206 protein-coding genes, 2 pseudogenes and 1 riboswitch (1 of these 209 only partly in view) are annotated in these 227,038 nt (G+C 73.6%); of the genes and pseudogenes, 114 read left to right on the top strand and 94 right to left on the bottom strand.

Annotated elements, in window-relative coordinates; genetic code table 11:
• Positions 1-45: 45 nt before the first annotated feature.
• From AC5RWQ_RS07050 to AC5RWQ_RS07040, 3 genes are all read right to left on the bottom strand, one after another.
• Positions 46-939: an LLM class F420-dependent oxidoreductase gene (locus AC5RWQ_RS07050; protein WP_494281917.1), complete on the bottom strand. Its 894-nt coding sequence runs from the start codon at positions 937-939 to the stop codon at positions 46-48.
• A 113-nt stretch (positions 940-1,052) separates the two neighbouring features.
• Complete coding sequence (locus AC5RWQ_RS07045) at positions 1,053-1,928, bottom strand: SDR family oxidoreductase (RefSeq protein WP_494281916.1); 876 nt, start codon at positions 1,926-1,928, stop codon at positions 1,053-1,055.
• A 62-nt stretch (positions 1,929-1,990) separates the two neighbouring features.
• The gene (locus tag AC5RWQ_RS07040; protein WP_494281915.1) at positions 1,991-2,671 is read right to left on the bottom strand and encodes an NADPH-dependent F420 reductase; all 681 of its coding nucleotides are present in this window, start codon (positions 2,669-2,671) and stop codon (positions 1,991-1,993) included.
• Positions 2,672-2,876: 205 nt separating this feature from the next.
• Between AC5RWQ_RS07040 and AC5RWQ_RS07035 the strand changes: the two genes are divergently transcribed.
• A complete protein-coding gene (locus AC5RWQ_RS07035; RefSeq protein ID WP_494281914.1) occupies positions 2,877-3,095 on the top strand; it encodes a TetR/AcrR family transcriptional regulator in 219 nt (72 codons plus the stop codon).
• Between the two features lie 5 nt (positions 3,096-3,100).
• Here the strand turns inward: AC5RWQ_RS07035 and AC5RWQ_RS07030 are convergent, their stop codons facing one another.
• From AC5RWQ_RS07030 to AC5RWQ_RS07015, 4 genes are all read right to left on the bottom strand, one after another.
• Positions 3,101-3,922, bottom strand: coding sequence for an SDR family NAD(P)-dependent oxidoreductase (locus AC5RWQ_RS07030; RefSeq protein ID WP_494281913.1), 822 nt, complete (start codon positions 3,920-3,922; stop codon positions 3,101-3,103).
• On the bottom strand, positions 3,919-5,100 hold the full coding sequence (locus AC5RWQ_RS07025) for a lipid-transfer protein (protein ID WP_494281912.1): 1,182 nt from the start codon (positions 5,098-5,100) through the stop codon (positions 3,919-3,921). Before AC5RWQ_RS07025 ends, AC5RWQ_RS07030 begins: the two co-directional genes overlap by 4 nt.
• A complete protein-coding gene (locus AC5RWQ_RS07020) occupies positions 5,097-7,601 on the bottom strand; it encodes an alpha/beta fold hydrolase (RefSeq protein WP_494281911.1) in 2,505 nt (834 codons plus the stop codon). Before AC5RWQ_RS07020 ends, AC5RWQ_RS07025 begins: the two co-directional genes overlap by 4 nt.
• Before the next feature lie 83 nt (positions 7,602-7,684).
• Positions 7,685-9,709: a helix-turn-helix domain-containing protein gene (locus tag AC5RWQ_RS07015; RefSeq protein WP_494281910.1), complete on the bottom strand. Its 2,025-nt coding sequence runs from the start codon at positions 9,707-9,709 to the stop codon at positions 7,685-7,687.
• 69 nt (positions 9,710-9,778) lie between these two features.
• On the opposite strand from AC5RWQ_RS07015, the gene AC5RWQ_RS07010 reads away from it, so the two are divergent.
• Positions 9,779-10,207 carry a Fur family transcriptional regulator gene (locus AC5RWQ_RS07010; protein ID WP_494281909.1) on the top strand — a complete coding sequence of 143 codons (429 nt, stop codon included), beginning with the start codon at positions 9,779-9,781 and terminating at the stop codon, positions 10,205-10,207.
• Positions 10,208-10,230: 23 nt separating this feature from the next.
• Positions 10,231-12,507: a catalase/peroxidase HPI gene (katG, locus tag AC5RWQ_RS07005; RefSeq protein WP_494281908.1), complete on the top strand. Its 2,277-nt coding sequence runs from the start codon at positions 10,231-10,233 to the stop codon at positions 12,505-12,507.
• A gap of 170 nt (positions 12,508-12,677) precedes the next feature.
• Here the strand turns inward: katG and AC5RWQ_RS07000 are convergent, their stop codons facing one another.
• On the bottom strand, positions 12,678-13,616 hold the full coding sequence (locus AC5RWQ_RS07000; RefSeq protein ID WP_494281907.1) for a helix-turn-helix domain-containing protein: 939 nt from the start codon (positions 13,614-13,616) through the stop codon (positions 12,678-12,680).
• A gap of 105 nt (positions 13,617-13,721) precedes the next feature.
• Between AC5RWQ_RS07000 and AC5RWQ_RS06995 the strand changes: the two genes are divergently transcribed.
• Positions 13,722-14,783: a saccharopine dehydrogenase family protein gene (locus AC5RWQ_RS06995; protein ID WP_494282035.1), complete on the top strand. Its 1,062-nt coding sequence runs from the start codon at positions 13,722-13,724 to the stop codon at positions 14,781-14,783.
• A gap of 134 nt (positions 14,784-14,917) precedes the next feature.
• Here AC5RWQ_RS06995 and AC5RWQ_RS06990 read toward each other — a convergent pair whose 3' ends face one another.
• The 3 genes from AC5RWQ_RS06990 to AC5RWQ_RS06980 form a co-directional block, all read right to left on the bottom strand.
• On the bottom strand, positions 14,918-15,367 hold the full coding sequence (locus AC5RWQ_RS06990; RefSeq protein ID WP_494281906.1) for an iron chaperone: 450 nt from the start codon (positions 15,365-15,367) through the stop codon (positions 14,918-14,920).
• A 230-nt stretch (positions 15,368-15,597) separates the two neighbouring features.
• A complete protein-coding gene (locus tag AC5RWQ_RS06985) occupies positions 15,598-16,974 on the bottom strand; it encodes a permease prefix domain 1-containing protein (RefSeq protein WP_494281905.1) in 1,377 nt (458 codons plus the stop codon).
• Positions 16,971-17,336, bottom strand: coding sequence for a PadR family transcriptional regulator (locus AC5RWQ_RS06980; protein WP_494281904.1), 366 nt, complete (start codon positions 17,334-17,336; stop codon positions 16,971-16,973). The genes AC5RWQ_RS06985 and AC5RWQ_RS06980 overlap by 4 nt, the downstream gene beginning before the upstream one ends.
• Positions 17,337-17,669: 333 nt before the next feature.
• On the opposite strand from AC5RWQ_RS06980, the gene AC5RWQ_RS06975 reads away from it, so the two are divergent.
• On the top strand, positions 17,670-18,242 hold the full coding sequence (locus AC5RWQ_RS06975) for a GNAT family N-acetyltransferase (RefSeq protein WP_494281903.1): 573 nt from the start codon (positions 17,670-17,672) through the stop codon (positions 18,240-18,242).
• 503 nt (positions 18,243-18,745) lie between these two features.
• Here AC5RWQ_RS06975 and AC5RWQ_RS06970 read toward each other — a convergent pair.
• Genes AC5RWQ_RS06970 through AC5RWQ_RS06960 form a run of 3 tightly spaced genes read right to left on the bottom strand, consistent with a single transcriptional unit; the run spans position 18,746 to position 20,488 of the window.
• The gene (locus AC5RWQ_RS06970) at positions 18,746-19,201 is read right to left on the bottom strand and encodes a DUF6069 family protein (RefSeq protein WP_494281902.1); all 456 of its coding nucleotides are present in this window, start codon (positions 19,199-19,201) and stop codon (positions 18,746-18,748) included.
• On the bottom strand, positions 19,185-19,481 hold the full coding sequence (locus tag AC5RWQ_RS06965) for a hypothetical protein (protein ID WP_494281901.1): 297 nt from the start codon (positions 19,479-19,481) through the stop codon (positions 19,185-19,187). Before AC5RWQ_RS06965 ends, AC5RWQ_RS06970 begins: the two co-directional genes overlap by 17 nt.
• A gap of 5 nt (positions 19,482-19,486) precedes the next feature.
• Positions 19,487-20,488 (bottom strand): RNA polymerase subunit sigma-70, encoded by a 1,002-nt coding sequence (locus tag AC5RWQ_RS06960; RefSeq protein ID WP_494281900.1) that lies wholly within the window; start codon positions 20,486-20,488, stop codon positions 19,487-19,489.
• Positions 20,489-20,893: 405 nt separating this feature from the next.
• Between AC5RWQ_RS06960 and rph the strand changes: the two genes are divergently transcribed.
• Positions 20,894-23,491 carry a rifamycin-inactivating phosphotransferase gene (gene rph / locus AC5RWQ_RS06955; RefSeq protein ID WP_494281899.1) on the top strand — a complete coding sequence of 866 codons (2,598 nt, stop codon included), beginning with the start codon at positions 20,894-20,896 and terminating at the stop codon, positions 23,489-23,491.
• A gap of 332 nt (positions 23,492-23,823) precedes the next feature.
• Here the strand turns inward: rph and AC5RWQ_RS06950 are convergent, their stop codons facing one another.
• Together AC5RWQ_RS06950 and AC5RWQ_RS06945 are read right to left on the bottom strand one after the other, a co-directional pair.
• Complete coding sequence (locus tag AC5RWQ_RS06950) at positions 23,824-24,678, bottom strand: RNA polymerase sigma-70 factor (RefSeq protein WP_494281898.1); 855 nt, start codon at positions 24,676-24,678, stop codon at positions 23,824-23,826.
• Positions 24,679-24,821: 143 nt separating this feature from the next.
• Positions 24,822-25,577, bottom strand: coding sequence for an SDR family oxidoreductase (locus AC5RWQ_RS06945; RefSeq protein ID WP_494281897.1), 756 nt, complete (start codon positions 25,575-25,577; stop codon positions 24,822-24,824).
• 421 nt (positions 25,578-25,998) lie between these two features.
• On the opposite strand from AC5RWQ_RS06945, the gene AC5RWQ_RS06940 reads away from it, so the two are divergent.
• Positions 25,999-27,186 carry a low temperature requirement protein A gene (locus tag AC5RWQ_RS06940; RefSeq protein WP_494281896.1) on the top strand — a complete coding sequence of 396 codons (1,188 nt, stop codon included), beginning with the start codon at positions 25,999-26,001 and terminating at the stop codon, positions 27,184-27,186.
• Positions 27,187-27,430: 244 nt separating this feature from the next.
• On the opposite strand, the gene AC5RWQ_RS06935 is transcribed toward AC5RWQ_RS06940, so the two are convergent.
• Positions 27,431-32,893, bottom strand: a complete 5,463-nt coding sequence (locus AC5RWQ_RS06935) for an ATP-binding protein (RefSeq protein ID WP_494281895.1) — start codon at positions 32,891-32,893, stop codon at positions 27,431-27,433.
• A 559-nt stretch (positions 32,894-33,452) separates the two neighbouring features.
• Here AC5RWQ_RS06935 and AC5RWQ_RS06930 point away from each other — a divergent pair.
• The 8 genes from AC5RWQ_RS06930 (at position 33,453) to AC5RWQ_RS06895 (ending at position 42,795) form a co-directional block, all read left to right on the top strand.
• Complete coding sequence (locus tag AC5RWQ_RS06930; protein ID WP_494281894.1) at positions 33,453-33,968, top strand: DUF5709 domain-containing protein; 516 nt, start codon at positions 33,453-33,455, stop codon at positions 33,966-33,968.
• A 245-nt stretch (positions 33,969-34,213) separates the two neighbouring features.
• Complete coding sequence (locus AC5RWQ_RS06925) at positions 34,214-34,621, top strand: phage holin family protein (protein ID WP_494281893.1); 408 nt, start codon at positions 34,214-34,216, stop codon at positions 34,619-34,621.
• 219 nt (positions 34,622-34,840) lie between these two features.
• The gene (locus AC5RWQ_RS06920) at positions 34,841-35,059 is read left to right on the top strand and encodes a hypothetical protein (RefSeq protein WP_494281892.1); all 219 of its coding nucleotides are present in this window, start codon (positions 34,841-34,843) and stop codon (positions 35,057-35,059) included.
• 865 nt (positions 35,060-35,924) lie between these two features.
• Positions 35,925-36,503 (top strand): AMIN-like domain-containing (lipo)protein, encoded by a 579-nt coding sequence (locus AC5RWQ_RS06915; RefSeq protein ID WP_494281891.1) that lies wholly within the window; start codon positions 35,925-35,927, stop codon positions 36,501-36,503.
• A 102-nt stretch (positions 36,504-36,605) separates the two neighbouring features.
• Positions 36,606-37,352, top strand: a complete 747-nt coding sequence (locus AC5RWQ_RS06910) for a hypothetical protein (protein ID WP_494281890.1) — start codon at positions 36,606-36,608, stop codon at positions 37,350-37,352.
• A 596-nt stretch (positions 37,353-37,948) separates the two neighbouring features.
• A complete protein-coding gene (locus tag AC5RWQ_RS06905; protein WP_494281889.1) occupies positions 37,949-39,541 on the top strand; it encodes an FAD-dependent monooxygenase in 1,593 nt (530 codons plus the stop codon).
• Between the two features lie 147 nt (positions 39,542-39,688).
• Positions 39,689-41,266 carry a GMC family oxidoreductase gene (locus AC5RWQ_RS06900; RefSeq protein ID WP_494281888.1) on the top strand — a complete coding sequence of 526 codons (1,578 nt, stop codon included), beginning with the start codon at positions 39,689-39,691 and terminating at the stop codon, positions 41,264-41,266.
• Complete coding sequence (locus AC5RWQ_RS06895) at positions 41,263-42,795, top strand: aldehyde dehydrogenase family protein (RefSeq protein ID WP_494281887.1); 1,533 nt, start codon at positions 41,263-41,265, stop codon at positions 42,793-42,795. The genes AC5RWQ_RS06900 and AC5RWQ_RS06895 overlap by 4 nt, the downstream gene beginning before the upstream one ends.
• Before the next feature lie 31 nt (positions 42,796-42,826).
• Here the strand turns inward: AC5RWQ_RS06895 and AC5RWQ_RS06890 are convergent, their stop codons facing one another.
• Positions 42,827-43,678 carry a DUF72 domain-containing protein gene (locus tag AC5RWQ_RS06890; protein WP_494281886.1) on the bottom strand — a complete coding sequence of 284 codons (852 nt, stop codon included), beginning with the start codon at positions 43,676-43,678 and terminating at the stop codon, positions 42,827-42,829.
• A gap of 125 nt (positions 43,679-43,803) precedes the next feature.
• Complete coding sequence (locus AC5RWQ_RS06885) at positions 43,804-44,634, bottom strand: helix-turn-helix transcriptional regulator (RefSeq protein ID WP_494281885.1); 831 nt, start codon at positions 44,632-44,634, stop codon at positions 43,804-43,806.
• 102 nt (positions 44,635-44,736) lie between these two features.
• Between AC5RWQ_RS06885 and AC5RWQ_RS06880 the strand changes: the two genes are divergently transcribed.
• From AC5RWQ_RS06880 to AC5RWQ_RS06815, 14 genes are all read left to right on the top strand, one after another.
• The gene (locus tag AC5RWQ_RS06880; RefSeq protein ID WP_494281884.1) at positions 44,737-45,444 is read left to right on the top strand and encodes an SDR family NAD(P)-dependent oxidoreductase; all 708 of its coding nucleotides are present in this window, start codon (positions 44,737-44,739) and stop codon (positions 45,442-45,444) included.
• A gap of 174 nt (positions 45,445-45,618) precedes the next feature.
• Complete coding sequence (locus AC5RWQ_RS06875) at positions 45,619-46,314, top strand: SDR family NAD(P)-dependent oxidoreductase (protein WP_494281883.1); 696 nt, start codon at positions 45,619-45,621, stop codon at positions 46,312-46,314.
• Positions 46,308-47,942 (top strand): MFS transporter, encoded by a 1,635-nt coding sequence (locus AC5RWQ_RS06870; RefSeq protein ID WP_494281882.1) that lies wholly within the window; start codon positions 46,308-46,310, stop codon positions 47,940-47,942. The genes AC5RWQ_RS06875 and AC5RWQ_RS06870 overlap by 7 nt, the downstream gene beginning before the upstream one ends.
• A 292-nt stretch (positions 47,943-48,234) precedes the next feature.
• Positions 48,235-50,505, top strand: coding sequence for an FAD-dependent monooxygenase (locus tag AC5RWQ_RS06865; protein ID WP_494281881.1), 2,271 nt, complete (start codon positions 48,235-48,237; stop codon positions 50,503-50,505).
• A 23-nt stretch (positions 50,506-50,528) separates the two neighbouring features.
• A complete protein-coding gene (locus tag AC5RWQ_RS06860; protein WP_494281880.1) occupies positions 50,529-50,822 on the top strand; it encodes a putative quinol monooxygenase in 294 nt (97 codons plus the stop codon).
• Positions 50,819-52,045 carry a cytochrome P450 family protein gene (locus AC5RWQ_RS06855; protein WP_494281879.1) on the top strand — a complete coding sequence of 409 codons (1,227 nt, stop codon included), beginning with the start codon at positions 50,819-50,821 and terminating at the stop codon, positions 52,043-52,045. Before AC5RWQ_RS06860 ends, AC5RWQ_RS06855 begins: the two co-directional genes overlap by 4 nt.
• Before the next feature lie 59 nt (positions 52,046-52,104).
• Positions 52,105-52,785, top strand: coding sequence for a TcmI family type II polyketide cyclase (locus tag AC5RWQ_RS06850; protein WP_494281878.1), 681 nt, complete (start codon positions 52,105-52,107; stop codon positions 52,783-52,785).
• A gap of 353 nt (positions 52,786-53,138) precedes the next feature.
• Positions 53,139-53,228, top strand: a complete 90-nt coding sequence (gene kdpF / locus AC5RWQ_RS06845; protein WP_036343797.1) for a K(+)-transporting ATPase subunit F — start codon at positions 53,139-53,141, stop codon at positions 53,226-53,228.
• Complete coding sequence (gene kdpA, locus AC5RWQ_RS06840; protein ID WP_494281877.1) at positions 53,228-54,883, top strand: potassium-transporting ATPase subunit KdpA; 1,656 nt, start codon at positions 53,228-53,230, stop codon at positions 54,881-54,883. Before kdpF ends, kdpA begins: the two co-directional genes overlap by 1 nt.
• Positions 54,884-54,903: 20 nt before the next feature.
• A complete protein-coding gene (gene kdpB / locus AC5RWQ_RS06835; protein ID WP_494281876.1) occupies positions 54,904-57,108 on the top strand; it encodes a potassium-transporting ATPase subunit KdpB in 2,205 nt (734 codons plus the stop codon).
• A 2-nt stretch (positions 57,109-57,110) separates the two neighbouring features.
• A complete protein-coding gene (locus AC5RWQ_RS06830) occupies positions 57,111-57,992 on the top strand; it encodes a potassium-transporting ATPase subunit C (RefSeq protein WP_494281875.1) in 882 nt (293 codons plus the stop codon).
• Between the two features lie 84 nt (positions 57,993-58,076).
• Positions 58,077-60,626 carry a DUF4118 domain-containing protein gene (locus AC5RWQ_RS06825; RefSeq protein WP_494281874.1) on the top strand — a complete coding sequence of 850 codons (2,550 nt, stop codon included), beginning with the start codon at positions 58,077-58,079 and terminating at the stop codon, positions 60,624-60,626.
• Complete coding sequence (locus AC5RWQ_RS06820; RefSeq protein ID WP_494281873.1) at positions 60,623-61,318, top strand: response regulator; 696 nt, start codon at positions 60,623-60,625, stop codon at positions 61,316-61,318. The genes AC5RWQ_RS06825 and AC5RWQ_RS06820 overlap by 4 nt, the downstream gene beginning before the upstream one ends.
• 178 nt (positions 61,319-61,496) lie before the next feature.
• Positions 61,497-62,147, top strand: coding sequence for a DUF2238 domain-containing protein (locus tag AC5RWQ_RS06815; protein WP_494281872.1), 651 nt, complete (start codon positions 61,497-61,499; stop codon positions 62,145-62,147).
• Here the strand turns inward: AC5RWQ_RS06815 and AC5RWQ_RS06810 are convergent, their stop codons facing one another.
• The 3 genes from AC5RWQ_RS06810 to AC5RWQ_RS06800 all read right to left on the bottom strand — a co-directional run bounded on the left by AC5RWQ_RS06810 (position 62,148) and on the right by AC5RWQ_RS06800 (position 65,631).
• On the bottom strand, positions 62,148-63,692 hold the full coding sequence (locus AC5RWQ_RS06810) for a multicopper oxidase family protein (protein ID WP_494281871.1): 1,545 nt from the start codon (positions 63,690-63,692) through the stop codon (positions 62,148-62,150).
• A gap of 141 nt (positions 63,693-63,833) precedes the next feature.
• The gene (locus tag AC5RWQ_RS06805) at positions 63,834-64,298 is read right to left on the bottom strand and encodes a hypothetical protein (RefSeq protein ID WP_494281870.1); all 465 of its coding nucleotides are present in this window, start codon (positions 64,296-64,298) and stop codon (positions 63,834-63,836) included.
• Entirely contained in the window at positions 64,291-65,631 is a 1,341-nt protein-coding gene (locus AC5RWQ_RS06800; RefSeq protein ID WP_494281869.1) for a molybdopterin-dependent oxidoreductase, read from the bottom strand. Before AC5RWQ_RS06800 ends, AC5RWQ_RS06805 begins: the two co-directional genes overlap by 8 nt.
• 191 nt (positions 65,632-65,822) lie before the next feature.
• On the opposite strand from AC5RWQ_RS06800, the gene AC5RWQ_RS06795 reads away from it, so the two are divergent.
• The gene (locus AC5RWQ_RS06795) at positions 65,823-66,884 is read left to right on the top strand and encodes an NAD-dependent epimerase/dehydratase family protein (protein ID WP_494281868.1); all 1,062 of its coding nucleotides are present in this window, start codon (positions 65,823-65,825) and stop codon (positions 66,882-66,884) included.
• A 17-nt stretch (positions 66,885-66,901) separates the two neighbouring features.
• Here the strand turns inward: AC5RWQ_RS06795 and AC5RWQ_RS06790 are convergent, their stop codons facing one another.
• Positions 66,902-68,380 (bottom strand): hypothetical protein, encoded by a 1,479-nt coding sequence (locus AC5RWQ_RS06790; protein WP_494281867.1) that lies wholly within the window; start codon positions 68,378-68,380, stop codon positions 66,902-66,904.
• A gap of 145 nt (positions 68,381-68,525) precedes the next feature.
• Between AC5RWQ_RS06790 and AC5RWQ_RS06785 the strand changes: the two genes are divergently transcribed.
• From AC5RWQ_RS06785 to AC5RWQ_RS06775, 3 genes are read left to right on the top strand one after another with little or no spacing between them, the layout of a single operon-like run.
• Positions 68,526-69,200, top strand: a complete 675-nt coding sequence (locus tag AC5RWQ_RS06785) for a glycosyltransferase family 2 protein (RefSeq protein WP_494281866.1) — start codon at positions 68,526-68,528, stop codon at positions 69,198-69,200.
• Entirely contained in the window at positions 69,197-69,883 is a 687-nt protein-coding gene (locus tag AC5RWQ_RS06780; protein WP_494281865.1) for a TIGR04282 family arsenosugar biosynthesis glycosyltransferase, read from the top strand. The genes AC5RWQ_RS06785 and AC5RWQ_RS06780 overlap by 4 nt, the downstream gene beginning before the upstream one ends.
• Positions 69,880-70,509 carry a class I SAM-dependent methyltransferase gene (locus AC5RWQ_RS06775; RefSeq protein WP_494281864.1) on the top strand — a complete coding sequence of 210 codons (630 nt, stop codon included), beginning with the start codon at positions 69,880-69,882 and terminating at the stop codon, positions 70,507-70,509. Before AC5RWQ_RS06780 ends, AC5RWQ_RS06775 begins: the two co-directional genes overlap by 4 nt.
• A 210-nt stretch (positions 70,510-70,719) precedes the next feature.
• Here the strand turns inward: AC5RWQ_RS06775 and AC5RWQ_RS06770 are convergent, their stop codons facing one another.
• On the bottom strand, positions 70,720-71,748 hold the full coding sequence (locus AC5RWQ_RS06770) for a sensor histidine kinase (protein WP_494281863.1): 1,029 nt from the start codon (positions 71,746-71,748) through the stop codon (positions 70,720-70,722).
• Positions 71,741-72,436, bottom strand: coding sequence for a response regulator transcription factor (locus AC5RWQ_RS06765; protein ID WP_494282034.1), 696 nt, complete (start codon positions 72,434-72,436; stop codon positions 71,741-71,743). Before AC5RWQ_RS06765 ends, AC5RWQ_RS06770 begins: the two co-directional genes overlap by 8 nt.
• A 130-nt stretch (positions 72,437-72,566) precedes the next feature.
• On the opposite strand from AC5RWQ_RS06765, the gene AC5RWQ_RS06760 reads away from it, so the two are divergent.
• A complete protein-coding gene (locus AC5RWQ_RS06760; protein ID WP_494281862.1) occupies positions 72,567-72,896 on the top strand; it encodes a hypothetical protein in 330 nt (109 codons plus the stop codon).
• Between the two features lie 23 nt (positions 72,897-72,919).
• Here the strand turns inward: AC5RWQ_RS06760 and AC5RWQ_RS06755 are convergent, their stop codons facing one another.
• Genes AC5RWQ_RS06755 through AC5RWQ_RS06725 form a run of 7 tightly spaced genes read right to left on the bottom strand, consistent with a single transcriptional unit; the run spans position 72,920 to position 78,649 of the window.
• Complete coding sequence (locus tag AC5RWQ_RS06755; protein WP_494281861.1) at positions 72,920-73,657, bottom strand: RibD family protein; 738 nt, start codon at positions 73,655-73,657, stop codon at positions 72,920-72,922.
• Between the two features lies 1 nt (position 73,658).
• Complete coding sequence (locus AC5RWQ_RS06750; RefSeq protein WP_494281860.1) at positions 73,659-74,315, bottom strand: GTP cyclohydrolase II; 657 nt, start codon at positions 74,313-74,315, stop codon at positions 73,659-73,661.
• 12 nt (positions 74,316-74,327) lie between these two features.
• On the bottom strand, positions 74,328-75,413 hold the full coding sequence (locus AC5RWQ_RS06745) for a lysylphosphatidylglycerol synthase transmembrane domain-containing protein (RefSeq protein WP_494281859.1): 1,086 nt from the start codon (positions 75,411-75,413) through the stop codon (positions 74,328-74,330).
• Entirely contained in the window at positions 75,410-76,231 is an 822-nt protein-coding gene (locus AC5RWQ_RS06740; RefSeq protein WP_494281858.1) for a class I SAM-dependent methyltransferase, read from the bottom strand. Before AC5RWQ_RS06740 ends, AC5RWQ_RS06745 begins: the two co-directional genes overlap by 4 nt.
• Positions 76,228-77,262, bottom strand: a complete 1,035-nt coding sequence (locus AC5RWQ_RS06735) for a glycosyltransferase family 4 protein (RefSeq protein ID WP_494281857.1) — start codon at positions 77,260-77,262, stop codon at positions 76,228-76,230. The genes AC5RWQ_RS06740 and AC5RWQ_RS06735 overlap by 4 nt, the downstream gene beginning before the upstream one ends.
• A 3-nt stretch (positions 77,263-77,265) precedes the next feature.
• Positions 77,266-77,664 carry a 6-pyruvoyl trahydropterin synthase family protein gene (locus AC5RWQ_RS06730; RefSeq protein ID WP_334483414.1) on the bottom strand — a complete coding sequence of 133 codons (399 nt, stop codon included), beginning with the start codon at positions 77,662-77,664 and terminating at the stop codon, positions 77,266-77,268.
• 4 nt (positions 77,665-77,668) lie between these two features.
• Positions 77,669-78,649, bottom strand: a complete 981-nt coding sequence (locus AC5RWQ_RS06725; RefSeq protein WP_494281856.1) for a zinc-dependent alcohol dehydrogenase — start codon at positions 78,647-78,649, stop codon at positions 77,669-77,671.
• A gap of 108 nt (positions 78,650-78,757) precedes the next feature.
• On the opposite strand from AC5RWQ_RS06725, the gene AC5RWQ_RS06720 reads away from it, so the two are divergent.
• Positions 78,758-79,567 (top strand): CDP-alcohol phosphatidyltransferase family protein, encoded by an 810-nt coding sequence (locus AC5RWQ_RS06720; protein ID WP_494281855.1) that lies wholly within the window; start codon positions 78,758-78,760, stop codon positions 79,565-79,567.
• Between the two features lie 60 nt (positions 79,568-79,627).
• A pseudogene (locus AC5RWQ_RS06715) lies at positions 79,628-81,319 on the top strand (sulfatase-like hydrolase/transferase); the annotation flags it as partial.
• Here the strand turns inward: AC5RWQ_RS06715 and rox are convergent.
• The 5 genes from rox to AC5RWQ_RS06690 form a co-directional block, all read right to left on the bottom strand.
• Positions 81,264-82,745 carry a rifampin monooxygenase gene (rox, locus tag AC5RWQ_RS06710; protein WP_494282033.1) on the bottom strand — a complete coding sequence of 494 codons (1,482 nt, stop codon included), beginning with the start codon at positions 82,743-82,745 and terminating at the stop codon, positions 81,264-81,266. The pseudogene AC5RWQ_RS06715 and the gene rox sit on opposite strands and share 56 nt — an antisense overlap.
• 531 nt (positions 82,746-83,276) lie before the next feature.
• Positions 83,277-84,422, bottom strand: coding sequence for an FUSC family protein (locus tag AC5RWQ_RS06705; RefSeq protein WP_494281854.1), 1,146 nt, complete (start codon positions 84,420-84,422; stop codon positions 83,277-83,279).
• Positions 84,423-84,585: 163 nt separating this feature from the next.
• Entirely contained in the window at positions 84,586-85,389 is an 804-nt protein-coding gene (locus tag AC5RWQ_RS06700; protein ID WP_494281853.1) for an ABC transporter ATP-binding protein, read from the bottom strand.
• Between the two features lie 9 nt (positions 85,390-85,398).
• Positions 85,399-86,421, bottom strand: a complete 1,023-nt coding sequence (locus AC5RWQ_RS06695) for a FecCD family ABC transporter permease (RefSeq protein WP_494281852.1) — start codon at positions 86,419-86,421, stop codon at positions 85,399-85,401.
• A complete protein-coding gene (locus AC5RWQ_RS06690) occupies positions 86,418-87,470 on the bottom strand; it encodes a FecCD family ABC transporter permease (protein ID WP_494282032.1) in 1,053 nt (350 codons plus the stop codon). Before AC5RWQ_RS06690 ends, AC5RWQ_RS06695 begins: the two co-directional genes overlap by 4 nt.
• A gap of 97 nt (positions 87,471-87,567) precedes the next feature.
• On the opposite strand from AC5RWQ_RS06690, the gene AC5RWQ_RS06685 reads away from it, so the two are divergent.
• Together AC5RWQ_RS06685 and AC5RWQ_RS06680 are read left to right on the top strand one after the other, a co-directional pair.
• A complete protein-coding gene (locus AC5RWQ_RS06685) occupies positions 87,568-88,599 on the top strand; it encodes an ABC transporter substrate-binding protein (RefSeq protein WP_494281851.1) in 1,032 nt (343 codons plus the stop codon).
• On the top strand, positions 88,596-89,438 hold the full coding sequence (locus AC5RWQ_RS06680) for a siderophore-interacting protein (protein ID WP_494281850.1): 843 nt from the start codon (positions 88,596-88,598) through the stop codon (positions 89,436-89,438). The genes AC5RWQ_RS06685 and AC5RWQ_RS06680 overlap by 4 nt, the downstream gene beginning before the upstream one ends.
• 39 nt (positions 89,439-89,477) lie before the next feature.
• On the opposite strand, the gene AC5RWQ_RS06675 is transcribed toward AC5RWQ_RS06680, so the two are convergent.
• Positions 89,478-89,795 carry a hypothetical protein gene (locus tag AC5RWQ_RS06675; RefSeq protein ID WP_494281849.1) on the bottom strand — a complete coding sequence of 106 codons (318 nt, stop codon included), beginning with the start codon at positions 89,793-89,795 and terminating at the stop codon, positions 89,478-89,480.
• Positions 89,796-90,052: 257 nt separating this feature from the next.
• Between AC5RWQ_RS06675 and AC5RWQ_RS06670 the strand changes: the two genes are divergently transcribed.
• The 3 genes from AC5RWQ_RS06670 to AC5RWQ_RS06660 all read left to right on the top strand — a co-directional run bounded on the left by AC5RWQ_RS06670 (position 90,053) and on the right by AC5RWQ_RS06660 (position 92,918).
• A complete protein-coding gene (locus tag AC5RWQ_RS06670) occupies positions 90,053-90,508 on the top strand; it encodes a DUF4383 domain-containing protein (protein WP_494281848.1) in 456 nt (151 codons plus the stop codon).
• 108 nt (positions 90,509-90,616) lie between these two features.
• Entirely contained in the window at positions 90,617-91,168 is a 552-nt protein-coding gene (locus tag AC5RWQ_RS06665) for a PadR family transcriptional regulator (protein WP_334483374.1), read from the top strand.
• A 28-nt stretch (positions 91,169-91,196) separates the two neighbouring features.
• On the top strand, positions 91,197-92,918 hold the full coding sequence (locus AC5RWQ_RS06660) for an acyl-CoA dehydrogenase family protein (RefSeq protein ID WP_494281847.1): 1,722 nt from the start codon (positions 91,197-91,199) through the stop codon (positions 92,916-92,918).
• A gap of 81 nt (positions 92,919-92,999) precedes the next feature.
• On the opposite strand, the gene AC5RWQ_RS06655 is transcribed toward AC5RWQ_RS06660, so the two are convergent.
• The 4 genes from AC5RWQ_RS06655 to pgi form a co-directional block, all read right to left on the bottom strand.
• Positions 93,000-93,665: a lysoplasmalogenase family protein gene (locus tag AC5RWQ_RS06655; RefSeq protein ID WP_494281846.1), complete on the bottom strand. Its 666-nt coding sequence runs from the start codon at positions 93,663-93,665 to the stop codon at positions 93,000-93,002.
• Complete coding sequence (locus tag AC5RWQ_RS06650) at positions 93,662-94,489, bottom strand: sterol desaturase family protein (RefSeq protein WP_494281845.1); 828 nt, start codon at positions 94,487-94,489, stop codon at positions 93,662-93,664. Before AC5RWQ_RS06650 ends, AC5RWQ_RS06655 begins: the two co-directional genes overlap by 4 nt.
• Positions 94,486-95,211: a FadR/GntR family transcriptional regulator gene (locus AC5RWQ_RS06645; RefSeq protein ID WP_494281844.1), complete on the bottom strand. Its 726-nt coding sequence runs from the start codon at positions 95,209-95,211 to the stop codon at positions 94,486-94,488. Before AC5RWQ_RS06645 ends, AC5RWQ_RS06650 begins: the two co-directional genes overlap by 4 nt.
• Before the next feature lie 108 nt (positions 95,212-95,319).
• The gene (gene pgi, locus AC5RWQ_RS06640; protein WP_494281843.1) at positions 95,320-96,957 is read right to left on the bottom strand and encodes a glucose-6-phosphate isomerase; all 1,638 of its coding nucleotides are present in this window, start codon (positions 96,955-96,957) and stop codon (positions 95,320-95,322) included.
• A gap of 245 nt (positions 96,958-97,202) precedes the next feature.
• Between pgi and AC5RWQ_RS06635 the strand changes: the two genes are divergently transcribed.
• Positions 97,203-99,173 carry an ABC transporter ATP-binding protein gene (locus AC5RWQ_RS06635; protein ID WP_494281842.1) on the top strand — a complete coding sequence of 657 codons (1,971 nt, stop codon included), beginning with the start codon at positions 97,203-97,205 and terminating at the stop codon, positions 99,171-99,173.
• A gap of 14 nt (positions 99,174-99,187) precedes the next feature.
• Here AC5RWQ_RS06635 and AC5RWQ_RS06630 read toward each other — a convergent pair whose 3' ends face one another.
• Positions 99,188-100,360: an MFS transporter gene (locus AC5RWQ_RS06630; RefSeq protein ID WP_494281841.1), complete on the bottom strand. Its 1,173-nt coding sequence runs from the start codon at positions 100,358-100,360 to the stop codon at positions 99,188-99,190.
• 362 nt (positions 100,361-100,722) lie between these two features.
• Here AC5RWQ_RS06630 and AC5RWQ_RS06625 point away from each other — a divergent pair, with 362 nt between their 5' ends.
• Both AC5RWQ_RS06625 and AC5RWQ_RS06620 read left to right on the top strand, forming a co-directional pair.
• Positions 100,723-102,171 carry a glycoside hydrolase family 10 protein gene (locus AC5RWQ_RS06625; protein WP_494281840.1) on the top strand — a complete coding sequence of 483 codons (1,449 nt, stop codon included), beginning with the start codon at positions 100,723-100,725 and terminating at the stop codon, positions 102,169-102,171.
• A 133-nt stretch (positions 102,172-102,304) separates the two neighbouring features.
• Entirely contained in the window at positions 102,305-103,354 is a 1,050-nt protein-coding gene (locus AC5RWQ_RS06620; RefSeq protein ID WP_494281839.1) for an aldo/keto reductase, read from the top strand.
• A gap of 73 nt (positions 103,355-103,427) precedes the next feature.
• Here the strand turns inward: AC5RWQ_RS06620 and AC5RWQ_RS06615 are convergent, their stop codons facing one another.
• Together AC5RWQ_RS06615 and AC5RWQ_RS06610 are read right to left on the bottom strand one after the other, a co-directional pair.
• On the bottom strand, positions 103,428-103,937 hold the full coding sequence (locus AC5RWQ_RS06615; protein WP_494281838.1) for an NUDIX domain-containing protein: 510 nt from the start codon (positions 103,935-103,937) through the stop codon (positions 103,428-103,430).
• Between the two features lie 65 nt (positions 103,938-104,002).
• A complete protein-coding gene (locus AC5RWQ_RS06610; RefSeq protein WP_494281837.1) occupies positions 104,003-104,518 on the bottom strand; it encodes a DUF2199 domain-containing protein in 516 nt (171 codons plus the stop codon).
• Between the two features lie 246 nt (positions 104,519-104,764).
• Here AC5RWQ_RS06610 and AC5RWQ_RS06605 point away from each other — a divergent pair, with 246 nt between their 5' ends.
• A complete protein-coding gene (locus tag AC5RWQ_RS06605) occupies positions 104,765-105,121 on the top strand; it encodes an ADP-ribosylation/crystallin J1 (RefSeq protein WP_494281836.1) in 357 nt (118 codons plus the stop codon).
• A gap of 46 nt (positions 105,122-105,167) precedes the next feature.
• Here the strand turns inward: AC5RWQ_RS06605 and AC5RWQ_RS06600 are convergent, their stop codons facing one another.
• The 6 genes and pseudogenes from AC5RWQ_RS06600 to AC5RWQ_RS06575 form a co-directional block, all read right to left on the bottom strand.
• The gene (locus AC5RWQ_RS06600) at positions 105,168-105,809 is read right to left on the bottom strand and encodes an SRPBCC family protein (RefSeq protein ID WP_494281835.1); all 642 of its coding nucleotides are present in this window, start codon (positions 105,807-105,809) and stop codon (positions 105,168-105,170) included.
• Complete coding sequence (locus AC5RWQ_RS06595; protein ID WP_494281834.1) at positions 105,806-106,168, bottom strand: ArsR/SmtB family transcription factor; 363 nt, start codon at positions 106,166-106,168, stop codon at positions 105,806-105,808. Before AC5RWQ_RS06595 ends, AC5RWQ_RS06600 begins: the two co-directional genes overlap by 4 nt.
• A 35-nt stretch (positions 106,169-106,203) precedes the next feature.
• Positions 106,204-106,875: a peptidoglycan recognition protein family protein gene (locus tag AC5RWQ_RS06590; protein ID WP_494281833.1), complete on the bottom strand. Its 672-nt coding sequence runs from the start codon at positions 106,873-106,875 to the stop codon at positions 106,204-106,206.
• A gap of 65 nt (positions 106,876-106,940) precedes the next feature.
• Positions 106,941-107,672, bottom strand: coding sequence for a lysozyme (locus tag AC5RWQ_RS06585; protein WP_494281832.1), 732 nt, complete (start codon positions 107,670-107,672; stop codon positions 106,941-106,943).
• 122 nt (positions 107,673-107,794) lie between these two features.
• On the bottom strand, positions 107,795-108,064 hold the full coding sequence (locus AC5RWQ_RS06580) for a flavin monoamine oxidase family protein (RefSeq protein WP_494282031.1): 270 nt from the start codon (positions 108,062-108,064) through the stop codon (positions 107,795-107,797).
• A 248-nt stretch (positions 108,065-108,312) separates the two neighbouring features.
• Positions 108,313-108,372: pseudogene (locus tag AC5RWQ_RS06575) on the bottom strand (FAD-dependent oxidoreductase); the annotation flags it as partial.
• 207 nt (positions 108,373-108,579) lie between these two features.
• On the opposite strand from AC5RWQ_RS06575, the gene AC5RWQ_RS06570 reads away from it, so the two are divergent.
• Both AC5RWQ_RS06570 and AC5RWQ_RS06565 read left to right on the top strand, forming a co-directional pair.
• Positions 108,580-108,927, top strand: coding sequence for a YciI family protein (locus AC5RWQ_RS06570; protein ID WP_494281831.1), 348 nt, complete (start codon positions 108,580-108,582; stop codon positions 108,925-108,927).
• Complete coding sequence (locus AC5RWQ_RS06565) at positions 108,924-110,132, top strand: RNA polymerase sigma factor (RefSeq protein WP_494281830.1); 1,209 nt, start codon at positions 108,924-108,926, stop codon at positions 110,130-110,132. Before AC5RWQ_RS06570 ends, AC5RWQ_RS06565 begins: the two co-directional genes overlap by 4 nt.
• 315 nt (positions 110,133-110,447) lie before the next feature.
• On the opposite strand, the gene AC5RWQ_RS06560 is transcribed toward AC5RWQ_RS06565, so the two are convergent.
• Positions 110,448-110,876, bottom strand: a complete 429-nt coding sequence (locus AC5RWQ_RS06560) for a MarR family winged helix-turn-helix transcriptional regulator (RefSeq protein ID WP_334483322.1) — start codon at positions 110,874-110,876, stop codon at positions 110,448-110,450.
• Between the two features lie 136 nt (positions 110,877-111,012).
• On the opposite strand from AC5RWQ_RS06560, the gene AC5RWQ_RS06555 reads away from it, so the two are divergent.
• Entirely contained in the window at positions 111,013-112,764 is a 1,752-nt protein-coding gene (locus AC5RWQ_RS06555) for an ABC transporter ATP-binding protein (protein WP_494282030.1), read from the top strand.
• A gap of 40 nt (positions 112,765-112,804) precedes the next feature.
• Here AC5RWQ_RS06555 and AC5RWQ_RS06550 read toward each other — a convergent pair whose 3' ends face one another.
• Complete coding sequence (locus AC5RWQ_RS06550; RefSeq protein WP_494281829.1) at positions 112,805-113,503, bottom strand: winged helix-turn-helix transcriptional regulator; 699 nt, start codon at positions 113,501-113,503, stop codon at positions 112,805-112,807.
• Positions 113,504-113,618: 115 nt separating this feature from the next.
• Here AC5RWQ_RS06550 and AC5RWQ_RS06545 point away from each other — a divergent pair, with 115 nt between their 5' ends.
• From AC5RWQ_RS06545 to AC5RWQ_RS06475, 15 genes are all read left to right on the top strand, one after another.
• The gene (locus AC5RWQ_RS06545; RefSeq protein WP_494281828.1) at positions 113,619-114,452 is read left to right on the top strand and encodes a class I SAM-dependent methyltransferase; all 834 of its coding nucleotides are present in this window, start codon (positions 113,619-113,621) and stop codon (positions 114,450-114,452) included.
• Positions 114,453-114,524: 72 nt separating this feature from the next.
• Positions 114,525-115,211 (top strand): VOC family protein, encoded by a 687-nt coding sequence (locus tag AC5RWQ_RS06540; protein ID WP_494281827.1) that lies wholly within the window; start codon positions 114,525-114,527, stop codon positions 115,209-115,211.
• 116 nt (positions 115,212-115,327) lie between these two features.
• Positions 115,328-116,290 carry a PASTA domain-containing protein gene (locus tag AC5RWQ_RS06535; RefSeq protein WP_494281826.1) on the top strand — a complete coding sequence of 321 codons (963 nt, stop codon included), beginning with the start codon at positions 115,328-115,330 and terminating at the stop codon, positions 116,288-116,290.
• Positions 116,291-116,472: 182 nt separating this feature from the next.
• Positions 116,473-117,039, top strand: coding sequence for a hypothetical protein (locus AC5RWQ_RS06530; protein ID WP_494281825.1), 567 nt, complete (start codon positions 116,473-116,475; stop codon positions 117,037-117,039).
• Positions 117,040-117,051: 12 nt separating this feature from the next.
• Positions 117,052-117,708, top strand: coding sequence for an NERD domain-containing protein (locus AC5RWQ_RS06525; RefSeq protein WP_494282029.1), 657 nt, complete (start codon positions 117,052-117,054; stop codon positions 117,706-117,708).
• 288 nt (positions 117,709-117,996) lie between these two features.
• Positions 117,997-118,725, top strand: coding sequence for a tryptophan 2,3-dioxygenase family protein (locus AC5RWQ_RS06520; protein ID WP_494282028.1), 729 nt, complete (start codon positions 117,997-117,999; stop codon positions 118,723-118,725).
• Positions 118,726-118,907: 182 nt separating this feature from the next.
• The gene (locus tag AC5RWQ_RS06515; protein WP_494281824.1) at positions 118,908-119,852 is read left to right on the top strand and encodes an aminotransferase class V-fold PLP-dependent enzyme; all 945 of its coding nucleotides are present in this window, start codon (positions 118,908-118,910) and stop codon (positions 119,850-119,852) included.
• Entirely contained in the window at positions 119,849-120,871 is a 1,023-nt protein-coding gene (locus AC5RWQ_RS06510) for a methyltransferase (RefSeq protein ID WP_494281823.1), read from the top strand. The genes AC5RWQ_RS06515 and AC5RWQ_RS06510 overlap by 4 nt, the downstream gene beginning before the upstream one ends.
• A 1,168-nt stretch (positions 120,872-122,039) precedes the next feature.
• The gene (locus tag AC5RWQ_RS06505) at positions 122,040-122,483 is read left to right on the top strand and encodes a peptidoglycan-binding domain-containing protein (protein ID WP_494281822.1); all 444 of its coding nucleotides are present in this window, start codon (positions 122,040-122,042) and stop codon (positions 122,481-122,483) included.
• Between the two features lie 165 nt (positions 122,484-122,648).
• The gene (locus AC5RWQ_RS06500) at positions 122,649-126,839 is read left to right on the top strand and encodes a golvesin C-terminal-like domain-containing protein (RefSeq protein WP_494281821.1); all 4,191 of its coding nucleotides are present in this window, start codon (positions 122,649-122,651) and stop codon (positions 126,837-126,839) included.
• A gap of 77 nt (positions 126,840-126,916) precedes the next feature.
• Positions 126,917-128,179: a sensor histidine kinase gene (locus AC5RWQ_RS06495; RefSeq protein WP_494281820.1), complete on the top strand. Its 1,263-nt coding sequence runs from the start codon at positions 126,917-126,919 to the stop codon at positions 128,177-128,179.
• 14 nt (positions 128,180-128,193) lie between these two features.
• Positions 128,194-128,865 carry a response regulator transcription factor gene (locus AC5RWQ_RS06490; protein ID WP_494281819.1) on the top strand — a complete coding sequence of 224 codons (672 nt, stop codon included), beginning with the start codon at positions 128,194-128,196 and terminating at the stop codon, positions 128,863-128,865.
• A gap of 159 nt (positions 128,866-129,024) precedes the next feature.
• A complete protein-coding gene (locus AC5RWQ_RS06485) occupies positions 129,025-129,150 on the top strand; it encodes a hypothetical protein (RefSeq protein WP_494281818.1) in 126 nt (41 codons plus the stop codon).
• A 150-nt stretch (positions 129,151-129,300) separates the two neighbouring features.
• Positions 129,301-130,770, top strand: a complete 1,470-nt coding sequence (locus AC5RWQ_RS06480; protein WP_494281817.1) for a plasmid pRiA4b ORF-3 family protein — start codon at positions 129,301-129,303, stop codon at positions 130,768-130,770.
• Between the two features lie 28 nt (positions 130,771-130,798).
• Positions 130,799-131,146 (top strand): DUF3024 domain-containing protein, encoded by a 348-nt coding sequence (locus AC5RWQ_RS06475; RefSeq protein WP_494281816.1) that lies wholly within the window; start codon positions 130,799-130,801, stop codon positions 131,144-131,146.
• 244 nt (positions 131,147-131,390) lie between these two features.
• Here the strand turns inward: AC5RWQ_RS06475 and AC5RWQ_RS06470 are convergent, their stop codons facing one another.
• Positions 131,391-131,669: a DivIVA domain-containing protein gene (locus tag AC5RWQ_RS06470; RefSeq protein ID WP_494281815.1), complete on the bottom strand. Its 279-nt coding sequence runs from the start codon at positions 131,667-131,669 to the stop codon at positions 131,391-131,393.
• Positions 131,670-131,984: 315 nt separating this feature from the next.
• Between AC5RWQ_RS06470 and AC5RWQ_RS06465 the strand changes: the two genes are divergently transcribed.
• The 3 genes from AC5RWQ_RS06465 to AC5RWQ_RS06455 all read left to right on the top strand — a co-directional run bounded on the left by AC5RWQ_RS06465 (position 131,985) and on the right by AC5RWQ_RS06455 (position 133,299).
• A complete protein-coding gene (locus tag AC5RWQ_RS06465; RefSeq protein ID WP_494281814.1) occupies positions 131,985-132,224 on the top strand; it encodes a winged helix-turn-helix domain-containing protein in 240 nt (79 codons plus the stop codon).
• Between the two features lie 142 nt (positions 132,225-132,366).
• On the top strand, positions 132,367-132,819 hold the full coding sequence (locus tag AC5RWQ_RS06460; RefSeq protein ID WP_494281813.1) for a hypothetical protein: 453 nt from the start codon (positions 132,367-132,369) through the stop codon (positions 132,817-132,819).
• A 21-nt stretch (positions 132,820-132,840) separates the two neighbouring features.
• The gene (locus tag AC5RWQ_RS06455) at positions 132,841-133,299 is read left to right on the top strand and encodes an HNH endonuclease (protein ID WP_494281812.1); all 459 of its coding nucleotides are present in this window, start codon (positions 132,841-132,843) and stop codon (positions 133,297-133,299) included.
• Positions 133,300-133,409: 110 nt separating this feature from the next.
• Here the strand turns inward: AC5RWQ_RS06455 and AC5RWQ_RS06450 are convergent, their stop codons facing one another.
• The 4 genes from AC5RWQ_RS06450 to AC5RWQ_RS06435 all read right to left on the bottom strand — a co-directional run bounded on the left by AC5RWQ_RS06450 (position 133,410) and on the right by AC5RWQ_RS06435 (position 140,252).
• Entirely contained in the window at positions 133,410-134,534 is a 1,125-nt protein-coding gene (locus AC5RWQ_RS06450) for a hypothetical protein (protein ID WP_494281811.1), read from the bottom strand.
• 149 nt (positions 134,535-134,683) lie between these two features.
• A complete protein-coding gene (locus tag AC5RWQ_RS06445) occupies positions 134,684-135,232 on the bottom strand; it encodes a hypothetical protein (RefSeq protein WP_494281810.1) in 549 nt (182 codons plus the stop codon).
• A 69-nt stretch (positions 135,233-135,301) separates the two neighbouring features.
• The gene (locus AC5RWQ_RS06440; protein ID WP_494281809.1) at positions 135,302-136,018 is read right to left on the bottom strand and encodes an HD domain-containing protein; all 717 of its coding nucleotides are present in this window, start codon (positions 136,016-136,018) and stop codon (positions 135,302-135,304) included.
• Positions 136,019-136,079: 61 nt separating this feature from the next.
• Positions 136,080-140,252 carry a SpoIIE family protein phosphatase gene (locus tag AC5RWQ_RS06435; RefSeq protein WP_494281808.1) on the bottom strand — a complete coding sequence of 1,391 codons (4,173 nt, stop codon included), beginning with the start codon at positions 140,250-140,252 and terminating at the stop codon, positions 136,080-136,082.
• Positions 140,253-140,415: 163 nt separating this feature from the next.
• Here AC5RWQ_RS06435 and AC5RWQ_RS06430 point away from each other — a divergent pair, with 163 nt between their 5' ends.
• Positions 140,416-141,036 (top strand): DedA family protein, encoded by a 621-nt coding sequence (locus AC5RWQ_RS06430; protein WP_494281807.1) that lies wholly within the window; start codon positions 140,416-140,418, stop codon positions 141,034-141,036.
• A 188-nt stretch (positions 141,037-141,224) separates the two neighbouring features.
• Here the strand turns inward: AC5RWQ_RS06430 and AC5RWQ_RS06425 are convergent, their stop codons facing one another.
• From AC5RWQ_RS06425 to AC5RWQ_RS06415, 3 genes are all read right to left on the bottom strand, one after another.
• Positions 141,225-143,465 carry a hypothetical protein gene (locus AC5RWQ_RS06425; RefSeq protein ID WP_494281806.1) on the bottom strand — a complete coding sequence of 747 codons (2,241 nt, stop codon included), beginning with the start codon at positions 143,463-143,465 and terminating at the stop codon, positions 141,225-141,227.
• Between the two features lie 68 nt (positions 143,466-143,533).
• Positions 143,534-144,379 carry a formate/nitrite transporter family protein gene (locus AC5RWQ_RS06420; RefSeq protein ID WP_334483219.1) on the bottom strand — a complete coding sequence of 282 codons (846 nt, stop codon included), beginning with the start codon at positions 144,377-144,379 and terminating at the stop codon, positions 143,534-143,536.
• A gap of 262 nt (positions 144,380-144,641) precedes the next feature.
• Positions 144,642-145,523, bottom strand: coding sequence for a S1 family peptidase (locus AC5RWQ_RS06415; RefSeq protein ID WP_494281805.1), 882 nt, complete (start codon positions 145,521-145,523; stop codon positions 144,642-144,644).
• Between the two features lie 290 nt (positions 145,524-145,813).
• On the opposite strand from AC5RWQ_RS06415, the gene AC5RWQ_RS06410 reads away from it, so the two are divergent.
• Positions 145,814-146,695, top strand: a complete 882-nt coding sequence (locus AC5RWQ_RS06410; RefSeq protein WP_494281804.1) for a TolB family protein — start codon at positions 145,814-145,816, stop codon at positions 146,693-146,695.
• A gap of 106 nt (positions 146,696-146,801) precedes the next feature.
• On the opposite strand, the gene AC5RWQ_RS06405 is transcribed toward AC5RWQ_RS06410, so the two are convergent.
• The 16 genes from AC5RWQ_RS06405 to AC5RWQ_RS06330 are packed head-to-tail and all read right to left on the bottom strand — an operon-like array spanning position 146,802 to position 160,986.
• Complete coding sequence (locus tag AC5RWQ_RS06405; protein WP_494281803.1) at positions 146,802-147,557, bottom strand: hypothetical protein; 756 nt, start codon at positions 147,555-147,557, stop codon at positions 146,802-146,804.
• Between the two features lie 27 nt (positions 147,558-147,584).
• Positions 147,585-148,043 carry a hypothetical protein gene (locus AC5RWQ_RS06400; protein WP_494281802.1) on the bottom strand — a complete coding sequence of 153 codons (459 nt, stop codon included), beginning with the start codon at positions 148,041-148,043 and terminating at the stop codon, positions 147,585-147,587.
• The gene (locus AC5RWQ_RS06395) at positions 148,040-148,978 is read right to left on the bottom strand and encodes a hypothetical protein (RefSeq protein ID WP_494281801.1); all 939 of its coding nucleotides are present in this window, start codon (positions 148,976-148,978) and stop codon (positions 148,040-148,042) included. The genes AC5RWQ_RS06400 and AC5RWQ_RS06395 overlap by 4 nt, the downstream gene beginning before the upstream one ends.
• Positions 148,975-149,535, bottom strand: a complete 561-nt coding sequence (locus AC5RWQ_RS06390) for a phage tail protein (RefSeq protein WP_494281800.1) — start codon at positions 149,533-149,535, stop codon at positions 148,975-148,977. The genes AC5RWQ_RS06395 and AC5RWQ_RS06390 overlap by 4 nt, the downstream gene beginning before the upstream one ends.
• A complete protein-coding gene (locus tag AC5RWQ_RS06385) occupies positions 149,516-152,128 on the bottom strand; it encodes a putative baseplate assembly protein (RefSeq protein WP_494281799.1) in 2,613 nt (870 codons plus the stop codon). The genes AC5RWQ_RS06390 and AC5RWQ_RS06385 overlap by 20 nt, the downstream gene beginning before the upstream one ends.
• The gene (locus AC5RWQ_RS06380; protein WP_494281798.1) at positions 152,125-152,586 is read right to left on the bottom strand and encodes a GPW/gp25 family protein; all 462 of its coding nucleotides are present in this window, start codon (positions 152,584-152,586) and stop codon (positions 152,125-152,127) included. Before AC5RWQ_RS06380 ends, AC5RWQ_RS06385 begins: the two co-directional genes overlap by 4 nt.
• Positions 152,583-152,921: a hypothetical protein gene (locus AC5RWQ_RS06375; RefSeq protein ID WP_494281797.1), complete on the bottom strand. Its 339-nt coding sequence runs from the start codon at positions 152,919-152,921 to the stop codon at positions 152,583-152,585. Before AC5RWQ_RS06375 ends, AC5RWQ_RS06380 begins: the two co-directional genes overlap by 4 nt.
• Positions 152,921-154,519: a phage baseplate assembly protein V gene (locus AC5RWQ_RS06370; protein ID WP_494281796.1), complete on the bottom strand. Its 1,599-nt coding sequence runs from the start codon at positions 154,517-154,519 to the stop codon at positions 152,921-152,923. The genes AC5RWQ_RS06375 and AC5RWQ_RS06370 overlap by 1 nt, the downstream gene beginning before the upstream one ends.
• On the bottom strand, positions 154,516-155,262 hold the full coding sequence (locus AC5RWQ_RS06365; protein WP_494281795.1) for a CIS tube protein: 747 nt from the start codon (positions 155,260-155,262) through the stop codon (positions 154,516-154,518). Before AC5RWQ_RS06365 ends, AC5RWQ_RS06370 begins: the two co-directional genes overlap by 4 nt.
• On the bottom strand, positions 155,262-156,800 hold the full coding sequence (locus tag AC5RWQ_RS06360; protein WP_494281794.1) for a hypothetical protein: 1,539 nt from the start codon (positions 156,798-156,800) through the stop codon (positions 155,262-155,264). Before AC5RWQ_RS06360 ends, AC5RWQ_RS06365 begins: the two co-directional genes overlap by 1 nt.
• Positions 156,772-157,257, bottom strand: coding sequence for a phage tail protein (locus tag AC5RWQ_RS06355; RefSeq protein WP_494281793.1), 486 nt, complete (start codon positions 157,255-157,257; stop codon positions 156,772-156,774). The genes AC5RWQ_RS06360 and AC5RWQ_RS06355 overlap by 29 nt, the downstream gene beginning before the upstream one ends.
• A 3-nt stretch (positions 157,258-157,260) precedes the next feature.
• Positions 157,261-158,517, bottom strand: coding sequence for a phage tail sheath family protein (locus AC5RWQ_RS06350; RefSeq protein ID WP_494281792.1), 1,257 nt, complete (start codon positions 158,515-158,517; stop codon positions 157,261-157,263).
• A 24-nt stretch (positions 158,518-158,541) separates the two neighbouring features.
• Entirely contained in the window at positions 158,542-159,240 is a 699-nt protein-coding gene (locus tag AC5RWQ_RS06345; protein WP_494281791.1) for a carboxypeptidase-like regulatory domain-containing protein, read from the bottom strand.
• On the bottom strand, positions 159,237-159,845 hold the full coding sequence (locus tag AC5RWQ_RS06340) for a glycine zipper family protein (protein ID WP_494281790.1): 609 nt from the start codon (positions 159,843-159,845) through the stop codon (positions 159,237-159,239). The genes AC5RWQ_RS06345 and AC5RWQ_RS06340 overlap by 4 nt, the downstream gene beginning before the upstream one ends.
• 11 nt (positions 159,846-159,856) lie before the next feature.
• The gene (locus tag AC5RWQ_RS06335) at positions 159,857-160,201 is read right to left on the bottom strand and encodes a hypothetical protein (RefSeq protein ID WP_494281789.1); all 345 of its coding nucleotides are present in this window, start codon (positions 160,199-160,201) and stop codon (positions 159,857-159,859) included.
• A complete protein-coding gene (locus AC5RWQ_RS06330) occupies positions 160,198-160,986 on the bottom strand; it encodes an LppM family (lipo)protein (protein WP_494281788.1) in 789 nt (262 codons plus the stop codon). The genes AC5RWQ_RS06335 and AC5RWQ_RS06330 overlap by 4 nt, the downstream gene beginning before the upstream one ends.
• Positions 160,987-161,213: 227 nt before the next feature.
• Here AC5RWQ_RS06330 and AC5RWQ_RS06325 point away from each other — a divergent pair, with 227 nt between their 5' ends.
• Both AC5RWQ_RS06325 and AC5RWQ_RS06320 read left to right on the top strand, forming a co-directional pair.
• On the top strand, positions 161,214-162,269 hold the full coding sequence (locus AC5RWQ_RS06325; protein ID WP_494281787.1) for an adenosine deaminase family protein: 1,056 nt from the start codon (positions 161,214-161,216) through the stop codon (positions 162,267-162,269).
• A gap of 4 nt (positions 162,270-162,273) precedes the next feature.
• Positions 162,274-162,699, top strand: a complete 426-nt coding sequence (locus AC5RWQ_RS06320; protein ID WP_494281786.1) for an NUDIX hydrolase — start codon at positions 162,274-162,276, stop codon at positions 162,697-162,699.
• Between the two features lie 46 nt (positions 162,700-162,745).
• Here AC5RWQ_RS06320 and AC5RWQ_RS06315 read toward each other — a convergent pair whose 3' ends face one another.
• Together AC5RWQ_RS06315 and AC5RWQ_RS06310 are read right to left on the bottom strand one after the other, a co-directional pair.
• Positions 162,746-163,132, bottom strand: coding sequence for an FAD-dependent monooxygenase (locus AC5RWQ_RS06315; protein ID WP_494281785.1), 387 nt, complete (start codon positions 163,130-163,132; stop codon positions 162,746-162,748).
• A 171-nt stretch (positions 163,133-163,303) separates the two neighbouring features.
• A complete protein-coding gene (locus AC5RWQ_RS06310) occupies positions 163,304-164,242 on the bottom strand; it encodes an AraC family transcriptional regulator (RefSeq protein ID WP_494281784.1) in 939 nt (312 codons plus the stop codon).
• Between the two features lie 218 nt (positions 164,243-164,460).
• Here AC5RWQ_RS06310 and AC5RWQ_RS06305 point away from each other — a divergent pair, with 218 nt between their 5' ends.
• The gene (locus AC5RWQ_RS06305; RefSeq protein WP_494281783.1) at positions 164,461-165,585 is read left to right on the top strand and encodes an FUSC family protein; all 1,125 of its coding nucleotides are present in this window, start codon (positions 164,461-164,463) and stop codon (positions 165,583-165,585) included.
• 19 nt (positions 165,586-165,604) lie between these two features.
• Here AC5RWQ_RS06305 and AC5RWQ_RS06300 read toward each other — a convergent pair whose 3' ends face one another.
• The gene (locus tag AC5RWQ_RS06300) at positions 165,605-166,591 is read right to left on the bottom strand and encodes a LacI family DNA-binding transcriptional regulator (protein ID WP_494281782.1); all 987 of its coding nucleotides are present in this window, start codon (positions 166,589-166,591) and stop codon (positions 165,605-165,607) included.
• Positions 166,592-166,731: 140 nt separating this feature from the next.
• On the opposite strand from AC5RWQ_RS06300, the gene AC5RWQ_RS06295 reads away from it, so the two are divergent.
• From AC5RWQ_RS06295 to AC5RWQ_RS06285, 3 genes are all read left to right on the top strand, one after another.
• The gene (locus AC5RWQ_RS06295; protein WP_494281781.1) at positions 166,732-167,955 is read left to right on the top strand and encodes an MFS transporter; all 1,224 of its coding nucleotides are present in this window, start codon (positions 166,732-166,734) and stop codon (positions 167,953-167,955) included.
• An 80-nt stretch (positions 167,956-168,035) separates the two neighbouring features.
• Positions 168,036-168,932, top strand: a complete 897-nt coding sequence (locus AC5RWQ_RS06290) for an aldo/keto reductase (RefSeq protein ID WP_494281780.1) — start codon at positions 168,036-168,038, stop codon at positions 168,930-168,932.
• 92 nt (positions 168,933-169,024) lie between these two features.
• The gene (locus AC5RWQ_RS06285; protein ID WP_494281779.1) at positions 169,025-169,360 is read left to right on the top strand and encodes a hypothetical protein; all 336 of its coding nucleotides are present in this window, start codon (positions 169,025-169,027) and stop codon (positions 169,358-169,360) included.
• Between the two features lie 5 nt (positions 169,361-169,365).
• Here the strand turns inward: AC5RWQ_RS06285 and AC5RWQ_RS06280 are convergent, their stop codons facing one another.
• Positions 169,366-170,157, bottom strand: a complete 792-nt coding sequence (locus AC5RWQ_RS06280) for an MBL fold metallo-hydrolase (protein WP_494281778.1) — start codon at positions 170,155-170,157, stop codon at positions 169,366-169,368.
• 222 nt (positions 170,158-170,379) lie between these two features.
• A riboswitch (cobalamin riboswitch) is annotated at positions 170,380-170,509 on the top strand.
• A 46-nt stretch (positions 170,510-170,555) separates the two neighbouring features.
• On the opposite strand from AC5RWQ_RS06280, the gene AC5RWQ_RS06275 reads away from it, so the two are divergent.
• From AC5RWQ_RS06275 to cobA, 14 genes are all read left to right on the top strand, one after another.
• Positions 170,556-170,777: a hypothetical protein gene (locus AC5RWQ_RS06275; RefSeq protein WP_494281777.1), complete on the top strand. Its 222-nt coding sequence runs from the start codon at positions 170,556-170,558 to the stop codon at positions 170,775-170,777.
• Between the two features lie 141 nt (positions 170,778-170,918).
• Entirely contained in the window at positions 170,919-174,587 is a 3,669-nt protein-coding gene (gene cobN / locus AC5RWQ_RS06270) for a cobaltochelatase subunit CobN (RefSeq protein ID WP_494281776.1), read from the top strand.
• 29 nt (positions 174,588-174,616) lie between these two features.
• Positions 174,617-176,917: a VWA domain-containing protein gene (locus AC5RWQ_RS06265; RefSeq protein ID WP_494282027.1), complete on the top strand. Its 2,301-nt coding sequence runs from the start codon at positions 174,617-174,619 to the stop codon at positions 176,915-176,917.
• Between the two features lie 18 nt (positions 176,918-176,935).
• Positions 176,936-177,547 carry a cob(I)yrinic acid a,c-diamide adenosyltransferase gene (gene cobO / locus AC5RWQ_RS06260; RefSeq protein WP_334494167.1) on the top strand — a complete coding sequence of 204 codons (612 nt, stop codon included), beginning with the start codon at positions 176,936-176,938 and terminating at the stop codon, positions 177,545-177,547.
• A 98-nt stretch (positions 177,548-177,645) separates the two neighbouring features.
• Positions 177,646-178,983, top strand: a complete 1,338-nt coding sequence (locus AC5RWQ_RS06255) for a cobyrinic acid a,c-diamide synthase CobB (RefSeq protein ID WP_494282026.1) — start codon at positions 177,646-177,648, stop codon at positions 178,981-178,983.
• Complete coding sequence (gene cobI, locus AC5RWQ_RS06250) at positions 178,980-179,729, top strand: precorrin-2 C(20)-methyltransferase (protein ID WP_494281775.1); 750 nt, start codon at positions 178,980-178,982, stop codon at positions 179,727-179,729. The genes AC5RWQ_RS06255 and cobI overlap by 4 nt, the downstream gene beginning before the upstream one ends.
• Positions 179,726-180,550 (top strand): precorrin-4 C(11)-methyltransferase, encoded by an 825-nt coding sequence (gene cobM / locus AC5RWQ_RS06245; protein ID WP_494281774.1) that lies wholly within the window; start codon positions 179,726-179,728, stop codon positions 180,548-180,550. Before cobI ends, cobM begins: the two co-directional genes overlap by 4 nt.
• Positions 180,547-181,692, top strand: a complete 1,146-nt coding sequence (locus AC5RWQ_RS06240; RefSeq protein ID WP_494281773.1) for a cobalt-precorrin-5B (C(1))-methyltransferase — start codon at positions 180,547-180,549, stop codon at positions 181,690-181,692. Before cobM ends, AC5RWQ_RS06240 begins: the two co-directional genes overlap by 4 nt.
• A complete protein-coding gene (gene cbiE / locus AC5RWQ_RS06235) occupies positions 181,689-183,005 on the top strand; it encodes a precorrin-6y C5,15-methyltransferase (decarboxylating) subunit CbiE (protein WP_494281772.1) in 1,317 nt (438 codons plus the stop codon). Before AC5RWQ_RS06240 ends, cbiE begins: the two co-directional genes overlap by 4 nt.
• A complete protein-coding gene (gene cobJ / locus AC5RWQ_RS06230) occupies positions 183,002-184,738 on the top strand; it encodes a precorrin-3B C(17)-methyltransferase (protein ID WP_494281771.1) in 1,737 nt (578 codons plus the stop codon). Before cbiE ends, cobJ begins: the two co-directional genes overlap by 4 nt.
• Positions 184,735-184,965, top strand: coding sequence for a ferredoxin family protein (locus tag AC5RWQ_RS06225; RefSeq protein WP_494281770.1), 231 nt, complete (start codon positions 184,735-184,737; stop codon positions 184,963-184,965). The genes cobJ and AC5RWQ_RS06225 overlap by 4 nt, the downstream gene beginning before the upstream one ends.
• On the top strand, positions 184,962-186,038 hold the full coding sequence (locus tag AC5RWQ_RS06220; protein WP_494281769.1) for a HoxN/HupN/NixA family nickel/cobalt transporter: 1,077 nt from the start codon (positions 184,962-184,964) through the stop codon (positions 186,036-186,038). The genes AC5RWQ_RS06225 and AC5RWQ_RS06220 overlap by 4 nt, the downstream gene beginning before the upstream one ends.
• Before the next feature lie 44 nt (positions 186,039-186,082).
• The gene (locus AC5RWQ_RS06215) at positions 186,083-186,676 is read left to right on the top strand and encodes a precorrin-8X methylmutase (protein ID WP_494281768.1); all 594 of its coding nucleotides are present in this window, start codon (positions 186,083-186,085) and stop codon (positions 186,674-186,676) included.
• Positions 186,673-188,316 (top strand): uroporphyrinogen-III C-methyltransferase, encoded by a 1,644-nt coding sequence (gene cobA, locus AC5RWQ_RS06210; RefSeq protein ID WP_494281767.1) that lies wholly within the window; start codon positions 186,673-186,675, stop codon positions 188,314-188,316. The genes AC5RWQ_RS06215 and cobA overlap by 4 nt, the downstream gene beginning before the upstream one ends.
• Positions 188,317-188,453: 137 nt before the next feature.
• Here cobA and AC5RWQ_RS06205 read toward each other — a convergent pair whose 3' ends face one another.
• From AC5RWQ_RS06205 to AC5RWQ_RS06190, 4 genes are all read right to left on the bottom strand, one after another.
• Positions 188,454-188,858, bottom strand: a complete 405-nt coding sequence (locus tag AC5RWQ_RS06205; protein WP_334490360.1) for a hypothetical protein — start codon at positions 188,856-188,858, stop codon at positions 188,454-188,456.
• 183 nt (positions 188,859-189,041) lie between these two features.
• Entirely contained in the window at positions 189,042-189,404 is a 363-nt protein-coding gene (gene crcB / locus AC5RWQ_RS06200) for a fluoride efflux transporter CrcB (RefSeq protein WP_334490359.1), read from the bottom strand.
• Positions 189,401-189,889: a FluC/FEX family fluoride channel gene (locus AC5RWQ_RS06195; RefSeq protein WP_494281766.1), complete on the bottom strand. Its 489-nt coding sequence runs from the start codon at positions 189,887-189,889 to the stop codon at positions 189,401-189,403. The genes crcB and AC5RWQ_RS06195 overlap by 4 nt, the downstream gene beginning before the upstream one ends.
• A gap of 177 nt (positions 189,890-190,066) precedes the next feature.
• Complete coding sequence (locus AC5RWQ_RS06190; protein WP_494281765.1) at positions 190,067-190,330, bottom strand: hypothetical protein; 264 nt, start codon at positions 190,328-190,330, stop codon at positions 190,067-190,069.
• Positions 190,331-190,339: 9 nt separating this feature from the next.
• Between AC5RWQ_RS06190 and AC5RWQ_RS06185 the strand changes: the two genes are divergently transcribed.
• Together AC5RWQ_RS06185 and AC5RWQ_RS06180 are read left to right on the top strand one after the other, a co-directional pair.
• The gene (locus AC5RWQ_RS06185) at positions 190,340-190,621 is read left to right on the top strand and encodes a MarR family winged helix-turn-helix transcriptional regulator (RefSeq protein ID WP_494281764.1); all 282 of its coding nucleotides are present in this window, start codon (positions 190,340-190,342) and stop codon (positions 190,619-190,621) included.
• A gap of 162 nt (positions 190,622-190,783) precedes the next feature.
• On the top strand, positions 190,784-191,221 hold the full coding sequence (locus AC5RWQ_RS06180; protein ID WP_494281763.1) for a DUF6766 family protein: 438 nt from the start codon (positions 190,784-190,786) through the stop codon (positions 191,219-191,221).
• A gap of 62 nt (positions 191,222-191,283) precedes the next feature.
• On the opposite strand, the gene AC5RWQ_RS06175 is transcribed toward AC5RWQ_RS06180, so the two are convergent.
• Positions 191,284-192,366 carry a hypothetical protein gene (locus AC5RWQ_RS06175; protein WP_494281762.1) on the bottom strand — a complete coding sequence of 361 codons (1,083 nt, stop codon included), beginning with the start codon at positions 192,364-192,366 and terminating at the stop codon, positions 191,284-191,286.
• Positions 192,367-192,539: 173 nt separating this feature from the next.
• On the opposite strand from AC5RWQ_RS06175, the gene paaK reads away from it, so the two are divergent.
• From paaK to AC5RWQ_RS06160, 3 genes are read left to right on the top strand one after another with little or no spacing between them, the layout of a single operon-like run.
• Positions 192,540-193,847, top strand: coding sequence for a phenylacetate--CoA ligase PaaK (paaK, locus tag AC5RWQ_RS06170; RefSeq protein WP_494281761.1), 1,308 nt, complete (start codon positions 192,540-192,542; stop codon positions 193,845-193,847).
• A gap of 49 nt (positions 193,848-193,896) precedes the next feature.
• Positions 193,897-194,277, top strand: a complete 381-nt coding sequence (paaI, locus tag AC5RWQ_RS06165; RefSeq protein WP_494281760.1) for a hydroxyphenylacetyl-CoA thioesterase PaaI — start codon at positions 193,897-193,899, stop codon at positions 194,275-194,277.
• Between the two features lie 47 nt (positions 194,278-194,324).
• A complete protein-coding gene (locus AC5RWQ_RS06160) occupies positions 194,325-194,912 on the top strand; it encodes a dienelactone hydrolase family protein (protein WP_494281759.1) in 588 nt (195 codons plus the stop codon).
• A gap of 68 nt (positions 194,913-194,980) precedes the next feature.
• On the opposite strand, the gene AC5RWQ_RS06155 is transcribed toward AC5RWQ_RS06160, so the two are convergent.
• Positions 194,981-197,302 (bottom strand): AAA family ATPase, encoded by a 2,322-nt coding sequence (locus AC5RWQ_RS06155; protein WP_494281758.1) that lies wholly within the window; start codon positions 197,300-197,302, stop codon positions 194,981-194,983.
• 189 nt (positions 197,303-197,491) lie between these two features.
• Between AC5RWQ_RS06155 and AC5RWQ_RS06150 the strand changes: the two genes are divergently transcribed.
• From AC5RWQ_RS06150 to AC5RWQ_RS06130, 5 genes are all read left to right on the top strand, one after another.
• Positions 197,492-200,425 carry a helix-turn-helix transcriptional regulator gene (locus tag AC5RWQ_RS06150; protein ID WP_494281757.1) on the top strand — a complete coding sequence of 978 codons (2,934 nt, stop codon included), beginning with the start codon at positions 197,492-197,494 and terminating at the stop codon, positions 200,423-200,425.
• Between the two features lie 120 nt (positions 200,426-200,545).
• Entirely contained in the window at positions 200,546-201,316 is a 771-nt protein-coding gene (locus AC5RWQ_RS06145; protein ID WP_494281756.1) for a DUF5995 family protein, read from the top strand.
• Positions 201,317-201,388: 72 nt separating this feature from the next.
• On the top strand, positions 201,389-202,138 hold the full coding sequence (locus tag AC5RWQ_RS06140; RefSeq protein ID WP_494281755.1) for a phosphotransferase: 750 nt from the start codon (positions 201,389-201,391) through the stop codon (positions 202,136-202,138).
• Positions 202,139-202,241: 103 nt separating this feature from the next.
• On the top strand, positions 202,242-202,637 hold the full coding sequence (locus AC5RWQ_RS06135; RefSeq protein WP_494281754.1) for a hypothetical protein: 396 nt from the start codon (positions 202,242-202,244) through the stop codon (positions 202,635-202,637).
• 122 nt (positions 202,638-202,759) lie between these two features.
• Positions 202,760-204,868 carry an APC family permease gene (locus AC5RWQ_RS06130; protein ID WP_494281753.1) on the top strand — a complete coding sequence of 703 codons (2,109 nt, stop codon included), beginning with the start codon at positions 202,760-202,762 and terminating at the stop codon, positions 204,866-204,868.
• Between the two features lie 222 nt (positions 204,869-205,090).
• Here AC5RWQ_RS06130 and AC5RWQ_RS06125 read toward each other — a convergent pair whose 3' ends face one another.
• Positions 205,091-205,297: a hypothetical protein gene (locus AC5RWQ_RS06125; protein ID WP_088961651.1), complete on the bottom strand. Its 207-nt coding sequence runs from the start codon at positions 205,295-205,297 to the stop codon at positions 205,091-205,093.
• An 85-nt stretch (positions 205,298-205,382) separates the two neighbouring features.
• Entirely contained in the window at positions 205,383-206,588 is a 1,206-nt protein-coding gene (locus AC5RWQ_RS06120; protein WP_494281752.1) for a low temperature requirement protein A, read from the bottom strand.
• 175 nt (positions 206,589-206,763) lie between these two features.
• Here AC5RWQ_RS06120 and AC5RWQ_RS06115 point away from each other — a divergent pair, with 175 nt between their 5' ends.
• A complete protein-coding gene (locus tag AC5RWQ_RS06115) occupies positions 206,764-207,660 on the top strand; it encodes an aminoglycoside phosphotransferase family protein (RefSeq protein WP_494281751.1) in 897 nt (298 codons plus the stop codon).
• A 106-nt stretch (positions 207,661-207,766) separates the two neighbouring features.
• On the opposite strand, the gene AC5RWQ_RS06110 is transcribed toward AC5RWQ_RS06115, so the two are convergent.
• The 3 genes from AC5RWQ_RS06110 to AC5RWQ_RS06100 all read right to left on the bottom strand — a co-directional run bounded on the left by AC5RWQ_RS06110 (position 207,767) and on the right by AC5RWQ_RS06100 (position 210,315).
• Positions 207,767-208,756, bottom strand: coding sequence for a helix-hairpin-helix domain-containing protein (locus tag AC5RWQ_RS06110; protein ID WP_494281750.1), 990 nt, complete (start codon positions 208,754-208,756; stop codon positions 207,767-207,769).
• Positions 208,757-209,071: 315 nt separating this feature from the next.
• Positions 209,072-209,419 carry a TcmI family type II polyketide cyclase gene (locus AC5RWQ_RS06105; protein ID WP_494281749.1) on the bottom strand — a complete coding sequence of 116 codons (348 nt, stop codon included), beginning with the start codon at positions 209,417-209,419 and terminating at the stop codon, positions 209,072-209,074.
• A gap of 110 nt (positions 209,420-209,529) precedes the next feature.
• Positions 209,530-210,315, bottom strand: a complete 786-nt coding sequence (locus AC5RWQ_RS06100; protein ID WP_494281748.1) for an AfsR/SARP family transcriptional regulator — start codon at positions 210,313-210,315, stop codon at positions 209,530-209,532.
• A gap of 448 nt (positions 210,316-210,763) precedes the next feature.
• Here AC5RWQ_RS06100 and AC5RWQ_RS06095 point away from each other — a divergent pair, with 448 nt between their 5' ends.
• From AC5RWQ_RS06095 to AC5RWQ_RS06065, 7 genes are read left to right on the top strand one after another with little or no spacing between them, the layout of a single operon-like run.
• A complete protein-coding gene (locus AC5RWQ_RS06095) occupies positions 210,764-212,473 on the top strand; it encodes an acetyl-CoA carboxylase carboxyltransferase subunit alpha (protein WP_494281747.1) in 1,710 nt (569 codons plus the stop codon).
• Positions 212,470-212,955: an acetyl-CoA carboxylase biotin carboxyl carrier protein gene (gene accB / locus AC5RWQ_RS06090; protein ID WP_494281746.1), complete on the top strand. Its 486-nt coding sequence runs from the start codon at positions 212,470-212,472 to the stop codon at positions 212,953-212,955. Before AC5RWQ_RS06095 ends, accB begins: the two co-directional genes overlap by 4 nt.
• Positions 212,955-214,406 carry an acetyl-CoA carboxylase biotin carboxylase subunit gene (locus AC5RWQ_RS06085; protein WP_494281745.1) on the top strand — a complete coding sequence of 484 codons (1,452 nt, stop codon included), beginning with the start codon at positions 212,955-212,957 and terminating at the stop codon, positions 214,404-214,406. The genes accB and AC5RWQ_RS06085 overlap by 1 nt, the downstream gene beginning before the upstream one ends.
• Positions 214,407-214,429: 23 nt before the next feature.
• Positions 214,430-215,140 carry an SRPBCC family protein gene (locus tag AC5RWQ_RS06080; protein WP_494281744.1) on the top strand — a complete coding sequence of 237 codons (711 nt, stop codon included), beginning with the start codon at positions 214,430-214,432 and terminating at the stop codon, positions 215,138-215,140.
• A complete protein-coding gene (locus AC5RWQ_RS06075; RefSeq protein WP_334490329.1) occupies positions 215,133-215,537 on the top strand; it encodes a cupin domain-containing protein in 405 nt (134 codons plus the stop codon). Before AC5RWQ_RS06080 ends, AC5RWQ_RS06075 begins: the two co-directional genes overlap by 8 nt.
• A complete protein-coding gene (locus tag AC5RWQ_RS06070) occupies positions 215,534-216,802 on the top strand; it encodes a beta-ketoacyl-[acyl-carrier-protein] synthase family protein (protein ID WP_494281743.1) in 1,269 nt (422 codons plus the stop codon). Before AC5RWQ_RS06075 ends, AC5RWQ_RS06070 begins: the two co-directional genes overlap by 4 nt.
• On the top strand, positions 216,799-218,079 hold the full coding sequence (locus AC5RWQ_RS06065) for a beta-ketoacyl synthase N-terminal-like domain-containing protein (protein WP_494281742.1): 1,281 nt from the start codon (positions 216,799-216,801) through the stop codon (positions 218,077-218,079). Before AC5RWQ_RS06070 ends, AC5RWQ_RS06065 begins: the two co-directional genes overlap by 4 nt.
• Positions 218,080-218,174: 95 nt before the next feature.
• Here the strand turns inward: AC5RWQ_RS06065 and AC5RWQ_RS06060 are convergent, their stop codons facing one another.
• Entirely contained in the window at positions 218,175-218,723 is a 549-nt protein-coding gene (locus AC5RWQ_RS06060; protein WP_494281741.1) for a DUF1062 domain-containing protein, read from the bottom strand.
• Between the two features lie 856 nt (positions 218,724-219,579).
• Here AC5RWQ_RS06060 and AC5RWQ_RS06055 point away from each other — a divergent pair.
• The gene (locus tag AC5RWQ_RS06055) at positions 219,580-220,971 is read left to right on the top strand and encodes a class I adenylate-forming enzyme family protein (protein WP_494281740.1); all 1,392 of its coding nucleotides are present in this window, start codon (positions 219,580-219,582) and stop codon (positions 220,969-220,971) included.
• Between the two features lie 62 nt (positions 220,972-221,033).
• Here the strand turns inward: AC5RWQ_RS06055 and AC5RWQ_RS06050 are convergent, their stop codons facing one another.
• Positions 221,034-221,636, bottom strand: a complete 603-nt coding sequence (locus AC5RWQ_RS06050; RefSeq protein ID WP_494281739.1) for a 4'-phosphopantetheinyl transferase family protein — start codon at positions 221,634-221,636, stop codon at positions 221,034-221,036.
• 17 nt (positions 221,637-221,653) lie between these two features.
• Here AC5RWQ_RS06050 and AC5RWQ_RS06045 point away from each other — a divergent pair, with 17 nt between their 5' ends.
• The 7 genes from AC5RWQ_RS06045 to hppD form a co-directional block, all read left to right on the top strand.
• On the top strand, positions 221,654-221,920 hold the full coding sequence (locus tag AC5RWQ_RS06045; protein WP_334490321.1) for an acyl carrier protein: 267 nt from the start codon (positions 221,654-221,656) through the stop codon (positions 221,918-221,920).
• Complete coding sequence (locus AC5RWQ_RS06040; protein ID WP_334490320.1) at positions 221,920-222,165, top strand: acyl carrier protein; 246 nt, start codon at positions 221,920-221,922, stop codon at positions 222,163-222,165. The genes AC5RWQ_RS06045 and AC5RWQ_RS06040 overlap by 1 nt, the downstream gene beginning before the upstream one ends.
• On the top strand, positions 222,158-223,318 hold the full coding sequence (locus AC5RWQ_RS06035) for a beta-ketoacyl-[acyl-carrier-protein] synthase family protein (protein WP_494281738.1): 1,161 nt from the start codon (positions 222,158-222,160) through the stop codon (positions 223,316-223,318). The genes AC5RWQ_RS06040 and AC5RWQ_RS06035 overlap by 8 nt, the downstream gene beginning before the upstream one ends.
• A 26-nt stretch (positions 223,319-223,344) precedes the next feature.
• Positions 223,345-223,872, top strand: coding sequence for a beta-ketoacyl synthase chain length factor (locus AC5RWQ_RS06030; protein ID WP_494282025.1), 528 nt, complete (start codon positions 223,345-223,347; stop codon positions 223,870-223,872).
• Positions 223,869-225,485, top strand: coding sequence for a class I adenylate-forming enzyme family protein (locus AC5RWQ_RS06025; RefSeq protein WP_494281737.1), 1,617 nt, complete (start codon positions 223,869-223,871; stop codon positions 225,483-225,485). Before AC5RWQ_RS06030 ends, AC5RWQ_RS06025 begins: the two co-directional genes overlap by 4 nt.
• On the top strand, positions 225,482-226,741 hold the full coding sequence (locus tag AC5RWQ_RS06020; protein WP_494281736.1) for a beta-ketoacyl-[acyl-carrier-protein] synthase family protein: 1,260 nt from the start codon (positions 225,482-225,484) through the stop codon (positions 226,739-226,741). Before AC5RWQ_RS06025 ends, AC5RWQ_RS06020 begins: the two co-directional genes overlap by 4 nt.
• Positions 226,742-226,812: 71 nt before the next feature.
• Positions 226,813-227,038 carry the start of a 4-hydroxyphenylpyruvate dioxygenase gene (gene hppD / locus AC5RWQ_RS06015; protein WP_494281735.1) on the top strand. 866 nt of this gene lie beyond the right edge of the window, so the window shows 226 of its 1,092 coding nt (coding positions 1-226); the start codon lies at positions 226,813-226,815; its stop codon lies beyond the right edge, outside the window.

Below are 227,038 nucleotides of genomic sequence, written 5' to 3'. Positions count from 1 at the left end.
CAGCCGCGAGCGTGCTGGTGGGACGCGGGTGAGACGGTTCGCTGTTCACATGGTGTCAAGGTGCCCGATGACGTGGTCGCCGAGCCCGTCGATGAACCCGACCGGGTCGGTGCCGAAGGGCATCACGTGCACCTCGGTGATGCCGACCTCTGCGTACCCGGCCATCTGGTCGGCGAAGACCTTGCCGCTCTCCGCATCGGGGTTCAGCGGCCCGGTCCACAGCACCGTCTTACGGATCCGGTCGAAGTCGGACCCTTCCCGTTCGCAGTGCGCGGCGAGAACGTCGAGCTTCGCCTTCACCTGCCCGGGACTGGACTGTGGCCCGGCGAACAGGTTGCTGGCGTCGGCGTAGCGGGCGAGCAGGCGCAGGGTCTTCTTCTCTCCGCCGCCGCCGACCATGATCGGCGGGTGGGGGCGGCGCAGCGGCTGTGGCGAGTTGACCGTTTCGGCGAGCTGGTAGTGCCTGCCCTCGAACGGGCCGTTGTCGTCGCTCCACATCTGGTGCACGATCCGCAGCGTCTCCTCCAGCCGCTCGAAGCGTTCCTTCAACGGTGGGAAGGGCACGCCGAACGCGGCATGTTCGCGTTCGTACCAGGCGGCACCCAGGCCGAGCGCCGCGCGCCCGCCGGACAGCACGTCCAGGGTGGAGACGATCTTCGCCAGCAGGCCGGGGTGACGGTACGTGATCCCCGTGACCAGCAACTGCAGCTCGACGGTGCTGGTGTGCGCGGCGAGGAAGCCGAGTGTGGTGTAGCCCTCGAGCATGGGTGCGTCGGCATTGCCGAGACCCATACCTTCAATCTGGAGGTAGTGATCCATCGCCGACAGGTTCGCCACTCCCGCGGTTTCGGCGGCGGCGCCGACCCGGGCCAACGTCGGCCCGATCGACGCGGGGCCGCCCGGGAAGTCGAAGTTGATCAGATGTACACCTAGCTTCATCGTTCTGCTCTCTCCTGCCGGGCGTGGATAAGACCCGGGATCGTGTCGTCCCCGGACCTGACGCTAGAGGGTGATCAAGGCCGTGGGGGCGGGTTCGCCGACGGCCACCGTGATCAGGGCTGTACGTGTGCAGGCAGGCCGACCAGGTCGGCGCTGACCTGCCACAGCCGAGCTGCGGCGGTCGTGTCGTACGAGGACCTGTTCGAGGTCTTCGGTTTCCGGTTGGCGAAGTACCGACCCGTGACGCCCTCCACATCGGGGGACGATGCGAGGTAAATCGGGGTGGCCGCACCCTGCGCGGGAGTCTTCATGAATGGACGGGCGGCGAAGGTCAGGGCGCCCATCATCGCCGTGGGATCTTCGGCGCCGAAGGCCGTGCGTACCACGCCGGGGTGCAGCACGGTGGCGGTGACGCCGGTGCCGTCCAGACGTCGGGCGAGTTCGTAGGTGAACATGACGTTGGCCAGCTTCGACTGGTTGTAGGCCCGCTGGCCCGAATACTTCCGCTCGCCCAGCAGGTCGTCGAAGTCAATCTTTCCCATGGCCTGCGCGCCGGAGGAGACCGTGATGATCCGCGCGGGGACGCTCTCCTTCAGACGGTCCAGCAGCAGGTTGGTCAGGAGGAACGGCGCGAGGTGATTGAGCGCGAGGGTGCGCTCCAGCCCGTCGGCGGTCAGGTGCCGGTGGGCCCAGAACCCACCGACGTTGTTGACCAACACATCCAGTCGCGGATACGCCTGCAGCACGTCGGCGGCCAGTCGCCGAACCTCGGCCTGTGACGACAGTTCGGCGATGAACACGTCGACCTGGTCATTGCCCGACGCCGCGCGGATGTCCGCGGCGGCCCGCTCGGCGCGGGCTCGGTCGCGGCCGGTGACGCCGACCCGGGCGCCCAGGGCGGCAAGGCCGACGGCGGTGGCCTTACCGATGCCGCCCGTGCCGCCGGTGACCAGGACGGTCTTGCCGGTCATGAGAGGAGTGGAAGCCATTGTCGCTCCTTGGCTGGCTGCAATGCGCGACGGGGCCGGCGCGGTCGCCGGCCCCGGTACCGCTATCGAACGATCTTGAAGTTGAACATCGGGGTGTTCAGTGCGCCCATGAGCCGCAGCCACACCGGCAGCAGCATCTCGGTGCCGCGGGCGGTGGTGATGTCACCGAGGTCGATGACGTCGGTGTGCCCGAACGACTCCAGCAGGCCGACCACGGCCTTCTTGGCGTCCGCGTCGTTGCCGGAGACGAACACGCTGTGTTCGCCGTCGGCGAGCTGCGCCGGGTTCACCATCAGTGCGGCGGTCAGCGTGTTGAGCGTCTTGACGACCTGCAGCTGCGGGAATGCGGCCTGGATCTGCTCCCCGAGGGAGTCGGTGTCCTTGACGAACAGGGTGGGCGGGAAGCCGCGGGAGAAGTCCAGCGGGTTGGCGATGTCGATCAGAATCTTGCCGGCGAGGTTGTCGGCGCCGGCCGCCTCCAGGGCGGCGATCGACACGTTGCCCGAGGTGGCGTTGACCAGCAGCTCGGCATTCTCGGCGGCCTCGGCGAAGGTGGCGAGCCGTACCGCCGGACGGGCGGCGGCCCACGCGGAGTAGGGCGGGTTGCCCATGCCGTCCGGTTCGGTACGCGCCATCGTCGCCGCGATGTCGCGGGTACCGACGGTGACGTCGTGGCCCAGTTCCGCCAGGCGGCCGGCGAGGGCCTGACCGACCATGCCGGTTCCCAGGACTGCGATCTTCATTGCGAGCGCTCCTTGATGGTGTTGAGTGCGAGTCATCGCGCCTCCAAGAGACCCTAACAGACAGGTCTGTCTACCAGAAGACGGCGGGCTATCAGGAACCGGGCGACCACGACTGGGAGCGCTAAACAGACCTGTCTGCATGCTGAAGGTCCAGTGGCCGAACGCGCAACGGTCAACCAGCCGTGCGGAACGAGCAGGTGGGACGATGGCCCAGGCGGGTGGGCCCCGGCAGTCGGCCCGCGAGCGCATCCTCGACACCGCGTTCCGGCTGTTCTACGCGTACGGCCCCCACGGCGTCGGTGTCGACACCGTGATCGCTGAATCCGGCGTCGCCAAGGCCACGCTCTACAAGCGCTCGCGCCGCCGCACGCGCTCTGGTGGACGCGGTCAGCCCCGGCCGGGGCTGACCGCGTCCGACGCGTAGCACTCTCAGAAGCTGTAGCCGCCGGCGCAGAGGAGCACCTCGCCGGTGATGTAGTCCGCCTCGGGCGTGCAGAGCAGGTAGGCCGCTCCGGCTGCCTCCTCGACGGTCCCGGCGCGCCCCAGCGGGATCGACCGGTCCAGAGAGGCCGCGATGCCTGGGTTGAGGCCGACGGTCAGCTGCCGCCCGTCGACATCGATGCTGCCGGGGCCTGCCGGGTCGGTCAGCCGGGTGCGGATGACGCCATAGGCAACGGCGTTGACGTTGACGGCGTACCGGCCCCATTCCTTGGCCAGCGTTCTGGTGAGGCCCACCACGCCGGCCTTGGCGGCGGAGTAGTTGGCCTGGCCGGGGTTTCCGGCCAGACCGGAGATCGACGAGATGTTGACGACCTTGCGGTGACGCGTGATGCCGGCGGAACGGTCCCGCTCGACGAACCGCTTGATGACGGGCTGGGCGGCGCGCAGCAGGCGGAACGGGGCGGTGAGGTGCACGTCGAGGATGGCGCTCCACTGCTCGTCGGTGGTCCTCTGGATGACCGCGTCCCAGGTGTAGCCGGCGTTGTTGACGATGATGTCCAGCCCGTCGAAGGCGGACACGGCGGTGTCGACGAACCGCTCGGCGAACTCGGGGTCGGTGACGCTGCCGGCGACCGCGACCGCCTGCCCGCCGGCCTTCCCGATGAGCTCGACCGTCTCCGCCGCCGGCTCCGGATCGAGGTCGTTGACGACGACGCGTGCTCCGTGTGAGGCGAGCTTGAGGGCGATGGCCCGGCCGATCCCGCGTCCGGACCCGGTGACCAGCGCGACGCGCCCCTGCAGGTTGCTCATGCGGTCCTCTCCAGGAGGGTGACCACGCAGGCGCCGCCGAGGCCGACGTTGTGCGCGAGGGCCAGGTTCGCGCCCTCGACCTGCCGGGCGCCGGCGGCACCGCGCAGCTGCCAGGTCAGCTCCGCGCACTGCGCGAGTCCGGTCGCGCCCAGCGGATGGCCCTTGGCGAGCAGGCCGCCGGAGGGATTGACGACCACCCGGCCGCCGTAGGTGTTGTCGGCATCGGCGATGAACTTCTCGGCCATGCCTTCCGGTGTCAGGCCGAGCGCCTCGTAACTGATGAGTTCGTTGGCGGTGAAGCAGTCGTGCAGTTCCACGACCGGCACGTCGGTCGGGTCGACTCCGGCTTCGGCATACACGCGATCGGCGGCGGTGCGGGTCATGTCGTAGCCGACCAGTCGCATCATGTCGGCCTCGTCGAACGTGCCCGGTGTGTCGGTGACCAGCGCCTGCGCGCGGATCGTCACGGTCGTGTCGAGGCCGTGCCGACGGGCGAAGTCGGCGCTGCACAGCACGGCCGCGGCGGCACCGCAGGTGGGTGGGCAGCACTGCAGCCGGGTCAGCGGCCCGTACATCGGCGGCGAGGCCAACACCTCCTCGACGGTGACCGGTTCCCGGAAGACCGCGTTCGGATTGTGGGCGGCATGGCGGCGGGCCTTGACCGCGATCGCCGCGAACGTCTCCGGCGAGGTGCCGTGGCGGCGGGCGTACTCCGCGCCGGCGCCGCCGAAGTAGGCCACCGCGAACGGCACGCTCTCGTCGTCCTGCAGCCGGGACCGGGCGGCGTCACCGCGGGTCAGCGGGCTGTCGCGGTCGGGAAAGGCCATCCCGAGTGCACCCCGGGCCATCTGCTCGAAACCCACCACCAGGACGCAGTCGGCGGCGCCGGTGGCGACAGCCTGCCGGGCCAGCCACAGCGCACTGGATCCGGTGGCACAGTTGTTGTTCACGTTGACGATCGGGATCCCGGTGGTGCCCAGGCCGTACAGGGCGGCCTGCCCGCAGGTGGAGTCGCCGTAGACGTAACCGACGTAGGCCTGCTGCATCAGCGCGTAGTCCACGCCCGCGTCGGCCAGGGCGGCCCGCGCGGCCGTCTCGCCCATCACGTCGTACGCCAGGCTCTGCGACGGCCTGCGGAACGGGATCATGCCCACGCCCGCGACCAGGACGGGCCTCACGCCAGCCGTCCGATGTGGTCGGCCACGGTGCTGGCGCCCTTGGCCGACAGCAGGATCGTGTAGTGGTTGACGTCGGACACCTTCTCCACGGTGAGGCCGCTGCGGTCGATTCCGGCGGCCTTCAGGCGGGCCTCGTCGTACAGGCCCTGCGGTTCGTCGAGGATGCCGCGTTCGCACCACAGCAGCGTCGCCGCGCAGCCGATCCGGTGGGCGGCGGTTGTCGTCTGCTCGTCCAGAAGCGTGTCCGTGGCGTCCCGGCGCACCGCCTCCAGCGAGCAGGAGGAGCGCAGCGCGGGCGGTTCGCCGACCAGGTCGCGCAGCGCGTAGTCCCGCACCGCGGGGGACCAGGCCGCGGACAGCGCGGGATGCACCCGCCAGAAGTCCAGGTACGACTGTTCGCTGTCGAACGTCATCTGCAGACGGCGCATGGCCGGGCCGATGACGGCCTGCAGGATGGCGTCGATGTCTGCGCCGTCGGGCACCTGCAGTGTGACGCCGCCGTCGACGAGCAGCACCGACGAGACTCGGTCCGGGTGGCGGACCGCGGCGACGGCGGCGACGAACGCGCCCATCGAGTGCCCGACGATCGGCGCCCGGTCGAGGCCGAGGTGGTCGAGGACGGCGATGAGGTCGTCGGCGTGCTGGGCGAGCCCGTACGGACCGGGTAGGGCGGTGCTGTGCGCGCGTCCGCGCAGGTCCGGGGCGATCAGGGTGGCGCGGCCGGACAGGGCGTCGGCGACCGGTGCCCACGAGAGGGCGTTGGCGGTGATGCCGTGCGCGGCCAGCACGGTCGGGCCGGTCTCGCCGGGCCAGCGGCACACCCGCAGGGTGCCGCCGGCGACGGGGACGTCGAGTTCTTCGGGGGTCACGGTTGCTCCTGGGGGGGCGGCCTTGGGACGGCGGAAGCCGGCGTCGCGGTATGCGGCGAGTTCGGCGGCGAGGCGGTTCTTCAGTTCGAGCCGTTTGGCTTTGCCGGTTGCCGTGTAGGGCACGTCGTCGCCGAAGACGACGACCTTGGGCTGGTGGGCGAAGTCGAGGCGGGCCGCGCAGTGGTCGAGGATCTCCTGCTCGGTCAGGGGCCCGTCGGCGACGACGTAGGCGGCGATCTCGTCGCCGTAGACCCGGTGCTCGAACGGCACGGCGAGGGCGAACGCCACCCGCGGGTGGCTGCGCAGCACCTCGTCGATCTCGAACGGTGAGATGTTGTGCCCACCGCGGATGATGAGTTCTTTCATCCGTCCGGTGATGAAGAAGACGGGCTGCCCGTCCGGGCCGGGCCGCCAGAAGCCCTCGTCGCCGGTGTGGAACCACCCGCCACGGAATGCCTCGGTGGTGGCCTCGGGGTGCCCGGCGTACTCGCGCATGATGATCGCGCCGCGGACGGCGAGCTCGCCGCGGACCTCGGCCGGCGCCTGCTCTCCGGTGACCGGATGCAGTACCGCCATCTGCGCGTGCGGGAGCGGGCTGCCGATGCTGGGGAAGCCGAAGTCGGCGTGCCAGTGACGGCGCTGCTCGTCGGGGAGAGCGGGCATGGCGGAGGCGACGCAGGTGGTCTCCGACAGGCCGTAGATGTGCCGGATCGGGATCTCGAAGCGTTTCTCGAAGTCGAGGGCCGTCTCCACCAGCAGCGGCCCTGCGCCGCATAGCACCTCGACGAAACACTCGGGCGCCTCGCCGTCGCCGCCGAGCAGGAACTCCAGCAGGGTGGGCACCAGGCTGGCGGTGGTCGCCCGCTCAGCGGCCACGTCGGCCCAGAAGCGCTCAGTCCGGAACCGGTCGGCCAGAACCGTGGAGGCCCCGGTGTGCCAGGGCAGCAGCATGGAGATGACCAGAGCGTTGGCGTGGTGCACCGGCAGCACCGTGTAGACCCGGGTGTCGGAGTCCCAGCCAAAGGTGCTGGCCAGCGCGTCCAGGTCGGTCAGCAGATTGCGGACGGTGGTGATGATGCCCTTCGGCTCGCCGGTGGTGCCGCTGGTGTAAAGCCGTAACGCCGCGACATCCAGACCGACCGCCGGGTCCGCCACCGAAGTCGTGCTCTCGGCCGGCAGGTCGGCGGTGTGGTGCAGCGGCAAGCCGGTCGCCTCGGCGAGGGCGGTGGCCCGGTCGACGTGCTCCGGTGCGTGGACCAGCAGGCGCGCTGCCGAGTCGCGCAGCACGAACAGCTGCCGGTCGGTGGCCTCCTGCGCATTCAGCGGCACGCAGCACGCGCCGACCAGCCAACATGCGTACGCCACCGCGAGCGCCTCGGCGGTGTTGCCGGCGAGGGTCGCCACCGCGTCCCCCGGGCCGATGCCCTGCCCCCGCAGCCAGGCCGCCGTCGCCTCGACCCGGGACCGCCACTCGCCGGCGGTCCACCCGCGTCGGGTACCCCGGGCATGGTGCAGCTCCGTCAGGTACGCGGCATCGAGATCGGTGCGGTCACGGAAGAACGCGGCGAACCCCGACCACCGCGGCCGGAAGTCATCGACGGGCGCGCGCGGGCCGGATGAGCGAAACTCCATGTGCGAAACCTAGGGCTCGTTCAGCACGCTGGGCGATGGAGGATCCCCACACTGCTGGGTCAGTCTGACGGAGGGACCAACCACTAGCCCGAATGCTGATCGGTCAAGCTGGCGATCCGGTTCAGCTTGACGGCCAACTGGATCTGCAGTGCCTTCTGCCCGGTCCGCCACCCCTCGCCGAGCAGTGCGCTGATGCGTTCGATGCGCTGGTAGAGCGTGTTGACGTGGATGAACAGTGCTGCGGCGGCGCGAACGTGACTGCCGTCGGCGTCGAAGTAGGCCTCCACCGTTCGCAACAGCTCCGATCCGCGCTGCGCGTCGTAGTCGACCACCGCACCGAGGGTGCGTTGCACGAACGCAGTCACCCGCTCACGGCCGGCCGGACCGAACAGCAGCCCGAACGCCCCGAGATCGGCAGGGCTGGCCGCCGTCCCGGTCTTGCCGAGCGCGCGCAGGACGTCGACGCAGTGCCGCGCATCGCGGTGGGCATCGCGCAGCCCCGCCGGCCCGTCACCGGGACCGGCGGCACCGACGGTGACGGGCGCGGCGACGGCTCTGCGGAGGCGATTCGCCGCCGCCGGGGCAGCCAGCGCTGCGTCCGCGCCGGGCAGCAGCGCGACGACGTTCCGGCCGTGCTCGCCGCAGAACCCGCCGCACTGTGTTGCCCAGCTGCCGAGGGCGCTGGCTGCGATCCGACGGTCCTCGCTCCGTTCGGGGTAGGCCACGATCACCGCATGCGGTCGATCCATGTCCCATCCGAGCAGCCGGGCCCGCCGTCGAAGCCCGTCCGGGTCCGGCTGCGCATCGGCGAGCAGTTCGGTCAACAGGTCGCCGCGTACCCGGTGCTCGGCCTCGGCCAGCTGCCGCTCGGTCAGCAGCAGGATGGCCGCCACGAGGGCCGCCCGCTCGACCGTGCGCTGATCGGCAACGCCGAGATCACCTCGGCAGGCCACCAGGACGGCCAGGACCTGAGACCCGGCGACGACCGGCGCGGCGCAGCTCTTAGGCGTCGCCGCGGTCGCCCGCGTGGCGATCGCCGACAGGCAGGTCTTCGCCACGTCATCGGTAACGGTGTCGCCCGGGGCCGGGGCGAGCGGGCCAGCCGAGGCGAGGACCCGCAGACCGGGATCGGCCACGAACACGCCGGCGCTCAGGACCTCCGCGACCACGGCCGCGACCTCGGGCAACTGACCGCCCTGGGCTGCGACGGTGGTGAGCCGCTCGTGCACGTTGGCCGCCCGCTCCATCAGGTCGCTGTGCGCACGTACGTCGGCGAAGAGCGAGGCGGTCTCGATCGCGATCGCGGCGTGGGTGGCCAGGGAGATCAGCAAGGCGACCTCGGCGTCGGCGAACGGCCGCTCTCGCCGGTTGGCTGCGAAGAGTACTCCGATCACCTTTTCCCGCAGCAGGAGCGGTACGCCCAGCACCGCGATCAGACCCTCGCCGCAGACGACCTCGTCGACGGTGTGCACGAACCGCTTGTCGTGCGGGTAATCCGGGGTCGCGTACGGCTGGCGGGTCTGCGCCACGAGTCCGCCCAGCCCCGCGCCCATCGCGAGCCGGGCCGTCTTGAACGCCTCGGTGTGGATGCCGTCGGTGACCCGCACATAGGTGTCACCGCGCTGCTCGTCGATGAGCATCAGATATGCCGCCTCGGTGCCCAGCAGACCCCGCGCGCGGGCGACGATCGCCTGCAGCACCTCCTCGACGTCCCGCAGCGACGACAGATCCCCCGCTGTCTCGTACAGCGCGGTCAACTCGCGTTCACGCCGGTGGCGCTCGGCCAGCCGCTCACTCACCGTCAGCGCGAGCTCGACACTCTCCCGTGCTCGTGCGTCGCCGGCCACCTCGGCGCGTAACCGGATCAACCGCTCGGCCGACGCGTTCCCAGCGTCGGCGAGCAGCCGCAAGGCGCGGCGAGCGACATTGTCGTCGACTGTCGTCATGGCCCTCCCACGTCCACGTTCGTGGTCGCGGACGGTAACACACCGTGAACGGAGGCCGGAGCCCTCACCCTGCCCGGCCAAGCCAGCGCGCGTGGCGTCCCGTATCACGGGATTGTCCTCACAACCAGCGGTGGGTGATGGATGGCGTCGCTCCTCGGACACCTCGTGAGCTGCTGCAGCAGTCCGAGGCAAAACTAGATTCATTCCAGAAGAGTGGACTATGTTCATCACATGACGTCCGACTTCGAGGCGCAGTTGCGGGCGGTCTCGTTGCGCGTGACCCGGCCCCGGCTGGCGGTGCTCGCCGCGCTGCGCGACCACCCGCACGTCGACACCGACGCGGTGATCGCGCTGGTACGGGCGGACCAGCCCACGGTCTCCCACCAGACGGTGTACGACGTGCTGCGTGCGCTCACCGACGCCGGTCTGGTGCGGCGCATCCAGCCTGCCGGTGCGACCGCCCGCTACGAGTCCCGGGTCGCGGACAACCACCACCATGTCGTGTGCCGCTCCTGCGGCGCGATCGCCGACGTCGACTGCGCCGTCGGCCATGCTCCCTGTCTCACCGCCACGGACGACCACGGTTTCGTGGTCGACGAGGCGGAGGTCGTCTACTGGGGCACCTGCCCCGACTGTGCGACCGAACGCACGCCCCAGTGATCCGCCAGCTCGGAAGGAAGCAGATGAGCGACACCCAGGACAACGGTCCCTCCAGTGCGCAGGGCGTGGACCAGAAGGCTGCGGCCGGCTGCCCGGTCGCACACGACTCCGTGACCGCGCACGGCAGCGAGAGCGAGAACCCGGCGATCGACTCGCCGACCCCGAAGACCGGAGGTCGTCCGCGCACCAACCGGGACTGGTGGCCCAACCAGCTCGACCTCTCGGTCCTGCACGCCCACTCGTCCAAGGGCAACCCGCTGGGGGAGAGCTTCAGCTACGCCAAGGAGTTCGCCAAGCTCGACGTCGAGGCCCTCAAGCAGGACATCGTCAAGGTCCTCACCACCTCGCAGGACTGGTGGCCGGCCGACTTCGGCCACTACGGCGGCCTGATGATCCGGATGAGCTGGCACGCCGCCGGCACCTACCGCATCGAGGACGGTCGCGGCGGCGCCGGCGACGGCGGTCAGCGGTTCGCCCCGCTCAACAGCTGGCCGGACAACGCCAACCTCGACAAGGCGCGCCGGCTCCTGTGGCCGGTCAAGCAGAAGTACGGCCAGAAGATCTCGTGGGCCGACCTGCTCGTGCTCGCCGGCAACGTCGCCCTGGAGTCGATGAGGTTCAAGACCTTCGGCTTCGGCTTCGGTCGCGAGGACGTGTGGGAGCCCGAGGAGATCTTCTGGGGTCCGGAGGACACCTGGCTCGGCGATGAGCGCTACGCCTCCGAGAAGGAGATGGCGGCCGGCGTCGGGGCGACCGAGATGGGTCTCATCTACGTCAACCCGGAGGGCCCCCGCGGCAACGCGGACCCGGCCGCGGCGGCGCACTTCATCCGCGAGACCTTCCGGCGGATGGCGATGAACGACGAGGAGACCGTCGCCCTCATCGCCGGTGGCCACACCTTCGGCAAGACCCACGGCGCCGGCGTCGCCGACGACCACGTGGGCGCGGAACCCGAGGGCGCCCCGCTGGAGGCGCAGGGCCTCGGCTGGCTGAGTACCTACGGCAGCGGCAAGGGCGGGGACACGATCACCAGCGGTCTCGAGGTGACCTGGACCGACCGGCCGACGCAGTGGAGCAACCGTTACTTCGAGATCCTCTTCGGCAACGAGTGGGAGCTCACCACGAGCCCCGGCGGCGCGAAGCAGTGGGTCGCCAAGGACGCTGAGGCCATCATCCCGGACGCCCACGACCCGTCGAAGAAGCACAGGCCGACGATGCTCACCACCGACCTGTCGCTGCGCGTCGACCCGGCGTACGAGAAGATCTCGCGCCGCTTCCTGGAAAACCCCGACGAGTTCCGACTGGCCTTCGCCAAGGCCTGGTACAAGCTGCTGCACCGCGACATGGGTCCGGTCAGCCGCTTCCTGGGACCGTGGGTCGCCGAGCCCCAGCTGTGGCAGGACCCGGTGCCGGCCGTCAACGATGAACTCGTGGGTGACGTCGACATCGCCGCCCTCAAGGCGAAGGTCCTGGAGTCCGGCCTGACGACCGCCCAGCTGGTCTCCACCGCCTGGGCCTCCGCCGCGAGCTTCCGGCACACCGACAAGCGTGGCGGCGCCAACGGCGCGCGGATCCGTCTCGAGCCCCAGCGCAGCTGGGAGGTCAACCAGCCCGAGCAGCTCGCGACGGTCCTGGAGACCCTCGAGGGCATCCAGCGGGAGTTCAACGCCGCCGGCGGCGCGAAGATCTCGCTCGCCGACCTGATCGTGCTGGCCGGCTCGGCCGCCGTGGAGAAGGCGGCGCGCGACGCCGGCGTCGAGGTGACCGTGCCGTTCCGTCCCGGCCGCACCGACGCCACCGCGGAGCAGACCGACGTCGAGTCCTTCGAGGTCCTCGAGCCGCGCGCCGACGGGTTCCGCAACTACCTGCGTCCCGGCGAGAAGACCCAGCCGGAGGTGCTGCTCGTCGACCGTGCCTACATGCTCAACCTGACCGCGCCCGAGATGACCGTCCTCGTCGGCGGCCTGCGCTCCCTCGGCGCCAACTCCGGCGGCACCCAGCACGGCGTCCTCACCGACCGGCCCGGTGTGCTCACCAACGACTTCTTCGCCAACCTGCTCTCCCCGGGCACCCGGTGGAAGGCGTCGGAGTCCGACGAGCACGTCTACGAGATCCGCGACCTGGCCACCGACGAGGTGAAGTGGACCGCCACGGCGGTCGACCTCATCTTCGGCTCCAACTCCCAGCTGCGAGCCCTCGCGGAGGTCTACGCCAGCCAGGATGCCCGCGACAAGTTCGTGTCCGACTTCGTCGCAGCCTGGACCAAGGTCATGGAACTCGATCGGTTCGATCTCGCCTGAGCCGGCTCCAACCGACGAGCCCCGGTCGATCCACCAGCGATCGACCGGGGCTCGCCCGCCACTGAATTCGGTCATCGGACATCAACCGCATCCCAACGGTGCGCGCCAAGATCGATGATGGCGTGCACCGTTTCTGTTTCTGGCGCATGGCTTCAGGCCGACGCCGAGGGTCAGGCGCTGCGGAAGGTGCGACGGTAGGCGTCCGGAGGTACACCGACGGTGCGGTGGAAGTGTCGGCGCAGCGTCGTGGCGGTTCCCATACCAGCCGCCTGGGCGATGGCGTCGATGCTGTTGTCGGTGTTCTCCAGCAGCTCCTGGGCCCGGCGGATCCGCTGCGTCGACAGCCACTGCAGCGGAGTGGTGCCTGTTACCGACTTGAAGTGGCGGGCCAGGTTGCGCGAGCTCATTCTCGCCTGGCGAGCCAGGTCCTCCACGGTCAGCGGCCGGTCGAGCCGTTCCATCGCCCAGGGGAGCAGGTCGGCGAGGGGATGGTCGTCGCGGGCGGGCACCGGGGTGGTGACGAACTGGGCCTGGCCGCCAGCGCGATGCGGGGGGACGACCAGGCGGCGGGCGACGGCGTTGGCGACCGTCGAGCCGTGGTCGCGGCGGATCAGGTGCAGGCACAGGTCGATCGCGGCGGCTTTGCCGGCGGAGGCGAGCACGTTGCCGTTGTCGACGTAGAGCACGTCCGGGTCGACCTTCACCCGGGGATAGCGGGCGGCCAGCGCCTCGGTGTGGGCCCAGTGCGTCGTCGCGCGCAGCCCGTCCAGCACCCCGGCGGCGGCCAGCACAAACGCACCGGTGCACAGCGAGGCCATCCGAGCGCCCGCCTCATGGGCCGCGCGGACGGCGTCGAGCAGATCGGGTGGCACGTCCGCGTCGATGTCTTCCACGGCAGGGATGATCACGGTGTCGGCGCGGGCGAGTCGGTCCAACCCGTCGTCAGGTTCCATCCGGAATCTGCCGATCCGGACCGGGCCCGGGCCGCAGACCACGAGGTCGTACCACGGGTCTGCCAGGCCGGAGGGGTCGCGGACGAAGACCTCGCAGGCCATGGCGAGCTCGAAGTGCAGCATCGCGTCGGTGGCGGCGAGCGCGACAGTGGCCATGTCCGAAATTGTATGGGGCATGGCGTTCCAGACACTGGTCCGGGGCCGGCCGCTGCGGGAGGCTCTCCTCAGTCGATCTTTCGAGGAGCACGGGAGGAACCGCAGATGGGTTCGGGTCAGATCGTGGCGGTGTTCGGCGCGTACGGACACACCGGGCGGTTCGTGGTGACGGAGTTGCGCGATCGCGGGTTCGTCCCGCTCCTCCTCGGCCGCGACGCGGGCAAGCTCCAGGCGCTGGCGGCGTCGCGTCCGGGGCTCGCATACCGGGTGACGCCGGTCGACGATCCGGCCTCGCTCGACCAGGCACTGAAGGGCGCGGCCGCGGTCATCAACTGCGCCGGCCCGTTCGCCTCGACTGCGGCCCCCGTGATCGAGGCCGCGCTGCGCACCGGGGTCCCGTACGTGGATGTGGCGGCCGAGATCGAGGCCAACCTCGACACCTTCACGCACTTCACCGACCGCGCTCGAACCGCAGGCGTGGCGGTGGTGCCGGCGATGGCCTTCTTCGGCGGACTCGGCGATCTACTGGTCACGGCGGCGATGGGCGATTGGATGGCGGCCGACGAGGCGCACGTCGCGTACGGACTGAGCAGTTGGCACCCCACGGCCGGGACCCTCGCCTCCGGCACCGTCTCCCGGGAACGGCGCGATGGCCACCGGGTCCGCTACACCGGAGGCCGGCTGGAGTATTACGTCGACGAGTCCAGCCTGCCGACCCTGGAATGGGACTTTCCCGCTCCGCTGGGCCGCCGGACCGTCCTCGCCGAGTTCACGATGGCCGACGTCGTGACCATCCCCACCCACCTGTCCATCCCCGAGGTGCGCACGTACATGACCACCGACGCGGCCAAGGACCTGGCCGCTACAGACACACCCGCACCGACTGCGGTCGACGAGCTCGGCCGGTCAGCGCAGACGTTCACCGTCGACGTCATCGTGCGCTCCGGCGACACACAACGCCGCGTCGTCGCCAGGGGCCAGGACATCTACGCCGTCAGCGCACCGCTGGCGGTCGAAGCGGTCCATCGCATCCTCGGCGGTCAGACGAGGACGAGCGGCGTCGCCTCCGCCGGCGAGATCTTCGACGCGCCCGACTTCCTCCGTGCGCTGTCCGCGCACATCTCGCTCGAACCGCGCCACGAGTCTCGCGTGCCAGAGTTCGCCTGATCGCACAGCCACAGGTGACAGCCCAGACCAGCCATGAGGACATCGTCGCGGCCTGTACCCACCTCACCAGCGGAGGTCACCTACGCGAGGTGGTGGGAGGCCTCTGGTTCACCCTGCGACGGTCGGGGCAACGGTCAGGAAACCGCGGCCTTCACCAGCTCGACGACCTTCTTCTCTACCGCGGGGCTCCACTTCTGCAGCGCGTACGACACCGGCCACAGGTCCCCGTCGTCGAGGTTGGCCGTGTCCTGGAAGCCCAGGGTCGAGTACCGGTAGTTGAACTTGCCCGAGTCCTGGAAGAAGACGACGATCTTGTCGTCCGCGTTCGCGTAGGCGGGCATCCCGTACCAGGTCTTGGGCGACAGCTCCGGGGCGGTAGCGGTCACCGTTACGTGCACGCGCTCGGCGAGCGCACGATCTTCCGGCGCCATCTGCCCGATCCGGTCGAGGACCGCCTGCAGCCCGTCGGCCTTCTTGGCGCCCTTCTTGCCCTCGGCGCGCAGCTCGGCGGCGCGCTCCTTCATCGCGGCACGCTCCTCAGGGCTGAAGCCGTCGGACGCGGTCGGGGAAGTCTTCGCGGACATTCTCGGGCTCCCATTCGCCGTTCAAGGCTCGGCGTATGCCGGCCACCTGGGAAAAGGCTAGGCGGGACGACGCCCTGGCGCTTCTCGATTCCTGATCGGATCTCAGGCCCGGATGGTCAGCCCGGTGCGCGCGCCGAGCTCGCCCGGCGTGCTTGGCACGCGAGCGTTGCGACAGGCCTGTCACACCGCCGGGCGGGCGACATTGGTGTCATTGGGGTGGACCTTCTCGGTTAGACGTAGCTGAACAACGGAGGAAAGACGAGGACCACGATCCAGGCCCACGCGGCGTACACCGGCAGGTAGCCGGTCTGCCAACGTTCGAGCGCCGCGAACGGCGTGCGCCGACGGATGAAGGTCAGCAGGAGCCACGCCGACCACGCGAGGTTGACCAGCAGGATGACGTTCTCGCCGAGCGCGGCCGCCCTGTTGGGCGTACTGCCGTATTCGTCGGTGATGCGCCCGGTGATCTCCAGCAGCACCAGCACGTCGATGGCCAACGCACTGACCACGAGCGCGAGCTGGAGTTTGTCGAACAGGCCGGGCGGGGCCAGCGGATCGCGGGCCGAGAGCGAGTAGAGCAGCAGCCCCAGCACCACGACCAGCAGGAGGTCGAACAGGATCAGCGCTTCGCGCTCGACGTCGATGCCGTGGCTGGTCCAGACGACAGCGACGAGGAAGGCGAGGAGGGCGGCCGTGAAGAGCGGGGTGAACAGCCGCGTGAGAACCGGCGCGATGTTCTCGACGACACTCTGCTTGGCCTCGACGAGCCACCCGGCCACTACGACCGCGGCCGTGGCGCCGCAGGGAAGGAGCCAATGCGAGATGAACTCCTCCGGGACGATTCCGATGGCCTTGAAGGTGTTGAACAAAAACGCGGAGAGTACGCCGCCGCCGAGGGCCATGAGTACGAAGTAGATGAACCACTCGCCGGTGAAGCGGATGAAGTCCATGCGTCGACGGAAGGAGCGCCAGTCGTCGGCGACATAGGCCAGACCGACCACGAGCCACAGGGCGATGGGAAGGTGGATGCTGGTGACGACCACGGACTGCGACTTGTCCGCCAGGGGGTAGGCATTGCCCGCCACGGCGCCGAGAGCGAACAGCGCCACCAGTATCGCGATCACTGACCGTCGGGCTTTCCGGCGCCAGGCCAGGAACGCCGCCAACCAGGGCAGCGCGAACAGGGTGAAGTTCCGCGCGTAGAACGAGCTGTCGTCCTCAAAGCTCAGCCCGAACAGTGCTGGCACCTTGACGGACGCCACCGCGCCCGCCGCGCAGCTGACCATGGCCCACAGGTCCCGCCGGGAGCGCGTGCCGGCGACCGGGCTGCCGGAGTCGGCGGTCAGCACCAGCTGCTTCCACAGCCGTTCCGAATGCTCCCGGGCGAACTCGCGGGAGAGTTCATCGAGGCTGCCCATCCGTTTGACCGCGACCAGGAACGCCTCATGCGGGCTCAGGCCTGCTGCGACGAGCTCGTCAACGGAGCCGCGGAGGTGGTCTTCGAGCTCGTCGGCGTCGAACGGTTGCAGCTCCCTGCGGCGGAGCACGTACTGGCGCCACTGCTCGAACTGCGCTTCCAACTCCTCCTGCCCGTCCTGTGCCGTCATGCGAGGCCCTCCAGCGGGTTCACCGTCAGCGGCACACGGTCATGCCAGATCTCCTTGAGCGCGTCCACGACGGTGTCCCACTGCCGGCGCTGCTCGGCCAGCTCAGCCAGGCCCTTGTCGGTGATGCGGTAGTACTTGCGCTTTCGCTCGCCGGTGACCGACTGCCAGCTCGACTCCATATAACCGAGGCGCTCAAGCCGGTGCAACAACGGGTACAGCAGCCCCTCGGTCCAGTTCAGCTCGCCCCCGGACAGCTCGTTGATCCGCCTGAGGATGGCGTAGCCGTAGCTCTCGCCCTCGGCCAGGATGCCGAGCACCATCGGTGTCGCCGAGGCGGCCACCAAATCCTTAGCGACCTTCACGAGACCTCACCCCGCTCCTAACCCTAGAAGTATGATGCATAGTACTGGTAGGTATTGCCTGGCGCAACGGCCGGTCACGTGGCCCTGCCAGCGGTATCCGCGATCCGCCGCCGCGCGGGCGCACTGTTCGGCCGCACCCCGAAGAACGTGGCGGCGGCGCGTGCCTAGCTGAGTGCCTGGGAAGCCGGCGCCTCCTGGCTAGCGAATGCAATGAGGACACGCGAGTCTGACAGAGTTGCCTGTTTCCTCAGGACGGCGTTTGCGCCGCGCGCTCCTAGGGCACGGCCTATGCCGCCCCCCGGCCGCCCCTCATGACAAGGCAACATGGCGCGTATGTCCTTGCCCACCCCCACGCTGCACACCGCTCGCCTGCTACTGCGCCCCGTGACCAGCGCAGACGCGGACGCCCTGTTCGCGATGCACAGCAGCGCCTACGTGCTGCGCTACTGGGACGCGCCGCCCTGGAGCGAACGAGCGCGCGCCGAACGCTTCATCACGGCTTGCCAGCAAATGGCGGACGAAGGCAGCGGGGCGCGGCTGGCCATCGACCGTGTTTCCGACAGGGCATTTATCGGCTGGTGCAGTCTGGCCCGATGGAACCCCGACTATCGCAGCGCGTCGATGGGCTACTGCCTCGACGATGCGGCATGGGGCAACGGCTACGCGACGGAGGCCGCGCGCGCCTTGCTGCAGTGGGCATTCGACACGCTGGACCTGAATCGAGTCCAGGCCGAGACCGATACGCGCAACACGGCATCTGCTCGCGTCCTGGAAAAGCTCGGATTCGTGCGTGAAGGGACGTTGCGGGAAGACTGCGTCGTGAACGGCGAGGTGTCGGACTCATGGGTGTACGGGCTGATCAGGCGGCAGTGGCGCCCGTCGTCCGGGTCTGATCCTGGCCGCTGAATGCTTTTCGCCAGCGAGAGAGCGCCCAGCCCCTTGACAAGCGGACGTCGATGTCGCGGGGTTTGATGGTCGCGATCAGTGAGCCTTTCCAACCTCCCACGTCACAAACAGCGCTCCCTGCCCCCGCCGGCTACGGCGTGGCCGCCTCCCGCAGGCGTAGGTGTCGGGGCTCGGCTGCGAGCGCGTCCTGGCGCGGCTTGAGCCTGGCGTCGACCCGAGAGGGTCAGATCCCGGCTCAAGCCGCCGCGCAGGAGCCGAATCCACGAGGGAGGCGCGCGACGGCGGGGTCGGCCAGGGTGAACGCGCGGTACCCGGTGCGCCCCAACCGAAGCGGATGGCGTTTGGTCTTCATCCCGCAAGGTGCCCTGTGCTTCTTGGCACACGCGACTCAGCTTTCGAATTGACCAAGAAAAGGAACCTGGAACGGAGGGTGGCAGCACCGGGGGCCACGTTAGTGCGCTCACGCACGCCCTTGCGCCGCGCGTCGTCCCGTTGCGGGATCGTCAATCGGTCCGGGTGCGGAGGCTCCGCGCCAGGGTGGGGATCATCACCGTCGCAGGGACGAGGTGTAGCCCGAGGAGGGCGGTGGTGGTGGCGGTGTTTGCCCCGGAGAGGAGGGGCGGGACCAACGAGATCGCGGTCAGCGACACTGCCGTCCACACGAATCGCTCGGCGGGGCGAGCGCTCCAACGAAGAAGAGCGACGGCAATGACGATGCCCACGACCGAGAAGAAGCCGGTCACCACGGCGAACCCGGGCAACGGGATCGTCTCGCCACCATCGGGAATCTCGAAGTCGACGCCAACGGCCTGGGCAAGCGCAGCGGCGAGGGTGGTGGCCACCATCGCTGCGAGCGTGGCAATGAAGCCGGTGCCGGCGAGCCCGCGGAGCCGATGGGTGTGGCTGGTCTGGCCCGATGCCGGGCCTGCGACGACCCCGCTGTCATTCATGCTGTTCATGTCGTTCCTTCATGATCGGTAACTGGCGTACGGGGTGTGTCGACAGGCATGTGACGGTCGTGGCCCTGGGGGTGACGATGCACACCCTCGCCGTGCGCCGCAGGGCGCGGACGCCGGTGCCGCGGAGCCAGAAATCGGCGTCGCGTCCGAGGACCGGCCCGGGCTCGCCGTCGCGCAGCTCCAGCTGCACCTGCCCGCGGGTGACGACGCCGAACGCGTCGCACCACTGGGCCGCGACCACCGCGACACGCGTGCCACCGCGCAGCGTGAGCGTCCACACCGGGACTACTCGGTGCCGTCCGCCGGCAGGCGCTCGGGCAGCCCGAGCCGCGGGAACTGGTCGTCGTGGAAGATGACGATCTCGGTGATCGCGCCGCCGGTGACGCGCAGGACGTCGATCGTCAGCGGCAGGTACGCGTCCTCCTGCTCCCGCCAGAGGTAGAAGGCGACGGCGGGCTGTCGGTTCACGGACGTGAGGACGCAGCGCAGGTGCCCCAGGTCCTCGAAGCCGTCCTCGACCCAGTCGTTCACCACCATGTCGCGGCCGACGCACACGCCCGGCGTGGGCGGCATCGAGCAGCGGACGTCGTCACGCAGCATGGCAGCGAGCCCGTCGATGTCCTTGGCCACGCTCGCGTCGATGAAGCGGCGCACCAGCTCGCGCGTCCCGGCGTCCTCCTTGCCGCCGGTCCAGTCCTGCCGCTCGGCAGGCAGGTGCTCCCGCATGCCGGCACGGGCCCGCTGCAGCGCGCTGTTCACGGAGTTGACGGAGTCCCCGAGGAGCTCCGCGACGTCCTTCGCCGGCCAGCCGAGCACGTCCCGCAGGATCAGCACGGCCCGCGGGCGCGGCGCGAGGTGCTGGACTGCGACCAGGTACGCCAGCTCGATCGTCTCCCGCGCGACGGCGACGGTCTCCGGCTCGTCCGCGTCGCCCGCGGGCAGCTCGTCGAGCAGTCGGTCCGGGTAGGGCTGCAGCCACAGCACCTCGCCGCCGGTCGCGGGCTCCGGGCGGCGCTTGGCGAGCAGGTCCAGGCAGGCGTTGGTGGCGATCCGGTACAGCCAGGCCCGGAACGTCGACCGCCCCTCGAAGGTCTCCCGCCGCCGCCAGGCACGGAGGAACGTCTCCTGCACGGTGTCCTCGGCGTCCTCGAATGACCCGAGCATCCGGTAGCAGTGCACGTGCAGCTCCCGCCGGTGCCGCTGCGCCAGCCCCGAGAACGCCGGCTCGTCGACCTCGCCCAGCCCGCTCACGCCCAGCACCTCCAGCCGCGTGTCCGCACTCATCACGTCATCCTTCCGGCTCGTCGTGTCCCGTCGTAGGTGTGACGGGCGCGGGCGCGACAACTCATCACTAGGGTCGGTCGGCATGGCACCCAGGTCTTGCCGCAGACTCGGCGGCCGGACACAGCACCGACGAGGAAATGGGGGGCACGACGTGGGTGTGTTGTCGATGTACGGGGGACGCGGCGACCTCCAACCGCTGATGAGATTGGCGGTGCAGTTGCGGGCGCTTGACGCGGAGGTGCGGGGGTGCGCGCCACCCGACCGGGCGCGGCGGCCGGCCGACTCGTGAGAGGGAAGCCAACCAGACATGAGGACGTGCCCAACAAGAGGTTCGACACAGATCGAGGCGCCGGTGATTCGATCGGCCAGTGCAGTGAAACGGAGCACGGCTGCCTCGGAGGTATCGCAATGATCGAGCAGTACGCATTGGATCTTCAGAAGGTTGACGAGACGCAGGTCGCGGTCGTTGGCGGCAAGGCCGCGCACCTGGGCGGGCTGTCGCGGATCGAAGGCATCCGCGTGCCGGCTGGGTTTTGCGTGACGACGGCCGCCTTCCGGCGGATCATGGCGGAAGCGCCGTCGATCGACGATCGGCTCGATCAGCTGTCGCGCCTGAACCCGGATGACCGGGAGGCGATCCGCACGCTCAGCGCGGAGATCCGCCGGACCATCGAAGGGATTGCCATCCCGGGCGATCTGGCGGCGGCGATCACCCGCGCGCTCGCCCAGCTCGGCGAGCAAGCCGGCTACGCCGTGCGATCCAGCGCGACGGCAGAGGACCTGCCGACGGCATCCTTCGCCGGTCAGCAGGACACGTACCTGAACGTCGTGGGGCCGGGCGCGATCCTCCAGCACGTCAGCCGGTGCTGGGCGTCGCTGTTCACCGAGCGGGCCGTAACCTACCGCCTGCGGAACGGCATCGACCATCGTACGGTCCACATGGCCGTGGTCGTGCAGCAGATGGTCTTCCCGGATGCGGCCGGCATCCTGTTCACGGCCGACCCCGTCACGGGCAACCGGAAGCTCGCCACCGTGGACGCCAGCTTCGGCCTCGGCGAGGCCCTGGTCTCCGGCCTGGTGAACCCGGACGTCTTCAAGGTGCGCGACGGCGAGGTCGTCGCCGAGGCGGTCGCCGCCAAACAGCGTGCCGTTCACGCTCTGCCGGCTGGCGGGACGCAGGACGTGGCGATCGACCCGCAGCGGCAGGAGCAGCCGGCGCTGACGGATGCGCAGGTCGTGCGGCTCGTGCAGCTCGGGCGGCGGATCGAAGCGCATTTCGGCCGCCCGCAGGACATCGAATGGTGCCTGGTCGACGATGACTTCCAGATCGTGCAGAGCCGGCCAATCACCACGCTGTTCCCCATCCCCGCGGCCCGCGACCGGGAGAACCACGTCTACGTCTCCGTTGGTCATCAGCAGATGATGACCGACCCCATGAAGCCACTGGGCGTCTCCGTGTGGCAGCTGACGGCCATGGCGCCGATGCACGAGGCCGGCGGGAGGCTGTTCGTGGACGTCACCCGGCGCCTGGCCTCGCCCGCGAGCCGCGCCGGCCTCCTGGAGGTGGTGGGGAGGGGCGATCCGCTGATCAGGGACGCGCTGGAGACCGTCCTCGACCGCGGCGACTTCGTTCCGACGCTCCCGGAGGCTGGTCCCGGCGGGCCGCCGGCCGGCGGCGCGTCCGCCCCGATCGAGACCGATCCGGCCATCGTCACCAGGCTAATCGAGCGCAGCCAGGCCTCCATCGCCGCCCTGCGGCGCGACATCCGGACGAAGACCGGACCGGCGCTGTTCGACTTCCTGCTGGAGGCCTTCCAGGAGCACAAGCGGGTCCTCAGTGATCCATTGAGCATGCAGGCGATCATGGCGGGGATGGAGGCCACCTGGTGGCTCAACGACCAGCTGCAGGTGTGGCTGGGCGAGAAGAACGCGGCCGACACCCTCACGCTGTCCGCCCCCGGCAACGTCACGTCGGAGATGGGGCTGGCGCTGCTCGACGTCGCGGACGTGATCCGGCCGCACCCGGAGGTGGTGGCGTTCCTGCAGGGCGTGGAGGACGAGGGCTTCCTGGACGAGCTGCCGAAGCTCGCGGGCGGGACCGAAGCGCGCGACGGCATCGAGGCCTACCTCGACCGGTACGGCATGCGCTGCGTCGGCGAGATCGACATCACGAGGCCGCGTTGGCGCGAACGCCCCACCACGCTCGTGCCCGTGATCCTCGACAACGTCAGGAACTTCGAGCCGGGCGCCGCCAAGCGGCGCTTCGAGCAAGGAGGGCAGGAGGCGCAGAAGAAGACGCAGGAGGTGCTCGAACGCCTGCGGGCACTGCCGGACGGGGAGCAGAAGGCCGACGAGGCCAAGCGGATGATCGACCGGGTCCGGACCTTCATCGGCTACCGGGAGTACCCGAAGTACGGCATCGTCAGCCGCTACTTCGTCTACAAGCAGGCCCTGCTGGAAGAGGCCGAGCGCCTCATGCAGGCCAACGTGCTCGCTGAGAAGGAAGACATCTTCTACCTCACGTTCCAGGAGCTCCACGACGTCGTGCGCTCGGGCCAGGTGGATGACCAGCTCATCCAGCAGCGCAAGGACGCGTTCCGGTCGTACCACGCGCTCACGCCGCCCCGGGTGCTGACATCGGATGGCGAGGCCATCGCCGGGGCGTATCGACGCGACGACGTGCCGATCGGCGCCCTGATCGGCCTACCGGTCTCCGCCGGGACCATCGAAGGGCGCGCCCGCGTCATCCTGGACATGGCCCAGGCTGATCTCAAACCGGGTGACATCCTCGTCACGGCCCACACGGACCCGAGCTGGACGCCCCTCTTCGTCGCCATCGCAGGCCTGGTGACGGAGGTCGGAGGATTGATGACACACGGCGCAGTGATCGCACGCGAGTACGGCCTCCCGGCTGTCGTCGGTGTGGTAGATGCCACCCGACTCATTCCCGATGGGCAGCGGATCCGCGTGCACGGAAGCGACGGGTACGTCGAGATTCTGCCTTGACTGACCACTCACCGAGAAGGCCCGTCTGCCTTGCCAAGCACACATCTTCCAAGTGGCACTGACCTGCTCGGCATGCGGATCTGCCGGTGGCCGCGCACCGGGCCTGGCCGCCGAGCTGATCCCGTTCGCCCGACCGGGCGTCTCGCCTCGCCCGGCTCACCCCCACGGACAACGCATCCGTCCGCTCATGACCAGGCTCCGGGACATCGTCCAGCCGTTCCCTGATGCTGCTCGGCTGGTCGCTCGCCGGACGACCGCTGCGCCAGCGCTCGTCGGCTGCGCCCTGCCGGTGGTGCCGGGCGCACTGGGCGATCACCCGGCCGGCCCTCCGCTCAGCCGCCGGCCGCGAACTCCCGCAGCTTGTCCGGGTTGAGCACCAGGAGCAGCCCTTCGATCCCGCGCGCCGAGGCGTCCAGGGCGACGACGGCCAGCGGGTTGCCGTCGGCGTCGAGTACGAGCAGCGCGGCGTCGCCGTTGGCCTCGACGAGCCGGAAGGTCGCGGCGTACCAGTACTTGCGGAGGACGTTGTCCAGGAGGTTCGCCACCCGGGCTGCGCCCCGCACGTCCTTGCGGGCGGCGGGCACCTGGCCGCCGCCGTCGGAGTGGGCGATCACGTCCGCGGTGAGGAGCCGCTCCAGGGCGGCCAGGTCGCCGTCGCGGGCGGCGGCGAGGAACGCCTCGACCAGCCGGCGGCGCTCCGGCGGGCGTGCGGGGGTCGACCGGTCCGAGGCGAGGTGCCGCCGCGCCCGCGCGGCGAGCTGGCGAGCGTTGGCCTCGGAGGTGTCCAGCACCGCGCCGATCTCCCGGTACGGGTAGCCGAACGCCTCCCGCAGCACGTAGGCGGCACGCTCGGTCGGGGTCAGCTTCTCCAGCAGCAGCAGGACCGCAAGGTCCAGCGCCTCCGCCCGCTCGGCGCCCAGCGTCGGGTCGGCGGAGGTGTCCACCGGCTCGGGCAGCCAGGGCCCGACGTACGTCTCGCGGGTGGACCGCGCCGACGTCGCGGCGTTGATCGCCAGCCGGGTCGTGGTGGTGGTGAGGAACGCCGCCGGGTTGTGCACGGCTCGGCGGTCGGCGCCCTGCCAGCGCAGCCACGCGTCCTGCACGACGTCCTCGGCCTCGGCGACGCTGCCGAGCATCCGGTAGGCGAGCCCGAACAGTCGCGGGCGGACGGCCAGGAACGCCGCCACATCCGTCGCCGGGACCGTGTCCCCGCCAGTGGTCGACCGGGCGGGGGCCCCCGATGTCCGGCTCGCTGCTCACTCCCACAACCTAGGCGCCCCCGGCAGGGTCGCGGGGCGGCCGGCTCCGGAGCGGCCGCCCCCGCGAGCGACTAGCCGACCTGGGCGGAACTGGCGCGCCAGTCCTCGAGGCGGGTTTCGGCGCGCCGGGCGCCGTCGGCCGGCACCAGCGAGCGTTCCGCCAGCACCGCGCCGAAGTACGGCGCCGCGGGATCGCCCACCACCTCGCGGGTGTCGTGTCGGGCCGCGAGGGTGGCCCGGCCCAGCTCGTCGAGGCGGAACTGCTCGGGGCCGCCGACCTCGACGACCGCATTCGTCGGCGTGCCCGCCGCCACCTCGGCCACCGCGGCCGCCACGTCGTCCGCGGCCATCGGCTGGATCAGCACCGGGGCGAGGTGCACGGTGTCGCCGACCGTCGCGCTGTCGACGATGCCCGGCACGAACTCGAAGAACTGGGTCGCCCGTACGACCGACCAGGGGAGCCCGGACGCCGCGATCAGCTTCTCCTGGGCGACCTTCGCCCGCAGGTACCCGCTGTCCGGGATCCGGTCGGCGCCGACGACCGAGAGCGCCACGTGGTGCCGTACGCCGGCCGCGGCCTCCGCGGCGAGCAGGTTGCGGGTGGACGTCTCGAAGAACTCCAGCACGTCGGCGTCGGCGAACGAGGGGGAGTTCGACACGTCGACGACGACGTCGGCGTCGTCGAGCGCCTCGGCCAGGCCCGCCCCGGTCAGCGTGTTGACGCCGGACTTGGGGGAGGCCGCCACCGTTTCGTGGCCCCGCTTGCCGAGGATGGCCACGACCTTCGAGCCGATGAGTCCGCTGCCGCCGATGACGACGATCTTCATGATGGAATCACTTCCTGTCAGCCGGCGGTGCATCCTGGCACCGCCATTGTCATCCGATACGACCAGGCAGTTCGCCGATCCGTGACAACGGAGGCAGCGCGCGCCAGTGGCCCCGGGGCGTCGGCCCCCTGCGGCGGTCCGGGTTCGGCGAACGGCCGGTGACGCCCGGTGCCGGCCACATAGCATCGGGGAGAGCCGACCTGGACCCATCGGTCGTCCGGTGATCACCCCGGCCGGAAGGTGTCCGCGGAGACGGCACCGGCGGGAGGGACGTCCACCGCCACCCGCCCGCGTTCGTCTGGATGATCAGGAGCAACGGCATGAACGCCTTCCGGGTGGTCGCGCACGACCGTCGGGGCCACGGCCTCTGCGACGCGTACGAGAGCATCGAGGCCTTCTCCGAGACGGACTGATCAGCCAGATGCCGCCGGCGCCGGCGGCCCGGGATCGCCGGGCGACGCCGTTCGAGATCTTCTTCGACCTCGTCTTCGTCTTCGCGCTCACCCGGATCATGGCGTTGATCGGGCAGCCGCCGACCCTGATTGCCATGGCGCAGGGGTTGCTCCTGCTGGTGTTGCTCTGGATCGCCTGGGGGTCGTACACCTGGTTGGGCAACCAGACGCCGGCGGATGTCGGTGTGGTTCGGGCGGGGGTGCTCGTCGGCATGGCGGCGTTGTTCGTCGCCGCGCTGGTCATGCCCCGGGCCTGGACGCCCGGACCGGGCCTGGACGGACCGCTGCTCCTCGCGTTGGCCTATGTGCTGCTGCGCGTGGTGCATCTGACGCTGTACCACTGGGCGGCGGGGAGCGTGCCCGGCCTGCGGTCCCGGATCCGGTTCTTCGCGGGCATCAGCGCGCTCAGCTGGGTGCCGCTGCTGCTCGGCGCGCTGCTCGGCGGGGTGGTGCAGACCGTGCTGTGGGTGCTGGCGTTCGTCGTCGAGATCGGCGGGCAGCGCCTCTCGTACGGCCGGCGCGGTGCCTGGCCGCTGCAGAGCCCGAGCCACTTCACCGAGCGGCATGGACTCGTCGTGATCATCGCGCTCGGCGAGTCGCTGGTCGCCGCCGGTGTCGGGGCCAGCCCCGCGGTGACCGCGCTGCCGGTCCTCGGGGTCGCCGTGCTCGGCCTGACCGTGACCGTGTGCCTGTGGTGGCTGTACTTCGACGGCGCCGCGCAGGCCGGTGCCCGCGCCCTGCGGGCGGCGACCGGGGACCGGCGCGACCGGATCGCCTCCGATGCCTACAGCGAGGCCCACGTGCTGCTGATCGTCGGCGTGATCTACCTGGCGGTCGGCATCGAGCAGGTGCTCGCGCACGTCGCCGAGCCGTACGCCGCTGATCCGGACACCGGTGGGCACCGCGCCGTCGGGTCGTCGTTGGCCTGGCCGACCGCTGTCGCCCTGTACGGCGGCGCCGCGCTCTACCTGGCCGGGCGGCTGCTCTTCCTCCGGCTCTCCACCGGCGCCGTCGAGCCGGTGCAGGTGGCGTTCGCCGCCCTGGCGCTGCTCCTGACGCCGCTCGGCCACGTGTTGCCCGCCGTGGCGGCGCTCGGCGTGCTCGCGCTGCTGTTGATCAGCGCTGCCGGCCACGAGCGGCTGAGCCGTGGCGGGTGAGCATCGTCGCCGGGGCCACCCCGGGCGGCCCGGCCGGGTCGTGAAACCGGACCCTTGCCCCGGGCGACGGCGCCGGGAGGCGACGAAAGGCGCGGCGCCGACCGGCGCCGCGCCTTTCGGGCATGCTCAGCAAACCCGCGAGGACCTGCGCTGCGTACGCCCAGAGCCGATCTTCGTCGCGGCCGGCTTCACCTGGGCACCGCCGCCCTCGCCGCGACGGCGCGTGGCGTGGTGACCCGGCCGGTCACCGCAGGTGTGCCTCGATGGCCTCGATGATGCGCGGACGGAGTTCGGCTGCGCGGATGACGGCGTCCACGGAGCCGACCTCAACGGCGCGTTGGATGTTGTGCACCCGGTCGAACTCCGTGGCCACCTCGCCGAGCTTCTCCGCGCGGACCGACGAGCGGAGCTCGTCGAGTTCCGCGGTCAACGCGGCACGGTCGGCGCCGGAGGCGGCCCCGGCGCGGGCCTCCAGGTCCCGCACCCGGGGGTCGGCCGCGGTGCGGGCGTCGACGTCGCCGGAGAACACCACCGCGGCGGCGGGAGCGCCGCCGAGCACCGAGGCGAACGAGCCTTCCAACGCCAGCACGGTCATGTTGGGGTTCAACGCCTTCGAGAACACCACGAACGCGCCGCCGTGGTACCGCGAGATCACGCAGAACACGATGGGCCCCCGGAAGTTCACGATCGCGCGGCCGATCTCGGCGCCGTACTCCAGTTGCAGCTTTCGCATCGACTCGGGCGAGCCGTCGAAGCCCGACAGGTTCGCCAGCACCACCAACGGCCGGTTGCCGCTGGCCGCGTTGATCGCCCGCGCGGCCTTCTTCGACGACCGCGGAAAGAGCGTGCCCGCGGTGTAGGTGTCCGGGCCGTCGGTGGGCGGGAAGCCACGCCGCGGCACCGACCGTGACTCGATGCCCAGCAGGCACACCGGCATGCCGCCCAGGTGCGCGTCCTGCACCACCGCGGTCTCCGCGTCGGCCATGCCCGCCCAGCGTTCCAGCACCGGGTGGTCCTGGTCGGACAGCGCCCGCATCACGGTCCGGATGTCGAACGGCTTCTTGCGGTCCGGGTTGGCCTCGGCGGAGAAGATCTCGCCGACGGTGGTGAAGTCACTGCCGGCTACGGCATGCGGGAAGTCGGCGATGTCGCGGTCGGTGGGGTCGGTGGTGGTCGTCCGCCGCGGCACGTCCTCGCCGGGTGCGACGTACGTGTGGTCGTAGTGCGACATCAGTACGTCCCGCGCGGCGGGGAGGTTCGGCGCCCAGTACTGCGCCTGCCCGTTCGGGCCCATCACCCGGTCGTAGCCACCGATGCCGAAGTTGTCCTCGGCGGACACGCCACCGGAGAAGTCGAGCGACTGCTTGCCGGTGAGCACCATCGCCGAGTCCGGTGTCATCACCAGCACACCCTTGGTGTGCATGAGCATCGTCGCCTCGGCGTTCCAGTACGGCTGCGCGCCGACGTTGATGCCCGCGACCACGATGTTGATCTCACCGCCGTCCTGGGTGAACTCGACGATCCGCTTGAGCGCCGCGGCCACCCAGTCCATGTTCTCGGTGCCCGACGTCATGGAGATCCGGGCGCCGGCGGACAGCGCGTACCACTCCAGCGGCACCCGCATCTGTTGGGCCAGGTCCAGCGCGGCGATCACGCGGCGGCACTCCGGCTCCGACAGGGCGCCCAGCGACTTGGTGGGGTCGCCGAGCAGCACCACCCGGGTGACGCCCTGCGGGTGCCGCCGCGTCGGCGTGGTGACCACGCCGGCGACGATCGCCGCGCTGTTGTGCCCCTTGGGCCGGTCCACCGGCACCAGGGCGTGGTCGTCGTCGAGGTCGTGCTCGACGAAGTCGCCGAGCATGCCGGTCAGCTCGTACGGATACACCGTGTTGCGGCTGCTCGCGCGCAGCACCTTCAGCCGGTAGGCGTCGACCGGCTCGACCGGCTCGACCGGCGGTTCCCCGATGCTCAGCTCGGCGCCTCCGGTGGCGTCGAAGGAGATCCGTACGGCGATCTTGGTCAGCTCGCCGGTCTCGCGGTCGCGCTGCCGCGCGATGAACAGGATCTCCTCCAGCCCGGCGCCCGCCGTCGTCGGGCGCACGCGCGCGGCGAGCATCTCCATCTCCTCGCGGGTGAGGTCGCTCGGCGGCCACACGTAGATCACGATCCGGTTGGTGTTGAAGCGGGTCTTCGACGGTCGCCGGGACTGCGCGCGGCGGATCGAGTCGAGGCACGCGGCGACGGTGTCCTCGGTCGTCGGCAGCGCGACCAGCCGGCCGTCGTGGTCGCGCAGCTCGGTCAGGTCGCGCACCTGCGCGAACGCGACGAGGCGCTCGTCGGACGGGTTCTCCCGCGCCACGCACTGGAAGAGGTAGACCTCCTCGTCCGACGACGGCAGCCGGGTCAGGTCGAACTCGCGCAGCCGCTCCAGCTGCATCCGCTGGGCGATGTACGGGTGCAGGCCGCGGATCAGCCGTTCCTCGGTCATCCCCGCGCCGGACGGGCGGAACGTGAAGTGGTGGTGCATCACCGCTCCGCGGCGACCGGCGACGGTGGTGGTGACTCTGCGGACCTGGTGTGGCAGCGGGTGCGCGTTGATGACCTCGAGCAGCGCGGCCGCCATCGCGTCGAAGTCCTCCGGCTGGTTCTCCCAGGCGAGGTAGATGTCGGCGTTGATGGCCTCCTCGCCGCCGGCCAGCTCGGCGAGCCCACGCAGGGCGCCGCCCAGCGCGTCGAAGCTCACCGCGGCGGAGACCACACTCGAGTCGGTGCGCTCGGCGACCACGAGAGTGCAGCCCGGGACCTCACGGACGCCGACGCGGGTGAACCCCCTGTTGCCGTAGTACCGCCGGGTCAGCACCTCCAGCATGACCGTGTTGTCGAGGTGGTCGCGGACCAGTCGCTGGCCGAGCAGCCGCACCAGCGGCTCGGTGCTGCGCACCATCTCCGCGACGCGCTCGGCGCGGTCCGGTGCCTCCGGGTACGCGTCCAGGTGGCGCAGGTGCCGGCGGACCTCGGCGTAGACGCGGGCGCGGTTGCGGCGCAGCAGCGGCTGGGCGAACCAGGCGAACACCACGCCGCGGGCGAGGTCGGCGACCACCGGGAAACGGACCTGCGTCGCCGCCACCAGCCGCTCCAGCGCGAGGCCCGCCGGCTCGCGCAGCGTCTCGTCCGGCGGTGGCTCCCGCAGCCACGCGCGCAGCAGCGTCGCGACGACCGTGGCATCGGCGGACGCGCGCTGCTGGGCGAGGAAGATCCGGAACACGCCGGCTTCGAGCTCCGGGCAGCGCTCCAGGTCGGTGACACCGTAGTGCCCGAGTGCCTTGGTCAGCCTGGCCTGGAACGACATCGGCAGTCCGGCCCGCTCGACGTCGAGGCTCTGCAGGTAGGTGTGGAAGTACTCGCGGGCGCTGTACATGTGGGCGTCGCCGCCGTCCTCGCCCGTGGGCCGGTTGCGGCTCAGCTCGGCGAGGTCGGCGAACACGTTGACGAGGTCGAGTTCCTCGGCCAGCGGCCGGTGGCCGTCCTCGGTCGCCGCCTGACGCGCGGCGAGGTAGTCGTCGAGCACCCGGCGGCCGTCGTGCGGGTCGACGTCGAAGCCGAGCAGCAGGCCGCGCAGGTCCTCCTGCCCGCGGGTGGCGCGCTGCCGCGCCGGGATCTCCGCGGGCGCGGCGGGCAGGTCCAGCTCGACGGACCCCGCGGTCGGGGCGTCCGCGGCGTCCGCGGCCTCCTCCGCCAGCGGCTCCAGCCGCAGCAACGGTGCGCCGGCCTCCACCTGGCTGCCGACGGAGACGGCGCATTCCCTCAGCCGCGCCTTGAACGGCGCCCGCAGCACCGTCTCCATCTTCATGGCCTCCAGCACCAGCACCGGCGCGCCCGCCTCGACCTCGGCGCCGACCTCCAGCGGCGTGGCGACGACCAGCGCGGGCATGGGTGAGCGGACGACACCGCCCTCGTCGCGGCCGACCCGGTGCGTCACGCCGTCCACCTCGACCAGGTGGATCGCCGCGTGCGTACCGGTGAGCAGGCGGTACCGGACGCCGTTGACGACGATCTGCCCGGTGTGCCGGTCGAAGCGGTCAAGCTCGACGTCGGCGGTGCGGACGTCCCCGCCCGCTTCGATGCCGACGCGGAACCGGTGCGCGCCGATCCGCGCCACCCGCATGCGGTAGCTGACGCCACGCAGCTTGAGGTCCAGCGGTCGGCCACTGGAGTGCTGCACCTGGGGGCGCCCACCGAACGCCGTCGACAGCAGCCGCTGCCGCTCGACGCGTTCCTCCTCCTCGTACGCCTCGATGGCGGCGGCCGCCAGCGCGACGGCGGAGTGCCGCTGCGCGACGAGCCTGCCCGCGGCGCGGACGCGGTCGATCCAGCCGGTGTCCGCGCTGCCGTCGATCACCTCGGGCTGTTCGAGCAGATCGAGTACGAAGCTCTTGTTCGTCGCACCGCCCTCGATGATCACCGTGGTGTTCGCCATCGCCCGGCGCAGCCGGCCGAGCGCCTCGTCGCGGTCGCGACCGTAGGCGATGATCTTCGCGATCATCGAGTCGAAGTCGGCAGGGATGGTGTCACCCTCGCTCACGCCGGTGTCCACCCGGATGCCCGGCCCGGCGGGCAGGTCCAGCCGCGCGATGCGGCCCGGGGAGGGCGCGAAGTCGCGGTCGGGGTCCTCGGCGTTCAGCCGGGCCTCGATGGCGTGCCCGCGCTCCACCGGCGGCTCGCCTTCGAGCCGCCCGCCCGCGGCGACGTGCAGCTGGGCCTTGACCAGGTCGAACCCGGTCGTGGACTCGGTGATCGGGTGCTCGACCTGCAGACGGGTGTTGACCTCGAGGAACGCGAACGTCCGGTCGCCGGGGTGGTAGAGGAACTCGACGGTCGCCGCACCCTGGTAGTCGACGGCGATGGCCAGCCGTTCGGCCGATGCTTTGAGCTCGGCGGCCTGCGCCGGGCTGAGCACCGGCGACGCCGACTCCTCGATGACCTTCTGGTTGCGCCGCTGCACCGAACAGTCGCGGACACCGAGCGCCCACGCGGTGCCCTGGCCGTCGGCGATGACCTGGACCTCGACGTGCCGGGCACCGGTGACCAGGCGCTCCAGGAACACGACGCCGCTGCCGAACGCCCGCGCCGCCTCCTGGCTGGTGCGCTCGTAGGCGTCGGCGAGCTCGTCCCCGCTCGTGACCATGCGGATGCCGCGCCCGCCGCCACCGGCGGTCGCCTTCAGCATCAGCGGGTAGCCGATCTCGGTCGCCGCCCTGAGGGCGGCGTCCAAGGTCTCGACCGCGCCACGGCTCCACGGCGCGACCGGCACGCCGACCTCCTCGGCGATCAGCTTCGCGCCGATCTTGTCGCCGAGCTTGCGCATGGCCTTCGCGCTCGGCCCGACGAAGGTGACGCCGACCTTCTCGCACAGCTCCGCGAACGCCGGGTCCTCCGCGACGAAGCCCCAGCCGACCCACGCGGCGTCGGCCCCGGTCTCCACCAACGCGCGCTCGAGCGCCTTCAGGTCCAGGTACGGGCGCGACGACGCCGGACCGAGGTCGTACGCGATGTCCGCCTCACGCACGAACGTGGCGGTGCGGTCGACGTCGGTGTACAGGGCGACGGTCTCGATCCGGGTCCCGGTCTCCGCGGCGAGTTCCCGGACCGCGTGGATGAGCCGCATCGCGGCCTCACCACGATTGACGATGGCGACACGGCTGAACACCTGACCAACCCCTCCGATAGACCCACGACGTACGCGCCGTGAGACCCTGGCCTCCGGCAGTGATCACCCTTCCGCCTGCCGACTGCCGGCGCCATGTCGTAACCACCGAACCCTGGGTGGCTCCATTTGTAGGAACCGGACAAAGATTTTTGGCTGCCGACCCTCTGGTCATGTCGGGCGCGAACCGCAGTGGCACGCGTTGCCGGGCTTCGCCCGCGAGCCAGCGCGCCGCTCGAGGTAGGTACCAGTGCTGCAGTTGGGGGTGCTGGTCGCGCGCAACCTCATCACCTCGGCGCCCGCGCTGGCGATCACCCGCCCACGAGACCGTCAGATGCGGCCGCGGAGCTGTTGAGCAGCGGCGACCCGTCCGGCACACTCGTCCTGACACTCCGGCCGGCACGCCGAACGTCCGGACAGCGCCGGGGCGGCCACCCGGCCGTCGCGGCAACCCGCCCCACCCGGCGCCACGACTCCACACCGCTTCCGGTGCAACGAGGGCCCGACCCGGCGGAGCGGAGAACGAATACGCGAGGCAAGCCCCGCCCCAGCGCACCACCGATTGAAGATCAAGTTCGGTTCGCGCTCCGGCAAGATCGTCACGAAGGAGACTGCCATGAGTCAGACCGACCGAACCGACAGCGATGAGCAGTGGAACGTCGCCGAGGATGACGGGCTTCTGGACGCCTCCGACACCCTGGACGACGATCTCGTCAGCGATCCTCTCGACGTCGGCGTCAGCGCCGACGATCGTTGGCGGGGCGCGAACCGGTTCGGCACGACGCCCGCCGAGGCGCAAGCGGGAGAGTCGTTGGCGCAGTTGCTCGCGGAGGAAGAGCCGGACATCGACCCGTACGCCGAGGAGTCCGACGACGAGGACGAGCTGACGCGGCGGGGGTACGACCGGCAGCCGCGGGCGGGCCGCCTCGTCGCCTACGACCAGGGCTTCGGCGAGGACAAGGAGGCCGAGTCGGTGGCCTGGGACGCCGGAGTCGACGCGGGCGGTGCCAGCGCGGAGGAAGCCGCGATCCATCTGATCGACGATCCCGACAGCCCGGGCGACGGCCCGTTGCGTTGAGCTGTGCCCCCGGCTCGCACCGGTTGCGTGAGGAACGCCCGCCTTGCGGTGTGGGGCCTACCTGGCCTCACCCCACTCTGGTGATGAGCGTCCCGGTCCGTGGTCCTGCCGGAACACCAGCGGACAGGTATGGCGGTGAGACTTGTGGGTAAGCGGCCGCCCGCAGCGGACGAGGGGGGCCCATGAGTGACGCGGCGGCGGGACGGTCCGGAGGATCCGGAAGGGCGGTCGGTCCGACGGAGCGCTTGGCTGCGGACGTGGCCGACGTGGTGCGTGAGGAGGTCCGGGAGGTACGCACCCAGCTGATGAGGGTGGCCCGTCCGACGGGAGTGGGCCTGGCGCTGCTCGCCACCGCCGGGGGGTGTCTCGTCCTGGGAGCCGGGGCTGCCTCGACGACCGTGCTGCGCGTGCTGGAGACCTTTCTGCCCCGCCGGCTGGCTACCGCGGGGCTCACCGGGGGCTACCTCGTTGCCGCCGTTGTGCTGGGTCGGGCGGGCCTGGAGCAGCTGCGGGCGGCCGGGGGCGGCTCGGCCTGGCTGGCGGACGAGCTGCAGGACGCCGTCTCCACCACCGCGAGTCGGGTGGTGCCGGCTGGCGCCGCCGCCGTCCGGGACGAACTCGACCAGTGGGGTTCCGGCGGGCAGGACCGTTGAGATCGACATCCGGGCGCAGGCAGCCGTGCCGGTGGCGACCGCCGGGGTGTCACCCCTGGCCCGCCGCGATGACGAACGAGCCGTCGAGAAATTCGCAGTATGGGGCCCACAAGCCCGCGCGGCCCGCGTTCTGCAAAGGGTTAGGCTGTGGACATGGTCGTCCGACCATAATTTCTCGGCTCGGGGTGGCCAACCGACCAGGCATCGCCTGTTGTCCACATGTTCCGCGGGCAGAGCGCGCTCGACGCGGACATCGAAGTTGCCGCCGACCTGCGGCCGAACCACCATCCTGGCGTTGTGGAAAGGGTAGTCATGGCGGACAAGTCCCACCAGAAGAGCAATGTGAAGAAGCAGGGCAAGACGTTGAAGGAGAAGCGGGCGACGAAAAAGGCCAAGCAGGCCGACAAATCTTCGTCGATCCCGCCGACCGGCCACTAAACCGAACGGAACCACCGCCGGGCGGCGGGCGTATGACGTGGCGGGACAATTGTGCCTGTCGATCGCACTCACGCCCGCGCGCCTCAGGCGACGGTCGGCTCACTGCGTCACCGCTGGTGGGCCGACCGTCGTTTTCCGTACGACTGGATGGCCCCTCGCCGTCGTGGTGACGCGCCTGCACGGCGCCTGCGGCGTGGCGGATGAGCGTTGCCGGCAAGAGGCGCTCGGGGCCGGCCGCTCCGCCACCGGAGTCGATTCCCCCATGAACGGCCCCACGGCTGCTCCTGTCGTCCAAGCCCCCTTGTCGGCAAGCCAGGGCTCGGCGGGCGGCCGGAACAAGGCGAGTTCCCGGCCGTAGATCGCGCAGACGGCCACCGATGTCGACCCGCGGTGTCTCGGATTCCCCGCCGGACCGGCGACGTAGCGGCCGTCAGGCGAGATGACCGCCTTCTCGCCGTTGCCTCGCACTCGATCGAAGAGATCCGGTACTCGTCGGAGTCGGCGCCGACGATGCCGTCCTCGTCGCAGCCTTTCAGGCGCGGCGCCTTGCCGCTGACGATGACCGAGGCGGGACCGACCGGTGGCGTACACGGTGGCGATGATCGGGGCCAGGGTGCCGCCGGCAGCGCCGCCCCGGCCGGCGCGACCAGCATGAGCGCCGTGACGCCCGCGAGCCTGGCCCGCTGACGGCAGCACGCGCCGGCGCGCTCACGTCGACCACCGGAGCCGGCGCCGAAGCCCGCTGACCGCTGTTACGCGGCGGTTACCAGATAGCGAAACTGCTGCCGTGCAGGCGTTCCACCATGGGCCCACCACACCGGCGACGACGCCGGGATCCACTGGAACGAGATCACAGGAGAAGACGATGCGGATCAGAAGTGGACTCATGGCCCTGGTCGTCGTGCTCGCCGGCCTGGTCGCCGGCGCGGGCACCGGGACGGCGGCGACCACCACGGCAGCGGCGACGGGATCGCCGTACTGCGGGATCACCTGGGGCAGCGCGGAGAAGGCGGCCGGCACGCTCAGCGGCGCCCCGCTGATCGAGGTGCGTACCGGTCGGCACGACTGCTTCGACCGGGTGGTGTTCGAGTTCGCCGGGCCGGTGAGCGGCTACACGGTCGCCTACGGCGAGACCTGGACCGAGGGCGAGGGGCTGGCGCTGTCGCCGTACACGGCCGGGGGCGAGCTGCTGCGGGTGTCGCTGCAGGCGCCGGCGTACGACGATGACCACCGCGCCACCGTCCCGTACCGGGTCGGCGAGCACGCCGCGAACGTGCTGCGCTCTTCGACGTTGCGCGACGTGGTCTTCGGGGGCAGCTTCGAGGGCTACACCACCTTCGCCGTCGGTGTGCGGGCCCGGCTGCCGTTCCGGGTGTTCGTGCTGGCGGGCCCGGGTACGCACAGCCGGATCGTGCTGGACGTCGCCCACCGGTGGCAGCAGTGACCCGATGCGGCGAGGAGGGCCCGGCGCAGGCCGGGCCCTCGACATGACCCCGCCCACCGGACGACGGTGTTGGCCGGCGCCCGTTTCGGGTACGCGGCGCGAATGGCCGAGCTGCTTGAGGACGGGGACATCTACTTCCTCTACCGCCCGCGGGTGGAGGAGCAGCACGTGGAGTCCCTCGACGAGGTGCAGCGCCTGTTGGTGGTGATGCACCCGTGGCACGGGCGGCACCTGCGGCTCCTGGTGGTGGGCCGCAAGCGTCTGCCCGACATCGATGAACACGATCGTTTCTGGGCGTTCGTCGACGAGGTGGTGGACCGGCCGGAGCAACTGCACGAGACCCTACGGGCGCGCCGCTACCGGACCAGGACGAGCGGGGAACGGGAACAGCCGCCGGCCCGGCCCGTGGCCGAGGGCGCGTACGTGATCGCCCGGCACGACGACCACACCCACCTCGCCTACGAGTTGGAACTGCCATTGCGTCCCGGCCCGGCTCAGCACGATCTGAGCATCGAGCCGGAGGCGAGCTACATCGTCACGGTGAAGAACCCGCAGGCGCCCACCCCGCCGGGGATCGGGCTGCGGGGTTCCCGGAAGGGGAAGCTGCCCGCCGCGCTGCAGAAGGAGTTCCACGGCCGCCGCTTCGCCCCGCTGGACCCGCCCGGCTTCCTCGACCATCCCGGCACCGAGATCGTGCTCATCGGCGCGGCGCACGACGCCTCCGAGGAGTTGCGCATCGACCTGGACGCGGAGGTGGAGCGGGCGGAGCGAAGCACGATCTTCGGGGATCTGCGGATCGGGCGCCGGGAGCGGCCGGTCGACCCGCTCTTCGTCGGCGAGTGGGCCTGAGCCGGCCGGGAGCAGCCGGACGCGCACCTCCACGTCTTTGCTGCTCGCCACCCCGGCGCGAGGGTGCGGCGGCCCCGGTCACACCTCACCGCCCGCACCGCGGCGGGAGAGCGGTAGTCTGTCGAAGCGGGTATGCGATGGCCGATGGGCCCGCCCCAACCACCCCGCCTTCCGCCTCGACGTGCAGTCGCCAGGGAATTTTTCTGTGCTGCCCTGAACATCTTGGAGTGCGTTTTGACAGATTTGACGCCGCCCGCCCTGAATCCATTCGGTGCGAAGGAGGAGAGGGAAGCCGACCGTGACCGCGAACCGGCCGTGGACGTGAGCGCAGCCACGATGACCCGCATGCGCAGCCCGTTCGTGTCGGACGGCGGCCGCGGCACGGCCGACGAGACCGACCGGCGATAGTCACCGTCGAACTGTCGGTCCCTCAACCGGCGACCCGACCGGGCTATCGTCAGCTCACGAGGTGACCAGTCGGATCGAGCCAGGGGGACCTGGATGATCGGCATCACGCATTCGATCGGGTTCTGGACTCCGGCGCGCCCGTGGATGGCACGGTCCGCGATCCTCCGACACCGACCTGTCGCCGTCCGATGAGCGCGCTCGATGTTCTGGTGGTCGGGGCGGGGCCGACCGGGCTGGCCATGGCGGGGCAGTTGGCCGCCTTCGGTGTGCGGGTCCGGGTGGTGGACCGGGCGGTCGACCGGGTCCACGAGTCCCGGGCCCTGGCGATTCAGCCCCGTACTTTGGAGGTCCTCGCCGGTCTCGGGGTGACCGACGAGATGGTGGCCCGCGGCAACCGCGCGGTGCGGCTGTGCCTGCACGCACGCGGGCGGGAGCGGGCCGTGCCGTTGTTCGACCTGGGCCTGCAGGACACCGCGTACCCGTATCTGCTGTTCCTGTCCCAGGCGGAGACCGAACGCATCCTCGGCGAGCACCTCGCAGCGGCGGGGCTCGGCGTCGACCGCGGTGTCGAGCTGGTCGGGCTGGACCACACGGCCGACGGCGCGGTGGCGACACTGCGGCACGGCGACGCCCGGGAGGAACGGGTGTCGGCCCGGTACGTGGTGGGCTGCGACGGCGCGCACAGCACCGTGCGTCACCTCGCCGGGATCGGGTTCGCCGGCGCTGCGTACCCGCAGACGTTCGTCCTGGCCGACCTTGAGGCGGACGGCGTCGACGCCGGGGCGGCGCACGTCTTCCTGTCCGGTCGGGGGATGCTGTTCCTCTTCCCGCTCGGCCACCCCACCACGTGGCGGCTGCTGGCCATGCGCCCACCCGGCGAGGCGCCCGCGCCGGACACCGCGGTCACCCTGCATGAGGTGCAGGCCCTCGCCGACAGCTACACCGACGCGACGGTGCGGCTGCGGGATCCCGTGTGGATGACCAATTTCCGGTTGCACCACCGCGCCGCCATCCGTTACCGGGCCGGGCCGGTGTTCCTGGCCGGCGATGCCGCGCACATCCACAGCCCGGCCGGTGCGCAGGGCATGAACACCGGCATCCAGGACGCGGTCAACCTCGGCTGGAAACTCGCCCAGGCACTACAGGGCGGGGCCGGCCCCGGCCTGCTGGACACCTACGAGACGGAACGGGCACCGGTGGGCCAGCTGGTGCTGCGCTTCACCGACCGGGCGTTCACCGTCGCCACCTCCACCAACCCGGTCGTCCGGCTCGCCCGTACCCGGATCGCCCCCGCCCTCGTCCCCGTGCTGCTCACACCTCGGTTCGTGCGGGCCGCCGCCTTCCGGACGGTGTCCGAGTTGGGCATCGGCTACCGGAACAGCCCGCTGTCGACGGAAGGGCCACGCCGGCCGCGCACGGGTCCCCGAGCCGGTGACCGGCTGCCCGACGCCCCGCTACCGACTGGCGGCACCCTGCACCGGCTCACCGCGACGCCCGGGTGGCACCTGCTGCTGTGTGGGCCACCCACCGCCTGGGCTCCGAGCGAGGTCGCCACGTTGGGTCAGTGGTACTCCGGCCGGCTCGACGTGCACCGGCTCTCCGAAGCCGACGGCGCTGAAGCGGCGCCGGCTCCCGCCGCCTCCGCGCTGCGACAGCTCGGCCTCGCCCCCGGCGCCAGCGCCGCATATCTGATCCGGCCCGACGGTCACATCGGCTACCGGACAGGCGGCACGGACCTGGCCGGGCTCCGGACCTACCTGGGACGGTGGCTCCGCCCGTAGCCGCGCGCGGCCGCGTCGCCCGTCGTATCCCACCGGACCATGTCCGGTCCCGAGCCCCGCCCCTGCTCGTCATGCGCGCCGAAACTGCTGCTGGGCACCGCAGTGGTTGCGGGGCTACCTTCCCAGGAAGGACCCGAGGAGGCAGCGGTGACCGAATCGTTTGACTACGTCGTGGTGGGGGCGGGCAGCGCCGGTGCGGTGCTGGCCGCGCGGCTGACCGAGGACCCCGGGACGCGGGTGCTGCTCCTCGAGGCGGGCGGGGAGGACGACGCCGACGAGATCCGCATCCCGGCGGCGTTCTCGTCGCTGTTCAAGACCCGATGGGACTGGAACTACACCACCACCGGGCAGAAGCAGCTGCACAACCGGCGGGCGTACTGGCCGCGGATGAAGGCCCTCGGCGGCTGCTCGTCGATGAACGCGATGATCTACATCCGGGGCAATCGGGTCGACTACGACGGCTGGCGGGACGGGCACGGCGCGAGCGGCTGGGGCTACGACGACGTGCTGCCGTACTTCATCAAGGCCGAGGCGAACGAGCGGCTCGGAGCGCCGTACCACGGCCAGAGCGGGCCGCTGCACGTCGAGGACCGCAGGTTCACCCACGAACTCACCGAGGCCTGGGTCGAGTCGTCAGTGGTCGCGGGCCTCAAGCGCAACGACGACTTCAACGGTGCGGAGCAGGAGGGCGCGGGGCTGTACCAGGTGACCTGCAAGCGCGGCCGCCGCTGGTCGGTGGCCGACGCGTACCTCCGGCCCGCGCTGGACCGGCCGAACCTGACCGTCCGCACGAACGCGTTCACCACCCGCGTCGACCTGGCGCACGGCCGTGCCGTCGGGGTCACCTACCGGCGCGCGGGCCGCACCGAGCGGGTACGGGCCGACGCCGAGGTGCTGCTCTGCGGGGGAGCGGTCAACAGCCCCCAGCTGCTGATGCTCTCCGGCATCGGCCCGGCCTCGCACCTGCGGGAGCACGGCATCGACGTGGTGGCCGACCTGGCCGGGGTGGGCCAGAACCTGCACGACCACCCGGCCGCGCCGATGGTGTGGCACACCCGGGGCACCACGGACATCGCGGACGCCCCCACGCTGCCGAACCTGTTGCGGTGGAAGGCCCGCGGCACCGGCCCGCTGGCCTCGAACATCGGTGAGGGCGGCGCGTTCTTCGCCACCCGGGCCGGACTTCCCGCTCCCGACCTGCAGGTGCACGCGGCGCCGGGCGCGTTCTACGACAACGGCCTGCACGAGCCGGTGGCCCGGTGCTTCACCGCCGGACCGACGCTGGTCTCCGTGCAGAGCCGGGGCAGCCTGCGGCTGCGCTCCGCTGACCCGACCTGGCACCCGGAGATCGACGCTGCCTACTACGACGACCCCGCCGACCTGGACGCGATGCGCGAGGGCTGCAAGCGGATCCTCGACATCGTGCACCAGGGACCGCTGGCCAAGTACCTTACGAGCGCCTGGATGCCAGGACCGTCCCCGACCGACGAGGAGCTCACCGAACACCTGCGCCGCAACACCCAGACGCTGTACCACCCGGTCGGCACCTGTGCGATGGGGTCGGGGGAGCAGGCCGTGGTCGACCCGGAGCTGCGGGTCCGCGGCATCACGGCGCTGCGCGTCGTGGATGCCTCCGTCATGCCGGTCGTACCGCGCGGCAACACCAACGCACCCACCATCATGGTCGCCGAGAAGGCGGCCGACCTGATCAGGAGCGCTCGATGACCCTCACCGGCGAGCACGTGCAGCAGCAGACCTTCGAGGTCCACAACCCCGCGAACGGCGACGTGGTGGGCGTGTACCCGGTCCACTCCGAGGCCGACGTACGCGCCGCCGTGGAACGGGCGCGGGAGGCCGCCGCATGGTGGTCCGCCCTGCCGTACCGCGAGCGCGCGCAGTACCTCACCACGTGGCGGGCGGTGGTGACCCGGCGGATGGCCCAGCTCGCCGACGTCGTGCACCGGGAGATGGGTAAACCCCACTCCGACGCGATGCTGGAGATCGTGCTGGCCATCGACCACCTGGCGTGGGCGACGAAGCACGCGCGCAAGGAGCTCGGCCCGCGCCGGGTGAGCTCCGGGATGCTGATGGCCAACCAGGCCGCGACGGTCGAGTACCACCCGCTCGGGGTGATCGGCGTGATCGGGCCGTGGAACTACCCGGTGTTCACGCCGATGGGGTCGGTGATCTACGCCCTCGCCGCCGGCAACGCGGTGGTCTTCAAGCCCAGCGAGTACGCCCCTGGCGTCGGCACCTGGCTGGCCGACTCGTTCGCCGAGGTGTGCCCGGACCACCCGGTGCTGCAGGTCGTCACCGGGTTCGGCGAGACCGGGTCGGCGCTGTGCCGTTCGGGCGTGAACAAGGTCGCGTTCACCGGCTCGACCGCCACCGGCAAGAAGGTGATGGCGACCTGCGCCCAGACGCTGACCCCGGTGGTGATCGAGGCCGGCGGCAAGGACGCGCTGCTCGTCGACGAGGACGCCGACGTCGAGGCCGCCGCCGACGCCGCGGTGTGGGGCGGCATGTCGAATGCCGGGCAGACCTGCATCGGCGTGGAGCGGGTGTACGTGCACGAGAAGGTCTACGACAGGTTCCTCTCCCTGGTGGTGGAGAAGACGCGCGAGCTGCGCGCGGACGCCGACGTGGCGGCGAAGATCGGGCCGATCACGATGCCGTCGCAGGTGGGGATCATCCGCGCGCACATCGAGGACGCGCTGGCCCGGGGTGGTCGCGCGGTGGTCGGCGGCGCGGACGCGGTCGGTGAGCGTTTCGTGCAGCCCACCGTGCTGGTCGACGTGCCCGAGGACTCCACCGCGGTCACCGAGGAGACGTTCGGCCCCACGCTGACTGTCAAGAAGGTGGCGTCGATGGAGGAGGCGGTGCGGTTGACCAACGCGACCCGCTACGGCCTCGGTGCGACGGTCTACTCCGGCCGGCGCGGTACGGAGCTCGCCCGACGGATCCGCTCCGGCATGACCGCGGTCAACTCCGTCATCTCGTTCGCGGCAATCCCGTCGCTGCCCTTCGGTGGGGTCGGGGACTCCGGGTTCGGGCGCATCCACGGCGCCGACGGGCTGCGCGAGTTCACCTACGCGAAGGCGATCGCGCGGCAGCGGTTCAAGCCTCCGATGCTGCTGACGACCTTCAGCCGGGACGCCAGGACGGACAGCCGGGTGGCGAAGCTCGTCACCATGCTGCACGGCGGCGCCTCGACGCTGCCCAAGCTGCCGAAGCGCGGGCGCGGCCGGGGGTGAGCCGTGACGGTGGAGGCGCGGTCCGCGGCCGTCAGAACAGGGTCAACGGCCCGACGGGCGTCGGCTCGGGCAGCGGCTCGACCTCGGGCAGCCGCGCCCGGACCGCGTCGTGGAAGCCGCGGGCGAGGGTGAGCGCGTCGGCGTTGTCCGGGGTGTGCACGAACGTGGTCGGCGAGCGCCCCTCGCGCAGCCAGCCGGTCACCACGTCGAGCCACGGTCGCCAGCCCTGGACCGTCCGCGCGGGGTCGTCCCGACCGAGGTACCGGACGATCGGCCGGTCGGTCAGCGCGCGGGTGCGCAGCGGCGTACGGGGCTTCCTGGTCCACGCCTCCCGTTCCGCGTCACTGGTCGGCGGGCTTTCGAAGAACGCGGTGGTGTCGAAGGGGATCCACTCCGCGTCGAGGGGGACGAGTGTCTCCTCGAGCGTCCGCACCGCCCGGGGGTCGGCGAAGAACGCGGGGTGGCGGACCTCCACCGCGTACCGGTGGGCGGTGGGCAGCCCGCGCAGGAACCGGGCCAGCGCAGGTACGTCGGCGGGACCGAATGAGGGCGGCAGCTGGATCCAGAGGGCGTGGGCTCGTGGACCGAGGGGTTCGATCGCGTTCAGGAAGATCCGGAGTTCCTCGTCCGCGCCGGTGAGCCGGCGTTCGTGCGTGACGGCCTTCGGCAGCTTGAGTACGAACCGGAAGTCCGGATCGGTCTGCCGCGCCCAGGACGCCACCGTCTCCCGCGCCGGGGTCGCGTAGAAGGTGGTGTTCCCCTCGACCGCGGTGCACCAGCCGGCGTAGGCGCGCAGCCGCTCGTGGGCCGGCAGCGGGTGCGCCAGCAAGCGTCCCTGCCAGGACCTGTGCGTCCACATCGCGCACCCCACGTGCAGTCGCATCCGACCCTCCCACCGCTCCCCGGCCCGGCGCGGGGCGACCCGCGCCGGGGGTACGGTAGCTGGCCGGGGGACCCGCCCGGCTCGGCGCCCGACGCGGGTCGTACCCGATGCCACCCCGGGTCCGGCTACCCGGCGAGGGCGCCGGTACCGAGCGCGGTGAGCCGGGCGAGGCGTTCGGCGTCCGCCGTGCCGGGCTCGGCCGAGTAGACCATGATGCGGAGATCGCTGCCGGCGACGGTCAGCACGTCGCAGTCCAGCGTCAGCGCGCCGAGCTGCGGATGATCAATGGTCTTGCGCGCGGCCTCGTGCCGGCCGACGACGCCGGACTCCCACAGCTCCGCGAAGCGGTCGCTGTGCGCCCGTAGCTCCGCCACCAGCCGCCGGAGCCGCTCGTCGGCCGGATAACGGCCGGCGGCCGCGCGCAGGTCCGCGACCAGCGCAGCCTCGAATCCGCGCCGTGACTCCGGCGTGTGCCGGACCCGGCCGCCCGGGCCGAGGAAGTGTCGCCACACGCCGTTGCGCTGGGTGCCACGCCATTCGGACGGGTCGCCCATCAGCGCCCCGTACGCCGGGTTGGCCACCAGCAGCGTCCAGGACGCGTCGTAGACCGCGACCGCCGTCCCGGTCAGCCTGTCCAGCAGCCGCCGCACACTCGGGGTGATCGTCGCGGGTACCGCCTCCTGACCCGGCGGAGCCAGCCCGGCCAATCGGAACAGGTGGGCGCGCTCGCCTGACGACAATCGCAGGGCCCGGGTCAGTGCCTCGACCACCTGGGCCGACGGGTGGGACGCGCGGCCCTGTTCGAGGCGGGTGAGGTAGTCGACGGAGATCCCGGCCAGCAGGGCCAGCTCCTCACGGCGCAGCCCCAGCGCGCGCCGCCGTCCGTCGGCGGGCACCCCGACGGTCGCGGGCGAAAGTTGGTCACGCCAACGGCGCACCGCCCGCCCGAACTCCATGCCCACCAGTCTGCCCCGCCCGCCGCGGAACTGGCTGGTATCGGCAGTCCCAGGAAAACCGGAACGACCGGTGCCGGCACGACCCGTTCCTAGGCTGGGCCCATGACCACCACATTGATCACCGGAGCAAACAAGGGACTCGGTTTCGAGACTGCCCGTCGACTCGTGGCCGCGGGTCACACCGTGTATGTCGGCAGCCGGGACGCCGAACGCGGGCGGCAGGCCGCCGAGCAGCTCGGCGCCCGGATGCTGCTGCTCGACGTGACCGACGACGCGTCCGTCGAGGCCGCGGTGCGGACTGTCGAGGCCGACGGTGGACTCGACGTGCTGATCAACAACGCCGGCGTGGAAGGGCGGACGCCGGAGGGCGGCGTCATCGGCGCCGCCGAGGTGACCGCCGACATGATGCGGGAGACCTTCGAGACGAACGTCTTCGGCCTGGTGCGCGTGACCCACGCGTTCCTGCCGCTGCTGCAGCGCTCGGCCGCCCCGGTGGTGGTGAACCTCAGCAGCGGCCTGGCCTCGATGGCCCGGGTCACCACCCAGGGCGGCCCGACGTACGCGTACCCGGGGGTCGCCTATCCGGCGTCGAAGGTCGCGGTCAACATGATCACCGTGCAGTACGCGAAGGCCTTCCCGAACATGCGCATCAACGCGGTGGAGCCCGGCTACACGGCGACAGACCTGAACATGCGCACGGGCACCCAGACCGTCGAGGAGGGCGCCGAGATCATCGTGCGCATGGCGCAGGTCGGTCCCGACGGTCCGACCGGCGGCTACTCCAGCGCCGAAGGCGCCCTGCCCTGGTAGCAGGCAGGGGAGCCTGAAGTTGGACCGCCCGGAGCCCGGGGGAAGCGCCGGGCTGTCTTGCTGAACCGGCAACATGCCTTGCCCGCCGCCACCATCGGTGTGGATCCCCGCGAAACGGGAAGGCCGCCGCCATGCACCTGCGAACCGGCTGGTGCCTGAGGCGACTGGAGAGGCATGGGCGCCAGGACTTTCATCGTGGTCGGCGGGACCAGCGGCCTCGGCCTGGCGGTGGCCCGCCTGCTCGTCGACGAGCACCAGGTGGCCGTCCTCGGTGACCTGCCGGACGAGGTCGCGACGATGACCGAGGGCCTCGGCTGCTGCGGGATCGTCTGCGACGTCTCCTCCTACGACCAGGTACGGGAGGCGTTCGCCGAGGTGGTCGACCGGTACGGCCCGGTCCACGGCGTCGCCACCTGCGCGTCGATCTGGGCGGGCGGCGACCTGGCGGACCTCTCCCCGCAGCACATCCGGCGGGCGGTCGAGGTGAACGCGCTCGGCGCCACGTACGTGTTCAAGGAGGCCCTGTACCACCTGCACCGGCAGGGTTTCGGCAACCTGGTGTACATCGGCGCGATGGCGGTGACGAAGGCCCGCCCGGGCATCCCGGTCTACCGGGCCACCAAGAGCTACGGCAGCAGCCTGGTCGAGTCGGTGGCCGAGGCGCAGCACAGCAACCGGATCAAAGTCATGCAACTGCATCCGGGGCCGATGCCGACCCGCCTGCAGGAGCGGGTCGGCGCCGAGTTCCTCGACGAGGTCTACGCCCTGCCCGAGCAGGTCGCCGTCGAGGTCGTCCGGCTGCTCCAGCTCGCCCCCGACGACCTGTACGTCTCCGGCGAGCGCGTGCTGCGCGCGGACGGGCGGTGGTAACGGCCCCCGGCACCACCGCCGAGCCCGTAGTCTCGGCGTGGGCGCCGCTGCGCACGGCGGTCTACCGCAGCCTGTGGCTGGCGCTGCTCGCCGCGAACATCGGCACCTGGATGCAGACGGTCGGCGCGCAGTGGCTGCTGATCCACCAGCCGAACGCCTCCACCCTGGTCGCCCTGGTGCAGACCGCGAGCCTGCTGCCCATGCTGCTGCTCGCCCTGCCGGCGGGCGCGCTCGCGGACACCTTCGACCGACGGCACCTCCTGATCTGGGTGCAGCTCTACCTGGTCGTCGTGGCGGCGACGTTGACGCTGCTCACGGCGACCGGCCGAATGCCGCCGGCGCTGCTGCTCACGCTCACCTTCGCCTTCGGGGTGGGGCAGGCGCTCACCCTGCCGGCCTGGGCGGCGGTGATCCCCGAACTGGTGCCGCGCGACCAGGTACGGGCCGCCTCGGCGCTGGGCTCGATCAGCGTCAACGTCGCCCGGGCCGTCGGGCCGGCCGCCGCCGGTGTACTGATCGCCCGGGTGGGGGTGGCCCCGGTCTTCGCCCTCAACGCGGTGGCGTTCGGGGTGTTCGCGGTGGCCCTGGTCCGGTGGCGACCCGGCGACGCCCGCGCGGTCGAGGTGCCCGAGCGGTTCACCGCCGCGCTCCGCGCCGGTGGCCGGTACGTGCGGCACTCGCCGACCGTCCGCCGGCTGCTGCGCCGCGCGTTGGTCTTCGTGATCCCGGCCAGCGCACTGTGGGCGCTGTTGCCGCTGGTGGCGGCCCGTCGACTCGGGCTGGACTCCAGCGGCTACGGCCTGCTGCTGGCCGCCCTGGGGATCGGCGCCATCCTGGGCGGCCTGCTGCTGCCGTGGATCCGCACCCGGCTGACCGCCAACCAGTTCCTGCTGGTGGCCGGGGCGGCGTACGGCGTGGTGCTGATCGTGGTGGCGTCGGTCCGGATCGTCCCGGTGGTGCTGGTCGCGTTGCTGCCGGCCGGGGTGGCCTGGGTGACCGTGCTGGCCAACGTCAACGCCGAGATCCAGCTGTTCCTGCCCGGCTGGGTACGCGCCCGCGGACTGGCCTTCTACCAGGTGGTCCAGGGCGGCGGGCAGGCCGTCGGGGCGCTCGTCTGGGGTGTGGTGGCCGACCTGGCCGGGCTCGTCACCGCGTTCCTGGTGGCGGCCGCGTTGATGCTGGTCGGCGCGGTGACGTCGCAGATCTGGCCGCTGCCCGACCTGCGCGGGGTGAACCGGGACCCGGCCACCTACCGGCCCCCGCTGGCACTGGCGATCGAGCCCGACCCCCGGGTGGGCCCGGTGCTGGTGGTGGTCACCTACACGGTCCGACCGGACCGGGAGGCCGCCTTCCTGGCCGTGATGGACGACATCCGCGGCTTCCGGCAGCGCACCGGGGCGATGCGGTGGGGGCTGTTCCGCGCCGGTGAGGCTCCGGACCAGTTCGCCGAGGTCTACCTGGTGCCGTCCTGGGACGAGCACCTGCGCCAGCACGGCGGCCGGCTGACGGAGACCGATCAGCGGGCCGAGGACCGGGCCAGGGAACTCGCCGAGGGGGCTCCCGACGTGCGCCATCTGCTGCCGGCCGCCGCCGGCGGGACGCTCGGTGACGGCGGCCAGACGCCGTGACGGACGGGTCCGTGACCGGGACGCCAACGGATCAGCCGTAGCCCTGGCCGGTCCACCAGCCGGCCCGCCGCTTCTTGCGGCGGGCCGCCGGGGTCGTCGGAGCGCGGGCGGGCTCGGGTTCCCGCGTACCGCCAGGGCCCGTCCCCGTGGCGTCAACGATCGCCGACCCCGCACCGGTCGCCGGTGACGGCAGGGTGACGCGACCCCCGGCAGGGTGCAACGACGACGTCCTGGTCCGGGTGCCACCGGTCGGGACCCGCCCACCGTGACGGGGGACCGCATGATCAGAACGATGCTCCGGATCCGCGCGCTCCCGGGGTGCGAACCCGCCGTGGAGGCCGCGTGGTTGCCCGTCGCCGGCCAGATCGGCCGGCTGCCCGGCAACCTCGCGCGTGAGCTCCTCCTGGACGCCAACGATCCGCGCTCGTTCGTCGTCGTCACCGAATGGGCCGACGAGTCCGCGCTGCGTGGCTACGAGAGCGGGCCGGTCGCGGCGCGTTTCGCCGACGCCCTGCGCCCGCTGCGGGAGTCCGCCGGGTCGGAGAGCTACCGGGTGATGGCCGACGCGCCGGCGGGCCGGGGGTCGACGGTCTTCGTGGACGTCGAGCTCACCGTGCCGGCCTCCCGGTACGCGGAGTTCGCCCGTGGCTATCCCGAGGTCACCGCGCGGATGGCCGAGGTGCCCGGGTACCTGCGCGAGGACCTGCTGCGCGAGCGGGGGTCCGACGTCTTCCACATCTTCGCCGAATGGCGCGGCGAAGCCGAGTTCCACCGCTGGATCGCCGATCCGGCACACGCGGAGGAGGAGGCCGGGCCGATCGCGCCGTTTCTCCTCGACATCCGGCGCCGCCTCTTCCACGTCGCGGCGGATCCCAGGACCAGGCGAGAACCGAGTACGGGCAGGGAGATCGACGTGCACACGACAACGGACGTACTCATCGTCGGGGCGGGACCCACCGGGCTGACCGCCGCCGTCGAACTGGCCCGGCGCGGCATCGACTGCCGGGTGGTCGAGAAGCTGGCCGCGCCGCCCGCGCACGCCGACAAGGCGATCGGCGTGCACTGCCGCACGATGGAGATCTGGGCCGACCAGGGCATCGCGCGGGACGCGATGGACGCCGGGATCTGGCTGACCGGGAACATGGTGTTCGTCAACGGCCGGGAGACCCACCGGATGAGCTGGGAGCTGCCGGAGCTGCCGTACGCGCACCTCGGACTGCCGCAGTACGAGACCGAGCGGATCCTCACCGAACGGCTGGCCACGCTCGGCGTCCGCCCGCGACGCGGCGCCGAGCTGGTCACGTTCACCCAGGACGACGACGGCGTGCTGGCCACCCTCGCCGTGGCCGGCGGCGGCGAGGAGACCGTACGGGCGAAGTACCTGGTCGGCTGCGACGGCGCGCACAGCCGGGTGCGCGAGCTGCTCGGGCTGACCTTTTCCGGTGGCCTGGGCCGGTTCCCGCAGCTGTTCATGCTCGGCGACGTCGACGTGGACTGGGACATGCCGGAGGGCCACCTGCTCCGGTTCCTGCACGAGACGGACGGCCGGATGGACGGCATGCTGGTCTGCGTACCGCTGCGCGGCAGGTCCCGGTACCGGATCGCCACGCTGGCCCCGCCCCGGTTCTTCGCCCAGACCGGCGGGCAGGACGCCCCGCCCGGGTTCAGCGAGGAACTCGCCGAGCCGACGCTGGCCGACGTGCAGGCCGCGCTCGACCACCTGGCCCCGCCCGGGACCACGGCGTCGAACCTGCGCTGGTCGTCGGTGTTCCGGATCAGCCACGGCATCGTGGACCGGTACGGGGAGGGCCGGGTGTTCGTGGCCGGCGACGCGGCGCACCTGCACCCGCCCGCGGGCGGCCAGGGCATGAACACCGGCATCCAGGACGCCTGGAACCTGGCGTGGAAGCTGGCCCTGGCGGTGCGGGGGATCGCCGCGCCCGGCCTGCTGGACAGCTACGAGACCGAACGGCGTCCGGAGGGCGAGGAGATCGTCGGGCGTGCGGTGCGACTGGCCTTCACCGACGAGCTGGACCGCGAGGACCTCAAGCGCCAGTTCCTCCAGGAGATGTCCCTGCTGCTCAGCTACGCGGACAGCCCCCTGGTCGGTGAGGTCGTCTCCGCCCCGGACGCCCTGCGCAACGGCCCCCGGCCGGGCGACCGCGCGCCGGACGTCGGCGGCCTGCACCGGCGGGGCGTCGGACACCCGCTGCGCCTGCACGAGCTGACCCGGGGCACCCGGCACACGCTGCTGGTCTACGCGGACGGCTCGGCCGACGAGGCGGCCGTGGCCGCGGTGGAGGGACTGTGCACCGACGCCCGCCGGCAGGCGGCCGGTGAGCTCGACGCGTACCTGCTGGCCAGCCCGGACGCCCGGGTGCCGTGGATGCTCGGCCCGCCCGTGGTGCGCGACGCCGGGGGCGAGTTCCGCGCCACCTACGGCGTCACCGGCACCGGCCTGTACCTGGTCCGCCCGGACGGGCACGTCGGGTTCCGCAGCCAGCCGATCGACGCCGACGCGCTCCGGAAGAACCTCCAGCTGGTGTTCGGCGGCGCGCGATGACGAGGGTGCGCACCGTGCTCGCGATGCGGACCCGGGAAGGCTGCGAGGAACGGTTCGAGGCGGAGTGGCGCTCCGCGGCGGAGCGGATCTCCACCCTGGACGGCTGCCTGCACCAGGACCTGGTCCGCGACGCCGACGACCCGCGCAGCTACCTGGTCATCAGCGACTGGGCGGACCGCGAGCGGCTGGACGCCTTCGGCCGCAGCGAACACCGGGACCACCTGCTACGGGTGATCCGCGAGCTGCGCGAATCCGCGCAACGGCACACCTACCACGTGCTGCACAGCGTGCGCAGCGAGCCCGAGGAGCGCAGATGACCGAGCATGTCGTACCCGCGTCGGAGCTGTACACCGACGAGTTCGCCGCCGATCCCTACCCCGCCCTGGCCCGGCTGCGGGCGGACGCGCCGGTGTGCCCGGTCAGTTCGCCGCGGTTCGACTCGTACCTGGTCACCAGGTTCGACGACGCCAGGGCGGCACTGACCGATCCCCGGCTGTCCAAGGACCTCTACGGCCCCGGCGAGCACTACCTGCGGATCTTCGGGCCGAACTCGGAGGCGTTGAACCGGAACATGCTCAACGCGGACCCGCCGGAGCACACCCGGCTGCGCCGGATGGTGTCGCAGGCGTTCGCGCCGCGCCGGATCGAGGCGCTGCGGCCGCGCGTGGCGCAGATCGTGGACGACCTGCTCGACAAGATCGTCCCGCAGGGGCAGGCCGACCTGATGCGCGACTTCGCGATCCCGCTGCCGATGACGGTGATCTGCGAACTGCTCGGGATACCGAAGCCCGACCACGACCAGGTCCTCGACTGGACCCAGGTGATCCGGACGTCCGGGTCGTCGCGTCGCCCTCAGGAGCAGGAGCGGGCGGCGGTGGGGGAGGCCCAGGTGCGGCTGCACCACTACCTCGCCGACCTGGTGCTGGCCAAGCGCGCCCAGCCGGCCGACGACATGGTCAGCGCCCTGATCGAGGCCTGTGACCAGGACGGGAAGCTCTCCGAACGGGAACTGGTCACCACCACCTTCCTGCTGCTGTTCGCCGGCCACCAGACCACCGCGGACTTCCTCGGCAACGCGGTGGTGGCCCTGCTGACCCACCCGGAGCAGCTCGACCTGCTGCGCGCCACGCCGGCGTTGCTGCCCTCGGCGATCGAGGAGCTGCTGCGCTTCGACGGCCCGCTGCCGGTGGCCAGCCCGCGGGTCGCCACCGAGGACGTCGAGTACCAGGGGGTATGCATCCCGCGCGGCGCCATCGTCGGCGTGGCGATCAACGCGGCGAACCACGACCCGGCGCACTTCGCCGACCCGGACCGGCTCGAGCTGCGCCGGGTCCGCGGCCCGCACCTCGGCTTCGGCCACGGCGTTCACTACTGCCTGGGCGTCTCGCTGGCCCGGATGGAGGCGCAGATCGCCATCGGGGCGCTGCTGCGCCGGCTACCGGAGCTGCGGCTCGGGGTGCCGGTCGCCGAGCTGCACCGGCTGCCGGCGGCGTCGCCGTTCCGTGGCCTGCTGGAACTCCCGGTCCGGTTCGCCGTATAGCCCTTCCGCCACGCCCACCTGTCTCGCCCCGGTCAACCCACTGAAGCCAAGGAGCAGCCATGACCTTCCGGAACGTGATCGTCTGCCACATCGTCCCCGGCAGCGAGGGCAGGGTCGCCGAGGTGTTCGGCCACTACGACAGGACGACCCGACCGCAGGACCTCGGCGTGATCGGGCGGACCCTGCTGTCCCTGGACGACCTCTACATCCACCTCATCGAGCGCAGGGAGGACCCGAAGGTGTCCGGCCAGACCCGTGGGCTGCCCGCGTTCCAGAAGATCGCCGAAGCCATCGCCCCGTACGTGACGCCGTACCCGAGGTATTGGCAGAACCCGTCCCACTCCGTCGCCAAGGAGTTCTACCACTGGCAGCCGGACCCGACGTCGGCGCCCGACCTGGGCGGTACCGAGCCGGACCGGACGGTGATCGTCGCGCGGATCAAGCCGGGGGCCGAGCCCGACGTCGCGCGCATCTTCGCCGACTCGGACGCCGGGTCGCTCCCGGTCGAGCTGGGCGTCACCGGACGCTGGCTGTACTCGATCGACGACCTCTACGTGCACGTGGTGGAGCGGGTCGGGGAGCCGTTCGCCGACGCGACGCGGGACCACCAGGACCGGCCCGCCTTCGCCAAGATCATGGACGACCTGAGCCCGTACATCAGCGCCTATCGGCCGGACACCTGGCGCGGCCCGGAGGACGCGGTGGCCAAGGTGTTCTACCGCTGGCGCGCCGAGGACTGAGGGGGCGTCGCCCCACCGACAACCGGACACCCGACAGTGCGAGCCCCGAGGGCTCGCACTGTTCGCGTGGTGGGACCGCCCGGGCGTGCCCTGGGCGCGATGGCCCCCATCACCCTGCCGGACCCGACCCCGACGTGAAAGCCGCGTCAAGAAACCGCCGCTCGCCGTCACGGTCGCGTTATGGACCCTGTCCGATCGGAGGGCGCGGCGCTTTGATTGCCCGGCGCGACCGGAAGGCGGTCGCGGCGAATGAGTCCGGTAAGAGGAGTCAGCGTGTCTGACGTGGTGTTCGTACTGGTGACGGTGGGGCTGTTCGCGGCGCTCGCCCTCGTGGTGAGGGGTGTGGAGAAGCTGTGAGCGCCGTCAACGCCGTCGGCTTGGTGCTGGCGATCGGCCTGGGTGTGTTCCTGGTCGTGGCTCTGCTGTTCCCGGAGCGCTTCTGATGACCACGACAACAGCCGGCGTCATTTTCGTCCTGTCGCTGGTGGCCGCGCTGGTGGCCGCCTACAAGCCGTTCGGCGACCACATGTTCCGGGTGGTCTCCGGCACCCGGCAGTCCCGGGTGGAGCGGGGGATCTACCGCCTGGTCGGGGTGAACCCGGCCGCCGAGCAGTCCTGGGGCGTCTACGCCCGCAGCGTGCTCGCCTTCTCCGCCGTCTCGGTGCTCTTCCTGTACGCGTTCCAGCGGCTGCAGAACCACCTGTGGCTCTCGCTCGGCTTCGACCCGGTGGTCCCGCACGGAGCCTGGAACACCGCCGTGTCGTTCGTGACCAACACGAACTGGCAGTGGTATTCGGGTGAGTCGACGATGGGCCACCTGGTGCAGATGGCCGGGTTGGCGGTGCAGAACTTCGTCTCCGCCGCCGTCGGCATCGCCGTCGTGGTCGCGCTGGTGCGTGGCTTCGCCCGCAGCCGCACCGGCGAGCTGGGCAACTTCTGGGTCGACCTGACCCGGATCACCCTGCGGATCCTGCTGCCGGTCGCGGTGCTCGGCGCGGTCGTGCTGATGATCGGCGGCGCGGTGCAGAACCTATCGGCCGGCACCGACGTCGGCACCCTCACCGGCGGCTCGCAGACGATCACCGGCGGGCCGGTGGCCAGCCAGGAGATCATCAAGGAACTGGGCACCAACGGCGGCGGTTTCTACAACGTCAACAGTGCCCACCCGTTCGAGAACCCGACCGCCTGGACGAACTGGATCGAGATCTTCCTGATCCTGCTGATCCCGTACAGCCTGCCCCGGGTCTTCGGGCGGATGGTCGGGCAGAACCGGCAGGGCTACGCGATCGCGGCCGTGATGGGGATCCTGGCGTTCGTCAGCATCGCCCTGACCAACGTCTTCGAGCTCGCCGGGCACGGCACCGTGCCGCAGGCGGTGGGCGCGGCGCTGGAGGGCAAGGAGGTGCGGTTCGACGTGTCGAACTCGGCCACCTTCGCCGCTGCCACCACGCTGACCTCGACCGGCGCAGTCAACTCGTTCCACGACTCGTTCACCTCGCTCGGCGGGATGATGACGATGGTCAACATGATGCTCGGCGAGGTCGCGCCCGGCGGCACCGGCTCCGGCCTCTACGGCCTGCTCATCCTTGCGGTGATCACCGTCTTCGTCGCCGGTCTGATGGTCGGCCGCACCCCGGAGTACCTGGGCAAGAAGATCGGGTCACGGGAGATCAAGTTCGCCTCGCTGTACTTCCTGATCACCCCGGCGCTGGTGCTGACCGGCACCGCGGCCGCGTTCGCGACCGGCAACAACTCGACCGCGCCCAACGTCGGACCGCACGGGTTGTCCGAGGTGCTCTACGCCTTCACCTCGGCGAGCAACAACAACGGCTCGGCCTTCGCCGGCATCACGGTGAACACGCCGTGGTGGAACACCGCGCTGGGGCTGTGCATGTTGCTCGGCCGGTTTCTGCCGATCGTCTTCGTGCTCGCGCTGGCCGGCTCGCTGGCCCGCCAGGCACCCACCCCCGCCTCCGAGGGCACCCTGCCGACCCACCGACCGCTCTTCGTCGGCATGGTCGTCGGCGTCACGGTGATCCTCGTCGCGCTGACCTTCCTGCCCGCGCTCGCGCTCGGCCCCCTGGCTGAGGGGCTGTGACCACCATGAGAGAGAACGACATGACCACCTCCACGCCGGCACCGCACGGTACGGCGGACGCCGCGACCGCCGGCACACCGGCCACCCAGGGCAACCGGGGTGGTGGCCTGCTGGACCCGAAGCAGCTGATCCGGTCCCTGCCGGACGCGCTGCGCAAGTTGGACCCGCGCACCCTGTGGCGCAACCCGGTGATGCTGATCGTCGAGATCGGCGCCGCGTTCACCACCGTCCTGGCGGTGGCCGATCCCTCGGTGTTCGCACTCGCGATCACCGTCTGGCTCTGGCTGACCGTGATCTTCGCCAACCTCGCCGAGGCGGTCGCCGAAGGTCGGGGCAAGGCGCAGGCCGCCGCCCTGCGGAAGGCGAAGACGGACACCGTCGCCACCCGCCTTATCGGCTGGACCCCGGGCATGGCCCCGAGTGCCTACCGCACCGAGGACGTCCCGGCGCCGCAGTTGAAGCAGGGCGACGTCGTCCTGGTCGTGGCGGGCGGGATCATCCCGGGCGACGGCGACGTGGTCGAGGGCATCGCCAGCGTGGACGAGTCGGCCATCACCGGCGAGTCGGCGCCGGTGATCCGGGAGTCGGGCGGCGACCGCAGCGCGGTCACCGGTGGGACGAAGGTGCTCTCCGACCGGATCGTCGTCAAGATCACCCAGAAACCGGGGGAGAGCTTCATCGACCGGATGATCGCACTGGTCGAGGGTGCGAACCGGCAGAAGACCCCGAACGAGATCGCGCTGAACATCCTGCTCGCCGCGCTCACCATCATCTTCCTGCTGGCCGTGGTGACGCTCCAGCCGCTGGCGATCTTCGCCAAGCAGTACCAGGCCGCCGCCCCGGACACCGGTGCGATCACCGACGCGGGCGTGACCGGCGTGGTGCTGGTGTCCCTGCTGGTCTGCCTCATCCCGACCACCATCGGGGCGTTGCTGTCGGCGATCGGCATCGCCGGCATGGACCGCCTGGTCCAGCGCAACGTGCTCGCCATGAGCGGTCGGGCGGTCGAGGCGGCCGGTGACGTGAACACCCTGCTGTTGGACAAGACCGGCACGATCACCCTGGGCAACCGGCAGGCCGCCGAGTTCCTTCCGGTGGAGGGGGTGACCGCCGCCGAGGTAGCCGACGCCGCCCAGCTCTCCAGCCTCGCCGACGAGACCCCCGAGGGTCGATCGGTGGTGGTGCTAGCCAAGAACGAGTTCGGCCTGCGCGAGCGGGAACCGGGCCTCATCCCGCACGCCACCTTCGTGCCGTTCACCGCGCAGACCCGGATGAGCGGCGTGGACCTCACCCCCGACACCGGCGTCGACGGCGGGGCCACCGAGCCGGTTCGGCGGATCCGCAAGGGCGCCGCCGCGGCCGTGATGAAGTGGGTCCGGGAGAACGGCGGCCACCCCACCGAGCAGGTGGGGCAGCTGGTCGACGAGATCAGCGGCATCGGTGGCACTCCGCTCGTCGTCGCCGAGCACATCGAGGGCCAGGTGGCCCGGACCCTCGGCGTCATCCACCTCAAGGACGTGGTCAAGGCCGGCATGCGGGAGCGGTTCGACGAGATGCGCCGGATGGGCATCCGGACCGTGATGATCACCGGTGACAACCCGCGGACCGCGAAGGCCATCGCGGACGAGGCCGGGGTGGACGACTTCCTGGCCGAGGCCACCCCGGAGGACAAGCTCGCGCTGATCCGCAAGGAGCAGGAGGGCGGCCGGCTGGTCGCGATGACCGGGGACGGCACCAACGACGCACCGGCCCTGGCCCAGGCGGATGTCGGCGTGGCGATGAACACCGGTACGTCGGCCGCGAAGGAGGCCGGCAACATGGTCGACCTCGACTCCGACCCGACCAAGCTGATCGAGATCGTGGAGATCGGGAAGCAACTGCTGATCACCCGGGGCGCCCTCACCACGTTCAGCATCGCCAACGACGTGGCGAAGTATTTCGCGATCATTCCGGCGATGTTCGCCGGCATCTACCCCTCGCTGGACGCGCTGAACATCATGCGGCTGCACAGCCCCGAGTCGGCGATCCTCGCCGCGGTCATCTTCAACGCGCTGGTGATCATCGCGCTGATCCCGCTCGCCCTGCGCGGCGTGCGCTACCGACCCGCGGCGGCGTCGGCGCTGCTCAGCCGCAACCTGCTGGTCTACGGCCTCGGCGGCATCGTGGTGCCGTTCATCGGGATCAAGCTCATCGACCTGCTCATCCAGTTCATCCCAGGGATCTGACCATGCGTATTCCCAGTTGGTTCTCCACCCACCTCGCCGCGCTGCGCGCGCTGCTGGTCTTCACCGTGCTGCTCGGGCTGGCGTACCCGCTGGCCCTGGTCGCCGTCGGCCGGCTGCCCGGCCTCGACGCCCACGCCGACGGCTCGCTGGTCATCGCGAACGGCCGGACCGTCGGCAGCACCCTGATCGGCCAGTCCTTCACCGACGCGGACGGCAACCCCGTCCCGCGCTACTTCCAGTCCCGCCCGTCGGCGGCCGGCGACGGCTACGACCCGACCGCCACCGCGGCCTCCAACCTCGGCCCGGAGAGCGTGGTCGACACCATCGCCACCGACCCGGAAGAGTCGACCCAGAGCCTGCTCACCCAGGTCTGCGCCCGCAGCGTTGCCGTCGGCCAGCTCGACGGCGTCGACGGGCGGCGGCCCTACTGCACCCCGGACGGGGTCGGCGCGGTGCTGGCGGTGTTCCACCGCGACGGGCTCACCGGCCCGGTCACCCGGGCGGTCAGCGTCAACCAGGCCGCCCCCGCCACCCCGTTCGTCGCCTCCTGGCAGGGCGTGCCGGTGGAGCCGGCGAAGCCGGGCGAGGACTACGTCGCCGCCGGCGGCGTGATCGTCCCGGTCCGGGGCGACGCTCCGGCCGACCCGGCGGTGCCCGCGGACGCGGTCACCGCCAGCGGCAGCGGCCTCGACCCGCACATCAGCCCGGCGTACGCCGAGATCCAGGTGGCCCGGGTGGCGCGGGAGCGCCGCGCGGACCCGGCGGAGGTCCGCCGCCTCGTCGCCGCGCACACCACCGGCCGGACGCTCGGCTTCATGGGCGCCCCCGGGGTGAACGTGCTGAAGCTGAACCTCGCCCTCGACGAGACGTTCCCCGCCCGCTGAACCGCCCGCCGGGCGGCCCCCGACGGCCCGCCCGGCGGACCCGGCGCGCGCCCGGGCGGGCCGCCGCCGCGAGAGGATGTTCCCGTGCCACGTGGAGAACTGCGCATCTACCTGGGCGCCGCGCCCGGCGTCGGCAAGACGTACGCGATGCTGGAGGAAGCCCAGCGGCGCACCGAGCGCGGCACCGACGTGGTGATCGGGCTGGTCGAGACCCACGGTCGCCCGCACACCGCCGCGATGATCGGCGACCTGGAACAGGTGCCCCGCCGGACCGTCGCCTACCGCGGCGCCGAATTCACCGAGATGGACGTCGACGCCGTGCTGGCCCGTCGTCCGGAGGTCACCGTGGTCGACGAGCTGGCGCACACCAACGTGCCCGGCTCCCGGCACGAGAAGCGCTGGCAGGACATCCAGGAGCTGCTCGACGCCGGCATCTGCGTGCTCTCGACGGTCAACGTCCAGCACCTGGAGTCGATCAACGACGTCGTAGCCCAGATCACCGGCACCACCCAGCGCGAGACCGTGCCCGACCAGATCGTCCGGGCCGCCGAGCAGGTCGAGCTGGTCGACATGACACCGGAGGCGCTGCGCCGCCGGATGGCCCACGGCAACATCTACCGGCCCGACAAGATCGACGCCGCGCTGGGCAACTACTTCCGGGTCGGCAACCTCACCGCGCTGCGCGAACTGGCCCTGCTCTGGCTCGCCGACAAGGTCGACGAGCAGCTCGACGCGTACCGCGCCCAGCAGGGGATCTCCGACACCTGGGAGGCCCGGGAGCGGGTGGTGGTCGCGCTGACCGGCGGGCCGGAGGGGGAGACCCTGGTCCGGCGGGCCGCCCGGATCGCCGCCCGGAGCAAGGGCGCCGACCTGCTCGCCGTGCACGTGGCCCGCAGCGACGGCCTGGCCGGCGCGGACCCGGCCCAGCTCGCCCGGCAGCGGGTGCTGGTGGAGAGCCTCGGCGGCACGTATCACCAGGTGCTGGGCGTCGACATCCCGGCCGCGCTGCTGGACTTCGCGCGCGGCGTCAACGCCACCCAGCTGGTGCTCGGCGCGAGCCGGCGGGGGCGCTTCGCGCAGCTGTTCTCCCGGGGCGTCGGGGTGACCACCGCGGCGCTGTCCGGGCCGATCGACGTACACCTGGTCACCCACCCCCAGGCCGGCCGGGGCCGGCGCGGGTCGGCGGTGCCGGCGGCGCTGTCCCGGCGGCGCCGGCTGCTCGGGTTCGCCCTCGCCGGGCTGGGCATGCCGCTGCTGACCGTGCTGTTGTCGCTGCCCGACCTCAGCCTCACCAACGACATCCTGCTCTTCCTCGCCGGTGTCGTGGGGGTGGCGCTCGTTGGCGGGCTCTGGCCGGCGCTGGTCGCCGCGCTCGGCGGGTCGGTGCTGCTCAACTGGTTCTTCACTCCGCCCTTCCACACGCTGACCATCGCCGAGGCCGACAACCTCCTCGCCCTCGCCGTCTTCGTCGGCGTCGCGGTCGCGGTCAGCTGGGTGGTCGATGTCGCCGCCCGGCGGACCCGGGAGGCCGCCCGCGCGTCCGCCGACGCGCAGACCCTGGCCACGGTCGCCGGCGGCGTGCTGCGCGGCGAGCGGCCGTTGCCCGCCCTGCTCGACCGGCTCCGGGAGACCTTCGCGCTGCGCGCGGTCAGCGTGCTGGAAATGGTCGCCGACGCCGAGGGGCGGCCCGGGCGGGACCGCGAGGAGGACGCCTGGCGGGTGGTGGCCAGTGTCGGCGAGGCGCCGGCGGGCAGCCCCAGCGCGGGGGAGACCGCGGTACCGGTGGACGACCGGCTCACCGTCGTGCTCTCCGGCCGGCGGCTGGAGGCCGCCGACCGGCGCATCGTCGAGGCGTTCGCCGCCCAGGCCGCCGTCGCGCTCCGCCAGGAGCGTCTCGCCGAGGAGGCGGCCACCGCGCGGCCCCTCGCGGAGGCCGACCGGATGCGCACCGCGCTGCTCGCCGCGGTCAGCCACGACCTGCGTACGCCCCTGGCCTCGGCGAAGGCCGCGGTGAGCAGCCTGCGCAGCCCGGACATCGAGTTCGACGCCGACGACCGCGAGGAGCTGCTCGCCACCGCCGACGAGTCGCTGGACCGGCTCGGTCGGCTGGTGGCGAACCTGCTGGACATGAGCCGCCTGCAGGCCGGGGCGCTGGGCGTCACCCGGACCCCGATCGGGTTGGAGGACGCCGTACCCCGGGCCCTGGACGAGCTCGGGCCGGTCGCGGCCGACGTCACCACGGACATCCCGGCCGACCTGCCGGCCGCCAGCGCCGACCCCGGGCTGCTGGAACGGGTCCTGGTCAACATCGTGGCCAACGCGCTGCGGCACAGCCCGCCCGGGCAGCCGCCCACGATCACCGGCAGCGCCCACGCCGGGCAGGTGGAGCTGCGGGTCATCGACACCGGGCCGGGCATTCCCGAGGACCAGTGGGAGCACGTGTTCCTGCCGTTCCAGCGCCTCGGCGACCGGGACAATCAGACCGGGGTCGGCCTCGGGCTGGCCCTGTCCCGTGGGCTGGCCGAGGCGATGGGTGGCAGCATCACCCCCGAGACCACCCCCGGCGGAGGGCTGACCATGGTGCTGCGGTTGCCCGCCACCGCGCAGGGCATGTCGGAAGGGCCGCAGGAATGACCCGCATCCTGGTCGTCGACGACGAACCGCAGATCCTGCGCGCCCTGCGGATCAACCTGCGGGCCCGGGGATACGACGTCGAGGTCGCCGCCACCGGCGCCGCCGCGCTCAGGGCCGCGGCCAGCCACCCACCCGACCTGGTGGTGCTCGACCTGGGCCTGCCCGACATCGACGGGACCGAGGTCATCCGGGGGCTGCGCGGCTGGACCAGCGTGCCGATCATCGTGCTCTCCGGCCGGGCCGGCAGCGAGGACAAGGTCGCTGCCCTGGACGCCGGCGCCGACGACTACGTCACCAAGCCGTTCGGCGTCGACGAACTGCTGGCCCGGATCCGCGCCGTCACCCGCCGGCTGGCCACCTCAGCGGCGGACGCCTCGGCCGCCGGCACGGCCACGCCCCGGGTGGGCCGGCACACCGTCAACCTGGTCGACCGCACCGTCGTTCGCGACGACGGCGCCGAGGTGCGGCTCACTCCCACCCAGTGGGCGATGTTGGAGAAGCTGCTCCGCCACCCCGGCAAGCTGATCAGCCAGCGCCAGCTGCTGCACGACGTGTGGGGGCCGGAGTACCAGAACGAGACCAACTACCTGCGGCAGTACATGGCGCAGCTGCGGCGCAAGCTCGAGGACGATCCGGCCCGCCCCCGGCACCTCATCACCGAACCCGGCATGGGCTACCGCTACCGGCCCTGACCGCCGCTGACCCGGTGCCGGACCCGGCCGGCACGGGCCAGCGGGCGGGACCGCAGGTTCTGTGGCCAGGGTTCTTCCAGAGAACGACCGGCAGGCGGAGGTTCCGGTCGGGCGCTGATATCGTCGGCGCCCGACCGGCGGCGGGCCGGCCGGACGACTCACGACTGGACGGTCGCCGGTGACCCGGGTACGCACGCTCCTTCCCCCGGCGCTGCTGGCCCTGGTGCTGCTCGCGCTGGTCGTCTCGGGCATCCGGCCGTACGACCGGCTCACCTGGCTGCTGGAGACGGTCTGGGTGATCGTGGGGGTGCCGGTGGTGCTGCTCACCTGGCGCCGCTTCCCGCTCAGCACACTGCTGTGCTGCCTGCTCGCGACGCACGCCACGATCCTCATCGTGGGTGGGCACTACAGCTACGCGCGTACCCCGGTCGGTGACTGGGCGCGCGAGGTGTTCGACCTGTCCCGCAACCCGTACGACCGGCTCGGTCACTTCGCCCAGGGCTTCGTGCCGGCGATCCTGGTCCGGGAGGTCCTGGTCCGTCGTTCCCCGTTGCGCGGCAGCCGCTGGCTCGCCCCGCTGGTGGTCTGCGCCTGCCTGGCCTTCAGCGCGTTCTTCGAGATGATCGAGTGGTGGGCGGCGGTGGCCGGCGGGTCGGCGGCCGACGACTTCCTGGCCACCCAGGGCGACGTCTGGGACACCCAGTGGGACATGTTCCTCGCGCTGGTCGGCGCGGTCACCTCGGTGGCGCTGCTCGGCCGGCTGCACGACCGCCAACTGCCGCCGCCCGGACCCGCCGTGGGCGGCCCCGACCACTACCCCGGCCGCTGATCAGGCGCGGTACGCCAGGTCGACCATCATGCCCGTCTCGGCGTGGTAGATGTTGTGGCAGTGGGTCATCCACCGGCCCGGGTTGTCGGCGTCGAGGTCGACGGTGACGGTCTGTCGGGGCAGCACGACGACGGTGTCCTTGCGGGCGCCGCCGCCGGCCACCGCGAAGGTGTGCCCGTGCACGTGCATCGGGTGGAACATCGTGCTGGTGTTGACGAACTCCAGGCGCACCCGCTCGCCGCGCCGGACCAGCAGCGGCTCGGCGTCGGGCCAGGTCGCCCCGTTGATCGTCCACCGGTACGGCATCATCGACCCGGCCAGCTCCAGCCGGTGCACCCGGTCCGGCCGGCGGTCGGCCAGCGCCACGTCGTCGGCCGCGCGCAGCGTCGCGCAGGTCAACACCGTCCGGTCCAGTTCGGCCGGGCGGATCGTCGGCGGTGGCCCCTCGCCGCCGCCGGTACGGACCACCGCCAGGCCCTGCCCGGTCTTGCCCTCGGCCACCGCCACCAGGGGGAAGACCCCGTCGGCCAGCTCCACGATGACGTCGGCGCGTTCCCCCATGGCCAGCAGCAGCGCGTCAACCGTGGCCGGCCGGACTCCGAAGCCGTCGGTGTGCGTGACGGTCAGCCGATGCCCGCCCAGCGCGACCCGGTAGGCGGTGTCCGCGCCGGCGTTGACCAGCCGGATCCGCACCCGCTGCCCGGGTCGGCCGTGGAACGTGACCGGGGCCGCCGGCACCCGGCCGTTGACCAGGTGGTGCGGGTACGCGACGTCGCCGGCACCGCCCAGCAGCGGCGACGTCATCGACTCCATCCCGCCCATCGTCATGCCGGACATCCCGCCCATCGAACCGTGGCCCATCCCGCCCATCGAACCGTGGCCCGTCCCGCCCATCGAACCGTGGCCCATCCCGCCGAGGGCGGCTAGCACGGCGTCCGGGGTACGTCCCGTGCCGTCCACCCAGTCGTCGAGCACCACGATCCACTCGGCGTCGTACCGGCCCGGCTCGTGCGGGTCGTCGACGACGAGGACGCCGTGCAGCGCGCGGTCGAGCTGCACCCCGGAGTGCGGGTGGTAGAAGTAGGTGCCCGGATCGGGAGCGGTGAACTCGTAGGTGTGCCGGCCGCCCGCCGGGATGGGCGCCTGGGTGAGCCCCGGCACCCCGTCCATGTCGTTGCGCAGCGCGACGCCGTGCCAGTGCACGCTGGTCGGCGCGGGCAGCTCGTTGACCACGTCCACCCGGACCAGGTCGCCGGCGCGGGCCCGGATCAGCGGGCCGGGGGCCTGCTCGGCGTACCCCCAGGTGGAGACCGTGACCCCGCCCAGGTCGATGGTCGCGGGTCGGGGCCGGAGGGTGGCGCGGACGGTGCCGGCGCCCGGCCGGCGGCGGGCCGCCTCGGTCCGGGCGACCAGGTCGGCGTCCGGGGTGACCAGGCGCGGGTCGAACGCGCCGCCCGCCCATGCGGCGGCCCCGGCGGTGCCGGCGAGCCCGGCCGCGCCCGCGATGCCCGTCAGCAGGCGACGCCGGGTGATGGTGGGTCTCATCGCTGCTCGTCGGTGGGGGAGCGACGCCGCTCCGCCACGTCCGAGCCTGCCGCCACCGCCGCACCTCGGGGTATGGCACGACGGCCCGGCGGCGGGGGGCCGAAGGTCACCTTCCGCCGGCCCTCCCGCGGGGACGGTGGGTCACGGCGTGCCGGTCCACCGCCGGTTGGCGTGGCGCCGGCGCAGCACGTAGAGCAGCGCGCTCGCCGCGAAGAGCGCCGCGCTCACCGCCAGCCAGCGGCCCAGCATCGACCGGGGCGCCAGGCCGGTCGCCGAGGAGTAGGTGCCGTCACCGAGACCGAGCACGCCCGGCAGGTAGACCAGGAAGAGCAGGCCGGCGGCGAGCGCCGGCACCCGGACGTGGTTCAGCGCCGACGGGCCGGGTCGTCCACCGAGGGCGCCCCGGAGCAGCCGGTCGGCCGACGCGTACACCGGGAAGAGGACCAGGTCGTGGGCGATCACCGCGCCGAGGAACCAGAGCAGCATCCGACCGGCGGTGGCCTCGCCGGACAGCCGCAGCGCGATCCAACCGGTCACCGCGAAGCAGCCCAGCAGGAGCAGCAGGTGCCAGGGTGCCGCCGCGTACGCGCGCCGGAACTCAGCCATCGGCCCGCTCCTCGAAGCTGATCTCGCGGACCCACTTGGTGCAGTGCACCCCGGGCAGCGCGGGCACGATGATCCGCGCCGGGTAGCCGTGGTCCGGGCTGAGGTCGACGCCGTTGACCCGCAGGGCGAGCAGCGCGTCGGCGTCGCGTACCTGGTTGCCGGCGAGGGTGGCCTGACTGAACAGGCCGGCGCGTTCCAGCGACCTGACCCGGGCCGCCGCCGGGTTGGTCGACCCGACCAGGGCGGCGAGGTCGCGCAGCCGGACCCCGGTCCAGGTCTGCGAGGTGGACCAGCCCTCCACGCAGGCGATCGGCAGGGTGGCGGTGTGCTGCGCCATGCCGAGCAGCCGGTCGCGGTCCAGCTCGACCGCGCGCCCGCCGCCGCGCAGGGTCAGCCGCCAGCCCGGGCCGGTCTGCTCCGGCGTGACACCGGCCGCGGCGACGCTGCGGTTGACCGGGAAGCCCGTGGGACCGTCGTCGTGCTGACGCCCCCGGGGCAGCAGCAGCGCGGTGCGGCGCAGCGCGTCGACGCTCTGCCCGATGGTCAGCGCCGCCAGCAGCAGCGAGCCGCCGCCGACCAGGGTCAGCACCCCGCGCCGGCTCATCGTCGCCGGCCCCGGCCGGCGGACCACCAGGCCGTCCGGATCCGCCGGCTCCGGCCCGGTCCGCTCCAGCGGGGCACGCCCGAAGCCCGGCCCCCGTAGCGCGGTGACCAACCGGGGCAGCTTGATCGCCACATGGGTGACCAGCGCGGCGGTGAAGACCCAGGCGCCGAACCAGTGCGCGGTGTAGAAGTCGAACCCGAACAGGTAGGCGTACTGGATGTTGAGCAGGCCGGTGACCGTCTGGAAGAGGATCCCGCCGACCAGCAGCAGCAGCGACAGCCGCTCCAGCAGTTGGGCGACCGAGCGGGCCGGCGGCCAGTCGAAGAGCTTCGGCACCACCGACCAGAGCTTGCCCAGCACCACCGGGACCAGCACGATTCCCAGCGTCACGTGCAGCCCCTGGGTGACCCGGAACAGCCACGCCGGCCGGGTCGGCCAGTCGAAGACCGGCGGGTGCAGCCAGCCCACGTCACGCGGGAACGCCTGGTCGAAGCGGGGGCCGTAGGCGATCCAGTCGAGCAGCCCGGTGACGATCACCAGTGGCAGGGTGGCCAGCAGCACCGCACCGAGCACCGAGGTCAACCAGGGGCCGCGCACCGGGCTGCGCCAGGCGCGGTCGGCCGCGTCGACGCCCGGTGGCCGGTGGCGGTCCAGACTCCGCCACAGCCGCGCCGGGAAGGCGTACGGCGGGCCGTCCGGACCGGCCGGTGGCGGCGGGCTGGCGGGCACGGGTCCTCCTGGTGGACGCGGGGTCTGGGCCCGACCCCGGTGGTCGGCCCCTTCAGCAGGACGCTAGACGCCGGAGCCGCCGACCGGCCGGTTTCGCCGCATTACCGAAGGCTTACCGCCGTCCCTTACGGACCGCTGACGTCCGCGCCGAACCCGTCCGCCGGGGGGCCGGGTGCCCTAGCGTGAACCGAATGCGGGTACTCGTCACCGGCGCGGCCGGGTTCATCGGATCGCAGATCGCCGACCTGCTGGTCGCCGAGGGGCACGAGGTGGTCGCCCTGGACGCGCTGCTGCCTCAGGCGCACGGCGGCGAGCTGCCGCAGTGGTCCCGGCGGCACGACCCGGTGGTCGGCGACGTCCGCGACCCCGCACTGCTGGACCGGCTGCTCTCCGGCGTGGACGCGGTCTGCCACCAGGCGGCCATGGTGGGGCACGGGCTGGACCCGTCGGACGCCCCCGACTACGCCAGCCACAACGACTACGGCACGGCGGTGCTGCTCGCCGCCATGCACCGGGCCGGGGTGTCCCGGCTGGTGCTGGCCAGCTCGATGGTGGTCTACGGCGAGGGGCGCTACGCCTGCGCCCGGCACGGCGTGGTCCGTCCCGCCCCGCGCCGCCCCGCCGACCTGACCGCCGGCCGGTACGACCCGACCTGCCCGGACTGCGGCGGGACGCTCGACTCCGCGCTGGTGCCCGAGGACGCTCCGCTGGAGCCGCGCAGCACGTACGCGGCCACCAAGCTGGCCCAGGAGCACCTGGCCGCCGCGTGGGCCCGGCAGACCGGGGGCGGTGTCTGGGCGCTGCGCTACCACAACGTCTACGGTCCCCGGATGCCCCGCGACACCCCGTACGCCGGGGTGGCCTCGCTGTTCCGCTCCGCGCTGGCCGACGGTCGCCCACCCCGCGTGTACGAGGACGGCCGGCAGCGCCGCGACTTCGTGCACGTCACCGACGTGGCCCGGGCCAACCTGCTGGCGCTCAGCGCGCCGGCCCCGGACGGCCTGATCCCGGTGAACGTCTGTTCCGGTGAGCCGCACACCGTCGGCGAGCTGGCCGCGGCGCTGGCCGAGGCGATGGGCGGCCCGGAGCCGGTGGTGGTCGGCGGCGCGCGGGCGGCCGACGTCCGGCACGTGGTGGCGGACCCGCGCCGGGCCCGCGCGCTGCTCGGCTACGCCGCGCGGGTCGGGTTCGTCGACGGGGTGACCGCCTTCGCCACCGACCCGCTGCGCGAGCCCGCCGCCGTCGCCGGCTGACCCGCCGGGTCCAACGGTCAGGAGACGGTCAGCAGGAGGTGGTTGACGGCCAGCGCGGTCAGCGCCTGGCCGGCCAGCCACCAGCGGCGGGCCGGCGTGGGCAGGTGCGCGACGGCGACCAGCAGCCAGACCACGAACGGCAGCCAGATCCGCTCCACCTCGGCCTTGCTCATCCCGGACAGGTCGGCGGCGAGCACCGCCAGCGCGGCGGCCGCCGGCAGCAGCACCGTCGGCCCGAGGCCGCGCACCCGGCCGACGAGCGCCGCGACCCGGCTGCCGAACACCGACCCGGGAGCCGGATCGGTGACCACCCAGCCGCCGAGCCGGGCCGGCGGGCGGGCCACGGCGACCGGGGTGGACCCCGGCGACCGCCACCGGGCGTGGGCGGTGCGCAGGGTGCGGTACAGCGCCGGCCCGAGCACCGGGCCGGCCGACAGCAGCAGCGCGGCCAGGTTCGCCCAGACCCAGTAGCCGTACGGGCGGTCGGCCGCCCAGCCCTGGTAGTAGCGCTCGACCACCCGGTCGTACCCCTCCCACCAGCGGAAGCCGGCGGCCACGAAGGCGACCACCACCGCGGTGACGCCGGCCGCCCCGGCCAGCAGCGCGGCCCGCCGGCGGTCCCGGCGCAGCGCGACCACGGCCAGCGCCAGCGCCCCCACCAGCACGAACCCGTACGACAGGTGCAGCGCGAAACCGAGCAGCACCCCGCCGGCCAGCGCGGCGACCGGCCCGCGTACCGCGAGCAGGGCGAGGCCGGCGGCGACCACCCCGGTGAAGATCGCGTCGCCGGAGGCGCCCAACCAGACCGCGCCCGGCAGCAGCACCAGGAACGGCAGCACCGCCCGGGCCGCCTCGGCGGCGCCCAGCGCCCGCAGGGTCACCGGCACCGAGACGGCGACGGTCGCGCCGACCAGCACGCAGCACAGCGCGGCGGCGGTGCCCCCGCCCAGGCCGACCCGGTCCAGCCAGACGAAGACCAGCAGGGCGCCCGGCGGATGTCCGGCGGTGTGGGTGGACCAGGAGTCGGGCTGGAAGTCCAGGATCCGGTCGGTGAAGCCGGCCAGCATCCGGGGGATGTCGGCCACCCCGGGCACCTCGTGCAGGTACTCCGCCTGCGGGGTGAGCCGCCGGGTCAACCCCCTCGACCAGCCGTCGACCAGCGCCAGGGCCAGCGTCCAGGCCACCGCGGCGAGCCAGCCGGCGGCCAGCAGCGGCCCCCACCGGGCGGTCCGCGCCCAGCGCAGCCCCGGCCCGAGCACGGCCGCCGCCACCAGCACCGCCAGCGGGGTGCCCCACCCGACGTGCGGGTGCCAGGTGGCGTAGGCCGGCGCGGCGTCCGCGTGCAGGCCCGCGCCGCGCCGGTTGAGCACGATCCCGACGGTCACGGCGGCGGTGAGCAGCGCCGCCTCGACGGCCAGCACGAGCAGGTCGCCCCGGCCACGGGCCGGCGCGCGGTCCGCGACGGGGGAGCGGGGGAGGGCGGTGGCGGGTCTCATGTCGACCGGACGGTACGGCCCGCGCCCGCCACCCGTCAGCCGAACCGCCGGCCCGTCACCGGACGGTAAGAAGTGGCGGCGCGGTAAGGGTTCCGTAAGGCCGATCGGGGCCCGCGCGAGCGGCTTCGGTCCTAGCGTCGGCAGTATGCCGACACAGATCGACGTGGTGCTGCCGTGCCTCGACGAGGCCGCCGCCCTGCCCGGCGTGCTGACCGCGCTGCCGCCCGGCTACCGGGCGATCGTGGTGGACAACGGCTCGCGGGACGGCTCGCCGGAGGTGGCCGCCCGGCACGGCGCCCGGGTGGTGCACGAAGCCCGCCGGGGCTACGGCGCGGCGGTGCACGCCGGAATCGAGGCCGCCGACACGGAGCTGGTCTGCGTCCTCGACGCGGACGGCTCCTTCGACCCTGGCGAGCTGCCCGCGCTGGTCGCCGCGGTGGCCGACGGGCGGGCGGACCTGGCGGTGGGCCGCCGCCGACCGGTCCGGGCCGGGGTCTGGCCTTGGCACGCCCGCGCCGGCACCGCGCTGGTGGCCGCGCTGCTGCGGCACCGGGGCGTACCGCTGCGGGACCTCAGCCCGATCCGGGTGGCCCGCCGGGAGGAACTGCTCGCCCTCGGGGTCACCGACCGGGCCTTCGGGTACCCGCTGGAGCTGCTGATCCGCGCCGCCGCGGCGGGCTGGCGGATCCACGAGCGCGACGTCGCGTACGCCCCGCGCGCCGCCGGCACCCGCTCCAAGGTCTCCGGCTCGGTACGCGGCACCCTGCGCGCCACCCGCGACTTCGCCGCCGTGCTGCGCACCGTGGACGGCCGACGGTGACCGTGCTGCTGGTGGTGGCCAAGGCGCCGGTGCCCGGTGCGGTGAAGACCCGGCTCTGCCCGCCGGCGACCCCCGAGCAGGCGGCCCGGATCGCCGCCGCCGCGCTGCGCGACACCCTGGACGCCGTCGCCGCCACCCCGGGGGTGACGCCGGTGCTCTCGCTGGCCGGCCGGTTCGCCGACGCCGAGGACGGGATGGCGCTGGCCGCCGCGGTCGCCGACTGGCCGGTGCTGGCGCAGCGGGGCGAGGACTTCGCGGCCCGGCTGGCGCACGCCCACGCCGACGTCGCGGCGGCGTACCCGGGTCGGCCGGTGCTCCAGATCGGCATGGACACCCCGCAGCTGACCCCGGCGCGGCTGGCTGCCGCCGTCCGCCGGCTCGACCTGGCCGGCACCGACGCGGTGCTGGGCCGGGCCGCCGACGGCGGCTGGTGGGCGCTGGGCCTGCGCGACCCCCGGCACGCGGCCGCCCTGCGGACGGTACCGATGTCCACCGCCGATACCGGGCGGCTCACCTGGGCGGCGCTCGCCGAACGGGGCCTGCGGATCGCGGCGCTGGCGGTGCTGCGCGACGTCGACGGCTGGGCCGACGCCCTCGCGGTGGCCGGTACGGTCCGCGGCGGCCGGTTCGCCCGCCAGGTCGCCGCCCTGCGGCGTGCCACGCTGGTGGGAGGGGGCCGGTGAGCGTCGACGGCTTCGCCACCGCGCTGCGCGACCGGGGGGCCGACGCGCACTGGCTGGTGCACGCCGACGGGGCCCGCAGCCGGCTGCCGGTGGACCGCTGGCACGGGCCGGCCGAGCCGGCCGTCGTGGCGGTGGTCGCCCGCTGCGCCGGCCCGACGCTGGACCTGGGCTGCGGACCGGGCCGGCTCACGCTGGCGCTGACCCGGGCCGGGCTCACCACGCTCGGCGTCGACGTGTCGCCCCGCGCGGTGGCGCTGACCCGGGCCCGCGGCGCGGTCGCCGTCCAGGCCGACCTGTTCGCGCCGCTGCCCGCCGAGGGCCGGTGGGCGCACGTGGTGTTGCTGGACGGCAACATCGGCATCGGCGGTGACCCCGCCGCGCTGCTGCGCCGGTGCCGGTCGTTGCTCCGCCCGGCGGGCACCGCCCTGGTGGAGCTGGACCCGCCCGGCTCGGGCACCTGGCAGGGGCAGGCGCACGTCCTGTCCGGCCGGTACCGGGGGCCGGCGTTTCGCTGGGCGCGGCTGGACACCCGAGCGGTGCACGTCCCGGCAGCCGCGGCGGGGCTGGTCGTGCGGGACGTGTTCGCGGCCGGTCACCGCTGGTTCGCCGAGCTGGCCGCCGACTGACCGACGGCGGAGCGGTCCGCTCGGCCCGGCCAGGCGGGGGCGGGGCGAGCGGAGCGGGCGTGGGCGGCGGCGAGAGGATGTCGCCAGAGTTCGTATGACTCTCCGTCATAATCATGACGCAGAGTCATACCGCTCTCCGCCACGAGTGGGGGGTGGACACTACGGTCCGTGGCCCTCAGGCTGAGCGGTCCGTAGCCCGCAGGCCGAGCGTCAGGCGGAGGCCAGCGGTAACCGGACCACGAACCGGCAACCGCCGGTGACGTTGCGGACCTCGACCCGGCCGCCGTGCGCCTCGACCAGGCCGCGCACGATCGCCAGGCCCAGCCCGCCGGAGCCCTCGATCCCGCCGTTGCCCGGTCGCGGCGTGCGGGCCGGCTCGCCCCGGAACGCCACGTCGAACAGCCGGGGCAGGTCACCCTCGGGGATGCCGCCGCAGGTGTCCGCGACGGCCAGCCAGGCGTCGTCACCGTCCCGGCCGGCGTCCACCCGGACCGTGCCGTCGTCCGGGGTGTAGCGGACGGCGTTGAGCAGCAGGTTCCCTACCACCCGGGCCAGCTCCGGCTCGCTGGCGGTCACCGTCGGCCAGCCCGACTCGGCGGCGACCAGCCGGATCCGGCGGGCCGCGGCGAGCGGCGCGGTGCCGGCCAGCGCGTCGGAGACCACGTCGCCCAGCGGTACGGCCGACAGCGACAGCCGCAGCGCCCCGGCGTTGATCCGGGACAGCTCGAACAGGTCGTCGACCAGCCGGGTCATCCGGTCGGTCTCCACCCGGATCCGCCGGTGGTACTCGTGGACCGTGGCCCGGTCGGCGACCACCCGGTCCTCCAGCGCCTCGGCCATCGCCCGCAGCCCGGCCAGCGGGGTGCGCAGGTCGTGCGACACCCAGGCGACCAGGTCCCGGCGTCCTTTCTCGATCCGCCGCTCCCGCTCCCGGGCCTGGTCGGCCCAGACCGCCGCGGCGGCGAGCCGGCGCCCGAAGAGCCAGCCGACGGCGAGGCTGACCACCGCCGCCGCCGAGACGGTGATCAGCACGACCTCCAGGTCGTGCGGGGAGAGGAACATCGCCTCGGCGATCACCGCGACGCCGGCGACCACCGCGGCCACCGTCATCGCCAGCAGCAGGAAGATGTGCACGGTGATCGACCGGCCGCGCAGCAGCCGCAGCGCGCCGGCACCAAGCAGGCCGACGATGCCGGCCGCCCCGAGCGCCGCGCCGAAGATCAGGGCGAGGTCAGCCATCGGCCGGCTCGTACCGGTAGCCGACGCCCCAGACCGTGACGATCCGGCGCGGGTCGGCCGGGTCCGTCTCGATCTTCTCCCGCAGCCGGCGCACGTGGACCGTGACGGTCGACTGGTCACCGAAGCGCCAGCCCCAGACCCGCTCCAGCAGCTCGGCCCGGCGGAACGCCCGCGCCGGATGCCGCATCAGGTGCGCCAGCAGGTCGAACTCGCGCAGGGTGAGGGCCAGCTCCCGGCCGTGCAGCCGGGCCACCCGGGGGCCGGTCTCCACGGTGAGGCCACCGTCGGTCAGCACCTCCGGCGTCGCGCCCGGCGGCTCGCCGCCGGCCCGGCGCAGCACCGAACGGACCCGCAGCACCAGCTCGCGGGGGGAGAAGGGCTTGCTGAGGTAATCATCCGCGCCCAGTTGCAGGCCGAGGATCCGGTCGGCCTCGTCGCCCCGCGCGGTCAACATCACGATGGGTACGCCGTCCGGCCGCTCCCGCAGCCGTCGGCACACCTCCAACCCGTCCAGCACCGGCAGCATCAGGTCCAGCACCACCAGCTGCGGCGGCGCGGCGGCCACGGCGGCGAGCGCGGCGGCGCCGTCCCCGACGTGGTCCACCTGGTAGCCGGCGTGCTCCAGGTACCGGCACACCACGTCGCTCACCGTCCGGTCGTCGTCGACGACCAGCACCCGTTGCGCCACCGGCATACCTCCCCCTCGTGCCGGCCAGCGTAGTCGCGGCCCGTCCCGACGGCGGTACGCGGAAACCTTGCGATGTCCTTACGACTGCGGGCTCGCCTCCGGTACCCGGATACGGGCTTACCGTTGGAGGATGAGCATCGACGAGGACTGGGTGCCCGCGCACTGCACCCTGCCGACGGAGGCCCGGCCACTGCGGGTCGTCGAGTTCGACGACCTCTTCGCCAGCGCACTGCGCGGACAGCGCCGGCTGGCGCCGACCCGACTGCGCTGGGAGTTCGACCCGGCGGCCGAGCGGACCGTCCGGGACCTGGTCGACCGGGAGACCGCCTGCTGCGGGTTCTTCACCTTCACGGTGGTACCGCTCGGCGCGTCACTGCGGGTCGACGTCGAGGTGCCGGACGCCCGGACGGACGTCCTGGACGCGCTCGCCTCGCGGGCCGGCCGGGGGCTGCCAGGCTGAGCGCCGCGGGCCGGCCGCCCGCCTCAGCCGTCGGCGCAGCGCTCCGACAGGGCGTAGCGCATCAGGACGACGTCGCCGATCTGCCGGACCTCCGCCAGCCGGGCCCGCCGCCCCGGGTGCCAGGGGAAGGCGCCGTCGCCGACGAACCGGGGCGCCCGCCGGTCCCCGACGAAGAACGGGGCGACCACCAGGTGCAGCTCGTCGGCGAGCCCGGCGGTGAGGAACCGCGCGTGCACCATGCCGCCGCCCTCCACCATCAACCGCCCCACCCCGCGGCCGGCCAGGTCCGCCAGCAGCCGTTGAAGGTCCAGCGGGTCGCCGGCGTCCACCACCGTGGCGAGCCCGTCGAGCAGCGCGGTGGTCCGCCCCGCCGCCGGGCTCGCGCAGTAGACGATCTTCTCGGCGTCGCCGACGGTGAAGAAGCGTGCGGTCGGGTCCAGCTCGCCCCGGGCGGTCAGCGTCACCTTCACCGGCGAGGACGGAAGCCCGGCCGCCTCGCGGGCCGCGCGCAACCGCTCCGCGCGGATCACCAGCCGCGGGTCGTCCCGGCGGACCGTTCCGGCGCCGACCAGGATCGCGTCGCAGCCGGCCCGGACCCCGTCGATCCGCTCCAGGTCCTCCGCGTTGGACAGCATCAGCCGCTGCTCGGTGGCGTCGTCGATGTAGCCGTCGATCGAGGTGGCGCAGCTGAGCAGCACGTACGGCCGGGCCACCGGGGTGGCCACCCGCGGGACCGCCGCCGCGGCCGGTAGGACGTCCATCTCAGGTCAGCGACGGCAGGTCGGCGGTCCGGGCGGTCGCCCGGCTGGCCTTGGCCGCCAGGTAGTCGGCGTTGGCCGGGGAGAGGTACACCCCGGTCGGCACCACCTCGGCGACGTCCACCCCGAGCCGGTCCAACTGCTCCGCCTTCTCCGGGTTGTTGCTGAGCAGCGCGAGCCGGCCGACCCCGAGCACCGCGAGCATCTGCGCTGCGGCCCGGTAGTCCCGCTCGTCCTCACCGTGCCCCAGCGCCACGTTCGCCTCGTAGGTGTCCAGCCCCGCGTCCTGCAGCGCGTACGCGTCGAGCTTGGGGTAGAGGCCGATGCCGCGCCCCTCCTGCCGCAGGTAGAGCAGGAAACCACCGGCGGCGGCGATGCGTTCCACCGCCTCCCGAAGCTGCGGGCCGCAGTCGCAGCGCTGGCTGCCGAAGACGTCCCCGGTCAGGCACTCGCTGTGCGGGCGGACCAGCGGCGCCGCCCCGCCCGCGGCGTGCCGGTCCAGCGCGCCCGACCAGTCGCCCAGCCCGAACGCCAGGTGCTCCCGGCCGTCCACCAGCCCGTCGAAGGTGAAGACCCGGGCCGTCGTGGCGTACCCGTCGGGGAAGCGGAGGGGGACCGTGACCTGGGTGCGGACCGTGGCGACCGGCAGTGCTTCGTACATGTGTCTCCTCCGTCAGGCGCTGCCGGCCAACCCGGCAGCGGAAACCGCGGTAGACCCACCGGGCTTCACCGTACGGCCCGCCGCAGAACCGTGCAGCCGGGACGGACGGGCGCGGACGAGCAGCACGGCGGCCCCGGGAAGCGCGGCGACCAGCACCAGTGCCCCGTACACCAGCGCGGTGGACACCCCCTGCGCGGCGCCCAGGCCGGCGGCGCCGAACGCCCACGCCGCCACCCCCTCGCGCGGCCCGAAGCCGCCGACGTTGGCCGGCAGCCCCATCGCCAGCAGCGCCAGCAGGGTCAGCGGCAGCAGCCGGCCCAGCGGGGCGGTGGCGCCGGCGACCCGGGCCGCCAGCACGAAGGTGGCCAGGTGGGCGGCGACCACCACCACCGAGGCGGCCAGCACCCCCGGCGCGGTCCGCCGGCCGAGCAGGCCGGCCCGGACGTCGTCGGCGGCGGCCCGCAGCGCCCGTGCCCGCCGGGACGGCCCGGACCGGGGCAGCGCCCGCAGCAGCACGACGAGCGCCACGGCGGCGACCACCGTCAGCACGGTCGCCGCCGGCAGGTACGGCCGCACCGGCGACGGCAGGGCCAGCAGCAGCCCGACCGCCAGGGCCGCCTGCACCACCTGCCCGGCGGTGCGTTCCCAGACCACCGCCCGGATGCCCCGGCCGACGTCACCGGAGTCCCGCCCGTGCCGGACCGCCCGGTGCACGTCGCCGAGCACCCCGCCGGGCAGCGTGGCGTTGAGGAAGACCGCCCGGTAGCAGTCGGCCACCGCGGCGCCCAGCGGCAGCCGCACCCCGAGTCCCTCGGCGACCAGCCGCCAGCGCCAGGCGCAGCAGACCGTGGTGAGCGCCCCGAGCGTCAGCGCCGCCGCGACGGCGGGAGCGTCGATGCGGCGCAGCCCGGCCAGCACCGGTCCGGTTCCCAGCCACCACAGCAGACCGGCCACCAGCGCGGCCCCGCCGAGGTTGCTCACCCAGCCCCAGGCCGGACGCGCGGACGCGGGGGACGGTTCGCCGACAGCCTCTGGCACCTGGGCCTCCTGAAGAAGATCGTCATCTCCTTCCACGTACCGGCGGCCCGGGCGGTTCATTCCGCGCCGGCGAGCAGGTCGTCGTGCCCGACGGTCACCGTCAGCTCGCCCGCCGCCGCCTGCGCGCTCCGCCGCCGGCCGTACTCCGCCGCGCGGTCGGCCAACTCGGGGCGCTGCTCGACGGCCGCGTCGAGCCAGCCCGCGAACCACTCGGCGGTCAGCGCGGCCCGCGCGGGACCGAGCCGCCACGGGCTGGGCCGCACCGTCACGTCGACCCCGTGCCGGGCGAAGGCCGCCACGGTCGCCGCGGCGGCGTCCGGCCCGAGCAGGGTGCGGCCGTCGACGGTACGCCGCTGGTGGTCGTCGAACGCGGCGGCGACCTCGGCGTCCAGCGGGTCGGCGGGGTCGACCGTCACCCGGCCGACCACCGAGAGCACGAACAGCGTCGGGCAGCCGGCGCCCGCGCAGGCCGCCACGATCCGGTCGATCTCCTCGGCGGTCAGCATGTCCAGCAGCACGGACGCGGTCACCAGGCCCGCCCCGGCCAGGTCGGCGGCGGTCAGCCGGGTGATGTCCGCCTGCCGGGTCGACAGCTCGACCGGGGAGCCGTCGGCGGCCCGGGGCGGCTCGGCACGGGCCCGGTCCAGCAGCCCCGGGTCTCGGTCGTACAGGATCCAGTGCTGCGGGCCGGGCAGCCGCGGGGCCAGCCAGCGGGCCATCGACCCGGTGCCGCTGCCCAGGTCGTGCACGACCAGCGGCCGGTCGCCGGTGAGCCGGTCGCGGAGCCGGTCGACCAGTTCCCCGGCGCGGGCGTCGGCGTCGGCGGGTTCCCGCAGCCGCAGCCAGTCGGCGAACGGGTCCGTCGCGTACGTGCTCATACCCTCACTCCATCCAGGACGTCGGCGATGGTCGCGCAGGTGGCCGGCCAGCCCGGCAGGGTGCGGCGGCGCCCGGCCGCCGCCCGCCGCAGCCGCCGCCGCAGCCCGGGGTCGCCGAGCCAGCGACGCAGCGCCCCGGTCAGCGCGGCCGGGTCGTCCGCTCCGACGAGCAGGCCCGGCAGTTCGCCGTCGGGCGCCCGGCCGAGCGCCCCGGGCAGCCCGCCGACCGCGGTGGCCAGCACCGGGACGCCGCGGGCGAGGGCCTCGGTGACCACCATCCCGTACGTCTCGGCGTGCGAGGCGAGGACCAGCAGGTCGGCACCGGCGTACGCGCTGTGCAGCGCGTCCCCGGTGCGCGGGCCGACCAGCCGCACCCGGTCGGTGAGGCCCAGCTCGTCGACCTGCCGGCGCAGCCCGGCGACGAAGGCCGGGTCCCGGGTGAGCGCGCCGACGCAGTCCAGCGTCCAGGCCCGGTCGGCGACCCCGGCCAGGGCTCGGACCAGCACGTCGTGCCCCTTGAGCGGGGTGACCGCCGCGACGCAGAGCAGCCGGGTGCCCTCGGCCGTCCCGACGGCCGGCGGGGCCGGGGCCACTCCCGGTTCCGCGACGCGCACCCGGTCGGGGTCCAGCCGGTGGTGCTCGCGCAGCCGGTCCCGGGTCCACCCGCTGGTGGCGACGACCGCGGTGGCGCAGGCCAGCGCGGCGGCCTCGGTGCCGTCGGCCAGCGGCAGGTGCACCAGGACGACCAGCCGCAGCCGCCGGGCGTGCGCGGCCAGCACCTCCGGCACGACCGAGGCGACCAGCCCGTCCAGCAGCACCACCGCGCGGTCGGGCAGCGCCGCGAGCACCCCGGCCAGCCGCGTCCGCGCCGGCCCGTCCGGGTGCGGCCACTCCCCGGGTACGCCGTGCTCGCGCACCGTCCACCCGACGGCGGCGAGCCCGTCGCAGACCCGGCGGTCGTAGCTGTTGCCGCCGCTCGGGGTGGCCGGGTCGTCGATGTCGCCGGGCAGGACGACGTGCACCACCGGCACGGTCTACAGTGCCCGTTCGTAGCTGGCCCAGGCGATATGCGACTCGTGCAGCGTCACGGTGATCCCGGTCAGCTCCCGGGCGCCCGCGCCGAGGCCGCCGGCGTGCACCCGCTCGGCCAGCCGGTCCGCGATCGTCCGGCAGAGCACCTCGGTGGTGGTGTTCTGCCCGGCGAACGCCGGCTCGTCGTCGAGGTTGCGGTAGGTCAGCGCGCCGAGCACGGACTTCAGCTCGTCGGTGGCCCGGCCGATGTCCACCACGATGCCGTCGGCGTCCAGGTCGGCCCGGCGGAACGTCGCGTCCACCACGAACGTCGCCCCGTGCAGCTTCTGCGCCGGCCCGAAGACCTCGCCCCGGAAGCTGTGGGCGATCATGATGTGGTCCCGTACGGTCACGCTGAACACGGCGTCACTCCCCGTCGTAGCTGATCAGGTGGCACAGCGCGGGGAGGCTCCCCGCGGCGAGTCGGTCGAGCACGTCGGGCAGCTCAGCGAAGCGGGACTCGCCGGTGAGCAGCGTGTCGAAGACCGGGTCGGCGAGCAGCTCCAGGGCGAGCGCCAGCCGGTCGGCGTAGCTGCGGCGGGACGCCCGGGCGGGGGAGACCGTGCCGACCTGGCTGCCCCGGATGGTCAACCGGCCGGAGTGGAACGACCCGCCCAGCGCCAGCCGGACCTCCCGGTCGCCGTACCAGCTCAGCTCGACCACGGTGCCCTCCGGCGCGAGCAGCTCCAGCGACCGCTGCAACCCGGCGCCGGTGGCGCTGGCGTGCACCACCAGGTCCCGCCCGCCGGCCGCCCCGTCGGGCCGGGCGAACCCGACGCCCAGCGCCGCGGCCACCTCGGCCCGGGCCGGGTCGGCGTCGACCAGCTCGACGCGGACGCCCGGGAACCGGGCCAGCAGGGCGGCCACCGTGCAGCCGACCATGCCGCCGCCGACCACGCTCACCCGGTCGCCGACCAGCGGCGCGGCGTCCCAGAGCGCGTTCACCGCGGTCTCCACCGTGCCGGCCAGCACGGCCCGGGCCGCCGGCACGCCGTCCGGCACCGGCGTCACCGCCTCGGCGGGCACGACGTACGCGGTCTGGTGCGGGTACAGGCAGAAGACGGTCCGCCCGCGCAGCGCCGCCGGCCCGGCCTCGACCACGCCGACGTTGAGGTAGCCGTACTTGACCGGGCCCGGGAAGTCGCCCTCCTGGAACGGGGCGCGCATCGCCGCGTACTGGCTGCGGGGCACACCGCCGGTGAAGACCAGCGTCTCGGTGCCCCGGCTGACGCCGGAGTGCAGGGTACGCACCAGGACCTCGTCAGGGCCGGGCTCGGGTAGCGTCACCGCCCGGATCTCGCCCACCCCGGGGGAGCGGAGCCAGAAGGCGCGGGCGTCGCGGGTCACGCGGTCTCTTTTCGTCGCGCTGGGGAACATCTGGCCGTGGAACCGAACCGAACGGCCGCCGGCTCCGTGTTCTCTGTCGAGGCCGTCGATCATAAACACGGAGGCAGGGTGTCCAGGGTTCGAACGGGTCCGGTGGTCGGCCTGACCGCCCAGATCGTCCTGCTGGCCGGGCTGGCCGCGGCCGTTGGGCTCGACGCCGCGGGCTGGCTGGCCGGCGGGGCGTACGGCATGGTCGTCGCCGCCGCGCTGCAGCGCGGCCTGCGCCGGCGCGGCGCGGACCGGCTGGGCCCGGCGAACCGGGTGACGCTCACCCGGGCCGTCCTGGTCGGCGGGGTGACCGCGCTGGTGGCGACCGCCCTGGGCGGGCCGGCGCCGCTGGCCGTGCTGGTGCCGCTGGCGGTGGTGGCGCTCGCCCTGGACGCGGTGGACGGCTGGGTGGCCCGGCGCACCGGCACCGCCAGCGGGCTCGGGGCCCGCTTCGACATGGAGGTCGACGCCTTCCTCATCCTGGTGCTCAGCGTGCACGTGGCGCCGTCCACCGGCGGCTGGGTGCTCGCCATCGGCATGATGCGGTACGCCTACGTCGCCGCCAGCTGGGTGCTGCCCTGGATGCGGGGCACGTTGCCACCGCGCTACTGGCGCAAGGTGGTCGCCGCCGCGCAGGGGGTGCTGCTGCTGGCCGTCGCCGCGGACGTGCTGCCCCGGGCGGTGGCCGCGGTGGTGGTGGCGGTCGCGCTGGCGCTGCTGGTCGAGTCGTTCGGCCACGACGTCGGCTGGCTCTGGTGGCACCGTCCGATCCGGACCGGCCCGGCGATGCCCACGCCGGCCCGCCCGGCGGCCCGCCGGCCCGCGTCGGTCCCGGCCCGCCGGCCCGACGACCGGGCCGACCGGCCGCTCGCCGCGCACCAGCCCGTCTGAGCGTTACCGTCCGGCCGCCCCCGCCGCCGGAACCTCCCAGGAAGGGAAATCGCAGTGTCAGTGCTGTCGCGCCTGCGCCGCCGAGCGGCGGCCCCACCCGACGTGGACGACGGCCGGGGTCGGCTGCGTACCGTCGCGGCGACGGTGACCACCGCGCTGGCCGGCCTGCTGGTGCTCGTCGTGCTGGCCGCGCCCGACCGGTACGACCAGCTGCACCCGGTCGCGTTCCTCCGGCTCCCGCTGGAGGGGCTGGTCGCCGCGGCCGTGCTGCTGGCGCTGCGGGGGCGGGCCCGGCGGGCCGCGGCGCTGCTGGTCGGGGTGGCGATCGGCCTGCTGGCCGTCGTCAAGCTGCTCGACGTGGGGATGTCGGCCAGCCTGGCCCGGCCGTTCGACCTGGTGATCGACTGGGTGCTGCTGGACGACGCGTACGGCTTCGTCACCGACGCGGTCGGCCGGGCCGGCGCGGTCGGCGCGTCGGTGGCGCTGGTGGCTCTGGTCGTCGCGCTGCTGGCGCTCACCACCCGGTCGGTGCTGCGGCTGACCCGGGTGGCGGCTTCGCACGACCGCTCGGCGTCGCGGGTGGTCGCGGCCCTCACCGCGCTCTGGGTCGTCGGCGCGACGCTCGGGGTGCCGGCCGCCGACTCCTCGACGTCCGCGCTGGTCCGGCAGCACGTCGGCGCGGTCGGGGCCGGGTTGCGCGACGCCGACGCCTTCGCCGCCGAGGTGTCCACCGACGCCTTCCGGGACGCCCCGGGCGATCAGCTGCTCACGGCGCTGCGCGACAAGGACGTGGTGCTGGCGTTCGTGGAGAGCTACGGCCGGGACGCCGTCGAGGACCCGGAGTTCGCGCCGCAGGTCGGCGCGGTGCTGGACGGCGGCACCCGCCGGCTGGCCGCCGCCGGCTTCGCCGCCCGCAGCGGCTTCCTCACCTCGCCGACGGCGGGCGGGGGGAGCTGGCTGGCCCACGACACCCTGCTCTCCGGGCTGTGGATCGACAACCAGCAGCGCCACCGCAGCCTGCTGGCCAGTGACCGGCTCACCCTCAACGGGGCGTTCCGGCGGGCCGGCTGGCAGACCGTGGGGGTGATGCCCGCGGCGACGCAGCCGTGGCCGGAGGGGACGTTCTTCGGCTACGACCGCTACCACGACGCGGCCGGGCTGGGCTACCGCGGCCCGAGGTTCAGCTACGCGCCGATGCCGGACCAGTACACCCTGGCCACCTTCCAGCGCCGGGAGCGCGCGACCCCGGGCCACGCCCCGCTGATGGCGGAGATCCCGCTGATCTCCAGCCACTCGCCGTGGGCGGCGATTCCCCGGATGCTCGACTGGGACCGGGTCGGCGATGGCTCGATCTACCGGCAGTCGACCTCGGTGGCGGCGAATCCGAAGGACGTGGTGGGGCGCAGCACCAGCCAGGTGCGCGAGGGCTACCGCCGGTCGATCGAGTACTCGCTGAACAGCCTGATCTCCTACGTCCAGACGTACGGCGACGACGATCTGGTGCTGGTCTTCCTCGGTGACCACCAACCCGCCCCGGTGGTGACCGGCGAGGACGCCAGCCGGGACGTGCCGGTGACCATCGTCGCCCGGGATCCGGCGGTGCTGGCCCGGGTGGACGGTTGGGGCTGGCAGGAGGGGTTGCGGCCGGGCCCGGGGGCGCCGGTCTGGCGGATGGACGGCTTTCGGGACCGGTTCCTCACCGCGTTCGGCCCGCAGCCGCCCGTCCCGGCCGCCGCGCCCGCGCACGATTGACCCGGGCGCCGCGCTTGCCGAACCAGCGGGAGAGGTGGTCGTCCAGGTCCTGCTGATCGTCGCCGATCCAGGCAACGTGGCCGTCGGGGCGGAGCAGGAGGCACGGAACATCCAGTACCGCAGTGGGATCCCCAAGGTAATCGACCCGGTCCGACCAGCCGCCGACGGTCAGGCGTTCGGTGCGGTCCAGCAGCAGGCCGCGGCCGCGATGCAGCAGACCGTAGAGGTGGCCCTGTTTCACCTCGATGTCGCGCAGGCGGCGGCCGAGCAGGTAGGGGCCTGCGCCGAAGTCGTAGCGGATGCCGATCGCGGTGATCTTCTCGATCAGATAGCGGTTCACCTCGTCGAAGTCCATCAGTTCGGTGAGCAGCCTGCGCACGGCCTGCGGGCCCGGTTCGTTGGACAGCAGTTCCATCTGGGCGCGGGTGTTGTCCAGCACGTCCTGGGCGACCGGATGACGTTCGGCCTGGTAGGTGTCCAGCAGTGTTTCCGGCGCCCAGCCGCGGATCTGTGCGGCCAGTTTCCAGCCGAGGTTGAATGCGTCCTGAACGCCCAGATTGAGGCCCTGCCCGCCGATGGGTGGATGGATGTGTGCCGCGTCGCCGGCCAGCAGCACCCGCCCGACCCGATAACGTTCGGCTAGCCGTGTGGCATCCCCGAAGCGGGACAACCAGCGCGGGGAGTGCACGCCGAAATCGGTTCCGGCGATGGTGCGCAACTGTTGTTTGAAATCCTCGAGGGTGGGCGGTTCCGCACGATCGCTGACTCCCGCGACGGGGACTACGACGCGATAGGCCCCTTCGCCGAAGGGCGCGAGACTGAATCGCTTATCGGTCTCGCGGATTTCGGTCACCTTGGCGGCGATCTCCTCCTGCGGCACACCCACTTCCATCTCGCCCATCAGCGTCTCGGTCCGCGAGGGCTCGCCGGGGAAGCCGACGCCGAGTAGTTTGCGCACCGTACTGCGCCCGCCGTCACAGCCGACGAGATAGCGCGAACGCAGCTGTTCCCCGTCGGCCAGCTCGACGGTCACACCGTCGTCGTCCTGCTCGAAACCGGCCACCGCACAACCGCGCCGGACCTGCGCACCCAGTCCGATCGCATGTTCTTCGAGCAGATGAACGATGACCGGCTGCGGGATGCCCAGCAGATAGGCGTGCGCGGAATCCAGGCCCTTGGGCGCGGGTTTGGTGATGGCGGCGAAGAAGCCGCCGGCCGGACGCTGTCTTCCGTGTTCGAGAATGCGCTCCAGCAGCCCGCGCATTGCCATCAGCTCGATACTGCGAATATGCAGACCGACTATGCGGACGAACGACGCGGGCTCGGTTTCCTTCTCCAGGACGAGTACCCGCACATCGTGCAGCCGCAGTTCGGCGGCCAGCATCGCACCAGTCGGCCCGCACCCGGCAATGATCACGTCGAACATGAGGGGCGCGCGATCGGTGCCGGAGGCCGGCGATGGGAGTCCGGGGACGTCACCCGCGGTGGAGTCGCGCTCGACCATGTCGTTCGACGACGGCTCGGCGGTGAACTGCAGAGAGTGCATAGGTGTTGCCTTTCGGGAGTGCCTTGTTGGCGAGGCGCTCCCGGCGACACCTACGTCAATCGCCAGCCCGTGACGGGAAGGGGGAGCACCCACATCGATACAGCGTTCATGGGTCTCACCTCCTCGGGCGGTGTCACGGTCAGCTGCAAGCTACAAGCCCGAGCATCATCCCGTCCAGTCCTTTCCCAGCCACGTGATCACGACTCCAAACGGGCCCGTGCGGCGGCGATGCTGATCAGGGTCTGCCGCCACCAGGCCATGGCTGTTCTTTCCCCTTCGTGCGGTTGGCGTCTTCCGGGTCAGCTCTTCAGATGAGCGGGCCGGTGGCGGGGATGTCTCCGGCGCGGAGCGCGGCACAGATGGCCACCACCACCGGGTCGAAGTCCAGCAGCGTCAGGTGATCGCGCCGGGTCACGCGGACGAGGGGACCGGCTGCGGCGCGGACGAGGAGCGGTCCGGGAGGCCGCACGCCTCGTCCACCCGGACGAGCACCGCGCCGTCGTCGACCCCGACCCCGCGCATCAGGTCGATGGCGGTGGCCCGGATCTGGCCGACGATCATCACCACCGGCAGCGGCGGGTCGCGGCGCAGCAGGCCGGCGGCGATCCGGACAGCCTCCATCGCCGCGGCGTCGGCCCGCTCGGCGTACCGGGTCGCGTCCTCGCTGCCCCGCAGGTCGGTGGAGAGGGCGTCGGCGGCGGCGCGGACCGCGTCGCGCAGCGCCCGGATCGCGTCGCCCAGTTCCGTCGGCGTGCCGGTGCGTAGTCGGGTCAGGGTCACTGCGTTGCGGGCCAGTACCCGGATGTTGCGGACGGCGTAGTCGAGCTGTCGGCAGGTCGCCTCGACCTCCTCGATCTGGCCGAGGTGGCGACGCTTGCGGACCCGCAGCCGAAGCGACTCGCCGCAGGCCTCCACCGCAATCCGCAGTTCGTCCACGCAGCCGTCAAGCTCCCGGGCCCGGTCCAGCGCGGCGTCGGCGGCCGCCTCGTCGCCGCCGGCGAGCGCCTCGTCGAGCCGGCCGAGCAGGTCGGCCAGGTCGGCGAAGGTCTGCCGGGCCTGCGCCACCAGGGGGGCGAGCGGGTCGCGGGCGACCATCAGCTGGCTGGCGGCCAGGGCCACCGCGCCGCCGATCAGTGCGTCGACGAACCGGAACGGCAGCATGCTGCCCTTGGGGGCGGCGACCGCGACCAGGTAGAGCGCGGAGATCGCGGCCTGGATGGTCAGCGTGCTGCTCGCCCCCAGGGCCAGCATCACCCCGATGGTGAGCAGCAGCACGAGGAAGACCGTGCCGGTGCCCGGTTCGAGGGACTGCACCGCCAGGTCGGCGGCAAGGATCCCGGCGGCCACCCCGAGGACCATCTCGAGGGTCTGCCGGAGCCGTTTCCCGCGTGTCTCGCCGAGCACGATCAGCGCGGCGCTCGGTGCGAAGAACGGGTCCGGGTGGCCGATGACCTGGGCGGCGATGATCCAGGCGAGGGTCGCGGCGGCCGCCGCCTCCAGGGCCGGGACGGCGCCGCGCCGCAGCCGGTCGGCGGCCGACCGCATCCTGTCTCGCACGTGCCGCTGCCTCCGTGGTCGGTCCGGTCCACACCGGATTGCGATCTCCGGTGTCGACCGGTCCTAAGGGGGCCACTACCCGGACCGGTCGGGCCGGTAAACCCGCAGCTCGGCCGGCCGACCGGGGTGGATCGGCGGGCCCGGGGCGGCCCATCGAGGGTGCTCAGCGTCGCCCGGGCACGCCGGCGGCGGGGACCACCAGCGGGGTGCCGGTCACCGGGTCCGCCACGATCCGGCAGTCCAGCCCGAACACGTCCCGGACCAGGTCGGCGGTGATCACCGCGCGGGGATCGCCCTCGGCCACCACCCGGCCGTCGCGCAGGGCGATCAGGTAGGTGGCGTACCGGGCCGCGTGGTGCAGGTCGTGCAGGACCGCGACCAGGGTGCGGCCCTGTTCGGCGTGCAGCCGGGCGCAGAGGTCGAGCACCTCGACCTGGTGGGCCACGTCCAGCCAGGTGGTCGGCTCGTCGAGCAGCAGCAGCGGGGTCTCCTGGGCCAGTGCCATGGCGATCCAGACCCGTTGCCGCTGGCCGCCGGAGAGCCGGTCGACCGGCCGGTCGGCGAGGTCGGCCACGCCGGTGGCGGCCATTGACTGGGCGACCACCCGTTCGTCGGCCGGGGACCACTGCCGCAGCAGCCCCTGGTGCGGGTAGCGGCCCCGGGCCACCAGGTCGGCCACGGTGATCCCGTCCGGCGCCACCGCGGTCTGCGGCAGCAGGCCGAGGGTACGGGCCACCACCCGGGAGGGCAGGGTGTGGATGTCCCGCCCGTCCAGCAGCACCGTTCCCGCCCTCGGCCGCAGCGTCCGGGCCAGCGCGCGCAGCAGGGTGGACTTGCCGCACGCGTTGGGTCCGATCACCACGGTGAAGGACCGGTCCGGTACGGCGACCGTCAGCGCCTCGGCGACGACCCGCCGCTCGTACGCCAGGGTCAGCCCGTCCCCGCGCAGCCGTGTCTCCGTCGACATCGGACCTCCTCAGTTCCGTCCCGCCCGCCGCGCGGCGAGCAGCCACACCAGGTACGCCCCGCCGACCACGCCGGTGACCACCCCGACCGGCAGTTGGCGGTCGGCGAACGCCCGCTGCGCCAGCAGGTCGGCGGCGAGCAGCAGCACCGCGCCGTTGAGCGCCGAGGTCACCAGGTTCGGGCCGGGCGCCCGGGTGAGCCGGCGGGCCAGGTGCGGCGCGACGAGCGCGACGAACGACACCGGGCCGGCGGCGGCCGCGGCGGCGGAGGCGAGCAGCACCGCCGCGCCGAGCAGTGCCTGCCGTACCCGGTCGACGGGCACGCCCAGCGCGGTGGCGGTGTCGTCGCCGAGTTCGACGGCGGTCAGCGCCCGGGCCCGGCCGAGCAGCACCGGGCCCAGCGCCGCCAGGGCCAGCAGCAGCGGCCCGGCCTGCTGCCAGCCGCGCCCGTCGAGGCTGCCGGTGAGCCAGAGCACCGCCCGGGCGGCGTCCATCAGGGACGACCGCGTGAGCAGCCAGCCGTTGACCCCGGTGAGCACGGCCGAGACGCCGATGCCGACCAGGATCAGCCGGTGGCCGGTCAGCCCGCGGGCACCGGTGACGGCGCGGATCAGCAGGCCGGCGGCGGTGCCGCCGGCCAGCGCGGCGGCGGAGAGCGCCAGGCTGCCGCCGCCGGTGACCACCACGATCAGCGCGCCGGTCGCCGCGCCCTGGGTGATGCCGAGCACGTCGGGGCTGCCCAGCGGGTTGCGTAGCAGTGTCTGGACGACCGCGCCGGAGAGCGCCAGCGCGGCGCCCGCGGCCAGCGCGGTGACCAGCCGGGGCAGCCGCAGTTCCCCGACGATGAATTGCTCCGCCGGGCTGCCGCGCCCGGCCAGGGTGCGCAGCACGTCGGCGGGGCTAATCGGGTAGTCGCCGCCGCCGACGGCGAGCACGCCGAGCGCGACGGCCAGCAGTGCGGCGGCGGTGCCGACCACCAGCGGGCGGGCGCGCCAGCGCAGTGAGTGGCCGGCCCGGGTGCGCAGCACCGTCATCGTCGGGCCACCAGCCGCAGGAAGAGCGGCCCGCCGAGGACCGCGGTGACCAGTCCGACCTGGAGTTCGCCGGGTCGGCCCAGCACCCGGCCGGCCACGTCGGCGCCGAGCAGCAGGGTGGGCGCGAACACCGCGCAGCCGGGCAGCAGCCAGCGCAGGTCGGGTCCGGTGAGCGCGCGGACCAGGTGCGGCACCAGCAGTCCGACGAAGACGATCGGCCCGCACGCGGCGGTGGCGGCGCCGCAGAGCAGGGTGACGGCGACCACCGCCGCGGCCCGGACCAGCGCCGGCCGGGCGCCGAGCGCCCGGGCCGCGTCGTCGCCGAGGGCCAGCGCGTTGAGCGGGCGCGCGGCGGCCAGGCCGACGACCAGGCCGGCCAGCACGAAGGGTGCCACGGTACGCGCGGTGGCGAACTCGGCGCCGGCCAGCGAGCCGACCGTCCAGAACCGCAGCCGGTCGAGCGAGGCCGCGTCGAGCAGCATGACCGCGCTGACGTACGAGTAGAGCACTGCGTTGAGCGCCGCGCCGGCCAGCGCCAGCCGTTCCGGGGTGGCCCGGCGTCCACCGGCGACGGCGTGCACGCCCACGGTGACCACCACCGCGCCGAGCAGGGCGTACCAGATCCAGCCGGCGGTGGTGTCGACGCCGAGCAGCGCGGTGGCGGTGGCGACCGCGGCGGACGCGCCGGCGTTGACGCCGAGCAGGCCCGGGTCGGCCAGCGGGTTGCGGGTGAGCGTCTGCATGAGCGCCCCGGCGACCCCGAGGGCGGCGCCGGCGAGCACGCCGAGCAGCGTGCGGGGCAGCCGCATCCGGTACACCACCGGGTGGTCGGGGGAGGCGGCGGAGATCAGGCCGTGCCAGGCCTCGGTGGGGGAGAGGTGTCTGGCGCCGATCGCGATGCTGAGCACGGTGACGGCGAGGAGCAGCAGGAGGCCGGCGGCGAGGCCGGCGGCCCGTACGCCGGATCGGCCGCCCCGGCGCGGTGGCGGCGCTGACGGCGGCGCGTCGGCGGTGGCGGTGACGGACAGTGTCGGCTCCACTCTGGGCAGAAACGGCGCGGGTGTTCTTGACTCGAAGTTAGGTTAGGTTAACCTAACTTCGCCGTCCCGGGCCAGCATGGTCCGGGCATGATCGAAAGACGTCACCATGCCTGTTTCCGCCTCCGCTCACCGTCTCTCCCGCCGGGGTCTGCTCGCCGCCGGTGGAGGTGCCGCCCTGGCCGCGCTCCTCGCCGGCTGCGGCGGCTCCTCCGACGCCACGGGCAGCGCCAAGGGACCAACCGGCCCGTGGTCGTTCACCGACGACCGCAACCGGAAGGTCGAGGCGGCCGCGGTGCCGACGCGGGTCGTCGCCTTCACCGGGGTCGCCGCCGCGCTGATCGATTTCGGCCTGGACGCCCAACTGGTCGGCGTCTTCGGAGAGACCACCAGCGGCGACGGCTCGGCCGAGCCGCAGGCCGGCGACCTCGACGTGGACCGGGTGACCGTGCTCGGCAACGTGTGGGGCGAGTTCAACCTGGAGAAGTACGCCGCACTCCGCCCGGAGCTGCTGGTCACCCACATGTACGACCCCGACGCCCTCTGGTACGTGCCCGACGAGAGCCGCGACAAGATCCTGGCGCTGGCGCCCACCGCGGTGGTCACCACCGCCCGCGTGCCGATGACCCGGCCGATCGCCCGCTACGCCGAGCTGGCCGCCGCCCTCGGCGCGGACCTGACCGCGAAGAAGGTCACCGACGCCAGGGCCCGCTTCGAGGCCGCCGCCGAGTCGGTCCGCCAGGCGGTGCGGGCGAACCCCGGCATCCGGGTGCTCGCCGCCTCCGGCAGCCCCGACCTGTTCTACGTCTCCAACCCGAAGGTCAGCACCGACCTGATGTACTTCGCCGAGCTGGGCGTCGACGTCGTGGTGCCGAACAAGCTCTCCGGCGGCGATTACTTCGAGAGCCTCAGCTGGGAGAACGCCGGCAAGTTCCCGGCCGACCTGATCCTGCTGGACAACCGCTCCACCGCGTTGCAGCCCAAGGACCTGGCCGGCCGGCCCACCTGGCGGGAGCTGCCCGCCGTCCGGGCCGGCCAGGTCACCGGCTGGGACGCCGTGCCCCGCTTCTCGTACGCCGGGGCGGCGCCGCTGCTGGAGAACCTGGCCACCGCCATCCGGACCGCCCGGCGGCTGGGGTGACGACCGCCGCCGCCCCGGCCGCCGTGCGCTACCGCTTCCACCGGGCGCGGGTACGGCACACCCGACGGGTCGGTGCCTCGCTGATCCGGGTCACCTTCGACGGCGACGAGCTGGCTGGCTTCGCCGGCGGCGGGCGGGACCAGAGCGTCTCGCTCTTCCTGCCCCACCCCGGCCAGCTGGCGCCCGTCGTCCCGCTCGACTTCGACGACGACTGGTACGCCCGCTGGCGGGCCCTCGACCCGGCGGTGCGCGCGGTGATGCGGTCGTACACGATCAGTGCCCAGCGGCCGGAGGCGGCCGAGGTGGACGTCGACTTCGTCCACCATGGCGACACCGGGCCCGCCTCACGCTGGGCCGCCCGGGCCCGCCCCGGCGACCGGGTCGCGCTGCTCGGGCCGGCGGTGCCCGACGAGCGGGGCGTCCGCTTCCAGCCGCCGCCCGGCACCGACCACGTGCTGCTCGTCGCCGACGAGACGGCGCTGCCCGCCGCCGCCGGGATCCTGGCCTGGCTGCCCCCGGGCACCCGGGTGCAGAGCTGGATCGAGGTCCCCGACGCCGGCGACATCCGGGAGCTGCCCACCGCGGCCGACGCAGAGGTGCACTGGCTGGTGCGGGGGAGCACCCCGCCCGGCAGCGGCCTGCTGGTGGCCGCGATCCGCGCCGCCCGGCTCCCCACCGGCAGCCCGTACACCTGGATCGCCGGGGAGGCCGCGACCGTGCGGTCGGTCCGCCGGCACCTGGTCGCCGAGCGCGGCCTGGACCGGCGGCGGATCACCTTCGCCGGCTACTGGCGGCGCGGCGTCTCGGAGGAGCAGTTGCGCGTCGAGGCGTCCCGCTGAGCGCGCCCATGGCCGGGGGACGCCGAGGCCAGGGTGGTCTCAGGCGGCCTCGGCGGCGGCGCGGGAGCGGCGCTGCGGCAGGGTCGACATGGCGTGCGGCTCCTCGTCCCGGCGCTCGGCCTCGACCTCAGCCTCGGTCTCGGCCTCGGTGTCGGAGAAAGGCGCGGCGCCGGAGACGACCAGCGCCCGCTCGGCGTTGCGCGCGGCCTGGCAGGGCCACTCCTGGTGGTCGCAGAGCAGGCTGTCGCAGTGCCCGGTCTCGTCCGGCTGGTGGGCCTCGACCACCTCGGCGGCGAGCCGCCACAGGAGCGGGTCGGTCACCCCGGCGGGCGGCTGCGGTCGGTCGTTCTCGGACACGGTCTCCCCCTCTGTCGTCACCTGGGCAAACTCTCCACCCGGGCGGTCCGGTAAACCCCCGGCGGCGTGGTGATCGCCACGTCTTACGGTTCGGCGGCGCCCGTTGCGGGGCACGATGACCGGATGACACCGAATCTGGCGGCGCGGGCGCACCGGCGCGTGGCTGATCAGAGGCCGGTGCCCAGGTCGGCGTGACGGGTTTGCCGGGATGCGGGCGGGGCATCCCGCCGCCATGGACCTTGACGGAGGTGACTGACATGGTGAACAGGCCCGGTGGCCGGGCGACCGCCGCGTCGCCCGTACGACGTGCCGCGCAGGCGGCCGGTGTGGTCTTCCTGCTGGTCGGAATCCTCGGTTTCATCCCCGGTATCACCAGCAACTACGACACGATGATGTTCGCGGGGCACGAGTCGGAGGCGAAGCTGCTCGGGCTCTTCCAGGTGTCGGTCCTGCACAACATCGTGCACCTGCTCTACGGCGTCGCCGGGCTCGCGCTGTCCCGCACCGTCTCGGGTGCGCGCGCGTATCTGATCGGCGGTGGCGTCATCTACCTGGTGCTCTGGCTCTACGGACTGGTCATCGGCTACGACAGCGCCGCCAACTTCGTGCCGCTCAACAATGCGGACAACTGGCTGCACCTGCTGCTGGGCATCGGCATGATCGCCCTGGGCGTGCTGCTCACCCGCCGACCGGCCACCGGTCGCCGGCGCTGACCGCGCCTGCTCCGTCCACGACGCCGCGACCTCCCGGTCGCGGCGTCGTCTGTGATCCACGCCGCTGGCGCCTTGCCTATGCAACTCGTTGCATAGCAGGATGCCGGCATGGCCCTCGAACACGCGATCCTGGTCTCCCTGCTGGAGCGGCCCGCGTCCGGATACGAGCTGGCCCGTCGCTTCGACCGCTCCATCGGCCGCTTCTGGACCGCCACTCACCAGCAGATCTACCGGGTGCTCAAGCGGATGGAGGCCGACGGCTGGGTCACCGCCGAGGAGGTCGGGCAGGACGGCCGGCCCGACAAGCGGTGCTGGTCCGCCGCGCCCGCCGGCCGCGAGGCGCTGGCCGGCTGGCTGCGCGCCCCGGTCCAGCCCGAGGCCGTCCGGCACGAGCTGGCCGTCAAGATCCGCGGCGCCGCCTTCGCCGACCCGGCCGGGCGCGCCGCCCTGATCGCCGAGGTCGAGCGCTACCGCGCCGACCACCGGGCCGTCCTCGCCAGTTACCTGGCCGGCGAGCGCCGCGACTTCCCCGACCCCGCCGACCCGGACGCCCGCGCCGCCCTCCAGCACGTGGTGCTGCGCGGCGGCATCGCGTACGAGCGGATGGTGCTCGACTGGCTCGACGACGTCCTGACCACCCTGCGCGACCTCGACCGCTGACCACCACCCCCGAGGAAGGGACCACCCCATGGCCGGCTCGCCCCTGCTCAACCCCCGCACCTACGACCCCGCCCACCTCGATGCCGAGTCCCGCCGGCTGCTGCGCGCCACCGTCGACTGGTTCGAGGCCCGGGGCAAGAAGTCCCTGGTGGACAGCTACAACGACCACTCCTGGTACGGCGACTTCCTGGACTTCGCCGCCAAGGAGGGGCTCTTCGCGGCGTTCTGCACCCCGGCCGCCGAGGGCGGTGGGGACCCCGCCAAGCGCTGGGACACCGCACGCAACGCCGCGCTCAGCGAGGTGCTCGGCTTCTACGGCCTCGGCTACTGGTACACCTGGCAGGTCACCGTCCTCGGCCTCGGACCGGTCTGGCAGAGCGACAACGCCGCCGCCCGGGCGCGCGCCGCCGCGCTGCTCGACGAGGGGCACGTGATGGCGTTCGGTCTCTCCGAGCGCAGCCACGGCGCCGACATCTACTCCACCGACATGCTGCTCACCCCGGACGGCGACGGCGGTTTCCGGGCCACCGGCGGCAAGTACTACATCGGCAACGGCAACGTCGCGGGCCTGGTGTCGGTCTTCGGCCGCCGCGCCGACGTCGAGGGACCCGACGGGTACGTCTTCTTCGCCGCCGACAGCCGGCACCCCGCGTACCACCTGGTGCGCAACGTGGTGAACGCGCAGATGTACGTCAGCGAGTTCCGGCTGGAGGACTACCCGGTGCGCGCCGAGGACGTGCTGCACACCGGGAAGGCCGCCTTCGACGCCGCGCTCAACACGGTCAACGTCGGCAAGTTCAACCTCTGCACCGCCTCCATCGGCATCTGTGAGCACGCCATGTACGAGGCGGTCACCCACGCCCACCAGCGGGTGCTCTACGGCCGGCGGGTCACCGACTTCCCGCACGTACGCCGGGAGCTGACCGACGCGTACGCCCGGCTGGCGGCGATGAAGCTGTTCAGCGACCGGGCGGTCGACTACTTCCGCTCGGCCGGCCCGGACGACCGCCGGTACCTGCTGTTCAACCCGATGACCAAGATGAAGGTGACCACCGAGGGCGAGAAGGTCGTCGACCTGCTCTGGGACGTCATCGCCGCCAAGGGCTTCGAGGCGGACACCTACTTCGACAAGGCGGCCCGGGACATCCGTGGCCTGCCGAAGCTCGAGGGCACCGTGCACGTCAACCTGGCCCTGATCCTGAAGTTCATGGCCAACTACCTGTTCCGTCCGGACGACTTCCCGCCGGTGCCCACCCGGCACGATCCGGCCGACGACGAGTTCCTGTTCCGGCAGGGCCCGGCCCGCGGCCTCGGCGCGATCCGCTTCCACGACTGGCGGGCCGCGTACGACGCGCACGCCCAGGTGTCGAACGTGGCCCGGTTCCGGGAGCAGGCCGACGGGCTCTGCGCCCTGCTCGCCGCGCACGCCCCCACCGAGGACCAGCAGCGCGACCTGGACTTCCTGCTCGCCCTCGGTCAGCTCTTCGCGCTGGTCGTCTACGGCCAGCTGATCCTGGAGCAGGCCGAGCTGACCGGCCTCGACGCCGACCTGCTCGACGAGATCTTCGACGTGCTGGTCCGCGACTTCTCCGGGCACGCCACCGAGCTGCACGGCAAGCCGACCGCCACCGAGGAGCAGGCCGCCTGGGCGCTCACCCAGGTCCGCCGGCCGGTCGCCGACCCGCAGCGCACGGCCAGGGTCTGGGCCCAGGTCGAGGCGCTCTCCGGCGCGTACGAGATGAATCCCTGACGCGGCGGTGACCGCGACCATTCGCGGACCGGTGGCGGGGCGGGGATCCCCGGCTCCGCCACCCGCCGCGAACGGGGTGGCTCACGCCTCGCCCGGCGCGGCGCGGACCGGCGCGGGCGGTCGCGCCGGGGCGGGCCGGCGGTCGGTGGCCCCCCGCCCGGCCCAGGCGGTGGTGAGCAGGAACAGCGCCGCGATGTAGGTGACCATCACCAGCATCCCCCGCCCCGGGAACTGCGCGCCGGCCGCACCCAGCCCGATCAGCAGGTCGGAGGCGAGGAAGAGCGCCCCACCGACCGCCGCCCGCCGGGAGACCCCGGCCGCGGCGGCTGCCATCAGGCTCAGCGCCAGGCTGTAGCCGAGCACCGGCAGCCGCAGGTCACCCAGCCGGCCCCAGAGCAGCGCGTTCGCCCCGGCCCAGAGGGCAAGGTAGCCGGCGAAGACCGCCGCCGGCGCCCGCCGGTGCCGCAGGAACGCGGTCAGGAAGCAGACCTGGGTGCCGAGGAAGCAGCCCATCCCGGCCAGGAACGCGGTGTCGCCGGGCAGCAGCAGGGCCACGTCGCCCGCCGTCGCGCACACCAGCCCGGTGGCCACCAGGTCCCACCGCCGGCGTACGGCCAGCAGCCGTACCAGCAGCAGCGGGGCGAGCAGCGGCTTGGCCGCCCACTGGAGGGCGGGCGCCTCCAGCGCGACGCCGACCAGCTCGACGGCGACGGCCGCCCCGAAGAGCGCCGGCCAGAGTCGCCTCATCGGGCGGGCTGCCAGCCGGGCCGGCCGAAGACGTGCCCCAGCCGGTGCCGCCACGAGCTGGCCCGGCGCACGTCGGCCCAGATCGCGGCGTACTCGTGGGTGGCCACCCGCAGCGGGTTGTAGGTGGTGATGTTCTTCGTCAGCCCGTACCGGACCGTGGCGCGTTCCGGCTCGAAGCTGGCGAAGAGCCGGTCCCAGACGATCAGGATGCCGCCGTAGTTGCGGTCCAGGTATTCCGCGTTGGCGCCGTGGTGGACCCGGTGGTGCGACGGCGTGTTGAAGATCCACTCGATCGGCCGGGGGAGCAGGGTGATCCGCTCGGTGTGCAGGAAGAACTGGTAAAGCAGGCTGATCGACTGCTGGAGGAAGATCATCCACGGCGGGATGCCGAGCAGGGCCAGCGGGAGCCAGAACGGCAGCGAGGTCATCGGCGTCCAGCTCTGCCGCAGTGCGGTGGAGAGGTTGAAGAACTGGCTGGAGTGGTGCACCACGTGGCTGGCCCAGAAGAGGCGTACCTCGTGGTGGGTGCGGTGGAACCAGTAGTACGCCAGGTCGTCGGCGAAGAAGAGCAGCACCCAGGTCCAGGCGCTGGTGGGGGAGAGGTGCACCGGCGCCACCGTCCAGAGCGCGGCGTAGAGGCCGATGGTGAGCAGCTTCCACGGGAAGCCGATGAGCTGACTGCCGGCGCCCATGGAGAGGCTGGTGGTGGTGTCGCGCAGTTCGTAGCCGCGTTCGTCGTCGTCCGGCGCGAACCGGTACGACAGCGCCTCGACGATGATGAGCAGCAGGAACGCCGGTACGGCGTAGAGCACGGCGGGGATCATGCTCGGCATTCCCTTCCGGGTGGGGTGGCGGGGGTGGTGAGGTCGGCGGTGAGCAGCGTGTGCGCCTGCGCGGCGGCGGCGTCGCCCCGCCCGTCGGCGATCGCCTCGGCCAGCCGGCGGTGCCCGGCGACGTCGAGCAGTTCGGCGGCGCGTCGCTGCGGCGGCACCTCGCCCACGGCCACCGCCCCGGCCACCAGGCTGTTGAACGCCAGCAGGTAGGCGGTGTTGCCGGAGCCGTCCACGATGTGCCGCCAGAGCGCGATGTTGGCCGCGCCCATCGCGTGCAGGTCGGGGGCGAGGGCGGCGTACTCCTCGACCGTGGTCGTGACGGTGTGCCGAAGCGCGGGGGTGGCCCGGTCGGCGCAGAGCCGGGCGGCGTCGACGCCGACGCAGGCCCGCATCTCCATCATGTCCCGTACCAGGTTGTCGACGGGCAGCACGTCGCCGGACTGGGTCAGGGACAGGGCCAGGTCGAGGCCCGCGTGCACCCGCCAGTCGAGCACCCGGGTGGCGCCGCCCTGGCTGATCCGTAGCAGGCCGAGCTGTTGCAGGCGGCGCAGCGCCTCCCGCACGGCGTGCCGGTTGACCGCGAACGCGGCGGCCAGTTCGCGCTCGCCGGGCAGTGGGTCGTCCGCCCGGTAGCGCCCGCTGACGATGGCGTCGCGGAGCTGGCCGAAGACGTGGTCGGAGACGGAGCTGCGGGGCACGGGTACGAAGGCCACGGCAGCAGTGTGGCGGCGAACACATCAACCGGTCAACTGGTTGGACCAGTTTTTCGTACCGAAGAAAGGGCGGCCGGGTCGTCACGACCCGGCCGCCCCCGGCAAGCCTCAGCCCCTGCCGCGCTCCGCCCGGTAGCGGCGGATCAGCGCCGCCGTCGACGAGTCCACGTCCGACAGGTCCGGCGCGTCGCCGGTCAGCTTCGGCGCGAGCTGGTTGGCCATCACCTTGCCCAGCTCCACGCCCCACTGGTCGAACGGGTTGATGTCCCAGATCGCGCCCTCGGTGAAGACGATGTGCTCGTAGAGGGCGATCAGCTGGCCCAGCGTCGCCGGGGTGAGCTTCGGCGCGATGATCGAGGTGGTCGGGTGGTTGCCCGGCATCACCCGGTGCGGCACCACGTCGGCCTTCGTCCCCTCGGCCTCCACCTGCTCCTTCGTCCGGCCGAACGCCAGCGCGGCGGTCTGGGCGAAGAAGTTCGACATGAACAGGTCGTGCATCTCGCCCAGGTCGTGGTTGGGCTGGCTGAACCCGATGAAGTCCGCCGGGATCAGCAGGGTGCCCTGGTGGATCAGCTGGTAGAAGGCGTGCTGGCCGTTGGTGCCCGGCTCGCCCCAGAAGATCTCGCCGGTCGGGTGGTCGACCGCGGTGCCGTCCAGCGTCACCGACTTGCCGTTGCTCTCCATGGTCAACTGCTGCAGGTACGCCGGGAACCGGTGCAGGTACTGCGAGTACGGCAGCACGGCGTGGGTCTGCGCCCCGAGGAAGTCGACGTACCAGACGTTGAGCAGGCCGAGCAGCGCCGGGACGTTGCGCTCCACCGGCGTGGTCCGGAAGTGCTCGTCCACGGCGTGGTAGCCGGCCAGCAGCTCCCGGAACCGCTCCGGGCCGATCGCCAGCATCACCGACAGGCCGACCGCCGAGGGAAGCGAGTACCGGCCGCCCACCCAGTCCCAGAAGCCGAACATGTTCTCCGGGTCGATGCCGAAGTCCGTCACCCGCTGGGCGTTGGTGCTGACCGCGACGAAGTGCTTCGCGATCGCCGCGTCGTCGTCGGCGTCCAGCCCGCAGAGCAGCCACATCTTCGCCTGGTTGGCGTTGGCCAGCGTCTCCTGGGTGGAGAAGGTCTTCGAGACCACCACGAACAGGGTGGTCGCCGGGTCCAGGTCGTGGGTCTTGTCGTGGATGTCGGTCGGGTCGATGTTCGACACGAACCGGCAGCTGATCCCGGCGTCCCGGTACGCCTTGAGCGCCTCGTACGCCATCACCGGCCCGAGGTCGGAGCCGCCGATGCCGATGTTGACCACCGTGGTGATCCGCTCGCCGGTGTGGCCGCGCCACTGGCCGGAGCGGACCCGCTCGGCGAACGCCGCCATCCGGTCCAGCACCCGGTGCACGTCGGCGACCACGTCCTGGCCGTCCACGCTCAGCGACGCGTCCCGCGGCAGCCGCAGCGCGGTGTGCAGCACCGCCCGGTCCTCGGTGGAGTTGATGTGCTCCCCGGCGAACATCGCGGCGATCCGGTCGGTCAGCCGGACCCGCGCGGCCAGCGCGGTGAGCAACCCCAGCGTCTCGTCGGTGACCAGGTTCTTGCTGTAGTCGACGTGCAGGTCGGCGACCTCGCCGGTGAGCCGCTCGCCGCGCTGCGGGTCGGCCGCGAACAGCTCCCGCAGATGGGTGGCGCGGATCGTCTCGGCGTGCTTGCGCAGCGCCTGCCATTCGTCGGTGCCGGTCACACTCGCAGCCATCGGGTCGATCTTCTCCTTCACGACGGTTCGCCGGCCCGCGCGTCCTCGCTCCTGCCGCGCCGGCCCGCCGTCCAGCCTGCCACCCGGGGCCGACCCGCGCGACGCGACGCGGCGGACCCGTCCCGACGGGTGGGCGACGACACGCCCCTGCGACACCTGTACGACACGCCGATCACCGCGGGACATCGCGCGATCGCTGAACGTAAGCTCGCCGGGAGTTCCCGCCCTTCGTCCCGGGAGGACCCATGGCCACGGTCATCGGCCCGCGCCGCTCGTCCGACGAAAACGCCCCGTCATACGACGACGATGACGTCGACGAGCTGAGCCTGCCGGAGCTGGAGGACGGCGGCTGGATGCACCACGCCACCGAGTTCGCGCACACCAGCTTCCGGTCCGTGGCCCGCCGGCTGCCCCGCCTGGTCCGCGAGGCGGTCGCGCTGGCGTGGGCCACCAACCGGCGGGACACCCTCGCCGCGATCGGGCTGAATCTGGCCGCGGGCGTGTTGACCACCCTCGGCCTGCTCGCCACCACCGGGGTGCTGCGCGAGCTCTTCGCCGCCGGGCCGACGCCCGACCGGGTCCGGGCCGCCCTGCCGGCACTGGCGCTGGCCGCCCTCGCGGTCACCGCCAGGGGCGCCCTGACGGTCGTCGCCGGCTGGGCGCAGGCACGGCTGATCCCGCAGATCAACTACGCGGTCGAGCTGCGGCTCTTCGAGGCCACCACGGCCGTCGAGCTGGCCGCGTTCGACGACGCCGGCTTCGCCGAGGAGATGGACCGGGTGCGCGACCGGGGCATGGCCGAGGCGGCGTCCATCGTGGACCATACCGTCAACCTGATCACCGGGGTGGTCGGCGTGCTGGCCACCGCCGCCGCGGTGGCCGTGATCCAGCCGGTGCTGCTGCCCTGCCTGCTGCTCGCCGCGGTCCCCGAGGCGGTCACCGCGGTCAAGATGGCCCGCCGGCAGTACCTCGCCATGCTGGCCCGGATCACCCGCCGGCGGCGGCTGTGGATGCTCGCCCACCTGATGGCCAACCGGCGCACCGCCGCCGAGGTCCGGGCGTACCAGATGCGGGGTTTTTTGCTCGCCGAGTTCCGCCGGACGATGACCGGGGAGACCCGCGCCCAGCTCCGCCTGGCCCGGGCCCAGACCGCCACCCGGGCGGTCGGCATGTCCGTCGGCGGCCTCGCCGCCTTCGGGGTGTACGCCGTCCTCGGTGGGCTGCTGCTGGCCGGGACGGTGGCGCTGGCCGCCGCGGCCACCGCCCTGCTCGCGCTCCAGTCCGCCCGGTCCAGCCTCGGCATGGCCGTCTACGCCACCAACAACCTCTACGAGGACGCCCTCTACTACCAGGACTACCGGGACTTCCTCGACCGGGCGCGGGCCCGGATCAGCGCCGGGCAGGGACGGCCGGCGACCGGGTTCGACGCGATCGAGCTGGACCGGGTCAGCCTCCGCTACCCGGACACCGACGCCCCGGCGGTGGACGAGGTCAGCCTCACCGTACGCCGGGGCGAGGTGGTCGCCCTGGTCGGCGAGAACGGCTCCGGCAAGACCACCCTGGCCAAGCTGATCGCCGGCCTCTACCGCCCCACTGGCGGGGTGATCCGGTGGGACGGCGTGGACGCCGCCGAGCTGGACCCGGTGCAGACCGCCGCCCAGGTGGCGGTGATGACCCAGGACTGGTGGAGGTTTCCCTTCACCGCCGGTCAGAACATCCGCATCGGCCGGCACGACCGCCCCGCCGGCCATCCCGGCCCGACCGTCGAGGACGCCGCCCGCTCCGCCGCCGCGCACGACATGATCGCCGATCTGCCCTTCGGCTACGACACCCTGCTCGACCGGGAGTTCAAGAACGGCCACGACCTCTCCGGCGGCCAGTGGCAGCGGCTGGTCGCCGCCCGCGGGCTCTACCGCGACGCCCGGCTGCTGATCTGCGACGAACCCTCCGCCGCCCTCGACGCCAGGGCCGAGCACGCGCTCTTTCAGCACCTGCGCCGCCGCCCCGACCGGGCGGTCGTCCTGATCACCCACCGGCTGGCCAACGTCCGGCACGCCGACCAGATCTTCGTGCTGGACCACGGCCGGCTCGTCCAGCACGGCAACCACGATCAGCTGATGGCGGTCGGCGGGCTCTACCGGGAGCTGTTCGCGCTCCAGGCCAGCGGTTACCTGGCCGCCACCGGCCCGGAATCCGGTGGCGTTCCGACCGGATGACCGGCCGGCGCGGGTCAGGCCGGGGCCAGCTCGCCGGCCCGTCGAGTCGCGAGCAGCGGCTCGGCGAGGACCACCAGGAGTGCCGTCACGGTCACCAGCCCGCCCAGTGCGAACGATCCCTGCGCGCCGACCGTGGGTAGCGCCAGCCCGCCGACCAGCGCGCCGAGCGCCACACCCACGTTGAAGGTCGCCGAGTTCGCCGCGAAGCCCAGCTCCGTACGGCCGGGCGCCACCACCAGGATGCGGGCCTGGGTGGCCACGAAGACCGGTGCCGCCGACGCGCCCAGCACGGCCAGCAACCCGACCACCGCCCAGCGGGCGCCGGTGGCCAGCGGCAGGCCGAGCAGCGCCGTGGCCTGCCCGCCGACGGTCAGCGCCAGTGTGCCCCGAGGGAACCGGTCCACCAGCCGCCCCGCCAGCGCCACCCCGACGATCCCCGCCAGCCCGAAGACGAACAGCAGCACCGCGACCGACCCGTCGGCGAAGCCCGCCCGGGTGAGCAACTCGGTCACGTAGGTGAACCCGGCGAACATGCCGGTCACCGAGAGCGCGGTGGTCAGCAGTACCACCGCGAAGCGTCCCCGGTCGGGTGCCGAGGCGTACGCGCCGTGGCTGGCCTCGGGTGGCGTGGTCGGCAGCAGCGCGGCGACCGTGACCAGGGCGGCGACCGCGGCGACCGTGAGCACCACCAGCGGCGCGCGCCAGCCCTCCCGTTGGCCGAGCCAGGTGCCGGCCGGCACGCCCGCGACGGTGGCCAGCGAGCCACCGATCGACATCACCGCGACCACCCGGCCGCGCACGGCCGGGCGGAACAGCCCGACCGCCGCCGGTGCGGCGACGGCCCAGAACAGGGCCTGGGCGAGCGCGGTGGCGATCCGGGCGCCGAGCAGCACCGGGTACGACGCGGCGACGACCGAGACCGTGGTGGCCGCCGCGAGCACGGCGAGCACGCCGCCGAGCAGGTGACGGCGGGGGACGGCCCGGGTCAGCTGGGCAAGCGGCAGCGAGACGAGCGCCACGGTGAGCCCGTACCAGGAGACCAGCCGGCCGACGGCGGCGGCCGGGACGTCCAGGTCTGCGGAGATCAGCGGCAGCAGCCCGATCGGCAGGTTCTCGGTGGTGTTGAAGGCGAAGGCGGAGAGAGCCAGCGCCAGCAGGACGCTCACCCGGCGTGCGGAGGTGACCATGCGCGACGCTCCTTCCCGGGCGGCTGCGCCGCCCTGGGCCGACCCGTGGAAGCCTAGGCGGCCGTCGTCGATCCGTCCGGCCCGGACATCGAAAGTTTCGGAGATCGGCCCCGCGTCTCCGCTTCCAGGCGGCCGGTCCGCGGCGGTGGACGGCGAATCAAGACATCGATGAACGTTGAGTTTTTCGAGATGTTTCGATAGCGTCACTGGCCGGAACCCCTCGACCTCTGCGGTGGCGGTCGAGTGACGGCGACGGGCCGGCGTGGCCTCCGGGCGACCACGCGAGGGCCCTGCCGGCCACCGCATTCGGGCGACGGTCGGGGTGGCGCATCCCCCCACCCGTTCTCCGAAAGGCGACTGCCATGAACCACGTACGCGCCCGCGGCAGTGGGCGTTTGACGACTGCACCGCGGCTGCGTGCCGCACTGGTCTCGATCGCCACGGGCGCCGTCGCCCTCGGCGCCACCGTCGCCGTCGCGTCCAGCGCCAGCGCCGGGGCGACGCTCGCCACCTCGGCCGCCGAGCAGGGCCGCTACTTCGGCACCGCGGTCGCGGCCTACAAGCTCTCCGACTCCGCCTACGTGGGCATCCTGAACCGCGAGTTCAACATGGTGACCCCCGAGAACGAGATGAAGTGGGACGCCACCGAACCGACGCAGGGCCAGTTCTCCTACACCAGCGCCGACCGGATCGTCAGTCACGCCCAGGCCAACGGCATGCGCATCCGTGGGCACGCCCTGGCCTGGCACTCCCAGCAGCCCGGCTGGGCGCAGAACCTCAGTGGCAGCGCGCTGCGCTCCGCGATGGTCAACCACGTCACCCAGGTGGCCGGCCACTACCAGGGCAAGATCTACGCCTGGGACGTGGTGAACGAGGCGTTCGCCGACGGCGGCAGCGGCGCACGCCGCGACTCCAACCTCCAGCGCACCGGCAACGACTGGATCGAGGTGGCGTTCCGTACCGCGCGGGCCGCCGACCCGGGCGCGAAGCTCTGCTACAACGACTACAACACCGACGGGCAGAACGCGAAGAGCAACGCGGTGTACGCCATGGTGCAGGACTTCAGGTCCCGGGGCGTGCCGATCGACTGCGTCGGCTTCCAGTCGCACTTCAACAGCGCCTCGCCGGTGCCGTCCGACTACCAGGCCAACCTCCAGCGCTTCGCCAACCTCGGGGTCGACGTGCAGATCACCGAGTTGGACATCGAGGGTTCCGGCAGCACCCAGGCCGACAACTACGCCCGGGTCACCCGGGCCTGCCTCGCCGTCTCCCGGTGCACCGGCATCTCCGTCTGGGGCATCCGGGACACCGACTCCTGGCGGGCCAGCGGCACGCCGCTGCTCTTCGACGGCAACGGCAACAAGAAGCCGGCGTACACCGCCACCCTCGACGCCCTCAACGCCGGCGGCAGCACCACGCCGCCCACCACTGCGCCGCCGACCACGACCCCGCCCACCACGCCGCCGCCGACCACCGCCCCACCGACCACGACCCCGCCGACCACGCCGCCCCCGAGCGGCGGCGGCTGCACCGCGTCCGTCTCGCTCCAGTCCTGGACCGGCGGCTTCGTCGCCACGGTCCGGGTCACCGTCGGCCCGGCCGGCCTGAAGGGGTGGACGGTCGGCCTGACCCTGCCCTCGGGCGCGACCGTCACCAACACCTGGAACGCGCAGAACACCGGCACCTCCGGCAGCGTCACGTTCCGCAACCTCAGCTACAACGGCGCCGTCGGCGCCGGCGGCAGCACGGAGTTCGGGTTCCAGGGCACCGGCGTCGGGCCCTCCGCCATGCCGAGCTGCGCGGCCGCCTGACGACGTCCCCCCGGCGCGGCACGTGCCGCGCCGGGGGGACCCGCCGGAGGTTGACCTCGAGTGCACTCGAAAGCCTAGGTTGCCTCGCATCGCGCGGGCGCGGGGCCGGCGCTGATCCACAGGAGGCAGGACCGTGCGCTATCGCGTCCTCGGCGGCACCGGCATCGAGGTGAGTGTCCACGCGCTGGGCACCATGATGTTCGGGGCGGTCGGCAATCCCGACCACGACGATTGCGTCCGGATCGTCCACGCCGCCCTCGACCGGGGGATCAACCTGGTCGACACGGCGGACATGTACTCCGCCGGGGAGTCCGAGGTGATCGTCGGCAAGGCGCTGCGCGGCCGACGCGACGACGTGGTGCTCGCGACCAAGGTGCACTTCCCGATGGGGGAGGGACCCAACCGGGGCGGCAACTCCCGGCGCTGGATCGTCCGGGCGGTGGAGGAGAGCCTGCGCCGGCTCGACACCGACTGGATCGACCTCTACCAGGTGCACCGCCCCGACCACACCACCGACGTGGAGGAGACCCTCGGCGCGCTGACCGACCTGGTCCGGGCCGGAAAGATCCGCGCCTTCGGCTGCTCGACGTTCCCGGCCGAGGAGATCGTCGAGGCGCACCAGGTGGCCGAGCGCCGGGCGTTGGGTCGATTCCGCACCGAGCAACCGCCGTACTCACTGATCGCCCGGGGGATCGAGACCGCGGTGCTGCCGGTCTGCCAGCGGTACGGCATGGGCGTCCTGGTCTGGAGCCCGCTGGCCTCGGGGTTCCTCTCCGGCCGGTACCGGGCCGGCCAGGACGTCGACCTGACCACCGGCCGCCCGGCGCTCACCCCGGCCCGCTTCGACCCGACGCTGCCCGGCAACGCCGCCAAGTTCCAGGCGCTGACCGAACTGGCCGCGCTGGCCGACGAGGTCGGCTGCACGCTGCCCGAGCTGGCGGTGGCCTTCACCGTGGCGCACCCGGCGGTCACCTCGGCCCTGCTCGGTCCGCGCACCATGGCGCAGCTCGACAGCCTGCTCGGCGGGTCCGCGCTGGTCCTCGACGACGCGATCCTGGACCGGATCGACGAGATCGTGCCGCCCGGCGTCAACCTCTACCAGCCGGACGGCGCCTGGCGCCCGCCGGTGCTCACCGACCCGGCCCGCCGGCGCCGGCCACTCGGCGAGCGCGCGGCCGCCTGACCCGAGACGCTGTCGTCATCGACGCCCCGGCCACCGGCGGTCGCCGCGCCACCCGCGTGATCGACGCCGCTGGTCAGGGCCGGCGGGCGAAGAAGTCGGCCATGGCCCGCGTGTGGGTGGAGAAAGCCAACTCGACCGGCTCGGTGAGGACCAGCCACTCGGTGGCCTCCTCGGTCGGTGCGGACGGCGGGAGCCCCTCGGCCGGGCGCTCCGGCAGCTCGCCGAAGATCATGATGGTGCCGCCGGCCGGGGCGCCGTGCACGGCGAAGAGCCTCGCCTCGTCGGCCACCCCGATCAGGCCGGTCTCCTCGCGCAGCTCCCGCACCAGCGCGTCGGCCCACTCCTCGCCGTACTCGATGAAGCCGCCGGGGAGCGCGAGCAGGCCGCGCGCCGGCTCGATGTCCCGGCGGACCACCACCAGGCCGAGCCCGGCCTCCGTACGCACCGGCAGCAGCGCGACCGCCACCGGCAGCGGGTTGCGCCACACCGTCTCGCCGCAGACCGCGCAGATCCGCGGCCAGCCGGCGCCCGCCGGGTAGGTGGCGCCGCAGAACGAGCAGTGCGAGTACGGAGAGCCGGTCATGTCGCCGCACGTTACCGCCCCGGGCTGGCGGACGCTCCCCACCCGGCGGTGCTCAGGCGGTGCCCTCAGCGCCACCCGGCGTGCCGGAGTTGTTCGGCGATCTCGCGGACCCGGGCCATGGTCATCCCGGTCCGCTGCTCGACGGCGAGCGGGTGGTTGGTCGGCTCCAGCTCGATGAATGGCTTCTCGCCCACCGGCCGGGTGTGCACGTGCGTCTTCAACTCGATGGTGCTGACCTCGTAGGCGGGCAGTTCGGTGGAGAGCCAGCCGAAGTACGGGGGCTCCGACTCCCGCCCCGGCGTCTCCCACAGCTCGGTGGTGCGGGCGAAGTTGGCCGGGCTGAGCGACACCCATACTCCCCAGGCGAACGTGCCGTCGGCGTCGAGCAGGGGGATCTCGATATTGCCCTGGACGAAGAAGTGCTCCCCGCGGATGACGCAGAGGTCGGAGGTCAACTCGCTCCGGCCCTCCTCGGCCAGCTCCTCCGACCAGAAGGCCGGCGCCTCGGTCCGGTACGACAGCGGCAGCTCGTCGTGCCGCTGACCGCAGGTCCCGCAGGTGTAGCCCGAGATGTCACGCATCGGGCGACCGTAGTCGATCACCCCTGCCGCTGTCCCGCGCGGAGTGCGTCCCGGGCCGCCATCAGCGCGAACCCCAGCAGGTGGAGCCCCGCCACCGGTCGGGATCCGTGCGGGGCGGCGGCATGCCGGACAGTCTCTCCCCGCCCACCGACAGTCCGCGTGGGGTTTCACGCCGCCGGGAAACCCGTGGCCGGCCGGGCGGTCCGCTCGCTAACCTGCCGCCCACATCGGAACGAGGTGAGTGGAATGGCGGGGACGATCACGCTGTGGCGGCCGACCGGGGCGCGGGAGCTGGCGCTGGTCGCGGCGTCCGGCTGGACGGCGTGGCCGCCGCGCCTGCCGGATCAGCCGATCTTCTACCCGGTGCTCAACGAGGCGTACGCCGTCATGATCGCCCGGGACTGGAACGTGCCCGCCTCCGGCGCCGGCTACGTCACCCGGTTCGAGGTCGAGCGCGACTTCGCCGCCCGCTACCCGGCCCGGCAGGTGGGCGGCCGGGACATCCTGGAGCTCTGGGTGCCCGCCGAGGAGTTGGCCGAGTTCAACCGGCACATCGTCGGCCGGATCGAGGTCGTGCGCTCCTTCCCGGACGCTACGAACTGACCGTCGGGCCGGGCCGCGGGGTGGACGCGGCCCGGCCCGGCGGTCGTCAGGCGGCCGGTGCGCCGGTGTACGCGGCCGTGGTCCGGTCGGCGGCGGCCCGCGCCTGCTCCGGGTCGGTGCCGGCGGCGACGCTGGCCTCGCGCCAGGCCTCGCTGCTCGCCGTCATGAACCGGCGCCCGTCCGCCGAGCCGATCCAGGCGGCGGCGTCCTCGGGCGTGACGCCGCTGCCGTCGGCGGCCAGGTGGGAGGCGAGGCCGAGCAGGCCCGAGTCCCAGCCGACGCCGACCGCGCCGGGGCCGAACTCGGCCCACCGCTCGTCGTCGACGTGCGCGACGTGCTCGAGGGTGAACAGGGTCCGACCGTCGTCCTCCGGGGTGAGCCGGACCTCGATCCAGCTCACCTCGTCGCCGTACTCCCAGGTGGCGGCGAAGCTCTGCGGCGGGTCGCAGCGCTCGATGGTGCCGCCGGCGTTGCCCTCGAACTGGTAGCGGCCGTGCAGGCGCAGGTCACCCGAGACGGGCAGGAACCAGCGGGGGATGCGTTCGGCGTTGGTGCAGGCGTCCCAGAGGTCTTCCAGCGACGCGTCGTAGGTCTGGCTGATGGTGAGCACGCGGGCCTCGCCGGCTTCGAGCGTGCGGTTGCCCACGGTGCGGCGTACGGAGCTGATCTGGTGGGTGGTGTCGATCATCGGGCACTCCTGTCGTCGGTCGACTCGGTGTGCGATCGCCGTTCGCGCCGGCCCCGGGCCAGCTCGGTGGCCAGGGCGTCCAGGGCCGGGGTCCAGAACCGGCGGAAGCCGGCCAGCCACTCGTCGACCTCGCGCAGCGGGGCCGGGTCGACCGCGTAGAGGCGGCGGGCGCCCTGCGGGCGCACGGTGGCGAAGCCGTTGTCTCGCAGCACCCGTAGGTGCTGCGAGACGGCCGGCTGGGAGATGCCGAACTCCTCCTGGATCACCGCGCAGACACCGCCGGCGGTCAGCTCGCCCTGGGCGAGCAGTTCCAGGATGCGGCGGCGCACCGGATCGCCGAGGACGTCGAAGGCGTGCACGAACCCTTTGTATCAGCCGCCGCTTATATAAGCAATCAGCCCAGCCGAGCCGCTACGGCAGAGCGCAGCTCGGGCAGCCGGCCGTGCAGCAGCCCCGGGCACTGGGTGCTGTTGAAGTCCTTGTGGCCGTAGATCTCGGTCGCCGGGATGGCGTACTGCTGGCAGGTGAAGGCGCAGAAGACCACCAGGCTGTCCCAGAGCGCCTGTGGCGGCTGCACGTCGAGGTAGATGCCCTCGTTCTCGATCCCGATGGCCTGGCTGTTCTGCCCGACGCAGTGCGCCCCCTGCACCATGGTCTGCCCGTGCAGCAGCCCGTAGAGGCTGCCGTGCCGGCCCTCGGTCAGGAACCCGCCCCGGCTGTTGGTGAAGTGCTGCCCGGAGTCGAGCCAGCCGTTGGTGTCCATGTGCAGGTCCTGGATGTCGCGGGAGTTCGCGTACGCGTGGGCCAGGCTGTAGTCGGTCGAGTTCGGGAACGCCGTGTGATGGATGATGATCTTGTTGGGGCGGTTCTGCACCACGGTCACCGCCGAGGACGGCGGGCGGGCGCCCCAGGTCGCGCAGTTGGCGATGGTGGGCTGGTCGATCCGGGTGGCGGCGGCCCGGGCGACGTCACGGTCGCCGGCCGGCAGCAGGGCGGCGGCGCCGGCGGTCGCGCCGAGCAGGACCGCGCCGCGCAGCACGTCACGCCGGGAGACGGGTACGGACATGGTGGCCTCCTGGTGGGCTCGGGCGGGAACCGGCGGCGGGCTGGACGGCCCGCCGCCGGCGGGGATCAGCAGGGCCCGTTGCAGGCCAGCACCCGGAGCCGGTCCAGGGTGCCGTTCCAGACGTTCTGGTCGCCGGGGAAGATGCCCGACGACGCCCACTGCCAGAAGGAGTACGTCGACCAGCCGGCCGGCAGGGTGCCGACGGTGCTGGAGTACCGGGCGATCCAGAGTGGGTTGTTCGCGGCGAACTGCGAGGTGTTGCCGGTGCAGGTGGTCCACCAGTCGGTGGTGGTGTAGATCGTCGCCCAGCGCCCGGTGCGGCTGTAGTACTGGTTGACGAAGGACGCGATCCAGCTGCGCATCGCACTCTGGCTCAGCCCGTAGCAGGTCGAGCCGTACGGGTTGTACTCGATGTCGAGCGCGCCGGGCAGGGTCTTGCCGTCCTTCGACCAGCCGCCGCCGTGGTCGACGAAGTAGTTGGCCTGGGTCGCGCCGCTGGTGGTGTCGGGGCGGGCGAAGTGGTACGACCCGCGGATCATCCCGACGTTGTAGGAGCCGTTGTACTGCTGGGCGAAGTACGGGTTGGTGTAGTAGGTGCCCTCGGTGGCCTTGACGTACGCGAACCGGGCGCCGTTGCTCCAGGCGGCGGACCAGTTGACGTTGCCCTGATGGCTGGAGACGTCCATGCCGGGTAGCCCGGCCGGGGCGGCGCTGGCGGGGGTCGCGCCGAGGGTGGCGGCGGCGACCAGGGTCGCGCTGGCCAGTAACGCGGCCGCGACCGTACGCAGACGGTTCATCTTTCCTCCCGGGGGGGTGGCCGCCTCGTGGGCGGCGGGAGCGACGAAGGGAACTGTCACGTATTAGGTCACGGACGGCGATAGTTTTCAATAGATGAAGTCAAGATTATCTATGGAAGCGGTCAGGCGTGCGCCAGCACCTCGGCCGCGGCCCGCTCCCCGGCACGCACGGCGCCCTCCAGATAGCCGGCCCAGCGGGTCGCGGTCTCGGTGCCGGCCCAGTGCAGCCGACCCACCGGCCGGCGCAGCTCCGGCCCGTAGTCGAGCCACGAGCCGGGGGTCAACGCCCCGCAGAAGCAGCCCCGGGTCCACTCGTCGGCCGACCAGTCGTACTCGACCAGCTCGTCCGGCTCGGCGGCGGCCGGGCCGACGATCGCCACCAGGGCGTCCAGCCAGGCGGCCCGCCGCTAGGCCGGCGACATCCGGCGCAGCGCGCGGGCCTGCTCGCCGTAGCTGAACGCGGCCAGCACCCCGCGCCCCGAGTCGGGGGTGCCGTTGTCGACCGTCTCGGTCACCGGCCCCTCGGCCGCGGCGCCGACGGGAAGGTGACCAGGCCGTGCTCGGCCACCAGTGCGGCCATCCGGTCCTGGGTGGGGCCGATCCACTGGGCGCCCAGGTCCAGCTGGGTGCCCTCGGCGAGCTACCGGGTGAGCACCCGCCCGCCGACCCGGTCCCGCGCCTCCAGCACCCGTACCTGCGCGCCGGCCCCGGCGAGCGCCCGCGCGGCGGCGAGACCGGAGAACCCCCGCGCCGATCACCACGACCCGCACGCCGCGCGGATACCCCGGTCCCGACCGGCTACGCCTGGCCCTCCGGGCATGGATCGGCGTCAACCCGGTCGGGGTGTCGATCGGGGCCCTCGCCGATCGTGTGGAAGGTGGAGGATCCACCAGAAGGGGTGAGTGCCATGACGCAGTACCTGATCAGCATGTACCAGCCCGAGGGCGGGCGGCCCGACCCGGAGTTCCTGGCCGGGGTGATGCGCGAGCTCGGGGTGCTCCGCGACGAGCTGGTGGCGAGCGGTTCCTGGGTCTTCGGGCAGGGACTGCACGACCCGTCCACCGCCACCGTGCTCCGCCCGCAGGGCGACGACGTGCTGGTCACCGACGGCCCGTTCGTCGAGGGCAAGGAGTACCTGGGCGGCTTCATGATCATCCGCGCCGCCGATCTGGACGCCGCCCTGGAGTGGGGCCGGCGCTACGCGGTCGCCACCACCCTGCCGGTCGAGGTACGCCCCTTCCAGGGCGAGGGGTGACGCTCGACGTCGAGTCGGTGTTCCGCGCGGAGTACGGCCGCGCGGTCGCCGTGCTGGTCCGCCTCCTCGGCGACATCGACCTCGCCGAGGAGGCCGTCCAGGAGGCCTTCACCGAGGCGGTGCGGCGCTGGCCGGAGACTGGCCCGCCGCCCAGCCCGGCGGCCTGGATCATCACCACCGCTCGGCGCCGGGCCATCGACCGGCTGCGCCGGGAGGCGTCCCGCAACGACCGGCAGGCCCAGGCCGCCCTGCTGTACGCCCGGGACGCCCCGGCCGAGGAGGGACCCGTGCGCGACGACCGGCTCCGACTGATCTTCACCTGCTGCCACCCGGCGCTCGCCCCGGCCACCCGGGTCCCGCTCACCCTGCGCCTGCTCGGCGGGCTGAGCACCGCCGAGATCGCCCGCGCCTTCCTGGTCCCCGAGGCCACCATGGCGCAGCGGCTGGTCCGGGCCAAGGCCAAGATCCGGCACGCCGGCATCCCGTACCGGGTGCCCGGCGACGCCGACCTGCCGGACCGGCTGCGCGCCGTCCTCGCCGTGCTCTATCTGGTCTTCAACGAGGGGCACACCGCCAGCGCGGGGGAGCGCCCGGTCCGCGAGGACCTCTGCGTCGAGGCCGTCCGGCTGGCCCGGCTGCTGGTCGCGTTGATGCCCGACGAGCCGGAGGCGCTCGGACTGCTCGCCCTGATGCTGCTCACCGAGGCCCGCCGCCCCGCCCGGGTCGCCGCCGACGGCACCCTGCGCCCGCTCGCCGAGCAGGATCGCGGCTCGTGGGACCGCGCGCTCGTCGCCGAAGGGCAGGCGCTGGTGCGCCGCTGCCTGCGCCGGGACCGACCGGGCCCGTACCAGATCCAGGCCGCGATCCAGGCCGTGCACAGCGACGCGCCGACCGCCGCCGACACCGACTGGGGCCAGGTCCTCCAGCTGTACGACCAGCTCCAGGCGGTCGCCCCGGGCCCGGTGGTGGCGCTCAACCGGGCGGTGGCGCTGGCCGAGGTACGCGGCCCGGCCGCCGCCCTCGCCGCCGTCGACGAGCTCGACCTCGCCGGCTACCACGTCTACCACGCCGTCCGCGCCGACCTGCTGCGCCGCCTGGGCCGCGCGGCGGAGGCGGCCCTCGCGTACGACGCGGCGATCACCCGCACCGGCAACGAAGCCGAGCGGGCATACCTACGCGACCGCCGCGCGTCAGTCTCGCCTTGATCGTTTACTGTTCCGCCGGCGGCGTTGGGGGTGGTGCCGCGGTGGACACTCGAGCGTGCGGCGGGCGACGCTCAGCTGATCCGGGTGCTGCCGGAGGTCTACGTCGACACCCGCCTCGCCCGGCCGGATCTGGGCGGCGGCACACCGCTGCTCGCGCTCGCGATTCTTGCCGGTCGCCGCGCGGCCACTCCATGATCGGCTGAGCCTGAACCACTCGACACGCCGCCGAGAGTGCGGCCCACGCTCAAACGATCGAGGGCGGCGGTCCCGGCGCGGCCGAGCGCGTCGGGCGGTCACCGAGGACGCGGGCGCCGCTCAGTCGCGCAGGGTGCGCAGGATGCGGGTGAGCTGCTCCCGGTCGGTGGGGGAGAGGTGGCCGAAGAACCGGGTCGCCTCGGCGTCCCGGGCGGTCCGGATGGCCGCGCCCACCCGGGTGCCCTCCTCGGTCGGCGCGACCAGGGTCGCGCGCCGGTCGGCCGGGTCGGGGTGGCGCGCGACGAGCCCGCGTTCCTCCAGGCCGTCGACCACCTCGGTGGCCGAGCGCGGGGCGATGTGCAGGTGCTCGGCGAGCGCGCTGAGTCGCATCGCGCCGTGCCGGGTGAGCACCCCGAGCGCGCGGGCGTGCCCGGGGTTGACCTCCCACGGGCCGAGGGTCTGCCGGGACTGGTGGCGCAGCCGGCGGGCCACGGCCCAGAAGAGCTCGGCCAGGCTCTCCTCGTGCGGTTCGGCGTCCTCGGCGGTCACCGGAATACGGTAGCAGGGATTCCTGTTGTTCCCTCATGATGAGGTAACCTCAGCAATATCGCCCCCTGACAGGAAGAGGCATTCCTTGGACACCACCCCCACCCGCCGGGAGGGCCGCGGCGGCGCCCCCCGGACGATCAGCGCCGCCGAGAAGGCCCAGGCCCGAGACGTGTCGCTGCGCCGCATCGGCCGGCTCTTCACCGCGTACCGCGGGCAGTTGACCACCGTGGTCGCGATCATCGTGGTCTCGTCGGTGATCGCGATGGCCTCGCCGTTCCTGCTGCGTGCCGTGATCGACCGCGCGCTGCCGGAGCGCGATCTGACCCTGCTGGCCTGGCTGGTCGGCGGCATGGTCGCCGTCGCCGCGGTGACCGCCGTGCTCGGCGTGGTCCAGACCTGGATCTCCACCCGGGTCGGCCAGCAGGTCATGCACCGGCTGCGCACCGACGTCTTCACCCACCTGCACCGGCAGTCGATCGCGTTCTTCACCCGCACCCGCACCGGCGAGGTGCAGTCCCGGATCACCAACGACATCGGCGGCATGCAGACCGTCGTCACCTCCACCGCCACCTCGATCGCGTCGAACCTGACCACCGTGGTCGCCACGCTGGTCGCGATGGTGGCGCTCTCCTGGCGGCTCACCCTGGTCTCCCTGGTGGTGCTGCCCCCGGCCATCTGGCTGACCCGACGGGTCGCCGCGCTGCGCCGGGAGATCACCGCGCAACGGCAGCGCGAGCTGGCCGACCTCAACGTCACCATCGAGGAGGGGCTGTCGATCAGCGGCGTGCAGCTCAGCAAGACCCTCGGCGCCGGCGCCGCGCTCACCGAGCGGTTCACCGACTCCTCGGCCCGCCTGGTCGACCTGGAACTCCGCTCCGAACTCGCCGGACGCTGGCGGATGGCCTCGATGAGCGTCATCTTCGCCGCCATCCCGGCGGTCATCTACCTCGGCGCCGGGCTGCCCGGCACCGCCGGCACGCTCAGCATCGGCACCCTGGTCGCCTTCACCGCACTCCAGGGTGGGCTGTTCCGGCCGCTGATGGGGCTGCTCAACGTCGGCGTCTCGCTCACCGCCTCGCTGGCGCTCTTCGCCCGCATCTTCGAGTACCTCGACCTCCCGGTCGAGGTGGACGACCCCGCCCACCCGGTCGAGATCGACCCGGCGCGGGTCCGCGGCCACCTGCGGATCTCCGACGTCACCTTCAGCTACCCGGGCAGCGACACCGCCGCCGTCGCCGGCGTCAGCCTCGACGTGCCGGCCGGCACCAGCCTGGCCCTGGTCGGCGAGACCGGCTCCGGCAAGAGCACCCTGGCCGCCCTGGTCAGCCGGCTGCACGACCCGGGCAGCGGCCGGATCACCATCGACGGCATCGACCTGCGCGACCTGCGGCTGACCGACCTGGCCGCCGTCGTGGGCGTGGTCAGCCAGGAGACCTACCTGCTGCACACCACCGTCCGGGAGAACCTGCGCTACGCCCGACCGGACGCCACCGACGCCGAGATCGAGGCCGCGGCCCGCGCCGCGCAGATCCACGACCTCATCGCCGGCCTGCCCGACGGGTACGACACGATGGTCGGCTCCCGGGGCCACCGCTTCTCCGGCGGGGAGAAACAGCGCCTGGCCATCGCCCGTACGCTGCTGCGCGACCCGCGCATCCTGGTGCTGGACGAGGCGACCAGCGCGCTGGACACCGAGACCGAACGCGCCGTCCAGCGGGCCTTCGACGCCCTGTCGCGGGGGCGCACCGTGCTCACCATCGCGCACCGGCTCTCCACCGTCCGCGACGCCGACCAGATCGCCGTGCTCGACCACGGCCGGATCGTCGAGTCCGGCACCCACCGGAGCCTGCTGGCGCGCGAAGGCCGGTACGCCGCCCTGGCCGCCTGACGGTGCGGCCCGGCGGTCGCCGCCCTGACCGGGCGGTGGCTCAGGCGCGGCCGGTGAGGGCGGTCGCCGGACGGGGTACCGACGCCAGCGGCGACAGCGTGAACCAGCGGGGCGTCGCCCGGCGCAGCGCCTCCGGGCCGCGCAGTTCCACCGCGCCGCGGCGCAGCTTGTCGGCCCAGGTGGCGTCGCCGCGCCAGACCTCCACCAGGGCGCGCAGGCTGGCGTGCACGCTGACCGCCGGTGGGAAGCCGGGGTCGTCGTCGCAGACGTCCGCCTCGGTCGGGGTGAGCACCATCCACCAGTCGCGCCGACCCGTCCGTACGTCGGTGAAGTGGAAGTGGACCACCGTGCGCCCGGCGGGCAGCTCCGCGTGGTCGACGTTGCGGTGCATGTCCCACAGCAGCAGCTTCGGGTCGAGGTCCGCGTCGCCGATCTCGCCGACCCAGCGGACCCCCCACCCGCCGAGCGCCTCGACGATCGGTCGCAGCTCCCGGCCGGCGGCGGTCAGCACGTAGCGCACCTCCGCACCGTCGGTCTCCCGGCGCACGATGCCGGCGACGGCCAGCTCGTGCAGCCGCCGGGACAGCAGCGCGGGGGAGAGCCGTGGCAGCCCACGACGCAGCTCGTTGAAACGTTCGCTGCCGCTGACCAGCTCGCGGACGATCAGCATCGTCCACCGTCCGTCCAGCAGCTCCATCGCCTTGGCGACGGGGCAGAACTGGTGATACGACGACCCCATGAGCGAAGGCTAGTGGCCGTCGGGTACCCGTCCCAGTACAGATCGTGTACTAGTCGCGTCGGGTTCCCGTCCCTAGCGTCTCTGCCATGAGCAGGACGAACGGGAGGCGAACGAGATGACGACATCCACCGACGCGACGGCGGACGAGGCCCTCAAGGCCCGGCACCGCGCGATGTGGGCACTGGGGAACTACCCGGCGGTGGCGACCGGGGTGATCGCCGAGCTGGGGCCGCTCCTGGTCGAGGCGTGTGGAGTCCGCCCCGGCGACCGGGTGCTGGACGTCGCCGCAGGATCGGGGAACGCGGCGATACCGGCGGCGCTGGCCGGAGCCCGGGTGACGGCGAGCGACCTGACCCCGGAACTGCTCGAGGTGGGCCGGCGGCTGGCCGCCGAGCAGGGCGCGGAGCTGGCGTGGCAGCAGGCTGACGCCGAGGCGCTGCCGTTCGCCGACGGCGAGTTCGACAGCGTGCTCTCCTGCGTCGGGGTCATGTTCGCCCCGCACCACCGGGCCGCCGCGGACGAACTGGTCCGGGTCTGCCGCCCGGGCGGCACGGTGGGCCTGCTCAGCTGGACCCCACAGGGGTTCATCGGACAGATGCTCGGCACGCTGCGGCCGTACGTGGCGCCGCCGCCCGGCGCGCAGCCTCCGCCGTTGTGGGGCGACGAGCAGCACGTCCGTGCCCTGCTCGGGGACCGGGTCACCAACGTGGTCGCCCGACGGCAGGTGCTGCGGGTCGAGGCGTTCGCCACCCCCGAGGAGTTTCGGGACTTCTTCAAGCGCAACTACGGGCCCACCGTGGCCGCGTACCGGGGCATCGCCGACGACCCGGACCGGACCAGGGCGCTCGACCACGACCTCGCCGATCTCGCCCGCCGCAACGACCTCGGCAGCGGCGCGACGGTCCTGGAATGGGAGTACCTGCTGCTCACCGCCCACCGCGCCGGATGACATGCGGGGCCGAACCGAAAATCCTGATCTGCGACACGTGAGTTGCAGGTGTGCTGTCGATAGAGTGGCGCGGTGCAGAGTGGAGTGCAGGCGCAGGTGCCGGTGCTGTACGTCGCGGACGCCGACGCCGCCCGAGCTTTCTACCAGCTCTTCGGCTACACCGAGACCCGCACCGGGGGCGACGGGGAGTCCCGCTGGTCGTACCTGCAGTGCGGCGAGCTGACCCTGTTGCTGGCCGCGGTCACCCCGCGCCTGGTCACCGTCGAGCTGCCCCTGCTGATCTACCTGTACGTCGAGGACCTGGAGCCGACCATCCAGCGGCTGACCGGGGCCGGGTACGCCGTGGAACGCGCCGGCAACCCCGAGCACGCCCCCGGCGGCGAGTGCCGGGTCACCGACCCGGACGGCAACACCGTGCTTTTCGGGCAGCGCCGGGTCGTACCCGGACAGTCGCGGGGCGCGCAGCCCGGCGGCGAGGCGCGGTTCTCGCTGATCCGGGAGGCCGCCGAGGCGGTCAGCCGGCGCGGCGGCGCGCCGGCCCGCTGCCAGATCGGCGGCCCGCGCGGCGAACCCTGCCCCGAGCCGGCCGAGGTGAAGCTCGCCGACTCGTGGGGCGACACCGTGTGGGGGTGCATGGCGCACGCCGACGAGACGCTGCTGACCGCGCGGGGCGCGTTCCTGGCCAGCGAGGACGGGACGGGGCTGGGGCCGTTCCTGCAGGCCCGGCAGACGCAGCCGGAGCGGGCCGCGCAGAGCTGAGCCCTGCCCGGGCAGCGGCCATACCACCCTCCTGCTCCTGAAGACCGGATGGCAGGATGATCTTGCGTGGGCGCGATCTGTTCGGCTGCGCAGGTCAGGCGGGAGGAGTGGATCCGGTGTCGAAGGGTGCGCAGGGCGTGGTAACCGTCCTCGGAGTATTGCTGGCGCTGTTCCTGGCGCCGGTCATCGGGGCGGTCTGGGGACTGTGGGTGGTCGCCACCTGGCTGCTGCGCCGGGGCGGGGAAGAGGCGCCGTCGGCTGGTAAGGCGGTCGGAGCCGCGTGCGTCGCCCTGGCCTCCGTCGCGTTCGGTGCGGCCGTCTACCCGTCGGTCTTCGCCGAACGGGACCCGATCTCCGCGTCGTCCGTGTCGGCGGTGGCCTCGCCGGCCCCTCCCACGCCGTCGGTGACGTCGTCCCCCTTCGTCCTTCCCACCGTGCCGGATGCGGTGGGAAGCGCCCCCTACGCCGCCACCGGGCTGATCAAGGCCGCGGGCCTACGGTGGACCATGCAGGACGCCTCACCCCTCGCCCGCGACATGTACGTCCAGAAGAACTGGACCGTCGTCGCGACGGAGCCGCCCGCCGGGGCACCCGTCGCGCCGCACAGCGAGGTGACGATCCTGGTGCTGAAGAACGAGGAAGCGGCCTGGTTCGCCGCGCACCCGACGATGCCCCGCCTGCCGAAGGGCAAGCCGACCGACACGCTGACAGAGCGCGGCGGGATCCTCGCCGGGATGAACGAACTCGTACTGGTCCGCTACGACCGGACCGCGACACCGAAGGACGCGAGCGAACCCCACGACGAGTATTCGATCGACGGTTGGGAACCGGCCGAGGAGACCAAGGCCCGGGCCGGGCTGAAGATGGCATACGAGTACAGCTCGCTCGTGGTGGGCAGCGTGCCACCGGCGGGCCAGGACCTGCGGATCGGCCGGATGATCGTCGTGACGGTGAAGGACAAGCCACCGACCAGGACCCGTTCCGGCGACGACGGTGGACGTCTCCCCACGGTGCCGCGGGACGGTGACGACGGCGACGTCAACGTGCCGGGGTGGCTCTGCCCGACCCGGTTCTGCTGACACGGCCCACTACGGAATGTCGTTGGCATCCGTGGCGGCGTGCCGACGGCGTCCCGGCGAGCTGATCGTCCCGGCGAGCTGATCGGGCCGGCGGCGCCGATACCGACTCGAGCCGTCAGGTGGTCGTACCGCGGCCGTACTCTCTCGCACGTGTCACGCGACCGTGGCCGGGAGGGGCAGACGTGACGGAGCAGCGTGGGTACTGGCGGGAAGACGGCGAACCGATCAGCGCCCGGGAAGCGTGGGACATCTGGGCATGCCACGCCTATCCCCTTCTGATCGATGTCGCCCGGACATACCACGCGACCATCACCTACGGCGAACTTCGAGACAGGCTCTTTGCTGCCTCCGCTATCCGGACGTCCGCGCTTCTGCAGAACTGGATCGGAGAGGTCCTCAACCGGGTGATCCGCGAAGCGCGACGTCGTGGTGACCCCCCGCTGTCCGCGCTCGTCGTTCGACTCGAGGACGGCATGGTAGGCGGCGGGTACGAGGAGGTACTCAGGGTCACCGGCGAACCAGCGCCGGAGAACGAGATGGCGCGGGAGGAGCACGCTGCCGTCTCCCGACTGGCCTGCTACCGCAAATTCGGCGCGGCGCTGCCGGCGGGTGGCGGCATGCCAGCACTGGCGTCGAGGCTTCAGGCAGTTGTCCAGCGTCGTCGCGCGCAGGCCCCGCAGCCTCCCCGGCCCGTCTGCCCGACCTGCTTTGTTCAGCTTCCGATGAGCGGCACGTGTGACTCCTGCTGAGCTGGGCCTAGGATCTTCCGCAGGCAGGGGGGCCGGTGGACGACGATCACGCCGTCGCAGTTCGCCCACGAGCGGGAGGCGCTGGCGCACGTCCAGGCGCTGCTGCCGGACACCGAGCCCTTCCGGGCCTGGTCGAACTTCACCTTCATCGCCCAGACCGGTCACCCCTACGAGGTGGACCTGCTGGTCGCCGGCCCGGGTGGGCCCTACCTCATCGAGATCAAGAGTCTGAACGGACGGCTGGTCTCCAGCGGCTCCAACTGGATCCTGCACGGGCCGAGCGGCACCCGCACCTTTGACAACCCGCTGCACCTCGCGGACATGAAGGCCAAGAAGCTCAAGTCGCTGCTCCAGGTCGCCGCCGCCCGCCGCGCGGGCAAGCCGGTCAGGATCCCCTTCGTGGAGGCGGCGGTGTTCCTCTCCAAGCCGGGGCTGCAGGTCGAGCTCTCCGACCACCATCTGCACGGCATCTACGGCCCCGAGCCGGCGCCCGGCCATCAGCCGGGCAAGCCTTGTTCCTTGGCCAGGCGCACCAGCTCGGCCGCGACGGCTGCCTCCGCTGACGGCTACGGCTTCTTCTTCCTCGCGGTCACGCCGTCCAGTGTCGTCATCACGGCACCTTCCTCACCAGGCACGAAGCCCGGCGGGTCAGGCCGGAAACACCCTTAAATCCACAGGCCCACAGGGCCTAACGAGGTGGGGCCGCGCGGCGGTCGATAGATTCGTCCATTGTGGTCACCTGATACGTCGTCGTCAATGCTTAGCCCGTGTGAGCCACCTCGCTTCGTAAAGATCTGGCCACCGTCCGTGTTCTTTGGTTCTCTGGCAGCCGATGCCTAGGGAGACGATCACCGATGTGACGGGAGGCTGCGCCGAGTGAGCGAACCGGTTCCGGGATCCGTTGTAGGGGACGTGCATAGCACGCTCGGTCGGCCGTTGTTCAATCCAGTGTTGAAGGTGTGGGTCGGGGAGGGAAAGCTCGATTACGAGGTCTATCTGAGGACCTCCGATCTGCTGCGGTTGCAGACCCCGAGGTCTGAGCTCGTCAGCCCGGACGAGCTGATGTTCCAGGTCGTCCACCAGGCGCAGGAGCTGTGGTTGAAGCTGCTCGCGCACGAGTTGGCCGAGATGGTCGGTGATCTCGATGGCGATGGTATGTGGGAGGTATCGGCCCGGCTGGACCGTGCCGGGCGGATCATCCGATGCCTGGCCGATGAGCTTCGTGTCCTGGAGACGCTGACGCCGGACACGTACCAGGTGATTCGGCGGCATCTCGGTAATGGCAGCGGGCAGGAGTCCCCGGGCTACAACGCGGTGCGGGTGGCGGCTTCGTACGTCGCTGAGGCGTTGGACCGGCTGCTGGCGCGGCGCGCCGTTACGCTCGCCGAGATCTACGTCCCTGGCGGCAGCCCGGAACTGAAGCGAGTCTGCGAGCTGCTGGTTGATCTCGACGAGGGCTACCAGACGTGGCTGTTCGCCCATTACATGCTCGTGCGCCGGACAATCGGGGTGGGCCGCGACGTCGAGGCGCTGGATGGTGTGCCGACCCAGGTCCTCGTGGGACGGATGACTCAGCCACTGTTCCGATCGTTGTGGGCGGTGCGTAATCAGCTCACCGTCGGGTGGCGAGGCGAGGGCGGCTTCGCGCCGGGTACGGATCGCGGCGACGTCCGGGTATCGGCATGACGACGCGATTGCGTGCCCACTTCCCTGTCCTCGAGGGTTGCGTCTACCTGAACAGCAACTCCACCGGCGCCGTGCCGCGCGCGACGGAAGCTGTTCTTGGGCGGTATTGGCAGACACTCTGCGCCTGGCGAGATGACGTGTGGGAGGGGTGGCTCAGCGAACTGCAGTCGTACGCTGACGCTGTGGCCGCGTTCATCGGCGGGCCGCCCGGTAGTGTCGTCACCGACGCCAACGTGAGCACCCTGCTGGGGCGGATAGCTTCCTGCTTCGACTACCGCCCGCCCCGGAACCGGATCGTCACGACACACCTGGAGTTTCCGACGGTGCCCTTTATCTGGCGCGCGTTCGGCCGGTACGGCGCTGAACTCGATGTCGTGGGCCGCGGTGGTCCCGGTTTCGACGAGGATGCCCTGCAGCGGCGGATCGACGAACGGACCCTCCTGGTATGCGTACCGCACGCCAGCTACGCCACCGGCGCCATGATCGACCTCCCCCGTCTGGTCAAACGCGCGCACGATGTCGGTGCGCTGGTCGTCGTCGACGCCTTCCAGACCATCGGCACGGTCCCGTTCGACGTGGCAGCGCTCGACGTCGATTTCGCCCTCGGCGGCGCGCACAAATGGATGTGCGGCGTCGGGACCGCCTTCCTCTACGTCCGACCGCAACTGCTGCCCACCCTGCGACCGGCGGCGACGGGATGGCTGGCCGGCGACAATCCGCTGACCTTCCTGCCCGCCACGGGCTGGGCCGAGGACGCCCGCCGCTTCGCCGGCGGAACGCCCTTCCCGCTCACCGCCCTGATCTCCCGGGTCGGCCTTGATCTGCTGGCCGGCGTCGGCATCGACGCGATCCGCGAGCACTCCTTGCGATGCACCGAGCGAATACTGCTACGGGCCGACGCCGCCGGCATCAGGGTGCTCAGCCCCACCACGCCCGAGCACCGCGGCGGCGTCGTCTGCCTCGACATCCCCGACGGCGAGACCGTCAAGCGGCGCCTCGCCGCGCGGCGGATGATCTGCAGTTGGCGAGGGAATCTGCGGGTAGCCCCGCACATCTACAACACCCTCGACGAAATCGACGCCTTCATGGATACGCTCGAACAGGAGTTGGAGCAGATCGGCCGATGACCGGAAGCCAGCTCTCCCCCCGGGCACTGATGAGCCTCCTGGCCAACGGCTCCAAGGCCATGGACGTCCTGGAAACCGCCCTGACCATCGGGTTGCTCGACGCGCTGGAGCCGGGCCCGGTACGGCTCGCGCACCTCAGCACCCGTTTCGATCTGCGACCCGGCCGGCTCTACAAGCTCCTCGACTGCCTGGAGAGCCTCGGGTTCGTGTTCCGTGACGAATACACCGATGACATCAACGACGCCGAGTACCGGGCGGTTTACGGGCTCAAAGCCGCTGCTGTCGAGGTTGTCGGGCCGGACGCGATCGAACGGGACCGGGACAAGTATCCGTGGCGGCAGCTGCACGGCCGGCTCGATGAAGCGCTCCGCGGTCGAGTCGGCATTACCGAGGACGACTTCGCCTGGCCGCCGAAGACGGAAGCCCAGATCGCGGAGTTCGAAGAGAGTATGGCGGCCGGACTGGGCCCGATCATCGAGACGTTCCACACCCATGCGCAGCGGCTGTGGTCCGACCACCGCCGGCTGCTGGACGTAGGAGGCGGCGACGGCACACTCGCCACGCATCTGCTCACCGATGTCCCCGACCTGACCGTTGACGTCTACAACCTGCCCGCCGTCCGGCCGCTGGTCGAGCAAGCCCGGGTACGCTCGGGTCACGGCCCTCGGCTCGGCTTCGTCGGCGGAGACTTCCTCGCCGAGCCGTTGCCCCAGGGTTACGACAGCCTCGGATTCGTCCGCGTCCTGCACGACTGGCCCGCCCCCACCGCTCGCCGCCTGGTCGAGAACGCCTACAACGCGCTGCCACGCCACGGCCGCCTGCTCATCTGTGAAGAGTTCCGAACGCCCGAACGGCTCGCGACACAGTTCTTCTGGTCCTACTTCCTCATCGGCGTCGACACCTGCTCCAGTCGCCTGCGCGACATCACCTTCTACACGAATCTGTTGCAGCGGGTCGGCTTCCACGACATCGAGGTACTGCCCGGCCGGTTCGAGCTGATCACGGCCGCCAAACCCTGATGCCGATTTGCGGGACCGATGAGTCGCCATCGCGGCCCGCGCTCCCGAAACGTCCAGCCCCGCGACCTGCGGGACCATCACGGCCGCAGCCGGCCGGCAGCAGCCCGGTGCAAAGCCCGGGTCGGGGGAGCAGGTCGGGGCACCACGGTGCGCTGATCGGCATCGGACGGCCCTCAACTGCACCCATCCCCGCCCGGGTCTTCGTTTCGCCGGTCAGAGTCGGTGCGGCGTCCTGGGAGGACGAAGCGGTCCTTGGGGCCGGGGCACGGTGGAGGCCGGCGAGCTGGACGTACACCTCGCGCTTCGCGGTGGTCCGGCCAGCGCGGTTGATGACGTAGCCGGTCAGCCAGACCCAGCCGGCATACGTCGGCCGGTCGCAGACTGACACGACGCGGAACGCCCGGCACGGTCACCGGCGAACTGCACCGAGGCCCGGCCGTGCGGGGCTGCGTGCTGGGGCTGATGCTCGGTGACGCGCTCCGCGCGACGGGCGGCAGTCCGGCCGTCGCCCCACCGACCGCGGTGTCCTTCGCGTCCCGCCGCAGGATCGTGTCGGCGACGACGTAGCCGATGGCGGGGCTTGGGGAGTCGGTTGCAGGGCCATCTCGCCTCATTCCTGTGTGACCAGTGGCGGCATTGCTGGACCTGCCCAGGATGCGTGCCGCCGGCGGCCCCGCTCGTCTTCGTACGTGCCCACCTTCGCTTTGGGCCTCCGGCTGCCGGCGTCGACGGAGTACGCCATACGCCCGCGCGCGCTGGGCGGCCGGAACCGCGCGAACCTGGCCGAGACGTGATCGCACGCCGTGCGATGCGGTGTGGAAACTCCATCGCTCAGCTGAGTCCGCGGGCCTGCGGTGCCGCGACAACCACCGGCGGACAGCCGGGGCATCGCCGATGCCCGGACATGTGCTGCGCCCTCCGTTGGCGGCGCCGTCGCCGCCATGGACGTGGTGCCGCCGCGGTTTTCGCGGATTCGTTGGGTGCGGGCGACCGCACACGATGACTAGCGTCTATTCCAGGTCGATCGCACGAAGCGCGGGTCATCAAGATCGCACAGAGCGCGAGGAATCAGAGGTTGCCGACACTGTAGGTGCCCGCGGGAATCCCTTACGCAGCACTTCGTCGGTCGCAGAGCCTGATCATGTGGACGTTCTCGGAGAGGAACACGATGAAATCGAAGCGAATCCCCGCGGTCGCCGTCGCGCTGAGCATGTCGCTCGCCGGCTTGGCGTTCGCCCAGCCGGCCCAGGCGGCCAACTCCAGCATCACCCAGTACTGCATTAACAACATGTACGTCATGACGTACAGCGGGAGTTCCACCGACATGCCGATGTGGTGCCGCGTCCAGGCCGGACCGGCGGCGCGCTACGGCTACACCGGACCTGCCGACGGGTACCCCGGGGTGAACACGTGGAAGGGCGTCCAGTCGTACCTGACGGCCAAGAATGTCTACAGCGGCCCGATCGACGGCATCCCCGGCAAGTACACCTACATGGGCATCCAGCTCATCGCCCGAGATGGCGGCTACCAGGGCCTGATCGACGGTATCCCCGGCCCCAACACCTGGCGCGGCTTCGACCAGGCCATCCGTACCGGGTGGTACGGACTCTGACAGCCGGTGCGTGGGTGCCGGGCCGGCGACCGTCGGTCCGGCACCCACGCGGCTCGTCCCCTCGCTCCACGGCGGTCATCGGCCGACCGGCGGAACCCCCTGCCACCTGCACCTCGACGGCGTGAACGCGAGCCCCCGTAGCCCTCCCACCCCCCGGAGACGCACATGCAGACCCGTCCCACGGTTGTCCGCGCCCGCAGGCACGCCGCACTGCTGCTCGTGGCCGCGCTTCTCAGCATTCCCGCCGCGTCCGCCCAGGCGGCGCGGCCCGCCGACGACGGGCGGAGCAGTGCGACGCCCGGCGGCCGGCAGTCCGAGTCGCCGGGCGAAGGGCTCGCACCGCGGGCGGTTCCGGAGCAGAACCGTAACCGCGTCCTCGCTCCGGGCTGGAAGACCTCGGCCGACGTGGCCTGGGCCACCACGGCCGACGGGCGTGGGTTCCACATCCTCACGGCCGACGCGGCCGAGGGATACGAGTGGCGAGTCGTCGCGACGCTGCGGGAGAGCCTGGTCGACGTCGACCAGTGGATCGGGCAGGCATGCCTGACCTCCTCGGGCGACAAGGTGGTCGCCGTGTACGCGCCCCGCTCGTTCGCGAACAAGCCCGACCTCTACGACCGGGGCGGTTTCACCGCGGTGGTCGACCTCCGGACCGGCAAGGTGACCAAGCTGGGCGTCACCGCCTCCCTCGCCTACTTCAACCCCGGGTGCGGCGCCGACGACCTCGCCGTGCTGACCCAGGCGAAAGCACGCGACGACCAGGGGCGAACCCGGCTGGCGGTCGTCGACGCGCGCCGCGGCACGGTCGGCGCGAAGCCGGTCGAGCTCGACGGGCAGGTGACGTCGGCGATTCCCCTGAGTCGGACCAGGATCGCCGCGGCCAAGGGCGCCCACGTCGTGCGGGTCGACGACCACGGCGCGGTCGCGACCGTCGCCAGGACCACCGGTGTGCCCTTCCGGCTGACCGCGGACGCCGACGGCGGCGTGGTGCTCCTGGACCGAATTCCGGCGGCGGCACCGGGCGGCGCGGCGAAGCGCGCGTCGTTGGCGGCGGGATCGCCCGCACGGGACGAACTGGTCGCGCTGCGCCTGAGCCGCGAGCAGCTCGCGTGGGGCGGCCCGCCCCGGTCCGCCTCCACCGACGACGCCACGGTGACCAGGCCGACGGAGGTCGCCCGCGGAGCCTTCGGCGACTTCAGTCTGGCCCCGGCCGCGCACGGCACGGTCGCGATTCTCGGCGCGGCGAAGGTCCGAGGCTCGGCGGGCTATCTCAAGCACGTCCCGGAGGTCGCGCCGGGCGCCAGCGCCAGCACCACGGCCGCGGCCTTCGTCCACGACATCGACTGGAAGAATGGGCGCGTCCCGCAGGCCGAGGGTGAGACGGCCCCCATCGAGCTGTCACTCACCGTCCCGGCCACCGACGAGACGGTCCGGCTGGGCATCGACCTGGCCCACCCCACCACCGCCGGGACCGCGCCCGATCGGAAGTCTCCGCCGGTCGCCGGCACCCCGACCGACAGCGCGAAGCGTGGCACCGGTGGCGCCGGCGCCCCGGCACGCGCGCCGGTGACACCCGGAGACGAGATCTCGCCGGCGCTGAACCTCGCGTCGACGACGACCGCGTCGAGCAGTTTGGTCGGCGACGACCTTCCCGAGTCCGCCGGTGAACGTTCCTGCGCGGTCGCCCGCAACGACCACCGACGGCAGGCCATGCAGCCGAAGCCGCGGCAGGTCGAATGGGCGGTGAACCAGGCAGTCACGAAAAACCTCGACGCGCTGTGGAATCCCACCGGTGTGGACGGTTGGCGCACCCGGGTCGAGCTGGGAAGCACCAAGCCGCTGGCGCTCTTCCCCACCCCGGCGATCGCTGGTTGGCCCACGAGTCAGGTCCCGGCGCAGGTCGTCCTCGGCATCGCCATGCAGGAATCCAACCTGTGGCAGGCCGCGAGATACGCCATGCCCGGCGTCACCGGAAACCCGCTCATCGGCAACTACTACGGCATCGACATCTACAACAACGACGAGAGCGACGACTGGGACATCTCCATGGCCGACGCGGACTGCGGATACGGCGTGATGCAGGTGACCGACGGGATGCGGATCGGCGAGCGCACGTATGAGCAGCAGCACGCGATCGCGCTGGACTACGCCTCCAACGTCGCCGCCGGACTGCAGATCCTCGTGCAGAAGTGGAACCAGACGTACAACGCCGGCCTGATCATCAACAACGGCAATCCGCGCAACATCGAGAACTGGTTCTACGCCGCCTGGGCGTACAACTCGGGTTTCTACCCGCAGTCCGACGCCGCGAAGAACAATGGCGCCTGGGGGGTCGGCTGGCACAACAACCCCGCCAACCCCAAGTACGACCCCGAGCGTTGGCCGTTCCTGCACGACAACCACTTCATCGACGCCGTCCACCCGAACTGGTGGCCTTACCCGGAGCGGGTCATGGGCTGGGCGGCATGGCCCATTGGGCTGTACGAGGCGCCCGGTAAGGAGGTGCCGGCGTTCCGCGGCGCCTGGTGGAACGGCGACGGCTACCGGTTGGCGGTGAAGCCTCCGATGGACCTCTTCTGCGACACGACGAACCGGTGCGCCAAGGAACTGGTCGGCACGTTCCCGTGGGATGGAGAGGCACCCCCGGAAATCCCCGGGCCGTGTCTGAGCACCTATCAGGGCATCCCCGACTATCGCTGCTGGTACAACCGTCCCGCCAAGTGGAAGGACTGCAGCGTCGAGTGCGGGTACGAGTTCATCCGCTTCCCCGCGGACTGGAAGGAGGAGGCGAACGGCACCGCGTACCCGCCGAACTGCAGCCGCAGCGCCTCAGCGTCGGGAAATGCCGCGCCGCCGGGTGCGTACATCGTCGACAACGACCTGAACGGCGTGCCCTCCGTCCGCCCGTGCGCGGACATCGTGAGCGACGGCTCCTTCACGATGAGCTTCGCCAGCGACCCGGACGGCACGATGCCGTCGAAGGTCGATGTCCATCAGCTCGGCGCCGGCTTCGGCGGGCGCTTCATCTTCGGCCACACCAGGTCGGGTAGCCCCGGCGGGACGCAGGACCGCCTCGAGGCGGTCGGCACCTGGACGCTGAACCGTGCCGCGTACGGCTGGATGCGCGTGGCGGTGCACCTGCCCGACCACGGTGCGCGGACCCAGCAGGCCAAGTACACGATCCACCTGGGCGACGGACGCTCGACCGTGCGCTACCTCAACCAGAAGCGCCAGGCCAACAACTGGGTCTCGTTGGGCGCGTTCAAGTTCAACGGTGTGCCGAGCGTGAGCCTCACGAACGTCACCCTCGACGGCGACGGGACGGAGAACGTCGCGTGGGACGCCGTCGCGTTCCAGCCGCTGACCCGCGAACCCGTCAAGGTGGCCGTCCTCGGCGACTCCTACGCGTCGGGCGAGGGGACCGGCGACCCGGCGGACACGGGGCCGGCGGGCTACTACGCCGAGACCAACACCGATGGTGGCGATCCGAAATGGCAGAACTCGTGCCGGCGCAGCCCCGAGGCGTGGGCGCGGAAGCTGGTGATGCCCGGCATGAGCCAGTCGGTGGGCGCGCTGGAGGACCAGTGGAGTTCCGCCGTCGAACTGGGCTTTGTCGCGTGCTCCGGGGCGGTGACCGAGCAGTTGACCGTGCCCTGGTACGCCCGCGTCTCCCCCGATCCCAACGACCCCGACGCATACCACGGGAAGGGACAGTGGTCGGAGTATCCGCAGGTCTACTCCGGGGTCCTGAGCGCGGACACCGACTACGTCATCCTGACCATCGGCGGAAACGACGGTGATCTCTTCTCGAAGGTGCTCACCGACTGCGTGAGCCTGCCGATGTGTCAGGAGTTCGCGATCTGGGACACCGTGTACCCCCAGCTCGACGACCATACGATCCCCGACACCGAGAAGCTCCTGCGCAAGATCGACACTCAGGCGCCGAACGCGAAGATCGTGCTCGCGACGTACCCGACGGTGTTCAACATCGACGAGGCCGAGGCCTGCTGGGTCCAGCCGTGGGAGCTGAACGAGATCCTTCCGCTGCAGGCGTACCTGACGCGCAAGCAGGGAGACCTCATCCTCGAGTTGTGGGCGACCGACGGGCTGAACGTGACGTTCGCCCCCGTCGACGACCAGTTCCGCCGGCACGACGCCTGCGAGGTGCTGGGCGTCAACTGGATCAACGGGCTGGCGCTGGCGAAGCAGGGCGACGGCGACAACTCACCGAGCATGGCCTCGTTCCACCCGAACGACCAGGGCACCACCGCGTACGCGGCGGGGATCAACGCGGCCCTGGCCGCGCCGGTGCCCAACGTGCCGTGGAACCCGATCCCGCCGAGCCTGGGCCCGTAGTGCCACGGCCGCACGGCTATCTTGGCACCGCCACGGACCGGTCGGAGGAGAGCGCGACCGCGCGGATCAGGAGAGCCATGAGGCTGTACGTCGCCCGGAACAGGTTCGGCGCGCTGCCCACCACGACGGCCGGCGTGGAGCGTGCGTTCACGATCTTCATCGCCGGCGTCCGCCTGGGCACCGTCGCTCAGATGGTCCCGACCCTCTACGTGGGGATGCAGTCGTCCTCACGGCCAGGTCTCTACCTCACGACCTGGCTGGCCGCGACGCTCACCGCACTGGCGGTGAGCGTCGCGTCGCTGGTGAAGGGCCGGCCACTGGGTGCCGGTTACATTCTCGCGGACTTCGCTCTCGCGAGCGTCGTGATGCTCGTTGGGCCCTTGGTCGTCGGTCCCGACGACCGGGTGGGCACCTGGGTCGGATTCCAGCCGGGAAACGCGCTGTCCGTGATCATCACCGCCATCGGGGCGAGGTCACCGGTCGTGCTGGCCGTCGGCCTGCTCGCCGTCTCGGGCAGCTACGTGGTCCATGTGTCCGGCGCCGCCCTGCAGGGACCGGGGTTCACCACGGTCATCGGCAACGAGCTGACGTTCGTGGTCTACGCGCTGGTGTGCCGCATGTTCAGCACGTTCATGCGGCGCATCGCGCGGGACGCCGACGCGTCCCGCGCCGTCGCGGCTGAGCTGGCCCGCCGCGAGGAGGAACGCCGCGCCCAGGTCCTCATGCACAACGGCGTGGCCGTGATGCGGCTCCTCACCGAGCCCAACCTCCCGGACACGACCCGGGTACGCCTGCTCGAGCACGCGGAGGTGGAGCTACGGCGAATGCGGGCCTACCTGAGCCGCCAGTCGTCGCCCGACACGACGACGCAACCCGCCGGTCGTCCCGACCCACCTCCATCGCAGGCGGACGCGACCTCACTCGCGGACGAGGTTCGCCGCACCTGTACCAGGTTCAGAGATCTGCCGATCGAGCTCGCACTCGATCTCGGCACGGGGATCAGGATGACACCGACGGAGGTCGAGGTCGTGACGCGAGCACTGGACAGCCTGCTGCTGAACGTCCGCGAGCACGCAAAGGCCGAAATGGTCGTCGTCCACCTCGACGCCGAGCCCGACGGGTCGTGGATCCTGACCGTCAACGACAACGGGTCCGGCTTCGACTCGACGTCGGCCAGCCAGGGGATCGGCCTTCGTGAGGTGGTGGTCGGCGAACTGGAGCGCGAGGGGTACTCCGTGGCGGTGAACTCTCAGGTGGGGGACGGGACGACGGTGACGATCACGTACGCGGCGCGGGTTGTCCCAGGCCCGCTCGGCAAGCGCGCGCGGGCGGCGTCGTGAGGCCAGCGGTCGCCGTGGTTGACGACGCCTCGGTCATCCGGGAGTCGATCGCGATACTGATGTCCGAAATCCAGGTCGTGGCGGCCTTCCCCACGGTGGAAGAGCTCATGCGAAGAAGCCCTCCGGCCGATCTGGTGGTCCTCGATCTGCACCTCGCCAACGCCGCACAGCCCGATGTGCGGCAGGGCATCGCCGCGATCCGCGCGTTGACCGAGGGCGGGTACCGGGTCTGCGTCTACAGCCAGGAGGAGCGTCGATTCGTCCTGGCGGCCTGCATCGCGGCGGGCGCACACGGGATCGTGTCGAAGTCGGTGTCGGCCGCCGCGGCACAGCAGAACTTCGTCGAAGTCGCCGCTGGAGGAACGGTGATCCCACATTCGGTCATCGCACTCCTCGAGGTGCTGGTGCGGCGCAAGGCGATCACGGTGCTCACCGATCGGCAGCGTCAGGTGCTGCACGGTCGCGCGCGTGGATTCAGCTACGGCCAACTCGCGAGACGCCTCTTCACGGCCGAGAGCACGCTGCGCGGATACTGGAAAGACATCACTGAGACGTTGTCGGACTACCTCGCATCTGCGACGCCTGCTGAGATCGAGCATGCGCTCGGGCTTGCGCCGGGCGACCTGCTCGAGTTCTGGCCGGACGGGGGCACACCAACCAACTGGTGGAGGACAGGGTCGGGGTAGCCACGACGCGCGGACACCGCCTCACCACATGTCGGCCGAGGCGGGGGCGATGCTGCTGCACGACGCGGCTGTGCTGGCCCGCTACCGGGCGATGGACCGGCTCTACGAGCTGGCCGACGCGGCGCGGGGTGGGGCGGGGGCGTGTGGGTGCTCTGTCCGATGGAGGATCCGGCGCTGCTGCCGAAGCTGGACGGTGCGGTGGTGCGGGTGTGCGACAACGAGTGGATCGCGTTGCCGGACGCCTGGGTCGTCAACGCCCACCGGAGTGGCGTGGCCGCGTCCTGATCCGGCGGCCGCGCCCGGCGTGGCACACCGTGCCGCCGTCGTGATCGGGCCGGACGGATGCGGCAGAATGGCCGGGTGAGTCCAGTCAGCCGCGGCCGGCGCCGCGATGCGAAACGGCGGTCGGTACGCGGTGGTGCCCCCCTCGTCGTGGTGAGCGGTTCCGAGGAGTGTGACTGCCCGTACTGCACCGGGGCGCCGGCAGTGCCGGGGCAGGTCGACGACCTGCTCGCGCAGTCGGTCGACATCGACGCGATGCAGGAGCCCGTTGAGGTGGAGGTGGCCGCCTCGATGTTGCTGGCCGTCGGGGCCGCCGTGGGCGACGACTTCGACCGCGCGTTGCTGGGCCTGTTCCTGCCCACGTTCGAGGCCAGGCGCACCCCGGAGGCGCGGGCGATGCTGGCGGGCATCGGCTCGGTCACCGACGGCGAGGTCAGCCGGGCCGCGACGGACGCGGCCCGCCGACTCGCCGATGCCGGCGTGACCGCGCCGCCCTGGCTCGCCGAACTGGACGCCCCCGTCGCGGTGGAGGAGTGTTGCCGCTTCGCCGACCCGGCGGGGTTTCCGTTCCTGCTGGCTGCGAGAGTGCAACGGGCCGGTCGGTCGCACGTCGTGGCCGTCACCGTGGACGACTGCGACTGCGGTGGCGCGGGTGAGATCCTGCTGATCGATGCGGACCGGTGGGGCGAGGCCCGTGCGGCGCTCCTGGCCGAGCTGCGGGCCGGTGGCGTCGACGTCACGGAGCAGAAGCTGCGGCCGCCGGACTTCCGGCGGGCGGTGGAGGACACGCTGGACGCCCGCGCCGACCACGATCGGGACGACCCCGACGCGCTGGACGAACTCGTCGACGAGGACGGGCCCGGCTACGCCACGCTGGCCCTGCTGCTGCGCAGCTGGATCCGGACGCTACCCGTGCCTCGGCAACGCAAGCGCGGCCGTGGGCACGACGGCGAACTGGACGTGACGTCGATCTCCGCGTTGCTCGACCTCCTGGGCGCGTCGCGGGGCGGTGTCGCAGCGGCCAGGCGCGGCTTCGCCACCCTGCCGGCGAAGCGGAAGAAGTCCGACGGCCCGGCACCGATCTATCAGGTCAAGGTGAGCCTGCGGGGCGCCCGCCCGCCGATCTGGCGGCGTCTCGAGGTGCCCGCTGACGTCAGCCTCGCCCGGCTGCACGGGCTGATCCAGGTCGCCTTCGGCTGGTCGGACAGTCACCTGCACGTCTTCGAGACCCCATACGGCAGCTTCGGCCGCCCCGACGCCGAGCTCGGCTACCGTGCCGCGTCGCGGGTCACCCTGGAACAGGTCGCGCCGGCCGCGGGCGACAAGCTGCGTTACACGTACGACTTCGGGGACGACTGGGAACACGACATCCTGGTGGAGAAGGCCCTGGACCGGGAAGCGTCCGTCAGCTACCCGCGGTGCACGGGTGGGCGGCGGGCGGCGCCGCCGGACGACTGCGGCGGCGTGTGGGGGTACGCCGAGCTGGTGGAGATCCTCACCGACCCCACGCATCCCGAGCACCAGGAGCGGCTGGACTGGGTGGGCCTGGACGACCCGACGAGCTTCGACCCGGCCCGGTTCGACGCGAAAGCGGTGACCGCGGCCCTGCGGCGGGTGCGGTAACGCGCGGCGGCAGAACGATACTGGGGCCATGGCGGCAAGCGGGCTTCCCGAGCAGGACGTGGCGACGGTGCGGCGCTGGTGCGACCAGCACGTCCCGGAACAGATGCGGGAACAGGCACGGGTGGAGTGCGAGGAGGCGTCCCGGCACCTCACCATCGTCGAGCGCCGGCCGCCCTGGAGCCCGGACATCGGCCCGGAGTGGACGAGCTTCCCGGTCGCCCGGCTGCGCTACACGAGGGCGACCGGTGTCTGGGAGCTGTACTGGCGGGACCGAAACCTCCGCTTCCACCGTTACGACCTGGCCCCGCCCTCGGCCAACGTCACGGTCCTGCTCGACGCAGTGGACCGGGACCCGACCGGTATCTTCTGGGGCTGACCCGGTATTCGGGGTCCGCCGGCGTCGATCGCCCGGGTGAGGCCGGCGAGTTGCACGTAGATCTCACGCTTGGCGGTCGCCCGGCCTCGGCGGTTGATGACGTAGCCGGTCAGCCAGACCCAGCCGGCGTACGTCGGGCGGTCGCAGACCGAGGCGACGCGGAAGGTCAGGGCGCGGTCGCCGGCGAACTGCACCGAGGCGCGGCCGTCGATCCGGAGCAGGTCGCCCGGTTCCGGTCGCACGGCTACCAGGGGCCTTCGTTGGGTGGCCGGCACTCGCGGGCGTGCATGGTCTGCCAGTCGCGCAGCGCCCGCTTGAGCCGGTCGTTCTCTTGGCTGAGCAGGCGTACCCGCTGGTGGAGGTCGTTCAGCTCGTCGGCCACTTGGGCCTGGAACTCGCGTACCTGATCGGGGTCGGCGCCGCGTCGACGCGGGTCGAACGCGCGGGTCCGCACCTCGTGCGGTGTCAACCGGGCCGGGTGACCGGTCCCGTAGAGCTGGCCACCTCGATACACCTGGGCCACGTCGGTCCTTTCCGGGGCAGGCGGGAGCGGGGAAGGTCCTTTCGGTGGGTCTGGAAGGGCGGGCCGTCCGCATGCCGGCCGCGGGCGGCCCGCCCGCTCCGCCGCCGCAGCTCTGATCAGCGGTACGACAGCGGAGCAGTCCGGTGGGTCGGGACGGGCACGCACACCCGCCCCGACCGGGGGGATGAGCCGTTCTCGTTGCCACGCGAGGAGCAGCTCACGATCAAACATATATGCCTAAGTAGCAGGATGCAACGCTTGGTTGTCCCGCCGGTGCGTGTCGTGATCAAATTGGCGTGCCACGCAAGGAGCGCCATGCCACAGACACCGGACTACATCCGGATCTCCGACGAGATCATTGAGGACCTGCGCAGCGGAAAGGTGCAGCCGGGGGAGAAGCTACCCTCGATCGCTGACATGGCGGACCGCTTCGAAGTCAGTTCGTCGACCATCCAGATGGTCTACGTGCGGCTGGAAGCGCTGCGCGTGATCCGGCGGCAGCAGGGCAAGGGCATCTTCATCACCGATCCGAAGACCTGGATGCGCGAGCCCTGATCGCCCCTACGGCTGCCTCGCCACAGGGGTGCACGAGCGACAGCTTGAGAGACGTCGGTCCGGGAACGGTCGGTCATCGCAAGTGGAGTCCTGACCGTTCGGGCGGTGGTGACGAGATCAACTCCGGTGCACTCTGGCCGACGTGAAGGCATTCGTGGGGGTGACGGACGAGAAGTGGTACCGCTTCCTGGCGGCGCGCCCCAGCCTGAACGAGGTCAACTTCTGGCGACCGTCAGGCGGCGGATTTCGTGCGCTCACCCCCGGCGAGCTCTTCTTCTTCAAGGCTCACTATCCCCTCAACCGGGTAGTCGGCGGCGGCTTCTTCAGTGGCTTCACTCAGTTGCGGATCTCCGAAGCATGGGAGTTGTTCGGCGAAGCCAATGGTGTCGCCGGCCTCGATGAAATGCGTCGTAGCGTCGGCCGGTACCGCAAGCAGACGATCGGTCCCGACGAGGACCCGGTCATTGGCTGCATCTTTGTCCGCGACACCACGTTCTTCCCGGACGAATCCACCGTCCCGCCACCGCCTGGATTCGCGTCGAACGTCGTGCAGGGCAAGACCTACGACCTTGCCGACGGATCCTCGGCAGGCTAGTTCGACCTGCTGATCCACCGTTTGATCGGTACGACGGCCGAGCTGGATCTGAGCGAGCCCTGGCACCGTCCGGGGCCGGTGTACGGCGATCCCAGGTTGGTGCCGCAGCGCCTGGGTCAGCAGTCGTTCAAGGCTGTGGTGCTCGGGGCTTACGGTCGACGCTGCGCCATCACCGGCAACAAGGTTCAGCCGGTGCTGCAGGCCGCTCATATCCGACCGCTGCCCAAGGGCGGCGAGCATCGCCTGGACAACGGGCTGCTGCTCAAGTCGGACGTCCACATCCTCTTCGACCGGGGCTACCTGGGCGTGGATCCGAAGTACCGACTGATGGTCAGTCCGCGACTGCGCAGGGAGTTCGGCAACGGCGACCAGTTTTACGCCAAGGCGGGAACGCAGATAGCTGTTCCGCAGCGGCGTGGTGACCGGCCCAACGGTGAGTTCCTGGAATGGCACCTCGATACCGTGTACAAGGCCGCATGAACATGCAGGCGAAGCCAGTGCACCGGCTCCCACCATTGCGGCCCACTCGCCTGTCAGATGCGCCTGCCTCTGAAACTCGGGATCGGCCGTCCTAACCGCCCGGGCACACCTCAACCGCTCGCGGACGAGCCCTCATCAGATCGACCAGGGTTCGGTGCGGAACCACCAGGTGCTGACGCTGTCGGACCGCCTGGCCGCTCGGAAGTCTCTTGAGCCTGCCGCTGGCGTGGCTTGGTAGGCAAGTCGAACGAGGGGGCTCTCGTGAAAATGTCGCTGTCGCGCAGCGTTTCGTCCAGCAGGTCCTTGAGTCGCTGCAAGGCGGCCTTGTGCTCGGCGACCATGCGCCGCACCGCCTGGGCCAGATCCTTGTTCGCCGCCTGCCCCGCACCGCCGGCAACGGATCCGTCGACGGGCTTCTCCAGGATCGTCAGCCACCGCAAACTGAGCTGCTCGAAGTGATTCGCCCGCCTCAGGGCCACGTTGAGTTCGCAGTCGAGCTTGATCCGCTGTTTCAAGTACGGCATGACGAGCTGCTTGACTCGCTCGTCGAGCTCGACGCGGACATGGGGTTGACACTCGATCACCACGTCGCCTCGGTCATAGCGCCAGGGGCACTTCTTGGCGAGCCTCCGCTGCAGGTCCGCTTGCAGGTCCGCCGCCTGGTGCGGCGCGAAGTTGCCGGCGCGCTCTGCCGCGAGGTGCGTCAGCCTCAGGACGACGTCGGGCATGTAGTAGTGCGCGTAGCCGCTCAGCGTCTCCTGCCGGAGGCGGTCGGATGACCAGGTGAAACTGGCATGGATGGTGAAGTCGTACACATGACCCTGAGCGGAGACCCGGAGCGGCGCTGGCGCATAGCGCCGTTCGGCGCGTCGACCGAGTGGGGTTGATGATTGCCAGACCGCTGCATGGTCCTCCTCCTTGAGAGCGTCGAGCATGCTTCCCCAGAGCTTGACCAGATCCGTCCGAATCTTGAGCAGACGCTCCCAGAGCGCCAGTGACCGGTTGCCGAGTCGTCGCCAACGGCCAGGGGACGCTGACTCCGCGCTGGAGTCGTCGGTCAGGTGAGCTCCCCCATCGTGGACCTGATCCACTCCGGCGGCCCCGTCCCGGGGCTCCGCTTCTCCAACGGGGGTAGCCGCGTTGGACTTGCCGCCGGCCGGGGAGCCCGCAGGCGGGACCGCGTCGGACAGCGAAGGGCCCGTTGTCGGTGAGGCATCCGCGGCGTCGTCGGCCATTCCTCACCGTAACCAGGGGTTGACCGATTTGTCGGCAGTCGCCCCCACGCCAGAGCTGGCCATTCAATTATTTCGACAAATGCCCCTTATGCGGACTGTTAGCCGCACTCCGGGTGGACGGCTTGCTGCCGCGCCGATACCTCGGCCGGTTAACCCTCACCATCCGGCCGGCTGGCTGTCGCGCAGTACGTGCACTCGTTCCGCTCCGACCAGTCGACCCGGTCCAGCACCCCCGGTGCGATCGTCCGGTGCCCGAAGTGTCGCCGTACCCCCATCCGGAACGTCCACAGCGCCTCGGCGAACTCGTGGTACGCGTCGTGCCCCTCGTCGGACCGCAGGTCCCCGCCGGAGCGGACCAACTTGCGCATCCGGATCAGCCGGTGGAAGGCGATTTCGCCGGCCGCCACCAGCTCGGGCGTGCCGGACATCAGCAGCCGCTCCCGGGCCTGGTACGCCCCGGACTCCGTCATCGCCCGGTCGGCGCCCGGCTCGCCGTCCGCGGATGTGGGAGTGCGGAGCAGGCCGTGCGCCGTGGCGAGAGCGAGCGCAAAGTCCACGCAGGTGCGCCAGCGTTCCTGTTCCCGGTCCCGCGACCGGGTGTCCCGCTCCCGCCGCAGGTCGACCAGGAAGGTGCCGGAGAGCGCGATGACCGCACCCGCTCCCGTGCTCAGCAACGGCATCCAGTCCACAGCGGACATGCTGCCATCCCCGGTCGCGCTCCGGATCGCCCGGCGGGTCCGGGCCGGCCCGGGTGGTGCGCGCCGATGTCAGTTTGGCTGGTCGAGGATCGCGCTGAACCGCTCCTCGGCCAGGTCAAGCTGGGCGAAGATGTGCCGCTTCACCGGCGGCGAGAGCGGCGTGTCCGGCCGGGCGATCAGGTCGCGGAAGACCGGCACCAGCGGCCGGTACTTCGCCGCCGACCGGGCCACCTTCGGGCCGGCGCTGTAGACCACGCCCACCCCGTTGTCGGTGAAGTCGGAGACCTTGATGACCCGGGCCCACGGCTCCCGGTCCAGGCTCGCCGCCACGTGCTCCCGGTACTGGGCGTTGCGGTCCCGCTCCGGGTCGTACGCCGGATTGGTGACCGCGCCGACCAGGCGGGCGACCCGCGGGCCGAAGCGGTCGGCGAGCGCGGCCAGCGCCGCCGCGGTCGGATCGGCCGCCACCGGGCCGGCCAGCTCGTCCGGGTGGTCCTCCACCGCGTCGTGCAGCAGCCCGGCGACGATCACGTCCACGTCGCGCACCTGGTAGTGGTGCATCATCCGGATCGCCACCCGCAGCAGATGGTTCAGGTACGGCTCGCGGACCCGGCGGTCGTCGCGGTGCAGCTCGGCGGCGAGGTCGAGCGCGGCGGTCAGCCGGTCCCGGGCAGCCGGGTCGAAGGCCCGGATCTCCAGCCGGAACCGCTCCAGCAGGCCGGGTTCGCCGTGGATCTCGGTGATCGCGTGCATCGGCATGGTGGCCAGGTACGGCGGGAAGTCCATGGCATCACTTATAGCGGATCTTCACTACCTGCCGGACCCGACGGTCACCGACCCGACGGCGTCAGGCGGTGCCGGACAGGCGCTTGACCATCCGGACGGTCGTCCCCTCCGGGGTGCCGTCGATGCGCGCCTGGTCCATCAGCCGCGCCATGATCAGCCGGCCGCGGCCCCGTTCCGTTCCCTCCGAGTGGGACTCCCGCCAGCCGCCGGTGTCGGTCACCTCGATCTCCAGCCGGTCGGCGCGCAGCCGCCCGCGTACCGTGGTGGTCGCCCCCGGCGCGAAGCGGTAGCCGTGCTCGATGGCGTTCGCGCACGCCTCGCCGACCGCGATGAGCACCGCCTCGACGTCCGACTCGCCGGCCCCCAGGCCGGTCAGCCAGGCGCGCAGCGCCTCCCGGGTGGGGGAGAGCTGGGCCGGGTCGGCCGCCAGCGCGGCGTGGAACAGCGCCGGCTCGCGGTGCCGGTAGACGAGCACCGCCACGTCGTCGTCGCGGACGTCGGGCAGCAGGTCGCGCACCATCCGGTCGGCCAGCTCGCCCTCGGGCAGCTGCCGCCCCTCGGAAAGGCTGTCCACCGCCCGGGAGATGCCCGCGTCGATCAGCTCGCGTCGCCGCTCCACCAGACCGTCGGTGTAGAGCAGCAGCGTGGAGCCCCCGCGCAGCTGCGCGCCCGCCTCCGGTCGGCCGCGCACCGCGACGCTGGCCAGCGGCACCGACCCCGCCCGGTCCAGCATCTCCGCGGTGCCGTCCGGGTGCATCAGGATGCCCGGCGGATGCCCGGCCGACGAGTAGCGCAGCACCCCCAGCGATCGGTCGATGATGGCGCAGAAGACCGTGGTGTTGCCCCCGCCGGGGACCGTCCGGGCAAAGTCGTCGAGCGCGGCCAGCACCTCCGCCGGGCCCTTGGCCTGCAACAGCAGCGCCCGGCAGGCGTTGCGCAGCTGCCCCATCACGGTCGCCGCGGACAGGCCCCGGCCCACGCAGTCGCCGACCACCACCGCGACCAGGTCGCCGGGGAGCGGGACCACGTCGTACCAGTCGCCGCCGACCTCCAGCGGGCGGTACGCCGGCTCGTAGCGGACCGCGAAACCGGCCGGCAGGTCCACCGGGCCGAGCATCGCCCGCTGCATGGCCAGCGCCACCGTCCGCTGCGTCTCGTACGCCCGGGCCCGGGCCAGCGACTGTGCCAGCGCGCCGCAGAGCTGCCGGACCAGCGGGCGGTCCAGCGTGGGCAACGCCCGGGGCGGATCAAGCTCCAACCAGACTCCGGCGGGGGCGGTGCCCGGCTCGATCCGGGCGCCCAGGCCGGTCACCCGGCCCGCGTCGTCCCGGGTCAGGTACGGCTCCCCGTCCGGCCCCAACCCCGCGAGGATCCGCCGTACCCGGTCGGAGTCCGCCACCCCGACGCTGACCACCACCGGCGTCCCGGCGCCGTCCGGCGCCACCGCGATCCCGCGCGCGCCCCCGACCAGCTCGCCCAGCTCGGCGAGGCCGGCGTCGAGCACCTCGGTGAGGTCGGTGGCACCCGCCAGCCGGGCGGAGAGCGCGGCCAACGCGGCGTTGCGGGCCGCCGTGCCCACCTCGGTCGTCACATCGCGCAGGGTGGCCACGTGCAGGCGGCGGTCGGTGCGCGGCTCGCGAACCGTGTTGTGGACCGCCTCCACCCAGATCCGGTGCCCGTCGGTGTGCCGCAGCGGCAGGGTCACCCGGCCGCGTCCGGCCCGGGCGGCGTCCGCCAACGCCTGGGTGATCTCGGCCAGCTCGTCCGGTTCCCGCTCGGGGTCCGGCCACCACACGTGCGGGGGGTGCATCGGCAGGTCGAGCCGCTCGGCGCCGACCAGTCGGCAGAACGCCTCGTTCGCCTCCACCAGGGTGCCGTCCGGCTCCACCACCACGAACGCGTCCTGCAACGAGTCGATCAGCGCGGCCCGCCAGGTCGCCTCATGATTGCGCAGCCGGGACAGCTCCAGGTGCGCCCGCACCCGGGCCAGCAGCTCGTCCGAGGAGAAGGGCTTGGGCAGGTAGTCGTCGGCGCCGGCCCGCAGCCCCTCCACCGCCGCCTCCTCGCCGGCGCGGGCGGAGAGCACGATGACCGGCACGGTCGCCGTGCGCCGGTCCGCCCGCAGCTCGCGCAGCAGACCGAAGCCGTCCAGCCGGGGCATCATGATGTCGGTCAGCACCAGGTCCGGTGGTGCGGCGAGGGCCGTCTCCAGCCCGTCCCGGCCGTCCACCGCCGTGACCACCCGGAAGTGCGGAGCCAGCAGCCCGCTCAGGAACGTCCGCAGGTCGGCATTGTCCTCCACCACCAGCACGGTGGGGACGCTCTGCGCGTGGACGGGTGCGGCGGCGGGTGCGGCGCGTCGTCCGTCGTCCGTCGAGGCCGCCCAGTAGGCCGCCTGCCGGTACGCCGGCCCCGCGGGCGCCCCCCGGCCCGTCGTCGGGCTCTGCCGGCCGTACGGCAACCGGACGGTGAAGGTGGAGCCCTCGCCCTCGACCGAGCGGACCCCCACCTCGCCACCGTGCAGCCGGACCAGCTCCTGCACCAGGGCCAGCCCGATGCCGGTGCCCTCGATCGACCGGCCAGCGCTGCCGCGCACCCGGTGGAACCGGCGGAACAGCAGCGGCTGCTGATCGGCGGGGACGCCCACCCCGGTGTCGCTGACCGACAGGGTGACCGCCTCGTCGTCGCCGTGCAGGCGCAGCCGGACGGTGCCGGCCAGGGTGTACTTCAGGGCGTTGGAGAGCAGGTTGACGACGATCTTCTCCCACATGTCGCGGTCCACGTACGCGGTGTGCGGCAGCGGTGCGACGTCGACCTGGTAGGCCAGCCCACCCTCGCGCATGGCGTGGTCGAAGGACTCGGCGATGCCGGCCGTGAGGGCCGCCAGGTCGGTCGCGGCCCGCTCCGCCTCCAGCCGGCCACCCTCGACCCGGGCGAAGTCCAGCATGTCGTTGACCAGCTTGCGCAGCCGGCCGGCGTTGCGTTGCACCAGCTCCAGCCGCTCCCGCTGGGCCGGCGGCAGCGGGTCACGTTGATCGGCCAGGCTCTCCTGCACCGGTCCCGTGATCAGCGTCAACGGGGTCCGCAGCTCGTGGCTGACGTCGGTGAAGAACTCCGTCTTGACCGCGTCGAGCTCGGCCAGCGCGGCGGCCCGGCGGCGCTGGGCCTCGTAGGCCAGCACGTCGGTCAGCGCGGTGGAGACCCGGCTGGCCACCAGGTCGAGGAAGTGCCGGTACGGCTCATCCAGCTCCCGGTACGGGCTGACTCCCAGCACGAGCACGCCGACCGGCCGGGCCCGCCCGGTCGCCACCAGCGGCAGCGCCACCGCGTCGTCCACCGGCGTCCCGTCCGGCACGTCGGTCCCCGGGACGGTGGTCCGGTGGCGTCGGGACAACCCGGTGATCCGGACCGGCCGCCCGGTGCGCAGCACCTCCGCCACCTCGGGGAGCCGCTCCGGCGCGGGCATCCCGTCGGCCGGGCCGTCCACGGCGGCACCGAACGACGCCACCAGGGTCAGCTCGTCGCCGGCCTTCGGCGACGGTGGCTGCTCGTACTCGTCGTCGAAAAGCCGGTCCTCGCGGAGGTAGACCATGCCCAGCGGCAGGTCGGCGCGGCTGCCGGCGAGGATTCGGGCGGCTGCCCGGGTGGCGTCGCCGGGGCTGTCCGCCTCGGCGATCGACAGCTCGCCCAGGTGGCGGAGCAGGGCGAGGCGGCGGTCACCCACCACCCGGCCCGTCACGTCGCTGGTGGCCACGAAGATCCCGATGACCTTGCCGTCCTGGTCGTGCACCGGGCTGTAGGAGAAGGTCCAGTACGTCTCCTCCCGGTAGCCGTGCCGCTCGAGGAAGAGCATCTGGTTCTGCGAGTAGGTGGCGCCCGCGCCGCTGAGCACCTGTTCGGTCAGCGGGCCGAGGGTGTCCCACGCCTCTGCCCAGCACTCCGCGCCGGCCTCGCCGACGGCGGCCGGGAACTTCTCGCCGATTATGCCGGTGTAGGGGTCGTTGAAGATCTGCACCAGCTCGGGCCCCCACCAGAGCAGCATCGGGATCTTCGACGGCAGGACGGTGCGCACCGCCGCGCGCAGCTCCGGCGACCAGGACTCCACCGGCCCCAGCGGGTTGGCCGCCCAGTCCTTCGCCCGGTGCGCGGCGCTGGTCGGGTCCGTGCCCGGGAACAGCTCGTCCACCGGCGAGCTGCCGCTCGCCGGTACGGCGCCGGCCCGGTCACCTGTCACGTCCCGTCCCCCCGATTTCCTCCTGACGGCGCGCTGAGCTGCGCCTGCCACGGACCCATTGTCCCCGCTCGGCGTCGGGTCCACTCCTGGGGAGGGAGCGTGATCATCGGTCCGGTTCGGTCCAGCCGACCCGACGGCGGTCCCCGCGGGCGACAATCGGCGGGTGGGCCGGGTGCTGGACGTGCTGGTGGCGCTGCCGCCCGCCCTGGTCCTGGCGCTGGTCTTCGCGCTGCCCGCGCTGGAGGCGTCGACCTTCCTGGGCCTCGTCGTCCCGGGTGAGCTGGCCGTGCTGGTGGGCGGGGTACTGGCCCACGAGGGCCGGCTGCCGCTCTGGGCGGTCGCGCTCGCCGCGCTCGCCGGCGCGGCCCTCGGCGACCAGACCGGCTACCTGGTCGGCCGCCGGTACGGCCACCGCCTGCTGGCCCGTACCCCGCGCCGGTTCGTCCGCTCCGGGGAGCTCCAGCGGGCGCTGGACCTGGTCCGCCGGCGCGGCGCGGTCGCGGTGGTGCTGGGCCGGTGGGTGGCGGCGCTGCGCGCCCTGGTGCCCGGACTGGCCGGGATGAGCGGCATCCCGCAGGGCACCTTCACCCTGGCCAACCTGACCGGCGGCGCGCTCTGGGCGGTGACGGTCGCCGTGCTGGGCTACCTGTTCGGGGCGTCGTACCGGCTGCTGGAGCGGCGGCTGGGCTGGGGCGGCGAGGCGCTGCTCGCCCTGGTCGTGCTGCTGCTCGCCGTCCGGCTCTGGCGGAACCGCCGCGCGGCCCGCCGCGACACCGACACATGATCGACTACGCCGCACCGACCCGGACGCGGGACCGGGCCGGCGCCCCCGCGCCGGCCCGGTCGTCGCACGGGGCCAGCCGCTGACCCTGCCGGTGCCGGCGCCCGCGCTCACCGACGCCTTGACCGTCGCCGCGGCGTCCCTGGGCCCGGAGATCCTGGCCGCCGCCGTCGCCGCACACCGGGACCACGTCAGGTGAACCGGCCGGGATCGGTCAGCTCGCGGACGGCCGCCTGGTAGGCCGGCTGACTGTGGTACGGCCAGTGGCGCTCGACGGGGGGCGGCACGGTGTCGCTCGGGTCGATGTCCAGGCTGCGGGGGTCGCGGAGCCGGACGTCTACCCGACCGGCCGCCGGGTTGCCGCACGCGGGCCGCCCCGCGCCACCCTCGTCGAGGACCGGCCCGCCGATCGGGTCGGTGTCCCGCCACAGGTTCCGCCACCGCCATCCGATCCGCTCGCCCAGCTCGCAGAGCGTCCCGGGGCCCAGGTAGGCCGGGTAGAGGCGGGCGTAGATGCGGCGCAACGGGGCGCCCTGCGTCAGCAACGCCACCCTGGGGAGCACGGACGGCGGCAGTCGCAGGATGGTGGCGGCGGCGAGGACCGAGCCGTGACTGTGGCCCGAGATGACCACCGCTCCCCGCCCGGCGAGCGCGGTCACCCGCTTCGCCAGCTCCGGCACCGCCCGCGCGGCGTAGCAGGGCGGCGCGAACGGGTGGACAGTGCGCGGCCAGAAGGTGCCGAGGTCCCACAGGACCGCAACTACCCGCCGGGTCTCGGCCGACTGGTACGACCGCAGGCCGAGGACCAGAAGGCCGATCACCAGCAGGCTGATCACCCAGACACCCGCGTCGGTGACGTAGGCGGCGAGCAGCGGGGCGTCGCCGGGTCGACCGCTGAGCCGGGCCGCGAGCTGGGTGGGACCGACCCCGAGCAGGTCCAGCGTGATGGTGGCCAAGCCGAGTGACGCGATCAGCAGGAACGCCAGCAGCACCGGCCCCAGCTCCTCGGTGACCCGGGAGCGGGCGATGGTCTCCCGGACCGCGCGGCGCCGGGCCTCCGCGTCGACCGGCACCGCCGGGTAGTCGCGTTCGACGATGCGCGCCGCCGCCGCGCGCCGCCGCCGACGGGTGAGCACGAGGGTGACAGAGGCCGTCACCGCGACGATCAGCAGGGCGGCGAGCCCCGCGAGCGCGGCCCACCAGTACGCGACCGGTGGTTCCAGGGGGCCGACGGCTGGCGGATCCGGCCGGAGCGGATCGGGGATGTTGCCCCGGTCCAGGCCGTCGGCGATCCGGAAGACCAGGGTGGCGGCGAACGCGGCGGCGACGCTCACCGCCGCCGCCGCCACGATCGGGGTGCCGAGCCCGTGCAGGAAGGGGCGGACGTCGGGCGGGGTCGCCCGCTGGCGGACGTACGTGACGACGGTGAGCAGGACCAGCAGGACACCCTGCGCCGCCACCAGGCCAGCAGCGCTGCCCTCGTACCCCGGCAGCTGCCCGGGCGCGGTCGGCACGGCCCCCGCGACGGCGGCGGAGCCGAGGCTCAGCACCGTCACCCCGGCGGTGGCCGCCCACAGCGGCCGCAGGAAACGGCGGGTGGTCGCGGCGTCCGTCGGCACCGGCAGGCAGAGCAGCACCACGCAGAACGCCAGCAGTACGACGGCGGCGGCGAACTGCCAGGAGTGCCGGGACGCGCCGATCCCGCCCGGCGAGACGCCCGCGAGCAGGCTGGCGTCCAACGTGCCGGCGCCGATCGCGACGTGGATCTGGCGCAGCCAGCTCGCGGTCCGCTCGTCGTCCCAGAACCCGGCGTCGGTGAGCCCGCCGGTCGCCCCGCCGGACTCCGGCCGCCTCGACCGGCCGAAGCCCTCGAACGCCCGCGCGGACCGCGCGCCGATTCCCCACACGAGACGCAGCGCGAGCAGCGGCACCAGTGAGAGCAGGGCCAGGCGGGGACCCGTCGGCAGCGCGGCCAACCAGGACAGGTAGGGGCGGCCGGCCCGGCACCCGTCGTAGGGCACGCACTGCCAGCCGACCAGGTCGAGGGTGCTGCCCACGATCGACACCACGAAGGCGGCGGTGAGGGTGCCGGCGAGCAGCCGGCACAGCACCCCGAGCAGCCCCCACCGGTCGCCTCCCGCCGGCCGCAGCCAGACGGAGAGGTTGCCCAGCATGAAGGGGAGCAGCAGGAGCATCGAGGCGGTGCGGACCGCGGTGCCGGCCGTCAGAGCGCCCCACCCGTACGCCTCGACGGTCACTCCGCCGGTGGCGCCGCCGGCGGTGCCACTTCCCGGTCGGGGCCGGTAGAAACCGGCGTGCTGGTCGCCGGCGACGCGGACCACGATCGGATGGTCGAGGATCCGCTCCGCCGGTACGCCGGAGACCCCGTGTACACGTAACTCCACCGCGTCGCGTCCCGGCGCTGTGCCCACGCCGCCAGGGTCACAGACAATCCGTCCGCCCGCTGCCGATACCCGAAACGCCCGCGCCCTCAGCGGCGTCAGGCCTCCTCCCGGCGCTGCTCCGGCACGACCTTCGGCTCGTCCTTGAGGAACAGGTACCAGTAGGAGGTCGCCACGAACACCACGGCGCCCACCAGGTTGCCCAGGAAGGCGAAGAGCCAGTTGTTGAGCACGTCGAGCCAGCCGAGCTCCGGCACCCCCGCCCACATCGCGGCGGGCAGGAAGAACATGTTCGCCACCACGTGGTCGAAGCCCATCGCGACGAACGCCATGATCGGAAAGAAGATGGCGAGGATCTTCCCGGAGACGTTGTCGGCGGCCAGGGCCAGCCACACGCCGAGGCAGACCAGCCAGTTGCAGCCCACCCCGCGCAGGAAGATCTGCCAATTGTCCTCGTGCAGCGCCTTGGCCTGGGCGATCGCCGCCAGCCGCTCGTACGCCATCCCGGCCGGCGCGCCGGCGTCGCTGCCCACGTCGCCGATCACGCCGGTGGAGATGGCCAGGAAGTACGCCACGAACAGCGCGCCGAGCAGGTTGCCGACGAGGGTGAGGGTGAGGTTGCGCGCGACGTCGCCGACGGAGAGCCGGCCGTTCATCGCGCCGATCGGCACGAGCAGCATGTTGCCGGTGACCAGGTGGGACCCGGCGATCAGCACGAGCACCAGGCCGAGGGTGAACGCCGCGCCGGTGAAGAGCGTCGGCAGGGTGCCCCAGATCTCCGGCTTCAGGCCGGCCGAGACGACGATGGCGACCAGCGCGCCGAAGGCGATGTACGCGCCGGCCAGGAACGACCCGACCAGGGTCTTGTCCCAGCGCAGCTCGGCCTTCTTGACGCCGGTCGCCACCGCGGCGCGGGCGATCTCTGCGGGTTCCTTGGCGGCCATCGCTTCTCCTTCCCCGGGGCGGGCAGCCGGGCGGCCGGCGCCGTCGGCGACGGCGACGGTGGGGCACCTGTTACCCAGGCCCGACGAAGACCACGCGTGAGCGGCCCGGCCCGCGCCGAGGGGTGCCGGTCGGGTCGCAACCAGGAAGGGTGCCGCAACCAGCCGAGGCGCTCGACATGTGCGAGCCGGCCTGGTGCGGCACCCTTCCAAGGTCGTGCACGACGCGGACGACAGGCCTGTCGGCCGGGCGCGCCGGGATGGATCAGTAGACGGTCACGTTGTACGCGTTGGCTGCCTCGCGTACGGGCTGGTAGAAGGTCGTGCCACCGGACCGGCAGTCACCGCTGCCGCCAGAGGTGATGCCGAGCGCCTTGGAGCCGTCGTAGAGCGGGCCGCCGGAGTCGCCGGGCTCGGCGCAGACGGTGGTCTGGATCATGCCCTTGACGGTGCCGCTGCCGGTGTAGCGGACCGTGACGTTGAGCGCGGTGACGGTGCCGCTGTGGGTGCCGGTGGTCGATCCCTTGCGCGTGACCGACTCGCCGACGTAGGCGTCCGCGACGGAATACCCGCCGGCGTGGCTGAGCGAGGTGTTGTCGTAGCGGACCAGCGCGTAGTCGTTGCCCGGGAAGCTGGAGCCGATGGTCGGGCCGATGAGCGTGGTGTGGCTGGAGTTGGTGTACCAGGTGTTTGCCACGTCCCCGCAGTGCCCGGCGGTGAGGAAGTAGTAGGTGCTGCCGCTGACGACGTTGAAGCCGAGCGAGCACCGGTACTGGCCGCCGTAGATGGCGTCGCCGGCGGAGAGCAGCGGGGTGAAGACGCCGGAGGCGCGCTCGACGCGGATGGCGGCGGCCTTGTCGCCGGCGCTCTGTCTGATCTTGGCGATCTCCGCCCGGGAGACGGTGCTGTCCGCGGTCACGACGACGCGGCCGGACGCGGAGTCCACGTGCCAGGCGATGCCGTCGACGCCTGACTGCTGCACCGCGTCGCTCACCTGGGAGAGCTGGCTGGCGCTGTAGTCCTGAGGGGAGGCCGACGCGGCGGTCGGCAGGGCGAAGGCGGTGGTGGTGACCATGCCGACGGCGACGGCGAGCAGCTGGACGGATCGGGTGATGTGACTGCGGGATGGGCTGCGCGTGATCCTCAAGGTCTCCTCCTCAGGAGCGGTGGGGCCGGTGGGTGGCGGCCCCGGGGGGTCGTCGTCGGCGAGACGCATCGTCGGGGTGGTCGATGTCCTCGTCCTGACAAACGCCCTCGCAGTATCGACGCGCATCAACCAGTTCGCAAGGTGCAGATCGACGAACGTGCAGGTCGTGAAATCGCCGCCCCCAGCGAGACCCGCCACGGCCGCCCCGCGCCATTCCCACCGGCCCCGCTTGCCCGGACCTGCGACAGTCCGGAGAGGGGTACCACCCGAGCCCTACGGAAGGAGTGCCCATGCGTCGATACCGCACCTGGATGGCCACCGGGACGATCGCCATGTTGGTGATCGCCATGCCGGCCCCGGTGGCAGACGCCGCGACCGCCACGCCCGGCGGCCGCATCCTCTACACGAACTCCGTCGACAGCACCTCCGGCCACGAAGCGCTGGGCAGCGTCCGTCCGGACGGGACGGCGATGTACGTCTACAGCCAGCTTTCCCCCCGGTTCACCTACCCCGACTACTCCCCGGACGGCACCTGGATCGCCTACGTCCACGAGATGAGCGTGCGGACCATGTCGGCGGTGGACGGTTCGGACGACCAGCGGCTGGTCGACGGACCGTGCGGACCGGCCAGCCCGCGCTGGTCGCCGGACGGCAAGTGGGTCGGCTTCGAGTCGTGCGGCGACATCTACGTGGCCAGCATCGACGGGCTGTCGGTGCGTAACGCGACCCAGAGCGGGTTCAACGACCTCCAGGTGTCGTGGGCTCCCGGGAACCGGCGATTCGCGACAGCGACCCTGCCCGGGGTGCAGCTCTATCGCGCGGACGGCACCTGGCTGCGCACGCTCACCGATCTGCCGGGCGCCTGGCACCTCGACTGGAATCCTGACGGCCGCAGCATCGCCGTCCAAGCGGACGGCGACCTGTGGCTGGTCGACGCCGACACCGGCAGCACCAAGCGGCTGACCGACACGCCGGGCATCACGGAGACGAGCCCGATCTGGTCCCCGGACGGGCGCTGGCTGTCGTACGGCAGCGGCCCGAACGATCCGGACGCCGGGGACCCGAACTCCACGGCGATCGACCCGCAGATCTGGCTGATGACCCGCCGTGGCGACCAGCGCCACTCGACCGGCGTGCACGGCGTCCCGAGCAGTTGGCGCGCCGCCGACTGACCACGAGCGCGGCGGCGTCTCCCGAAGCGGAGACGCCGCCGCATCCGACAGCACTCCTGCTGCGCGCCGCCCCCGCTGAATCAGGGCGTCGCGGGGTGGGCGCGGGTCAGCGGGTGGGGAGGGCGGCGGTGACGCGGACGGCCTTGACGATGGCGGGGATGGAGCCGACCAGGAGGACCAGGCCCCAGACGATGGCGACCACGGCGAAGACCAGCGCGCCGACGTCGTCGAGGATGCTCACCACGATGACCGGCACCAGCCGGTGCAGGAACTCCAGCACCACGGTGCAGACCGCAGTGGTCAGCGTCAGCGCCACCAGGCCCTTGTTCTGCAGGAAGCGGGGCTGGGCGAGCAGCAGCAGTGCCGCCCAGACCAGCTTCAGCAGCAGGATCAGCCCGAGCAGCAGGCTCGCCTCGCCGACTGGGAAGAACCCCCACAGCGCCAGGTACGCCAGGGTGCCGAACGGCGCGGCGAGGAAGAGCGAGACCATGACGGACAGCTCCACGAAGGCCATCACCAGCAGCACCAGCGAGGCCAGGAGGAGCAGGATCGAGAAGACCAGCGTGGCCACGCCCTGGATCCGGCCCTGGATCCGCTCCGGCAGCACCAGGCTCAGGCAGAACAGCCCGGTCGTCCAGAGCACCACCACGTCGATCAGGGCCAGGTAGCTCGTACCCCGCCCGGACGGCTCGCTGATCCCGCGGACATCCCCGGGGTCCACGCCGAGGTCCGCCGCGTCGGTGCGCAGCGCGCCGGTGGCGTCCCCGCCGCCGGTGAGCAGCGACGAGCCCAGCTCGACCCCGACCACCAGCAGCACCGCGACCAGCGCGAGCAGCAGGAACGGCTTGCGCAGCTCACCCACGGCGGGCCTCCTCCCCGTCGGTGCCGGTCACGACGCGGCGATGGTCACGGCGCACGCCACACCTCCCGGGCAGCCCAGCTCCACGTCGGTGGCCTCGTCCACGGCGACCTTCGCGACCGCCTCGGCGCCGTCGCCGGGGGTGACCTCGTCCCGGACGGTGAACCCGGCGTCGCCGGGCGCCGGGGCGGCCACGGTGAACGGGCCCGCGCTGCGCAGCACGAGCGTGCGCAGGCCATCCGGCTTCCCGACCCGCAGCACGCAGCCGCCGACGAAGCTGACCACGTCCCCGGTGCGGTCGCAGCCGGCCCAGACGGTGGCCGGGTCGACGGTGGCGGCCCCGCCGGTCAGCCGGCCCAGCCGCTCGACCAGGCGGGGACGGCTGTCCGCCCGACCGGTGTCGCCGCCCCCGACGCCGACGGCCAGCACGAAGAACGCCACCAGCAGCGCCGCCAGCGTCACCAGCACCAGCTTCTGCCGACCGCTCACGGCCGTGCCTCGGTCACCTCGGTGAACCGGAGCTGGTCGATCCCGGCGAAGTACCGGTCGAAGCCCTGGGTCTTGCCCACCGCGACCAGGGTGAGCTGGTGCGGTCCCTTGCCCAGCCGTACGGTGCCGACGTCCTCGAAGTCCCGCAGGATGACCTGCGGGGTGAAGCCGAAGAACGTTCCGCCGACCTGCGCGCCGTCGATCTGGAAGATGGTGTTGGCGTAGTCGAACGACGTGGTGCGGGCGGCGGAGAACCGCCAGGTGGCGTCCTTCGGGAGGGTGAGGGTCAGGTTCACCCGGTCGCCGATCGCCCGCCCCTGGAAGAAGAGCTGCTTGTCGCCCGACCAGACCACCCCGCAGCAGTTCTCCTGCACCTCCACCGCGGCCGCCGTGCTGCCGCTGGCCCGCTCGAGCGTCGCGCCGGCCACCAGGGTCTCCGCCTCCACGGTGACCACCTGCGGCTCGCCGGCGACCGGCGGCGGCGGGGCGTCGTCCGGCCGGGTCACCAGGTAACCGACCACCCCGCCGACCATCAGCACCAGCACCACCGCGGCGGCGATCCACGGCCACGGGGCCCGCTTCGGCGGGGCGACCGCGCGGACCTCGTACGTCACCCGGCCGCTGGAGCGGGAGCTCTCCTCCGGCGCGGTGTTCGCCGAGTACGCGAAGCCGGTCATGTCGTACCGGCGCGGCGCGGTGCCGGGCGGCACGGCGAGGCGGACCAGGAAGGAGACCGAGCCCTGCCCGGGTACCACCCGCTGCGGCTCGGTGACGGTGAACCAGGACCGCTGGCTGCCCTCCCCGGGTGCGACGTCGAAGACCACGGTGTCCGGCGCCAGGCCGGGATTGGAGACGGTGAAGGTGAGTTCGCCGCGGTTGCCGGCGTCCAGGGTGAACTGCTCGGCGGCGGCGACGACGGCCCATTCGGTGGTCATGACGGCTCCTCTGCGGACGGTCCCGAGGGTGGAGTGGATGGCGGCGGGGGCCCGGCGAGGAGGGTGACCTCGGCGGTCACCGCGGCCGGCTTCTCCGCCTCGACGATCCGGGTGATCACCGCGAGCAGCCCGGCGGCGGGCGGCGGCACCCGGACGACCAGGTGGAACGGGCGCTCGGGCGGCTCGTCGAGCACGAACCCGGTCACCCCGGTGGCCAGTTCCAGCGCGGTGCGCATCCCGTACGGGGTGCCCCGCCAGCGGGCCAGCAGCGCGCCGTGCGCGACCAGGTCCCGCAGCCGCCCCACCGGCAGCGGGAGCGGGGCGTCCGGCCGGGGCGAGGCCACCACGTGGTCCATCGCCACCCACCGGGTCAGGTACGCCACGAACCCGTCCGGCGTCCGGTACGGGGCGAAGAGCGCGTCGACGTCGGCGAGCACCGCCTCGTCCGGGTCGTGCAGCGCCTCCATCACCTCCAGCAGCGCGTACAGCACGCTGCCGGGAACGCTGGCCCGCTGGTACGCGGCGGGCAGCAGCCGCTCAATCGCCGCTCGGCGCATCGTGGCGCACCACCTCGATGTCGTGCTCGCCGGAGCAGAGCAGCCAGGTGTCGGGGACGGTCACCACGTCGGCGGTGGCCTGGTTGGCGCTGGCCGTCCAGTCGGCGGCGTCGACGCTGCGGTACACCCCGCGCTCGCCGCCGGCCAGGATCAGCCGCTCCGCCGGGCCGGTGCCGGCGCCGGTGGCCGCGACCGCCTCCACCGGCACGAACCGGGTCCGGTCCCGCAGCGGCAGCCCGCAGTTGACCATCACCGGCTGCCACTGCGGCTGGGCGGCCAGGGTGTCCAGCCGGACCACCCCGCCGCTCTGCGTGGCGGCCACCGCGAGGGTCCCGGCGAAGGCCAGGTCGCGGCAGGTGCCCCCGATCCAGCCGGACTGCACCTGCTGCCACTTCACGTCCGACTCGAACAGCCGGGTGCGGTGGCAGCCCTGCCCGGGCCGCTTCGGGTCCGGCTCGCCCGCGCCGGCCCAGAGCAGGGTGGCCGGCCCGTCGTACTGGACGGCGAGCACCCGGTTGTCCACGTTGGCCAACCCGACGTGGGCGAAGCTGCCGGGGCGACCGGCGGCGGTGGAGAGGTAGACCCCGAAGCCGGCCTGCGCGGCGACCGCCACACCGGGGGCGCCGCGCTCGGAGACGAACGCGCGGACCGCGTAGAAGCCCCGGTCGGCGTCGGCCGGGTCGACCAGGATCTGTAACGGCACCGAGCCGGGCAGCAGGGAGACCTCGTACAGGCCGGTGTCGGTGGCCAGCAGCAGCGCGCCGGCGCCGTCCCGGTCGATCCAGGCGACGTCGGTGATCCGGGAGTCCAGGTCGGTCAGGAGCGACCAGGTCTCGCCGAGGTCGGTGCTCAGGTGCACCCGGGAGCCGCCGGCGGCCCGGCCGGTCACCACCGCCACCGAGCCGGGGCGGGCGACCACGCCGGGGCGTACCGGGGCAGGGGCGGGGCAGACCCGGACCACCGTCTCGGAGTCGAAGCGGCCGGCCGGTTCCCAACCGGACCCGGCGTTGGTGGAGCGGAAGAGCACCGCGCCGCGGCCGGCGTACCAGGTGCGGGCCTGGTACTGGTCGACGGCGAGGGCACGTACCTCCGCGTCGGGAGCCTCGTCGACCTCGAACCGGACCGACTCGACGTAGCGCACGCCCGGCTCGGCGTGCTCCAGCATCCGGTACACGTTGGAGGCCCGTAGTGGCTCGCCGAACGCCCACCCGGCCGGGTTCAGCGTGGTCGGCAGCGGGCTGAGCGTCTGGTGCAGCCGGTCGTGGATCCGCCGCCGCACCGCGTCGGCGTCCTCCTCCCGGCGGACCACCACCCGGGCCCGGATGGAGACCGCCTTGTAGCGGGCCCAGCCGGCCCGGCAGGTGGTGCCCAGCGCCCGGCGCCGGTCCAGGTCCGCCTCGACCCGGCGGCGGGCCTCCTCCACCTCGTGCTCGCGCAGCACCGACACCGGCAGCCGGCCACCGGGCCGGGCCTCCTCCGGCACGTACGGCACCAGCACCACCTCGACCTCGCCGGGGCGGGCGAAGCTGTAGACCGCGGCGCGGGTGAAGGCGCGGGCCCGGGCCACCGCGCCGGAGCCGGCGGCGAGGATCTCGAAGTCCCGCGCGGTGACCGCCCGCTGCTGAGCGAAGAACTCGTACGGCCCGCGGACCAGCGCCGACTCCAGCGTCTCCATGTCCCGCCCGCCGCCGGCCGGCTCGGGGTTGTCGGCGCGTACCCCGGGCAGCGGGTCGCGCAGGCTGGTCAGCGTGCCGGCGGCGACGTTGCCGGCGCGCCCGCCACCGGCGGAGTACCAGAGCCGGACCCGGGCCCCCGACGGCGGCACCGCGGCCACGGTCACCGGTCCCGCGCCGCCGACCGGCTCGCCGTCGGGGGAGCGCAGATCCAGCGCCGGGGCGAAGGTGAGCACGCCGGAGCAGCGGTCGACCAGGTAGACCTTGGCCTGCGGGCCGACCCCGGCGAAGCTGTCCACCGGCCGCCAGATCTCGTACGTCCGCCCCTCGTGCTCGCGGGCCGCCGCGCCCAGCTCCACCGTGCCGGCCGGCACCTCCACCCCGAGCAGCAGGTCCAGCGGCTCGGCGGTCCGCGCCAGCGGCGCCCGCGCCGCGCGCAGCACCTGCCCGGGCTGGCCGGTGCCGACGCCCAGCAGCTCGGCCTCCACCGGCTCGCAGTGGTGCATCCGGACGGTCACCTCGTCGGCGTCGGCCGGCAGCAGCGCCGGCTCGGTGGTGACGAAGACGACCGGTTTCGGGTCGGCGCCCCGGGCGGCGGCGACCCGGGTGCCGGCGGGAATCCGCACCGCGCCCCGGTCCCCGCCGGCCCGGGTGAACCGGACGTCCGCCCAGGCCGCCGAGGGGGCGTGCCGGGCCACCCCGAGCAGGTTGAGGAACTGCACGTACGCCTTCTCCGGCAGCTGGTTCAGCCGGTAGATCATCACCTCGGTGAGGTGGGCGAACGCCTCGACCAGGGCGATCCCCGGGTCGTGCGCGGACAGGTCGGTCCAGGCCGGGCAGGACTGCCGGATCCGCTCCCGCGCCTCGGTGACGAGGTCGAGGAAGCCGCGGTCGTCGAGGTGCGGCACTGGCAGCGTCATGACGGGCCCCCCTCGGCGTGGTCGTGGTCTGCCGCGGCGTCGGCCGGTTCGTCGTCGGGCAGCAGGTCGACGGAGAAGACCAGCTGGCCGGGGGAGAGGCTGGCCCGAACCCGGTAGTCCAGCCGAACCACCAGCCGCCACGGGTCGTCCGGGTCCGGCCCGGCGTCCACGTCGAGCACCTCGACCCGTGGCTCCCAGCGCCGGATCGCCTGGCGGACGTAGTGGATGGCCAGCCCGGCGGTGGTGTCGTCGTTCGGGGCGAAGACCAGCCGGTGCAGCCGGGAGCCGTACCCGGGGCGCATCAGCCGCTCGCCCGGCGTGGTGGAGAGCAGCAGGTAGAGCGCCTGCCGTACGGTCTCGTCGCCGTCGGTCATGGCCAGGCCGCCGGCCGCGGTCAGCGCCAGGCCACCGGTGCGGCCGGCGTCGAAGCCGGCGCCGACGAAGCGGAACGCCCTCACCGGTCCGCCTCCACCAGGGTCTGCCGCGGGTCGCGGACTCTGTGATGGACCAGCCCCGGCGGGGTGCCGTCGGTGAGCCCGTCCAGGTGCGACAGCACGATCCGGTGCCCGTCGACCCGCAGCCAGTCGCTGTAACCGACGGTGACGGATAGCGTCGTGACGCAGGGCTTGATGGTCGGGCCGTAGTTGGGGCAGGCCACGATGTCCCGGCCCTCCGGGTCGGCGTCGACCAGCACCGGTTGGCCGGTGACCCGCAGCCAGCCCTGCGACGCCCGGTTGGTCACCCGCCCGTCGTGGTCGCAGGTGATCACGGATTGCCGGTGGATCCAGCGCATCAGCCACCTCCTGAGCTCGCGCGGGCGAGTGCGCCGGCCTGTTCCCGGGCGGTCGCCGCGTCCTCGGTCGCGTCGGCGTGCAGGAAGTCGACGCTGCGGGCCCGCACCACCATCGCCCTGCCGGGTGCGGAGAGCACCAGGTCGGTCGCGGCGTGCAAAGTGGTCAGGTCGGGCGTCATCTCCAGGAAGCTGCCGGCGTCGGTGGCCACCCGCAGGCTGCGGGCCACGTCGTCGACGACGATGGTCTGCCCGCCGGAGGTCCGTACCGACCAGCGCCGGGCCCGCCCGTCGGCGATCCCCGCGTCGTACGGCTCGACGGCGCCGAAGAGCGAGCCGAGCACGATCCCGGACGCCGGCTCGCCCCCGGGCAGCGCCACCAGCACGGTGTCCTCCGGGTCGGGCAGCGCCACGATCCCCTTGCCCCGCCCCGCGCCCGGGCTGAGCACGGCCAGCCAGCCGGCGTCCAGGTCCCCGTACGCGGGCAACGTCACCCGGGCCCGGCCGAGCCGGTCCGGGTCGTCCACGTCGGTGACCGTGCCGAGGGTGACCACCGCCGCGGGCACCGCCGCGGCCGGCGGGGCGGCCGGTGGGGCGGCCGGTGGGGCGGTGGAGAAGGCGGTCAGGTGACCGTTGCCGTCGACGGTGTGGGTCACCTCGGTCAGCACGTACACCCCGGCGAGGTCGTCGGCGACCCCGGCGAGGGCGATCCGTTGGCCGGGGCGCAGCGCCGGGTCGCCCTCGGCGACGCCCTCGGCGGTCACCAGCGCGGCCACCCGGGCGTCCAGCCCGGCCTGGGCGAGTGCGGCGAGCTCGTCGTCGCTGCGACCGGGTTGGTCGACCGCCGTGCGGACCCCGTCCGCGCCGACGGCCGCCGGGTCGGGCGCCAGGGGGATCCGCCGGCCGGTGCGGGCGGTGTCGGCGGACTGGCTGATCGGCTCGGCCCGCTGCGGATGCCAGCCCAGCGCGGCGCTCTGCCCGGCGGCCCGGTCCAGGTTGGCAGCCAATCGCAGCGAGTGCAGCGTCCGGCCGAGGGTCAGCTCGATCGGCTCGCCGTACCCGTCGAGGGTGACCAGCCGGAGCCGGTCGTCGTCGCCGGCCAGGTGCAGCCCGGCCCGGCCGGCCACCTCCACCAGCAGCTCGAGGTCGCTGTGCCGGTGCTGGAGCACCCGGTCCAACCGGGGGCCGTCGACGTCGGCGTCGACGCTCAGCCCGACCTCGGCGCAGAGTTCCCGGGCCAGGTCGGCGGCGGTGACCGACTCGAAGACCCGCAACTGCTGCCGCTTGCGCAGCCGGTGCACCGGGTCGTACCCGCGCAGCCGGAGCAGGGCGGCGCCGTCGGCCGCGTACTCCACCTCGACGCAGGTCACCTCGCCGGCGAAGAGCGGGTCGTCGGCGAGCCGGACGTCGAGCGTCGCGCCGGTCGGCACCGCCGGGCCGCGGCCGAGGTCCAGCGCGCCCGGGCCGGGGCCGGCGGCCCAGACCACCTCGCACTGGGTGGGCTGGTCCAGCCGGGCGGCGACCCGTACCGAGCGGAGCCGGTGGGCGGTGGCCCCGTCCAGCGGTACGCCGTCGAGCAGCACGGTCGGCCAGGCGGTCACGGGGTGCCTCCCGCCGGGGCGGCGCCGCCCGCGCTGAGCGGCGGCACCGCGAGGGCGGTGCCGGCGGGCACGGTGAGCGGGTCGGTGATCCGGTTGTGCTCGGCGAGCAGCCGCCAGCGCAGCGGCGAGCCGAGCGCGTCGTGGGCGAGCAGGTCGAACCGGACGCCGGAGTAACCCGGCATTGCCGAGCCGTCGCCGGCGGCGACCACCGCCGAGCCTGGCGTGGCGGTGGGGGTCGCCGCGGCGGCCAGCTCCTCCTCGAACCCTTCGTGCGCCTGGTCGGCGGACTCGGCGACCCGGACCAGCTTCAGCCGCAGCCAGGACCGGCGGGGCGACCCGGTGAGGGTGAACGCGTCGAACCGTTCGGCGATGGCGACGATCACCCCGGGCACGTTCCAGGTCTTGCCCCAGACCAGCCGGATCAGCGGCGGGCGCAGCCGGCCCTGCTCGGCGGCGGAGTTCTCGGCCAGCATCCACAGCGGTCGGGTGAGGGTGCGGACGTCCTCGGGGCGGGCCTGCGCCTCCACCAGGTCGGTGTCGAAGAGCAGGTCCAGCACCAGCTCGGTGCGGCCGCCGCCGGTGTAGACCAGCGGGTCGTCGGCGAGGCCGGCCCCGACGAGCTGCCCGCCGCCGACGCCCCGGGGGCGTACCCCGGCCAGCCGGGTGACCTGCACCGTCTCCGGGTTCAGCAGGCAGTCGACCCGGGCGCCGGTCTCGTCGACGAGGAAGGCGACGCGTTCCATCACGCCCCCCGCTGTTCGGCGGCGAGCCGGTCCAGGTGCGCCGGGTCCGCGGCGGCGCCGGCCGGCAGCCGCGCCGGCCGGTCGTCGGGCAGCGCCGGCCAGCGGTCGCCCGTCCCGTACCGGGCCGTCGGGGTCGCCGTCGCCGGGGATACGACCACCGGGCCCCGCCCGGTGTCGAGCTCGTCGGGCAGGGCCGGCCAGAGGTCCACGGTGGACGGCGCGGTGAACGGCTCGTTGCCCGGCCTGTCTACGCCTTCCCGGTCGATTCGCCGGTCACCGGTCGCGGTGGGGGCGGACCCGCCCGGCGTCAGGTGCGGCGGGAACCCGGTGGGGGTGGGGGACCGCGTGTCGGTCGGCAACCCGGCGCGGGCTCCGGTCGCCCGGCCGTCCGCCGACCGGCCTCGAGTGGCACCCGGCAGCCGGTGCGGGCCGTCGGCGTCCGGGTCGGTGCGGAACCCGGCCCGGCCGGTGCCCCGGGGGCCGGCGGGCGCGAGGCTCGGCGGGTCGGTACCGGCGGGGCGCGGCGGGGTCCCGCCCGCCGTCGCGCGGGGGCTCGGGCGGGCTGCGGGCCGATCACCGTCGACCAAGGCGCCGGCCGATCGGTGGCCGGCGCCGTCGGCGATCCCGGTCTTCCCGGTCTCCCCGGTCGTCCTGGGGTCTCCGGTCGTCCCGGCCTCTCCGGTCTTCCCGGTCGGCCGTCCGGTCACCGACGGGGCTCCGGTACGCCGTCCGGGCGGCCGGTCCTCGCCGCTGCCCGGCCGCCGACCCGGCCCCTCGCCCGGGCGGGTTGCGTAGGGTGCGACGGTCCCGTGGCCGTCGGCCGCGTCGATCGGCGCGAATCGGGTGCCGTCACCGGCCGGTACGCCGCCGGGCGCCGCCGGGCGGATCCACGGCCGGTCTGGGACCGACCCACCCTCGGGGCCGTCCGGGATAGCCCCTGCGGCGTGCGTCCTCGTGGCGACGGAGTCGTCTTCCGCCGTCGCACCGTCCACATGCGGTCCGGACCCGGCGGTCGACCCGTCCCGGTCGAACCGGCGCCACCATCGTCCTGGCGAGCCGCCGGCCGGCTGGCCGTTCCCCGACGGTCCGCCGTCGGCCCGCCGGGCTCCGGAGTCCGGGGCGCCCGTCCACCCGGCCCCGCCCAGCCGGGCCGCTCCGCCCCGCAGGGACCGGCGTCGCCTACCCCCTCCGGCCGCCGTCGCAGCGTCCGGTTCGGTCGACCCGTCGTCGGGCCGGGCCGGATCGGCCGGTGGCCGGTGGCCGGCGTGACCGGCGGTGGCGGCGGACCGCTCCGGGCGTACCCCGGGAGGTTCGGAGTCGGGCGGGAAGCCGCCGGCGTCGGCCGGCGGCAGGTCGAGGTCGTGCAGCAGGCCGGGCGCGTGGGCGGCGACCAGCCGCAGCCAGTGCTCCGGGGGCTGCCCGGGACGGCGCGGCGGGTCGGCCGGCGCCTCGGCGTCGGTCGAACGGTCGACGGCGTCGGCGGCCGCCCGTAGCCGCCGGGCCAGCCAGCTACGCGGTCGTGGGCGCGGCGGCGGCACTGCCCGGCTCCAGCTCCAGACCCTCGTACGCGAGGGTGAGCGCCACGATCGCGATCTCCTGGGAGAGGGTGTGCAGGTGTGCGCCCCGCCAGCGCATCGGCCACGCGTTGATCAGGTTCCAGCGCAGCACCTCGGTCGTGCCGGCGGCGTCCAGCAGCACCACCGAGACGTTGCGCCGGCTGACCGTCCCCTTGACCGCCGTGTGCACCCAGTCCCACAGCTCCCGGGACGGGGTCAGGCCGAAGTGCAGGGTCACCGGGGAGTAGTCGACCTGGCCGGGCACCGCCCGGATCCGGTCGTTGCCGGCCTCCCGGTACGGCAGCCGGGCGATGTTCATCTCCAGGCCGCTGACCTCGGTGAAGTGCCCGTTGGTGATGCCGTTGATGAGCAGCTTGAAGTTGTACGCCCGGTACGGGTCGACCGGGGCGCCCGGCTGCGGCGTGGCCGTGGTCGGCATGGGTCAGCCTCCAATCGTCTCGGTCTCGGTGCCGCCGGCCCACTGGCTCAGCTTGAACACCACGAACTCCGCGGGCTTGACCACCGCGATGCCGATGTGCGCGACCACCATCCCGGCGTCGCGGACGTCGACCGGGTTGGTCTCCTCGTCGCACTTGACGAAGAACGCCTCCTCCGGCGTACGCCCGAGCAGGGCGCCGTCGCGCCAGACCCGGGTGAGGAAGGCGCCGATGTCGCGTCGGATCGACCGCCAGAGCGAGAAGTCGTTCGGCTCGAACACCATCCACCGGGTGCCGTTGGCGATCGCCTGTTCGATGGCGATCGACAGCCGCCGCACGTTGAGGTAGCGCCACTCGCTGGCCTCGGCGGCCAGGGTGCGCGCCCCCCAGACCCGGATGCCCTCGCCGGCGAAGTAGCGGATCACGTTGACGCCCCGGGGGTTGAGCACGTCGTGCTCGGGGCGGGTGACCAGGTACTCCAGGTCGACGGCGCCGCGTACCGGCTCGTTGGCGGGGGCCTTGTGCACCCCGCGCAGCGCGTCGGTGCGGGCCCAGATGCCGGCCATGTGCCCGCTCGGCGGGGTCAGCACCAGCTCGCCGCTGAGCGGGTCGCGCACCCGTAGCCAGGGGAAGTAGCAGGCGCCGAAGTCGGACTGCCGGGGCCGGTACGCCGACGGGGCGTCGTCGTCGGTCGGCTTCGCCGGGGCGTCCGCCGGCTTCGGCGTACCGTCGGCGGGTTTGCCGTCGGCGGCGCGGGGCGGGCGGGCGGAGCCGGGGGTGGCGACCCGGGTGAGCCCGGAGATGTCCTCGATGCCCGGCGGCGGGTCGCAGATGGCCACCATGGTGCGCAGCCGCTCGGCCATGCTGAGCAGCGCCTCGTGCGAGACGGGATCGTGGAAGCCGGGCGCGGCGAGGATGGCGATCTCGTCCACCGCCTCCAGCAGTTGCAGGCCGGTACGGCGCTGCCCGCCGCCGGTGAGCTGCCCGCCCTCGCCGACGTTGACCACCCAGCACCGGGTGCCGCCGTTGTCCAGGAAGCCGAAGACCGCCCGCGCGAGCGGGGTGCTCTCCAGGTGTTCCCCGTCGGCGTAGAGCCGCAGGAACTCCGACCAGCTGTTCACGGCCAGGGCCCGGTCGACGTGCGCGGTCCGGTCCGGGGCGACCCCGACGAAGGCCGCGGTGCTGGTGCCGACCGCCCCGATCGGGCGGGCGCCACTGGGCACCTCCTCGACGTAGATGCCGGGGGAGAAGTAGTTGGGCATCGGTCCTCCTGTGGCGCGGGACGGTCAGCGGGCCGGGGGTTCGCAGACGATGACGATGTCGGGCTCGCCGGGGTCGACCTCGGCGGTGAGGGTGCGGCCGCGGCCGACCAGCCGCAGCCGCACCGACCGGTCGGGCTGCTCCGGGTCGTGCGGCACGCCGGCGATCCGGAACCGGCCGGCGGCGTCGGTGTGCGTGGCGTACGGGGTGCCGACCAGCTCCACCCGCATCGCGGCGAGCGGCTGCTCCTCCGGGCCGACCACCCGGCCGTCCAGGTCGCGCATGGCCAGCTGCCGCAGCCGCAGCGGGCGCAGCACCGGCGGCGCGGCCGGCAGCGGCCGGGCCACCTGCGCCGGCACGTCGATCAGCAGCGCCGGCCGGGGCGGCACGCCGAAGGCCCGCCAGAGCGCCGGGTCGCCGGCCTCCAGCACCAGCTCCGGCTCGCCCTCGGCGGCGGCCGCCGCGAGCACCCGGTCCAGCCGGGCCAGCGCCGCCGGTCCGGCCGCGCTGACCAGGTAGCGGATCGTGAAGCGGTACGGCTCCCGGGCGCCGGTGCCCCGGGTCTGCCGGGCGGCCCGCAGCGCCAGCGGCCAGAGGGTCAGCCCGGCGGTGGGCCCGCCGTCGACGGGCGGGCCGACCGGGACGTCCTCGCCCGCCGCCCCGGCCAGCCAGGCCGCCAGCTCGGCGGTGGCCGCCTCGATCGGTCCCCGCCCGTCGCCGGTCATCGCGGCGGCGTCCCCTGGATCCGGTACGCGATGGCCTCGTTCCACACGTGCGGGTAGACGCCGATCTCGAAGTACCGGGCGAAGCGGTTGATGGGGGCGTTGGTGTGGTCGTGCCAGAGCCACCAGACAGGGGCGATGGTGAACAGCGCGTAGTTCAGCGCCACCGTCACCAGGTAGAGCGGGCCGAGCAGCCGCGCCTGGAAGATGTGCACGTCCTCGTGCCGTTGGATGCCGGAGTCGGAGCCGGCGCAGACCGTGCCGATGGTGGTGGCGTAGCGGGGGGAGACCCCCTGCACCACGTTGACCCGGCAGCTCTGCGCCGAGGTGGCCCGGTCCAGCTGATGGCCGAAGACCAGGTGCGCGGCGAGGTAGAGCGCGCCGGCGACCGTGTTCAGCAGGCTCCAGGTGTGATCCACCACGAAGAGCAGGATTCCTCGGGTGTCCGGGCCGTAGACCCGGGCCGAGGCGATCGCCCAGCCGAAGGGCGCGCCGACCAGCAGGCCGACGACCGCGCCGATGACCAGGCCGAGGGTGCCGCCGGCCCAGCCGCCGAGGGCGGCGCCGAAGACGATGTGGACGACCGCGCTGATGATTCCGAAGACCATGGGGTCACCTCTCAGACCCAGGAGCGGATGTAGCGGGGCTCGCGGCCCTGCGCGAGATGGGTCGGCGACGCCTGCGTCGCCTGTCGGTTGCCCGGGGGCAGTTGGTTGACGCCGAGGGCGGCGGAGAAGACCACCAGCCCGTTGAAGAACGCGATGATCCATTTTTCCGCGCCGGCGTCGCCGGCGAAGGCCGCGGTCAGGTACGACAGCGCGAGCGCGATGCCGAGGGCGATCCACTTGCGGGCCTTGTCGCCGGTGGGGCCGAGCAGGCCGCCGATGACGTTGGCGGCCAGCAGGGTGGCGGCGCTGGCGCCGGTGAGGCTGCCCAGGGCGGACCAGGTGTAGAGATCGTTCACGGCGATCTCCCTTCGGGGGGCGGGCCGGTGGGCCCGGTGCCGGGAGCGCCGCCGCGACCGCGCCGGCGCAGGACGAGGACGCCGGCGACCGCGGCCAGCAGCAACAGGACGACGACCGCGCCGACGATCGCCCACCAGCGGGTGGATCCGCCGTTGTCGCTGCCGGCGGCGGCCACGGCGCTGGTGCTCGCGGACGGGGAGGGTTTCGGCGGCGCCTCGGCCGCCGCCCAGAGCTCGGTCGGCTTGTCGCGCTGCGCCGGGACCTTCCAGCTGACCGAGCGGCCCCTGATCGTGCCGTTGGTGCCGATCACCCGGCCGGGGAAGGTCACGGATATCTCGAAGGACATCGTCTGCATGAACAACTGCTGGTTCTGCGGATTCTGCTCGGCGACTTTCCCACCGTATTTCTTCGGGTCGAGCGGCAGGCTGAACCGGTAGAGATCGTCGTCCCGGACCAGTTTCACGCTCTCGCTGGTGAAATCCTTCAGCGGGGTACGGCGGTAATTGATCTGGGCGCCGTAGTACCGGTCGTCCTGGTAGAGGGTCTCCTCGCCCGCCGGCAGCGTCGGGATGTTCTCCCGCAGCTCGGCGAAGGCCGCCCCGACGTTCTTGTTTCTGCTGCTCAGCAGGCTCTTCTCGGCGGTGAGCAGGAGTTGGCCGTCGATCGTGTCGTCGGCGTTGACGGTCAGCCCGAGGTTCAGCTGCATGCACCCGGTGAGCAGCGCCACCAGGGCCAGACACAGCGCGACCCGGAATGTCCTGTCGCGTACGTGCCCGGTAATCATGCGCACAGTGTGTGCCGTCGGATTCACGGCGAGCAGTCAGCGATCAGTCACAACGGTGTCTCCGATCTTACCGATCCACTCTCCCTTTCGGCCGAGCCCGGAAAATGGAAGCGGCGGATATTCTGGAAGGTTGCCCCGGAGCAATTCTTTTCCCCTGTGCGGGGGAGGCCGGGAGGGTCCGGTCGCGGGCAGGATGGGGCGGCCCGACGACCGTCCCGAGGAGACCGATGACCCCCGCCCAGCGAGACCTGCCGAAGATCGAACTCCACGTGCACCTGGAGGGCGCCGTCCGGGCGGGACTGCTCGCCGAGATCGCCCGCGGCCACGGCGTCGTCCCGCCGCCGGACGGCCCGTACGCCTTCGCCGACCTGTACGAGTTCATCGCCACCTGGAACGCGCGGACCGAGTGCCTGCGCGCACCGGACGACTACCGGCGCGGGCTGCTGGCGTACGCGGCGGAGGCCGCCGGGCACGGCGCGGTCTACCTGGAGCCGGTGCTGGACGCCGAGGAGCGGCTCGGCGGCCCGTCCGGGTGGGCCGACGTGCTGGCCGGCTGCGTCGATGCCGCCGCCGAGGCGCGGGACCGGTTCGGCGTCGCGATCGGACTGACTCCGCAGGTCTTCCGGGGCCAGGACGTCGCCGTGGCCGAGGAGGCCGCCCGGGTGGCGACCCGCTTCGTCGGCCGGGGAGTGGTCGGGTTCGGGCTCGCCGGCGCGGAGGGGCGGTATCCGACCGCCCCGTACGCCCGGACCGTGCGGATCGCCGCCGACGGCGGGCTGCCGTTCGTCCCGCACGCCGGGGAGGCGGCCGGGCCGGAGGCCGTCCGCGAGGTGCTGGCGATGGGGGCGGTCCGGATCCGCCACGGGGTACGGTCCGTCGACGATCCCGACCTGGTCGCCGAGCTGGTCGACCGGGGGACGGTGCTGGACGTGACACCCACGTCCAATCTGCGACTCGGGGTCGCCGCCCCGGACCGCCCGCACCCGGTGGCCCGGCTCGCCGCGGCGGGCGTGCGCTGTTCGGTCTCCACCGACGACCCGGCGATCTTCGACATCACCCTGGCCGGCGAGTACGAGGTGGCGGCGGGGCTCGGCGTCGACGCTGCGGCGGCGTACCGGGCGGGGCTGGCCGGGGCGCTCTGCGACGCGACGACCCGGGGCCGGCTGGCCGACCTCGGCACGCTGGCGTACGGGGCAGGGGTGGCCGCGCCGGTCCTGGACCGGCCCGGTGCGGTGCGCCCGTCCCTGCGGGACCGCGCCGGCGGCCCCCCGCCGCTAGGCTGACCGCGTGCATTCCGTCTCCTGCGTGCTGCTGGTCGACCCCACGGGTCGGCTGCTGCTGCAGCTGCGCGACGAACACGCGCCGCACCACCCGAACGTCTGGGGGCTGCCCGGCGGTCACGGCGAGCCGGGGGAGACCGCCGAGCAGGCCGCGCTACGCGAGCTGTACGAGGAGACCGGGCTCCTCCCCGAGGCTCCGCTGCGGCCGTGGGCCGTGCAGGAGCTGCCCGAGCTGGACCGGGTCAAGCACTACTTCTGGGCGCCCACCCGGGCCCGGCAGGAGGACGTGGTGCTCGGAGAGGGCGCGGCAATCGTCTTCGTCCCCGGCGACCAGGTGCTCGACGGCCGCCCGTTCACGCCGGGCACGGTCGAGGTGCTGACCCGCTTCCTCGCCTCGGCCGACTACACCGACCTGGTCGCCGCCCGCCGCTGATCGGCCCGCCGCTGATCGGCCGGCCGCGGGTTGCCGTGCCGGTCGCTCAACCCTGGGGTGGGTGCCAGTCGGTGTACCGGGCCGCTTGGCGCAGGGCCACCCGCGACGGAGTGAGCCGGACCATGGTGTCGCGCAGGGCGACCGCCACGGGGTGGCGCAGCCGCTGGCCGTACCGGCCGATCTTGTCGGACGCCTGGGACACCTCCCGGCTGCGCGGGCGGCGCTCCCGGTCGTACCGGGCGAGCGCGGCGTCGAGGCCGGCCGGCCCGCCGGTGCAGGCCACGCCGAGCGTCACCGCGTCCTCGATCGCCTGACCCGCACCCTGACCGAGGTACGGGGTCATCGCGTGGGCCGCGTCGCCGAGCAGCGCCACCCGGCCACGCACGTACGACGGCAGCGGGGCGGCCAGGTGGTGGAGGTCGTGCCGGAGCACATCCTCGGGCCGGGTGGCGGCGAACAGGGCCGGGATCGGGTCGTGCCAGTCGCGCTCGCGGACGGCGGCCAGCTCGTCAGCCGCCCGGCCGCCCGGCGGGGCGTTGAGGACCTGCGGTCGGCCGTGCGGGCCCTGCTGCGCGCGTTCACCGGCGGGTGAGCGTCGACGCGCTCAGCTCGCCGGCACGCGGGCCCGGTGCTCGCGCGGGCTGAGCCCGCGCACCCGGCGGAAGGCGGTGCTCAGCGCGAACGCGCTGCCGTAGCCCACCTGCCGGGCCACCGCGCCGAGGGTGGCCTCCGGCTCGCGCAGCAGGTCCGCCGCGAGACTCAGCCGCCAGCCGGTGAGGAAGGCCATCGGTGGTTCACCGACCAGGTCGGTGAAGCGGCGGGCCAGCGCCGCCCGGGACACCCCGACCTCGGCGGCGAGGGCGGCCACCGTCCACGGCCGGGCCGGGTCGTTCCGCAGCAGCCGCAGCGCCGGGCCGACCACCGGGTCGCCGGCCGCCGCGTACCAGGCGGGGGCCGTGCCTGGCCGGTCGAACCAGCTGCGCAGGGCGGCGATCAGCAGCAGGTCGAGCAGCCGGTCCAGGACGGCCTCCTGGCCGGGAGAGTCGCGCACCACCTCGTCGGCGAGCAGCCCGACCAGCGGGCTGTGCCAGTCGTCCGCGCGGACCACCAGCAGCGCCGGCAGCGCGCCCAGCAGCCGCCGGCTGATCTCGCCGGGCAGCTGGTACGTCCCGGTCAGCAGCACGGTGTCGCCCGGCGCTCCGGTGCCCCAGGTGCGCACGCCCAGTGACCGGGTCGCGGCCAGCGGCTCGCCGCGCAGCGTGGTGCAGCGCTGGCCGGGATGGATCACCACCTGCGGTGGAGTGGCCGGGTCGTCGGCGACGGTGTACGCGTCCGGCCCGCGCAGCACCGCCACGTCCCCCGGGTGCAGCGGCTCCGCCGACCCCTCGTCCGGCACCACCCAGGCGGCGCCCCGGACCACCGCGACCACGGTCAGCGGCCCGCGGTCCTCGACGCGCAGCGCGAACGGCGGGTCCAGCAGCGAGCGGAGCAGGAACGCGCCCCGCGCGCGCGGCCCGTCGAGTAGCCCGGTGAGCGGATCCACACGTCCGACCGTAGACGCTCACGCATGGGTGAGCCATCCACAGCCGTTCAGCGTCTCACCGATCGCCGGGCGACCGGGCGCATGGCCGACTCCCCGGCCACCGCCGCCGGCGCTTGGCGGCCCGGTCCGGGCCACCCGGGCCGGAGCACGGCCGCGCCGGGTGCCCGCCGGGGGTCGGGCTACGGTGGGGGCCGGTCCGGGCGGGTGGAGGAGGCGGCATGGTCCGGTGGAGCTGGTTCGCCGAGTCCGCCGGCCGGCTGCGGCAGGGCTGGCTGCCGGTGGTGGAGACGACCCTCGCGGCGACCCTCGCCTGGCTCCTGGCCGCCCGGCTGGTCGGGCACCCGCAGCCGTTCTTCGCCCCGGCCGCCGCGCTGATCGTCCTCGGCCAGGCCCGCGGGCAGCGGGTCCGCCGGGCGGTCGAGGTGGTCCTCGGCGTGGCCGCCGGTGTCCTCGTCGCCGACCTGGTGGTCCAGGCCCTCGGGCCGCAGTCCACCTGGACGGTCTTCACCGTCATCCTGCTGACCATCGCCCTCGCCGTGGCGGTCGGCGCGAGCACCGTGTCCGTGGTGCAGGCCGCGGTCTCCGCCCTCTACCTGGTGGTGGTCTCGCCGCCGACCGAGTCGCTGGTGCCGTTCCGGTTCGTCGACGCGCTGATCGGCGGTGGGGTGGCGGTGGTGGCGAGTCAGTTGATCGACGTCCGGCGGCCGCTCGCCCCGCTGGTCGCCGAGTTCCGCCGGACCTTCGACGGGCTGGCCGACACGATCGAGGAGGTCGCCACCGCGCTCGACGAGCACGACGAGGCGGCCGTCCTGGCCGCGCTGGAGCAGGCCCGCCGGCTCGACGCCGGAGTGGAGCGGCTGCGCGGCGCCGTCCTCGCGGCCGGTGAGGCGGTCCGGCTCAACGTCCGGCGTCGTCGGCACCTCGGCCGGCTGCGCACGGTCGACGCCTCGATCGGCCAGCTCGACTATGCGGTCCGCAACGTGCGGGTGCTCGCCCGGGCCGGGGTCACCCTCAGCCGGTTGCCCACCCCCGTGCCGCCGGACCTCGGCGCGGCGCTGCGCTGCCTCGCCGAGGCGGTCCGGGCCGCCGGGGTGGCGCTCGCCAACGACCTGGAGGGCGCGGAGGAGGCCGGCGACGCCGCTGCCGGTCGCGCCGACACCGCCGCCCTGGAGGCGGTCCGGATCGCCGGGCGGCTCTTCGCCCCGGCGCAGACCCTGCCGTTGGTGATGATCGTGGGGCAGATCCGGGCCACCGCCATCGACCTGCTCCGCGGCGTACGCGGTGACGACGACGCCGCGGTGCTGGCCCGGGTGGACGAGGCGCTCGGGCTGCCCCCGATCTGACCGGGTCGGCCGGTGCCGCTCAGGCGCTGGCCCGCGCCACCAGCGTGGACGGGAAGTCGGTGACCGGGGGTACGGGGGAGCCGTGCAGCACGGCGGTGGCCGCGGCGGCGGCGATCCGGCCGACCGGGTGACTCGCCGTGGTGAGCGCGGGGGTGCTCAGGGCGGCGTGCGGGATGTCGTCGAAGCCGGCCACCGCGACGTCGCCGGGCACCCCCGCCCCGGTGTCGCGTACGCCGGCGATCACGCCCAGCGCGGTCAGGTCGCTGACCGCGAAGACCGCGTCGGTGTCCGGCCACCGGCTCAGCGCTTCGCGGGCCGCCGCCCGGCCCCGCTCCGCGGTGAAGTCACCCGGCACCAGCCGGACCGGCAGCCCGGCGTCGGCCATGATCCGCCGGTAGGCGGCGACGGAGCGGCCGGCGCAGGGCAGCCAGTCCGGGCCGGTCACCATCGCGATCCGGCGGCGTCCGGTGTCGTACAGGTGGCGGACCACCTGGTCGGCCCCGCCGGCGTTGTCCACGTCGAAGGAGGGCACCGTCCGGGAGCCGATGCCGATGGAGGCCGCCCGGCCCCGGAGCGTGTCGGGGACCGCGTCGAGCAGCGCCTCGGTGGTGTTCACCAGCACCACCCCGGCCACCCCGCGGTCGTCGGCGATCCGCCGCAGCTCGTCCGGCCTGCTGAGCGGCAGCCAGTGCAGCGCCACCCCGGCGGGATACCCCGCGCAGACCCGGGCGGCGGCGGCCACGACCCGGTCGACGTACGGGTCGTCCAGGACGGCCGCCGTCGCGCCGGAGACCGCCACGACCAGTCGTACGCCGGCCCCGCGCACCAGCGCCCGGGCCGCGAAGTTCGGCACGTACCCGAGGTGGTCCACCGCGGCCCGGACCCGGTCCCGGGCGGCGGGTGACGCGAAGCCGGTGCCCGCGACCACCCGGGAGGCGGTGGAGCGGGACACCCCGGCGAGCCGGGCGACGTCTTCAAGGGTGGCCGGGCGGTGCGGCGGGGTCATGCGATCCTCCGGACAATGGGAGCGCTCTCGCACTGATAATGCCTTTTTTCGGGCCTTGAATGTAAGGGGCGGAACCAGCTTGTGGTGGTAGCGCTCTCAGGTGTGCGATCGTCGGGCACGTCGCCGATGAGAGGAAGCCCGTGACTTCAGCCGTCACCCAGGAGCGCACCGCCGTACCCCGCACGGTGCTCGCCGCCCGTACCGGCGTCGCGGTGGTCTTCGCCCTCAACGGCCTCGCCGTGGCGTCCTGGTTCTCCCGGGTCCCCGCCGTCCGGGAGGCCCTCGGCCTCAGCGCCGGTCGGCTCGGGCTGCTGCTGCTGGCCATGTCCGGCGGCGCGGTCCTCGCGCTGACCACCGCGGGCCTGGTCACCCAGCGCCTCGGCGCGGCCCGCACGGTGGTGCTCGCCACGGTGCTGGTGGCGGTCGGGCTCGCCGGCGTGGGCGTGGCCACCGGCGTGGCCGGTTCGCTGCCCGGCGTGGCGGTCGGCCTGTTCGCCCTCGGCTACGGCTCCGGGACCTGCGACGTGGCGATGAACGTCGAGGGCGCGGCGGTCGAGAAGCGGCTCGGCCGGACGATCATGCCCCGGTTCCACGCGGCCTGGAGCCTGGGTTCGGTGGCCGGTGCCGGGCTCGGCGCCGGCGCCGCCCGGCTCGGCGTGCCGGTCGCCGCCCACCTGGCGGTGCTGGCCGCGGTGGTGCTCGGCGGCACGGTGCTCGGCGCCCGCGCGTTCCTCCCCGCCCGGCCCACCGGGACGACGGCCGACGGTGGCCCGGCGACCCGGCGCGGCGGCCTGCTCACCGCCTGGCGCGAGCCGCGCACCCTGCTCGTCGGTCTGCTCGTCCTGATCATGGCGTTCACCGAGGGCAGCGCCAACGACTGGCTGGCGGTGGCCTTCGTCGACGGGTACGGGGTCAGCGAGGCCGCCGGCGCCGCCGTCTTCGGCGTCTTCGTCGCCGGCATGACGATCGGGCGGACCGTGGGCACCGTCGCCATCGACCGGTGGGGCCGGGTGCGGGTGCTGCTCGCCACCATCCTGCTCGCCGCCGCCGGCGCGGGCCTGGCGGTGCTGGCCGGCTCCGGGCCGGTGGCCATCGTCGGGGTGGTGCTCTGGGGGCTCGGCGCGTCGCTGGGCTTCCCGGTCGGGATGAGCGCCGCCGCCGACGACGAGGAGCGGGCGCCGGCCCGGGTGAGCGTGGTCGCGACGATCGGCTACACGGCGTTCCTGGCCGGGCCGCCGCTGCTGGGGCTACTCGGCGATGTGGTCGGGATCCTGCCCGCGCTGCTGGTGGTGCCGCTGCTGCTGATCCCGACGCTGGCGCTGGTACCGGTGACCCGCCCGCCGGCGGGCCGCTCCAGCACATAGAACATATCGCCGGCCGGCGGTTTGCGGTATCGGGCGCGCGGCCGACTGCGCGGCGAGCCGCAGCTGGCTACGGTCGCCGGATGCCAACCGAGGAGATCACCGCGGCCGCCGCGGGCAGCTGGACCCTGGGCGACCGGACCGTACGCCGGATGGGCTTCGGCTCCATGCGGATCACCGCCCACCCCGACCCCGACCGCGCGATCCGGGTGCTACGCCGGGCCGTGGATCTCGGTGTCGACCACATCGACACCGCCGCCTTCTACGTCTCGCCGGGCGGCACGCTCAACGTCGGGACCGGCCCGGCCCGGTACGCCACGGAACTGATCCGCGCCGCGCTCGCCCCGTACCCGGACGACCTGGTGATCGCCACCAAGGTCGGCTTCGCGTACGACCCGGAGACCGGGCTCACCATCGCGGCCAGCCCGGCCCAGCTCCGCGCCCAGGTGGAGGAGAACCTGCGCCGGCTCGGCCGCGACCAGCTCGACCTGGTGAACCTGCGGATCGTGAAGCGGCCGGGCCGGGACTCGGTCGCCGAGTCCTTCGGCGCCCTCGCCGAGCTGCGCCGGGAGGGGCTGATCCGGCACCTGGGCCTGTCCAACGTCCGCCTCGACCACTTCGACGAGGCACAGGCCATCGCCCCGGTGGTCAGCGTGCAGAACAACTACGCCATCGACAATCGGGGCGACCAGGACGCGCTGCTGCGCGAATGCGGCGCGCGGGGGGTCGCGTTCGTACCCTTCTTCGCCCTGGCGGGGGCGAACCGGGAGGGCGGCGCCCACACCGACCACGGCGCGGCCGTCCGCGCCGTCGCCGCCGCGCACGGCGCCACCCCCCAGCAGGTACGCCTCGCCTGGACCCTGCACCAGGGGCCGCACGTGCTGGCCATCCCCGGCACCGGCGACCCGGACCACGTGGCGCAGAACGTGGCGGCCGGCGCGCTGCGGCTGACCGCCGGGGAGCTGACCGCGCTCGGCTGACCGGCGCCGCCCAGCCGGCTGTCATCGGCCTCGCAGCCCGCTGCCAGGAACGGGTGGTGCACTGGAGGCACGCCGAGGAGAGGAGCGGGCAGATGGGCTGGTTCAGCCGACGTACCCGGACCGCCGTGGGCACCCCGACGAAGCTCGACCGGGAGGCCAACCGGGACGACCTGGCCGCGCTGGAGGAGTTCGTGACCAGCCGGCAGGGAGTGGAGTTCTACCTGGAGCCGGAGACCACCGCCACCGACACCACCGTCGCCGCGATCGCCCACGACGGCGAGTGGATCCGCCGCCGCACCGGCTCGCCGCAGGTGGCGGCGAAGCTGGCCAACCGGTACGCGGTGCCGCTCTACGAGGCGGCGAGGACCGGCTACCCGGAGCGGATGCGGGCCTGGAATCGCGCGCATCCGGAGCGCCGGGCCCGCTGACCGGCTCACAGGGCGGCGCGGGCCTCGGCGAGGGTGAGCGGGTCGTCGTGGCTGGAGACGTACCAGTGCACGTCGTCGTCGAGGAGGCGGCGGGCCAGCGCGAGGTCGGGGCCGTCGTCGGGCTCGCGCAGGTGCGCCGGCGGTGGGTAGTAGCAGTCGCCGAGCAGCAGGACGCCGGAGTCCGGCACCAGCACCACGGTGGAGTCGGGGGCGTGGGCGCCGCCGACGTGCCGGAGCCGGACGCCGGTGGGCAGCGCCAACTCGTCGGTGAAGGTGCGGGTCGGCGGCAGCACCGCGAAGTCGTCCCAGGAGTCCATCGCCAGGGCCCGGGCCCGGACGCTGTGCCCCAGGCGGGGGTTGGTCCGGGCCAGCTCACGCAGATATCGGTGGCTCCACGGGCGGGCTGCCTCGGCGCGCAGCAGCGGCTCCCCGGCGGCGTGGCCGACGATCTCCACCCCCGGCCAGGCGCACGCGCCCCAGACGTGGTCCCAGTGGTGGTGGGTGTAGACCAGCCAGCGTGGCTCGGGCAGCCCGGCGGCCGTCAGCGCCGCCCGGATCTCGCGGGCGTGCCCCGGGCTCTGCCCGGCGTCGACCAGCACGCTGCCGCGCTCGTCGGTGATCAGCGCCACGCTCGGCCGGACGTTGAGCGGGTCGGGATCGCCGGGCAGCAGCCACACCCGACCGGCGAGGTGGCGAAACGTCGGATCGATGATGGTGTCGACTCCCTCCCCGCGACGGCGGACGCTCTCCGTCCCCGCCGAAGCGTAGGCGCTCGGCCGTTCCGTGGCTGCCCCCACCAGCGCCGCCGCCCCCGCTCGGCGGCGGTGGCCCGGAGGGCGCGGAGGGCTTTGACCCGTCCTGCGGGGCGATTCCGGCGAAGGGCGGGCGGGCACCGTCCGAACTGGCCGGAGGGGAAAGGGCATCGTCACTGGTCGATGAAGGCGGATCTCCGACCGGGCCGGGGGCGACGTTGACCGGCCGTCGTTTCGTGTGGCAGAGTTCGCGGCCTGACGGCAGTGAAGGAAGCCGGTGCGATTCCGGCGCGGTCCCGCCACTGTCACCGGGGAGCGATCCCCCCTCGTGAGTCACGGCCGTGCGTGCACGGTTGGAAGGCCGGGGGTGAGCGTCGATCCGGGAGCCAGGATACTTCGGCCGTCGGGATGACCCCAGGGCGTGGACACCCGAGGAGGACCCGATGACGCGCAGCGTCTGCACCGTCGACGAGATCCGTCGTATCCGCATCGAGCGCGGTAGCGCTCCCGTGCTCATCCGTGCCGCCGTGCCCATGGCCGGCGGCTTCGTCGTCGCTGTCGGAGAGCCGGCCGTCGAGCTGCCGACCCCCGCATCCGACTCGCCGGCCGCCCCCGGCCGGCACGGCCTCGCGCCCGGCTCCGCCCGCCCCGCCGTACACCGCTGAGTTCCGCACCGCGCCGCCCGCGCCCACTGGCCCCGCGCCGGTGACCCCGGCGGTTCGCCGCACCCGCTGAACCGCGTCCGCTCCCGCTCCGCCCGCGACCGCCATCCGTGGCGACATGGGCGTTACTCTCCGGAGTCATCCGTGCGCATCCTGCTGCTCTCCACCGCCGACACCGACCTCCTCGCCGCACGGGCCAGCGCCGCCGACTACCGGCTGGCCAACCCGGCGCGGGTCGGCGTGGCCGCCGTGCCGGCGCTGCTCGACGGGGTGGACCTGGCCGTCGTACGGCTGCTCGGTGGCCGGCAGGCCTGGCCGGAGGGCCTGGCCGCGGTGCTCGCCTCCGGGGTGCCGACGGTGGTCCTCGGCGGCGAGGCGGCGCCGGACGCCGAGCTGATGGCGGCGTCCACGGTCGCCTCCGGGGTGGTCACCGAGGCGCTGCGCTACCTGGCCGAGGGGGGACCGGCGAACCTCACCGAGCTGGCCCGGTTCCTCTCCGACACGGTGCTGCTCACCGGCGAGGGCTTCGCTCCGCCCGCGCCCACCCCGCCGTACGGCGTCCTCGGCGACCGACCGGGGGTCGACGGGCGGCCCACCGTGGGCATCGTCTTGTACCGGGCGCACGCGCTGGCCGGGAACACCGCCTTCGTCGAGACCCTGGCCGACGCGGTCACCGCCGCCGGCGGGCACCCGCTGCCGATCTTCTGCGGGTCGCTGCGGGGGCTCGCCCCCGGCACCGGGCCGCTCGACCTCTTCGCCCGCTGCGACGTCCTCGTCGTCACCATGCTCGCCGCCGGCGGCACCGTGGCCGCCGACGCCTCCGGCGGGGGCGACGAGGACGCCTGGGACGTCGGCGCGCTCGCCGCCCTGGACGTGCCGATCGTCCAGGCGCTCTGCCTGACCAGCACCCGGGCCCAGTGGGCCGGCAGCGACGCCGGACTGTCCCCGCTGGACGCGGCGATGCAGGTGGCCATCCCCGAGTTCGACGGCCGGATCGTCACCGTGCCGTTCTCGTTCAAGCGGATCGACGCCGACGGGCTCTCGGTCTACGAGCCCGACCCGGAGCGGGCCGCCCGGGTCGCCTCGATCGCGGTCCGTCAGGCCCGGCTGCGGCACGTGCCGAACGCCGAGAAGCGGCTCGCGGTCGTGCTCAGCTCGTACCCGACCAGGCACTCCCGGGTCGGCAACGCCGTCGGGCTGGACACCCCCGCCTCGGCGGTCCGCCTGTTCGCCGCCCTCGCCGACGCCGGGTGGTACCTCGGCGACGGCCCGCTCCCGACCGACGGCGACGCGCTGATCCACGCGCTGATCGCCGCCGGCGGGCACGACATCGAGTGGCTCACCGTGGAACAGCTCGCCGCCGCCGAGGCCCGGGTGCCGGGGGAGACCTACCGGCGCTGGTTCGCCCAGGTGCCCGCGCCGCTGCGGGAGCGGATGACCGAGCACTGGGGCCAGCCGCCCGGCGCGCTCTACACCGACGGCGGGGACGTCGTGCTGGCCGGACTGCGCTTCGGCAACGTCACCCTGCTGATCCAGCCGCCGCGCGGTTTCGGGGAGAACCCGGTCGCCATCTACCACGACCCCGACCTGCCGCCCAGCCACCACTACCTGGCCGCGTACCGCTGGCTGGCCGCGCCGGTCGCCGACGGCGGCTTCGGCGCGGACGCCGTGGTCCACCTCGGCAAGCACGGCACCCTGGAGTGGCTGCCCGGCAAGGGCCTCGGGTTGGCCGCGGATTGCGCCCCCGACGCCGTCCTCGGCGACCTGCCGCTGGTCTACCCGTTCATCGTCAACGACCCCGGCGAGGGCACCCAGGCCAAGCGCCGCGCGCACGCCGTGGTGGTCGACCACCTGGTGCCGCCGATGGCCCGCGCCGAAACCTACGGCGACCTGGCGAAACTCGAACAGCTGCTTGACGAGTACGCCACCGTGCAGGCGCTCGATCCGGCCAAGGCGCCCACCGTGCAGGCGCAGATCTGGCAGCTCGTCCGGGCCGCCGAACTCCACCACGACCTGCACACCGACGACATGCCCGCGGCCGAGGACTTCGACGAGTTCGTGCTGCACCTCGACGGGTACCTCTGCGAGGTCAAGGACGTGCAGATCCGCGACGGCCTGCACATCCTCGCCGAGGCGCCCACCGGCGAGGCCCGGGTCAACCTCGTCCTCGCCGTGCTGCGCGCCCCGCAGGTCTGGGGCGGCGCCCGCGCGCTGCCCGGCCTGCGCCAGGCGCTCGCCGCCAGCGTCGGCCTCGACGAGCAGGAGCTGCTCGCCACGCCCGGCGAGCGGGTCGCCGTGCCGGAGACGCTGACCGAGGTGGTGGACGGGCCGGCGGCCACGGCCGCCGACGCGGTCGACCTGATCGAGGCCCTCGCCCGGCGGTTGGTCGTCGGCATGGAGACCCTCGGCTGGGACGAGTCCACGGTCGACTCCGTCGTCGCGGAGGTGGCCGGCCGGCCGATCCCGGACGCCGTCGAGGTGCTGCGCTTCGCCGCCCGCGAGGTGGTGCCCCGCCTCGACCGGACCACCGACGAGATCGACCGGGTGCTCGGCGCGCTCGACGGCCGCTTCGTGCCGCCCGGGCCGTCCGGCTCGCCCACCCGGGGACTGGTCAACGTGCTCCCCACCGGCCGGAACTTCTACTCCGTCGACCCGAAGGCGATCCCCAGCCGCAACGCCTGGGACGTCGGGGTGGCCCTCGCGGACTCGCTGCTCGCCCGGCACCTCGCCGACACCGGGGAATATCCACGGTCGGTCGGGCTGACCGTCTGGGGCACCAGCGCCATGCGCACCCAGGGCGACGACATCGCCGAGGTGCTCGCGCTGATCGGCTGCCGTCCGGTCTGGGACGACCGGTCCCGCCGGGTCACCGGCGTCGAGGTGGTGCCGCTGGCCGAGCTGGGCCGCCCCCGGGTCGACGTCACCGTCCGCATCTCCGGCTTCTTCCGGGACGCCTTCCCGCACGTCGTCGCCCTCATCGACGACGCGGTACGGCAGGTCGCCGCCCTCGACGAGCCCGCCGACGACAACTACGTCCGGGCCCATGTGGACGCCGACGTCGCCGAGCACGGCGACGAACGCCGGGCCACCGCCCGGATCTTCGGCTCCAAGCCCGGGGCGTACGGGGCGGGGCTGCTGCCGCTCATCGACGCCCGGAACTGGCGCACCGACGCCGACCTCGCCGAGGTGTACGCCGTCTGGGGCGGCTACGCGTACGGCCGGGGCCTGGACGGGCGGGAGGCGCGCGTCGACATGGAACGGTCCTTCGCCCGGATCGCGGTGGCCGCCAAGAACCAGGACACCCGCGAGCACGACATCGTCGACTCCGACGACTATTTCCAGTACCACGGCGGGATGGTGGCGATGGTCCGCCACCTCACCGGCACGGCCCCCGCCGCGTACGTGGGGGACTCGGCGATGCCGCACGACGTGCGGACCCGCACCCTCGGCGAGGAGACCCGGCGGGTGTTCCGGGCCCGGGTGGTCAACCCGCGCTGGATCGCCGCGATGCGGCGGCACGGCTACAAGGGCGCCTTCGAGCTGGCCGCGACCGTGGACTACCTCTTCGGCTACGACGCCACCGCCGGCGTCGTCGACGACTGGATGTACGAGCACCTCGCCGAGGCGTACCTCTTCGACCCGGAGACCCGGGAGTTCCTGGAGCGCGCCAACCCGTGGGCGCTGCGCGGCATCACCGAACGCCTGCTGGAGGCCGCCGACCGCGGGCTCTGGGCGGCGCCCGAGCCGGCCACCCTGGACCGGCTCCGCGAGACGTACCTGGCCAGCGAGGGTGACCTGGAGGACGTGCAGTGACCAGTTATCCCTTCTCCGCGGTGCTCGGCATGGACGACATGCGGCTCGCCCTGCTGCTCAACGCGGTCAGCCCGGCGATCGGCGGGGTGCTCGTGCGGGGCGAGAAGGGCACCGCCAAGTCCACCGCCGTGCGGGCCCTCGCCGGCCTGCTGCCCCCGGTCGACCGGGTGGCCGGCTGCCGGTTCGCCTGCGACCCCGCCGCGCCCGACCCGGCCTGCCCGGACGGCCCGCACCCGGCGGGCCCGCCGGCCGAGACCCGCCCGGCCCGCCTGGTCGAGCTGCCGGTCGGCGCCGCCGAGGACCGGGTGGTCGGCTCGCTGGACCTCGAGCAGGCCCTCGGTGCGGGGGTCCGCGCCTACGAGCCCGGGCTGCTCGCCGCCGCCCACCGCGGCCTGCTCTACGTCGACGAGGTCAACCTGCTCCACGACCACCTGGTCGACCTGCTCCTGGACGCCGCCGCGATGGGCCGCTGCCACGTCGAGCGGGAGGGCGTCTCGGTCAGCCACGCCGCCCGGTTCCTGCTGGTCGGCACGATGAACCCGGAGGAGGGGGAGCTGCGTCCGCAGCTGCTGGACCGGTTCGGGCTCACCGTCGAGGTGGCCGCCAGCCGCGACCCGGCCGTCCGGGTCGAGGTGGTCCGCCGCCGACTGGCCGCCGACGCCGACCCGGCCGGCTTCGCCGCCCGCTGGGCCGACGCCGACGCCGAGGTGGCCCGCCGGGTCGCCACCGCCCGCCGCCGTGTCGACGGGGTACGGCTGCCCGACGCCGCGCTGCGGCAGATCGCCGAGGTCTGCGCCGCGTTCGACGTGGACGGCATGCGCGCCGACATCGTCACCGCCCGCACCGCGGTGGCGCACGCCGCCTGGGAGGGTCGGGACCGGGTCACCGCCGCCGACGTCCGGGTGGCCGCCCGGCTCGCCCTGCCGCACCGGCGCCGCCGCGACCCCTTCGACACCCCGGGGCTGGACGAGAAGGTCCTGGACGAGGCGCTGCACCGGGCCCAGGAGGCGCACCCCGACGAGGACCCGCCGGACGACGACCCGCCCGGCGGCGGGCCGGGCGGCGGTGGGCCGGCCGGCGGCCCCGGTGGCGGTGACCCCGCCGGCGGGGCGGAGGCCGACCAGCGCCCCGGTGGACCCGAGCGGTCCGGCGGGGCCGGGTCCCCGGGAACGTCCCGGGCACACACCGGACCGGAAGCCGCTCCGGCCGACGGTCGGGCCGGGCGGGACGGCAGCGGCAACGGTGGCTCGTCCGGCGAGAGCGGGTCGGACGGCACCCCCGACGCCTGGTCGGCCGGCGGCGTCGGCGGCTGGCCGGACCGGGCCGGCGACCGCTCCGGCGCGGGCCGCGACAGCAGGCCCGACAGCAGGCCCGACAGCAGGCCCGACAGCAGGCCCGACAGCAGGCCCGACAGCAGGCCCGATGGCAGGCCCGATGGCAGGCCCGATGGCAGGCCTGATGGCAGGCCCGACGGGCGGCCCGGCCGCCCGGGCGACCCGACCGGGGACCGGACGACCGGCGGGCAGCCGGTGGCCGTACCCCGAGGTGGGTTGAAGGCCCGACTGCTCACCGCGCCCGGCGTCGGCGAGGGCGTGCCCGGGCGGCGGTCCCGGGCGCGGACCGGGCGGGGCGGGACCACCGGCTCCCGGATCCCCTCCGGGCGGCCCGGCGCGCTGCACCTGCCGGCGACGCTGCGGGCCGCCGCGCCCCGGCAGGCAGGCCGGGGCCGGGTCGACGGGCCGGTCCGGCTGCGCCGCGACGACCTGCGCGAGGCGGTCCGCGAGGGGCGCGAGGGCAACCTGGTGCTCTTCCTGGTCGACGCGAGTGGGTCGATGGGCGCCCGGAGCCGGATGTCCGCGGTCAAGGGGGCGGTGCTCGCCCTCCTCACCGACGCCTACCAGCGTCGGGACAAGGTGGCCGTGATCGCCTTCCGGGGTGCCGGCGCGCGGACCCTGCTGCCGGCCACCTCCTCCGTCCTGGCCGCCTCCACCCGGCTGGCCGAGCTGCCCACCGGCGGGCGCACCCCGCTCGCCGAGGGGCTGCTCGCCGCCGCCGACCTGCTCCGGGTGGAGCGGCTGCGCGACCCGCGCCGCCGCCCGCTGGTGCTGGTCGTCACCGACGGCCGGGCCACCGCCGGCCACCGCCCGCTGGACCGGGCCGCCCGCGCCGCGGCCGTGCTGCACGGCACCGGCGCACCCTGCGTCGTCGTCGACTGCGAGTCGGGGCCGGTCCGCCTCGGCCTGGCCCGCCGGCTGGCCGGGCAGCTGCGCGCCGACCACCACCCCCTCGACCGGGTCACCACCGACCCGCTCGTCCACCTCGCCACCTAAGGACAGGAGCGCCGCCTGATGCCGCAGGGAAAGCCTTCGCAGGTACCCGCCGACGGATTGACCACCCGGCAGCGGCGGCACCGGCCGCTGACCATCGTCCACACCGGGCAGATGAAGGGGAAGTCGACGGCGGCGTTCGGGCTGGCCCTGCGCGCGTGGACCGCCGGGCTGCCGGTCGGGGTGTTCCAGTTCGTCAAGAGCGCCAAGTGGCGGGTGGGCGAGGAGAACGCCTTCCGCGCCCTCGGCGAGGTGCACGAGCGCACCGGGCAGGGCGCCCCGGTGGCCTGGCACAAGATGGGCGAGGGCTGGTCCTGGATCCAGCGCGGCGGCGAGGCCGACCACGCCGCCGACGCTCTGGAGGGCTGGCGGCAGATCCAGCGCGACCTGGCCGCGCAGCGCTACGGCCTCTACGTCCTCGACGAGTTCACCTACCCGATGAAGTGGGGCTGGGTGGACACCGACGAGGTCGTCGCCACCCTGGCCGACCGGCCGGGCTTCCAGCACGTGGTGATCACCGGCCGGGACGCCGACCCCCGGCTGGTCGAGGCCGCCGATCTGGTCGCCGAGCTGACCAAGGTGAAGCACCCGATGGACGCCGGCCAGAAGGGCCAGCGGGGGATCGAATGGTGACCCCCGGCCGTCGCCACGACCCGCGCCGCCCCGACGGCCGCACCGCGCCGGCCGCGCGTCCCACCCCGCCGGAGTCCGCCCCCGGCGAGGCGTGGGCGCTGCCCCGGCTGGTGGTGGCCGCCCCGGCCAGCGGGCACGGGAAGACCACCGTGGCCACCGGGCTGCTCGCCGCGCTGCGCCGCCGCGGGCTGACCGTCAGCCCGCACAAGGTCGGCCCCGACTACATCGACCCCGGCTACCACGCCCTCGCCGCCGGCCGGCCCGGCCGCAACCTCGACCCGTGGCTGGTCGGCGAGGACCGGATCGCGCCGCTGCTGCGGCACGGCGCCAGCGTCCCCACCCCCGCCGACGTCGCCGTCGTCGAGGGGGTGATGGGGCTGCACGACGGCGCGGTCGGCCGCGGGGCGTACGCCTCCACCGCGCACGTCGCCCGGCTGATCGCCGCGCCCGTGCTGCTGGTGCTCGACACCACCGCGCAGGGCCGCTCGGCCGCCGCGCTGGTGCTCGGCATGCGCGCCTTCGACGCGGGGGTGCGGATCGGCGGGGTGATCCTCAACCGGGTCGGCTCGCCCCGGCACGAACGGCTGCTGCGCGATGCGCTCGCCGAGGTGGGCGTGCCGGTGCTCGGGGCGGTCACCCGCGCCGCCGAGGTCGCCGCGCCGTCGCGGCACCTCGGGCTGGTGCCGGTCGCCGAGCGGGCGCCGGAGTCCCTCGCCGTCGTCGCCGCGCTCGCCGAGCTGGTCGAGTCCACCGTGGACCTGGATGCCGTGCTCGAGCTGGCCGGCACCGCGCCGCCGCTGACCGCCCCGGCGTGGGATCCGGTGGCCGCCGTCGGTGGGCCCGCCGGGGGGAACCGTCCGGTCGTCGCGGTCGCCGGTGGTCCGGCCTTCACCTTCTCGTACGCCGAGACCGCCGAGCTGCTCGCCGCGGCCGGCGCGGACGTGCTGACCGTCGACCCGCTGCGTGACCCGGCCCTGCCCGCCGGCACCCGGGCCGTGGTGATCGGCGGCGGCTTCCCCGAGGTGCACGCCGACGCGCTCGCCGGGAACACCGCGCTCCGCGCCGAACTGGCCGGCTTCGACGGCCCGATCGTGGCCGAGTGCGCCGGCCTGCTCTACCTGGGCCGCTCCCTCGACGGGGTGCCGATGTGCGGGCGGCTCGACCACACCGCCGCGATGACCGGGCGGCTCACCCTCGGCTACCGCGACGCGGTCGCCGTCACCGACAGCCCGGCGCACCCCGCCGGCCAGCTGGTACGTGGACACGAGTTCCACCGCACCGCGACCGACCCGGGGCACGGTGACCGGCCGGCCTGGCGCTTCGACGGCGCCGAGCACGGCTTCGTCGACGACCGGGTGCACGCCTCCTACCTGCACACCCACTGGGCCGGCCAACCGTGGGCCGCCCGCCGGCTGGTCGAGGCGGCGAGCCGGTGAGCGCCGTCCTCACCGGGGTCGGCGTCGGGCCGGGCGACCCGGAGCTGCTCACCCTGAAGGCGGTCCGGGTGCTGGGCGAGGCCGACGTGGTCTTCGTACCCGTGATGGACCGGTTCGCCGCGGCCGGCGACGCGCCCCCGGGCCGGGCCGAGTCCACGGTGCTCGCGCACGTGGCGGCGGACCGGCTGCGCCGGCTGCCGTTCGCCCTCGACGACCGGGGCGGGGTGACCGCCCGCCGTGAGCGGGCCTGGGACGCCGCCGCCCACGCGGTGGTCGAGGCGGTCGACGGCGGCGCCCGGGCGGTCGCGTTCGCCACCATCGGCGACCCGAACGTCTACTCCACCTTCGGCTACCTCGCCCACGGCGTCCGCGCGGCGCGCCCGCAGGTCGAGGTCCGCACGGTGCCCGGCGTCACCGCCATGCAGGAGCTGTCGGCCCGCAGCGGCGTCCCGCTCTGCGAGGGGCGCGAGCCGCTGACCCTGCTCCCGGCCACCGCCGGCCTGGCGCTCTTCGCCGACGCGCTCGCCGGGCCGGGCACGGTCGTCGCCTACAAGGGCTGGCGGCGGCACCCGGAGCTGGTCGGTGAGCTGCGCCGGCAGGGCCGGCTCGGCGACGCCGTGCTCGGCCGCGCGCTCGGCCTGCCCGGCGAGCGGGTCGGGCCGGTGGACGCCGCCGACGATGACCTGCCGTACCTGTCGACGCTGCTGGTCCCGGCCCGCCGGGACCGGCGGGGAGGAAAGCTGTGACCGGAAAAGTGTGGTTCGTCGGGGCCGGGCCGGGCGCGGCCGACCTGCTCACCCTGCGCGCCGCCCGGGTGATCGCCGAGGCCGGCGTGGTGATCTGGGCGGCCAGCCTGGTGCACGCCGACGTGCTCGCCCACGCCCGCCCCGATGCGGAGATCGTCGACTCGTCGCAGCTGCCCATCGAGGGGGTGCTGCCGCTCTACCGGCGGGCCGCTGCCGAGGGGCTGACCGTGGCCCGGATCCACTCCGGCGACCCGGCGCTCTGGGGCGCGGTGCAGGAACAGCTCGACCTGTGCCGGGGGCTCGACCTGGCGGTGGAGATCGTGCCCGGGGTCTCCTCGTTCACCGCCGTGGCGGCGATCGTCGGCCGGGAGCTGACCATCCCCGAGGTGGCCCAGTCGGTGATCCTCACCCGGCTCGAGGGCGGCAAGACGCCGATGCCGGCGGGGGAGCGGGTCCGCGACTTCGCCCGGCACGGCACCACCATGGCGCTCTTCCTCTCCGCCGCCCGCTCCGGGCAGGCGCAGGCCGAGCTGCTCGCCGGCGGCTACCCGGCGGACACCCCGGTGGTGGTGGCGTACCAGGCGACCTGGCCGGACGAGCTGGTGGTCCGCTGCACGCTCGGCGAGCTGGAGGCCACCGTCAAGGAGCACCGGCTCTGGAAGCACACCCTCTTCCTGGTCGGTCCGGCGCTCGCCGCCACCGGCACCCGCTCGCACCTGTACCACCCCGGGCACTTCCACACCTTCCGCAGGGCCGAGCCGACCGCCCGCGCCGAACTGCGCCGCGCCCGCGCTACCGGATCGGGGGACGGCCCGCGATGACGTACGCCGAGCCGCCGCTGCGCGAGCCGGACCTGCCGCGTACCGCGAAGGTCCGGCCCACCGCGCTGCGTACCGGCTGGACCACCGGCGCGTGCGCGACGGCGGCGGCCAAGGCGGCGGTGACCGCGCTGGTCACCGGCGTGCCGCAGCACGAGGTGGAGATCGGGCTGCCGGCCGGTCGGCGGGTCACCTTCGCGGTGGCCCGCTGCGACCTGGATCCCGCGCGGCGGGCCGAGGCGGTGGTGGTCAAGGACGCCGGCGACGACCCGGACGTCACCCACGGCGCGGAGCTGACCGCCACCGTGGACTGGCGGGACCCACCCGGGCTGCGGCTCGACGGCGGGCCCGGCGTCGGCACGGTCACCAGGCCGGGGCTCGGCCTGGCCGTCGGCGGGCCGGCGATCAACGAGACCCCCCGCCGGATGATCGGCCAGGCCGTCGCCGAGGTGGTCGACCTGACCGAGGTCGGCGTCCGGGTGGTGATCAGCGTGCCGCGCGGCGAGCTCATGGCCCGCAAGACCACCAATCGGCGGCTCGGCATCCTCGGCGGCATCTCCATCCTCGGCACCACCGGGATCGTCCGGCCGTTCTCCACCGCCTCCTGGCGGGCCAGCGTGGTGCAGGCGGTGCACGTGATGGCCGCGCAGGGGGAGCGGACCGTGGTGCTCTGCACGGGTGGGCGTACCGAGCGGGCCGCCCGGGCGCTCCTGCCCGAGCTGCCCGAGGTCTGCTTCGTCGAGGTCGGCGACTTCACCGGGGCGGCGGTCACCGCCGCGGTCGGCGACGGGATGACCGGGGTGGTCTTCGTCGGGATGGCCGGCAAGCTGGCCAAGCTCGCCGCCGGCATCCTGATGACCCACTACACCCGGTCCAGGGTGGACCTCTCGCTGCTCGGCGCGGTCACCGCCGAGGCCGGCGGCGACGCCGACCTGGTCGCGGCGGTCGCGGCGGCGAACACCGGGCGGCACGCGTACGAGCTGTGGGAGGCCGCCGGGCTGCTCGGCCCCGCCGGTGACCTGCTCTGCCAGCGGGTCCGCCAGGTGCTGCACCGCTTCGCCGGTGCGGCGGTCGACGTGGACGTGGCCATGGTGGACTTCGCCGGCGCCCGGGTCGTCGCCTCCTCGGGCCGGTGGACGGCATGACCGCGCCGCCGCCGCCCACCGCCGGGGCGGTCCCGACCGCGCCCGCCGCCGCGCCGCTGACCGTGCTGGGGATGGACACGGCCGGCCGGCCGCCCGGCCCGGAGGCGGGGACCGCGCTGGCCGCCGGCCGGCTGGTCGTCGGCGCGGCCCGGCACCTGGCCGGCGTGCCCGTGCCGGCCGGGGCGGCCACCGTGGTGCTCGGGCCGCTCGCCCCCGCGCTGGAGCGGATCGCCGCCGCCGTGGCCGCCGGGGCACCGGTCGTCGTACTGGCCAGCGGTGACCCCGGCCTGTTCGGGATCGTCCGCCGGCTGCGCGCGGCCGGGCTGGCGCCCCGGGTGCTGCCGGCGGTCTCCAGCGTCGCCGCCGCGTTCGCCCGGGCCGGGCTGGACTGGGACGGCGCGGCCGTGGTCACCGCGCACGGACGGGACCCCGGCCCCGCGCTCAACGCCTGCCGGGCGCTGCCCCTGGTCGCGGTGCTCACCGCGCCCGGCGCCGGGGCGGCCGAGATCGGCGCCGGGCTGGCCGGCTGGTCCCGCCGGCTGGTGGTGGCCGAGCAGTTGGGCACCACCGCCGAGCGGGTCACCTGGACCACCCCGGAGCAGGCCGCCGGTCGGGCCTGGGCCGACCCGCACGTGCTGCTCAGCCTCGCCCCCGACGTGGCCCCGACCGTCGCGCCGCCGGCCGGCGTCCCGGCCGGGGCCACCGCCTCGGGCGGCCGCCCGGCGGTCGGCGGGATGCGCGCCGACGACCAGCCCGCCGCCGCGCCCGCCGGCGGCTGGGCGCTGCCCGAGTCCGCGTACGCCCACCGGGACTCGATGATCACCAAGGCGGAGGTCCGCGCGCTCGCGGTCGCCCGGCTCCGCCCCCGGCTGGGTCGGCTGGTCTGGGACGTCGGCGCGGGCAGCGGGTCCGTCGGCATCGAGTGCGCCCTGCTCGGCGCCGCGGTGATCGCCGTCGAGCGCGACCCGGACGCCCCGATCGCCGCCAACGCCGCGCGGCACGCCGTCGACGTACGGGTCGTCACCGGCGCCGCCCCCGACGCGCTGCGCGGGCTGCCCGACCCGGACGCCGCCTTCGTCGGCGGCGGCGGCACCGACGTGCTCGCCGCCGTGGCGGCCCGCCGCCCCGCCCGGGTGGTCGTCACCCTCGCCGCCCTGGACCGGGTCGCGCCCGCGGTGCACCTGCTCCGGGACGCCGGCTACACGGTCGAGGGCAGCCAACTCGCCGCCGCCCGCCTCGCCGACCTGCCCGGCGGGTCGATCCGGCTCGCCGCCACCAACCCTGTCGTCATCCTCACCGGGGAGCGCCCGTGACGTCCGTACACCCCGCCTACCCACCCCGGATCGGACTGGTCGCGGCCACCGCCGCCGGCCGGCGGCACGCCCGTACCCTCGCCGCCGGCTGGCCGCACGCCCGCCTCGTCGAGGGACCCGGCGTCGCCGACGCGCTGCGCACCGCCTGGGCGGAGTGCGACGCTGTCGTCGCGTTCCTGGCCACCGGGGCGGTGGTCCGGATCCTCGCCCCGCTGCTCGACGACAAGCGGACCGACCCGGCCGTGGTAGTGGTGGACGAGGCCGCCCGGCACGCGGTCGCGCTGCTCGGCGGGCACGCCGGGGGCGCCAACGCCCTCGCCGCCGAGGTCGGCGCGCTGCTCGACGCCCGGCCCGTGGTCACCACCGCCACCGACGCGGTCGACCTGCCCGGACTGGACACCCTCGGCTGGCCGGTCGAGGGGGCGGTGGCGGCGGTCTCCCGGGCGATCCTCGACGGCGAGCCGGTCCGGCTGGTCGCCGACGCCACCTGGCCGCTGCCGGCCCTGCCGGAGAACGTCCGCCCCGAGCCGGAGTCAGCCGGTGCCGCTGGGGAGGGCAGCGCCGACCGGGGCTGGCGGCTGCTGGTAACCGACCGGGTGGTGCCGGTCGACGACCGGACCGCCGTGCTGCGACCACCGTCCCTGGTCGCCGGGGTCGGCTCGAGCCGAGGCGTACCGGCCGCCGAGGTGGCCGGGCTGCTGCACCGGGCGCTCGCCTACGCGGGGCTGAGCGCGGCGAGCCTGCGCTGCCTGGCGAGCGTCGACCTGAAGGCCGACGAGGCGGGCATCGTGGACACCGCCCGCGCCCTCGGCGTACCCCTGACGACCCGGACCGCGGCGCAGCTCGCCGCGGTCGACGTGCCACACCCCAGCGAGGTGGTCCGGGCCGCGGTCGGCACCCCGAGCGTCGCGGAGGCCGCGGCCCTGTACGGCGGCGGCACCCTGCTGGTGCCGAAGACCGCCTCGGCGATGGCCACCGTCGCGGTCGCCCGGCACGCCCCGCGCGGCCGGCTGGCCGTGGTCGGGCTGGGTCCCGGCGCGGCCGACCTGCGCACCCCGCGGGCGGTCGCCGAGCTGCGCCGCGCCGCCGTGGTCGTCGGCCTCGACCAGTACGTCGACCAGGTCCGTGACCTGCTGCGGCCGGGCACCCGGGTGCTCGCCAGCGGGCTCGGCGCGGAGGAGGAACGGGCCCGCGCGGCGGTCACCGAGGCCACCGCCGGGCACGCCGTCGCGCTGATCGGCTCCGGCGACGCCGGGGTGTACGCGATGGCCAGCCCGGCGCTGGACCACGCCGACGAGCGGATCGACGTGGTCGGGGTGCCCGGGGTGACCGCCGGGCTGGCCGCGTCCGCGCTGCTCGGCGCGCCGCTCGGGCACGACCACGTCTACCTGAGCCTGTCGGACCTGCACACCCCGTGGGAAGTGATCGCCCGGCGGGTCGCCGCCGCCGCCGAGGGCGACCTGGTGGCGCTGCTCTACAACCCGCGCAGCCGGGCCCGGGACTGGCAGCTCGGCGCCGCGCTGACCACCTTCGCCGCGCACCGGCCGCCGGACACCCCGGTCGGCGTGGTGCGCAACGCCAGCCGCCCCGACGAGCGGGTGCACCTGGCCACCCTGGCCACCCTCGACCCGACGGTGGTCGACATGTACAGCGTGGTGGTGGTCGGCAGCTCGCAGACCCGGATGGTCGCCGGCCGCATGGTCACCCCGCGCGGCTACCGGTGGCGCGGATGACCGCCGCCGCGCCCGTGACCATCGACGCCTGCCAGGGCTGCGGCGCCTGCCTGCTCACCTGCCCCACGCACGCGATCCGGCCCGTCCCCGGCGGGCTGGCCGTCCGCGCCGAGGCGTGCACCGGCTGCCTGGAGTGCCTGGAGATCTGCCCGGTCGACGCCATCCGCGTCACCGGTACCGGCGCGGCACCGCCCGCCGACCACCTTGAATCCGGAGGAGAGCGATGACTTCGAACTCGACCGCTGCCGTGCCCGACGGGCGGTGGAGCCGAGCCGAGCGGGTACGTCTCGGCGGCGTCGTGGCCGCCGTGGCCGCCCTGCACGTCGCCGGCTGGAGCCTCTACCTGTACTTCGGCGACCAGCCCGCCGCCGCCGGCGGGCTGGCCGGCGCGGGCACCCTGGCGTACGTGCTGGGGATGCGGCACGCCTTCGACGCCGATCACATCGCGGCCATCGACGACACCACCCGGCTGATGCTGCTGCGCGGCCGGCGTCCGGTGGGCGTCGGGTTCTTCTTCGCCCTCGGGCACAGCGCGGTGGTGCTGCTGCTGGCCCTGGTGATCGGGCTCGCCTCGGCCAGCATGACCGAGCAGGGCCTGGCCGGCGTCCGCGAGGTCGGGGCCGTGATCGCCGCGGCCACCGCCACCGCCTTCCTGCTGCTGGTGGCGGTCCTCAACGCGGTGGTGCTGGTCGGCCTGGCCCGGCTCTGGCAGCGGCTGCGCGCCGGCGCGCTGGACGCGTCCGAACTGGAACTGCTGCTGCTCAACCGGGGGCTGATGAACCGGATCCTCGGCTCGCGGGCCCGCTCCCTGGTCCGCTCCTCCTGGCACATGGCCCCGGTCGGCTTCCTCTTCGGCCTGGGCCTGGAGACCGCCAGCGAGGTCACCCTGCTGTCCCTGTCGGCCAGCACCGCCGCCGCCGGTGGCCTGCCGGTGCTGGCCCTGCTCACCCTGCCGCTGCTCTTCGCCGCCGGGATGTCCGCCATGGACACCGCGGACAGCCTGCTGATGACCCGCGCCTACTCGTGGGCGTACCGGGTCCCGGCCCGGCGGCTCTGGTACAACCTGGCCACCACCGGGATGACCGTGCTGGTCGGCGGGCTCGTCGCCAGCGTCTACCTGGCCGGCCTGCTGGTCGACCGGTTCGGGGTGACCGCACTGTCCGGGTACGCCTCGATCGCCGACCACTTCGAGCAGCTCGGCTACGCGGTGGTGGGGATCTTCGTGGCCGCCTGGGTCGGCGCGGTGGCGCTGTGGAAGCTGCTCGGCCACGACCGCCGGTACGGGCAGGTGGCGTCGTGAGCGCGGTCCTGCGAGCCCCGCAGTCGCGAACCGGGGGTGGCCCAATGACCCGGGTGGTGCACCCGATCGAGGAGGAGTCCTACCGGATCCTGCGCGGTCGGGTCGACCTGGGCCACCTGCCGCCGCTGACCCGCGCGGTCACCGAGCGGGTGGTGCACGCCAGCGCCGACCTGGCCTACGTCACCGACCTGGTCTGCGACGAGCCGGCGCTGCAACGGGGGCTGGCGGCGCTGCGCGCCGGCGCGCCGATCGTCACCGACGTGTGGATGGTCGCCGCCGGCATCACCCGCGCCGGCCGGGAGATCGTCTGCCCGGTCGCCGAGCCGGCCGCCGTCGCGCTCGCCCACGAGGCCGGACTGACCCGCTCCGCCGCGGCCGTCCGGATCGCCCTGGGCCGGGTCGGACCGGGCGCGGTCTGGGTGGTCGGCTGCGCGCCGACCGCGCTGGTCGAACTGATCACCCTGGACGCGGCGCCGGCCCTGGTGGTCGGGCTGCCGGTCGGCTTCGTCGGCGCCGCCGAGTCCAAGGCGGCGCTGCGGGCCAGCGGCCTGCCCGCCGTGTCCAACGTCGGCGAGAAGGGCGGCTCGGCGGTCGCCGCCGCAGCCCTGAACGCCCTGCTCTACCTGGAGGAATCATGACCGCGCTGGTCATCGTCGGCCACGGCACCCGCAGCGCCGCCGGGGTCGACCAGTTCGCCGCGCTCGTCGACCGGGTCCGCCGCCGCGCGACCGGCACGGCCGGCGACGTCGAGGGCGGCTTCATCGAGCTGTCCCGCCCGCCGCTCACCGACGCGGTCGGCGCGCTCGTCGCGCGCGGCCACCGGAACCTGGTGGCGCTGCCCCTGGTGCTGGCCGCCGCTGGGCACGGCAAGGGCGACATCCCGGCCGCGATGGCCCGCGAGCAGGAGCGCCACCCCGGCCTGACTTACCGCTACGGCCGCCCGCTCGGCCCGCACCCGCTGCTGCACGCCGCGCTTCAGGAGCGGATCGATGCGGCCCTGGCCGGCGACGACCGGGCCGGCACCTGGGTGGCGCTGATCGGCCGGGGCTCCACCGACCCGGACGCCAACGCCGAGGTCGCCAAGGTGGCCCGGCTGCTCTGGGAGGGCCGGGGCTACGCCGGCGTCGAACCGGGCTTCATCTCGCTCGCCGAGCCGTCCGTGCCGGCGGTGCTGGACCGGCTGCGCCGCCTCGGCGCCCGGCGGATCGTGGTCGCGCCGTACTTCCTCTTCGCCGGGATCCTGCCGGACCGGATCGTCGCCCAGTCCGGGGACTTCGCCGCCGCCCACCCCGACCTGGACGTCCGGGTGGCCGACCTGATCGGCGACTGCGACGCCCTCGCCGACCTGGTCCTCGAGCGGCACGCGGAGGCGCTGCGCGGGGACATCCGGATGAACTGCGACACCTGCGCGTACCGGGTGCTGATGCCCGGCTTCGCCGACAAGGTGGGGCGGCCGCAGACCCCGCACGACCACCCCGACGACCCGGTCGGCGGCCACCACCACCATCACCATCATCACGAGCCCGCGTTGCGCCCGGGGCAGGTGGCCATCGTGGGTGGCGGCCCCGGCCCCGACGACCTGATCACCGTGCGCGGCAGGGCGATGCTCGACGCCGCCGACGTGGTGGTCGCCGACCGGCTCGCCCCGCAGGGCCTGCTCGCCGGGCTGCGCCCGGGCGTGCTGGTGGTCGACGCGGCAAAGGTGCCCCGGGGCCCGTCGGTCGGTCAGGACACCATCAACGACGCCCTGGTCGACCACGCCCGCGCCGGGAAGCGGGTGGTCCGGCTCAAGGGCGGCGACCCGTACGTCTTCGGTCGCGGCCACGAGGAGGTCCAGGCCTGCGCCGCCGCCGGGGTTGAGACGGTGCTGGTCCCCGGGGTGAGCAGCGCGGTCGCCGCGCCCGCCCTGGCCGGCGTGCCGGTCACCCACCGGGGTGTCGCGCACGACGTCACCGTGGTCTCCGGGCACCTGCCTCCGGAGCATCCCGGGTCGCTGGTGGAGTGGGCGGCGCTGGGCCGCTCCCGGGGGACGCTGGTGCTGCTGATGGCGGTCGACACCATCGGCCGGATCGCCGAGACGCTGATGGCCGGGGGCCGCGCGGCGGACACCCCGGTGCTGATGGTGCAGGACGCCGGGCACCCCGGGCAGCGGTCGCTGCCGACCACGCTGGACGAGGTGGGCGAGGTGGCCGCCCGGGAGGGCGTCCGGCCGCCGGCGGTCTTCGTCGTCGGGCCGGTGGTGGCCCTCGCCCCGGTCGCGGCGGTCGGCGCGGGCTGAGCCGCCGCGGGCTGAGCTGCCGCGGGCTGGGCCGGCGCGGGTTGGGCCGGCGCGGGTTGGGCCGGCGCGGGCTGGGCCGGCGCGGGCTGGGCCGGGCGGCCCGTCCGAGCAGCGCGACGCCCCGCACTCGGGGCCGGTCAGAGCAGGGCGACACCGAGCAGGACGGCTCCGAGGCTCAGGCTCACGCCACCGGCGACGGTGAGCCAGATGAGCCTGTTCGGCCGGGTGTCGGTGGGGCGGGGGACCGAGAGGAAGAAGCCCAGCGGCATGAGGATCGGCGCGGCGACCAGCAGCGTCCGGATCAGCGTACGCATCCCGTCCGACGCCTCGGCCTGGTCGAGGTAGGGCAGGGCGACCAGGACGAGAATGACCAGCACCCCGGCGTGCGCGTGGCCGGCCGTCCACAGCCCCCGCCGGACCGGGTTGTCCAGGTAGCCGGGCCTGTTTCGGGCCAGGTGGATGAGGAGGGTCAGCCCGCCGTACGCGACCGCGACGACGGTGATCAGCAGGATTCCCGCGGTGGTGCGTGTGTCCGATGACAACGTCGTCTCCGTCTCGTCGCCGTTCCCGCTGCCTGGCGGGCATCACTGGGTCAACAGCCCGACCCCGCGTCACGTCACGCTCCACCTGCTCCGCACCGGCGTGGCGTCGAGCGGGCACGGGTGCCCCGTCGACCGGGATCGGGTGCCGGGCTCGTCGGGCGCCGCCTCCGGGCGGTCGACGGATCAGCCGGTCGCGGCCCGCGCCAGCGCGTAGCCGAGGCTCGCCGCGGCCAGCCCGGCGACCACGCTGAGCAGCACGTTGGCCAGTGCGGCGAGCCGGTTGCCGTCGCGGGTCAGCCGGAGCGTCTCGTACCCGAAGGTGGACCAGGTGGTCAGCGCGCCGCAGAAACCGGTGCCCAGCACGGCGGTGACGGCCGGTCCGGCTGGCACGCCGACGAGCGCCCCGAGCAGCAGCGAGCCGGCGACGTTGACGGTGAGCGTGCCCCAGGGCAGGACCGAGTCGTGCCGGGCCTGCACGGCCCGGTCGGTCAGGTAGCGCAGCGGGGCGCCCAGCGCCGCCCCCAGCGCGATCAGCAGCACCGTCACCGGCCGCCTCCCGCCCGGCCGAGCAGCCGGTTGGCGACGCTGTCGCCGGCCGCGACCGCCAGCAGCCCGCCCAGCAGGGTGGCCGCCAGGTACGCCAGCGCGGTGCCCGGCGCGTCGGCCGCCACGGCCAGCCGGACGTCCACCACGTACGCGGAGAAGGTGGTGAAGCCGCCGAGGATCCCGACGCCGAGGAACGGGCGGGTCAACGGGGCGACGCGACGCCGGCCGATCACGGCCATCAGCACCCCGATGAGCAGGCAGCCGGTGACGTTGACGGCGAAGGTGGCCCACGGGAACCCGCCCGGGGGGTGCGGCAGGGCGGTCTGGACGCCGGCCCGGGCCAGCGCGCCGAGCACCCCGCCGGCCGCGATGGCACCGAGCACCGCCGCCGGGTGCGCGGGCAGCTCGCCCCGGTCGGCGGGTACGTGCAGGTCGACGTCGGGGTCGACCCGGCGCGGTGCCGGTTCGGTCACCTGTCCTCCCACCAGTACGCGGTCACTGGCAGGGACCGTCGGCGCGGTGTGCGCGGTTCTCCCGGTCGGCGCCGGGACGGTGGGCCCCACCACCGGATCCGACCGCGAGCATAGTCGGGCCCGCCGTCGGCCGATCCTGGTCCGCCGACCGCGTCGACCGGGCCCCTGCGTTCCGTCGCGTGGGGACCGTCAGGCCGCGGTGGCGGCCAGGTCGCGGTCCTCGGTGCGGACGGCCTCCCGACGGCGGGCGAGCCGGGCGGCGGCGAGCAGGACGCCGAGGCCGGCCAGGGTGAGCCCGGCGCCGGCCCAGATCGGCGAGGTGTAGCCGAGCCCGGCGCTGATGGTGACCCCGCCGATCCAGGCGCCCAGCGCGTTGCCGAGGTTGAAGGCGGCGATGTTGGCGCCGGAGGCCAGGGTCGGGGCCTGGTGGGCGACGCGCTCTCCCGGCAGCACGGCTGGCACATGCGGATGCGGCAGCTGGCCCGTGCCGCCGCGCTCTCGGGCAGCGCCACCACCCGGCTGGTCACCCGGCTGGAGGAGCGCGGCCTGCTCACCCGGATCCTCTGCCAGGACGACCGGCGGGGCATCTACACCGAGCTGACCCCGGCCGGCTCGGAGCTGCTCGCCCGGGCCCGGCCCACCCACGACCGGGTCCTCGCCGACGCCCTCACCGAGGGTGAGCGCACTCCCGAGCTGGCGCCACTGGTGGCCGCGCTGCACCGGCTGCCCGCGCCCGCCCGCTGACCTTCCGCCCGACTCCACCGCCGCTGATCAGGCGCCCAGCCGCAGCCGCCCGGTTGCGTCGATTCGGTGGGCGGGGCCGCCGGTCGCCGGCTGCGTCGTTTTGGCCCGCTCCCGCCGGGGCACATCCCGCCGCGAGAAACATGCGTCGAGAGGGGGTTCGTGATGGTGGCAGGCAGCACCTCGGCCGGGACGCGGGCGTCGAACGGTCGCTCCGCGAAGGGATCCACCGGCGCCGCGCGCCGGCCCGACGGGCCACCGTTCCGCAAGCCGCGCTGGCCGAAGGCGTACGCGTTCGCGCTGGTCACCGGCGCGCTCTTCGTCTTCTCCTGGATCGGCCAGTTCTTTTTCCAGATGGTCGTGGAGAGCAACGAGGCCAGCCAGCACGGGCAGTCCTTCGCCTGGAGCGAGTTCCTGCCCCAGTTCCTCGCCAGCACCCTGGAGAACTGGCAGTCGGAGTTCCTCCAGCTGATCTGGCAGGCCGCCGGGCTGGCGCTCTTCTACTACTGGGGTTCGTCGCAGTCCCGCGAGTCCGACGAGCGCATCGAGGCCAAGCTCGACGCGTTGCTGCGCGAGCGGAACCTGGACCCGGAGAACCCGTGACGGTCTGAGCGCGTACCCCCTCCGGGCCGCAGGGGGCGGCCCCGGCGGGGTACGCGTGCGGCTCAGGCGGTGCCGCGGGGCGCCGGGTCGGCCGGCAGCGGCCGGGTGGCCAGCCCGCCGAGCAGCGCACCCTCGATCGCGGTCAGCGTGACGATGCCGCCGGACACCTCGGGCGTCCAGCCGATCCCGTCAACCAGGGCCAGGCCCGCCAGGTGCCCGCCCCAGACCAGCGCGGCGAAGACCGCGCCGGCGATCGGCAGCCGCAGCGTCGCGTCCGGGCCGCGCACCGCGTCGAGCCGGACCAGCACCAGGTCGACCACGGCGGCGCCGACCACGGCGGTCACCGCGGCCCACGCCTGCGGCCCGGGAAACTCGAACATCACCATGCAGAACAGCGCCACCCCGGCGACCAGCGCGGTCGCCGCGCCCGGGGTCGCCCGCCGCCGGTGGGCCAGCAGGAACGGCGCGCCGAGCGCCACCGTGCTGACCAGGTACGCGTCGACGCCGAGGATGGCCGCCTGCTGGAACCCGTCCGGGCCGATCGGGCGGGTGGCGGCGGCGCTGAGGAAGGCGGTGGAGTGGCTGAGCAGGATGGTCGTCGCCATCGCGCCGAGCGTCAGCGAGGCCACCCCGGTGCATGACCGCAGGCCCCCCTCCCGGCTTGCCCACCACGACCGCAGCGGGCTGGTCAGCAGCAGCACGGCGCCACCGTCGATGAGCAGGTGGCTGGGGCTGAACGCCGCGTCCAGGCCGACCTCCACCCCCAGCGTCTCGTGCCAGGTCATGTCGGCCAGGCCACCGACGAAGAAGACCATGATGCCGAGCGCGCCGACCCGGTAGCCCGCCGGCCAGCCGTCCCGCCACCAGCGGGGTGCGACGTCCCGCCGCTGGTACGCCAGCCAGCACGTCCAGGCGGCGGTGGCGGCGAACCCGGCGTACAGCAGGCCGTGCCACGGGGTGAAGAACCCCTCGATGGTCGCGACGATGTTGACGTGCGCCCACCCGTCGGAGAGCGCCCCGCCCACCAGGCACGCTCCGAACAGGACGGTGATCAGGTCGTCCCGTCGGCTCGCCGGGCGCACCTCCCGGCGCTCACGGGTCGGCGTGCCGCCGCTCGTCGCCGCTGCCATGTCGGTCCGCGTCATCGTCGCCCTCCCCGTGCCGTCGTGACTCTGCGACATTCTGCCGTGCCGGTGCGTGGCCATCGGCGGCAGGCTATCCCGTACCGCCTGAGCTGGTGGGCGACCCGGTACGGGCGTACGGTACGCACGGCGGCCGGCGTGGGTCCCGGTCGTCGGCGACGACCGCAGGAGGCATCGTGCAGGACCGCACCCCCGCGCCGGAGGAGCTGGAACCCGTCGAGCGGGTGGGCGTCGACGAGCTGCGGGCGTTGCAACTGGACCGGCTGCGCTGGTCGCTGCGGCACGCGTACGACAACGTGCCGCACTACCGCCGGGCGTTCGAGGCGCGCGGCGTGCACCCGGACGACTGCCGGGAGCTGGCCGACCTGTCCCGGTTCCCGTTCACCGGCAAGGCCGAGCTGCGGGAGAACTACCCCTTCGGCATGTTCGCCGTGCCGCGCGAGCGGATCGCCCGGCTGCACGCCTCCTCCGGCACCACCGGCCGACCCACGGTGGTCGGCTACACGAAGGAGGACCTGCGGACCTGGGCCCGGCTGATGGCCCGGTCGATCCGCGCCTCCGGCGGCCGGCCCGGCGACCGGGTGCACGTGGCGTACGGCTACGGCCTGTTCACCGGCGGGCTGGGCGCGCACTACGGCGCCGAGGAGCTGGGCTGCACGGTCATCCCGGTCTCCGGGGGGATGACCGAGCGGCAGGTGATGCTGATCCGGGACTTCGCGCCCGAGGTCATCATGGTCACCCCCAGCTACATGCTGGCCATCGTGGACGAGATGGAGCGGCAGGGCGTCGACCCGCGCGCCACCTCGCTGCAGGTCGGCATCTTCGGCGCGGAGCCGTGGACCGAGGACATGCGCCGGGAGATGGAGCAGCGCCTCGACATGCACGCGGTGGACATCTATGGCCTGTCCGAGGTGATGGGCCCCGGGGTGGCCAACGAGTGCGTGGAGACCAAGGACGGCCTGCACCTCTGGGAGGACCACTTCTACCCGGAGATCATCGACCCGGTGACCGGGGAGGTGCTGCCCGACGGTGAGCGGGGCGAACTGGTGCTGACCTCGCTGACCAAGGAGGCGATGCCGGTCGTCCGCTACCGCACCCGCGACCTCACCCGCCTGCTGCCCGGCACCGCCCGGCCGATGCGCCGGATCGAGAAGATCACCGGCCGGACCGACGACATGATGATCGTCCGTGGGGTGAACGTCTTCCCCACCCAGATCGAGGAACTCATCCTGCGTACCCCGCAGCTCTCCCCGCACTTCCAGTGCGTGCTGGACCGGCAGGGCCGGATGGACACCCTGACGGTCCGGGTGGAACGCCGCGCCGGGGTCGTCCCGGAGTCGGCCGCCCGGGCCGGCGCGGCCCTGGTCGAGCTGGTGAAGAACACCATCGGGGTGAGCATCGCGGTCGAGGTGATCGAGCCGGACGGGGTGGAGCGCTCGATGGGCAAGATGCGGCGGATCGTCGACCAGCGCCGGGCGGGTTGAGGTGGGGCGTGACGGCGCGGTGTCGCCGGGACGGACGGCGGCGCACGACATGTTCGACGCGGACGTGGCCTCCCGCGCGCTCGGCATCGAGCTGGTCGAGGCCGGCGACGGGGCGGCGGTGGCCCGGATGCGGGTCACCGCGGCGATGCTCAACGGCCACGCGATCGGCCACGGCGGCTTCGTCTTCCTGCTCGCCGACACGGCCTTCGCGCTGGCCTGCAACAGCCACGGCCCGGTCACCGTCGCCGCCGGTGGGGAGATCAGCTTCCTCCGTCCGGTCCGCGAGGGCGACCTGCTGACCGCCCGCGCCACCGAACGCACCCGCTACGGCCGCAGCGGCATCTACGACGTCACCGTCTCGCGGGGCGACGAGGTGGTGGCCGAGTTCCGGGGGCGCAGCCGTACCCTGGCCGGCCGCGAGGACGGCTGACCGCGCGGCTCCGGAACTCCGTCGGGGGTCTGCGGCACGATGGGCGGATGGGACACATCGCGCTCTTCCACTCGGTCTACGGGCTACGCCCCGCCGTGCCGGCCGCCGCCGACCGGCTGCGCGCCGCCGGTCACCGGGTGACCACCCCCGACCTGTACGGCGAGCCGCCGGTGGACACGGTCGAGGAGGGCTTCGCCCTGTTGGAGAAGGTGGGCCGCGACGAGGTGCTGCGCCGAGCCCGGGCCGCGGTCGCCCCGTTGCCGCCGGAGACGGTGCTCGCGGGTTGGTCGATGGGGGCCGGGGTGGCCGGCGCCGTGCTGGCCGACCGCCCGCACGCGGCGGGCCTGCTGCTGCTGCACGGCACCGGCGGGGATCCGGCGGCCGTCCGGCCCGGGCTGCCGGTGCAGCTGCACCTGGCCGACCCCGACGAGTACGAGCCGCAGGACGAGGTCGACGACTGGCAGCGGGCGATGACCGGCGCGGGAGCACGGTTGTCGGTCTTCCGCTACCTCGGCGCCGGGCACCTCTTCACCGACCCGGACGTGCCGGACCACGACTCCTCGGCCGCCGAGCTGGCCTGGGAACGGTCCCTGGCGTTCCTGGCCGCGCCAGCGGACGGCCGCACCGCTGCCTGACCCGTGCGGGCGCGGCCGAAGTGGTGGTGGGCGGGCCACCCGCCGTCGGCCACGTGCCGTCGGTGCGCTCAGGCGGCCCGGAGCAGTGCCCGGCCGGTCGCCCCGCCGCCGCGTCGGCCCGACCGGTGCTCCGACCCACCCCGGGCGTGCCCGGCCGGACCGGCCACGGTGGACCGTCCGCCCACCAGCGCGACGAGGCCCCCCGGACGGCCCCGCTCGTCCGTGGGGTCCCGCCACTCGACGGGCGCCTCGGGTGGACCGACGGTGTGCGTCCCCCGGCGGCCGAGTGCGGGCGCCACCGACCGTGCCGGGCCGGCGAGGCCGGGGCGTGGGCCGACGACCGGCAGGTGGTGATCGACGGCGGCTCCGCGCCACGGTGCGTCCCCACGCAACGGTGCGTCCCCACGCAACGGTGCGTCCCCACGCATCCGCACCGGCGCCAGCACCGTGCGCCGCCGGTGCGGCTCGGGCCGGTGCGGCTCGGGCCGGTGCGGCTCGGGCCGGTGCGGCTCGGGCCGGTGCGGCCGGGCGGCCGGAACCGGGGCGTGGACCGGGCCGCTCGGGCCGGGACGGGGAGCGGCGACGCCGGATTCCACGGGCGCGGTGGCGGGCGCCGCCGGCCGGGACCGTCCGGCGCGTCGGGCGAACTCGGCGCGCACCGCCCGGGGCAGCCGCTCGTACGCCACCCGGCGCAGGGCGGGATCGAGGATGGCGTACCCGCCGTGCCGGTCCCGCCGGACCAGGCCCTCCCCGGCGAGCTGACGCAGCACCCCCGCCGCGCGGCCCGATTCCCAGCCCAGCAGCCGGTCGACCGCCGGGCCGGTGCAGTCGCCGCCCAACGTCGCCCCGGCCATCAGCACCGCGCGCTCCCGACCGTCGAGCCGGTCCAGGTCGGCGGCCGCTCCTCGGCGTACCGGCTCCGGCAGCGTCGGCTCCGCCGTCGGAGCGGTCGACGGCACGGGCGCCGCCGGCGGGCTCGCCGCCAGGGCGGCCACGTAGGCGGCGGCGTACCCCGGCATGCCGGCGACCAGCGGAAGCAGGCCGCCGGCCAGGGCCGCCGGCCGGCCGGCGCGGTGCAGCAGCCCGCGCAGCAACCGGCCGGTCTCCACCGCACCCAGCGGCGCCAGCGCCAGCCGGCAGTGCCGGTCGGCCGGTCCGGGCAGCGGGTCGGCCCGGTGCGGGTGGTGGGTGGCGAGCACCGCCAGCGGGAGCCCGCGGGCGGTGGCGGCGGTGAAGACGGTGTGCAGGAAACGGCTGACCTCCGGCCCTCCCCGGTCCACGTCGTCGACCGCCACCACCAGCGGCTGCCGGGCGGCCAGCGCCAGCAGCACGTGCCGGAACGCCGCCGCGCCACGGACCGCCGCCGGGGACCGGTCCGGCGCGGTCAGCAACGCCTCCAGCGCCTCGACCGTGGACCCGGCCCGGCCGGCGGCGACCGTCCCGGCGACCAGGGCGGCCAGCCGCTGGCGGACCACCGCCGCCGAGGTGGTGACCCGCAGCCCGGCCAGCTCCCGGAGCAGGTCGGCGACCGGCCCGAGGACGTGCTCCGGGTAGGGCGGGCAGTGCGCGACGCACCAGCGCACCGGCGTGCCGTCCACCTGCCGCACCGAGCGGCGCAGCTCGTCGAGGAGCCGGCTGCGGCCGACGCCGTCCGGGCCGACCAGGGAGACCCAGGCCGGCCGGTGCTCCCGTACGGCCCGGGCGAGCTGGTCGGTCGCGGCGGCCAGTTCCCGCCGCCGGCCGATCAGCGGACCCCGGTGCCGGGTGGGGCGGGGCCGGGCCGGGCCGGTCGCCCGCCACACGTCGGCCGGGAGCGTCCTGCCGGCCAGCGCGGCGGGAGCGAGGAAGTGCTGGTCGACCAGGCCGGCGGTGGCCTGGTGGGTGGCCGCGCAGACGACCACCCCGCCGGCCGGGGCGTACTCCTGCAACCGGGCGGCGGTGGTGGTCACCGCGCCGCTGGCGGCGCCGTGCCCGCCGTTGTGCGCGGCGGCCAGCTCGACCATCGCCTCGCCGGTGGCGACACCGACCCGGACCCGCAGCGCGACGCCCCCCGGCATCGCCCGCCGGTCCAGCGCGGCCTGGATCTCCAGCCCGGCCCGGACCGCGCGGTACGCGTCCAGGCCGTCGGAGGAGCGGGCGCCGAAGAGCGCCATCACCGCGTCGCCGACGTACTTCTCCACCACACCCTGCCACCGGCGCAGCACCCCCGCGACGGTGTCGAAGTACGCGCGCTGCAACGCCCGGACGTCCTCCGGATCGAGCCGTTCGGTCAGCCCGGTGGAGCCGACGATGTCGGCGAAGAGCACGGTGACCGTGCGCCGCTCCTCCGGGACCGGCCAGGGCGTCGCGCCGACGACTTTTCGACCGGTGACGACCGTGGACAGTGGCATTCCACCCACCTTCCCCCCAACGTGGTGCCTGACGACCTCCGGAGACTGTCACCACCTCCGCCGACGGGGGATCTGCCGAACGACGTATGTCGGCCGACCACAACCTTTAGTCGCAATGTCGACGCGAGGAGTACCACAGCCGGATCAAGCCCGTAGAACGGTGCGGGGGCCTGTGACTAGGCTGCGGACATGGCCAGCGATGTGGACACCGCACCGCTCGTCGGCCGTGCCGACCAGCTGACGATGCTGCGGGCCGCGTTGCTCGACGACCTCGGGCCGGGGCAGACCGCGGCGGTCTTCGTCAGCGGCGAGAGCGGGATGGGCAAGACCCGGCTGCTGCACGAGGTGGGGGCACGGCTGCGGGACGCGGGAGCGGTGGTGCTCACCGGCTCCTGTCTGGACATCGGGGACGCCTCGCCACTGCACCCGGTGCTGCAGGCGCTACGTCGCTTCGACGCCGAGCTCGGCACCAGCCAGGCGCGTACGTCGTCGGCCGTGCGTGGCCTGCTGCGGATGTTCGCCGACGAGACCGCCGGTCCGGACGGCGCCGGCGCGCTGCTCGAACGGGTCTCCCGCGGGCTGAGTCTGATCGCCGAGGGCCGCCCGCTGGTGCTGATCCTGGACGACCTCCAGTGGGTCGACCGGAGCACCCGGCAGCTGCTGCTCTATCTGCTGGCCGGCCTCGGTGACCTGCAACTGTCGGTGCTGGCGGCGGTCCGGGCCGAGTCGTTGCAGGGCGCCCACCCGCTACGCCGGGTGCTCACCGAGCTGCGCCGGCTCCGCTCCGTCCGGGTGCTCGACCTCGCCCCGCTGGACCGGGCCGACACCGATCGGCTGGCCGCCGCGATCGTCGGCGCGTCGCTGGCGCCCGAGGCGGCCGACCAGGTCTGGCGGCGCAGCGGCGGCAACCCGTTCGTGGTCGAGGAGTTGGCCCGCGACCTGCGCGACGGCCACGAGGGGCTCTCCGACACGCTGCGCGAGATCTTCCTGTCCCGGGTCGACGCGCTGCCCCGCCCCGCGCACACGGTGGTGCACGCCGTCGCCGCCGGGGTGGAGCCGGTCGGGCACTGGCTGCTGGGCGAGGTGCTCGACCTGCCCGAGGCGGAGCTGATCGAGGCGGTCCGGGCGGCGGTCGCCCACCGGCTGCTGGTCTCCGCCGACGACGGGTACCGGCTGCGGCACCGGCTCGTCGCCGAGGTGCTGGCCGACGAGCTGCTCCCGGCCGAGCGGGCCGCCCTGCACCGCCGGTACGCCGAGGCGCTCACCGGGGCGCCGGCGGAGCTGCACCAGGCCCGGCTGGCGCACCACTGGCGGCTGGCCGGCGAGCCGGCCCGGGCGCTGCCGGCGGCGATGGCCGCGGCCCGCGAGGCCGAGCGGCTGCACGGCTTCGCCGAGGCGCACCGGCACTGGTCGGCGGCGTTGCAGCTGGCCGCCGCGCCCGCCGCCCCGGCCGGCGGCCCCACGGAAGTCGGGTCCGCGCCGGTCGACCGGGCGGAGCTGCTGGAGCACGCCGCGGAGACGGCCCACCAGTGCGGAGAGCACGCCCGCGCGCTGTCGCTGCTGGAGGAGCTGGCCACCGCGCACGGCGAGGAGCCGTCCTGCGCGCTGCGCATCCGGCGGGCCCGCTACCTCGCCGCCGCCGGCCGGTCCGCCCCCGCCGAGGCGGAGTACCGAGACGTGCTGGAGTCGGCGCACTGCACCACCGGCGAGCGGGCCACCGCCGCCGCCCACCTCGCCGAACTCCTGCTGCACCTGGGCCGGTACGCCGACGCGGGGGAGCGGGCCCGGGAGGCGTTGGACCTCGCCGCGCGGGTGGAGGGCAGCACCACCGAGGTGGTGCTGGCCAGCTCGGCGTTGGGCTTCAGCGAGGCGTTCCTGGAGGACCCGGACGCCGGCCTCGCGGTGGTCCGGCGGGCGCTGGAGACCGCCGAGCGGGCCGGCCGCCCCGAGGACGTGGCCTGCGCATACCTGCACCTGGCGGAGTTGCTGACCGGGCCGTTGAACATCCTCGAGGAGGGGGTGGTGGTGGCCCGCCGGGGCGCCGAGCGGGTGGCCGAGCTGGGGCTCGGACGCACCTACGAGACCCGGTTGCTGGCCATCGCCACGAACGGGCTGTTCCGGGTCGGGCAGTGGGCCGAGGCGGAGAAGGTCGTCGCCGCCGCGCTGCGCCACCGGCCCTCGGGCGCGGACGCCGTCGAGCTGCTGCTGGCCCGGTGCCGGCTCTCCGTCGGGTACGGCGACGTCGAGGCGTCCGACCGGGACCTGGAGGCGGTCGCGACGATGCTGGCCGGCGGCGGGTCGCCCCGGCACATGCTGCCGATGCTGATCCTGCGGGCCGGGCTGGCCATGTGGCAGGGCCGCCACGAGGTGGCCCGCCAGGCGGTGCAGCGGGGCCTGACCGAGAGCCGCTCCGACGACGTGGTGCTGCTGGCCACGCTGGCCTGGCACGGGCTGCGGGCCGAGGCGGAGGCGTACGCCTGCCGGACGCTGCCGGTCGACGAGACGGTGGTGCGCCGGCTGCGCGACGCGGTGGACCGGGTGGCGCAGAAGAGCGTGACGGCGGCCCGGCCGGTACGCCTCAACGCCGAGGGCTTCCTGGCGCTCTGCACCGCCGAGCTGAGCCGGCTCGACGGCCCGGGCGACCCGGAACTGTGGGCCCGGTCGGCCGCCGAGTGGGACAAGCGCCACCACCCCTATCCGGCGGCGTACTCGCGGCTGCGGCAGGCCGAGGCGCTGCTGGCCCGGCGCGGCCGCAGCGTCGCCGCGGGCCGGCTGCTGCGCCAGGCGCACGAGATGGCCCAGGCGCTCGGTGCGGTGCCGTTGACCAGCGAGATCACCATGCTGGCGGGGCGGGCCCGGGTGGAGCTGACCGAACGGGCCCAGCCCGCGGGCCGGCCGGCGGCCGGTGGTGAGCCGGCCAGCGACGAACTGGCGGTGCTGACCGCCCGGGAACGCGAGGTGCTGGCCGCGGTCGCCGAGGGGCTGACCAACCGGGAGATCGGCCAGCGGCTGTTCATCAGCGAACGCACCATCGGGGTGCACGTGTCGCACATCTTCGACAAGCTCCAGGTGCGTACCCGGGTGCAGGCCAGCGCGATCCACCTGCGCAACCGCGCCGAGTAGGGATACCTACTCCGGCGGCGCGAATACGTCGTTCTACTGATCCGGTCGGCGGGGCGTCGCTGGAAGGCTGTCCAGCGGACGCAGACGGCACGGGGGTGCCCCGACCACAGTGGAGGAGACATGGCGGAACCGGTCTGGGGCCCGGTCCACGCGGACATCGTCGGTCTGCTCGCCGACCACCCCGAGGACGTGCCGGCGGTGGTGGACCACCTGACGAAGTTGCAGGACCTGCTGGTGCGGCTGCCTCCGTTGGAGCAGAGCTGTCCGCTGGCCGACTTCAACCGGCTGTACCTGACCATCACCACGCGGGTGCTGGAGGGGCTCTACGACGACTACTTCGCCGATCCGGTGTTCCTGTCCCGGCTCGACGTGGAGTTCGCCGCCCGCTACTTCGACGCGATGCGGCTGTGGACGGAGTCCAGCCCGACCACCCCGAAGGCGTGGTCGTGCCTGTTCAAGCGGATCAGCGGCCCGGACGCCCGGCCGTTGCCCTCGGCGGCGGCGGGGGTGAACGCGCACATCAACTTCGATCTGCCGTTCGCCCTGGTGACGACGTTCGACCACCTGGAGTCCGAGCCGGTCGACGGGACCGAGCAGCACCGCGACTACCTCAAGATCAACGACATCTTCGCCGACAAGATCCCGGGGCTGCGCCGCGGTTACCTGGAGCGGTGGCAACTGCTCATCGACATGCTCAACGGCGACATCGACGACTGGTACCAGGGCGAACTGGTCGAATACACCCGAGACGTGGCCTGGCGCAACGCGCAGAAGATCTGGCGCTGCCGGCACGACCCGGACGCCCGCGACTGCGAGCGCACGCGGTTGGACGACAACGCCGCGGCGCTCGGCCGGCTGCTGCTCTCGCCGCTGGGGGCGTTTCTGCAGTAGCCGGGACGGGGGGTCCCCGCGCTCCGGGAAACCGGGGCGCGGGGACGCGTCCGCGCGGGGCAGGATGGCCCGATGGTCACCGACGAGCAACCCCTGACCGGCAACGTCACCACCGGAGTGGTCCGGGTGGGCGACACCGTCCGGCGCCCGGTGGGGCCGTGGACGGAGAATGTCGACGCGCTCCTGGCCCACCTGCACGCGGCCGGCTTCACCGGCGCGCCCCGCCCGCTGGGGCGCGACGACCGGGGCCGTCAGGTGCTGGAGTATGTGCCGGGGGAGTGCGGGCCGACCTCCGGGACGTACACCCTGGCGGAGCTGGCCTCGATCGGCCGGCTGCTGGCCGACCTGCACCGCACGGTGGCGGGTTTCGTGCCGCCGCGCCCGGCGGGGTGGCGGACCCCCATCGCGCCCGACGGCGAGGAACTGGTCTGCCACCACGACGCGGCGCCGTGGAACCTGGTCCGGTCCCCGCGCGGCTGGGTGCTGATCGACTGGGACGGCGCCGGCCCGGGAACCCGTGGGTGGGAGCTCGCGTACGCCGCGCAGGCCATGGCGGGCATCCGGCCGGACCGCCCGGTGGCCGACTCCGCGCGGCGGCTGCGCGCCCTGGTCGACGGCTACGGCCTGCCGGCTGCGGACCGCTCGGCGCTCGCCGCGCTGCTCGGCCGCCGGGCCGGGGCGATGTTCGCGCTGCTGCGCGACGGCGCCCGCGACGGGGTGCAGCCCTGGGCCCGGATCCACGCCGTGGACGGTCCCTACTGGCGGGACGTCGCGGCGCACCTCGACGCGCACCTGGCGGACTGGACCCGGGCGCTGGCCTGAGGCGGGTGCGACAGGCGCCCGACGACGCCGTGACCCGCCGGGCGATGCGGACCCGCGCCGGCCGGCGGGTGTCGGCCGACCCGCACCGGGTACGCCCATGCCCATGCCCGTGCACCGGTCCGCGTTCCGCTTCGACTCGGCCTTCCGGGTGCCGCTGGCGCTGTTGGGGGTCCGGCCGGAGACGTCCTGGGTGGTGGTCGACGACGAGGCGCTGGAGATCCGGTACGGGCCGTGGCGGCTGCGCACCGACCGGGCCAACGTGGCCGGGGCGGAGTCCTCCGGGCCGTACCGCTGGTGGCGGGCGGTCGGGCCGCACCTGTCGCTGGCCGACAGCGGGGTCACCTTCGGCACCAGCACCGCGGCGGGGGTCTGCATCCGGTTCCGTGAGTCCGTGCCGGGGCTGGGGCCGCGGGCCTGGCCGCGGCACCCGGCGGCGACCGTGACGGTCACCGACCCGGACACGCTGGTCCGGGCCCTGGGCGCCCCGCCGCCCGGCTGACGCCTGCCCGTCGGCGGTACGATCCGGCGCGCTCGCGGACGATCTTCCGGCTTGCGGGGTTCCGCCGAGCGCGACCGTGGGTACCGCCTACGGTCGGATCAGGGTCGGAGGGTGGTACGGGCATGGCGGACGGGCGGGACGGGACACCACCGCGGCGGGGTCGGGGACGCCGCGGCACGACGGCTGCGGCCGGCCAGGACCGTGCGCTGCGGGAGGCGCGCGATCCTGTGCAGGGCGAGCGCACCCGCCGGGGTCCCGTGTCGATGCCGGCGTGCGTGGAGAGCCACGCCCGCCCGCCGTCGCCCGGCAGTTCCCTGCAACGCTGGCTCTTCGAGCACCGGGTGCAGCCGGTCGGTCCGGAGGCCGAGGAGGGGCACCAGAAGCGCCACCCGTGGTGGCAGGTGATGGCCCTGACCGGTGTCGACTACTTCTCCACGCTGTCGTACCTGCCGGGCATCGCGGCGCTGGCCGCCGGCGCGCTCTCCCCGCTGGCCACCCTGCTGATCGTGGCGTTGACCCTGCTGGGCATGCTGCCGATGTACCGGCGGGTGGCCCGGGAGAGCCCGCACGGGCAGGGCTCGGTGGCGATGCTGGAGCGGCTGCTGCCGTTCTGGCGCGGCAAGATCTTCGTCCTGGTGCTGCTCGGCTTCGTCGCCACCTCCTGGATCATCACGATCACCCTCTCCGCCGCCGACGCGACGGTGCACCTGCTGGAGAACCCGGTCCTGCCGGCGTCCTTCCCGCACGGCACCCTGGCCGCGGTGGTGGTGACGGTGGTGCTGCTGCTGATCCTCGGCGGGGTGTTCCTGCTGGGGTTCAGCGAGGCGGTCACCGTGGCCATCCCGCTGGTCGCGATCTTCCTGGGGCTGAACGCGGTGATCGTGGTGGCCGGCCTGGCCGAGGTCGCCGCGAACCCGTCGGTGGTGGGGGACTGGACGAGCCGGTTGACCGAGCGGGGCACCGGCGTCGGGGACCTGCTCGGTCCGGCCGTCCTGGCGTTTCCGCTGCTGGTCCTCGGCCTCTCCGGTTTCGAGACCGGGGTCAGCATGATGCCGCTGATCAAGGGGGACGGGGCGGACCGGGAGGAGCGGCTCGCCGCGCGGATCCGCAACACCCGCAAACTGCTCGCCACCGCCGCGTTGATCATGTCGGTGTACCTGATCGCCACCACCTTCGTCACCACCGTGCTGATCCCGCCGGAGGAGTTCGAGCCGGGTGGCGCGGCGAACGGCCGGGCGCTGGCCTGGCTGGCCCACGAGCACCTGGGCGAGGCGTTCGGCACGGTGTACGACATCAGCAGCGTGCTGATCCTCTGGTTCGCCGGCGCGTCGGCGATGGCCGGCCTGATCAACATCGTGCCGCGCTACCTGCCGACGTACGGGATGGCGCCGGAGTGGGGCCGGGCGGTCCGCCCGGTGGTGATCGTCTACACGCTGATCAGCATCGCGATCACGGTGGCCTTCCGGGCCGACGTGAACGCCCAGGCCGGCGCGTACGCCACCGGCATCCTGGCGATGATGGTCTCCGGGGCGGTCGCGGTGACCATCGCGGCGGCCCGTGCCGGCCACCGGGTGGCCGCGGTCGGCTTCGGGGTGCTCACCGGGGTGCTGCTCTACGCGTTGGTGGAGAACGTCATCGAGAAGCCGGACGGGCTGGCCATCTCGGGGCTGTTCATCGCCGGCATCGTCGCCGTGTCGCTGATCTCCCGGGTCACCCGCACCACCGAGCTGCGCGCCGAGCGGATCGAGTTCGACGAGACCGCCCGGAGGTTCATCGCCGACTCGCTGGCCCACGACGGGCGGCTGCACCTGATCGCCAACAAGCGGGACAGCGGCGCGGTGAAGGAGTACCGGGTCAAGGAGCGGGTGCAGCGGGGCATGAACCCGGTGCCGGGCGCGGCGGACGTGCTCTTCCTGGAGGTCGAGGTGGTCGACCCGTCGGAGTTCAGCCAGGTGCTGCAGGTGCACGGGGTGGAGGTCGGCGGGTACCGGGTGCTGCGGGCGAGCAGCCCGGCGGTGCCCAACGCCATCGCCGCGATCCTGCTGGCGCTGCGCGACGCCACCGGGGTGCGCCCGCACGCGCACTTCGAGTGGTCCGAGGGGAACCCGATCGCCCACCTGCTGCGCTACCTGATCCTCGGCCGGGGTGACACCCCGCCGGTGGTCCGGGAGATCATCCGCAAGAGCGAGCCGGATCCGTCCCGCCGCCCGGGCATCCACGTCGGCGGCTGAGCCCGGCCGCCGGCTCCGCGCCGGCAGGTCGACCCCGGGGTACGCCGGCCCGAGCGTCGACCGGGCTCCGCCCGGCTGCCGAGGACCGGTACGGTCGTCAGTCATGACCCAGCCTCCTAGGACGCCGTAGGGGTGGTGACGGCGCCGACCGAGGGCTGATCGGGAGCGGACAGGAAAAGGCCCGCGCCCCGGGGGAAGGACGCGGGCCGGTGGGGAGTGGCTCTACTTGGACGGCTCCGGCAGCTTGCAGTCGACCTTCGGGTTGGCGCCGATGTAGTTCAGCGGGCCGGCCACGATGGTCACCAGGATGGTGCCAGCCTCGGCGCAGTTGGTGTCGTCGTTGCTGTAGTAGCCGCGCTGACCGGCGGCGATGGCGCCGATGAGCAGCCAGATGACGACAAGGACTCCGAAAATCGACGTACCGCGCATGGGGGGTGCCTCCCGGGTCGTGGTGGTGCGAGGTCACGCCCTTGTACCCAGACCCGGCAATCGGGTAAACGGTGTCCCGGAACGGTCAGTGCGGCGGTGACGGTTCCTCCGGTGGCTTCCCCCGGCTGCGCAGGTGGTCGGCGATCGCCACCCCGGCGAGCACCAGGGTCGCCGCGGCGGCGGCGAAGAGCGGGGGCAGGAAGAGCACCGCCGGGGCGACGCAGAGCAGGGCGAGCAGCCCGCCGGGGCGGGAGAACGACACCCGGCTGAACACCTCGTACTCGAAGGCGGCCCGGCCGACCAGGAACAGCGCCGGCCCGCCGAGCACGACCGCCGCCCACGACGGCGGGGTACGCCCCGTCGGCTCGTGCAGCACCAGGTCGAAGCCCGCGGCGGTGGTGACCACCCCGGCCACCATCAGCAGGTGCGTGTACGGGGCGCTGAGCAGGAACCGGCTGGGCGCGCGGGCGGTGCGGATCGCCTGCGGCAGCAGTTCGCCGGAGCGGTGCACGTAGATCCGCCAGAGCAGCAGGGTGCCGACGAAGGCGAGGGCGAACGCGGCCAGGTTCTCCGCCTCCGGGTGGCCGACGCTGAACATGGTGCCGATGATCAGGATGGCGTCACCCAGGGCGATGATGAAGAACTGCTGGTAGCGCTCCGACAGGTGCTCGGCGGTGACGTTGCGTGCCGCCTCCGGCACCACCCCCAACCCCGGCACCGGGTACGCCAGCCGGAAGCCGCCGTAGTCGATGGCGAGCGCCACCGCCCAGAGCGCCTCCCGGGCGTGCCCGCCGACGAAGCCGCCCATGATCCAGGGGATGGCGGAGACGCCGAACCAGATGAAGATCCGGGCCGCCCGCCGCTGGGTCTCCGGGTGGGCGCGCACGGTGGGGATCAGGAACAGGCCCCGGCCCAGGTGGATCGCGACGTACGTGCCGGCGAAGACCAGACCCCGGGTGTCGAACGCGTGCGGGATGGCGGTGGTCATCAGCAGCGCGCCGAACATCACCGCGGTGATCAGCAGCTTGATCTCCGGGCGGTCCGGGTCGTACATGTCGGTGACCAGGGTGGTGATCGCCCAGGTCCACCAGATGGCCATCAGCATGATCAGCGACTGGCCGGCGTGCTGCCAGGTGAGATCGGTGACCAGGCCCTGGGAGATGAGCGCCAGCGCGACGACGTAGACCAGGTCGAAGAAGAGTTCGAGGAGGGTCACCCGGCGGGTTGAGTCCGGCTCGCGCACCGGCGGGCGGGGCTGGTTCCCCGAGGGCTCCGGCGTGGCGAACGGCACGGGCTGCTCCTGCGGGACCGGGATCGGCGGCGGGACGGGTCACCCTCCGGCCCATCACCGACCGTAGCGAGCCGGCCGGCATCCCGCGTCCGGTTCGATGCTTTCCGTCCGGTCGATGACCGTGCCACGGGAAAAGCCCTTGCCCGCCGGCCGCCCGCCGCCGAGGCTGACCTGGATGGATGCCTCCCCGGACGCCGTCCCGCCGTTGGACGTCGCGCTGGTCCGCCGGCTGGTCGCCGGGCAGTTCCCGCGCTGGGCCCACCTGCCGGTACGCCCCGTCGACGCCGGCGGATGGGACAACCGGACCTTCCACCTCGGCGATGCGATGACCGTGCGGCTGCCCAGCGCCCCCGGGTACGCGTCCCAGGTGGCGAAGGAACAGCGCTGGCTGCCGGTCCTCGCGCCGCGGCTGCCGCTGCCGGTGCCCAGCCCGCTGGCGCTCGGCGCGCCGGCCGAGGGCTACCCGTTGCCGTGGTCGGTGTACGCCTGGATCGAGGGCCGGCAGGCCCGCGTCGAGCGGATCGCCGACCGCACGGAGTTCGCCGCCGATCTCGCCGGCTTCCTGTCCGCCCTGCACGACGTCGCGCCGGCCGGCGGTCCGGCCGCCGGTGCGCACAGCTGCTGGCGGGGCGGGCCACTGCGGACGTACGACGCGGAGACCCGGGCCGCGATCGACGCCCTGGGCGACCGGATCCCCGCGGAGCGGGTGAGCCGGATCTGGGTCCGGGCGCTGGAGTCCACGTGGCCCGGCCCGCTGGTGTGGTTCCACGGCGACGTGGCCTTCGGCAACCTGCTGGTCTGCGACGGTCGGCTGGCCGCGGTGATCGATTTCGGCACCTGCGGGGTGGGGGATCCGGCCTGTGACCTGACGGTCGCCTGGACCCTCCTCGACCCGCCGAGCCGCGAGGTGTTCCGCGCCGCACTCGCCGTCGACGAGGCGACCTGGCATCGGGGGCGGGGCTGGGCGCTGTGGAAGGCGCTGATCACCCTGGAGAACCCGGATCCGGCCCGGGCCGCGGAGGCGCGGCACGCCCTGGCCGCCGTGCTCGAGGAGGATTCCGGCCTGTCCTGACCGGATCGGGTCGGGCGTCGCCGGCCATCGTTCGTGGGCCGGCTCCGCGGACGCCGCGCCGGGCCGGTGGGGGTGCCTGGCACTCCCACCGACCCGGACCTCACCGTCAGACCTGCTCGTCCGTGCCCGTCGGGGTCGGCAGCACCCGGTCGGCCTCGGCGGTGGCCCCGGCCAGCAGCTTGGCCTGCTGCGGCCAGGTGGCCAGGCTCGCGGTGGCCCGCAGGCCGGCGGCCCGGATGGTCTCGCGCAGCCCCGCCTCGTCCAACTCGGCGAGCTGGCGGTAGGTGCGGATCCCGGCGTCCTGGAGCGCGGCGGCCATCTTCGGCCCGACGCCCTGGATGCGGCGGAAGTCGTCCGCCGGGACGTCCCCGGCGGCGGCGTCCACCTCGGACGCGACGGCCGCCCCGGTCACCGGGGCGGACGGCGTCTCGTCCTCGACGGCGGCCCGGGGGGCCGGGATGACCGCGGTCGGCTCGACGACCTCGTCGGCCGATGCGGCGGCGACCGGCTGCGCCGGAACGTCGGCCGGGCGGTCGACCTCGTCGAGGGTCGCGGTCGACTCCGTGCCGGCGCTCGCCACGGGAACCAGGTCGTCCGCCCGCTCCTCGTCGGCGCCGGCCACCACGTCGACGTCGGTGGCGGGGGTGTCGACCCGGTCGGTGTCGGTGGAGGCGGTGAGCGGCTCCGTCTCGACGGCGGGGGTTTCCGTCTCGACGGCGACCGGCTCGGTCTCGACGGCCGGGGCGTCGACCGTGTCGGTCGCGGCGTCGTCGGCGGTGGGCAGGGCGCTGTGGTTGGCGGCCAGGGACGCCGCGGCCGGCGGCATCTCCAGGTCGTGCGGGTGCGCCTCGTCCACCACAGCGGCGGGCGTGGGGGTGGTGTCGATGGTCGCCTCCGACTGCGGGGCGTCGACGGTGGCCAGCGCGGCGGTCGCCTTCTCCTCCTCGGAGAGGCCGACGACCGGGTCGTCACCCATGATGGACGGACCCTGCGGTACGGCGGTGGTGGCCTGCCGGCCACGCAGCACCCAGCCGCCGGCGAGCCCCACCAGCAGGGCCAAAATCACGATCAGCCATTGCCCGAAACTCGACGGCACGGCGAACCTCCCTCTTGCTCACGTCGGAATAGTCGCGAAGAAAACTCGCCGCAGCTTCGCACACGGGTACGCGGGGCGACAGGGAGGACCGGCACACCGCGTCGCAGGTGGGCCGGCTGGTGTCGGCGGGTGGCGACGGGATGACCGACGGTACGGAAAACCGGCGTGCGGAGCCGTCCCGGGGCCATGCCGACGGCGATGGACCCGGCCGGGCCACGACGAGGTGCCGTCGTCGGGCCCGGCCGGGCGGCTCGCTCCCGGCACGTGCGGCGTGGCCGTGGCCGGTCGCGTGGTGGGCGCGCGGTCGTCCCGCGATCAGCGCAGCGCCCGGGGCGTCGCCGCGTCGGCGGCGTCCCAGCGGTAGAAGCAGCCCGCGACCGCGTCGCGCGGCGAGCTCCAGGTCGGCAGGTACGGCGAGGTGTGCGCCGAGAGCCGCTCGTTGACCTGGAGGTAGAGCGGGTGGTTGCGAGCGTCGGCGAGGGCGCCGGTGTCCACCTCGGCGGTCTCCAGCAGATGTACGCAGAGGTCGTGCAGGCAGTACAGCGACCGGTGGCGGACCCCGGTCAGCCCGGGCAGTTCGGTCGCGTCGGACTCGGCGAAGATCTGGGCGACCCGTCCCTCCGCGCCCGGGATGATCCTGCTGACGATCACTAGACGGCTCATCGGACCCCTCTCGCCGGTGGTGGGTCCACTCTGTCGGCGGCGCTGTCACCTCGTCGTCACGGCACTACCGCAGGCGGTGACGGTCGCGGCTGGCCCGGAGCGCCGCCGCCTCAGCGCCCGGGCCGGGTCCGGGCGGGCCGGGGGGCGACCGGGCGGGGCGAGGCCGTGCGGATCGGGGCCAGGGTCTCGTCCAGCAGGGCGCACATCGCCGGTGACGGTTCCAGCCGCAGCTCGCGCAGGAGCAGGTCCCGGTAGACGTAGAAGGCGTGCACCGCCTCGAAGGCGTTGCCCTCGGCGAGGTGGATCCGCACCACCAGCCGGTGCGGGGTCTCGCGCAGCGGCTCGGCGGCCATCGCCTCCAGCGCCGCCTGCAACGCCTCGCCGTGCCGGCCGGCCGCGAGGTGGTCGGCGGCGAGCTGTTCCAGCATGTGCAGGCGGAGTTGGCGCAGGCGCTCCCGGTCCAGCAGCACCCAGTCGTCGTACCAGCCGGGGAGCAGGTCGCGGCTGCCGGCGGCGAGCGCGGCGGCGGCGGTACACGGGTCACCCCCGTCGCGGACCCGCTCGGCGGTGGTCACCAACTCGTCCACGTCCAGCCGTACCGTCGGGCCGAGGCGGACGGTGTCGCTGACCAGCAGCGGGCAGCACGGGTCCTGGCGCAGCCGCCACAGGGCGGTGCGCAGTGAGGACAGGGCCCGCTCCTCGGGCACCTCGGGCCAGAGCAGGCCGGCCAGGTTGCTGCGGGTGGCGCCCGGGCGCAGGCCGATCAGGGCGATGACCCGTTGCAGGCCGCGCGGCACGACGACCGGCCGGTCGTCGTGCAGCAGCCGGAAACCGCCGAGCAGGTGCAGGGACACCTGTGGCGGCACGGCCGTCGGCGTGCTGGCATGACCGGTCACGGGCGCACCCCCTGCACGGGAAATTCGGTCCGGACTCCGGTGCCCCCGGCGCGGTCGCTCCGCGACGGCGCTGTCGCCAGTCGCGCCCGCCCCCGGCGGCGTCGCACCGCCGCGTCCGCTGGACTGACGGGAGGATGTTACCAACTTCGATTACTCAGAGTCAACAGGCGGGTCGGCATTGCGACCGTCCATGGCGGCCAGTGCAACCCCCTCTGAACTGTGATGACTCAACGTGAAGCTCATTCGCTGGACAGCGCTTCCATAGCGGCTACACAGGCTGCGTCAACGGATCGTCACCATTGGACGTGTCGGGTCGGCGGTGCGGTGTGACGCCGCGGTGACGCGTCCGGCCGGATCGTGTCGTCAGCGCCCGGCGATAACCGCACCGGGTGTATGCCTTGGGGAGGCCGCACATGGACCGTCCGCTGATCGTCGCGAAGTGGTCGCGATGACCACCGCCGCAAGCGCCGACGAACAGCTCTGGAGCCGCTGCGGCGGGTGCTCGTCGCTGCTCTACCGCAAGCGGCTGCGACGCAACCTGGACGTCTGCCCGGAGTGCGGCACGCACTCCCGGCTGACCGCGCCGGAGCGGCTGCGCCAGCTGGTCGACCCGGACACCTGGGTCCCACTGCCGGATCGGGCCGTCGAGGTCGACCCGATCGACTTCGTCGACGCGCTGCCGTACCCGCACCGGCTCACCGCCGCCCGCGCCGGCAGCGGCCTGGACGAGGCGGTGATCTGCGGCACCGCGCGGATCGGCGGGCACCCGCTCGCCCTGGCGGTGATGGACTTCCGCTTCCTCGGCGGCAGCCTCGGCTGCGCGGTCGGTGAGCTGATCACCCGGGCCGCCGAGCGGGCGCTGGCCGATGCGATGCCGCTGGTGCTGGTGACCGCCTCCGGGGGCGCCCGGATGCAGGAGGGCGCGCTGTCGCTGATGCAGATGGCCACGGTCAGCCAGGCCATCGCCGGGCTGCGCGAGGCGGGGCTGCTGACCGTCAGCGTCGTCACCGACCCCACCTACGGCGGGGTGGCCGCCTCCTTCGCCACCAACACCGACCTGGTGCTCGCCGAGAGCGGCGCCCGGATGGGGTTCGCCGGGCCGCGGGTGATCCAGCAGGTCACCGGGCGCGACCTGCCCGAGGGGTTCCAGACCGCCGAGTTCCTGCTGCGCCACGGCCAGGTCGACATGGTGGTGCCGAGGCGGGCGCTGCGCGGCCGGCTGGCCGCGCTGCTCGCCGCGGCGGCCGCCGGGCGGCACCGGGTGGGCCGGCTGGTCGTACCCCGGCAGGAGCCGGCGCGGCCCGCGGCGCGACCGGCCGACGGACCGGAACCGGCCGCGGCGGCCGACGCCTGGGACACCGTGCGGGCGGCCCGGCACCCGGGCCGACCCACCACACTGGACTACCTGGACAGCGCGTTTGACGGCTTCGTCGAGCTGCACGGCGACCGGCTCGGCGCGGACTGCCCGGCGGTGGTCGGCGGGCTGGCCCGACTCGACGGCCGGCCGGTGATGGTGGTCGGCCACCAGAAGGGCCACACCACCGCGGAGCTGGTCGCCCGCAACTTCGGGATGGCCAGCCCGGCGGGGCACCGCAAGGCGCTGCGGCTGATGCGACTGGCCGCCCGGCTCGGCCTGCCGGTGGTGACGCTGGTCGACACCCCCGGCGCCGACCCCGGGATCAGCGCCGAGCAGCAGGGCCAGGCCGCCGCGATCGCGGAGAACATCCTTGCCCTCAGCGTGCTGCCCACCCCGGTGATCGCGGTGATCACCGGAGAGGGCGGCAGCGGCGGCGCGCTGGCCCTAGCCGTAGCCGACCGGGTGCTGATGCTGGGCAACGCCATCTACTCGGTGATCAGCCCCGAGGGCTGCGCGGCGATCCTCTGGCCGGACAGCGGGGCCGCCCCGCAGGCGGCCCGGGCGTTGCGGCTGACCGCCCCGGACCTGTGCCGCCTCGGCGTCGCCGACGAGATCGTGCCGGAACCGCCCGGCGGTGCGCACGCCGACCCGGAGCAGGCCGGGGCGCTGCTGCGGCGGGCCGTCGCGGCGAACCTCGCGCCACTGCTGGACGTGCCGGCGGCCACCCTGGTCCGGTGCCGCCGGCAACGCTTCCGCCGCTTCGGCGCGGCCCGCACCGGCCCCGTGGCGGTGCCGCGGTGAGCGCGGGCGCCGGCGACCCAGACGCCGTGCTGGCCGGGTTGCGCCGGCACGCCCACGAACTGGTCGCCGAGCTGTCCGGCCCGGTCCGCCGGGTGCGGTTGCGCCGCGGCGAGACCTCCCTGGAGGTGGAGTGGCACGACCCGGCCACGCCCGCCCCGACCGGGCCCGCCCCGGCCCCCGCGCCCCGGGCGGCGGCCGCTCCCGCACCGCCGCCGCCGGCCGCCGACGACTCCGGTCGGCTCGCCGTCCGAGCGCCGATCGTCGGCACCTTCTACCGGGCGCCGGAGCCCGGCGCCGCACCCTTCGTCGCCGTCGGTGACCTGGTCCGGCCCGGGCAGGTGGTGGGGATCGTCGAGGCGATGAAGCTGATGAACGAGGTGACCGCCGACCGGGCCGGTCGGGTGGTCGAGATCCTGGTCGACGACGGCCGGCCGGTCGAGTACGACCAGCCGCTCGTGCTGCTCGACCCGGCAGGTGGGTGATGTTCTCCAAGGTCCTGATCGCCAACCGGGGCGAGATCGCGCTGCGGGTGCTGCGCGCCTGCCGCGAGCTGGGCATCCGCACCGTCGTCGTCTACTCCGCCGCCGATGCCGACTCCGCGCCCGTACGCCTCGCCGACGAGGCGGTCCGGATCGGCCCGGCGCCGGCCCGGCGCAGCTACCTCAACGCCGCCGCCATCGTCGAGGCCGCCCGGCAGACCGGCGCGCAGGCGGTGCACCCCGGCTACGGGTTCCTCTCCGAGGACGCCGACTTCGCCGAGATCTGCGCCGAGAACGGGCTGACCTTCATCGGCCCGCCACCGCACGTGATGGCCGCGCTCGCCGACAAGTCCACCGCCCGGGCGCTGATGCGCCGGGCCGGGCTGCCGCTGCCCGCCGGCAGCGTCCGGACCCTGCCGACCCTCGCCGAGGCGTCCCGGGTCGCCGAGGAGGTCGGCTATCCGGTGATCGTCAAGGCGGCGGCCGGCGGTGGGGGACGCGGCATGCGGGTGGTCCGCACCCCGACCGAGCTGGCCCGGGCGTACGCGCGCACCCGCGCTGACGCCCAGGCCGTGTTCGGCGACGACCGGGTGTACGTCGAGCGGTACCTCACCGACGCCCGGCACGTCGAGGTGCAGGTGCTCTGCGACGCCCACGGCCACGGGGTGCACCTGGGCACCCGGGACTGCTCGGTGCAGCGGCGGCACCAGAAGCTGGTCGAGGAGGCGCCCGCGCCGGCGCTCTGCCCGGCCACCCTGGACGCGATCGCCGAGACCGCCCTGCGCGGCGTCCTCGAGGTCGGCTTCACCGGCGTCGGCACGGTGGAGTTCCTGGTCGACGACGCCGAGCGGTTCCACTTCCTGGAGATCAACTCGCGGATCCAGGTGGAGCACCCGGTCACCGAGATGGTCACCGGCATCGACCTGGTGCACGAGCAGTTGCACGTGGCCGCCGGCGTGCCGCTGCGCCTGCGGCAGTCCGACGTCCGGCTGCGCGGGGTGGCGGTGGAGGCCCGGGTCAACGCGGAGGACCCGGAGCGCGACTTCGCGCCCACCCCCGGCCGGCTGGACCGCTTCACCCCGCCCGGCGGGCCGTTCACCCGGGTCGACACCCACGGCTACGCCGGCTACCTGGTGGGGCCGCACTACGACTCGCTGCTGGCCAAGGTGGCGGTCTGGGCGCCGGACCGGGAACTCGCCCTCGACCGGCTGGAACGCGCCCTCGACGAGTTCGACGTCGCCGGCCCCGGGGTGCGCACCACCATCGGATTCGTCCGGCGGGTGCTCGACGACGCCGCTTTCCGCAAGGGCCACTACAGCACCGCCATCGTGGAGCGTCTCCTGGCCGGCGACGGCCCGCTCCGGCCGCAGGCCGGCCCCGCGCCCGCCGGCCCCGAGCCGGCCCCCACGCCGCCCGTGGTGGCCGCCGCGTCCCCCACCGTCGACCCGTCCTGACCGCAATCCGAGGAGGACCCGAGATGACCGTCACCCACGGTCGACCGCTCAGCGCGGAGATCACCGACATCCTGGTGGCGCACTGCGGCCTGGACGCCGACGCCGCCGCCCGTGCCCCCGCCGCCTCCCTGGAGGAGCTGGGCATGGACTCCCTGGCCCTGCTGGAGCTCAGCGCCGTGGTGGCCGACCGGTGGCGGGTGCAGATCCCCGAGCAGGCCGCGCAGCTCAGCATCGCGGGCGTCGCCGACCTGGTCGCCCGCCGCGCAGACCCGCCCGGCCACACCGAGAACGGCATCGTCATCGCCGCGCCGCTGGAGCTGGTCTGGGAGCGGACCAACGACGTCGCCCGGTGGACCGAGTTGTTCACCGAGTACGCGGCGGTGGAGATCCTGCAGCGCGACGGCGACACGGTGCGCTTCCGGCTCACCATGCACCCCGACGAGAACGGGGTGTCCTGGAGCTGGGTGAGCGAACGCACCGCCGACCCGGTCACCCGCGAGGTCCGGGCGCACCGGGTGGAGACCGGGCCGTTCGAGTACATGCGGATCCACTGGCGCTACGACCGCGAAGCCGGGGGCACCCGGATGACCTGGGTGCAGGACTTCGCGATGAAACCCTCCGCGCCGGTCGACAACGCCGGGATGACCGAGCGGATCAACGCCAACAGCCGGGTGCAGCTGGCCGTCATCAAGGAGCGGATCGAGCGGGCGTACGCGGGAGGCGGCGATGAGTGACACCGTCACCGGCCTGGTCGCCGCCCGCGACGTGACCGCCGACCGGCGGCGCGGCGGGGAGCTGCGGGTGCTGCTCGGGCCGAAGACCGTCGGCAGCACCTCAGGGTTCATGGGGGTGGCCGCGCTCGCGCCGGGGGAGCGGATCGCCGAGCACTACCACCCCTACAGTGAGGAGTTCCTCTACCTGGCCCACGGGGCGATCACCGTCGACCTGGACGACGAACCGGTACCGCTGGCCACCGGGGAGGCGCTCTTCGTACCCCGTAACGTGCGGCACCGGCTGCGCAACACCGGCGACGTGCCGGCCGAGGTGGTGTTCCATCTCGGACCGTTGGCGCCCCGCCCGGAACTCGGCCATGTCGACACCGAACTGGCCGAGCAGCGGGGCCCCTCGTGACCGAGCGGCGCACCGTGGTGACCGGCATCGGCGTGGTCGCCCCCGGCGGCGCCACCCGGGACCGGTTCTGGAAGACCCTCACCGAGGGGCGGACCGCCACCCGGCGGATCAGCTTCTTCGACCCGTCCCCGTTCCGTTCCCAGATCGCCGCCGAGTGCGACTTCGACCCCGACACTGCCGGGCTGACCCTGGCCGAGCGGCAGCGCGCCGACCGGTACGTGCAGTTCGCCCTCGCGTGCTCCGCCGAAGCCCTGGCCGACAGCGGACTGGCCCTCACCGACGCCGACCGGGCGGTCGCCGGGGTGGTCCTCGGCACCGCGGTCGGCGGCACCATGGCCCTGGAGCAGGAGTACGTGCGGGTCAGCGACTCCGGGCGGCGCTGGCTGGTCGACCACGCCCTCGGCGGGCCGTACCTGTACCAGGCGCTGGTGCCCAGCAGCCTCGCCGCCGACGTGGCGTGCCGGCACGGCCTGCACGGCCCCGCGCAGGTGATCTCCACCGGCTGCACCTCGGGCATCGACGCCATCGGGTACGCCCACCAGCTCATCGCCGACGGCGAGGCCGACATCGTGCTCGCCGGGGCCGCCGACTCGCCGATCTCCCCGGTCACCGTCGCCTCCTTCGACGCGATCAAGGCGACCAGCCCGGACAACGACGACCCGGCGCACGCCTCCCGGCCGTTCGACGCCGACCGGCACGGCTTCGTCCTCGCCGAGGGGGCCGCGGTGCTGGTGCTCGAGGAGTGGCAGCACGCCCGCCACCGGGGCGCGCACGTCTACTGCGAGGTCGCCGGGTACGCGAGCCGCAGCAACGGTTTCCACATGACCGGGCTGCGCCCGGACGGGGTGGAGATGGGGTTGGCGATCTCCGCGGCGATGCGCCAGGCCCGGCTGAATCCGTCCGACGTCTCGTACATCAGCGCGCACGGCTCCGGCACCCGGCAGAACGACCGGCACGAGACGGCGGCGTTCAAGCGGGCACTGGGCGAGGCGGCGTACCGGGTGCCGGTGAGCTCCATCAAGTCGATGGTCGGGCACTCGCTGGGCGCGATCGGCTCCATCGAGATGGCCGCCTGCGCCCTCGCCATCGAGTACGGGGTGGTGCCGCCCACCGCCAACTGGACCACTCGGGACCCGGAGTGCGACCTGGACTACGTGCCGAACGTGGCCCGGGAGACCCCGGTGGACGTGGCACTCTCGGTGGGCAGCGGCTTCGGCGGCTTCCAGTCCGCGATGCTCTTCCGCCGGCTGGCGGTGCCGGCGTGACCGCGCCGCACGGCACCGACGACCGGGCCGCCGTACGGGCCGTGGTCACCGGCATCGGGGTGGTCGCGCCCAGCGGCGTCGGCGCCGACGCGCACTGGCGTACGGTGCGCGACGGCACCCGCCGCACCGGCCCGATCACCCTGTTCGACCCGGCCGGCTACCCGACCCGGATCGCCGGCGAGGTCGCCGACTTCGACCCGGCCCGGTACGCCGACACCCGGCAACTGGTGCAGACCGACCGCTGGACCCACCTCGGCTTCGCCGCCACCCGGTTGGCGCTGGCCGACGCCGGGCTGCCCGAGCGGGCCCCCGACCCGTACGGCTGGGCGGTCACCCTGGCCAGCTCGTCCGGGGGCAACCTGTTCGGGCAGCGGGAGCTGCAACGGCTCTGGGGTGGGCCGTCCCGGACCGTCGGGGCGTACCAGTCGATCGCCTGGTTCTACGCCGCCAGCGTCGGGCAGCTCTCCATCCACCACCAGTTCAAGGGGCCCAGCGGGGTGCTGGTCGCCGAGTCCGCCGGCGGGCTGGACAGCCTCGCGCACGCGGTGCGCACCGTCCGGCGGGGCACCCCGGTGGTGATCGCCGGGGCGACCGAGTGCCCGCTCAGCCCGTACGCGCTGGCCTGCCAGCTCCGCTCCGGCCTGCTCAGCGACGTCGACGACCCGGCCGCGGCGTACCGGCCGTTCGACCGGACGGCCGCGGGGTACGTACCGGCCGAGGGCGGGGCGGTCTTCGTGGTGGAGGAACTCGGCCACGCGATGGCCCGGGGCGCCCGGATCTACGGCGAGGTCACCGGCTGGGGCGCCACCCACGACGCCGCGCAAACCGGTTCGGACGTCGCCGCCGACCCCGGCTGGTACGCACGCGCGATGCGGCTGGCCCTGGACCGCTCCGGGGTGACGGCCGGGCAGGTGGATCTGGTCGTGCCCGACGCGCTCGGCGTGCCCCGGTACGACCGGGCCGAGGCGGCGGCGCTGCGGACCGTCTTCGGGGACCGGCCGCCGCCGGTGAGCACCCACAAGCCGTTGACCGGCCGGGCCCACCAGGGCGGGTCGGCGCTGGACGTGGCCACCGCGCTGCTCGCCTTCCACCACGACACGCTGCCCGCGTCGGCCGGGCCGGCCGACCCGGCGCCCGGCTGCGAGCTGGACTTCCTGCGGACGCCCCGACGCCCGCGCAGCCGGGTCGCGCTGGTCTGCGCCCGCGGCTTCGACGGCTTCAACAGCGCCCTGGTGGTACGCGGCGCGCCGGCGGCCCCGAGGGGCGCGGCCGACTGAGCCCACCACCGCTGGGCACCGCGGCGATCGGCGGCGCGCACCAGGGCCTGTCCGGCGGATCATCCCGGACAGGCCCGTGGTCCCGAGGAGGGGGGTCAGCGCTTGAGCGTGAAGGTGAAGTCGCCGGAGAGCTTGCCGCTCAGCCGGACTGCCGAAACGAGTTTCCCGTCCGTGATCAGTCTCTCGACCTCGGCCCGCGAAAGACCGCAACCTTCAGCGATCAGTCGCACCGGCCGGACCGGGATCCGCGCCGCAAAGCGGACCGAGACGTCGATCAACTCGCGGTCCAGGTGATCCGGTCCGCCGGTGTCGAGGCGCCAGGCGTTGTCCCAGTCGAGGGCGATGCGATTACGGCGCTGCACGACCGGATCCTGGAGCAGCTCAGCTGTCAGGCCAGGGTCGTTGTCATGCAGCCGGTCCAGCAGTTCAGGTCGTATGGATCGCACAGTCATCCGTTCCAGGACCGTGAGCTTTGCAGTTTCCCCGCAAGCGGTACAGAGCGCGAGGAGCCAGGCGTCGATGAGCTTGTGGTTTGCGTTGACGCGAAATTTACCGCTTGCCCGGAAGCGCTCGGACGCGCACGCGTGGCAACAGCGGCGAACGAGCGGCAGGCAGGTGGGCACGACCATCCAGTTTTTGAGCACAGAAATACACCGGTTTCAGTGAGAAGTCCGCAGCAAAAAGAAGCGCGGCGCACATGCGCGACGCGCGACAAATCAGCGCTCGGGAGGTCTCACAGGGTGTACAACGGGACGTCCTTGCCTAGACGACTTGCTTCGGCAGCACGGTAATGGCGCACAGCGGCGCTGCGCCTCTGGTTTTCGAGCGCCTCACCGCCAGGTTCCATCCGGCGGGTCATGGACGCCGCCGGCCTCCGGCCGCCGCGGGGTCCCGGTGCGGGCGCGGGCCGGTTCCGCGGCAGGGCATCGGTTCCTTGACAGAGGATGCGTTCCACGGGACGGGCATCGGATCGATCCGCCCGTCAATCGCTACGAACTTGATGACGGCAACGGATCACCCGCTGGCCCCGCCGGGCGCCAACACCGGCCGGCGGACGGCGTACGGGCGCGATCGACCCGTGATTCGTCCGCGTCATCACGTTCGTAGCGTCCGCGGGGCTGCTGCGCCGGGTGCCGCCTGAGCTACGGCGGCGGGCGTTCAGCGACGGAGGTGGGCCGGGCGTCCACGGTGCCGAATGCGCTCGATGTGCCGCATCTCCCATACCGGCGGCGTCTTCGCACAGCGCGACGCGCACCGGCCGGAGTCCGGCCGGGCGGGCGCGCGGCGAACCGGCCGGCGGTGTCACGGGGCCGGCGTACGCGCCCGATCCTGCCCGTCCGATCGATCGGCGGCAATCCGGCCGGCCGCCCTTTCTGATCTAGCCATTTGCATCTAGCAATGGCTCTCCGGGCTGTCGTAGGGTTCCGTCAGCACCCCGAAAGACGCACCTTCTGGGCGGATTACGCCCTCTTTGACGCTGGGCGGTGGACGGTAGTGGCCATGGCTCGTCCGACGGAAAATCCTACGGCGCAGGACCCCGGTTGGGTCGACGACGTGTTGTTCACCGGCCGTTCGACCGACATCTGTCTTCGACTTCCGGAGGCGGTGGACCGGGCCCGACTGCGCCGACTGGTCAGCGAGGCGCAGGACCGGCTGCGCGCCGCCGGACTGCGCCCCGGTGGCGCCGCCGCGCTGCGCCTGCCGCCGTCGCTGGCGTACGTGGTGAACCTGCTGGCCACCTGGCGCACCGGCGCCCAGGCCGTCCTGCTCGACCACCGGCTCACCGACCACGAGGTGGACCGGGCGTTGGCGCGGCTCACCCCGCAGGTGGTGGTCGCGCCGGTACGCACCGGCGGGGGCGCGCTGCGCGTCTTCGTCGACGTCACCGAGGGGGTCACTCCGTACGCCGACCGCCCCGCCACCAGCGGGCACGCGGTGATCCAGCTCAGCTCCGGCTCGACCGGGCCGTCCAAGGTGATCGGTCGCACCGCCGACGACCTGGTCGCCGAGGTACGCCGCTACACCCGGATCGACGGGGTGGCGCTGCCCGGCGAGCGGATCGTCCTGCTCCCCTCCATGGTGCACGTGCTCGGCCTGGTCGGCGGCCTGCTCTACGGCCTGCACGCCGGTGTCGAGCTGGTCCCGCCGGAGCGGCTCAGCGGCGACGCGGTGCTGGCCGCCATCGCCGCGCAGGACACCCCGGCCACCGTGCTCGGCGTGCCGTTCCACATCGGACTGCTCGCCTCCACCCGCCCGGACCGCCCGCTGCCGCAGTTCAAGCGGATGACCACCGGCGGCGAGCTGGTGCCCGCCGCGACCGCGCGCGCCTTCACCGACCGGTTCGGCGTCCCGCTGGGCAACATGTACGGGATGACCGAGGTCGGGGTCATCGGCACCGACCTGTACGGCCGGCACCGCCCGTCGATCGCTCCGGCACCCGGCATCGAGGTCCGTGAGGTCGACGGCGAGCTGCACGTGAGCTGCCCCGCCTCGCCGTACGTCGGGCTCGCCGACCCCACGCGCTGGGCGGACGGCTGGCTGCACACCCGCGACGCCGGCACCGTCGACCCGGAGAGCGGCCTGGTCACCGTCAAGGGCCGCCTGGACTCCCAGGTGTCGGTGGGCGGGCTGAAGGTCGACCTGACCGAGGTCGAGGCCACCCTCGCCGGGCTGCCCGGGGTGGGCGCCGCCGTGGTCGTCTACGACGACGGCATCACCGCGTACGTGCAGCCCGACGGGGCGCTGACCGAGGAGACGCTGGACAAGCTGCTCGCCGAGCGACTGGCCGGCTACAAGCGCCCACGCACCCTGTACCTGCTCGACCAGCTGCCCCGCACCACCACCGGCAAGCTGGTCCGCTCGGTCACCGCGCTGCGGGCGGCCACCCCGTGACCGGCCCGCTGCGCGAGCCCGAGTGGGGCTTCGGCCCGCGCCGGACCGGCGGAACGCGGTCCTCAGTGGAGCAGCACCTCGACCTCGCCCATCGCGGTGACGACCGCGACGGCGAGCACCAGGTCGTCACCGGCCGGCGGGTGGCCGACGCGCAGACCGTCGTGCCCGGGGACCGGCTGCCCCGCTCCACCGGGGACCGGCGGCGGCATCGGCCGGCGCAGACCGCCGTCGCGCAGGCCCCGGCCGAGCGCCTTGCCGACCGCCTCCTTGGCCGTCCACAGCAGCAGGAACGCCTCGGCCCGCCGCTCGGGCGGCCGGCCGCGCAGCCAGTCCGCCTCGGCCGGGGTGTACCAGCGCTCCGCCAGGGCCAGCGCGGGCAGCGGCCGGCGCCGCTCGACGTCCACCCCGACCGGACCCGCGCGCCGCACGGCGACCACGAGCACCCCGTCGCCGTGGCTGACGCTCACCGGCAGGGCCGCGCCACCGGCTCGGGCGTACGGCCGCCCGTCGGGCTCCCGGCCCACCACGATCTCCCGCTCCGGCCGGCCGAGCAGCGCGCCACCAGCGTGCCGCAGCAGCCGCTCCACCGACTCCGGCCGACCGCCGGTGCCCCGGCCGACCCACACGTGCACGGCGTCCCGACCGGACGCCGGTAGCAGGACCACGAAGAGAGGTTACCGCCATGCGAGACGAGGTCCGCACCTTCGTCATCGAGCAGCTCGAGGACATGAACTACGACGTCGAGGGCATCGACGACCAGACCACCCTCGGCCCGTCCGGGGTCGACCTGGAATCCCTCGCGCTGGCCGACCTGTCCGTCCGGGTCGAGGACCGGTACGGCGTGAAGTTCGCCGATGACGAGTCGGAGAAGCTGGCCCTGATGACCGTGGGCGAGTTCACCACCATGGTCGCCGACCGGGTCGCCGGTTCGACCAGCGTCGACAACTGATGTCCGGTCAGCCCGACCTGGGGCGAGCTGACCTGGTGAGCATGCTCGCCGAACTGACCGCGAAACCCGTCGACCAGGTGCCGCACCGGGTCGGCTCGATGGAACTGGCGTGGCTCGTGCACCTCGTCGAGCAACGCTACGACCGGCGGATGGACCTCACCGACGACGAGCTCGCCGGGATCCGCACCGTCGATGACGCCCTGGCGGTCTTCCGCGGCTGCCTGACCACTCCCGCCGATGGCTGACCGGGAGCCCGTAGCGATCTCCGGTGTGCACGCGGTCAGCGCCCTGGGCAGGGGCGCCGACGCACAGCTCGCCGGGGTGCTCGCCGGGGTGCCGGCGTTCCGGCCGGTACGCCGCTTCGACACCGCCGCCCGCCGGGTGCGGGTCGCCGCCACCCTGCCCGACGTCGGCACGCTCCCCGACGAGCTGGCCGACGCGATCGACGCGGCCTGCCGGGCCGCCGGCCTGACCGCCGCCGACCGGGCGGGGTCCGCCCTGCTGCTGGCCACCCACGGCGGGCCGATCTCGCAGCCCCACGCCTTCCGCGACGACCGCCAGGTCGACGACGGACCGACCGGGACCGGGCCCGAGGTGCCGGCACTCGCCGCCCACCTGGCCCGGCGCTGCGGGCTCGGCGGCACCACCAGGATCTACACCACCGCCTGCGTCTCGGCGAGCACCGCCGTCGCCGACGCCGCCACGCTGATCCGCCGGGGCGACCTCGACCGGGTCGTCGTCGCGGCCGGCTACCTGGTCGAACCGGACCAGTTCGCGCTCTTCGACGCCGGCCGGGCGCTCGCCCCCGACGGGGCGGTCCGCCCGTTCAGCGCCGGACGGCAGGGCCTGCTGCTCGGCGACGGGGTGGCCGCGGTGGTGCTGGAGAGCGCCGAGGCGGCCCGGCGGCGGGGGGCGTCGCCACCGGCCACCGTGGCCGGTTGGGGCCGGGCGGGGGACGCGTACCACCCGTGCCAGCCGGATCCCCGTGGTCGTGGGCTGGCCCGGGCGGTCGAGGCGGCGCTGCGTCGCGCCGGGCTGCCCGCCGACACGGTCGGGTACGTCAACGCCAACGCCACCGGCACCGGGTTCAGCGACGCCTCCGAGGCGGCGGCGCTGCGGCTGGCCCTGGGCGAGCGGGCCACCCGGGTGCCGGTCAGCTCCACCAAGGCGCTGCACGGGCACGCCCTGGAAGCCTCCGGGCTGCTCGAACTGGTGGTCACCGTGCAGGCCCTGCGGCACGGGAAGCTGCCGGTCAACGCCGGTTTCCTCGGCCCCGACGAGGCCTGCCCGCTGGACGTGATCACCGACGCGCCCCGGCCGGTCACCACCCCGTACGCGCTCAGTCTCAACGCCGCGTTCGGCGGCGCGAACACCGCGCTGCTGGTGGGTGCGCCGTGACCGGCCCGTGCGGCCCGGGGCTCGGGATCGTCCCGGGCCGCGCGGCCGGACACGGCGCCGGGCCGACGGTGCTGGCCGACGCGCGCTGGCCGGAACCGGGGGACGGACCGCCGCCGCCGCTGCCCGGGTTCGTGCTCTCGCCGTTCCACCCGCTGGTCGCGGCGGTGGCGCAGCGCTGCCTCAGCCGGCGGGAGCGGCCGGCGGCCGACGGCACCCGGTGCGCGGTGGTGCTGGTCAGCGCCGTCGGTGACCGGCCCAGCGCCGACCACGTCCGGGCCACCGTGGCCGCCGGCGGCCGGGTCGGGCCGCTGTTCTTCTTCCAGTCGGTGCCGAACAGCGTCGCCGGGCACGTCGCGGCGCGGCACGGACTGGACGGCCCGGTGGTCTGCCTGAGCCCGACCGGCGACCCGCGCGCCGACGCGATCGCCGAGGCGGAGCTGCTGCTGTACGACGGGGACGCCGACGAGGCGTTGCTGATCCTGATCGACACCGCACCCGACGGCACCGGAACCGGTGCGGTCGCGGTGCTGCTGGGGGGAGGAGCAGAACGATGAGGACGATCCGACTGCGCGGCGCGCTCGCCGCGGACACCGAGGTGGGCGCCGGCAACGTGCTGGCCCGGGTGCTCGCGCACGGCGCCGACCCGCAGGGGCCGGGGTTGACCTTCGACACCCCGGTCGACGGGCACCCGGCCGAGCACCCGCTCACCCTGGGCGAGCTCGACGAGCGGGTCGCCGCCCGGGCGGCCTGGCTGCACGCGCGCGGCATCAAGCCCCGCGACCCGGTCGCGGTCTGGGCCACCGACGCCGCCGACATGGTGCTGAGCTTCCTGGCGCTGGCCCGGCTCGGCGCGATTCCCGCGCTGATGAACGGCAAGCTGCGCCCGGAGATCGCCGCCGAGTACATCCGCCGGCTGCGCGCCGCCGGGGTGCTCGCCGACGCCGCGCACACCGCGGCGCTGGCCGGCCACGACCTGGGCGCGCCGCTGGTCGGCACCCCCGCCGAGGCGGGCACCGGCGACCCGGCCGCCGCCCCGGCCCACTACCGGCACCACGACGACGATCCGATCGTCATCACCCACACCTCCGGCACCACCGGCGTGCCCAAGGCGGTGCTGCACTCGCACGCCAGCCTCTTCGCCGCCACCCGGCACCTGCTCACCATGCCGCAGGCGCAGGGCACCCGGCGGATCCTCAACGCGCTGCCCGCCCCGCACACCGCGACCGTGCTGATGGTCAACCAGGCGCTGGGCAACCGGGCGGAGATGTTCCTCCTCTCCGACCAGGGCGGCGAGCGGGTGCTCGACGCGATCCAGCGCTGGCGCCCCGACGGGGTGTTCGGCTTCTCCGTCACCTGGGCGGAGCTGGCCCGCTTCGACCTGTCCGGGTACGACCTGGACTCGGTGCGGCTGTGGTTCAACACCGGGGACTGCTCGCACGAGCCGCACGTGCGCCGCCTCGTCGCCGTCGGCTCCCGGGACGTGGTGACCCGGCAGGGCATCACCCGGGTCCCGGGCTCCGTCTTCATCGACGGCCTCGGCTCCAGCGAGATGGGGCACTCGATGTTCCACATCACCCACACCGTGGAGACGAACCGGTACGGCCGGTGCATCGGCCGCCCGTACCGGTTCACCAGGGTGGCGGTGCTCGACCTCGACGGCAACGAGCTGCCCCCGGGGCAGGTCGGCTGGCTCGGCATCGACTCACCGTCGCTGTTCCGCGGCTACTGGAACGACTCGGTCACCACCTACCGGTCCCGGCTGCGCGGCTGGTACCTCACCGGCGACCTGGTGCACGCCGACGCCGACGGCCGGTACTACCACCTGGACCGGGCGGTGGACTCGGTCGAGGTCGGCGACGGCCGGCGCTACTTCACCGCGCTCTCCGAGGAGCGGATCCTCGCCGCCCGCCCCGACGTCACCGACTGCACCGTCGTCATCGTGCGGGAGGGCGACGTGGTCGTCACCGACGTGCTGCTGGAACTGGCCGCCGGCGCCGACCCGGCCCTCGACCGCACCGAGGCGGTCCGGGCCGCGCTCGGCCCGGACGTCGGGGCGACCCTGCGCCGGGTGGTGCCGGTCCGCTCCGACGACATCCCGGTCACCGTCACCGGCAAGGTCCGCAAGGTAGCGCTGCGCGAGCGCTACCTGACCGAGTCGCCGTCATGACCGCCGTCATCACCGGGATGGGGCTGTTCAGCCCCGTCGGGCGGGGGGTGGAGGCCACCTTCGACGCGTTGACCAGCGGGAAGTCCGGGCTGACCCGGCCGCCCGAGGGCCACCCCGCCCGGGAGTCCCTGGAGGTCGCCGGCCTGCTCCCGCCGGTCGACCCGCGTACCGTCGCCTCCGGCCCGGAGACGAAGGTGCTCGACCGGATCGTGGTGCTCGCGCTGCTCACCGCCGCCGACGCGCTCGCCGACGCCGGCATCGAGGTGGGCCGGGACGTGGATTCGGGCCGGATCGGCGTGATCGTCGGCGGGGTGGGCGGCATGTCCACCCTGGAGAGCCAGGTGATCGCCCGGGCCGCCCGGGGGCGGGCCGCGGTCAGCCCGTACCTGTTGACCGGGATCCTGCCGAACATGCCGTCGGCGCGGATCGCCATCACCCACGGCATCCGGGGCTACAGCTCCTCGGTCGGCACCGCCTGCGCCTCCGGCGCCCAGTCGGTCGCCGACGGGGTCCGGCTGATCCGCGCCGGCGAGGCCGACGTGGTGCTCTGCGGGGCCAGCGAGGCGCCGCTCTTCCCGACCTTCTGCGACACCTTCGGCAACGCCCGCGCCCTGGCGCGCGGCTGGGACGACCCGACCGAGGCGAGTCGGCCCTTCGACACCCGGCGCAACGGGTTCGTGCTGGCCGAGGGGGCGGCGTTGCTGGTGCTGGAACGCGCCGAGCACGCCGCCGCCCGGGGCGCGCGGGTGTACGCCGAGGTGGCCGGCTACGGCGCGACCACCGACGCGTACCACCCGACGGCGCCCCGGCCCGACGGCGCGGGCGCGGCCGAGTGCATGCGCCGCGCGCTGGCGAGTGGGGGAGTGACCGCCGCCGACGTCGGCTACGTCAACGCGCACGGCACGAGCACGAAGCTCGGCGACATCGCCGAGACCGTCGCCCTGGCCGAGGTCTTCGGCACCGGTGGGGTGCCGGTCAGCTCCACCAAGGCGCTCACCGGGCACCTGCTCGGCGCCTCGGGGGTGGTGGAGGCGGCGGCCTGCGCGCTGGCGCTCGGCCGGGGGCTGCTGCCCCCGACGTACCACCTCGACGACCCGGACCCGGACTGCCCGGCGGACCACATCCGCGCCGAGCCCCGGGCCACCCGGACCGACTTCGCGCTCACCAACTCGTTCGGGTTCGGCGGCCAGAACGTCAGCCTGCTGCTGCGGCGTACCGACGCGGCGGGACCGGCGGTCGCCCGGCCGGGGAGGTGATCGACGTACCACCCCGGGCGGCACACGCCCGGACGGCAGTCACGGGGGGACATGGGGAAGGGCTGGACATCATGGATATCCGTGGGATCGACCACATCGAACTCTACGTGGGGGACGCCAGGCAGGCGGCCTTCTACTTCGGCACGGCGCTCGGCTTCCGGCTGAGCGGACAGGGCGGCCCGGAGACCGGGCTGGACGGGCGGCGCTCCCTGCTGCTCAGCCAGGGCGACATCCGGCTGCTGCTCACCTCCGGGTTGGCGGCCGGGCATCCCGCCTCGACGTACGTGCAGCGGCACG

Source organism: Micromonospora sp. BS32 (assembly GCF_059089345.1).
The sequence above is the reverse complement of the archived record's forward strand: the minus strand, read 5'-3'. Positions and strand labels throughout refer to the sequence as shown.

Excerpts from the sequence above, each read along its gene's own strand:
- AC5RWQ_RS06700 (WP_494281853.1), bottom strand. The coding sequence starts at position 85,389 with ATGTCGACGGAGACACGGCTGCGCGGGGACGGGCTGACCCTGGCGTAC.
- AC5RWQ_RS06080 (WP_494281744.1), top strand. The coding sequence starts at position 214,430 with ATGACCGTCACCCACGGTCGACCGCTCAGCGCGGAGATCACCGACATC.
- AC5RWQ_RS06890 (WP_494281886.1), bottom strand. The coding sequence starts at position 43,678 with ATGCGACTGCACGTGGGGTGCGCGATGTGGACGCACAGGTCCTGGCAG.
- AC5RWQ_RS06500 (WP_494281821.1), top strand. The coding sequence starts at position 122,649 with ATGCAGACCCGTCCCACGGTTGTCCGCGCCCGCAGGCACGCCGCACTG.
- AC5RWQ_RS06450 (WP_494281811.1), bottom strand. The coding sequence starts at position 134,534 with ATGGCCGACGACGCCGCGGATGCCTCACCGACAACGGGCCCTTCGCTG.
- AC5RWQ_RS06300 (WP_494281782.1), bottom strand. The coding sequence starts at position 166,591 with ATGACCCCGCCGCACCGCCCGGCCACCCTTGAAGACGTCGCCCGGCTC.
- AC5RWQ_RS06650 (WP_494281845.1), bottom strand. The coding sequence starts at position 94,489 with ATGATCCCCGCCGTGCTCTACGCCGTACCGGCGTTCCTGCTGCTCATC.
- AC5RWQ_RS06155 (WP_494281758.1), bottom strand. The coding sequence starts at position 197,302 with ATGCCACTGTCCACGGTCGTCACCGGTCGAAAAGTCGTCGGCGCGACG.
- AC5RWQ_RS06905 (WP_494281889.1), top strand. The coding sequence starts at position 37,949 with ATGAGCGCGCTCGATGTTCTGGTGGTCGGGGCGGGGCCGACCGGGCTG.
- AC5RWQ_RS06340 (WP_494281790.1), bottom strand. The coding sequence starts at position 159,845 with ATGGTCTTCGGAATCATCAGCGCGGTCGTCCACATCGTCTTCGGCGCC.
- AC5RWQ_RS07040 (WP_494281915.1), bottom strand. The coding sequence starts at position 2,671 with ATGAAGATCGCAGTCCTGGGAACCGGCATGGTCGGTCAGGCCCTCGCC.
- AC5RWQ_RS07020 (WP_494281911.1), bottom strand. The coding sequence starts at position 7,601 with ATGGAGTTTCGCTCATCCGGCCCGCGCGCGCCCGTCGATGACTTCCGG.
- AC5RWQ_RS06140 (WP_494281755.1), top strand. The coding sequence starts at position 201,389 with ATGGTCACCGACGAGCAACCCCTGACCGGCAACGTCACCACCGGAGTG.
- AC5RWQ_RS06750 (WP_494281860.1), bottom strand. The coding sequence starts at position 74,315 with ATGTACGAAGCACTGCCGGTCGCCACGGTCCGCACCCAGGTCACGGTC.
- AC5RWQ_RS06225 (WP_494281770.1), top strand. The coding sequence starts at position 184,735 with ATGACCGCCGCCGCGCCCGTGACCATCGACGCCTGCCAGGGCTGCGGC.
- AC5RWQ_RS06665 (WP_334483374.1), top strand. The coding sequence starts at position 90,617 with ATGGCCCTCGAACACGCGATCCTGGTCTCCCTGCTGGAGCGGCCCGCG.
- AC5RWQ_RS06745 (WP_494281859.1), bottom strand. The coding sequence starts at position 75,413 with ATGAACCGCCCGGGCCGCCGGTACGTGGAAGGAGATGACGATCTTCTT.
- cbiE (WP_494281772.1), top strand. The coding sequence starts at position 181,689 with ATGACCGCGCCGCCGCCGCCCACCGCCGGGGCGGTCCCGACCGCGCCC.
- AC5RWQ_RS07035 (WP_494281914.1), top strand. The coding sequence starts at position 2,877 with ATGGCCCAGGCGGGTGGGCCCCGGCAGTCGGCCCGCGAGCGCATCCTC.
- AC5RWQ_RS06585 (WP_494281832.1), bottom strand. The coding sequence starts at position 107,672 with ATGAACCGTCTGCGTACGGTCGCGGCCGCGTTACTGGCCAGCGCGACC.
- AC5RWQ_RS06135 (WP_494281754.1), top strand. The coding sequence starts at position 202,242 with ATGCCCGTGCACCGGTCCGCGTTCCGCTTCGACTCGGCCTTCCGGGTG.
- AC5RWQ_RS06145 (WP_494281756.1), top strand. The coding sequence starts at position 200,546 with ATGGCGGAACCGGTCTGGGGCCCGGTCCACGCGGACATCGTCGGTCTG.
- AC5RWQ_RS06375 (WP_494281797.1), bottom strand. The coding sequence starts at position 152,921 with ATGCGCTGGATCCACCGGCAATCCGTGATCACCTGCGACCACGACGGG.
- AC5RWQ_RS06465 (WP_494281814.1), top strand. The coding sequence starts at position 131,985 with ATGCCACAGACACCGGACTACATCCGGATCTCCGACGAGATCATTGAG.
- AC5RWQ_RS06940 (WP_494281896.1), top strand. The coding sequence starts at position 25,999 with ATGCCGCCGGCGCCGGCGGCCCGGGATCGCCGGGCGACGCCGTTCGAG.
- kdpB (WP_494281876.1), top strand. The coding sequence starts at position 54,904 with ATGACCACCTCCACGCCGGCACCGCACGGTACGGCGGACGCCGCGACC.
- AC5RWQ_RS06330 (WP_494281788.1), bottom strand. The coding sequence starts at position 160,986 with ATGATTACCGGGCACGTACGCGACAGGACATTCCGGGTCGCGCTGTGT.
- AC5RWQ_RS06095 (WP_494281747.1), top strand. The coding sequence starts at position 210,764 with ATGACCACCGCCGCAAGCGCCGACGAACAGCTCTGGAGCCGCTGCGGC.
- AC5RWQ_RS06865 (WP_494281881.1), top strand. The coding sequence starts at position 48,235 with ATGCTCCGGATCCGCGCGCTCCCGGGGTGCGAACCCGCCGTGGAGGCC.
- AC5RWQ_RS06175 (WP_494281762.1), bottom strand. The coding sequence starts at position 192,366 with ATGACGCGGACCGACATGGCAGCGGCGACGAGCGGCGGCACGCCGACC.
- AC5RWQ_RS06265 (WP_494282027.1), top strand. The coding sequence starts at position 174,617 with ATGGACGACATGCGGCTCGCCCTGCTGCTCAACGCGGTCAGCCCGGCG.
- katG (WP_494281908.1), top strand. The coding sequence starts at position 10,231 with ATGAGCGACACCCAGGACAACGGTCCCTCCAGTGCGCAGGGCGTGGAC.
- AC5RWQ_RS06920 (WP_494281892.1), top strand. The coding sequence starts at position 34,841 with ATGTTCCGCGGGCAGAGCGCGCTCGACGCGGACATCGAAGTTGCCGCC.
- AC5RWQ_RS06760 (WP_494281862.1), top strand. The coding sequence starts at position 72,567 with ATGAGCATCGACGAGGACTGGGTGCCCGCGCACTGCACCCTGCCGACG.
- AC5RWQ_RS06570 (WP_494281831.1), top strand. The coding sequence starts at position 108,580 with ATGACGCAGTACCTGATCAGCATGTACCAGCCCGAGGGCGGGCGGCCC.
- AC5RWQ_RS07030 (WP_494281913.1), bottom strand. The coding sequence starts at position 3,922 with ATGAGCAACCTGCAGGGGCGCGTCGCGCTGGTCACCGGGTCCGGACGC.
- AC5RWQ_RS06605 (WP_494281836.1), top strand. The coding sequence starts at position 104,765 with ATGGCGGGGACGATCACGCTGTGGCGGCCGACCGGGGCGCGGGAGCTG.
- AC5RWQ_RS06495 (WP_494281820.1), top strand. The coding sequence starts at position 126,917 with ATGAGGCTGTACGTCGCCCGGAACAGGTTCGGCGCGCTGCCCACCACG.
- AC5RWQ_RS07010 (WP_494281909.1), top strand. The coding sequence starts at position 9,779 with ATGACGTCCGACTTCGAGGCGCAGTTGCGGGCGGTCTCGTTGCGCGTG.
- AC5RWQ_RS06180 (WP_494281763.1), top strand. The coding sequence starts at position 190,784 with ATGGTGGCAGGCAGCACCTCGGCCGGGACGCGGGCGTCGAACGGTCGC.
- AC5RWQ_RS06915 (WP_494281891.1), top strand. The coding sequence starts at position 35,925 with ATGCGGATCAGAAGTGGACTCATGGCCCTGGTCGTCGTGCTCGCCGGC.
- AC5RWQ_RS06695 (WP_494281852.1), bottom strand. The coding sequence starts at position 86,421 with ATGACGGTGCTGCGCACCCGGGCCGGCCACTCACTGCGCTGGCGCGCC.
- AC5RWQ_RS06995 (WP_494282035.1), top strand. The coding sequence starts at position 13,722 with ATGGGTTCGGGTCAGATCGTGGCGGTGTTCGGCGCGTACGGACACACC.
- AC5RWQ_RS06630 (WP_494281841.1), bottom strand. The coding sequence starts at position 100,360 with ATGGTCACCTCCGCACGCCGGGTGAGCGTCCTGCTGGCGCTGGCTCTC.
- cobO (WP_334494167.1), top strand. The coding sequence starts at position 176,936 with ATGCCGCAGGGAAAGCCTTCGCAGGTACCCGCCGACGGATTGACCACC.
- rph (WP_494281899.1), top strand. The coding sequence starts at position 20,894 with ATGATCGAGCAGTACGCATTGGATCTTCAGAAGGTTGACGAGACGCAG.
- AC5RWQ_RS06355 (WP_494281793.1), bottom strand. The coding sequence starts at position 157,257 with ATGCCGACCACGGCCACGCCGCAGCCGGGCGCCCCGGTCGACCCGTAC.
- AC5RWQ_RS06770 (WP_494281863.1), bottom strand. The coding sequence starts at position 71,748 with ATGGCTGACCTCGCCCTGATCTTCGGCGCGGCGCTCGGGGCGGCCGGC.
- AC5RWQ_RS06505 (WP_494281822.1), top strand. The coding sequence starts at position 122,040 with ATGAAATCGAAGCGAATCCCCGCGGTCGCCGTCGCGCTGAGCATGTCG.
- AC5RWQ_RS06410 (WP_494281804.1), top strand. The coding sequence starts at position 145,814 with ATGCGTCGATACCGCACCTGGATGGCCACCGGGACGATCGCCATGTTG.
- AC5RWQ_RS06670 (WP_494281848.1), top strand. The coding sequence starts at position 90,053 with ATGGTGAACAGGCCCGGTGGCCGGGCGACCGCCGCGTCGCCCGTACGA.
- AC5RWQ_RS06755 (WP_494281861.1), bottom strand. The coding sequence starts at position 73,657 with ATGGACGTCCTACCGGCCGCGGCGGCGGTCCCGCGGGTGGCCACCCCG.
- AC5RWQ_RS06385 (WP_494281799.1), bottom strand. The coding sequence starts at position 152,128 with ATGACGCTGCCAGTGCCGCACCTCGACGACCGCGGCTTCCTCGACCTC.
- AC5RWQ_RS06975 (WP_494281903.1), top strand. The coding sequence starts at position 17,670 with ATGTCCTTGCCCACCCCCACGCTGCACACCGCTCGCCTGCTACTGCGC.
- AC5RWQ_RS06875 (WP_494281883.1), top strand. The coding sequence starts at position 45,619 with ATGGGCGCCAGGACTTTCATCGTGGTCGGCGGGACCAGCGGCCTCGGC.
- AC5RWQ_RS06985 (WP_494281905.1), bottom strand. The coding sequence starts at position 16,974 with ATGACGGCACAGGACGGGCAGGAGGAGTTGGAAGCGCAGTTCGAGCAG.
- AC5RWQ_RS06945 (WP_494281897.1), bottom strand. The coding sequence starts at position 25,577 with ATGAAGATCGTCGTCATCGGCGGCAGCGGACTCATCGGCTCGAAGGTC.
- AC5RWQ_RS06510 (WP_494281823.1), top strand. The coding sequence starts at position 119,849 with ATGACCGGAAGCCAGCTCTCCCCCCGGGCACTGATGAGCCTCCTGGCC.
- paaI (WP_494281760.1), top strand. The coding sequence starts at position 193,897 with ATGTTCGACGCGGACGTGGCCTCCCGCGCGCTCGGCATCGAGCTGGTC.
- AC5RWQ_RS06625 (WP_494281840.1), top strand. The coding sequence starts at position 100,723 with ATGAACCACGTACGCGCCCGCGGCAGTGGGCGTTTGACGACTGCACCG.
- AC5RWQ_RS06545 (WP_494281828.1), top strand. The coding sequence starts at position 113,619 with ATGACGACATCCACCGACGCGACGGCGGACGAGGCCCTCAAGGCCCGG.
- AC5RWQ_RS06130 (WP_494281753.1), top strand. The coding sequence starts at position 202,760 with ATGGCGGACGGGCGGGACGGGACACCACCGCGGCGGGGTCGGGGACGC.
- AC5RWQ_RS06850 (WP_494281878.1), top strand. The coding sequence starts at position 52,105 with ATGACCTTCCGGAACGTGATCGTCTGCCACATCGTCCCCGGCAGCGAG.
- AC5RWQ_RS06485 (WP_494281818.1), top strand. The coding sequence starts at position 129,025 with ATGGAGGATCCGGCGCTGCTGCCGAAGCTGGACGGTGCGGTGGTGCGG.
- AC5RWQ_RS06685 (WP_494281851.1), top strand. The coding sequence starts at position 87,568 with ATGCCTGTTTCCGCCTCCGCTCACCGTCTCTCCCGCCGGGGTCTGCTC.
- AC5RWQ_RS06395 (WP_494281801.1), bottom strand. The coding sequence starts at position 148,978 with ATGACCACCGAATGGGCCGTCGTCGCCGCCGCCGAGCAGTTCACCCTG.
- AC5RWQ_RS06105 (WP_494281749.1), bottom strand. The coding sequence starts at position 209,419 with ATGAGCCGTCTAGTGATCGTCAGCAGGATCATCCCGGGCGCGGAGGGA.
- AC5RWQ_RS06350 (WP_494281792.1), bottom strand. The coding sequence starts at position 158,517 with ATGCCCAACTACTTCTCCCCCGGCATCTACGTCGAGGAGGTGCCCAGT.
- cobA (WP_494281767.1), top strand. The coding sequence starts at position 186,673 with ATGACCGCGCTGGTCATCGTCGGCCACGGCACCCGCAGCGCCGCCGGG.
- AC5RWQ_RS06150 (WP_494281757.1), top strand. The coding sequence starts at position 197,492 with ATGGCCAGCGATGTGGACACCGCACCGCTCGTCGGCCGTGCCGACCAG.
- AC5RWQ_RS06345 (WP_494281791.1), bottom strand. The coding sequence starts at position 159,240 with ATGACCGGCGACGGGCGGGGACCGATCGAGGCGGCCACCGCCGAGCTG.
- AC5RWQ_RS06160 (WP_494281759.1), top strand. The coding sequence starts at position 194,325 with ATGGGACACATCGCGCTCTTCCACTCGGTCTACGGGCTACGCCCCGCC.
- AC5RWQ_RS07050 (WP_494281917.1), bottom strand. The coding sequence starts at position 939 with ATGAAGCTAGGTGTACATCTGATCAACTTCGACTTCCCGGGCGGCCCC.
- AC5RWQ_RS06600 (WP_494281835.1), bottom strand. The coding sequence starts at position 105,809 with ATGATCGACACCACCCACCAGATCAGCTCCGTACGCCGCACCGTGGGC.
- AC5RWQ_RS07045 (WP_494281916.1), bottom strand. The coding sequence starts at position 1,928 with ATGGCTTCCACTCCTCTCATGACCGGCAAGACCGTCCTGGTCACCGGC.
- AC5RWQ_RS07000 (WP_494281907.1), bottom strand. The coding sequence starts at position 13,616 with ATGGCCACTGTCGCGCTCGCCGCCACCGACGCGATGCTGCACTTCGAG.
- AC5RWQ_RS06305 (WP_494281783.1), top strand. The coding sequence starts at position 164,461 with ATGGTCCGGTGGAGCTGGTTCGCCGAGTCCGCCGGCCGGCTGCGGCAG.
- AC5RWQ_RS06740 (WP_494281858.1), bottom strand. The coding sequence starts at position 76,231 with ATGAGCACGTACGCGACGGACCCGTTCGCCGACTGGCTGCGGCTGCGG.
- AC5RWQ_RS06660 (WP_494281847.1), top strand. The coding sequence starts at position 91,197 with ATGGCCGGCTCGCCCCTGCTCAACCCCCGCACCTACGACCCCGCCCAC.
- AC5RWQ_RS06055 (WP_494281740.1), top strand. The coding sequence starts at position 219,580 with ATGGCTCGTCCGACGGAAAATCCTACGGCGCAGGACCCCGGTTGGGTC.
- AC5RWQ_RS06635 (WP_494281842.1), top strand. The coding sequence starts at position 97,203 with ATGGCCACGGTCATCGGCCCGCGCCGCTCGTCCGACGAAAACGCCCCG.
- AC5RWQ_RS06860 (WP_494281880.1), top strand. The coding sequence starts at position 50,529 with ATGCGGACCCGGGAAGGCTGCGAGGAACGGTTCGAGGCGGAGTGGCGC.
- AC5RWQ_RS06880 (WP_494281884.1), top strand. The coding sequence starts at position 44,737 with ATGACCACCACATTGATCACCGGAGCAAACAAGGGACTCGGTTTCGAG.
- AC5RWQ_RS06615 (WP_494281838.1), bottom strand. The coding sequence starts at position 103,937 with ATGACCGGCTCTCCGTACTCGCACTGCTCGTTCTGCGGCGCCACCTAC.
- rox (WP_494282033.1), bottom strand. The coding sequence starts at position 82,745 with ATGTTCGACGTGATCATTGCCGGGTGCGGGCCGACTGGTGCGATGCTG.
- kdpA (WP_494281877.1), top strand. The coding sequence starts at position 53,228 with ATGACCACGACAACAGCCGGCGTCATTTTCGTCCTGTCGCTGGTGGCC.
- AC5RWQ_RS06215 (WP_494281768.1), top strand. The coding sequence starts at position 186,083 with ATGACCCGGGTGGTGCACCCGATCGAGGAGGAGTCCTACCGGATCCTG.
- AC5RWQ_RS06075 (WP_334490329.1), top strand. The coding sequence starts at position 215,133 with ATGAGTGACACCGTCACCGGCCTGGTCGCCGCCCGCGACGTGACCGCC.
- AC5RWQ_RS06445 (WP_494281810.1), bottom strand. The coding sequence starts at position 135,232 with ATGTCCGCTGTGGACTGGATGCCGTTGCTGAGCACGGGAGCGGGTGCG.
- pgi (WP_494281843.1), bottom strand. The coding sequence starts at position 96,957 with ATGGCTGCGAGTGTGACCGGCACCGACGAATGGCAGGCGCTGCGCAAG.
- AC5RWQ_RS06820 (WP_494281873.1), top strand. The coding sequence starts at position 60,623 with ATGACCCGCATCCTGGTCGTCGACGACGAACCGCAGATCCTGCGCGCC.
- AC5RWQ_RS06040 (WP_334490320.1), top strand. The coding sequence starts at position 221,920 with ATGTCCGGTCAGCCCGACCTGGGGCGAGCTGACCTGGTGAGCATGCTC.
- AC5RWQ_RS06855 (WP_494281879.1), top strand. The coding sequence starts at position 50,819 with ATGACCGAGCATGTCGTACCCGCGTCGGAGCTGTACACCGACGAGTTC.
- AC5RWQ_RS06785 (WP_494281866.1), top strand. The coding sequence starts at position 68,526 with ATGCCGACACAGATCGACGTGGTGCTGCCGTGCCTCGACGAGGCCGCC.
- AC5RWQ_RS06655 (WP_494281846.1), bottom strand. The coding sequence starts at position 93,665 with ATGAGGCGACTCTGGCCGGCGCTCTTCGGGGCGGCCGTCGCCGTCGAG.
- AC5RWQ_RS06365 (WP_494281795.1), bottom strand. The coding sequence starts at position 155,262 with ATGGAACGCGTCGCCTTCCTCGTCGACGAGACCGGCGCCCGGGTCGAC.
- AC5RWQ_RS06045 (WP_334490321.1), top strand. The coding sequence starts at position 221,654 with ATGCGAGACGAGGTCCGCACCTTCGTCATCGAGCAGCTCGAGGACATG.
- AC5RWQ_RS06275 (WP_494281777.1), top strand. The coding sequence starts at position 170,556 with ATGACGCGCAGCGTCTGCACCGTCGACGAGATCCGTCGTATCCGCATC.
- AC5RWQ_RS06285 (WP_494281779.1), top strand. The coding sequence starts at position 169,025 with ATGGGCTGGTTCAGCCGACGTACCCGGACCGCCGTGGGCACCCCGACG.
- AC5RWQ_RS06440 (WP_494281809.1), bottom strand. The coding sequence starts at position 136,018 with ATGGACTTCCCGCCGTACCTGGCCACCATGCCGATGCACGCGATCACC.
- AC5RWQ_RS06590 (WP_494281833.1), bottom strand. The coding sequence starts at position 106,875 with ATGTCCGTACCCGTCTCCCGGCGTGACGTGCTGCGCGGCGCGGTCCTG.
- AC5RWQ_RS06970 (WP_494281902.1), bottom strand. The coding sequence starts at position 19,201 with ATGAACAGCATGAATGACAGCGGGGTCGTCGCAGGCCCGGCATCGGGC.
- AC5RWQ_RS06085 (WP_494281745.1), top strand. The coding sequence starts at position 212,955 with ATGTTCTCCAAGGTCCTGATCGCCAACCGGGGCGAGATCGCGCTGCGG.
- AC5RWQ_RS06830 (WP_494281875.1), top strand. The coding sequence starts at position 57,111 with ATGCGTATTCCCAGTTGGTTCTCCACCCACCTCGCCGCGCTGCGCGCG.
- AC5RWQ_RS06125 (WP_088961651.1), bottom strand. The coding sequence starts at position 205,297 with ATGCGCGGTACGTCGATTTTCGGAGTCCTTGTCGTCATCTGGCTGCTC.
- AC5RWQ_RS06185 (WP_494281764.1), top strand. The coding sequence starts at position 190,340 with ATGCGGATGCGGCAGCTGGCCCGTGCCGCCGCGCTCTCGGGCAGCGCC.
- AC5RWQ_RS06390 (WP_494281800.1), bottom strand. The coding sequence starts at position 149,535 with ATGCGCCGAGCGGCGATTGAGCGGCTGCTGCCCGCCGCGTACCAGCGG.
- AC5RWQ_RS06610 (WP_494281837.1), bottom strand. The coding sequence starts at position 104,518 with ATGCGTGACATCTCGGGCTACACCTGCGGGACCTGCGGTCAGCGGCAC.
- AC5RWQ_RS06795 (WP_494281868.1), top strand. The coding sequence starts at position 65,823 with ATGCGGGTACTCGTCACCGGCGCGGCCGGGTTCATCGGATCGCAGATC.
- AC5RWQ_RS06805 (WP_494281870.1), bottom strand. The coding sequence starts at position 64,298 with ATGGCTGAGTTCCGGCGCGCGTACGCGGCGGCACCCTGGCACCTGCTG.
- AC5RWQ_RS06885 (WP_494281885.1), bottom strand. The coding sequence starts at position 44,634 with ATGGAGTTCGGGCGGGCGGTGCGCCGTTGGCGTGACCAACTTTCGCCC.
- AC5RWQ_RS06420 (WP_334483219.1), bottom strand. The coding sequence starts at position 144,379 with ATGGCCGCCAAGGAACCCGCAGAGATCGCCCGCGCCGCGGTGGCGACC.
- AC5RWQ_RS06325 (WP_494281787.1), top strand. The coding sequence starts at position 161,214 with ATGACCCCCGCCCAGCGAGACCTGCCGAAGATCGAACTCCACGTGCAC.
- AC5RWQ_RS06895 (WP_494281887.1), top strand. The coding sequence starts at position 41,263 with ATGACCCTCACCGGCGAGCACGTGCAGCAGCAGACCTTCGAGGTCCAC.
- AC5RWQ_RS06035 (WP_494281738.1), top strand. The coding sequence starts at position 222,158 with ATGGCTGACCGGGAGCCCGTAGCGATCTCCGGTGTGCACGCGGTCAGC.
- AC5RWQ_RS06220 (WP_494281769.1), top strand. The coding sequence starts at position 184,962 with ATGACTTCGAACTCGACCGCTGCCGTGCCCGACGGGCGGTGGAGCCGA.
- AC5RWQ_RS06910 (WP_494281890.1), top strand. The coding sequence starts at position 36,606 with ATGGCCGAGCTGCTTGAGGACGGGGACATCTACTTCCTCTACCGCCCG.
- AC5RWQ_RS06025 (WP_494281737.1), top strand. The coding sequence starts at position 223,869 with ATGAGGACGATCCGACTGCGCGGCGCGCTCGCCGCGGACACCGAGGTG.
- AC5RWQ_RS06990 (WP_494281906.1), bottom strand. The coding sequence starts at position 15,367 with ATGTCCGCGAAGACTTCCCCGACCGCGTCCGACGGCTTCAGCCCTGAG.
- AC5RWQ_RS06810 (WP_494281871.1), bottom strand. The coding sequence starts at position 63,692 with ATGAGACCCACCATCACCCGGCGTCGCCTGCTGACGGGCATCGCGGGC.
- AC5RWQ_RS06290 (WP_494281780.1), top strand. The coding sequence starts at position 168,036 with ATGCCAACCGAGGAGATCACCGCGGCCGCCGCGGGCAGCTGGACCCTG.
- AC5RWQ_RS06115 (WP_494281751.1), top strand. The coding sequence starts at position 206,764 with ATGGATGCCTCCCCGGACGCCGTCCCGCCGTTGGACGTCGCGCTGGTC.
- AC5RWQ_RS06475 (WP_494281816.1), top strand. The coding sequence starts at position 130,799 with ATGGCGGCAAGCGGGCTTCCCGAGCAGGACGTGGCGACGGTGCGGCGC.
- AC5RWQ_RS06020 (WP_494281736.1), top strand. The coding sequence starts at position 225,482 with ATGACCGCCGTCATCACCGGGATGGGGCTGTTCAGCCCCGTCGGGCGG.
- AC5RWQ_RS06550 (WP_494281829.1), bottom strand. The coding sequence starts at position 113,503 with ATGGGGTCGTCGTATCACCAGTTCTGCCCCGTCGCCAAGGCGATGGAG.
- AC5RWQ_RS06790 (WP_494281867.1), bottom strand. The coding sequence starts at position 68,380 with ATGAGACCCGCCACCGCCCTCCCCCGCTCCCCCGTCGCGGACCGCGCG.
- AC5RWQ_RS06240 (WP_494281773.1), top strand. The coding sequence starts at position 180,547 with ATGACGTACGCCGAGCCGCCGCTGCGCGAGCCGGACCTGCCGCGTACC.